Source organism: Streptomyces yaizuensis (assembly GCF_034961445.1).
In the GTDB taxonomy this organism is placed as follows: Bacteria; Actinomycetota; Actinomycetes; order Streptomycetales; family Streptomycetaceae; genus Streptomyces; species Streptomyces yaizuensis.
This window is the reverse complement of sequence record NZ_BSBI01000008.1, coordinates 114,287-344,301: the sequence shown is the minus strand read 5'-3', so window position 1 is coordinate 344,301 and position 230,015 is coordinate 114,287. Positions and strand designations below refer to the sequence as shown.

Sequence of the window (230,015 nt, the reverse complement as noted above, 5' to 3'; positions counted from 1 at the left end):
CCAACCGGCTGCTGACCCTCGTCGTGGTCCTCCTCGCCGGGGTCACCACCGTCTGTGTGCTCGCGGCCCCGCTGCTCATCCGGATGCTGTCCGACCCCATCGCCTCCGACCCGGTGCGCATGGAGGTCGCGGTCACCTTCGCCCAGTTCTGCATCCCCACGATGTTCTTCATGGGTGTGCACGTCGTGCTGGGGCAGATCCTCAACGCCCGTGGCCGCTTCGGCGCGATGATGTGGACCCCGGTCCTCAACAACATCGTCATCATCGTGACGTTCACCGCGTTCATCTGGGCGTTCGGCGGCTTCACCGACACCGGCGTCACCGAGGCCACGATCACCCCCGAGGGCGTGCGGCTGCTGGGCATCGGCACCCTGCTCGGGCTCGCCGTCCAGTCGCTGGCGATGATCCCCTACCTGCGGGACGCGGGCTTCAAGATCCGGCTGCGGTTCGACTGGAAGGGCCAGGGCCTCGGCAAGGCGATGGGGCTGGCCAAGTGGACCTTCCTCTTCGTCCTCGCCAACCAGCTCGGCATGGTCGTCGTCACCCAGCTCGCGACCTGGGCCGGCTCCGAGGCCGCCAAGGACGGCGTCGAGGGCGCCGGCATCACCGCGTACAACTACGCACTGCTCCTGTGGCAGATGCCGCAGGCCATCATCACCGTCTCCGTCATGACGGCCGTCCTGCCCAGGATCTCCCGGGCCGCGCACGACGGCGACGAGTCCGCGGTCCGCGACGACATCTCCTACGGGCTGCGGACCTCGGCCGTCGCCATCGTGCCCTGCGCCTTCGCCTTCCTCGCCCTGGGCCTGCCGATGGCGACCCTCCTCTACGCGGGATCGGGCGACGGCGCCAGGGGCATCGGATTCACTCTGATGGCCTTCGGCCTCGGACTGATTCCGTACTCCGTCCAGTACGTCGTCCTGCGTGGTTTCTACGCCTACGAGGACACCCGGACGCCGTTCTACAACACCGTGATCGTCGCCGTGGTCAACGCGGTCGCGTCCACCGTCTGCTTCCTGCTGCTCCCTGCCCGCTGGGCGGTCGTGGGCATGGCCGCCGCGTACGGCCTCGCCTACATGGTCGGGGTCGGGATCGCCTGGCGCAGGCTGAAGCGACGCCTCGGCGGCAATCTGGACGGCGCCCAGATCATGCGCACCTACGCCCGGCTCTGCATCGCCGCGGTGCCGGCCGCCGCCCTCGGCGGTGCGACCGCCTGGTACGTCCTCAAGATCCTCGGCAGCGGTGCCCTCGGTTCGCTCGCCGCGCTCGTGGCCGGCGGGATCGTGCTGCTGGCCGTCTTCTTCGTCGCCGCGAAGCGGATGCGGATCGCGGAGCTGAACTCCATGGTCGGCATGGTGCGCGGGCGTCTCGGCCGCTGATCGGCGGCGCGTCCGCGCAACCATCGTCCGATGTCATGTGTCGTGCATAGCAGCGGACTGTGGGCACAATTGGCTTGGCTGTTGGTGATGCGCAACGGATGGGGAGGCAGGAACGACGGTGGCGGAACGTAGCACGGCCGCCGTCGACGTGGCCGACAACAGCGGAAAGGAACCGCTGACCGCGCAGGCGGGCAAGGCCACGGCCGACGGGGCGGACGATCGATCCCAGGAAACGGCGGAGAAGGACGCGCCGAACACGGGCGGTGAGCGGTCCGGCGCCGAGCCCGCCATCGCCACGCCCGAGCTGCACAGCGGCCACAAGCTGGCCAGGCGGTACCGGCTTGAGGAGTGCATCACCCGTCTGGACGGTTTCAGCAGCTGGCGTGCGGTGGACGAGAAGCTGCGGCGGGCCGTCGGCGTGCACATCCTCCCCGCCGACCATCCACGGGCCCGCTCGGTCCTCGCGGCGGCCCGCTCCGCCGCCCTCCTCGCCGACCCGCGCTTCGTCCAGGTGCTCGACGCCGTGGAGGAGAACGACCTCGTCTACGTCGTCCATGAGTGGCTGCCGGACGCCGTCGAGCTGACCACCCTGCTCGCCATGGGCCCCCTGGACGCCCACGACGCCTACCAGCTCGTCGACCAGGTCTCCCAGGCCATGGCCGCCTCCCACCGGGAGGGCCTGGCCCACCTCAGGCTCACCCCCGGGGCCGTGCTGCGGACCTCCACCGGCCAGTACCGCATCCGGGGACTCGCGGTGAACGCGGCACTCCGCGGAATCACCACCGAGCGCCCCCAGCGCACCGACACCGAGGCGATCGGGGCGCTGCTGTACGCCGCCCTCACCCAGCGCTGGCCGTACGAGAACGACGCCCATGGCCTCTCCGGGCTGCCCAAGGGCGTCGGTCTGCTCCCGCCGGACCAGGTCAAGGCCGGGATCCACCGAGGGCTCTCGGAACTGGCGATGCGGGCCCTCGTCAACGACGGGGCGACCGCCTCCCGGCAGGAACCGCCCTGCACCACCCCCGACGAGCTGGTGAAGGCCGTGGCCGCGATGCCCCGCATCCGGCCCCCGGAGCCCACCTTCTCCTCACCGCACGAGTACCGGGGCCCCGGCTATCAGCAGGGCGCCTACGGCCGTACCCCGCTGCGCCCCGGGCCGGCGATCAGCCAGCCCGTCCCCATGCCGCCGGCGCCCCTGGAGAGCGGCGCGGGCCGGGCCCTGAAGTGGACCGTCTCGGCCCTCTTGATCGCCGCCCTCGGCATCGGCAGCTGGCAGATCGCCGACGAGCTGCTCGGCCGGGGGAACGGACGCGGCGGCGAGCAGCAGAGTTCCACCACCGAGGACGACAAGAAGAACAAGGCCCGGCCCGATGTCCGCACCGGCAAGCCCCTCACCATCCACTCGGCCGTGGACTTCGACCCCTTCGGCGGAGACCCCACCGAGACCCCGCAGGAGATAGGGAAGAGCCACGACGGCGACCTCGCGACCTACTGGTACTCCGACTGGTACGCCAGCTCGGACTTCGGCCGGCTGAAGAGCGGGCTCGGCATCATGCTGGACCTCGGCTCGGTCCAGCAGGTCGGCAAGGTCGACGTCTCCTTCCCGGTGGGCTCCACCTCGGTCGAACTGCGCACCGCGGCCGACAGTACCGGCGTACGGCCGACGACGTTCACCGCGTTCAGCAAGGTCGCCGAGGGGGCCGGGATGAATGTGGCGCTCACCCCCCGCGAGCCGGTGCGATCACGGTACGTTCTGGTCTGGCTGACCGACCTTCCACGTGACATCGACGGCAAGTTCCGCGGCAAGGTCTCGGAGATCAAGGTCACCGGCTGACGTCGGCAGGGAGGGGGCACACCGTTGGACGATGTGACGCTCCACGGCGTCAGCGACCAGGAGCTTCTGGCCCGGCATGTGGCGGGGGACAAGGACGCCTTCGGAGAGGTGGTCCGCAGACACCGCGACCGCCTCTGGGCGGTCGCCCTGCGCACGCTCGGGGACCGGGAGGAGGCCGCGGACGCGGTCCAGGACGCCCTGGTCTCGGCTTTCCGGGCCGCCCACACCTTCCGGGGGCAGTCCGCGGTCACCACCTGGCTGCACCGCATCACCGTGAACGCCTGTCTCGACCGGGCACGCAAAGCCGCTTCCCGGCGGACCGCTCCCGTCGAGGACGCGGAACGGCTGGATCAGCTCCTGGAGCCCCATGAGTCCGCGGAGGCCCCCACCGAGCGCCGTGCCCTGCACCATGAACTCCTCACCGCTCTGGCACAGCTTCCCCCCGATCAGCGGGCCGTCCTGGTACTGGTGGACATGCAGGGCTATCCGGTCGCCGAGGCCGCGCAGATCCTCGGCGTCCCGACCGGTACCGTCAAGAGCCGCTGTGCCCGGGGACGGGCACGGCTGCTGCCCCTCCTCACCCATCTGCGCGGTGACGTCGGGGGTAACAGCGAACCGGCCGGGGGAAGGAACCGGACGCCGGGGGATTCCGTCCCACCGGCGACGAGACACAGGGACGCAGGGCCACATGACCCTGCCGCGGCGAAGGGCGGAGGTGGGCGCGCATGACATCGACGGCCGATACGACTCAGCACCCTGATGTCTCCGAGATCTCCGACCTCACGGAAGGTCTGCTGTCCCCGGCACGGGCCGCTGAACTCCGTCAGCACCTGGACGACTGCGAGCTGTGTGCCGACGTCCGGGCCTCCCTGGAGGAGATCCGGGAGCTGCTGGGCACACTCCCCGGCGCCGCCAGGATGCCCGCCGACGTCGCCGGACGCATCGACGCCGCGCTGGCCGCCGAGGCGCTGCTCGCCTCGACCGCCCCGCAGGGGGACAGCGGGCATGTTTCACGTGAAACATCGACCGTTTCACGTGAAACATCGGCCGCCGAAGCCGGGGCGCCGCCGGTCGTTCCCGCACAGGAGCACCGCTCCGCCGCCGGCCCCGCCGACCGGCCTTCCGGACGTCCGGCCGTCCACTCCCGGGGGACGACCGGCCCCGGTCGCGCAGCCCGTACCCGGCGTGGGCGAAAGGCCCTCGGCGCTCTGCTGGCCGTGGCGGCCGCCGGGGTCGGTTTCCTCCTCATCCAGCCGCTCACCTCCTCGGACACCTCTCATCCCGGGGCCACCCGGGCGCACACCCCGGTGGCCGGCGCCGCGGCCCAGGACTTCTCCGGCCCCGAGCTGGCGGAGCGCGTCCGGTCCCTCGCCGCCGGACTGTCGGCAGCGGCACGGTCCGCGGTACCCACGGTGCCCGACAACGGCTTCGGCACCCAGGGGGGCGAACTCGAAAGCCCCAAGGGCGGTGCGCCGGAGGGCTCCCCGTCCGCCGTGGCCGAGCCCCGCCGGCTGCACCAGCCCGGCCCCGTTCCGCCCTGTGTCCAGCGGGCCACGGCACGCGGCGACTCCCCGCTGGGGGTCGAGGCCGGCTCCTATCGCGGAGAGAGCGCCTTTCTCCTGGTCTTCCCCCATCGCACGGACAGCGCACAGCTCCAGGCGTATGTGATCTCCACGGACTGCACCACCAAGGACCCCACGTCCACCGGGAAGGTGCTGTTCCACTCCTCGTACCCCCGCGACTGACGCTCTCCTGCGCTGCGCCGCCGTTCTTCCGGGAATGCCAGCCCCTTAGGATCCGTTGGGTGGGGTGAGAGTCATTGACCCGGCCCAGTCGACAGCAGCGCAGTCTTCAGAGACGAGGAACCCATCCGTGAGCGACGTCCGTAACGTGATCATCATCGGCTCCGGTCCGGCCGGCTACACGGCGGCGCTCTACACCGCGCGCGCCTCGTTGCAGCCGCTGGTGTTCGAGGGGGCCGTCACCGCCGGTGGCGCCCTGATGAACACCACCGATGTGGAGAACTTCCCCGGCTTCCGTGACGGCATCATGGGACCGGACCTGATGGACAACATGCGCGCCCAGGCCGAGCGCTTCGGCGCCGAACTGATCCCGGACGACGTGGTCTCGGTCGACCTCACCGGTGAGATCAAGACCGTCACGGACACTGCGGGCACGGTGCACCGGGCCAAGGCCGTCATCGTCACGACCGGTTCCCAGCACCGCAAGCTGGGGCTGCCCAACGAGGACGCGCTCTCCGGCCGGGGAGTCTCCTGGTGCGCCACCTGCGATGGCTTCTTCTTCAAGGACCAGGACATCGCGGTCATCGGCGGCGGTGACACCGCGATGGAGGAGGCGACCTTCCTCTCCCGGTTCGCCAAGTCCGTCACCATCGTCCACCGCCGGGACGCGCTGCGCGCCTCGAAGGCCATGCAGGACCGGGCCTTCGCCGACCCGAAGATCTCCTTCGCCTGGGACAGCGAGGTCGCCGAGATCCACGGTGACCAGAAGCTCACCGGTCTGACCCTGCGCAACACCAAGACCGGCGAGACGTCGGAGCTGGCCGTCACCGGTCTCTTCATCGCCGTCGGCCACGACCCGCGGACCGAGCTGTTCAAGGGGCAGCTCGACCTGGACGACGAGGGCTACCTCAAGGTCCAGGCGCCGTCCACCCGTACCAACCTGTCGGGCGTCTTTGCCGCAGGTGACGTGGTCGACCACACCTACCGGCAGGCCATTACCGCCGCCGGTACCGGCTGCTCCTCCGCTCTCGACGCCGAGCGCTTCCTCGCGGCCCTCGCCGACAGCGAGCAGGCGGCCCAGCCGGCTCCCGCGGTCTGATCCCCTCACCCCCCACCACCCCACAGAGTCAAGGAGGCCGCCATGGCCGGCACACTGAAGGCCGTCACCGAGTCCAGCTTCGAGAACGACGTCCTCAAGAACGACAAGCCCGTCCTGGTGGACTTCTGGGCCGAGTGGTGCGGCCCGTGCCGCCAGATCGCGCCGTCGCTGGAGGCCATCGCAGCCGAGCACGGCGAGAAGATCGAGATCGTCAAGCTGAACATCGACGAGAACCCCGGGATCGCCGCGAAGTACGGCGTCATGTCGATCCCGACGCTGAACGTCTACCAGAACGGCGAGGTCGTCCAGACGATCGTCGGCGCCAAGCCGAAGGCCGCGCTCCTGCGTGACCTGGACCCGTTCATCAACGGCTGATCGACAGCGGCGGCCGTTCGCGGCCATCGATGTTTCACGTGAAACATTGAGGGGCCCATCCCGTCCGGGGTGGGCCCCTCACCCGTATCGGCGGTCCATCTCACGGCCCGGCACGGCCGCCGCTTCACAGCGGTCTCAGTGCCGGTTCCTTCTGAACGGCCCCCAGCAGTCGGTCAAGAGCCATCTCGACATCCTCCTTCCAGGAGAACGTCGTCCTCAACTCCAGCCGCAGCCGTGGCGAGGTGGGATGCGGCCGTACGGTCTTGAACCCCACGGCCAGCAGATGATCCGCCGGCAGTATGCAGGCCGGCTCCTTCCAGCGGGCATCCCCGAACGCCTCGATCGCCCGGACCCCCCGGCGCAGCAGATCCTTGGCGACGGTCTGCACCATCACCCGGCCCAGCCCCTGCCCCTGATACGCGGGGTTGATCCACGCGGTCATCAACTGGACGGCGTCCGCTGAGACCGGGCTCGTCGGAAAGGCCAGGGAACGCGGGACATAGGCCGGAGGAGCGTAGAGCACAAAGCCCACCGGTACATCGTCGACACGGACCAGCCGTCCGCAGGAGCCCCACTCCAGCAGAACCGCCGAGATCCATGCCTCCTTCTCGGACTCCGACCGTCCCGCCGTGGTGGCCGCGCTGCCGCTGACCGGATCAAGCTCCCAGAAGACACAGGCCCGGCAGCGCCGGGGCAGCTCGGAGAGATTGTCCAGCGTGAGCGGTACGAGCCGACGCCCCATGAAGGCTGTTCCTCGCTTCCTTCCCGGGCCACGAGCCGTCCACGATCGTATCCATCCCCTCAGGGAGCGGACAGCGCCAACAAGCAAAGGGGCGGGCCGTGTTCTCCACGACCCGCCCCTTCGACCGAACTCGGATCAGTCCTCGTCGTCCGCGTCGGCGTCCGGGCGGACCCCCTGGTCCAGCACCCGGCCTTCGCCCGGGGCGAGGGTGCTCAGAATCCGCTCCAGATCGTCCATCGAGGCGAACTCCACGACGATCTTCCCCTTCTTCTGCCCCAGGTCGACCTTCACCCGGGTCTCGAAACGGTCCGAGAGCCGTGCGGCCAGATCGGAGAGCGCGGGGGAGAGACGGGTGCCGGCCCGAGGCCCCTTGGGCTTGGCCGTGCTCGTGGGGTGGGAGTTGAGCAGCGTCACGATCTCCTCGACCGCGCGCACCGACAGCCCCTCGGCCACGATGCGATGCGCCAGCCGGTCCTGGTCCTCGGAGTCCTCGACGGAGAGCAGAGCCCGCGCATGCCCGGCCGACAGCACCCCCGCGGCGACCCGGCGCTGCACCGAGGGGGACAGCCGCAGCAGGCGCAGGGTGTTGGAGACCTGCGGACGGGAGCGGCCGATCCGGTCGGCCAGCTGGTCATGGGTGCAGTTGAAGTCCTTGAGCAGCTGGTCATAGGCGGCCGCCTCTTCCAGCGGGTTCAGCTGCGCCCGGTGGAGGTTCTCCAGCAGCGCGTCGAGAAGCAGCTTCTCGTCCTCGGTGTGCCGGACGATGGCGGGGATGTGCTCCAGGCCGGCATCACGGCACGCCCGCCAGCGCCGCTCGCCCATGATCAGCTCATAGCGCTCGGGACCGAGCTGGCGTACCACCACGGGCTGGAGCAGACCGACCTCCTTGATGGAGGTGACCAGCTCGGCCAGGGCGTCCTCGTCGAACACCTCGCGGGGCTGCCGCGGATTGGGGGTGATCGTGTCCAGCGGAAGCTCGGCGAAGTGCGCCCCGGCAGGCTCCCGGTACTCCGGCTCCGTGGCCGGGGCGGGCACCACGACCACGGGTGCCGCTACCGGTGCCAGGGTCGTCACCTTGGCGGCGGCCACCCCACGGTTGTCCCCCGCCACCGGAAGCACCCCTGGCGAGCCGACGGCCCCGCCGGGCGCCACCTGCTTCTCCTGGGGAGCGGCAGGGATCAAGGCACCGAGCCCACGCCCCAATCCCCTACGTCGCTCACTCACTGGATCCCCTCCGAGATGTTCCGCTGGCTGTTCTGGGCGCCCACATGGGCATGCTGCGGGTCGTACTGAACTCCCACGCCCCGCAGGGCGATTTCACGTGCCGCCTCAAGATACGACAGGGCCCCGCTGGACCCCGGATCGTAGGTCAGCACCGTCTGTCCATAGCTCGGAGCCTCCGAGATACGGACCGACCGGGGGATGCTCGTCCGCAGCACCTCCTCACCGAAGTGGCTGCGGACCTCGTCGGCCACCTGGGAGGCGAGCCGGGTCCGGCCGTCGTACATGGTCAGAAGAATGGTGGAGACATGCAGCGCGGGGTTGAGATGGCCGCGCACCAGGTCCACGTTTCTCAGCAGCTGCCCCAGCCCTTCCAGTGCGTAGTACTCGCACTGGATGGGGATCAGCACCTCGGCACCGGCCACCATCGCATTGACGGTCAGCAGCCCGAGCGACGGCGGACAGTCGATCAGGATGTAGTCGAGGGGCTGCTCATAGGCCAGGATGGCCCGCTGAAGCCGGCTCTCCCGCGCCACCAGTGACACCAGCTCGATCTCCGCACCGGCGAGATCGATCGTGGCGGGGGCACAGAAGAGGCCTTCGACGTCGGGCACCGGCTGCACCACGTCGGAGAGCGGCTTGCTCTCCACCAGGACGTCATAGATGGAGGGGACTTCGGCATGGTGGTCGATGCCGAGGGCCGTGGAGGCATTGCCCTGGGGGTCCAGGTCGATCACCAGGACACGGGCACCGTGCAGGGCGAGCGAGGCGGCGAGATTGACCGTGGTCGTGGTCTTGCCCACGCCGCCCTTCTGGTTGGCCACCACCATGACTCGCGTCTGACCGGGGCGAGGCAGAGCCGAACCGGTACGTCCCAGCGCTTCCATGGCGAGCTGGGCGGCTCGGCCGATGGGGGTGTCGTCCATCGGGGGCGGTGTTTCACGTGAAACATCGTCTCCCGGCGACTCAGTACGGGGACCGGGGACCGGATCGGCCATCGGTCCCGCGATGTTGGCGTCGGACCGCAATGGTTCACTCTCCTCGACTTCAGGCTCGCGATGAACAGAGCCTGCCATGCTTTCGGGTTCATGAACCAGCGAGGCCTGTGCTTCTGTGGATGAATCCGGCTCTGTGGAGAACTCCGTAGCCCGCCCGAGGGGCTGCTTACGACTCCGGATCGGGGCGGCAGCGCGCCCGCGGCTGATGATTCCGTGCAGCAGTGAGCGACGTTTCACGTGAAACACGATGCACGGGTCGCGAGGCAAGCCCGGTCCGACACTCCGGTCAAATAGTGCAAAGCGCCCACTGCTGATACTTACGGATAGGCAGCCTTGATCAACGGCTCACCGTCGACGGCCCACCGTCAGCGACGGCGACGGGTGCGGCCGACCCGGGCGGCCCTGGCGCGTTTGGTCGCGAAGCGCACCCCGCCGGGGCTCTCCCCGACCTCGACCCGGACCACCGTGGAGAGCGGGTCGACCAGCCCTTCGCCGACCTGGAGCACCGAGGTCTCCACCACACCGAGCTTGCTCAGCGCCGCCCGCGCACCCTTCAGCTCCTCCTCGGCCGTGTCGCCCTTGAGCGCCAGCATCTCCCCGTAGGGACGGAGCAGCGGAACACCCCAGCCCGCGAGCCGGTCCAGCGGGGCCACCGCGCGGGCCGTCACCACATGGACCGGCTGGAGCGTCCCGAGCACTTCCTCGGCCCGGCCGCGCACCACGGTCACATGGTCGAGTCCCAGCAGCTCGACGACCTCCTGGAGGAAGTTCGTCCGGCGCAGCAGCGGCTCCAGCAGCGTGATCTTGAGGTCGGGTCGCACCAGCGCCAGGGGGATGCCCGGCAGGCCGGCGCCCGAGCCCACGTCACAGACCGTGACACCCTCCGGGACCACTTCGGAGAGCACGGCGCAGTTCAGCAGATGGCGCTCCCAGAGCCGGGGCACCTCCCGTGGGCCGATGAGACCGCGCTTCACCCCGGCGTCGGCGAGCAGCTCCGCGTAGCGCACAGCCTCCGGGAAGTACTCTCCGAAGACCTTCCGCGCAACGTCGGGCGCCGGGGGAAGCTCCTGTGCTGCCTCTGTCACGGGGACCGTCCTTCCATACCGCACTGTCGCAATGGTGAACTCAGGCTGACAAAGATCGGCCCCGCCTGCTCAACAGACGGGGCCGAGGAAACGCTGATGGATCAGGCGGGGAGGACGACGACGAAGCGCTGCGGCTCCTCGCCCTCGGACTCGCTGCGCAGACCCGCGGCGGCGACCGCGTCGTGGACGACCTTCCGCTCGAAGGGCGTCATGGGGTTCAGCTTCACCGGCTCGCCGCTGCTCTTCACCTCGTCGGCCGCCTGCGCGCCGAGCTGGGCCAGCTCGGTCCGCTTCCTGGCCCGGAAGCCCGCGATGTCCAGCATCAGACGGCTGCGGTCACCGGTCTCCCGGTGCACGGCGAGCCGGGTCAGCTCCTGGAGAGCCTCCAGGACCTCCCCGTCACGGCCGACCAGCTTCTGGAGATCACGGCTGGCGGTGTCACTGACGATCGATACAGCGGCCCGGTCGGCCTCGACGTCCATGTCGATGTCGCCGTCGAGATCGGCGATGTCGAGCAGACCTTCGAGGTAGTCGGCTGCGATCTCCCCCTCCTGCTCAAGGCGGGTGAGGGTGTCGCCTTCCTCGGCGGCGGCGGGGATGGTGCCTTCCGTCACGGATGGACTCCTTCTTACTTCTTGGACGACGGGTGCTTGGGTCGCTGCTGGCCCTTGCGCTGTCCTGCCTTGGGCTGCTGACGGCGGGCGGGCTTGCCGGGAGTCTTCGGCTGGGTGTCCTGCTCCTCGCTCTTCTCCAGCGAGAGCTTGTCGGAGTCGTCGCCGGCCTTGGTGCCGGTGTGGGCACGCTGGGACTTGCTCTGCCGCTTGGGCTGCTGGCGGCGGGCGGCGGACCCACCGGTGGCGGCCTCGTCGGCGGTCTCCTCGCTGCGGATCACCGAGCCGTCGGCCTGGGCGGCGTAGCCGGCCTTGGACAGAGCGCCGATGAACTTGCGCTCGTTGTCATTGCGGTTCGGACCCTTGGCGACGATGCCCTGGACCACCTTGCGCTTGCGCCGCGAGCGCACCTCGCCCTTGTGGGAGACGGCCTTCAGCAGACGGGTCAGGAACTCGTCCTGCGCCTTGCTGCCCGGGGTCGGGTTCTGGTTGATCACGTACATCTGCTGGCCCATGGTCCACACGTTGGTGGTCAGCCAGTAGACGAGAACGCCGACGGGGAAGTTGATGCCCATCACGGCGAAGATGATCGGGAAGATGTACATCAGCATCTTCTGCTGCTGCATGTACGGGGTCTTCACGGAGAGGTCGACGTTCTTCTGCATCAGCTGGCGCTGCGTGTAGAACTGCGACGCCGACATCATGATGATCATGATCGCGGTGACGATGCGGACCGAGCCCAGCGAGGCGTCCAGCGAGGCGACCTTCTCCGGGCTGTCCATGAACTTGGCGGCCAGCGGGGCGCCGAAGATATGGGCCTGACGAGCGCTTTCGAGCAGCGACTCGTTGATCACGCCGACGGTCTTGCCGGAGGCGATGTTGGAGAGGACGTAGTACAGGGCGAAGAAGAACGGCGACTGGGCCAGAATCGGCAGGCACGAGGAGAGCGGGTTGGTACCCGTCTCCTTGTACAGCTTCATCATCTCTTCGGACTGACGCTGCCGGTCGTTCTTGTAGCGCTCCTGGATCGCCTTCATCTTCGGCTGGAGCGCCTGCATGTTCCGCATCGACTTGATCTGCTTCACGAAGAGCGGGATCAGACAGATACGGATGAGAACCACGAGGGAAACGATCGACAGTCCCCAGGCCCAGCCCGTGTCGGGGCCGAACATGGCCCCGTAGAGCTTGTGGAACTGGACAATGATCCACGAAACCGGTGTGGTGATAAAGCTGAAGAGACTGGCAATCGTGTCCACTAATCAGGCTCCTTGAGCATTGGGCGAGGTCTCTGCGGCCGGACTCGGGAGCCGGTCGGCCGACTCCCGGTGAGGCGTGTCGGCGGCGGAGGTCCCGCCCTTGTCACCCCGGAGGGCATCACGCAGCAGTTGGTGCCAGCGCGGGCGCTTGCGGGGGGGCACATGGTCCACACCGCCGGGCGACCACGGATTGCACCGCAGGATCCGCCAGCCGGTGAGCGCCGTGCCCTTGATCGCGCCGTGCCGGTCGATGGCCGTGTATCCGTAGTGGGAACACGACGGGTAGTACCTGCAGACGGGCCCCAGCAGGGGACTGATCGTCCACTGGTACAGCTTGATCAGAGCCAGCAGCGGGTACTTCATCGCACGCCCCCTCCCAGCAGCCGCTGGAAGGCGGCATCCAGGTCTCGGGCCAGCTGTTCATGATCGGCGTCACCCGCACCGGGCAGCGCCCGTACGACCACCAGGCTACCGGGGGGCAGCTCGGCGAGCCGGTCACGTATGAGATGCCTCAGCCTGCGCTTGACCTGGTTGCGGACGACCGCTCCGCCCACTGCCTTGCTCACGACGAAACCCGCACACGTCGGGGGAGCGCTCTCCCCAGGCGCGTGCGGGTCCGGTGAACCGCTTCGTAGGTGGACGACCAGGAGCGGGCGGCCAGCCCGCCTGCCTCGTCGTACCGCGGCCGCGAAGTCCTCGCGCCGCCTCAGCCGATTCTCGGTAGGCAGCACGTCATGACCTGTTCGCGATCAGGCGGACAGGCGGGCGCGACCCTTTTCGCGGCGAGACGCGAGGATCGCGCGGCCGGCGCGGGTACGCATACGCAGACGGAAACCGTGGGTCTTGGCCCGACGACGGTTGTTCGGCTGGAAGGTGCGCTTGCTCACTCGGGGGCTCCAGAAATGACTCGTAGATGGCGGGACATCGCCTGGCTGTCACCGTGCGCCCACGAGAAGCTCGCGTTCACGCTGGGGTGCACCGCTTCATAATCACAGAGCGTGATCTTTGCCCATCGGAGGCAGGCGGCAGCAGCCATCGACAACTCGACCTGGTTACGGTACGCGCGGCTACGCCATCCGGTCAAACCAGGGCGACGGCGGGGGCCACTGTGCACAGGCTGTGGACAACAACTTGAACCGCGCGGGTCGGCCTGACTACCGTGGCTCGACCCAGGAACTTTTCCCTTCTGTCCTTCCTGTCTCACTCCCGCCCATCCCCGTCCCGAGAACCACACCTTCGTGGGACCTTCGAGAGAGCGTGCCCCGTGGCTGACGTACCTGCCGATCTTGCCGCAGTGTGGCCGCGCGTACTGGAGCACCTCCTCGCCGAGGGCCGGCAGGGGATCGAGCCCAAGGACAAGCAGTGGATCGAGCGCTGCCGTCCGCTCGCGCTGGTCGCGGGCACGGCGCTGCTCTCCGTACCCAACGAGTGGGGCAAGCGGGTCCTCGAAGGCCGGCTCGCGCCGCTGATCAGCGAGACGCTGAGCCGGGAGTGCGGCGGTCCGATCCGGATCGCGATCACCGTGGACGACTCCGCCGGTGACGCTCCGGATCAGCAGGAGGGCGCCCCGCAGCAGCCGTCCGGCTATCCGGGCCCCCAGCACGACGAGCCCCAGGGCTACCCCCGCGAGGACCCGTACGGCGGGTACGGCCACCGGGGGCCCGACGACGGGCTTCCGGAGATCCGGCCCGTCTACCCCGAGTACCAGCAGCGGCCGGAGCCCGGCGCGTGGCCGCGGACGCAGGAGGACCTGTCCTGGCAGCAGCCCCGGCTCGGCGGCTTCCCCGAGCGGGACTCCTACCAGGACCGGGACACGTTCCACAGCCGCGATCCGTACGCGACGGCACGGCCCGACCGCTCGACGCACGACTACCGCTCCCCGCAGCAGCCGGAGCGCCCGGGGTACGAGTCCCGGCCGGACCGCCGGGAGTTGCCCGACTCCGGCGGGCCGTCCCGGGGCGGGACCGGCGGCGGCTCCGGACCGCTCGGTTCCTCCTCCGCGCCGGCCGCGGGCGGCCCCGGTGAGCCGCACGCCCGGCTCAACCCGAAGTACCTCTTCGACACCTTTGTGATCGGCGCGTCCAACCGGTTCGCGCACGCGGCGGCCGTCGCGGTCGCGGAGGCCCCGGCGAAGGCGTACAACCCGCTGTTCATCTACGGCGAGTCCGGCCTCGGCAAGACCCATCTGCTCCATGCCATCGGGCACTACGCGCGCAGCCTCTACCCGGGGACGCGGGTGCGGTACGTCAGCTCGGAGGAGTTCACCAACGAGTTCATCAACTCGATCCGGGACGGCAAGGGCGACGCCTTCCGCAAGCGGTACCGCGATGTGGACATCCTGCTCGTCGACGACATCCAGTTCCTGGCGAGCAAGGAGTCGACGCAGGAGGAGTTCTTCCACACCTTCAACACCCTCCACAACGCCAACAAGCAGATCGTGCTCTCCTCGGACCGGCCGCCGAAGCAGCTGATGACGCTGGAGGACCGGCTCCGCAACCGCTTCGAGTGGGGGCTGACCACCGATGTGCAGCCGCCGGAGCTGGAGACCCGGATCGCGATCCTGCGCAAGAAGGCGGTCCAGGAGCAGCTGAACGCGCCTCCGGAGGTGCTGGAGTTCATCGCCTCCCGGATCTCGCGCAACATCCGTGAGCTGGAGGGCGCGCTGATCCGTGTGACGGCGTTCGCCTCGCTCAACCGGCAGCCGGTGGACCTCGGGCTGACCGAGATCGTGCTGAAGGATCTGATCCCGGGCGGCGAGGACACCGCCCCCGAGATCACCGCGGGCGCGATCATGGCGGCGACGGCCGACTACTTCGGTCTGACGGTGGAGGACCTGTGCGGATCCTCGCGCAGCCGGGTGCTGGTGACGGCGCGGCAGATCGCGATGTACCTCTGCCGCGAGCTGACCGATCTGTCGCTGCCGAAGATCGGCGCCCAGTTCGGCGGCCGTGACCATACGACGGTGATGCACGCGGACCGGAAGATCCGCGCGCTGATGGCGGAGCGGCGGTCGATCTACAACCAGGTCACCGAGCTGACCAACCGCATCAAGAACGGCTGACACCCGCCGCACTGCGGCGCGGTGGGGCGCCCCGGGAGCCTTCCCGGGGCGCTTTTTCGTGCCCGGGGAGGCGCCGGCGTGTGGGTCCGGAGGGGGCTCAGAGGGGATTCAGGAGCGGGTCCGGAGGGAGTCCGGAGCGGGTCCGAAGGCGGCTTCGGAGGGGCTTCGGAAGGGCTTCGGGACCGTTTCCGGGGGTCCCCGGGGACGCGTCCGGCGTGTCCCGCCGCCTGGGCGATGTTCGATTAGGGAGGTGTGTCACCGTGTTCTCCACAGGCCGGGCGGAAATCCACTGTCCACAGGCTGGGGACCAAAAAGTTGTCCAGACGCTGTCCACAGCTGGGCCCGGGGAAAGATCATCCCACCAGGTCAGGTGGCTGTGGAATTGTGGTAAATCGTCATCCACAGCCTGTGGACAGAGCATCCGTCCACAGCGGTCGCCGTGCGTTGTCCACCGCCTACCCACAGGCAGGAGGCGGTTTCCCACAGCTTCTCCACAGCGCTGTCCACTGTTCGGCAACGATCGAGCCCCTCTCACCGTGTCGAGTGAAAGAGGTCACACCGATGCGCCGGGTTGGCCTGTGGGGAACCGGGGTAAAGCTGGGGACAGAGCTGGGGAGAACTCCCCATGGCCTGTGGACCGCCTGTGCAGAACTTTTCGGTGTCCACAGACGGCCCCGGTTATCCACCGGCTCCACCCACAGGCCCGGTGGATAAAAAAGCGGCCTTGACCTGCGAAAACAGGGTTATCCACCGTATCCACAGGCCCTACTACTACTCCCACTTAGAGTTACCGGGAAATCCGCTTCGAAGTGGGTCCTGTGCACAACTCGGCGCCGCGGGCCGCGACACCCGCGGTCACGACTTGACCCCGACCCGCGCCGACTGTCAGTGCGGTGCGTCAGACTGGTCCCCGGCGACACAGCCGACGAGAAGGCCAGCAAGGCGAGCCAGCAACAGCAGGAGGCGGTTCCGGTGAAGATCCGGGTTGAGCGCGATGTACTCGCGGAGGCGGTGGCCTGGGTGGCCCGGAGCCTCCCGGCCCGTCCGCCGGCGCCCGTGCTCGCGGGCCTGCTGCTGAAGGCGGAGGAGGGCGCTCTGAGCTTCTCCAGCTTCGACTACGAGGTCTCCGCCCGTGTCTCCGTCGAGGCCGAGGTCGACGAGGACGGCACCGTCCTCGTCTCCGGCCGGCTGCTCGCCGACATCTGCCGCGCCCTCCCCAACCGCCCGGTGGAGATTTCCACAGACGGTGTACGGGCGACCGTGGTCTGCGGCTCCTCCCGCTTCACGCTCCACACCCTCCCGGTGGAGGAGTACCCCTCGCTGCCGCAGATGCCGACCGCCACCGGCACCGTCCCGGGTGAGGTCTTCGCCTCCGCCGCCGCCCAGGTCGCCATCGCCGCCGGCCGCGACGACACGCTGCCCGTCCTCACCGGCGTCCGGATCGAGATCGAGGGCGACACCGTCACCCTGGCCTCCACCGACCGCTACCGCTTCGCCGTCCGCGAGTTCCTGTGGAAGCCGGAGAACCCGGAGGCGTCCGCCGTCGCCCTGGTGCCCGCGAAGACCCTGCTCGACACCGCCAAGTCGCTGACCAGCGGTGACACCGTCACGCTCGCGCTCTCCGGCTCGGGCGCCGGAGAGGGCCTGATCGGTTTCGAGGGCGCGGGCCGCCGCACCACCACCCGGCTGCTCGAAGGCGACCTGCCGAAGTACCGCACGCTCTTCCCGACCGAGTTCAACTCGGTGGCGGTCATCGAGACCGCGCCCTTCGTCGAGGCCGTCAAGCGCGTGGCCCTCGTCGCCGAGCGGAACACCCCGGTCCGGCTCAGCTTCGAGCAGGGCGTGCTGATCCTGGAGGCGGGCTCCAGCGACGACGCACAGGCTGTGGAGCGCGTCGATGCCCAGCTGGAGGGCGACGACATCTCGATCGCCTTCAACCCCACCTTCCTGCTCGACGGCCTGAGCGCGATCGACTCCCCGGTCGCCCAGCTCTCGTTCACCACCTCCACCAAGCCCGCGCTGCTCAGCGGCAAGCCGGCCGTGGACGCCGAGGCGGACGAGGCGTACAAGTACCTGATCATGCCCGTACGACTCTCGGGCTGAGCCCCCGCCGGGCCGCCGGACGACGCCTTCACGACGGGCCTGCTCCCCGGGGGCAGGCCCGTCGGGCTGCACGACGCGTCCCGGCGTAGGCTCGGAACCGTTCACGCACCACGACGCTTAAGGACATGAGATGCAGCTCGGCCTCGTCGGCCTCGGCAAAATGGGCGGCAACATGCGCGAGCGCATCCGCCGCGCGGGCCACACCGTCATCGGCTACGACCGCAACCCGGACATCGCCGATGTCCACAGCCTCCAGGAGCTTGTGGACAGCCTGGAGGGCCCCCGGGTGGTGTGGGTGATGGTCCCGGCCGGCGCCGCGACCCAGTCCACCATCGACGAGCTGGCCGAGCTGCTCTCCCCCGGCGACGTCGTCGTGGACGGCGGCAACTCCCGCTGGACCGACGACGAGCGCCACGCCGTCGAGCTGGGCATCAAGGGCATCGGCTTCGTGGACTGCGGTGTCTCCGGCGGTGTCTGGGGCCTGGAGAACGGCTACGCGCTGATGTACGGCGGCTCCGCCGAGCATGTCGCCCAGGTGCAGCCGGTCTTCGACGCCCTGAAGCCGGCCGGCCCGTACGGCGCCGTCCACGCCGGCAAGGTCGGCGCCGGGCACTTCGCCAAGATGGTCCACAACGGCATCGAGTACGCCATGATGCAGGCCTACGCCGAGGGCTGGGAGCTGCTGGAGAAGGTCGACTCCGTCACCGATGTGCGCGAGGTCTTCCGCTCCTGGCAGGAGGGCACGGTCATCCGCTCCTGGCTGCTCGACCTGGCCGTCAACGCGCTGGACGAGGACGAGCACCTGGAGAAGCTGCGCGGCTACGCCGAGGACAGCGGCGAGGGCCGGTGGACGGTCGAGGCCGCCATCGACAACGCCGTGCCGCTGCCCGCGATCACCGCCTCGCTCTTCGCGCGGTTCGCCTCCCGTCAGGACGACTCCCCGCAGATGAAGATGATCGCCGCGCTGCGCAACCAGTTCGGCGGCCACGCGGTGGAGACGAAGTAGTACACCCTGCTGCCGGGGGAGGTCGGCGCTCACCATGCATGTCACGCATCTGTCGCTGGCCGACTTCCGTTCGTACGCCCGGGTCGAGGTCCCGCTCGATCCGGGCGTGACCTCGTTCGTCGGGGCGAACGGGCAGGGCAAGACCAATCTGGTGGAGGCGGTCGGCTATCTGGCCACGCTCGCCAGCCACCGGGTCGCCTCGGACGCGCCGCTGGTCCGCGCCGGGGCCGAGCGGGCGGTGATCCGGGCCGCCGTCACCCAGGGCGAGCGCTCCCAGCTGGTGGAGCTCGAGCTGAACCCGGGCCGGGCCAACCGTGCCCGTATCAATCGGTCGTCGCAGGTCAGACCACGTGATGTGTTGGGGATAGTCCGGACGGTGCTGTTCGCGCCGGAGGATCTGGCGCTGGTGAAGGGCGACCCGGGCGACCGCCGGCGGTTCCTGGACGAGCTGATCACCGCGCGCTCCCCCCGGATGGCGGGGGTCCGCTCCGACTACGAGCGCGTGCTCAAGCAGCGCAACACCCTGCTGAAGTCGGCGGCGCTGGCCCGCCGGCACGGCGGCACCCGGTCCGGGGCCGATCTCTCCACGCTGGACATCTGGGACCAGCATCTGGCCCGGACGGGCGCGGAGCTGCTGGCCCGCCGGCTCGACCTGGTGGCGACGCTGCTGCCGCTGGCCGACAAGGCGTACGAGTCGCTGGCGCCGGGCGGCGGTCCGCTCGCCCTGGAGTACCGCTCCTCCGCCGGTCCACAGGCCGCACCCGAGACGCCCGGCGCGCCCGGTGCGTGCAGTCCCGAGGAGCTGTACGAGGTGCTGCTGGCCGCGCTCGGCGAGGCCCGCAAGCAGGAGATCGAGCGCGGGGTGACCCTGGTCGGCCCGCACCGCGACGAGCTGGTCCTCAAGCTGGGCGAGCTGCCCGCGAAGGGGTACGCCAGCCATGGCGAGTCCTGGTCGTACGCGCTGGCGCTCCGGCTGGCCTCGTACGAGCTGCTGCGGAGCGAGGGCCATGAGCCGGTGCTCGTCCTGGACGACGTCTTCGCCGAGCTGGACGCCCGGCGGCGGGAGCGACTGGCGGAATTGGTCGCTCCGGGGGAGCAGGTGCTGGTGACCGCGGCGGTGGACGACGACGTCCCCGCCGTGCTGACCGGAGTGCGGTACTCCGTCTCCGGCGGAGAGGTGACACGGGTATGAGCGAGAACACACCGGGCCTTCCCCTGCCCGGACCGGCGGCGGTTCCCGCGGCCTCGGCCGCCCCGCTGGCGACGCCGGCCGCCCCGGTGGCATCCGGCGTGGACCTGGCCCGGGTCGCGCTGCGCGCGGCCAAGGAGCAGGCCCGCGCCCGGGGTGCGGCGGCGCAGGAGAAACGCCAGGCCAGAAGGGGTGGCGGACTCCGTTCCGGCGCCCGTGCCGACGGCCGCGACCCGCTGGCCCTCGGCGCGGCGATCAATCGGCTGATCACCGAGCGCGGCTGGGAGACACCGGCGGCGGTCGGCGGGGTGATGGGCCGCTGGCCGCAGATCGTGGGCGAGAACCTGGCCAATCACTGCGTACCGCTGCGCTACGACGAGGCACCGGACGAGCGGGTCCTGACCGTGCAGTGCGACTCCACGGCCTGGGCGACGGAGCTGCGGCTGCTGGCGCCCCGGCTGGTGGCCCGGCTCAACGAGGACCTGGGCCAGGGCACGGTCCGGCTGATCAAGGTGCTGGGTCCGGGGGCGCCGCGCAAGGGGTACGGGCCGCTGCGGGCGCCCGGCAGCACGGGCCCCGGTGACACCTACGGCTGAGTCCGCTTCCCGCCGTGTTCGCAGCCGGTGGAGCCTGCGCCCGATTTATTGGCGTTCACCGCCTTTTCACCTGGACGCCACCCCGTCGGAATGATCGATTCCGGCCCTGCGTCGCACGGTGGGGGCGGCTGCGGAGGCTCCCTCCGATGAGGGGTCCGTCACCGGTTTCGCCCATTGACAGGCCAAAGCGCTCAACGCCCGTGTGAGCCTCCTGGAGCCCCTGCCCGAATATGGGGAGTCGGACCGACCGGGTTGAGGGCGGCACATGCGGACTCAGCTACCGGCAAACCCCCATTCGTGTCAGTGGTACCGGTAGACTGGTGGACAATCCCGCCACCTTGCGGAAATGTCGAACGACGCAGCCGCTCCAGCATGCTCGGAGAACGGCCTGTGCTGTGCCAGAAAGGGCGCTTCGTGGCCGATTCCGGCAACCCCAACGAGAACCTCCCGTCCACCCCCGCCGGCTCGTCGGGCGAGGTAACCGCCTCGTACGACGCCAGCGCGATCACCGTCCTCGAAGGGCTGGACGCGGTCCGCAAGCGCCCCGGCATGTACATCGGCTCGACCGGTGAGCGTGGGCTTCATCACCTGGTCCAGGAAGTCGTCGACAACTCCGTCGACGAGGCCATGGCCGGCCACGCGGACACCATCCACGTGACGATCCTGGCCGACGGCGGCGTCCGCGTCGTCGACAACGGCCGCGGCATCCCCGTGGGCATCGTCCCCTCGGAGAACAAGCCCGCCGTCGAGGTCGTGCTCACCGTCCTGCACGCGGGCGGCAAGTTCGGCGGCGGTGGCTACGCGGTCTCCGGCGGTCTGCACGGCGTCGGCGTCTCCGTCGTCAACGCGCTCTCCTCCAAGGTCGCCGTCGAGGTCAAGACGGACGGCTACCGCTGGACCCAGGACTACAAGCTGGGCGTCCCCACCGCCCCGCTCGCGCGGAACGAGGAGACGGACGAGACCGGCACCACGGTCACCTTCTGGGCCGACGGCGACATCTTCGAGACCACCGAGTACTCCTTCGAGACGCTCTCGCGCCGCTTCCAGGAGATGGCCTTCCTCAACAAGGGCCTCACCCTGACGCTGACCGACGAGCGCGAGTCGGCCAAGGCCACGGTGGGCGCCGACAGCGCCGAGGAGGCCGAGCAGGAGCAGGTCCGCACGGTCAAGTACCACTACGAGGGCGGCATCGTCGACTTCGTGAAGTACCTGAACTCGCGCAAGGGCGAGCTGGTCCACCCCACCGTGATCGACGTCGAGTCCGAGGACCGCGAGCGGCTGCTCTCGGTCGAGATCGCGATGCAGTGGAACACCCAGTACACGGAGGGCGTCTACTCCTTCGCGAACACGATCCACACCCACGAGGGCGGTACCCACGAAGAGGGCTTCCGGGCCGCGCTCACCGGTCTGGTCAATCGTTACGCCCGTGACAAGAAGCTGCTCCGGGAGAAGGACGACAACCTCTCCGGCGAGGACATCCGCGAGGGCCTGACCGCGATCATCTCGGTCAAGCTGGGCGAGCCGCAGTTCGAGGGCCAGACCAAGACCAAGCTGGGCAACACCGAGGCGAAGACCTTTGTCCAGAAGGTGGTCCACGAGAACCTGACGGACTGGTTCGACCGCAACCCCAACGAGGCGGCGGACATCGTCCGCAAGGCGATCCAGGCGCAGACCGCCCGGGTGGCCGCCCGCAAGGCCCGCGACCTCACCCGCCGCAAGGGCCTGCTGGAGTCGGCGTCGCTGCCGGGCAAGCTCAGCGACTGCCAGTCCAACGACCCGACGAAGTGCGAGATCTTCATCGTCGAGGGCGACTCCGCCGGCGGCTCGGCGAAGTCCGGCCGCAACCCGATGTACCAGGCGATCCTGCCCATCCGCGGCAAGATCCTGAACGTCGAGAAGGCCCGGATCGACAAGATCCTCCAGAACACCGAGGTCCAGGCGCTGATCTCGGCGTTCGGCACCGGGATCCACGAGGACTTCGACATCGAGAAGCTCCGCTATCACAAGATCATCCTGATGGCGGACGCCGACGTCGACGGTCAGCACATCAACACCCTGCTGCTGACCTTCCTCTTCCGCTTCATGCGGCCGCTGGTCGAGGCCGGCCATGTCTTCCTCTCCCGCCCCCCGCTCTACAAGATCAAGTGGGGTCGGGACGACTTCGAGTACGCCTACTCCGACCGCGAGCGCGACGCCCTGGTCGAGCTGGGCAAGCAGCAGGGGAAGCGGATCCGCGAGGACTCGATCCAGCGCTTCAAGGGTCTGGGCGAGATGAACGCCGAGGAGCTGCGCGTCACCACGATGGACGTCGAGCACCGGGTGCTCGGCCAGGTCACGCTGGACGACGCCGCCCAGGCCGACGACCTGTTCTCGGTGCTGATGGGAGAGGACGTCGAGGCCCGGCGCTCCTTCATCCAGCGCAACGCCAAGGACGTCCGCTTCCTCGACATCTGAGTCGGCCCCTGCTGACCGTACGAAAGGACTGAAGACCGGCAATGGCCGACGAGATCTCCACCCCCGCCCCCACCGAGGAAGCCCAGCCGCAGCGGATCGAGCCCGTCGGGCTCGAAACCGAGATGCAGCGGTCGTACCTCGACTACGCGATGTCCGTCATCGTCTCGCGTGCGCTCCCCGACGTACGGGACGGCCTCAAGCCCGTCCACCGCCGGGTGCTCTACGCGATGTACGACGGCGGCTACCGGCCCGAGAAGGGCTTCTACAAGTGCGCCCGCGTCGTCGGCGACGTCATGGGCACGTACCACCCGCACGGCGACACCTCGATCTACGACGCGCTGGTCCGCCTGGCCCAGCCGTGGTCCATGCGGCTGCCGCTGGTCGACTCCAACGGAAACTTCGGCTCCCCGGGCAACGACCCCGCCGCCGCCATGCGCTACACCGAGTGCAAGATGGCGCCGCTCTCCATGGAGATGCTGCGGGACATCGACGAGGAGACCGTCGACTTCCAGGACAACTACGACGGCCGCAACCAGGAGCCGACCGTCCTCCCGGCCCGGATCCCGAACCTGCTGGTCAACGGGTCCGCCGGCATCGCGGTCGGCATGGCGACCAACATCCCGCCGCACAATCTGCGCGAGGTCGCGGCCGGTGCGCAGTGGGCGCTGGAGCACCCCACCGCCAGCCACGAGGAGCTGCTGGACGCGCTCATCGAGCGGATCAAGGGCCCGGACTTCCCGACCGGCGCCCTGGTCGTCGGCCGCAAGGGCATCGAGGAGGCGTACCGCACCGGTCGCGGCTCCATCACCATGCGCGCGGTCGTCGAGGTCGAGGAGATCCAGAACCGGCAGTGCCTGGTGGTCACGGAGCTTCCGTACCAGGTGAACCCGGACAACCTCGCGCAGAAGATCGCCGACCTGGTGAAGGACGGCAGGATCGGCGGCATCGCCGACGTCCGCGACGAGACCTCCTCCCGCACCGGGCAGCGGCTCGTCATCGTCCTCAAGCGGGACGCGGTCGCCAAGGTCGTGCTGAACAACCTCTACAAGCACACCGACCTCCAGACCAACTTCGGCGCGAACATGCTGGCGCTGGTCGACGGCGTGCCGCGCACCCTGTCGCTGGACGCGTTCATCCGCCACTGGGTGACGCACCAGATCGAGGTCGTCGTCCGCCGTACGCGCTTCCGTCTGCGCAAGGCGGAGGAGCGGGCCCACATCCTGCGCGGTCTGCTCAAGGCGCTGGACGCCATCGACGAGGTCATCGCGCTCATCCGGCGCAGCGACACCGTCGACATCGCGCGCACCGGCCTGATGGACCTGCTGACCATCGACGAGATCCAGGCCAACGCGATCCTGGAGATGCAGCTCCGCCGGCTGGCGGCGCTGGAGCGCCAGAAGATCGTCCAGGAGCACGACGAGCTCCAGGCGAAGATCAACGAGTACAACGCGATCCTGGCCTCCCCCGAGAAGCAGCGCCGGATCGTCAGCGACGAGCTGGCCGTGATCGTCGACAAGTTCGGCGACGACCGCCGCAGCCAGCTGGTGCCCTTCGACGGTGACATGTCCATCGAGGACCTGATCGCCGAGGAGGACATCGTCGTCACCATCAGCCGGGGCGGCTATGTGAAGCGCACCCGGACGGACGACTACCGCTCGCAGAAGCGCGGCGGCAAGGGCGTGCGGGGCACGAAGCTGAAGGAAGACGACATCGTCGACCACTTCTTCGTCTCCACCACCCATCACTGGCTGCTCTTCTTCACCAACAAGGGCCGGGTGTACCGGGCCAAGGCGTACGAGCTGCCGGACGCGGGCCGGGACGCGCGGGGTCAGCATGTGGCCAATCTGCTCGCGTTCCAGCCGGACGAGCGGATCGCGCAGATCCTCGCCGTACGGGACTACGACGTCGCGCCGTACCTGGTGCTCGCCACCAAGGCCGGCCTGGTCAAGAAGACCCCGCTGAAGGACTACGACTCGCCGCGCTCCGGTGGTGTGATCGCGATCAATCTGCGGGAGACCGACAGCGGCGCCGACGACGAGCTGATCGGCGCGGAGCTGGTCTCCGCCGCGGACGACCTGCTGCTCATCAGCAGGAAGGCCCAGTCCATCAGGTTCACCGCGACGGACGACGCACTGCGTCCGATGGGCCGCGCCACCTCGGGTGTGAAGGGGATGAGTTTCCGCGAAGGGGACGAACTCCTCTCGATGAATGTGGTGCGCCCGGGTACGTTCGTGTTCACCGCCACAGATGGTGGGTACGCGAAGCGAACCGCGGTGGACGAATATCGCGTCCAAGGACGTGGAGGCCTCGGTATCAAGGCCGCCAAGATCGTTGAGGACCGTGGATCGCTCGTGGGCGCGCTGGTGGTGGAGGAGACCGATGAGATTCTCGCCATCACCCTCGGCGGCGGTGTGATCCGTACGCGAGTCAATGAAGTCAGGGAGACGGGCCGTGACACCATGGGCGTCCAACTGATCAACCTGGGCAAGCGGGACGCCGTTGTCGGTATCGCGCGGAACGCCGAGGCTGGACGAGAGGCCGAAGAGGTCGATGGGACCGACGAGGCCGCAGTGACTGATGGAGCCGACGGCGGCACGGCCGCGTCGGCAGCCGAGGGCACCGAGCCCTCGGCCGGGGAGCACGAGGAGTAGAAGCGTGAGTGGAGCCACGGGCGCCGGTTCGGCCGCTGGTGCGGCTGGAGCCGCTGGAAAGAACGGTGCCCGTGGCTCCGCCGCGGAATCCCAGGGGGCGACGGTGACGGAGACCCGGGGGCCCAAGCCCCCGTTCGGAAAGACCGGTGGCGAGCCGCCGCGCAAGCCCGCCGGGCAGCAGCCCTACCGCCCGCCGCAGGCGTACCAGGCGCCGGCCCCGGCGCCCGCGCTCGCGTCGCAGGACGACGACGAGTCGGGCATGCGCTTCCCGCGCACCGGCGCCCGGACCACCCCGCGCACCCGCAAGGCGCGGCTGCGGGTGGCGAAGGCCGACCCGTGGTCGGTGATGAAGGTCAGCTTCCTGCTCTCCATCGCGCTGGGCATCTGCACGGTGGTCGCGGCGGCGGTGCTGTGGATGGTCATGGACGCGATGGGCGTCTTCTCCACGGTCGGCGGCACCATCAGCGAGGCGACCGGCTCGAACGAGAGCAACGGTTTTGACCTCCAGTCCTTCCTGTCGCTGCCGCGGGTGCTGATCTTCACCTCCGTGGTCGCGGTGATCGATGTGGTCCTCGCCACGGCGCTGGCGACGCTCGGGGCCTTCATCTACAACCTGTCCGCCGGATTCGTCGGCGGCGTGGAGCTGACCCTGGCGGAGGACGAGTAGGTCCCCCGCGGTTGGTCCCCCGCGGTCCGGGCCGTCCGGGCCGTCCGGTCTCCGGGGGTCATTCCCCGGCCCCCGGGGGACGGATTTGGGCACAGCCCGCCACGTGCGCTAATCTTCAGAGGTCAGCGCGCAGCGCGGCGGGGCTATAGCTCAGTTGGTTAGAGCGCATCCCTGATAAGGATGAGGCCACAGGTTCAAATCCTGTTAGCCCCACCAGCACAAAAACCCCCAGGCGATCACGCCCGGGGGTTTTTGACATCCATGGCTGACATCAGCCGATGAGTGGATCTTCCAGCAGCTCCGCGAGCATGTCCGTGGCCTCGCGCTCACGGCCGCCCACCACGTGGGTGTAGATGTCCAAGGTCATGCTGATCTGGCTGTGGCGCAGGATCACCTGCGCGACCTTCGGGTGCACCTTGAGGAAGGCCAGCAGGGTGCCGCAGGTGTGCCGGGCGATCCGGACGGTGATCCGGCGCACTCCTGACCGCCTGATCAGGGAGTCGAAGGTACGGGAGAAAGCCCGGGGGTCGATCAGGCCGCCATGGTTCGCCGAGAAGATCACGTCATGGTCGGGGGACTGCTCCCACGAGTCACCCGCGATCTTCCTTTCCAGCTCTTGCAGCTCCCGGCGGCCTTCCAGCGCGCGAGCGCAGAACTCAGGCAGGGGCAGGGCAGCCTGCGAGGAGTCGGTTTTCAGGGACTTCAGTACGAGGCCGACACCCGTGACCCGCTGCACTTGCTTGGTGGGAGTGAACTGCCGGCGGGCGAAGTCGATGTCCTGCCAGCGCAGCCCCATCACCTCGCCCCGGCGCAGTCCCAGCACCAGGACCAGGACGCAGGCCGCGTAGAAGCGGTGGGCCCGGACGGACCGGAGAAACGTGATGGCCTCCGGCGCGTCCCACGGCTTTCCCTTCTCCGTGTCCACCTTGGGCATGTCCACGAGCAGCGCCACGTTCCGCGTGATGATCTCCTCTTTGATCGCCCTGTTGAGCGCGTTCCGGAGTGTCCGCAGAACTTCGAAGCGGGTCGGAGCCGGGACCTTCCGCCGCTTGAGGGCCGCCATGAAGGCGCGGACCTGCGCGGCCGACAGCCGGGTGAGCGGCTTCGTCCCCAGCTGGGGAACGATGTAGAGCCGTACCTTCGACTCGTACTTCGCGTACGTGTTGTGCTCCAGGTTGGGCCGGACGATGTGGGTCAGCCAGTAGGCCAGCCATTCACCGAGCTGCCAGGACCGGGACGGGACGGGGACGCCGTTGCGCTCCTGGTGCTGGAGCTTGCCCAGCTTCTCGTTGGCCTCGTCCCACGTCGAGCCGTAGACGTACCGGCGGACACGGTGGCCATCGGTGTCGGTGACGTACGCGGCACCTTGGTACCGGCCGTCCTTGCGCTGGGTGATGGTGCCACCGCCGTTGGGGCGTCGCTTGGCCATCAGGCCGCCTCCCCCAGCTCGCCGAGGATGAAGTCGCGGATGGACTGCGCGGGGATCCGGCGGGCGCGGCCGAGGCGGATGGAGGCGAGTCGGCGGGTGCGGATCAGGTCGTATACGGCGGTACGGCCGAGCTTGAGCCGGGCCATGACCTCGGGGACGGTGAGCAGTTCGTCGGTCATGCCGGATCCCCCCAGCCGTCAGGGTCGGCCAGCTCGGTTCGGGCATGGCGTGCTGCCTCGCGGCCCGCCTGGAGGTCGCGGTGGATGGTGGCTGCGAGCCAGCTTTCGCCGGGGGTGTGGCCGTGTCCGGCGTAGGTCCAGTGGGCGAGTGTGAGTGTGGTCGGGTCGGTGTGGTCGGGGGCGGCCGGGTCCTGGAGGGCGCGGTAGTCGGCGCGGGCCTGGCGGAGGGCGCCGAGGGTGGTGGAGTAGCGGCGGCTCTTGGTGGAGAAGTGGCCGCGGAAGCCGAGCATGTGGGCCCAGGCGCGGAGGTTGCGGTCCGGGTAGGCGGGGTGGAGGTCGAGGCACGTGGAGATGAGGCGCCGGGTGTGCTCGGGGACGTCGAGGAGGGCGGCGGCTTCGTGGTTGCCGACGGGCCGGTCCAGGGTGCCGGTGGTCTCGGCCGCCTTGGTGGCGTACTTGGCGACGTAGGCCGCGACGGCCTGCTCCGTCAGGTCCTGTCCGTCGCCGAAGGCGTGGATGGGCCGGATGTCGAGCTGGGCGCCCCAGCGGACGAGCCGTTCCGGCCGGTCGTGCTTGGTGGCGGCGGGGACGGTGATCCGGGCGCGGTCGGCAGCGGTACGGATGGCGTTGGTGAGGAGGTCGTGGGTGGCCCAGGGCGGGGGCGGGGAGTCGGGTCCGTCCGGCCCGTCGAACCGTACGACGGCGTGGAAGTGGATGGCGCCGCGCTTCTGGTACTCGGCCACCTTGGCGTAGGAGATCCGTACCCGCTCACGTAGTTCACGCTGGGTGATGCCGGCGTGTTTCGCGGTCTCCCGGAACAGGTAGATGGTGAAGCGGCGCCACAGGTCTCCGGCGTGGTTGTTCCACAGCACGGCGCCTTCGTAGTCGTAGTGGGCGGGGTCCAGGGCGGTGCCGAGGGCGGGATCGTCTTCGGTGTGGTGGGTGCCGCAGCGGCAGGGCCGGTGGTCGGGCCGGTTGTGGACGGGGCCGAAGCCGGGGGCGGTGAGGGTGGTGAAGACGCGGGGGTGGTCCCGGACGGTGGTGGGGGTGCCCTTGGCGGTGTCGCCGGTGAGTCCGGCGCGGATCAGGTGGTAGGTGTCCCCGGCGTAGGTCCAGGCGCAGGCGGGGCAGCGGGAGGCCCGGCGGTTGCCGCAGGCGATGCGGAGCCGTCCGCCGGGCTCGTGGTCGGTCGAGTACCTGTGGAGGATGTCTCCGGTCGCACGGTCGCGTGTGGTCGTGGTGCCCGTCAGATGGATCGGGTCCGCGCAGCCACCGGTGCGGCGGATCTGGTCCTGCCAGCGGTCGAAGCCGGGGGACCCGGCCACCCGCAGCGCGTCGCTGAGGGTGGCCGGGGCCGGGGCCGCCAGGAGGGCGGTGGGGGTCACTCGATCACCTCGCGCCGGTACGGGTGCCGGTGCCGTGGCAGGTCGGGCAGACGACGGACTTGGTGCGGCGGGGGCCGTGGCGGGGGCCGGTGGTGATGGTGACGACGGGGAAGCCGTCGCAGTCCGGGCAGATACGCCCACGACGGGGCCTGAGTTGGGGCATCATGGGATCGCCTTTCGGGTCCGTTGGATCTGGAAGGGTGCTGCGCCCGGGGCGGCGGATACTTGGCGGTAGAGGCCGCCCCGGGGGTGGAATCAGAGACCGGCGCTGTTGCAGTCGCCGCATTCGTCGGAGCACGGCTCCAGGCACTGTCCGAGCAGGGCGGAGGAGATGGCGTTCGCCGCCTTGGTCCCCTTCTCCCCGGCCACGGCCGCACCCGCCCGGTACAAGGCGATGGTGGCCGCGTCCCGTACCGGCCGGGCGTCGTCGCTGTTGCCGCTGTTGGTGTTCTTGTTCCGTCCGAACATGTTGGGTCCCTTCGGGTCAGTGTTTCCGGGTGCGGGTGCGGGTGCGGGTGCGGGTGCGGGTGCGGGTGCGGTTGAGGGTGAGTCCGATGCCGCCGGTCGCGGAGAGCACGGCGACGGCGGCGAGCGAGGCCACGTGGAGCGTCACGGCGATCATCACGACGACGAGGACGATGCAGCCGGTGATCGTGAGCGTGAGCAGGATCGGGCCGGTGTAGGAGCGGGGCGCGGCCTGGACGATCACGACGCGTCGGGGGTCGGTGCCGGGCGGGAGCTGCCGCAGGAGGTCGGCGGGGATGTGCCCGGCGGTGGCCTGTTCGTGGGGTGTGCGCATGGTGGTCATCCCCGTGTCAGGCGGTGCACTGGTGGGTGCGGGCAGCGAGTTCGGCGGCGGCGCGGTTGCGGTAGTCGGCGGAGAAGCCGCACTTCGGGGCGGTGCAGGCGGCGGTGTGCCGGTCGCGTCCCCGGCCGTCGTAGTAGCTGCCGACCTGGACCGGGCCGATGCGGATCATGTCGCGGAAGCGGTTCGGGCGAGGCATGACGATCTCTCCTGTCAGGTGAGTTGCGCGGCGATGGCAGCGGCCATCGGGGCGGGGACGCCGAGCCGGGCGCGCAGGGTGTCGGTGTCGATCACGAAGCCGGTACGGGCACGGTGGTCGGCCGCGATCTTCCGGGCGTGATCTACCAGGGCCGTCGGCACGGGCAGTGCCGGAGCCGGAGCCGGTGCGGGCTCAGGATCGGGAACCGGGTCAGGGGCCGGGACGAGGGCGGGCACGGGCGCCGCTTCCGGGAGTTCCGGTAGTTCGCCGCCGGACTCCAGGGGCTCGGGCTCCGGGGCCGTGTCCGCTTCCGGTTCAGGGGCGGTTTCCTCTGCCGCCGGGGGCGGGGTGTGGGCGAGGAGGGTTCCGCCGAGGAAGGCGAGGGCGGGCCAGCCTGCGACCAGGATCCGCAGCCAGGAAGGCGGGGAGTCGAGGTCGAGGAGCCCGGCGGTGGCGACGTTCGCGCCCAGCGACGCGGCCAGCGCGATGAGGAACCAGCACCAGCCGGACGCCTTCGCGGTACCGGAGCGGATTCGGCGCCAGGCAGCGACCATCAGCAGGTCCACGGAGACCGGATAGGCCCACGCTTTCCACCCGGCCTGACCAGCAGCGGCGGCGAGGTCGTGCAGGTGGGCGAAGGACAGAGCGGCCGCGATGACCGCCTGGATCAGAACCGCGTCCACCCGGTGCTTGATCGTCTCGAACAAAGGGATCACCTCCTATCAAGGGAGGTCAGGCCCGGCCGGTACGTCGATCCGGCCGGGGCGGGACGACGGGATGTCAGGCGAGGAGGCCGGTGCCCCAGCAGGCGAGGCACGCCACGATCTGGAGGTGCTTGGTCTCCTGCTTCTTGCGGGAGCCGACGACCACGGTCTCCGTGGTCTCGCCCTTGCCGTCACAGGCGGGGCACTTCGGCGGAGCGGGCTTGCGGTTGGTCGTCTTCCGTGCGGCCATGGCGATCTCCCGGGATCGTGGTCAGGGCATGGATCGGGTAGGGACCTGGCGTGACGCGGTCACGCCGACCGTCGAGCGAGGAGAGGAAGTGGCTCAGTCGGCCACAGGCCGGGACTTGTCCAGCGGCAGGGCGTCACCGGGGCCGGGGGAAACGGCCGGCGGGCGGAACGCGGCCAGAGCGGGAAGGTCCGGAGTGAGGTACGCGTACCGGCGGCATGCCGCTGCGGTCTCGTCGGTGGTGACCTTGGGAGTGCGGATGCGGGACCAGCCGCCGGAGGCATCCCCCGCGACGGCGAGCCCGGGGCGGTCCGCCCGGATCTGCGTCGCGGCCACCATCGCCTCGGGGGAGATGTCACCCAGGCCCATTTCGGCGGTCTGCTTGTCGTTGACCCGGTGACACACGCGGCCGGTCAGCTGGGCCCGCAGCATCGTCGCCCCGCGTCCGAGTTCGGAGCCGAAGCGCTGCCCGCAGATCTCCAGGTAGATGCCGACCGCGCGGGCCATCTGCGCGAGACGGATCAACTGCTTCACCATCCGGTCCCGGCGGTCCTCATCCGCCTTCGCGGAGGTCAGGAACAGTTCGGCCACCTCGTCCACGAAGACCACGACCGGCACCGGCCGCGCGTCCTCCGGCAGCTCCCACAGGTCCGAGACCTGATGCAGGCTCAGCAGATCGAACCGGTCCTCCATCTCACCGACCAGCGCGTCCAGCAGCCCGGCAGCGGTCTCCGGATCGGTCGCGAAGGCGGAGAAGCGCGAGACGAACCGGATCTGCTCCACACCCCGCTTGCAGTCGATCCCCACCAGCGCCACATCCCGGGAAGCCAGTCCCCTGATCAGGTTCCGCTGGTACATCGACTTGCCGGACTGGTTCGCGCCCAGGGTCAGCGCGTGCGGGATCCGGAGGTAATTCCGGACGAACACGCCGCCGTCCTCCCGCAGCGCGACCGGGACCATCAGCGGCCCGCCGGTCCGGGGACGGTGGAGGATCCGGGGCATCCGCACCCGGCGCAGCACGTCGTATCCGGTCATCCGCAGTTCCACCAGGCCGGGCTTGGTGTCCACGACGACGATCGAGTAGACGCCGAAGGCGTGCCGCAGCCGGGCGGAGGCCGCCACCAGGTCGGCAGGCTCCAGGCCCGCCGCCAGCCGCAGCGTCACCCGAAGTCCCGTCGAGGTCATCCGCACCCGGCGGACCCGGGGCGGCACCGGGAGGACTTCCTTCCGAGTGGCCCGCAGAAGAGCCGCCCGCGCCCTGGTCGGCTGAACAGTCAGCCCGCACACGTCCATCGTGGACTCGTAGGTCAGCGCGAACCTCACCCGCGTCACCGGCAGTCCCACCAGAGACCACCACACCCGGGGAGCCCGCACCTTCGCGTAGCCGAGACCACCGGCGGCCGATAAGACCCCGGCCACCTCAGCCGCCGTCACCAGGTCCGACATGATCAGCCCTGGCCATTCGAGGCGGCAGCCGGAACCAGGGCCGTCACCGCGACCGCACGGAACGAGATCCCGTGACGCTTCTGGCCGTTGAACTCGTTCTCCCAGTCCCGGGCCCGCAGACCCGTCACCGCCACCAGCGTCCCCGGCACCAGACTCGCGTCGACCCCGGTCTTCGGAACCGCCACCTGGTACAGGTTCCCCTCACCGTCGTCCGCCACCAGCAGACCCACGGTGGACAGATCCGCCCCGGTCTCCCGGTCCTTGGCCACCTCACCCGTCTGCCGGTTAGCCACCTTCGGCACCGGCGGAGTCGCCACGAACACCGTGGCCGTCGACAGATCAATCTTGAACGAAGGCATAGATCTCTCCCTGTTCGGGGGGCGCACGTACCGAAGATCGCCCAACTGGCTTGAGCCACTTGCTGGCTTAAGCCAGTTGACCACAGGGGGTGTCGCGGGTCAAGTGACTGGCTTGAGCCAGTTGCTAGACTCGTCGCATGACTCCGTCCGCCCTGTCCCCTCAGCAGCCACCGAGCAGGCGTATCGCCGAAGAACTCCGCCGTCAGATCGAGAGCGGCGATCTGCACAGCGGTGCCAAGCTGCCATCCGAACGGGTGCTCGCCGAGCAGTACGGCGCCGCACGGAACACCGCCCGAGAGGCGATTCGCCTGCTCGCCGAACAAGGGCTGGTGACCGCCAAGCACGGCAAGGGCGTCTTCGTACGCGAACCTCAGCGGTTGTTCCGGTTCGGGAGTGATCGCTACTCGATCAAGAACCGTGAAACCGGACTGACCCCGTTCCGGCTGGAAGCCAAGCGGCAGGGCAAGGTTGCACGGATCGATGTCCCGTCGATCGCCCGGGAGAAACCGCCGGCCGATGTGGCCGAGCGCCTAAACGTTCCGGCGGACGAGGAGAGCGTCGTTCACCGGGAGAACCACTACTACGCGGACGACGAGCCCGTACAGATCGTTTCGACCTATCTGCGCTGGGACGAAGCACGAGACACCTTGCTCATGCAGGCCAAGACGGGCAAGGACGGGATCTACGGTCGTCTTGAGGACCTTGGGCATGTCATGACCAGGGTCCGGGACGAGATCAGCGCCCGGATGCCCACCCCGGCGGAGGCCAGGACACTGAACCTGCTTCCCGGCGTGCCGGTCCTGGAGGTCCTGCACACGAGCCTTGATCAGGAAGGTGTTCCATTCGAGGTCTCACGCTATGTGCACCGCGCCGACAGGACTGGACTGCTGTACGAACTGCCCGTCGAGAAGTGAGGAACAGCCAGGTGAAGCCTTCCGTCGTACGTCCCTTCAACGCAGATGATCTGAGCGGTGCCGCCAAAGCGCTGGTGGAGGTTCATGAGACCGACGGGTACCCGGTGGAGGGTATCGAGGACCCTGAGGCGTGGATCAGTTCCGATGACGTGTTGGCCGCGTGGGTGGCCGAGACTGACGAGGGAATCGCCGGGCACGTGTCCGTGATGCGTCCGCATGGCGAGGAGGCGGTGTCTCTGTGGATTGAACAGAGCGACGACGACGAAGCTCACGTGGCTGTTCTGGCGAGGTTGTTCGTGATCAAAGCAGCGCGGGAGCACGCCACGGGCAGGCGCCTGATGGAAGCAGCCATGGAGTACGCGCGGGGAAGGGACCTTCGTTTGGTGCTCGATGTCATGGCGAAGGATGCTGCTGCCATTCGTCTCTACGAGAGGCTCGGGTGGCGCAGGATCGGTGAGGCCACTCATAGCTATGGATCCGGCCAAAGTATTCAGGCCATCTGCTTTGTTGCTCCCGAGGCGTGAGCTGTTACGGGTTTCTCTACTTGTTCAAGGCTCGCTTCGCTCGCTGGCGGCCTGCTCGCCGGGGACGGTTCCGCCTCCGGCACGGGTCTCTGCTGTTCGGGGGTGGGTTCTCCCGCCGACGCCCCGCCGCGAATCCGGCCTCTGTCAGGGGAAGACACGGGGCGAACGCTCGACCGGATGCCGGAGGCATCACCATCCCCGGGCCCTGCCGTCTGACTGCTGCTGGTCGGCTCGAAGGCCGCGCGCGGCGCGGCGGGCCGGGTCGCCCGCCGCCCCCGCTCCCCTCCTGCCTTCGGCCCGGTCCGCGGGGCTCTGGTCACCCGGCCCCTGGCGCCACCGGCCACAAGAGACCAGGCGAGGTGTGGGCACAGGGAGGGTGCACAGGTGCGGGTCAACGACGCTTTGGCTGCACGCATGAGGCCGGATTCGCGGCGGTGCGTCGGCGGGATCCCCACCCCGTGGGCCGGGGCCCGGTGGCCGGGGCGGTCGGTTCCACGGCTTTAGGCAGCCACCATGGGGCGAGCCTCGAAGATCAGGGGCCCACTCGGACCTTGAGCGGGCAGGTCCACAGACTGCCCGAGTCGCGGAAGCTTACGGGCCCCAGATCTCTCGCCCCATGGCAGCTCCCGCCCAAAGCCGCTCCACCGACCTACAGGGGAACAGCGCGGGACAGACGTGGTCCGGCCTGTCAAGCAGGGGTCGGTTGGCTGACATCACCGGCTGACACCAACAGCCGCGAACAACGGCGGTCAACGGCGGATCCCGGCGGACGGTAAAGCCACGTCGGATGCCCTGTCAGCAGGGTGATCAGAACCCGGTCTCCGACCTGATAAGGATGAGGCCACAGGTTCAAATCCTGTTAGCCCCACCAGTTCCGAAGGCCCCCAGGCATCAGCCCGGGGGCCTTCGGCGTAACCGCCCGGCCCCTTCCGGAATGGGGTGGGGATACGCAGGTCACCGATCGGTATCGGTCGGTGTGTATAGTCGGGCGGCAGAGGTCCTCATACGTCATACGCCAAGGAAAGACGAGGTCGCGCGGTGAAGAAGCTTCTCCTGGTCGCACTGGCCGCCATCGGCGGGCTCCTCGTGTACCGCCAGATCCAGGCGGATCGCGCCGAGCAGGATCTGTGGACGGAGGCGACCGACTCCGTGCCCGCAGGTTCGGGTGTGTGAGACGCACAGCATTCGAAAAAGCCCCGGCGCCCACTGTGGCGGCCGGGGCTTTTCCGTGTCCGGGGCCGGGGCGGATGGTGCCGTCGGGCGTCCGGTTGTGAAGGACATCTTTGCGAAGTGGGAAGACGGTGTGACAAGGGCCGCTGGGGGCGGGGGGCCGGGGTTCAGGCCTCGGCGAGGGCCCAGAAGCCGATGGTGAAGCAGATCAGCGCCAGGATCAGCACGGGGACCACGACCTTCGCGGGCGGGCCCTGGGGCCGGCGCGGCGGGTGGGGGGTCCGGGGCAGCGGGACCGGGAACGGGGCGGTGTACTCCGCCGTGTACGGGACCGGGAGCGCGTGCTGCTGCGGATGCTCCGGCGGGTACGGGTAGCGGGTGCCCGGGGCCGGCGGCGAGGGCGGCGGTGTGGGCTCGTGGTCCGGCGGGAACGGCAGCGGCGGCGGGGCCGCCGGCCGGGCCGGGTGGGGCGGCGGCGTCGGCGGCTGGGCCGGTGGCGGGGGCACCGGGAAGGAACCCGGCACCGGGGTCGGGGACGGGGATGGGGCCGGGGTCGGCGGGGGTGCGTGCGGATCCGTGCCGCCCGGTGGCGGGGGCGGCGGTGTGTGCGGGCCCGGCGCGGGCGGTGCCGGAGGGGCCGGTACGTCCGTGTGCGGCGTACCGGTCGGGTCCGGGGGCGCCGGGGCGAAGACGCCGGGGGTGGTGGTCCGGGTGCCGGTGTCCGTACCCGTGGCCGCCGGACCCAGCAGGCCGGGCGCCGGCGGCTGTGCCGGGCCGTCCGCGCCGAATCCCGGTGGCAGGGGACCCAACTGGTCGAATATTTCGACCGGCTCGTCGTCCGGGCCGGTCTCCGGCAGCAGCTCCAGGGCCGCCGCGAGCGCCTTGCGTGCCCCCGTCGCCGTACGGAACCGGGAGCGGGGATCCGGCTGGATCAGGCCCGCCAGCACCTGCCAGAGCGGTTCCGGGATGCCCTGGGGCGCCCCGGGTGTGCCATGGGCGGTGAAGAAGTCCACCAGGGCCTTGGTGTCGGGTTTCTGACCCTCCAGCAGATAGAGCGCGACCAGGCCGACGGCGAAGAGATCCGCGGGGAAGTCGGGCTCGGCGCCCTCGACCTGCTCGGGGGCGAAGTAACCGGGCGTACCCACCACATAGTTGGTCTCGGTGAGCCGGGGCTCGCCCTTGCGCATGGAGATCCCGAAGTCGGACAGCCGTAGATGCGGGCGCCGGGTCCCGGTGGCCTCCATCAGGATGTTCGCCGGTTTGATGTCCCGGTGCACCACGCCCTCCGCGTGCACCGCGGCGAGGCCGGAGAGCAGCTGGTCGAGCAGGGCGCACACATAGCGGGGCGGCAGCGGACCGTAGTCGCCGATCACATGCGCCAGCGATCCGCCGCTCACCAGGTCCATCGTGAAGAGGACCTTGTCGTCGTCCGCCGCCCAGCTGGCCGGGGCGAGGACATGGGGATGGTCGATCCGCAGGGCCTGTTCGCGGACGAAGCGCAGCAGGGTGTGGGCATCGCTCTGCTGGAGCACCTTGGCCGCCACATAGCGGCGGCGCCGGTGGTCCCAGGCACGCCAGACCGCGCCGACTCCGCCGCGCCCGATCGGGTCGACCAGCTCGTACCGACCGGCGAAGACCTCACCCATGGTGCTGCGTCCGCTCCCCGTTCCCTCCGGGGCCCCGCTCCGGTCCGGGGCCGCCCTCGCTCGTCAGCTCTGGTGCGACTCGTAGTGCGCGACGGCGTCCGCGGTGCGCCCGGCCCCGTACACCCGCAGGAACTCTGCCAGTTCCGGATGGGTCGGGGCGAGGGAGTTGGCCGCGTCGATGATGTCCCCGGCGGCGGCGACGGACCGCAGCAGCGACTGGATCTCCCGGACGACCCGGCGCACCGTGGGGGCGCCCGAGCTGTTCGTGGTCTGGCTGTTCGCGGTCAGGACGGACCCTCCCTGCGACTTCTTGATCTCTTCCATGCGGTCGGTGGCCTCGACGGCGCTGACGCTGCCGTCGGCGACCTGGCTGGCCAGCTCCTGGAGGGCCTGGACGCGCTGGACGACGGCCGGGTTACCGATCTTGGCGCGCTGGCCGCTCATCAGCTGGGAGAGCATGGGGGCGGAGAGCCCCAGGACGGCGGCGAGACGGGCCTGGTTCAGCCCCAGGTCGTCTATGAGGCGACGGAAAAGCGCTCCCAGGGGCTCCCCGTACCAGCTGCGCTGCAGTTCCCGGGCTCTTGCGGTCGTCTCCTGCTGAGCGGCGTCCATGCGCGTCTCCCCATCGCTTCCCCAAGCGGGCTTCGCTGCTGCGAACCACGTCGAGCATCTTACGGAGAGTGGTCGCCCACCGGGAGACCTCAATGTTTTGGAGGATCACCGGGAACACCCGGTACTCTGGTCTGCGGCGGTGGCCGGGAGCGAGCACTCCCTGGCCGTGCTGCCTCTTCGGGGCCTTAGCTCAGTTGGTAGAGCGCTGTCTTTGCATGGCAGATGTCAGGGGTTCGACTCCCCTAGGCTCCACAACCCGAGATCCCCTCTGACCTGCGGAAACGCTGGTCAGAGGGGATCTTTGTGCGTATGACGTCAACACCGTGTCCACACGCGGGGCGCCACCACGGCGGGGGAAGGAAGCCCGTCCTCGAAAACATGTCTCCCCGGTTCACGCCGTACACCGTGGAGGACGGCGAGGGCTCAGTGGTGGCGGCCCTTTCCCGTATCGCCCGGCAGGGGCGCGGTTCGATCACTGTGATCTCCGGCTCGGTGCCGCTCGATCGGGTCCTGGCGGGGGGCCTCACTGATTCCGTACCGGGCGTGCAGGCGGCGCAGTGGGGCCGGTGCCCACCAGTTGGCCCCGCCCGCCAGACCCATGAAGGCGGGGACGAGGAGGGTACGGATCAGCAGGGCGTCGACCAGGACGGCCAGTGCCATGCCGATGCCCAGCTGTTTGAGGAAGACCACGCCGCCGGTGGCGTAGGCCGCGAAGGTGAGGGCGAGGATCGCGGCGGCCGATGTGACGAGCGGGGCGCTGCGCTGAATGCCTTCGGCGACCGCGCTCGTGTTGTCCCCGGTCCGGTCGTACGCCTCCTTGATCCTGGCCATGATGAAGACCTCGTAGTCCATGGACAGGCCGTACGCGACGCAGAACATCAGGATGGGGATGCTCGGCTCCATGCGGCCGGTGGCGGTGAAGCCGAGGAGGCCGGAGAGGTTGCCGTCCTGGAAGACCCAGACGAGGACGCCGAACATCACGCTCAGGCTGAGGACGTTGGCGACCGTGGCCTTCAGCGGGATGAGCAGGCTGCCCGTCATCAGGAAGAGGATGGCGAAGGTGACCAGCAGGATCAGGGCGACGACGTACGGCAGGCGGTCGAGAAGCTCCCCGCGGAAGTCCGTCATCGCGGCGGGGAATCCGCCCACCCGTACCTCGGTGTACGGGGCGTCCACCGCGCGTACCCGTTCGACGAACCGCGCCATGTCGCCGGCCAGCGCCTCCTGGTCGGGGACGACCGTCAGCCGGGTGTGCCCGCCGGCCTCGAAGCGGCCGGGGTCGGAGGTCGCGCCCACCCGGGCGCCGGCGCGGTAGGTGCCGCTCCCGGTGTCCACCTGGAAGACGCCGGGGAGCCGCGACAGGCGCTGCGCGTACTCCGGGCCGGTGTTCCCCGCGGCCTCGCCGGTGGTGACGACGTGCAGCGCGTCGGTCTCCTCGGCGGCGAAGCCGGACCGGATCTCCTCCTGCACGATGCGGCTGGAGGCGCTCGCGGGAAGCACGCGCTCGTCGGGCAGGCCGAACCGCGCGCCGAGGAAGGGCGCGCCCAGGGCGAGCAGGACGACCAGGACGGGCAGGCCGTACAGGAGCGGCCTGCGCATGATCCTCAGGGTGGTGCGGTACCAGCGGCCGCTCTCGACGGCGGGCCCGGTCCTGGCCGGCCGCAGGGTGCGCCGGCCGGTGGCGGCCAGTGCGGCGGGCAGCAGGACGACCGCGCCGAACGCCGCGGAGACGACCACCGCGATCCCGGCCCACGCGAAGGACCGCAGGAACGGGAAGGGGAAGAGGAACAGCGCCGCCAGCGCTGCGGCGACCGTGAAGCCGCTGAACAGGACGGTGCGACCGGCACGGGCGACGGTACGGGCGACCGCCGCGTGCCGGTCCGCGGCGGTACCGTCCGGGGTGGCGGCCATCTCCTCGCGGAAGCGGGAGATGACGAACAGGGCGTAGTCCAGGCCGAGTCCGAGGCCCAGGACGAGTGCCAGGTTGGCGGCGAAGGTGGAGACCTCGGTGAACGCGGTGACACCGCGGAGCACGGCGAGCGTGGCCAGCACCGAGAAGAAGCCGACGCCGAGCGTCAGGCCCGCCGCCGACCAGCGGCGGTAGACCCACAGGAGCAGCAGGAGCACGGCGGGGACGACGACGGCCTCCGCGCGGAGGAAGTCCCTGCGGGTCTCCTCGCCGACCTGCCGGAAGACCTCGTCCTGGCCGCCGGGGCGCACGGTGAGGAGCGCGGTGTCCCGGGTGAAATCAGGTGTGATGCCGGCCAGTTCGGCCCGGACCTCGGTGGCCGGTCCCCGGAGCCAGGCCACCACGAGTGCCTGCGAGCGGTCCTCGCTGACCAGGGGGCTGTTCTCGCCGCGTGACCAGAAGGAGCCGACCGTGTCGACGCCCTCGCGCACGGACAGGTCCTCGGCCAGCTTCCGGCCCTCGGCGGCCACCTCGGGGTCGTCGACCGTCCTGCCGTCCTTGGCGGTGACCAGGAGGACGTAGTTCGGGGAGCCGTCCTGGAACTCCTCGTGCAGGATCCGTTCCGCGGTGGCCGACTCGGAGCCCGGCGCTTCGAAGCGGGACAGCGACAGGGCGGCCTGGGCCCCCGCGCCGAACGCCGCGGCGAGCAGGAAGAGGACCGCGCCCGCGATCAGGACGGTGCGCCGCCGGGCCGCGGCGAAGGCGCCGAGCCGGTGGAGCGTGGACGGTGTGGCCGGCATGGGTGAGGGCTCCCTGGGTGTCGGGGGGTGGGGGGAAGGCACGGCTCCGTGGGGTCGACGATGGCCGCCCCCGCCGACCACTCGCTGGGAGATCCGCCGAAGCCCGGCCGGGCGTCGGCCGGGCTTCAGCGGGCAGCGGGCAGCGGGGACGGGTCAGGGGTGCGGCGGGTGTCAGCGGGCGTCGAGCCAGTCGGCGAGGGTCTCGTGGATCAGGGGGGCCTGGCGGGCCATGCCCATGTAGTGCCCGGCCTTCGGGATGTTGACCAGCCGGGTGTTCTCGGCGCCGGTGAAGAGCGCGCGGTGCTCCTCGCCGCCCTGCACCCGCGTGTCCTTCTCCCCGTACATGAGGAGGACGGGCACGGTGATGGTCCTCAGTTCGCGCAGGTCGACGAGGACCGAGCTGATCTGGGAGACCATGTCGCCGCAGGGGTGGCGGTTCTGGTGCGGCACGGCGAGGTCGAGGACGTCCGGGTCGGTGTCGTGGAAGTTGCCCGACCGGAACTCGGCGGGCCCCAGGTCGTAGTGGACGTATCCCTCGGTCCCGCCGCGGAGGCAGCTCTGGAGGGAGGAGAAGAAGCGGGCGTTGGTCTGCGGGGTCAGTCCGCGGTCCGCCCAGTCCATGAGGACCAGGCCGTCGATGTCGCGGAAGGAGTAGGCGGCGATCTGCGCTATCTGGCCGCCGTTGGACTGCCCGGCGAGGAAGACCTTCCCGAAGGAGGTCGCCGCCCGGCCGCCGCCCTTGGCGCTGTCGTTGGCGCCGCCCTTCGCGTCCCCGCTCCGGTAGGTGCCCTTGCGGAGCTGCTGGACGATCTGGTGGGTGATGTCGGCCTGCCCGCCGACGCAGGTGGCGAAGCCGTCCGGGGTGCCGCTGCTGTCGTAGCCGATGCGGTCGATGGTCAGCGAGGCGTGGCCGCGCGCGGCCAGTTCCTCCGCGTGGTGGTAGCCGTCGGCCTGGAGCCGCCAGTACCACTCGCCCGAGGCGATGCCGTGCTGGTAGAGGGTGACGGCCTTGTCGGTGCCCTTGCCCTCCAGGAGCCGGGTGGGGGCGGTGAGGTGCCCGCGGACGGTGTACGTGCGGCCGTCGACCGGGCAGGCGGCCTTGGTCCGGTTGATGTTGCGGACGGTGAAACTGACGGGGATGTCCGAGATGCCCTTGTCGAGTTTCCAGGCCTTCCGCAGCGGGTTCTGCCGCACGGCGCTCTGGCCGTCCGTGCGGTCCGGGGCGGTGCCCGGTGATTCGGCGACGGCGTTCGTCCAGTACACGGGGGTGAAGGCGAGCAGCGCCGCCGCCACTCCGAGCAGGACGGTCCGCAGTCGGCCGGTTCTGATGGATGTCACGCGGCACTCTCCTTGGGGACGACGTGGTCGAGCAGGCCCGCGCGGTGGTACCAGGCCGCGGTGTCGGCGAGGGTCTCGTTCAGCGGGCGGAAGGTGACGCCGAGTTCCCGCTGGGCCCGTGCGGAGGTGATACGGGTCCGGTCGCCGTCGAGCAGGGCGCGTACCCCCTCACGGGTGGCGAGGGGCGGGGTGCCGCGCAGTCTCGCCCTGGCCTCCAGGACGGTCGCGAACGCGATCGCCGCCCGGGAGGGGACCTCCCTGGGGGCCGGCACCCCGGTGGCGCGGGCGACCGCCGCGCAGGTCACCGCAAGGGAGTGCCATCGGCCCGCGACGATGTAGCGCCGCAGGTGCTCGCCCCGGTCGGCGGCCCTGACCAGGGCGTACGCCACGTCACGGGCGTCCACCACATGGTTTCCCGCCCGGGGTACGGCTCTGACGCCGCGCCGGGCGACGGCGAGGAAGAGCCGCCCGGCGGAGGTGGGGCCGGCGTCGGCGGGACCCCACATCCAGCCGGGGAGGACGATCGGGACCCTGATCCGGCCCGCGTACCGCGGGTCGCGTGCGAAGGCCCGGATGGCGGCCTCCGCACGGACCTTGCTGGCGCGGTAGGCGTTGCGCTCCCAGTCCTGGGGCGGACCGGCCGACTCGTCCGCGGGCTCCGCCGCCGTGCCCCGGCCGAGAGTGTTGACGGAGCTGGTCTGGACGACGGCGGGCACACCCGCGGCGACCGCCTCCCGCAGGAGCGTGGTGACGGCGTCGACGTTGGTGGCGAAGAGCCGGGACAGATCGGCGTCGGGGAGGTAGTACTCGCGGAAGTACGCGGCGGTGTGGATCACCGCGGCGGCTCCGGGCAGTGTCCCGCGGTAGGTCTCGGGCCGTTGGACGTCGGCCGTCACGACGGTCAGCCCGGGGTGGGCGGGGAACTGGTAGGCGGCCTTCATCGGGTCGCGTACCAGCGCCGTCACCTCCCTTCCCTCGCCGAGGAGCCGGCCGACGACGGCGGTCCCGAGGAGACCGGTCGCGCCGGTCACCACCACCCGGCCGCGCCGGGGGACGGGATCGGACGGGTTCATTTCGCTGTCTCCAGTACGGGTTCCGTGGGTGTCTCCGGGTCCGGGTCCGGGTCCGGGTCCCGTTCCGGGGTGGCGGCCGGCTCCTCGCGCAGGCCGAAGCGCCGCTGGAAGCGCACCAGGGGCGCCGGCGCCCACCAGGTGGCCCGGCCGCCGAGCCGCATGACCGCCGGGACGAGCAGGCCCCGGACGACGGTGGCGTCCACGAGGACGGCGAGGGCGGCGCCCAGGCCGAGCATCTTGGTGTTGGTGATCTGGGAGGTGCCGATGGCGACGAAGACCACCGCGATGATCAGCGCGGCGGCGGTGATGACACCGCTGGTGCGGCGGACGCCGGTGACGATGGCCTGCCGCGAGTCGCCGGTGCGGTCGTACTCCTCCTTCATGCGGGACAGCAGGAAGACGCCGTAGTCCATGGAGAGGCCGAAGGCGATGCAGAACATCAGCACCGGCAGGGTCGCCTCGATGGTCCCGGTGGCGGTGAAGCCGAGCGGTCCTGACAGGTTGCCGTCCTGGAAGACCCACACCACCAGACCGAACATGGCGGTGAGGCTGAGGGCGCCCGACGCCACCGACAGGAGCGGTATCAGCAGGCTCCCGGTGAGGAGGAAGACCAGCAGGAGGGAGGTGCCGGCGATGAGGAGCGCGGCGGCGGGCAGCCCGTCGGCTATGGCCTGCTTGCTGTCCACCAGGGCCGCGGCCCGGCCGCCGGCGAGCGGTTCGAGCTCCTCGAATCCCGCACCGGCGGCCCGTACGTCCTCGACGAGGCGCTGGCTCTCCGGCGACACGTCCTCCACGCCCTTCTTCGGGACCACGGACAGGTGGGCCCGTCCGTCGGCCGTGCGGGAGGCGTCGGCGGGAGTGGCCGCGTCCGCCTTGCGGCCGTCGCGGTAGGTGCCGAGGGGGGTGTCCACCTCGGCGGCGTTGGGGAGCAGGGAGATCTTCGCCGCGTACCGGTCGATCCCCTTTCCGTCCCGGACGACGATCTCCACTCCGCCGGTCGAGCTGGCGGCGAAGCCGTCCCGTATCGCGTCCTGGACCAGGCGGGACTCCGAGGCCGCGGGCAGCTGCCGGTCGTCGGCCGTGCCGAACTCGACCTGGAGGAAGGGGATTCCGGCGGCCACCAGGAGGGCGGTGACGGTGGCGGCGTACCGCGCCGGGCGGCGTACCACGCGCTCGACGAGGCCGACGCGGCTGCGGGTCCGCCGGGGTGTGCGGCGCAGACTGAGGGCGTCCACCCGGTGCCCCAGCAGGAGCAGTACCGCCGGCAGCACGATCAGGGACGCCGCCGCCGCGAGCAGGACGACGCTGAGGCCCGCATAGGCGAAGGAGCGCAGGAAGTACAGCGGGAAGACCAGCATCGCGGCCAGGGAGACCGCGACGGTCAGGGCGGAGAAGAGGACCGCGCGGCCGGCCGTGTGCAGTGTGGTGCGGACCGCGGTGTGCCGGTCGGCCCCCTGGTGCAGCTCCTCGCGGAAGCGCCGCACGATGAGCAGCGCGTAGTCGATGGCCAGGCCCAGACCGAGCGCGGTGGTGAGGTTCTGCGCGAAGACGGAGACGTCGGTGACCTCCGTCAGCAGACGCAGCACGGCATTGGTGCCGAGGATGGCGAGCACGCCGACACCGAGCGGCAGGAGCGCCGCGACGGCACCGCCGAAGACGAAGAACAGAATGATCAGTGTCAGCGGCAGGGCGATGAGTTCGGCCGTGAGCAGGTCGTCCTCGATGGTCGTCTGGATCTCCTGCTGGACGGCGATGCTGCCGCCCAGCGAGACGTCCAGGGCCTTTGCGCCGGAGGGGCTGCCCCGGTAGTCGGGTGCCAGCCGGTCGTAGGTCCGGGACGCCGTGTCCTCGTCGCCTTCGAGGTGCGCGAGGATCAGCGCCTCGGAGCGGTCGGCGGACCGCAGGCGCTCCGAGCCCGTCTGCCAGTAGGAGACGACGCCGGAGACCCGGGGTTCGAAGGCGAGGCGTTCGGCCAGCCGGGCGCCCTGCGCGGCCACGTCCTCGCTGTCGACGCCCGCGCCGTCCTCGCCCCGGACCAGCAGCACCAGATTGGGGGAGCTGGCCGGGAAGTGCCGTTCCAGGAGGGAGTCGGCGCGCCAGGAGGCGGAGGACGGGTCGTCGGTGCCGCCGCCGAGCAGCCGGTCGCCGACGCCCGCGCCGATGATGACGGAGTTCACGGCGAAGAGGAGGGTGAAGAGGAGGACAACCCATGGGCCGCGCCCGCGACCGCGACCGCGCTTGCCGCGCCGGGCTCCGGGGCGGGTCTCAGATGCTGTACGGGACACGGTCCTGCTCACCTCCGACCGGGACCCGGGCGAGCAGTTCGGCGATGCCGCGCTGATGGTCGAGGGGGACCCGGGCGCCGACGACCCCGTCGGGCCGGACGTACAGGGCCTGGGTGGTGGTGCCGTACCGGCCGGCCGCGACATCGTGTGCGGGCAGCGCGGTGGGCACGGTGAAGGTGTCGTCGCGGTCGGTCGGGCGGATCAGCAGGACGTCGACGTTGCTGCCCGCCGAGCCGGAGTGGCGGGACGCGGCGGTCTCGGCCGCCCGTACGGCGACGGTGTCGGTGGCGGAGACGCCGGACACGACGACGGTGTGCCGGCCGGCGGCGACATAGCCGTGGAGGCTGTGCGCCTCCCGCCCGTACACCATGGACAGCGCGGTGTCGGGGACGCGGCGGCCGGGCCGGACGCCGTCGGCGGGGGTTCCCGAGACGATCGGGCTGCCCGTCAGGTCCAGGTCGATCTGGGCGAGTTCGGGAACGAGGCGTTTCTCCAGCGCGCCGCTCGACGCGAGTCTGCGCAGCAGGGTGTCCCGCAGGAAGCGGGGGAGTGCCGAGCGCAGCAGCCACAGTTTCGTCTGCCGGTCGGCGTTGCCGACGGCCCGGACGGCGCTGGGACGCCGCTCGGCCTCATAGCTGTCGAGCAGGGCGGGATCCGCGCCGGCGCAGACCGCCGCGAGTTTCCAGCCCAGGTCGTAGCCGTCCTGCACGCCGGTGTTGAGGCCCTGGCCGCCCGCGGGGCTGTGGCAGTGCGCGGCGTCCCCCGCGAGGAAGACCGGACCGGACCTGAAGGCCGCGGCGACCTTGGTGTGCACCCGGAATCTGCTGGTCCAGGTGGTGCTCGTCAGGGTCCAGCCCCCGGGCCCGCGGGCGGCGAGGAGCCTGCGCAGCTCGGCGTCGTCCGGGGGGCCCTCGCCGCTGCCCGCCGGCAGGTCGAAGAAGACCCGGTGGCCGCCCTCGGGCAGCGCGACGACGACCAGCACGCCGTCGGGCGTGAGGTGGTACTGCGCCTCGGCGGGCGGCAGCGGGGTGGGGCCGGTGGCCTTCAGCGTCCCGTCGCCGAGGAGGAAGTCACGGGCGTACGTGCTGCCTTCGAAGGGGATGCCCAGCACCTCGCGCACCTTGCTGTGCGCGCCGTCGGCGGCGATCAGCCAGCGGGTGCGCGTGGTGGCACGCTCCCCGCCGGGGCCGTTCAGCACCACGGTGGCCCCGTCGTCCTCCACCGCGACCGACTCGGCCTCCGTCGACCATTCGACGGTGCCGCCCAGCTGGATCAGCCGCTCGTACAGCAGCTCCTCCGTCACGGGCTGGGGTACGCACAGGGGGCCGGGGAAGCGGGTGTCGCGCAGTCCGCCGAACCGCAGGCCGGCGATCCTCCTGCCGCGCGACCAGTACGAGGCGCCGCTGAGCGGCAGGGACCGCTCGCCGATCGCGACCGCCGTTTCGAGCCGGTCGAGCACCTCCAGGGCGCCGCTCCACAGGATCAGCGCCTTGGGCGCGCTGGTGGGGCCGTGCCGGCGGTCCACGACTCTGACCTCGACGCCGTGCCGCAGCAGGGTGCAGGCGGCGGTGAGACCGGTCGGTCCCGCGCCGACGATCAGCACCCGGGGGGTGGGTGAACGGGTCATGACATACCTCCGGAAGGTCCATGGGGGCGGCCGGGCAGGCCCATCAGACGGCCCACGTCCCGGACGGCCTGGTCCGTCGTGTCGAAGCGGATCGCGTGCATCCGCTGTCCCCGGGCGGCGGCGCAGTTCTCCTCCAGGTCGTCCAGGAGGAGGACGGTGGCCGGGTCGGCGCCCAGCCGGGCGACCAGCCGCCGGTAGATCTCGGGGTCCGGCTTGCGCACGCCCTCCCGGGAGGAGTCGACGACCGTGTCGAACAGCTCCTCGACGGGCAGGGTCGCGCGCCAGCGCGGCTCCCACTCGCGGACGTTGTTGGTGAGCAGCGCCACGCGGTGGCCGGCCGCCCGGACGGTCCGCAGGAAGGCGGTCAGCTCCTCGTTGGCGCGCCGGCCGCGGAACCAGATCTCGCCGAACGGGAGGCCCCCGAGCACGTCACCGGGGTCCGTCTCCAGCTCGGACAGCACCCGGCGGACGAGTTCGGCCTCGGCGATGGCGCCGGTCTCCAGCTCCGCCATGGGGCTCACCCCGTATCTCCGGGTGGCCCGGTCGAAGGCCCCCCGCAGGTCCTCGACCGGGATGCCGGTGCTGTCGGAGAAGATCGCGTAGGTCTCGGCGAGCGGGTTCGTCAGGACGCCCCCGTAGTCGCAGACCAGTGTCGTGATCGGCGGGCCGGCGGTGAGCGCGGCCGCTGCCGCCCGGGGTGCGGGGCTCACGCCCACTGGGCCACCTCCAGGTCGACCGCGCTCACCTGGCTGCCGTTCTGGCCGAGGCGCACCTCGACGGGGACGGTCAGGGTGCCCAGGACCTCCGCGTGCTGGACGCCGCCGACGTGGGCGGTCACCCGGGTGCTGAGGCCCAGCTCGGCGAAGTCGGTGAAGCGGGCGCGTACCGACGTCACGACCAGGTCCACCGGCGACAGCCCGTGCAGCCGTGCCACCGAGGCCACGGCGAGCTGGCGGGCGGCCTCCAGCTGGAGGTTCCCCGGGACGTGGTCCAGCTGGTGGTCGAAGAGGTGCGGGTGGGCGGTGTCGACGACCAGGAACGCGGAGGCGTCACCGTCCACGCCGACGGCCGGCTCGGTCAGCACCACGTTCCGGACGTCCCGGCGTCCCACGGTGGCGGGGGCGGCGGGAGCCGGCCGGTGGGGGCGCGCGGCGGACGCGGCCCGTGCCTTGCCGAGGCCCTGGGCCCGGAGCTTCCCGTACGCCCGTCTGCTGACGAAGGTCAGACCGCCCGACGCCCGGAGGGTGGGCGTGCCGTCGAGATCCGCGACCGCGTCGAAGTCGAAGCCCAGGATCCGGCCACCGCGGTTCGTCTCCGGCCGCACCGACACATGCAGCACGGTCTGCGCCGGCCGGGCGCCTATGCGCAGCGCCTCCAGCGACAGCACGTCGAAGTCGAGCGCGCTGAAGATGAACGCGTTGTCGATCGACACATCGAGATGGCGGTGCGCGACGCACACCCCGGACTGCCGCAGGACCTCGACGATCAGCAGGAAGTCGTAGGCGGCGGGATGCTCGCCGACGAGGTGGCCGCGCGGCAGCTGGGCGGCGACGTCGAAGGTGCGGGTGGTGTCGCCGGGCGCCGACGTGCCGGTCTCCACCGAGTCGGTGACGAACACCTCCGCCACGGCCGCCCGGTGGACCACCGAGCGGGGCAGGGTGGAGTCGAAGCTGAGCGGCAGGCGCGCCGGTACGACGACAGGGACCGCGACGGTGCCGGTGCCAGTACCGGTGACGGTGGCGGTGGCGGGATCCGGCTCCGGTTCCGGGTCCGGGGCGGGAGCGCGGGATGGTTCGGGTGCCGAAAATCGGCCGACGGGCAGTGTCATGCCGGGAGTCCCCCTGGGTCGTTCTGCTGATGTCTCGTTCGGATTCGTTTCCTGGGAGGACCTTCGCCGGAGGCGCTGACCGGGCGCTGGAAGGGACGCTGAACGACCCCGGAAGGCACCCGGAACCACCCCGGAAGGCACCCGGCCGCCCGGGCATGGCAAGCGAACGGCATTCCGGTGGTGGTTTGTTGACTGCGGTCCGGGACGGCGGTAAGCCAATGGGCAGGAGCTTCGCCGATTCCCGGGAGCTGTGATGAATGAGCGTGTGCCCCGTCCGGCCGGTCGTGGCCACCGCTCACCTGGGCACCGTGCCGCCGAAGGCCATGAGGCACCCCGGCGACCGGTCTGTCCCGTACTGGGTCCGCGCGGCCGGCGGAATCCCCCCACCCGCCCGTCGGAACAGCACATCACCGCTCATCACCAGGAGATTGGGCCGGTCGGAGGCATACGCCTGCGACCGGTCCGCGGCCTACGCTCTCTTCACTGTTATCGGGGGGGAAAATGATTGGCTCATTCGTACGTTTCGAAGTGATGGGCTCGTTAAGGGCTCTGGTCGACAACCGGTCCCTGCCGCTCGGACCGCCCCGGCAGCGCGCGGTGCTGGTCGCCCTGCTGCTCGGCGGCCCGCGGCCCGTTCCCGCCGACCGGATCATCACGATGGTCTGGGGTGACGACGCGCCGGCCCACGCCCTCAACCTCGTCCAGAAGTACGTCTCGGGACTGCGGCGCTGCCTGCCCGCCTCCCTGCCCCTCACCCACTCCGAGGCCGGCTACGTGCTCGGAACGCCCCGCGGGTTCGCCTGCGACCTCCTGGAGTTCGAGGAACTCCTCGCCGCCTCCCGCACCCTGAGCGATGCGGGCCGGCCCGCGGACGCCGCCGAGACCCTGGCCAGGGCGACCGCCCTGGTCCGCGGCCCGCTCGCCGAGGGCACCGAGAGCCGCGGCATCGAGCTGGAACGCGACCGGTTCCAGGAACGCCGGCTCCTGGCCCAGGAGGAGCTGTACGCCCTGGAGGTCTCGCTGGGGCAGGGGGAGCGCCACCTTCCCGAACTCGTCCGCCTCATCAGCGAGCACCCGCTCCGGGAACGCCCGCACGCCCTGCTGATGCGGGCCCTCGCCGACAGCGGCCGGCAGGTGGAGGCGCTCAACGCGTACGCGCGCATCCGCGACCGGCTCGTCGAGGAGTACGGCGTCGAGCCGGGCGCCGAACTCCGGGAGGCGCACCAGTACGTCCTGAACGCGGTCCTCCCGGTGGAACAGCCGCCGGAAGCACCCCCCACGCCCTACCAACTGCCCAATGTCGTCCGGGATTTCACGGGGCGCGTGCACGAGATCGCACGGATCACGGACCGGCTGCGCTCCGGAAGGATGCCCGTCGTCTGTGTCGAGGGCACCGCGGGCATCGGCAAGACCGCGCTGGCCGTGCACTGCGCCCACCAGGTCGCCGGCGACTTCCCCGACGGCCAGCTCTTCATCGACCTGAGGGGCTTCGACCGGCTCGGCGCGGCCGACCCGTCCGAGGTCCTCGGCTCGTTCCTGCGCGCGATGGGGGTGGCGGCCCAGCACGTCCCCACGGACGTCCTCGAACGCGGCACGCTCTTCCGCTCGGTCCTCGCCACCCGCCGCGTCCTCATCGTCCTGGACAACGCGGCCGACGCCCACCACGTACGGCACCTGCTGCCCAGCGCGCCGGGCTGCGCCGTCCTCGTCACCAGCCGCCGCGCCCTGGTCAGTCTCGCGGTGCACGAGGACGCCCAGCGCATCGTGCTGTCCGTGCTGAGTCCCGACGAGTCGGCTGAGCTGCTGAGGAGCGCGCTGGGCGGCCCGCGGCCCACGGGGCGCAAGCCGGATCCCGCGGTCGCCGAGATCTCCCGGCTCTGCGGCCATCTCCCGCTGGCCCTGCGGGTGGTGGCGGCCGGATCCGCGGTCACCCCGCACTTCGACCTCACCTCCGTGGCCAGGGAACTCGCCGCGGCCGGACCGCTGGCCGGCGCCTCCGTGGCGGACGACGAGCGGGCGTCCGTCGCCGCCTCGCTCGACCTGTCCTACCAGCGGCTCGACGACCGGGGCCGGCGGGCCCTGCGCCTGATCGGCCTGCTCCCGGGCCCCGATCTGACCTATGCGGCCGCGGCCGCCCTGACCGGCACGGACGAGGCCGCCGTCCGCCCCGCCCTCAACGCCCTCACCGCCGCGAACCTCCTGGTCCAGCACGCCCCCGGCCGCTTCCGCTTCCCGCACGACCTGCTCCGCGAGTACGCCTGGAACCGGGCCGGCGACGAGGAGCCGGCGACGTCCCGGCAGGACGCGCTGAACCGCCTCATGGGCTGGTACACGCAGGTCGCGACCGTCCTGGAGGGGCGGGTCGGCCGGATCCACGTGGTGGGACAGGAGTCCCGTGCCACCGAGCACGCCCCGATCTCCGCGGACGACGCGGAGGCCGAACTGCGCAACCTCACCGCCGCGGTGGAGCACACCGCCGAGCACGGCCCGTACGTCGCCGCCTGGACGCTCGCGGGCATGCTGCGGGAGACCTGCAAGCGCCGGTCGCGGGTGCCCGAGTGGCTCGCCGTCGCCCGGGCCGGGCTGCGGGCCGCGCAGCGGGGCGCGAATCCGCGCGCGGAGACCGAGATCTCCCTCAGCCTTGTCGACGCCTCCCTCACCGCCGGTCTCATCGACGTCGCCGAGCAGCTCGTCCAGCGCGCCCTCCAGCTCAGCGAGCTGCACGACTGGCCGGATCTGCTGGCCGCCTCCCGTGAGGAGCTGGGGCGTGCCCGCTGGACCACCGGCGCGCTGGACGAGGCGCGCCGGCATCTGACGGAGTCCATCCGGCTCTACTCGACGGGCACCGATCATCTGCGGACCGCCCTCGCGTACGGCGCGCTCGCCCGGGTCGAGCTGGACTCGGGGGCTCCCGACGCCGCCTACCGCCTCTACTACCGGTGCCTGCGGCTCAGCCGCTCGCAGTCCCACCGGGGGGTCGAGGCGATGACCCTGGTCGAACTGGGCCTGGTCCACGAGGCGCTCGGCCACCCGCACACCGCCGCGCTCTCCCTCGAAGCCGGCCTCGCCCTGAGCAGGGACAACCGGGGGCTCCAGCGCCCCGAGGCGCTCTCGTTGTCCTATCTGGGCGCCCTGAAGGCGAAGTCGGGCGACCGAGAGGCCGCGCGCTCCCTGTGCCTGGCCGGCATCAAGGTCGCGGAGGACCTCGGCGACCTCTGGTCCCTGGCGGAGTGCCGCAACGCGGCAGGGCGCGCGATGTCCGAACTCGGCACCCCCCACGTGGCCGCGGAGCACCACCGCGAGGCCCTGCGCATTGCCCGCGGCCTCCACTTCCACCGGGCGGAACAGCACGCGCTGGAGGGCCTTCGCGCGACCGTGTCAGAGCCCGCGCTGGTCGGGTGACGGCTCCGCCCGGCTGAGGAGCGCGTCCGCGCGAAGGACGGCCCCCTGGAATCACGATGTTCCCGTGGGCGGTGGCGGCGGCGGTGGCGGCGGTGACGGTGACGGCGGTGGTGGCGGTGGCGGTGGCGGTGCGAGGGCGTCGGACGGGCCGTGGGGGCGCATACGGAGGGTGCGGGCGCCGGTCGCGTGCAGTTCGGCCGCCCGGGTCAGCAGCTCGTCGATGTCGTCCGCGCCGGCGTGCAGCAGACGGCCGGCGAGGGCGTCCAGCTCGCCCCGGGCCACCCGGACCATCGCGGTCAGGAAGCGGGACGGGTCCGTCCAGTCCGCGCGGCCCGCGCAGACGGCCATGCCGAGCGTCATCTCCGTACGCACCATTCCGGGGCTGATGTCGAACATCCGGACGCCCGCCGCCGCCAGCTCGTCGGCGAGGAGGGCGGTGAGGGTCAGCAGGGACGCCTTGGAGCCGCTGTAGGCGGAGTAGCGGACATCGCCCCGGACCGCGAAGACGGAGTTGACGTTGACGATCCGGCCCGAGCGGCGGCGGAGCATGTCCGGTGCGACGGCGCGGCAGGCGTTGACGGTGCCCCGGACGTTCGTCTCGTAGACCTCCCACCAGTGGTCGGGGTCGGCCGCCCAGAGCGGGGCCTCGCCCCGGTCGACCAGTCCGGCGCCGTTCACCAGGAGGTCGACGGGGCCCAGCGCGGAGCGGACCTGTGCCGTGGCCGCGTGGAGGGCGGCGGCGGAGCGGACGTCGGCCGGGGCGACGACGGTGTCCGCCCCGTGCCGGGCGCACTCGGCGGCGGTCCGCTCCAGCCGGGACCGGTCCCGGCCGATCAGGCCGACCGCCATGCCCTCGGCGGCGAGTGCGGCGGCGAGGGGCCGGCCGATGCCGCCGCCCGCGCCGGTGATCAGCGCGACCTGCCCGGAGAGGGGGAGGGGGAAGGGGACGGGGGCAGGGAGAGGGGCAGGGACGGGTGCGGCGGCGGGGGCGGGGCCCGGGGTCATCGGGCGGCCTCGGCGGCCAGCGCGCCCAGGGGTCCGGCGCCGCTCAGGATGGCCTCGCGGTCCCGCCAGTGCGCCCAGAAGGCCCCGGTGTATCCCTGCCTGTTCAAACTGGTGAGAAAGGGATTGTCGGCATAGTTGTTGTCGTCCGCGCTGCTGCCGGAGATCGTCGGCAGCATCACCCGGAAATGCTCGGACTTCGGAATGTGGTTCCAGAGGAATTCCACGGACTCCCGCCAGATGCCGTTGGGGCTGTCCACGGTGGCCGGGTCCTCCGGCAGTTCGGGGGAGAAATAGCAGACCAGCCGGAATCCGCCCGATTCGTCGAACATGAACTGGCGCTCGTACTCGATCGGTCCCGAGCACTGCCGCAGCGGCTTCAGGACGATCGGCCGGGTGGCGTTGTTGGACTGGAGGCCGGGGAGCGAGCGGACCCCGTCGCACCGCTCCGCCAGGGATATGGCCAGATCCATATAGGGAAAGAGCCGCAGCCCCAGACTGAAACCGGTGACGGTCGCGTCCAGGTCCATCATCCGGTCCACGCATTCGCGCATGGTCTCCCGGGTCTCCCCGGGCATGCCGAACAGTGCCTCGACCATCGTCAGCATGCCGTACCGGTGGCACAGCTCGACCAGGCGGACGGTGTCGTCGAAGTCGTAGTACCGCGTGCCCTTGCCGGTGACCTTCCAGCCGTCGAGCATCTCCGGGCGGACATGGTCCGCGCCGACGTTCACCCCCGCGCAGCCCGCCGCCGCCAGCAGCTCCGCGTACTCCTCGTCGAAGGGGGCGGGCTGGCAGTAGATCCAGAGCTTGAGGTCCCGCAGCGGGCTGGAGCCGGCGCCGTCCCGGCGTTTGACGATCTCCCGGAGCAGCTTCTTGCTGTGGGCGATCGACAGATTGAACTCGCTGTCCGTGGTGTGCAGGTCATGGATGCCCTGCCCGGTCAGCGCCTCCATCTCGTCCACCACCGACCCCACGCTCCGGCGCGCGAACTGCGTGCCCTTGGCGTCCGGCTCCACGCACTGGGTGCACTTGAAGACGCAGCCGTTCTTGGTGAGGATGCTGCCGAGCCCGCCGACCCGGTAGTACCGCAGATTGTCGACCTTGTACGGCTCGCCGGAGCGGCGGGTGTACGGGCGCTCCGTGTCGGCCTGCCAGGCCCGGCTCTCGTAGTGGCCGGCCGCGCCGAAGGACACCGGCGGGAAGACGGGCGCGGGACGGCCGCTCAGGACCGGCGGCGGCACCCGGACCACCTTCCCGGGCCCCTCGTTGACCAGCAGCCCCGGAATGCCGTCCACGGGCAGCCCGTCCGTCAGGGCCAGCGCCAGATCACAGATGATCTTCTCCCCGGGGCCCTTCACCCCGAAGTCCACACCGAAGTAGTCGACCAGCGCGAACGGCATCGTGGAGAATCCGACGCCCCCGGTGATCAGGGGCGCTCCGGTCCAGCGGCGCACCTCGTCGATGACCGCCTTGTACTCGTTGACGAACGGGCGCTGCTCAAAGGCGTACACCGTGTCCGTATTGCGACAGGTGACGCCGACGAGCAAGGGGCTTCTGGCCCGGAAGTACTCCTGGAGTTCCTGTTTCCAGTCGTCCAGATGGAAGGTCAGGTCGATGATGTGCGTTTCGAATCCGGCGGCTTCGAGGGCGGTGGACAGGACATCGAGGGCATAGGGGGCGATGGGGGGATAGATCTGATTGGGATTGATCAGCGTGATGAGCCCTTTGGCTTCCATTGGTCTCCTTCGTGGCCTGGCCACCCGGAATTCCGGCCGGGTGGGACCGGGTGTGCCGTGGGGGTTTCCGGGGCGGGTCCCGGGCGCCGGCGGGAGCGCCGAGGGGGCCGGCGGGGGGTCGACGGGGGCGGCCGTCAGCCGGCGTGGCCTGTGGCCGGTGGACGCGGGGGCCGGGAGAGCTCCAGGACGTACTCCGTGACATGGCCGTCCACACCGTCACCGCCATCGCCACCGTCACCGCCGGCGGGGTGGACGGGGTCGGGCAGGGGTTCGGTGAAGGTGAGGGTGGTGCCGGGGGCGACGGGTGCCCCGGCGGGCCCGGTGGGCCAGCACAGCGGCTGCGACAGGTCCACGTAGAGGGGTTTGCGGATCGCGGCGCCCGAGGTGGAGCGCGCGGCCAGGACGGGGCTCATGTCCGCGAGGCCGCGGACGACGTCCCAGGGGTCCGGGAGCGTGGTCGTCCGCAGGAACGACCGCCGGGGGACGCCGGTCCGCTCGCACCAGCGGTGCCACGCCGTCACCGTCTCCGCGACACACGCGGTATCCGCGGCACCCGACCGGGGCGCGGTGGCGGGCAGCGCGGCACCGGGCACCTTCCAGGTGCGCCGGGTGAGGACGAGCCGGCCGAGGGTCAGCCGGGGGTAGTGCCGGATCCCGTCGCCGGGCCCGGCCGGGCGGCCGGTGTCCTTCGTGGCCGGGGCGTCCCCCGTGGCTGCGGTGTCTGCCGTGGGCAGGGCGTCCACGTGGTCCCACAGGTCCAGCGTCGCGCCCGCCGCCGGGCCGAACCGGCTCAGCCAGCGGTACAGCCCCGGCGCCACGGTGGCCAGGGTCGAGTTGTGCGGTACGGGGAACAGCGGCCGCCCCGGGAAGCGGTCGCTGAACAGCAGCGGCCGGCCGCCCACCGCGCGCACCACGCACTCGGACAGGTCGATCCGGGTCCCGGGGTCGCACTCCAGCGCCCGGCCCGGGTAGCCCAGCGCGGCGGGCAGCACCAGGGGGTGTTCGTTGACGGTGGCCCCCAGCAGCGCGGAGATGTCGACCATCAGACCGCCCTCCAGGGGCGGGTGCGCACGCGCCGCCCAGGCGCGCGGACCGGCCGCCCGCTCGTCGTCGAGGCCGCCGGCGACCCGGGCGGCGAACCGGCCGTAGCCGCCGCCGACCCCGTTGAGCACCAGCCGGTCCCCGGCCCGCTGCACCGGCCAGGAGGCGCACGCCGGATCCAGGACGGCGGCCGGCAGCCCCGCCGCCACCGAGTCCAGCAGCGCCGGATCGCAGGCGGCCTCGGCACCGGGCTGCCGGGCTGTCTCCCGCAGCCCCTCGAAGAGCCGCCGGCGCAACGCGAGCACCGTCGTCAGCTCGTCGTCGGCACACCGGGCGAGCAGGGCGTCCGTCTCGGCCCGGCCCGACTCCAGGAACCACTGGTAGGCCACGGTCACCGGCACGGCGTCCGCCCCGAAGCGCCGCCGGAACGCGAGCCCTCCGGCCAGCTGGAAGGGGAGTTCATGGCTGAGCAGCGGGACGACGCGCTGGACACGGCCCAGGTCGGCGAGGACATCGGGGGGCAGGCACAGGATGCCGTCGTCGGGGCCGGCGCCGACGACGTCCTCGCTCACCGTCGCACGGGCCGCCGCCCGCGCGTCGGCACCCAGGGCGCGGGCGAGCGCCCCGACGCCCTCCCGCGCGCTCCGCAGCGCGGAGACGCGCTCCGGGTCCGGGCCCACGAGGGCGTCCTCGGCGCCCCGCAGCACCCGGAGCGCGGCGTGCACCTCCGTATGCACCTCCGAGTGCAGCTCCGTATGCGCCGCCGTATGTATCTCGGTGGGTACGTGGGTGGGTACGTCGGTGGGTACTTCCGGGTGCGCCTCGGTGTGGACGGCGGTGACCCGGTGGTCCGTGGGCGTCGTTGGTTCGGGGGTGTCCCGGTGGTTCGCGGGCGTGGTGGCGTCCGGGGTGTCCCGGTGGTCCGCAGACGTCGTCGTCGCTGCGGTGGGCCGGTGGTCCGTGGGCGTCGTCGCTTCCGCAGTGTCCCGGTGGTCCGCAGACGCCGCCGCCTCCGCAGTGGCCCGGTGCTCCGCCGCCGCCGGCGTCGTCGCCTCCACCGCCGCGTGCAGCGTCCGCCGGCCGTGTGTCGGCAGCACCGGGCCGACTTCCAGCAGCCCGCGTTCGATCAGCGTCCGCAGGGCGGCGGGCAGTGTGCCGTCGGGGGCGACCGTGTCCAGCCGGACCGGGGTGCGCAGCGCGCCGAGTGTCCGGGTGAGTGCCGGGCCGCACCCCGCCGACCGGATGTGTTCGGCGCCGCCGCCCGTGGTCACCAGCCAGCTGACGCGCGGTCCCCCGTCGTGCTCCCGGACCGTCGCGGTCGGGTTGACGGTGAGCCACAGCCGTTCCGGCCGCAGCCCTTGATACCCCCCTGCGGCGATCCATCCCCGTACGAGATCGAGGGCTTCGCGGTCCACCCGGGTGTGCCGGCGTGGTGGGCTTTCCACGGCGTCCCCGCCGATCAGGTGGGTCGTCGCGAACCCCGCGAACGGGGTGGGTTTGGTCGCGGCCCGGTGCACCAGCCGGAACAGGGTCAGGGCCCGGCGCCGGGCCTTCCGCCCGGCGGCCGGGTCGAGCGCGCCGACCGGGCCCGCCGCGAGCAGCCCGGGTACGGAAAGCTCCACCGACCAGGCGATCTCCGGGTCCCGCAGGGCCGTGTCCACCGCCGATCCGGCGGCCGTGGCGAGCGCGTCCAGGGCCTGCGCGAGGCCGTGGCGGGCGGTGTCCCGGGCGGTCAGGGCCTGTGCGTACGCCGTGATCGGCTCCCCGGTGGTCCCGAGGAGGGCCCGAAGGCCCGGTATGTCCGGCAGCGGACGGGTGTTGAACGCGGCCCGGCGCACCCGCAGCAGTTCGCGGCGGTCCTGCGGGCCCAGGGCGGGCACCCGTGCGCCGATGCGGTCGGCGAGGGCGGAGCCCAGCGCGCGGGAGGCGTCGTCGGCCGCCGCCCACTGCCCCGCGAGCCGCCAGACGCGGTCGCTGCCCAGCTCCGCCACGAGCGACCCCGGCAGCCGGCACCGTCTGCGGACCGCGAACGGCCCCAGAGTGGTGCCGTGTCCGCCGGCCCCGGGCCGTACGTCCGCCGCCGTGTCCTGTTCCGCCCGCGCGCCCTGTTCCGCCCGTGCGGCCCGCCGCTCCTGCTCGCTCGCTACCGCCATGTGATCTCCAGCGGCAGGCTTTCCAGTCCCCGGTGGAGGAAGTGCGGCGTCCACACCGGCTCGGCCGCCGGCCGTACGGCGGACCAGTACCGGCCGACCGCGTCCAGCATCACCTGTCCCTCGGTACGTGCGAGGCGGGCCCCGAGGCAGACATGGCGGCCCTCGCCGAAGCTGACCCCCGAGCCGGCCTCCGAGCGGTCGGCGGGGCTGCCGCCGGTGAGCAGCTGGTGGTTGGCGGCGCCGAGCATCACCCGGAGCATGTCGCCGGGCCGGATGGTGTGGCCCGCCAGTTCGCATTCCTCCCGCGCCACCCGGACGGTGAACGTGAGCGGCGACTCGGCGAGCAGCAGCCGGTCGACCTCCGCGAGGGTGTCGACCGTCCCCGCCGTGAGGCCGTCGAGGAGGGCGGGGTCCGCCGCCAGCTTCAGCAGCAGTCCGCTGAGCATGTTGCGGGAGGTGTCGTGGCCCGCGATGTAGAGGCTGAAGACGTTGGCGACGACTTCGGTACGGGAGAGGGCGTCCGGGGTGTCCTCCGCGTCGGCGGCGAGCGCCAGCACGGAGTCGGGTACGAGGTGGTCCGGTGCGGCCAGCCACCGGTCGACGAGGGCGCCGAGTTCGTCGACGCGGGCCAGCGCCGTGCCGACGGCGTCCCCGGAGGGCGGGCCAGACGCCACCCCGCCGCCCCGGCTGATCGCCCGGCAGACGTCGCTGACGCGCTCCCGGTCCTGGTCGGGGATGCCGACGAGGTCCCCGATGACGCTCACCGGCAGCCGGGCGCTGATCGCGGCGACGCCGTCGAGGGTGGTCCGGTGCTCCGCGACGCCGGCGGGGGCGGTCCGGTGCTCAGCGGTCACGTCGAGGGTGGTCCGGTACGCCGCGACCATGCCGGGCGCGGTGTCCGGGCGTGCCTCGTCACGGCCCTCGTCACGACCCTCGTCACGTACCCCGTCACGGCCCCCGTCACGTGCCTCGTCCAGCAGCGCCGCCATCGCGGCCTCGATCCGGACGGTACGGGCGCGGACCGCCCGGGGGGTGAAGAGCCGGCCGAGGAACCGCCGCAGCCGGGTGTGCGTGTCCCCCTCGCAGGCCAGCAGCATGCTCTGGAAGAAGCCGCCGTGGCTGCCGTCCTCGGCCCATTCGGACTCCTTCTGCGGGCCGGGCATCCGGAACCGGGTGTCGCGCAGCACCAGGCGCGCCAGCCCGTATCCCGTCACCATCCAGGTCCGGTCGGGTTCGCTCCAGACCAGGGGCCCTTTGCGGTGCATCCGTTCGTACAGCGGAGCCGGGCACTTCAGCAGCGCCGCTGCGGCTGCCGCCCGGGCGGCGGATCCGGTCGTCATACCATCACGCTCTTTCTCAGCGGAGCACTTTGCCGCGTGCGTCGTAGGCGGCCTGGTCGGCCGGCCGGCGGACGACCCGGTGCGGGAGCACGGGAGTGGGGAGCCGTCGGCAGGCGTCGAGCACCTGCTCCTCGGTGACGTCGCCCACGACGACGACGGTCACCCGGTCGGTGGCCCGGGAGCGGTCGACGGTCACCGAGGCGTCGACGGCGCCCGGCAGCGCCCGGACGGCGGCCGTGATCTGCCGGGGGTACACGCTCACGCCGTCGACCTTGACGAGGTCGTCCGCGCGGCCGTCCAGGACGTAGTGGCCGTCCTCGGTCCGGTGGGCGAGGTCCCCGGTGGTCACCGAGCCGTCCGGACGGGCCGTCAACCGGCCGCCCGTGACCGCGAACCGGGTGTCCGGGCCCCTGGTCCAGAGCGTGCCGACGCCATCGGGACCGACGTCTTCCAGCCACACTGGCTTGCCGGGGATGGGTGCTCCGACGCGGCCGTCGTCGCGGACCTCGCGGTCGGCGGTGAGCAGCCCGGTCTCCGTGGAGCCGAGCATGGTGAGGAAGCGGGCGCCCGGGAATCCGGTGGCGATCCGGTCCGCGCGGGCGGGGGTGAGACCGCCGCCGGCGGGCACGAACCAGGTCTCCCGGCAGGCGTACCGGCCGCCCGCCGCCCGGGCCCCCAGTACGGCGACCGCCGGCGGCGCCAGGCACACCCCGGGCCGCCCGGCCAGCTCCGGCACCGCCGTCTCCCAGGAACCCGGCCGGAACAGCACCAGATCCCGCCCGAGCACCAGGGCCGGGGCGGCGACCATGTAGAACGCGGCCGCGAAGTCGATGGCCGAGCAGGTGGCGAAGACCTCCGCCGACGCGTACTCGGGCAGGCCCGCCGCGTACAGACCGACGGCGTCGGGCACCGTGTGCGGCCGGCCGAACAGCAGCTTCGGTACGCCGGTGGTGCCCGAGGACGCCGTCGCGTACGTGGGCCCCTCGACCTGCGGCGGCGGTACGGCCGACGGGCCGGCCGGGACGAGTCCGCCGTCGGGCGCGGCGGCGGCGCCGGCGGCACCCCAGCGGGCCGGGTCCCCCAGGAGCCAGCGCGGCGCGGACTCCAGCAGCCCGAGCGCCAGCAGCCCCACGACGGACCGCTCGCCGCCGTCCGGGGGGACGACCCAGCCGTACGGGGCGGCCGGCAGCGCCGCCGCGAGGGCGTTCGCCCGCTCCAGCAGCTCCGGCCAGGGGAAGCGGCCGCGTTCGGTGACCACGCCCGCCGGGGAGTCGCGCAGTACGGGTACGGAGTGGCTCAGCCACCCGCCGGGACCGCCCATGTCACCCACTCCCTGATGGTCTCGGGCCCCCGCAGCTCCCCGGGGACGAGCACGCCGTTCTCCTTCAGCACCACCTGCGTCACCTCGTGCTCCAGCGAGGTCAGCCGCCGGTCGACGTCGTCCTCCTCCAGGGCCTCGGTCAGCGCCCGGGTCAGGGCCGCCGCGTCGCGCCGGGGCGGGGAGCACACCACCGGGAGCCGGCGCGGCATGTCGAACCTGATGTGCCGCACGCGCTCCGTCTCCGTCTCCGGCTCGGCGACGGCGGCGTCCGGCGCGGCCTCGTGCAGCGCCCCGAACAGCTCCAGTGCCTGGTGGCGGGCGAGCCGGGCGCCGAGGCAGCGGTAGGCGCCCCAGCCGAAGGAGAACAGGGCCCGCCCGGCGACGGCGTCGCCGTCCAGCCGGTTGGCCTCGGCGATCCGTACGGAGACGATCTGGCCGGCGCGGAACTCCTGCCCGTCGAGGACGACCGGCTCCAGGACCACCCGTTCCAGCGTCTTGAGCGGGGGTTCGGCCCGCAGCGCGTCGTCGAGCACGGCCTCGCGGCGCTCCGGGTCGGCGAGCGCCCCGGGGGCGCGCAGCAGCCGTGCCGCCGTGTTCCCGAGCATCCCGGCGACCGTCTCCAGGGACGCCTGGACCAGCATCACCGCGTTGGCCTCGATGTCCGCGTCGGGCAGCGGGACCGTGCCCGCGTGCCAGGCGCCGAGGACCGAGGACGGGGGCGCGGACGCGCGGGCGGCGGCGACGATCCCGCGCACCCGCACCAGCGCGGCGTGGCCCGCGCGGACCGCCTCCGCCGGGTCGTCCAGCCGGGCGGCGTAGGCGACGAGCGCGAGCCGCTGGCTCAGCTTGTGCAGCCGCCGGTACTCGTCGTCCGTGAAACCGATGAGCCGCGCGCCCACCCGGATCGCGTACGGGAACGCCACCGCCGTCATGAACTCGCCACCGCCGGCCGCCGCGAACCGGCCGGCGACATCCCGGGCGTCCGCCCGCATGCCCGGGGTGACGGCCGCGATGGCGTCCGCGTCGAAGAACCCGCCGAACGCCTTGCGCAGCACCTGGTGGCGGTCCTGCCCGGTCTGGAGCATGACCTTTTCGGCGAACGCGGTGATGTCCTCGACCAGGGGGCGGACGTCGGCGGGGACCTTCGCGGCGAGATGGGCCATGACCGGGCCCGGCTCCAGGACGCCGAGGCGCTGGTCGGCGAGGAGCCGGAGCGCGAGCGACCGGTCGTCGACGGTCCAGCCCAGGCCCCCCGGCAGCGGATGCAGCCCGTCCGGGGGCGCGGGGGTGCCGGCCGTGGCCGCCGGGTCAGGGGAATGGGTGCGGCTCATGCCGGACCTCCTCGGGGGAGAACACGCGGTCGTCCAGGCCGTTCCTGGCCCGGAACGCCTGGAGTACGCCGGGATCCGGAAGCCGCCGGTGACGGTGGCCGAAAGTCATGGGCACGGTGCCGGGGACGACCGCCTTGACGCAGCTCAGGCCGAGCCGGTGCAGTTCGCTGGTGGTGTGGTCCACGACGATCACCTCCTGGCCGTCCCTGCGGGCGGCGGCGAGCATCGCGCCGAGGTCGGCCGCGATGTCACCGGCGGGCCGGTGCACAGCGGGCGCGGACGCGAGGTCCGGCGGCATCCCGTCGAGCAGGAAGGAGAACCACGGCCTGGCCCGGGGCAGCGCGCCGACGAGGGAGTGGTCCTCCATCCTGCGGACGAGATCGGGGTCGTCCAGGGCCCGTTCCAGCTCGGGCCTGTTCCGCCGGAACTCCTGGGTGATGACGGGCGCGACGGCCGACATCTCGTGGACGGCCCCGAGCAGCGCCGCATCGGTGGTGAGCCCCGAGCCGGCGGTGACCAGGGTCGCCGGATGCCCCGGCTCGTCGGACACCGACAGCAGGAGCACGACGGGGATGTCGAACGCGCCGACCGCGCGGAAGGCCCTCAGCTCGCGGCCGGTGCGGTGGCGCACGGTGTGCACGGCCCGCGCCGCCGGGCCGCTCAGCCCACTCAGCCCGTCCGGTCCGCCCGGCCTGCTGGCGAGGTCGAGTTCCGGCAGCGGGGTCCCGGAGTACCAGGTGCACAGGAAGGCGTCCCGCTCCGCCACCTCCAGCAGGGCCGCGATCAGGGCCTCCTCCGTACCGGAGCCCAGCGCGCAGCCGTTGGAGTTCTCGTACACGAACCGGGGTCCGGTCTCCGGGCGCCGGGCCGCGCCGTAGTAGGCGACATGGAACGGGAGCAGCACGGGCCGCCCGGTCAGCGCGGAGTGCGCCCGCGCCCAGCCCGTCGGGGTGTCCGGGGAGTAGGGGACGTAGTCGAAATCCGGCCGTGCGTAATCCTCGTCGCGGTGCAGGAAAAGGGCGCGCGGGTCGGCGGCGCTGTCGGCTCCCTCGTGGCCGGTCAGCTCCGCGTACGAGGCGAAACGGACCGGGTCCCGGCCGCCGCAGTGCCAACCGGCGTACCGCTCCAGGCCCTCCAGCACGGCGGCGGGCCGGGCGTTCGCGTAGTCCCCGGCGCGGCCGATCGCGATCTCGTCGAAACCCCACAGGGTGGGGACGCTGACCTGCGTCGACGGCAGGGCGGCCCCGTCGCCGACGGAGGCGGAGCCGCAGATGCCCGACCACGCGTCCAGATACTCCCGCTCCAGCTGGTCGGCGTAGCGGGTGGCGGGGTGGCGGCGGGCCGACTCCGGGCCGCTCGCGGGCAGCGGCCGGGTCAGATCGGGCAGCGGCGGCGGCAGGGGTCGGCGGGCGGCCGTGCACTGCGGTGACGTGCACAGGGTGTGCGGCAGGGCCGGGTGCCAGTCGCCGCCGAGCCGCCCCGGGCCGATCGCGAACGCAGCCTCCGTGGCGCGCGGCGGCTCACCGGCGGCGATCCGGTCCGCCTCCGCCCGCAGGACGGCCGCGACCAGGCGCACGGCACCGGGCGGCAGCCAGTCGACGGGCCGCGCGGACAGGGGGAGCAGCCCCGGGGCGGCCCCCACCGGCACGCCCCGGGGCCCGTCCGCCGCCCGGACGCGCAGCGCCAGGCAGTGCGGACAGCCGGGGAGGCCCGGCCGCAGCACGGGGCCGACGACCGCACGGCCCCGGAGGCCGTGCACGGGGAGCACCAGCGTGTCCGCCGGGGGGAGCGCCGAGAGGTCGGCGTCCCAGCCGAGGTCGACCACGACCACCGGGCGCCCGTCGCCGGGAGTGCCCGCAGGCGTATTCACGTCGGCGGGGGTGCGGATGTCGACGGCGTCACCGACAAGCCGCCGCAGTTCGGCCACCGGGTCGCCGGGGGCGCGGGAGGTCCTCCGGCTCGGTGCCGGCAGCGGTGGCGGGGTACCCGGCGTCAGCAGCGTGCCGCTCATGCGGTGGGCCCCGGGGCGAGGACGACCCCGACGAGGTCGGCGGCGACCAGCGGCGGCAACTCGATGGTACGGACGGTCAGACCGAGCGCGGCGGCGACGGCGGCCGTCCGCTCCTCCGGCGGGAACGTGCCCGTCAGGACGGGGACGACCCCGGTGCCGGGATCGGCCGCGTCGAGCTGGCCGAGCGCCAGGGCGGCGGCGAGGGCGCGTTCCTCCGCCTGGTCCGCGTCGAGACCGGTCCGCACGACGGTGCCGCCCGGCGCGCCGACCAGGGTCCGCCACACCCCGGCGGGGTGACGTTCCGTCCGTACGACGGGGTCCGCGTCGGCCAGCCGGGCCAGCCCGCGCGCCCGCTCGGAACGGACGGATCCGTCCCGGCGTCCGGTGTACGGGACACCGGGCCGGGTGCCCGCCGTGCCGGTCGCGCTGGTCGAGTCCGTGGTGCCCGCCGTGCCCGCCGCGCCGGTCGGGTCCGTGGCGCACGGCGCGTCTGCCGTGCCGGGGTCCGGTGCCGGTGCCGTGTCCGTTGCGGACGTGTCTGCTGTGGTGCGGTTGGTCGGTGCCGGGCGGGTGTCCGGTGTCGCGGGGTCGGTCGCGGAGGGGTGGGCCGCCGTGTGGGCCGGCGTTGCCGGATCCGGTGCGCCCGCAGCCTCTGCTGTCGGTGCCGGTGTCGGCGCTGGCACCGTGTCCGTCGCAGACGTGTCTGCTGTGACCTGGTTCGTTGGTGCCGGACGGGTGTCCGGTGTCGCCGGGTCGGTCGCGGAGGGGTGGGCCGCCGTGTGGGCTGTCGGCTTCGGCCCCGTGTCCGTCGCAGAACTGTTCCCTGCCGTCGCGTCGTCTGCCGGGCGGTTCGTCGGCGCCGGTGTCGTGTCCGTTGCGGACGTGTCTGCTGTGGCCCGGTTGGTCGGTGCCGGGTGTGTGGTGTCCGGTGTTGCGGGGTCGGCCACGGAGGGGGCGGCCCCCGTGTGGGCTGGCGTTGCCGGATTCGATGTGCCCGCAGCGTCTGTTGTCGGCGTCGGCGCTGGCACCGTGTCCGTCGCGGACGTGTCTGCTGTGGCCCGGTTCGTCGGTGCCGGGTGTGTGGTGTCCGGCGTCGCCGGGTCGGCCACGGAGGGGTCGGCCCCCGTGTGGGCCGGCGTTGCCGGATCCGGTGCGCCCGCAGCGTCTGCTGGCGTTGCCGGCCCCGTGTCCGTCGCGGACGTGTCTCCTGTCGCCCGGTTCGTCGGCGCCGGTTGCGTTGTCGGGTTGGCTGCCGTGAGGGCCGCCGTCGCCGTATCCGGTGTGCCCGAAGCCCCCGGCGCCGCGTCGGCCGCCGCACGGTCCGTCGGCGCCGGGCGCCTGGTGCCCGCCGTCGTCACAACGCCCGCCGTGCCCGCCGCCCTCGCCGCGAGGTCCGCCGTCTTCAGGCCCGTCACCAGGTCCGTTGCCGCATCCGCCGGGGCCAGCGCCGTGTCCGCCCATCGGAGCAGTGCGCGGGCCAGGGCCTCGCCCGGGTCCCGGCCGACGCCCGCGATCGTGCCGGGCGGGACCGGGACGGTTTCCTCGACGGCCGTCAGAGCCGCTTCGGCGCGGGCTTCCGCCATGGACTCCGCGACCACGACCGGCCCGTCGGCCGAGCCCGTCGGCCCGCTGCGGCCCGGCGGGTTGAGCCGTACGCGCAGCGCCGTCAGCGGGAACTGCGGCAGTTCCTCCGGAGCGCAGGAGAACAGCGGACCGAAGCACCGCGCGCCGAAGACCGACTCGGGGAACCCGCTTCCGCCGCGAGCCGGGGCAGGCGCGGACGCGGACGCGATGTGTGTGCTGTGCCCCGGGCATCCGGGGTCCGGGTCCACGGCGGTCCGCCACACGCTCAGGCGGGTCAGGTCCACCACCACGCCCTCGCCCAGGACCCCCGTGTCACCGACGGCCACGTACCGGAACAGCTCCTGCGCGAGCACCGACGCCGCCATCGACACCGGGACGTGCCCCAGGCCGTCGGACGGCGGCAGCGCGGCGGCCCGGTGGGCGAGGCGCCGCCAGGCGCACCGGACGCAGGCGCTGCCCGAACCCGGTGACTGCCCCTTCAGCAGCATCGCCTGACCCCGCACCAGACCGGCCCAGGCGCCCTGTCCGAGGGCGTCGGCGCGGTCCAGGAACTCCCCGGCCGCGCTCTCCTCGCCGGGGCCGAAGACCCCGATCAGGGTGCGCCCCCCGGCCCCGGCGGTCGCCCCGGTGGCCGGCCCGGCGAGCCGTACCGGCACACCGCCGCGCGCGAAGTCCTCCGCCAGTTCGCGCGTCTCGGCACCCGGTTCCGCGTCCAGCAGCGCGAGGTCGCCGAAGCCGCTCTCCATCAGCGTCGTCGTGAGCACGTCGGCCCGCCCGCCGGGCCCCGCGACCGCCAGCGGATGGCGCCGGGCGCGGGCCAGACCGGCCCCCGGGTCGGCGGCGAAGTGCCGCAGGAACTCCATCTGCTGGGGGAAGAACTCCTCCAGACGCGGATCGTCACCCACCTCACCGGCGTTCTCCCGGCGCAGCACCTTCCGCTGCTCCAGCGCCGTCAGCAGCCGGTCCACGAACACGGCCTGCTCCGGCTTGAGCGCGCCGAGGAGTTCGGCGGGCACGACGCCCCGGTCCAGCAGGGGCGCCAGTTTCTCCACCCAGGTCGCGACGGTCCCGCCGGACAGGGTGAAGGAGCCGTCCGTCGTCCTGATCCACACCCCGTTCGGCACCGGTACGTAGTAGGCGTCGCTGCGCAGCCGCAGCACAGTGCCGGTCATTCCCCACCCCCGTGGCCCGCCGTGGCGGCGAGCGGACGCAGACTGTTCTCCAGATAGAGGCCCCGGCGGAAGCCGCCGACGGGGACCATCAGCAGCGATGTGAGCCCCCGGGACGCCAGCCCCAGGGGTCCGTCGAGCGTCCCGCTGACGAAACCGAGCACCGGGTGCGCGGAGAGTCCCGCGCCGGCCGCGCACACGGCGAGCCGCTGCGCGAGCACGCCCGCCAGCAGGTGCTGGGTCCGGTAGCGGACCGGGCCGCCGGTGCCGAGGTGCGCGTCGGCGGCGCCGGTCATGACGGCGATCAGCGGCGCCTGCCCGACGTTCATGTAGTTCGCGAACATGCTCCGCTGGACCACGGGACCGAAGTCGCCCCCGGCGAGCCGGACGAGCCGGCGCCCGTCCCCGTACGTGAGATAGGCACCCGGCGGCACCCCCGGCACCGAGCGGACGACCAGCAGGCAGCGCGGGTGCGCCATGCCCTCCTCCGCGCCGGGCGCCACGCCCCCGTCCACGCCGTGCGCCATGCCCCCGTCCGCGCCGGTGACGTCGCAGTCGAGCGGCGCGAGCACCTCCGGCAGCCAGGAAGCCAGGACACCGGCGGGCAGCGGCGAGCCCCGGAGCTGCTCGCCCAGGGCGGAGCGGGACCAGGAGTCGGCGACCGACGGCGTCCTGGCGGGGACGGCGGGCAGCTCCGCGTCGACCCGTCCGTCCAGGTCGGCGACCGCCACCGGGGCCAGGCCGATGGGTTTGCCGGGCTCACCCGCCGCCACGCAGGCGGCGTGCATCCGCCGGGTGCCGGTGGCGGGTCCTGGCGGCGCGGACTCGCCCAGCCAGCGGGGCCGTACGGTGAGCCGCGCCTCGCGGTCGGCCAGGTCCCGACCCGGATCCTCTACGGGCAGGTCCAGCAGGGCCGGGGCGGCTTCGCCGGCGGGGTCGAGCCCCAGCCGTTCCAGCACCCCGCTCTCGTCCACGGCGAACGTGATCCGGCACGGCAGCCCCCAGGAGCGGGCGGCGAGCGCGAACTGCCCGATCACCGCGCCCGTGTCCATGGCGCCGAGCCGGTAGGAGAAGTCCCCGTACTTGAAGTAGTTCTTCCACAGCGGCTGGGTGACGACGATCCGCAGCTGCCCGGCGGGGGGCGCCAGCGCGGCCGGCGGCCGGCCGGGGGCCAGCAGCGCCAGGGCGTGGCGTACGGCGTCGTAGTGGTGGATCCCGGCGGGCAGCCCCTCCGCGCCGGTGGTGACCACGTAGCACTCGCCGGGGTACGTCACACCGCCCGACGGCATGGCGCGGCGGAGCTGGTAGTGGGGGTTGCGGTGGACCGGTGTCGGCTCCTCGGGGCTGCTCTTGGCGATGCCCTCGGGGTACCAGCGCACCCCGGTCAGTCCGTACGCGGCCTGGAGCAGGGTGCCGATCCGGACCAGGGCCGGGGCGGCGGCGAACGCGCGGCCCGCCGCCGCCCCGCCCCGCGCGATGGTCCGGGACAGGGGCGGCAGGTCGGTCCGGGGCGCGTCGGTGTACCACCGGAACGGGCTCGGGATGCTCTTCCAGTCGATGTGCCAGTGCCCGGGGTGGACCTCGTCGTAACTGCCGCGCAGCCTGCGGACGAAGGCGTCCACCCCGGCGGCGTCGAAGGGATCCGCGCCGGTGGCGTCGCAGGACTCCGTGCCGGTCGCACGCAAGGCCCGAGGGGGAGGGGGGACGGGTGGCGCGTCGGTGTCGGCTGCCGTCATCCCGCGACCTCTGCCTCGGGCCCGACCGACCGGATCATCTCCGCCGCGTCGAGGTCGTACTCCTCCTCGAAGGCGCGGGCGATCAGATAGAAGAGCGTGTACCGGTCGGCGAGGAGGAAGCCCAGCCGGTACAGGTGCCAGTGGGTGTACGCCTGGGCCAGCCGGGATGCCAGGAACCGGCGGTCCTCGCGGATCATGCCCTGGTAGAACCGGTTGTCGGCGATGGCCCGGTGGATGCCGGCGACGGGCGCCTCCGGCAGGTCCGCGAGCCATTCGATCTGCGGCCTGCGGTAGAGGCCGTCGGGCGACGGGGTGAGCTTCGCCGTCTCGGCCTTGCGCGGGGTGGCGTACAGATAGAACCGGCCGGAGTCGAAGCCCTCCTGGATGGCGGGGAGGTAGCTCCGCTGCCGCAGGGTCCACTCGCGGGCCAGCTCGGGCACGTCGCCGAGGTCGCCGTCCGGCTCCCCCATGGCGTCGACCAGCGAGCGCAGCCGGGGCCGCAGGAGGTTCCGGTTCTGCTCGTACCGCTCGGCGTGCTTGGCCCGGGTGCCCTCCGGGTCCCGGATCAGCAGCATGTACCCCTCGAACGTGGCCAGGTAGGAGAGGTAGCCGGCCCGGAAGCCGAACTTGGCGACGGGCGGCGGCAGCCGGGGCGCGAGCAGGACGCCGCTGCACACGAGGAAGTCGAAGGCGACGGCGAGCCGCAGGGCCCGGTCGCCGCGCGTGGCGCGCAGGGTCCGCAGCGCCAGCGGGGTGGTCTCCGCCCAGAAGGCCTCGGCCAGGGACTGTCCCGCCGTGCCGCCCAGCCAGTCGTGCTCGTGGTTGTACGGCTGGTACGCGAAGATGTCGTCGTGCCCGGCGGATGCGCCGGCCTTCTCCAGGATCCGGGACTTCAGCCGGCGTTCGACCGACGGGCTCGCGGTGTTGAACCGCAGCCGCAGGAAGGGCCGCCCGCCGTGGTTCTCCCGCAGGTAGAACCAGGACTTCGTCTCGCCGAGCGCCATGGACTCGTCGAGCGCGGGCGCGGCCACGTCGAGGAGGAGGTCCTCCTGCACCGACCAGGGGACGCTGACGGTGAGATCCTTCTGTTCACTGGTGGACATGACGCTCATCCCTGTCGTGTGCCGTGTCGTCGTGTACCGCAGGCATGGGGTGGGGGTGGTGGCCCGCCGACCGCTCCGCCGCCGCCCGGTGGGCGAGATAGGCGACGAAGCACTCGCCCTGCGGGCGGACGTTCATCCGGTTGTTGGTGGTGTGCAGGTACTGGCCGACCAGGCTCGCCAGCGCGACCACGGGGGGCGCGGCACGGTCGGTCCCGGCTGGCCAGACCCGTCCCGAAGCGACCATCGGCCGCAGCCGGTCCAGCGCGTCGCCGAGCGCCCGCTCCCAGCTCCCGCCGAGTCCCCTCCCGATGGCCTCGCCCGCGTCCAGGCCGTCGACCAGGGCCGTGTAGGTGTCCCGCTGGAGGCGGTACTGCCGGTCCCAGGAGGCGAGGATCCGCTGGTCGGTGACGTACGGGGCCCACTGCTCGTGGTAGGTGCGCAGGAAGAGGACGCGTTCGCCGGGGTCGAGGCCGAGAGCGCGGGAGGCGAGGAGCAGGAGCTGGAGGGAGATCCCGAGCCGTGCGCGGTCGGCGATGCCCAGCCGGAGGACCTGCCCGGCCAGGACGGAGCTGGTGTCGAAGACGCCCTCCGCGACGGCGACGCCCTCCGGGCCGCCGTACTTGTCCAGCTCGGGGTGGTAGTCGAGCCAGCGGAGGGTGTTGGGCGGCTCGGGGGTCCGCAGCACCTCGTCCGAGGTGTCGCCGTGCTCCAGCTCGCTGAGCCGGCGCAGGGCTTCGCGCAGTCGCTCCGGGTCGGTGTCGGCGGGGCCGGGGGAGCGTTCCAGATACGCGCCGACCCGGCGTTCCGTCTCCGCCCGTACGCCGTCGCGGTGACCGACCGGGACCTTCAGCCGGAGGCGGACGTGCGGTCCCCGTTCCCAGTGGCGCAGGAAGAAGTGGCTCCGCAGCCGGCCGTCCTGCCGCAGGTCGTCGACGAGGGGGAGGAGGGCTTCGGTCAGCAGCGGATCGGTGTCGCCGTGGTGGAAGACATGGCAGGAGAGCCAGACGTCCTCGGCGGTCGCGGTCACCGTGCCCCCTCGGTGGTCTCGATGATGAACTCCTCGGTGAATCCGCCGGGGTGGCCCACGGGCGCGGCGCCGGGCACGTCCGGCACGCACTCCTGGAACGTCAGCTCGCCCTGCCACCGGCGCAGCACCCGCTGCCAGGCGCGGACGGCGGTGAGGCTGGTGAAGTCCAGATAGGTCGGCTTGCGTTCGGCGGAGGTCGGGAACCGGGCGAGCGTCCTGGTCCAGGTGCGCCGCTCCTCCTCGGAGACCGGCACGAGCGGGTCGGGGAGGGTGAAGCCCCGGTAGAAGACGCGTTCGGGCAGTCCCAGCGCCTCCCGCCAGCGGCGTACCTCGGTGAAGAACGCGAGGTCGTCACGGCCCGACGCGTCGGGGAGCCGGTCGGCGGGGATCTTCCAGGTCGCGCGGGCCAGGACGAGGCCGTCGGAGCGTACGCGGGGATAGCGCCGGATCTTGTCCCGGGCGCCCCGGCGCTGGTCGACGCGGTCCCACCAGGCGAGGTTGGCGAGGCCGCCGGAGCCGAAGAAGTTGAGGAACTGGTAGCAGCGCGGGGCCAGCTCGTTCAGCAGGAAGTTGAGCATCACGAGCCGCAGCGCCGGTCCGTCCTTGCCCCGGCGGAGCACCAGCAGGCCGGTGTCCTCGTCGAACGCGGCCCAGCAGTCCTCCAGGGAGACACCGGTGTCGCCGCCCCACGCGCCACCGGCGGTGCAGGGGTAGCGCAGATGGCTGCCCAGCAGCGCGGAGTGGACGTTGGCGTTGATCCCGAGCACGGCGGACAGGTCGGTGAGGGGCGCGGACCCCCGGTCGCCTGCGGCGATGTCCGCGCGGACCAGCTCGCCGAAGCCCCGCTCGCCGGCGGCCTCGTAGGCGGGCAGGAAACGGGAGATGGCCCGGCCGAAGCCGATGGCGCCGCCGTTGACGACGAGGAGTCCGCCGTCGGACGTCGTCCCGTGGTGCTGGACGTTCCAGCTGGCCCGGTCCCAGCGGGGGATCCAGGGCGGCAGCGTGTCGGCGATCGCGGCGGCCCGCCGGGGGTCGATGACGGCTTCGGCGCCGTCGTCCCCGCCGGGCGGTCCCGCGAGGTCGAAGACCTCGTCCTGGAGGGCGCGGAGCCGGCTGGGCACCGGGGCGGTGAGGTCGGTCAGCCGCTGGGCGAGCACGGGTTGCAGCTTGGGCGACGACATCGCGGCGTAGAGGGGGAGGAGCCGGTGCGGGCCGGGGCCGAAGTGGGTCCTGACCACGTCGGCGACGATCGCCCGGACGTGTGCGCCGTCGTCGAAGACCGGCAGCAGCCGGTGCCAGTGGGCCAGGGCGGGCAGGTGCCGCCGCCACCGGCCCGGGTCCTCGGCCCGGGGGGTCGCGATCACCGCGTCCTCGTAGACGAGGGTCCGCGCGGCGTCGATCGGCGGGGTGGTGACACCGCACCGGCCGGCGAAGTCGGTGACCTGGCGTTCGATCCGGGCGATGAGCTGCTGGCGGTGGTCGAGTCCGGCGGTGGCGAACGCGGCCTCGGCGGCGGCCAGGGCGGTCACGCACTCCCGTACCCCGGCGTCGAGGTCGGGCGGGAGCAGCGCGGCGAGCCGGGCGACCGGATGCGGGTCCTGGTCGCCCACGCCCAGGTCACGGGCGAGGACGCCCTGCGCGATCAGGGAGTCGAGCAGGGTGTCGGCGGCCTCCTGGCCGACGCCTTCGAGGGCGGCGCAGCGGGCCCGCAGCCCGGGCTCGGGCAGGGCGGCGTCGGCGGGCAGGGCGAGGAGTTCCGTCACCACCGGATGCGGGGGTACGGGGACGAAGCGCTCCTTGGCGGCCGGTTCGTCGGTGCCGTCGCGGCCCCGGACGAGGAAGACGGTCCGCTGGGCCGACGCGGCCACGACCGGGGCCCGGCGGAGGACGGCCGTGGCGCGGAGCGCGGGAAGGGCGGCGAGGCACCGCTCGACCCAGCTCACCAGCTGGCGGGGGAGGCGGCAGACGGAGGACCGCGTACCGCCGGATGCCTGGGACGGGTCGGACGCCTCGGATGCCTGGGACGGCTCGGACGGCTCGGACGCGTGGCGCGCGCCGGGGGCCGCCGGGCCGGTGTCGAGCAGGACCGGCCGGGTGTGGACCAGCTGCCCGAAGGGCGAGGGCTTGAGGGCGCTGCGCGTCAGCAGATGGATGACCGTGGACTCGGTCATGAGATCCCGCTTGCCCCGCACATCCCCGTCGGTGACGGCGGCGGCGTACCGGTCCATGTTGTGCAGCAGGCCGTTCGCGCTCAGCTGTGCGCCCGCGCGCAGGGCCGGATCGAGCGCGGCGGCGGCCAGTACGGTCTGTTCCGCGCGGCGGGCCTCCTCGTACGCGGCCGTCAGCCGTGCGGCGAGGTCGTCGCGCCGGGTGGCGAGGGCGCTCAGCGCGCCGACTCCGCCGGATCGGTCGGATCGATCGGTTCCGTGGGCCGTGCCGGGTCCGTCCGTCCCGGCGGCGCCGGTACATCGGAGGGCGTCGGGTCCGGTCGCGGTGGTGTCCGCGCCGGTCCCGCCGGTACATCGGAGCCGTTCACCGACCTGCTCGCCGACCTGCCCGTCGACCTGTTCACCGGCCTGCCCGCCGAGCCGTTCCCGGAGCGGGCGGAGCTGTTCGAGGTCGGCCGCCGGGACGTCCAGCGCGCGGTGCAGCCTGCGCCGTACCGCGAGCACCGTACGGCGCTCCGCGCGGTCGTCCAGGAGCGGGACCAGCGCGGTCAGCTCCTCGGCGACGCGCGGCGCCCGGTCGTGCCACTCCCGCCGCACCTGCTCCAGCTCGTCGCAGAGCCGGGCGACCTCGCGGGAGGAGAGCCGGTCCACGACGCCGGCCGGCTGCGAACAGACGCGTACGACGCCGTAACCGGCGAACCTGATCCCCGGGCTAGACATGGGCCCCTTCCTCGGTGGCGTGGTTCTCGGCCCTGTCCTGGGCCTTGTCGCTGTCGCTGTCCCTGTCCCTGTCCCTGTCCCGGGTGTCGTCGTCCCGGGTGTCGTCCCGGACGGGATCCGCCGGCGCGGCCCTGGCGGCGGCGCGGCGCCGCTCGTGCCAGGTGGTGCGCCCGGCTTCGACCCGGTCGGCGAACTCCTCGACGCCGGCCGCGAAGACCCGGGGCGCGTCCATGGGGACGACATGGCCGGCGCCGGCGACGACCGCGACATCGGCCCCGGCGGTGGCCGCCGGGGTGATCGCCTGCCGCTCGTTCTGGAGCAGCGCGCCGTTGACGAGCTGGACGGGGACCGCGCTCCGCCGGAGGTCGTCCAGGTCGGGCAGGCGCAGACAGCCGTCGGACAGCTCGTCGAAGGTGGTGGTGAGCAGCCGCTCCCACTTCTCCCCGTGCAGCCGCTCGAAGTGCCGCCGGGCGGGCCCCTGGCGGGCCGCCATGCCGGTGAAGCCCGTCAGCCAGCGGTTCAGGGTGTCGCCGGAGACCAGGAACGAGTATCCGGACATAACGACCCCGCCGACTTCGGCCGGCGCTTTCTCCGCCGCGCGGAATACCACGGCCGCACCCAGGTAGGAAAGACCTACGACAACGGGTGGTTCGGACTGCTCAGTGATCGTTTTTCGTACGCGTTCTATGGCGGCGGCAGCGGGATGTGCAGGGATCCCGCGCTCCTCGATTCCATGGCCGGGGAGCCGTATTTCGGTGACGGATTGACTCCACCAGCGTCTGCACTCCGCGAAATGGGCATCCTCTGTGCCCATGAGTCCGTGCACCAGGATTACGGGTCGCACGCGATACCAGCTTTCTTTTTGCCGGAAGCGGAGCGCGGCAGGAAAACGTAGATCGAATGAGTGGCTTCTCGAACAGGTCTTCCGTCCGGGCGGTTCGGCCCGAAAGTTTCGCGCTCGTGATCGTTTTCCGATGGAATTGATCGTTCCCTGATGGAATTGATCGTTCCATTCGGGCTCCGACCTGGTACGCCGCCCGGAGCGGGACGGGCAGGGCCGGGCGGGGGTCGAGGACCCCCGCCCGGCGGCTGGCTCAGGAGGAGCAGCTACAGGTGCAGATGCAGGTGGTGCAGGAGGCGGACGAGATCATGGTGACGGTCAGGTCCTCACCGTCGAGGAGCGTCTCGTCCACGTAGTCGGTGATTTCCAGGGCGTCCACGTCGAGGCCCGTCAGACCGACGACGCCGACTTCCTGACCGACGGCAGCGACATTGCTCATACCGATTCACCTCTTTCGGAAAAATGCGGTCGCGGCCATCGCGCCGCATACACGGCCGGCTTCGGAGATTTGATGAGCCGGCGCTCCGGGGCTCATGGCGCCCGGCACCGCCAGACGATAGGCACCGCCGCTTCCTTGCATCAATAGGCAGGCTTCAGGCAATGCAATGTGATGTACGTCACATCGATCCCTCTTGTGGTCATCTGCATTAACGGAGCGTCGAGGGGTAGGTTCACGGCGGTGATCCGTTCCTTCATCCTGTTTGCACATCGCATTGACCTCGTCATGCCTCCAGGGCATTGACGGCGCGTGTGGGGGATCGTGAATGATGAAAGTAGCCAGTTGCTCCATTCCTGACGGCACCGCGCTCGCACATTTTCGCGATAGTGGGGTGTATACACATGCCGAAGCCGCGGAGGCATTAATTCCGGAAAGGCGTACGGTCGATGCCAGGGAGCTGGCCCGGCTGACGATGGACCGGCCCAGCCTCGGCCCCGAGCGGGCGTCCCGGCTGATCGCCCTCTGGATCCGCATCCAGGGCGTGGTCCTGCGGCCCTTCGGGGTCAAGCCCAACACCATGGGGAGCCGGAGCGAGCAGCCGCTGCCCGAGCCCGGCGGGCGTCTCGGCCCCTACGAGGTGTTCGAGGCGAGCGAGCGCGAAGTGCTCCTCGGCGACATGGACGACTTCCTCGAACACCGGATGTCCTTCGTCGTCGCCGACGGCCGCGCGTTCATCGGCGTCGTCCTGCGGACCAGGAACGAGAAGGGCGACGCGTACTGGGAGCAGTTCCGCCACAACCAGACGCAGATCCTGCACGAGTCGCTGGCCAGGGGACTCGCCCGCGCGACCGGCACCGACAGCGGAGTGGGGGCGTCATGAGGCGGCCACGAACCGGGGCCGGCGCCGACCGCGCGGCCCGCTGTCCCGAGCGGCCGGGAAGAGGGCGATGTCGAGCCTGACGGAGACCGCCCACTGGATCGCCTGCGCCAGGGCCGCCGAAACCCTCCGCCCCGACCGGCTCTTCGAGGACCCGCTCGCGGTGGAGTTCGTCCGGCGCACCGCCCCCGAGCTGTACGCCGGTCTGCGCGCCGAACCGGGCGCCCGCTTCGACGTCCTCGCGGTCCGGACCAAATTCTTTGACGACTGCCTGATGCGGGCCGTGACCGAGGGCCCCGCCCGGCAGGTCGTCGTCCTCGCCGCCGGCATGGACGGCCGGGCCTTCCGCCTTCCCTGGCCCCCCGGAGTCGTTCTCTACGAGGTGGACCTGCCCGAAGCGGTCGAGGAGAAGACCGGCTTCCTGGAGCACCACCCTCCGGCGGCCGCGCGGTGCCGCCGCATCGCGGTCCGGGGCGACCTCACCGCCGACTGGCCGTCGGCGCTCGCCGCCGCCGGGTTCTCCCCGGAGCTGCCCACGGTGTGGCTGGCCGAAGGTGTCCTCTACTACTTGCGCGAGGACCAGGTCGACACGGTGGTCGAGCAGGTCACCGCCTTATCCGCGCCCGGCAGCGCCCTCTGCCTGGAGCAGGTGAACACGGATCTGTACCGCGCTCCCTGGATGCGGGAGTGGCTGCGGAGGATGCGGGACGAGGGACGGCCCTGGCTCTCCGGTGTCGCCGAGCCCGAGACCTGGCTCGCCGGCCGGGGCTGGCGGGCCGAGGTGCGCGAACCCTGCGACCTGACGGAGGCACAGGGGCGGCTCGTGCCCAGGACGCCCCCGCGCGATTCGGCCAGGGCCGCCCGTACCTGGCTGATCTCCGCCCGCCTCGAAAGCCCGGCGGGCGGACCACCGGCCCCCGAGACACCCGAGACCCCCGAGGCTTCCGCGGCTCCGGCGGCTCCGGCGGCTCCGGCGGCCCCCGAGGCTCCGGCGGCTCCGGCGACTCCCCTCTGAACCGGGGGACCGCCCGCCTCGTGAACCGGGGACCCACCCTGGCCGACCGGGGATCCGCCCTGGTCGACGGTGGGTCCGCCCTGGTCGGCGGGGGATCCGTCCCCGCCGGCCGAGGGATCCGCCCCGAGCACCGGAGCATCCGTCCCGAGCGCCGGAGCATCCGCCCCGAGCCTTCCGCGTCCACCTCCCAGAGTTGGAGTCCCCTGTGCGACCTCTCATCGACCGGCCCGCGCGCGAGCGGTTCGTCGCGCTGGCCGAGGAGCTGGCGACCGCCTTCCGCGAGCGGGCCGACGGCTACGACAGCAAGGCCGAGTTCCCCCACCGGAACATCGACGACCTGCGTGACGCCGGATATCTGCGGCTGACGGTCCCCCGGGAGCTGGGCGGCCTCGGCGGCGACCTCCGCGACATGGTCCTCACCCAGGAACGGCTGGCCACCGGCTGCGCCTCCACCGCCCTCACCGTCAACATGCATCTGTCGATGGCCGGCCAGATGGCCAGGAACTGGCGGACAACGGGCGACGAACGCGCCCGGCGGACCCTCACCGAGATCGCCGACGGACGGGTGATCCTCATGGGGGCCACCGCCGAACCCGGCCACGCGCTCGTCCGCAGCACCGGCAGCGAGGCCCGCCGGGTGGACGGCGGCTATCTCGTCTCCGGGACCAAGACCTTCGGCACGGGCTCCGCCGTCATGACCCACATGACCTCGATGGCCGTCTACCGGGACCACCCGGAAGGCCCCCGGGTCCTGGTCTTCCGCGTCCCCGCCGACACCCCCGGCGTCCAGGTCCTCCACGGCACCTGGAACACCTCGGCCCTGCGCGCCACCCGCAGCGACAGCATCGAACTCCGCGACGTCATGGTCCCCGACGCCGCCGTCCTGACCGACTACCCGGTGGGCTCGCTGGACGGCTCGCTCCTCCAGACCGTGTGGGGCTGGGCCATGCCCACCTTCGCCGCGGTCTATCTGGGCGTCGCCGTGGGCGCGTTCGAGAGCTGCGTACAGGACGTCCTGAAACGGGGCTGGGACGACCGCCCCTATGTACGGTCGGCCGTCGCCGAGTGCGAAGCCCTGGTCGAGACCTCCCGGGCGCTCATCGAACGGACCGCCCGCGAGGTCATGGGCAACGGCCTGTGGAACGCCCTGACGATCCAGCAGGGCATGGCCCGCGCCGTCCTCACCAAGACCGTCGGCACCAACAATGCCGTGGAGATCGTGGACCGGGTGATCCGGATCATCGGCACACCGGCGCTGCGCCCCGGTTCGGTGTACGAGCGGGCGCACCGGGACGTCCGGGCGGGGACCATGCACCCGTACAGCGACTCCGACGCCTGCGACCTGGTCGCCGCGACCGCGTTCGGGACCGAGGTGGCACCGGCGACCCGTCCCCGGATGGACCGCCTCGCCGAACCGGAGCCGGTCTCCGACGACGCTCCCGCCTCCGACGACGCTCCCGCCTCCGGCCCCGCGCCCGCTCCGTCCTCCCTCTCCTCCCCCTCCTCCGGCGTACCGAACTCCTGATCAGACGTGTGAAAGGCGACCCCCTGTGGACCGAGCAGCCGCGCTGCGCCTCATGGACCATTTCCTGGCGGCCTACAACGAAGGAGACCCCCGCCACCTGGACCACTGCCTGCACCCCGAGTACCGCCACCCCAACCCGGCGGTCGAACGCGGTATCGAGGGCATGCGCGCGGCGATCCGCCGCTGGGCGGCCGCGGTGGAAGGGCTCAGTCTCACCCTCGACGACCTCGTCGTCGAAGGGGACAAGGTCGTCGCACGCATGACCTTCAGCGGCCGCCAGATCGGCGCAATCATGGACATTCCGCCGTCCGGCCGCCACTTCTCCGTCGGGCTCATCGACATCTTCCTGGTCGAGGACGGCCTCTTCGCCCAGCACTGGGACGAGATGGACCTGCTGGGGCTGCACCGCCAGCTCGGCGCGCTCCCGGACCGGGTGTAACCACCCGTACGACAGCCCGGGACGGAACCGCGGGACGGAACCACGCGGCGGCCAGGCACGGCGGAGACACGGCGGAGAACACCACCTTACGGAGAGACCATGTGCGGAATAACGGGCTGGGTCGCCTACGAACAGGACCCGGGCGCACGGCGGGACGCCGTCGCGGCGATGACGGAGACCATGTCCTGCCGGGGCCCCGACGCCGGCGGCGTCTGGTACGGCGACCATGTGGCCCTGGGCCACCGGCGGCTCGCCGTCATCGACGTGGCCGGCGGCGTCCAGCCCATGGCCGCCGAGGAGGACGGCAGGGTCTCGGCCGTCATCTCCTACAGCGGCGAGGTCTACGGATTCGCCGCGCTCCGGGAACGGCTGCGCTCCGCCGGGCACCGCTTCCGGACCCGCAGCGACACCGAAGTGGTCCTCCGCTCCTATCTGGAGTGGGGCGAGAACCTCGCCCAGCACCTCGACGGCATGTTCGCCTTCGCGCTCTGGGACGTCCGCCGCCAGGAACTGCTGCTCGTCCGCGACCGGCTGGGCATCAAACCGCTCTACTACTACCCCACCCCGGACGGCGTGCTCTTCGGCTCCGAGCCCAAGGCGGTCCTGGCCCACCCGATGGCGCGGGCCCGCCTCGGCGCCGATGGTCTGCGGGAGCTGATGACCTGGGTCAACACCCCGGGGCACGCCATCTTCGACGGCATGTTCCAGGTCCGTCCCGGCCATGTCGCCAAGGTCTCCCGGGGCAAGGTCACCGAGACCCCGTACTGGAGCCTCGAAGCCCGCCCCCACGAGGACGACCTCGACACCACGGTCTCCCGGGTGCGCGAACTGCTGCGGACGGCGGTCACCGACCAGACCGTCGCCGACGTCCCGCTCTGCTCCCTGCTCTCGGGCGGCCTGGACTCCAGCTCGGTGGCGGCGCTCGCCGCGCGGGCGCTGCGGACACGCGGCGAACCGCCGCTCAACTGCTACTCGGTCGGCTTCACCCCCGCCGGGCCGCCGATGCCGGGGCTGCCCGCGCCCGCCGCCGACGCCGACTACGCGGCGGAGCTGGCCGGCCGGGTCGGCGCCGTCCACGAGCCGATCGTGCTCGATGCGAAGCTGCTGTCCGACCCGGCCGCGCGCGCCGCCGTGCTCCGCGCCCGCGATCTGCCGCAGGGCCTCGCGGACATGGACACCTCCCTCTATCTCCTCTTCCGCACGATCCGGCAGCGCTCGACGGTCGCGCTCTCCGGCGAGGGGGCCGACGAGCTGTTCGGCGGGTACCCGTGGTTCCACCAGGAGGAGGCGACCCGCGCGGACACGTTCCCGTGGATGTACATGGGTCCGGCCGGGGTGCCGCAGGGGCCGTCGTTCCTCGACCCGGCCCTGCCCGAACGCCTGGCGCTGGACGCGTACCGCGCCGACCGCTACAGCGAGGCGCTGGCCTCCGTACCCGCCCTGCCGGGGGAGCCGGAGCCGGAGCGGCGCATGCGGAAGGTCAGCTATCTCTTCCTCACCCGGTTCCTGCCGATGCTGCTGGAGCGCAAGGACCGGATGAGCATGGCCGTCGGCCTGGAGGTACGCGTCCCGTTCTGCGACCACGCCCTGGTGGAGTACGTGTTCAACGTGCCGTGGGCGATGAAGACCTTCGACGGCCGGGAGAAGAGCCTGCTGCGCGCGGCGATGGCCGCCGAGCTGCCCGAATCCATCCTGACCAGGAAGAAGGAGCCCTATCCGACGATCGCCGACCCCGACTACGACCGGATGCTGAAGGGCCGGCTGGGCGAGCTGATGGACGACTCCGGCGCGCCGGTACGGGCGCTGATGGACGAGAAGTCGGCGGCGGAGGCGTACGCGGCGGTACAGCGGGCGGCACCCGAGGAGCTGCGCTTTCTGCGGGTCGGGTTCGAGTCGCTGATCAGGATCGACGACTGGATGCGGGGCTACGGCGTGGAACTGGTCGAGTGACCCCCGGCCCGGCCCTGCGACCTCTGCTTTTTCCCCGTGAACCCCTGATGGAGAGTGAGAACGATGTCTGAAGAGACCGGCCGACGGTTCGCCGGTGTCCGTCACCCGATCCATACGCACATCTGGCCCCACCCGTCCCCCCGGTACGTCGCCGTCTTCGTGCACGGCTACGCCGACCACGCGGGCCGGTACGGGGACATGGCCGGTGTCCTGAACCGGCACGGCGCCGCCGTGTACGCGCCGGACCACCTGGGCAGCGGCCTCTCCGGCGGCCGGCGCGCCCTCGTGGAGGAGTACGAGGACCTCGTCGACGACCTCGGCACGGTGGTGGACCTGGCGCGCTCCGAACACCCCGGTCTGCCGGTGGTCATGATCGGGCACTCGATCGGCGGCATGGTGGCGACGCGGTACGCGCAGCGCGTGCCCGACGCCCTGGCGGCACTCGTCCTCGTCGCCCCCGTCCTCGGTTCCTGGCACACCGCGACGGCGCTGCTGGCGTTCGAGGAGATCCCCGAGATGCCGATCGACGTCGGCGCGGTGATGTCCCGGGACCCCGCCGAGGCGGCCCGTTACAACGAGGACCCGCTGATCTGGCACGGCGCCTTCGTCCGCCGGACCCTGGAATCGGTCGTCACCTGTCTGGACCGGATCAGCGGCGCGGGGAGTCTGGCCTTTCTGCCGACGCTCTGGCTGCACGGCGGCGGCGATCCGCTGGCCCAACTGGAGGAGACCAGGAGCGGAATCGAGAAGATCCGTGGATTCCATCTCGCGGAGCAGATCTATCCGGGCGCTCTGCACGGGATCCTCCACGACCTGGACCGGGAGCGCGCGCTGACGGACACCACGGAATTCATCGACAACGCGCTCTCCGCGCCGACCGGATAAGGATTTCCGCCGGCCTGGCGCACTGTCACCCGGCCTGGCGGTCGGCGCCGGACCGGAATCCCCGGGGCCGGCCGTGAACACGGAGGAAGGATGGTCATGACCGGAGTCGTCGGCTCTGTCCAGCCCGGCGGCGGGCATCGGCTCTCCCTCAATGAGATGCCGCATGTCCCCGTCCCTGACCTGGGCGAAGTCCTGTTGGACTCGCTCCGCGGGGTGAACCGCTACCCCGATCCCTTCTCCCGGGAACTGACCGAGGCCATCGCCGGTGTCCATTCCGTACCGGAAGCCGATGTCGTCGTGGGTCCGGGGTCGGCGGCGATTCTCCAGCATGTCGTGCAGTGGGCGGCGCCGCAGCACGGCGAGGTGGTGTACGCCTGGCCGTCGTTCGACGCCTATCGCATGGTCGTCGCGTCCGCCGGGGCGAAACCGGTGGAGATTCCGCTGAAGGACCACCGGCACGACCTGGCGCGCATGCTGGAGAGCGTCACCGCCGATACGCGGGCCGTGCTGCTCTGCAATCCGCACAATCCGACCGGGACCGCTCTGGGCGGGACGGAGATGCTCGCATTCCTCCGGGGGATACCGGAACACGTCTGTGTCGTCCTGGACGAGGCCTACATCGAATTCGCCCGGGGCCGGGACACCCCGGACGGCTGCCGGATATACCGGGACCTGCCCCATGTGGTGGTGCTGCGCTCCTTCTCGAAGGCGTACGGACTGGCCGGGCTGCGGATCGGCTACGCGCTCGCCGCGCCCCGGACGGCACGGGCGCTGCGCGAGAGGCTGCTGCCGTTCTCGGTGAGCACGGTCGCGGAGACGGCGGCGCGGACCGTACTCGACCGCAGGTCCGAGGTGATGCGGTACGTGGACCGGGTCATCGCGGAACGGGACCGCATCACGGAGGAACTCGGCGGGCAGGGCTGGGACGTCGTGCCGTCGGCGGCGAACTTCTGCTGGCTGCCGATGCGGACCGGGGCCGCGGAGTTCGCTGCGGCGGCGGCCCGCGGCGGTCTGCTCGTCCGCGCGGTGCAGGGCGAGGGCGTCAGGGTGACGGTCGGTGCCGAGCGCGCCAACGACGCGCTGCTGAGGTTCACCGACCACTTCGCGCGGACGGGAGGAGACATCGACCCGTAGACCAGTGGGCCGTAGACCTGTGGGTCCGTGGGTCCGTGGGTCCGTGGGTCCGTGGGGGGTGGTCGGGCACCCTAGTTACGACATGGGCATGTCAGTACGCTCGCCGGGAGCGTCCCTCACCCCCGGACCGAGGAGTGCCCGATGCGTATCCGCCCGCGCCGATCAGCCACCTGGCCGGTGTCCGCCCTGCTCGCCGCCGCCGTGGTGACCGCGACTCTCGCCGTGGTGCCCGGTGCGGCGGACCCGGGGAGGGGACAGGAGGCCGCGGCCCAGGACCGGGAACCGCCCCAGCGGCCGGGCAAGCCCCGCCCCGACGCCCGGAATGTGGTGATCGCCGTGCACGGCGGCGCCGGAGCCGCACTCGACCGGGAGACGACGACACCCGAGCGCGAGAAGGCGTACCGCGACGGACTCGGGGAAGCGCTCCGGGCCGGGCACCGGGTGCTGGCCCGGGGCGGCGACAGCCTCTCCGCCGTCGAGGAGGCCGTCCGCAAGCTGGAGGACAACCCCCTGTTCAACGCGGGCAAGGGCGCCGTCTTCACCGCCGACGCCGGGCACGAGCTGGACGCCTCGATCATGCGCGGCTCCGACCTCGCGGCGGGTGCCGTCGCCGGGGTGCGCGGCCTGCGCAACCCCATCGAGGGCGCCCGGCTGGTGATGGAGAAGTCGAAGCACGTCCTGCTCTCCGGCGAGGGCGCCGACGACTTCGGCGCCCGGCACGGGCTGCGCACCGTCACCCAGGACTACTACTGGACGCAGGCCCGGTGGGACGCGCTGCTGCGGGCCAAGGAGGCCGAGGCGGGCGGGGCCACCGGTACGCGGGGGGCGGACGGGAAGGCCCGGCGCGCCCCGGCCGACCCCGACGGCGCGCACTCCCAAGGCACGGTCGGAGCGGTCGCGCTCGACAGCGGGGGCGACCTGGCGGCGGCGACCTCCACCGGCGGGCTGACCAACAAGCTGCCCGGCCGGATCGGCGACTCCCCGCTGATCGGCGCCGGGACCTACGCCGACAACCGGACCGTCGCCGCGAGCGCCACCGGCGCCGGCGAGGTCTTCATCCGGGGCGCGGCCACCTCCACCCTCTCCCATCTGATCGAGTTCAAGGGCCTGGGCGTGGCCGCCGCCGCCCACGAGGTGGTCGTGCGGCGGCTGCCCCGGCTCGGCGGCCAGGGCGGGGTGATCGCCCTCGACCCGCGCGGCACTTTCGACGCCCCGCACAGCAGCCCGGGGATGCTGCACGGCTATGTCACCGAGGACGGCACCGTGATCACCAAGATCTTCCCGGACGAGTCCCCCGCGAACTCCTGACCCGCCCGGCCTGCCCGTCCGCCCCACCCGCCCGATCTGCCCGCCTCCCCGGGCGGGCGGTGCGCTCCAGCGGCGTACCCGTGCACCGCCGTACGCTGCTGATGAGCCGTCCCGCCAGTCCCAAGCCGTCGGTGCCGGCCGGCAGTCCCGCGCCGGTGCCGGCCGCCGGTGCCGACCGTCGGCGCCGGCCACCCGGGCGGCCGCCGTCCGGGCCGCCCGTCCGTGCAGGAGGAGGAGCCCTGTCCCGCCCACCCCACTCCGCAGGCGTCCGCCGTATCGCGCTGGACGCGGGCGGGCCCACCCTCTCCGCCCTGCTCGCCGAGGCGGACGGACCGCCCCGCGCCACGATCCTCGCCCTGCACGGCGGCGGAATGACCGCCGCCTACTTCGACGGGCAGGCCCACCCCGGCCTCTCCCTGCTCACCCTGGGCGCCGCGCTCGGCTACACCGTCCTCGCCGTGGACCGGCCCGGATACGGCTCCTCCGCGGCCGCACTGCCCGACGGGGCGACCCTCGCCGAACAGGCCGCCACCCTGCGCAGGGCTCTGGACGACCACGCCGGCCGGAGCCCGCTCGGGGCCGGGGTGTTCGTCGTCGCCCACTCGTACGGCGGCAAACTGGCTCTGACCGCCGCCGCGCGCGGACTCCACGACGACCTCGTCGGCATCGACATCTCGGGCTGCGGCCACCGCTACGCGGCTCCGCCGCCCAACGGCGGCCCGCCCGCGTTCGGCGGGCATGGGGGACCCCGGCTGAACTGGGGCCCGCTGACGCTCTATCCGCCGCAGACCTTCGCCCTCGCCGGCTCCGTGGTCGCCCCGATGCCGCTGCGCGAGGCGGCCGAGGCGGCCCGCTGGGAGCGGACCTTCCCCACCGTGGCCGCCGGGGTCCGCGTCCCCGTCCGGCTCACCTTCGCCGAACACGAGGGCTGGTGGCGGCACGACCCGGAGGCCCTGGAAGAACTGTCCGGACTGCTGTCCGCGGACCGGCTGCTGATCGACCGCCAGCCCGCCGCCGGCCACAACATCAGCCTGGGCTGGGCCGCCCGCGCCTACCATCTGCGGGCCCTCGGCTTCCTGGAGGAGTGCCTTCAGGCCCGGGTGTCCGGGCCCGCCGCCCGGACACCGTGACGCCGCGATCATGTGACCCGGATCACGGGAACCCCTTCGCGTGCACCGGACAACCAGTCATGTGGACTATTCGACACACGCCCGCATACGCGACGGGGACCCGTCCGTCTTCCGGGAGCTGTTCGCCGCCCATGCCCCGCTCGTCTACCGGCACGCCGTACGGACCACCGGTGACCGCTCCCTCGCCGAGGACGTCGTCTCGCTGACGTTCCTGGAGGCATGGCGGCTGCGCCACCGGCTGCGGGACGAGGGGGACGGGCCCCGCCCCTGGCTGATGGGCATCGCGGTCAACGTGCTGCGCAACACCACCCGCGCCGCCCGCCGGCACCGGGCGGCCCTCGCCCGGATCCCGTTACGGGACACCGTGCCCGACTTCGCCGACGAGATCGTCGGGCGGCTCACCGACACCGCGCGGCTCGCCGCCGCACAGCGGGCCCTGGGGCGGCTGCGCCGCGCCGACCGCGAGGTCTTCACCCTCTGCGTCTGGTCCGGCCTGGAGTACACGGAGGCGGCGGCGGCGCTCGGGATCCCCGTGGGCACCGTCCGCTCCCGCCTCTCCCGCGCCCGCACACGCCTGCGCGCTCTGGCACAGGAGGAACTGGAACGGCCCGTTCCCCCGACCCCCGCGCCCCCGACCCCCGTACCCCCGTCCCGGGTCGGGGCCGCCGGACCCGGTGGGGAAAGTACGGAACCCGCACGGCGCAACGGACAAGTACCGGGTGGCCGCACCCGAGTGGCCAGGTCGAACGAGGAGAGAACCCGATGAACCGCACCCCCTGGCGACGGCACGAGGAGCCGCTCGACCCGGCGGAGCTGGCACGGCTGCTGCCCGCGCCCGGTGACCCGGATCTGCCGGACGACCGCCGACGAATCCTGGAGGAGCATCTGATGCGAGAGATCGACCCGGCCGCCACGACCGCCCCCGTGTCCCCTGTCCGCCGGCTCCGGCGCCGTCTGCTCATCGCCGTGCCCGTCACTGCCTGCGCCCTGGCCGGGGTCCTGCTCACCGGCGTACTGAACGGCTCGGACGGCGGCGGGCGGCAGGAGGAGATCAGCATGGCCCCCGGCACCGCCGAACAGGTGGCCGCCACCATGGACCGGATCTCGGACGTCGCCGCCCGGAAGAAGATCCCGGTGCCCCGCGACGACCAGTACGTCTACATCAAGAGCACGGTGGCCTACGCCGAGGGCAGTTCCGACGAGAACGGCGATCCGAAGGCCCGGGTGGCCCGTCCGCACACCCGCGAGGACTGGTTCTCGCCCGACGGGAAGCAGGCCTGGTACATCGAGCAGGGGGTGAACGCGCCGAAGGGGGAGACCCTGAGCGACGCGAAGTTCAGGCCCGGCCTGAACTCGCCGTCCTACAACTACCTCAAGACGCTGCCGACCGACCCCAAGGCCCTGCTCAAGAAGATCTACGACGAGCGTCAGGGCGGGAACAGCGACGACGAGCAGGCCTTCGTGACCATCGGCGACCTGCTGCGCAAGCAGCTCGTGTCGCCGGAGCTGTCGGCCGCGCTCTACCGGGCCGCCGCCATGATCCCCGGGGTCGGGCTGGTGGAGAAGGCCCGGGACGCGGAGGGACGCGAGGGCCTGGCCGTCGCCATGACCTCGGACAACGGTCTCGAACGCACTGAGTGGATCTTCGACCGGAAGACCTACGAGCCGCTGGGCGAGCGGACCGTCCTGCTGGAGGACAGGTTCGGGCTCAAGGCGGGCACGGTCACCGGCCAGAGTTCGCGGGGGAAGGCGGTCGTCGTGGACGAGCTGCGCGAGCGCCCCGGGGACGACGACCGGAAGTGACCCGCGCGCCGTGGGCCGGGGCGCCGGGGCCCACCCTGTCGACCCCGGCCCCGGCCCCGGCCTCCGGCTCCCGGTCCACGGCTCCCGGCCCACGGTCCGGCGGCCGTCACAGCGGGGCGGTTTCCGCACCCGGAGTGGTCCGTACGGGTGGTGTTCATCGGAAGAACCGCTTAGCGGCTGCGTCGGTCCTTCGCAACTCGGGGCGCATCCACATCATGAGGAATGTATGTAGATCGCCCAACCCGAAAGCGAGGGGTCATGGCTTCCGTCACGGTCAGAAATCTGTGGACCGCGCTGGTCACCGCTCTTGTCGCGCTGCTCACCCGGATGGGGCTGAGCAACGTCCTCACCACCCGCGAGGCCGCCGCCCCGGCGGCTCCCGGTCTGCCGCCCGTCCCCACGGCCGCCGGTCCGGCCCCGGCCGCCGACGCCGCGCTCCCGGATCCGGATCCGGGAGCCGAACCGGTCGTCGCCGGCCCGGCCACCGCGCACCGGACCGCACGGCGCACCCATCCCCGTACGACGGTACGGGCGTCGGCGGCACGCCGGACCGTACCGGCCAGCCGCAGACCCGCCGGACGGCCGGCGGCGGACCGCCCCGAGGGCAGGCCCACCGCACGTACCGCACGCGCCACCCGCACCACACGGACGGCACCGGTCCGCGACTCCGTACCCGTTGCCGTTCCCGTGCCCACCCGGGCCAGGACGTCGGCGAAGACCTCGGTCAGGAGCGCGGCGCGATCCGCCGCCCGGCCGAAGGTGCCCGCGCAGAGCCGCTGGAGCCCCGGTGCCCGCGCCCGTTCGCTGCCGCCCACCATCAAGCAGCGGATCCGGGCCGAGGCCCACAACACGTCGCCGTCGGTCCGCAAGCTGCCCTCGCTCGACCCGTTGTCGCTGGACTCCGGCTCGGTGACGGTCGTCAGCCGGTCGATCCGCCCCGGCAGCGCGGAGCGCACGGCGGACCGCGCATGGCTGACGACGGCGGCATGAGGGGCCCGGGCAGGTCCCGCGGCAGCGGAACCGTCCACTGCGCTCGGGGTGACGGTCAGGGTGACGGAGGAGCTTCCCGGCCACCGGCCGGAAACAGCCTTCGCCCTGCGGTCACGGACCGTCCGCGGACCACCGGCCATCCGCAGACCACGGAAGGCCGGACACGCTCCGCCAACCAGTGCCACCAGCGCCACCAGAGCCACCGGCGCATCCAGTGGCCTCAGTGGCCTCGGCGCTGTCAGCGGCTCCCGTTCCGCCCCTCCGCCGTTCCTTCCTCACGTGCCGACGGCCCGCCACCGGCCTGTGCCGCCTCCGGGCTGCCGTCGACGGACGTCAGCCGGCCCTCGTCACCCGTGTCGGTCGCCGCCGGCGGCTCCACCAGCCAGTCGGGGTTGGCCTGCCGGTCCCACCACGTCCAGAGCGCGAAGCCGGCGGCTGCCACGGCGCCGACGATCAGCAGCACCTTCCCGGCGTGGGCGGCCTTCGAGTGCCGCTCGTGCTTCCGTACCAGCTTCCGCACTTCCTTCGCCGTCACCTGACCGCGCAGCGCGGCCAGCGCGGCGGAGGAACGGGCCAGCGCCTCGTCCCGGGCGGGACCGGCGGCGGCCACCGCGTGCTCCACGCGGGGTTTGGTGTAGTCGGTCGCCTGACGCGCGGCCCTGCGGGCCCGTACGGCGGCCCGGTGAGCGGCGTCGTCCACGGCGGGCGGCACATGCGGCGCCACACGGGCGTCGTACTGATGACGGGCCTGGAGACGGGCCCGGTGAGTGGCCTCGGAGACCTTCGGGGCGATCCTTGCGTGCGCCTCGTGCGCATAGTGCGCGGCCTGGTCACGGGCCGTACCCGCGTAGGGCGCCACCACTTCCGCGGCGTGCAGCACGCTCTCCCTGGCCGAATCGGTCGCGGCGCGCACGCTGTCCATGCGGGTCACGGGGAACCTCCTCCTCGGGGGCGGTGCGGGGGCTTGCAGTGGTCCCCCGGTTCAGTACATTTCACCTTTCCGTCTGCTGGCACATCATGCCCGCTGACCGTCTGCCCGGCATGCGGTGTGGGCAACCGGGTCATCCGCCCCGGGAGCCGCCAGGAGCCATTTCCACGTGCGTGGCCCTTCCGTGCGAGGATCGTGGGCGACCGGAGCAGTACCCCGCAGATACGGAAGGCAGGACCGTGGCCGAGCAGCTTTACGCCACCCTGAAGACCAACCACGGCGACATCGAGATCCGGCTGCTGCCGAACCACGCGCCGAAGACGGTCAAGAACTTCGTCGAGCTGGCCACCGGCGCTCGCGAGTGGGTCGACCCCAACACGGGTCAGAAGACCACCGCCCGCCTCTACGACGGCACGGTCTTCCACCGGGTCATCGAGGGCTTCATGCTCCAGGGCGGCGACCCGCTGGGCAACGGCACCGGGGGCCCGGGCTACAAGTTCGCCGACGAGTTCCACCCGGAGCTGGCCTTCACCAAGCCGTACCTGCTGGCCATGGCCAACGCCGGCCCGGGCACCAACGGCTCGCAGTTCTTCATCACCGTCAGCCCCACCACCTGGCTGACCGGCAAGCACACCATCTTCGGCGAGGTCAGCACCGAGGCCGGCAAGAAGGTCGTGGACGCCATCGCGAAGGCCGACACCAACCCGCGCAACGACCGCCCGGTCAACGACGTCGTGATCGAGTCCGTCGTCGTGGAGACCCGCGAGGGCTGATCCCCCCTTCTCCCGCGCGGGCCGGTTCGCGCCCGTCGCGGTGGGCGGAGGGAACAAACGCGCCCCGTCCATCCGTCTGGATGGACGGGGCGGTTGTGTTGCACGGAGGATCCGGAAGGGTGAGGTAGCTCATGGAACAGGCGCCGGGCGGCCCGCGCGAGCCGCAGGGACCGCAGGAGCCGCGGGACACCCCGCGGCTGCCCCACTGCTACCGGCACCCGGGCAGTGAGACGGGCATCAGCTGCACCCGCTGCGAACGCCCGATCTGTACGGAGTGCATGATCAGCGCGTCCGTCGGCTTCCAGTGCCCGGAGTGCGTCCGCACCGGCTCGGGGACCGGCCACGACCCGGCGGCGCAGCGCCCGCGCACGATCGCCGGCGGCGCCGTCCACGACGACTCCTTCCTGGTCACCAAGGTCCTGGTCGGCCTCAATGTCGCCGTCTTCGCCCTGGTGCTGGCGCTGGGGGAGCGGTTCGTCTCCCGGCTGGAGCTGATCGGGTACGCGTTCAGCCCCCAGCTCGGCGAGGTGGTGGGGGTCGCCCACGACCAGTGGTACCGCCTGCTGACGGCGGCCTTCCTGCACCAGGAGCTGTCGCACATCCTCTTCAACCTGCTCGGGCTCTGGTTCCTGGGCCGGATGGTGGAGCCCGCGCTCGGCCGGTCCCGCTACCTCGCCCTCTATCTGCTCTCCGGGCTCGGCGGCAGCGTGCTCGCCTATGTGGTCGCCGCGCCGAATCAGCCCTCGCTCGGGGCATCAGGGGCGATTTTCGGCCTGATGGGCGCGTTCGTGGTGCTGGCCCGGCGGATCCAGCTGGACATGCGGCCGGTGGTGCTGATCCTCGGGGTGAGCCTGGTGCTCACGTTCGCCCGCCCGGACATCTCCTGGGAGGGGCACATCGGCGGCTTGCTGACGGGCGGGGCGATCGCCGCCGCCATGGTCTACGCGCCCCGGAAGCACCGCACGCTGGTCCAGGGCGCCGTCTGCGGGGCGGTCCTGCTGGGCCTGGTGGCGGCGGTGCTGATCAGAACGGCCGCGCTGACCTGATCCGTACCCCTGCCGTACCCCTGATCCGTACGTCCTGCCAGCCGCTTCCGGGACCCGGCGGACCGGGCCCCGGAGGGGGCGAAGGACGGTCCCCGGGAGGTCTTTCCCCATGGTTGTCCACAGTGTTTGACCGTGAGCGACGGAGCGCGCGCACGCTGTGGGGAACAGGTGTGCCCCTTGTCGCCGATCCGGGTTTTCCCAGAGGGGACAAGGGGCGGGCACACTCACCCGGATGACGGCTGCGATCACACCGGCGTCAACCTGGCGAAAGGTTATCCACAGATCGTCTGACCTTTTCCCCACTGTGGACAACTGTTGTGGATAACTACTTCCACTGGGTGGAGACACCGAAGCCGGCGGCGATGAAGCCGAAGCCCACGACGATGTTCCAGTCGCCGATCGACTTGATCGGCAGATCGCCCTCGGTCACATAGAAGAGGACGATCCAGGCCAGTCCGACAAGGAACAGGCCGAGCATGACCGGGGCGACCCAGTTGCGGTTCGTCAGCTTGATGGTGGCCGCCTGCCGGTTCGCCGGGGGCGGCGTGAAGTCGGCCTTCTTGCGGATACGTGACTTCGGCACGAGGGACTCTCCTGTCGATGCGCTGCGTGACCGCGCAGGGAACTGTGGCTGGCGTCCGGGGCTGGAGCGACAGGGACCACTGCCTCCCCCGGGCGTCCGTTAGCGTAGTGCTTCCGCGGCGCCTGAGGAGATAAGGGTACGTTGAGCAATTCCGCCAACTCCAGGCCAGGGCGGGTCCACCTTCTCAGAAGACGGACCGGCCGACTGCTCACCGCTGCTGTCTTCGCCCTCGCCGGACTGATCTTCGTCACCAGTTTCAACACCGCCCGGGGCACCGATCTGCGCACGGACGACTCCCTGCTGAAGCTCTCCGACCTGGTCCAGGAGCGCAGCGCCCGCAACGGCGACCTGGAGGAGTCCACGGCGGCCCTGCGCGGCCGGGTCGACTCCCTCGCCGACCGCGACGACGGCTCCACCGAGGCGGAGGACGCCCGCCTGGGCGCGCTGGAGAAGGCCGCCGGGACCAAGGAGGTGCGCGGCCAGGGCCTGACCGTCACCCTCGACGACGCCCCGCCGAACGCGCGCGCCGCCCCCGGCTACCCCGAGCCGCAGGCCAACGACCTCGTGATCCACCAGCAGGACCTCCAGGCCGTCGTCAACGCCCTGTGGCAGGGCGGGGCCCGCGGCATCCAGGTCATGGACCAGCGGCTGATCTCCACCAGCGCCGTGCGCTGCGTCGGCAACACCCTGATCCTCCAGGGCCGCGTCTACTCCCCGCCGTACAAGATCACCGCCGTGGGGGACCGGGACCGGCTGGAGAGGGCCCTGGACGCCTCCGCGGCGCTCCAGAACTACCAGCTCTACGTGAAGGCGTACGGGCTCGGCTGGAAACTCGACGAGCGCGAGACGGTGACTCTTCCCGGCTACTCGGGCACAGTGGATCTCCACCACGCGAAGCCCCTGGGCGAGGACCCGGCCTGACCCGATCGGCCCGCCGGCGCCACCGGACCAGGGGACGGGCAGACGGGGGGTGCGGCGATGTCACGCCCGGTGCGACGGGCCGTCCGGTTCCTCAGCGAGCTGTGCATCACGGCCGGCCTCGTGATCCTGCTCTTCGTCGTGTACGTCGTCCACTGGACGGGTATCAAGGCGGCCGACGCGGCCGACGCCGAACTGGACCGGCTGCGCGACCGCTGGGCCCTGGGCCGGATCGAGGCCCCGGCCGTGCCCCCCGGCACCCCGGCCCCCGTACCGGCCCCCTCCGGTGCCCCGGGCACCACCGGCCCGGCGAGCCCGCCGGCCACCCCCGGGCCCAGGCTCACCCGCACACCGGCGGCCCGGACCGCCCCGGCCGCTCCCACCCCGCCCCGGACCCCCCGCTACCGCCCCGGCGAACCCTTCGCCGTCATGTACGTCCCCCGCTTCGGCCGCGACTGGGACTGGCCGGTCCTGGCGGGCACCGGGGTCGACACCCTCAAAAGGGGACTCGGCCACTACAGCGGCACCGCCGCCCCCGGCCGCACCGGCAACTTCGCCGTCGCCGGCCACCGCCGCACCTACGGCGACCCCTTCAAGGACGTCCCCCGGCTGCGCCCCGGCGACGCCGTGGTCCTCACCGACGGCACGACCTGGTACACGTACCGCGTCGCCCGCGGCCCGTACCGCACGGTCCCCACCGACATCGGGGTGATCGACCCCGTGCCCGCGAAGTCTCCTTTCAGCCGCCCCGGCCGATATCTCACCCTCACCACCTGCGAACCGGAGTGGGGCAGCAGCCACCGCCTCATCGTCTGGGCCAGGCTGGCCGAAACCCGTCCTGTTACCGCCGGTGAACCAGCAGCTCTCCGGGACTGACCCACCAGCCCCCCGCGGCCCTTAGTCTGGAGCGGTACCGAACGGAAAGGGGCACGGCCTTGTACGGCTGGATCTGGCGGCATCTGCCGGGCAACGCGTGGGTACGGGCGCTGATCTCGCTCGCCCTGCTGCTGGCGGTGGTGTACGGACTGTTCCAGTACGTCTTCCCCTGGGCCGAGCCGCTGCTCCCGTTCAACGATGTCACGGTCGACGGGGCGGGCGATGGTGGCGCCGGCGCCGCAGGCGAAGAGGAAACCCCCTGATGAGCGCACGCATCCTGGTCGTCGACAACTACGACAGCTTTGTCTTCAACCTCGTCCAGTACCTCTACCAGCTCGGTGCCGAGTGCGAGGTGGTCCGCAACGACGAGGTCGCCCTCGCCCATGCCCAGGACGGCTTCGCCGGCGTCCTGCTCTCCCCCGGCCCCGGCGCCCCCGAGCAGGCGGGCATCTGCATCGACATGGTCCGGCACTGCGCCGCCACGGGGGTGCCCGTCTTCGGGGTCTGCCTCGGCATGCAGTCGATGGCGGTGGCCTACGGCGGGGTCGTGAACCGCGCCCCCGAGCTGCTGCACGGCAAGACCTCCCCGGTCACCCATGAGGGCAAGGGCGTCTTCGCCGGTCTGCCCTCGCCCTTCACCGCCACCCGTTACCACTCGCTGGCGGCCGAGCCGTCCGCGCTCCCGGCGGAGCTGGAGGTCACGGCCAGGACCGAGGACGGCATCATCATGGGCCTGCGCCACCGGGAACTGGCCGTCGAGGGCGTGCAGTTCCACCCCGAGTCCGTCCTCACCGAGCACGGCCATCTGATGCTCGCCAACTGGCTGGAACAGTGCGGCGACACGGAGGCGGTCCGGCGCTCGGCGGGGCTCGCCCCGGTGGTGGGCAAGGCCCTGGCGTGACCGACCGGCGTCCTGAGGAGGGGTACGACCCCCTGACGGCGTACGGGTACGGGTACGGGTACGAGCACGGGCAGGGCCACGCACACGGCCATGGCTACGGCTACGGGCACGAGCAGGGGCAGGGGCAGGAGGGGTACGCGGGACAGCCGCAGCAACCCCCACCGCAGCAGCCACAGCAGCCGCAGCCCTCGGGGGCCTGGTATCCGCAGCAGCCGGTCCAGGGATACGCCCAGCAGCCCTGGTACGGCGAACAGCCCTGGTACGGACAGCAGGAGGCCCCGGCCGCCGGGCAGCAGCCGTACGTACCCCAGGGGTACCAGCCCCAGGGATACGCACCTCAGGGATACGTACCGCAGGGGTATGCGCCGCAGGCGTACCCGTCACCGGGGTACGTATCGCAGGCGTACCCGTCACCGGGATACGCGGAACCGGAGCACGCGCCCCCCGCCTACGACCCGCCCCCCGAGCCGGAAGCGGAGCGGGAACCGGTGCCGGGGCGCGGGCCCGGCCGGGCCGAGCGCCGCAGGGCCGCGCGCGCGGCCCGGGACAGCCCCGCCGTCGTCGTCAGCAGGGCCCTCGGCGAGGTCTTCATCACCCTCGGCGTGGTGATGCTGCTCTTTGTCACCTACCAGCTCTGGTGGACCAACGTCCTCGCCGGTCAGCAGGCCGACCAGGAGAAGGACAGGATCCAGCGGTCCTGGGCGGCGGGCCGCGCCCCCGGGGCCTTCAAGCCCGGCGAGGGCTTCGCGATCATGTACATCCCCAAGTTGGACGTCGTCGTCCCGGTCGCCGCCGGCATCGACAAGAAGAAGGTCCTCGACCGGGGCATGGTCGGCCACTACAGCGAGGGCCGCCTCAGGACCCCGCTCCCCTCGGCCAGGAGCGGCAACTTCGCGGTCGCGGGCCACCGCAACACCCACGGCGAGCCCTTCCGCTACCTCAACCGCCTCGACCCCGGCGATCCCATCGTGGTCGAGACCCGGGACGCGTACTACACCTACGCCATGGCGAGCATCCTGCCGCAGACCCCGCCCTCCAATGTCCAGGTGCTCCGCGCGGTCCCGCCGGGCTCGGGTTTCAGCCGTCCTGGCCGGTACATCACCCTCACCACCTGCACCCCGGAGTTCACCAGCACCTACCGGATGATCGTCTGGGGCAAGCTGGTCGAGGAACGCCCGCGGGACAAGGGGAAACCGGACGCGCTCGTAGGCTAGGGGCGGTCGGACAGGCCCAGGAGAGGCCCCGGAGAGGCCCAGGACGGGCCCCCGGGCCCAGACGGGAACGATGCAGTGTCACGTACGCGCAGCCGGATCGCCGGTGTCATCAGCCTCTTCGGTGAGCTGCTGATCACCGCGGGGGTCGTCCTCGGCCTCTTCGTCGTCTACTCCCTGTGGTGGACCAACGTCCTCGCCGACCGGGAGTCCGCGCGGCAGGCCGACCGGATCCGCGACGGCTGGGCGAAGAAGGCACCGGGCCCGGATCCGGCAGGGCCGGCGGGGCCCGGCGCGCTCGACACCAAGGACGGCATCGGCTTCCTCCATGTGCCCGCGATGGACAAGGACGAGGTGCTGGTGAAGAAGGGGACCACCCCCGACCAGCTCAACGACGGTGTCGCGGGCTACTACACGGAGCCGGTGAAGTCCGCCCTGCCCTGGGAGAAGAAGGGCAACTTCACCCTGGCCGCGCACCGCGACGGACACGGCGCCAAGTTCCACAACATCCACAAGCTCGACCAGGGCGACCCGATCGTCTTCGAGACCCGGGACACCTGGTACGTCTACCGCGTCCACAAGATCCTGCCGCAGACGTCGAAGTACAACGTGGACGTGCTCACGCCGGTCCCCGCGCAGTCCGGGAAGAAGGCGCCGGGCCGGTACATCACCCTGACGACCTGCACGCCGATCTACACCTCGGACTACCGGTACATCGTCTGGGGCGAGCTGGTCCGCGAGGTGAAGGTCGACAAGGACCGCACCCAGCCGGCCGAACTGCGCTGACCGCGCGCCCCACCCGACGCCTCACCCCACCCCCGCCCGGCCGGCCCTGGCCGGCCCTGGACGGCCGTGTACGGACGCGGGACGGCCCCGGCACCCACCAAGGGGTGCCGGGGCCGTCCCGTACCGTCGTACAGCCTCTAGCGGCCGCCCAGCGCTCCGCCGAACCAGCCGCCGTCGCCGCCGTCGGACTCCTCGCCGTCGCCCTGGTCCCCGGGATTCCCGCTGTTCCCGTTGTTGTCGCCGCCCTGGTTGCCCTGGTTGCCGCCCCCGAGGTCCATGGTGACGACGCTGACCTTCTTGTCCTCGCCCGGCTGCTGGCCGGCCTGCGGGAGCTGCGTCACGACCTGGGCGCCGTCCGAGTTCGGCCCGGTGACCGTGCCCAGCTCCAGACCCGCCTGCGACAGCAGCTGCCGCGCCTCGGCCAGCGTCTTCCCCTGGATCAGCGGCACCGGGGCGACCTGCTCGGGGCCCTTGGAGACCTTGAGCGTCACCGTGGTGCCCTCGCCGGCCCGGGTGCTCCCCTTCGGGTCCTGGCTGATGACCTGGTCCTTGGGCTGGTCCGAGTCCACGTACTCGACATTGACCTGGAAACCGACGATCTGGAGCTGGCTCTGGGCGTCCGCGAGCTGCTTCTGCTCGACCGGCGGCACGGTCCGCATGACCTGCTGCGCCACGGTGAGCGTCACCGTCGAATTCTTCTCGGCCATGCTGGAGCCGCCCGGGCTCTGTTCGAGGACCGTGCCCGGGTCGCCCTCGGAGGACTCCGTCGAGGTGATCTTCACCTTGAAGCCCTTGCGGGTCAGCTGCTCCCGCGCGCTCTCCACGGACTTCTCCGTGACATCGGGCACCTCCACCTGGGGAGCGCCCTCGGAGAGCACATAGGTCACCGTGTCGCCCTTGGCCATGGAGCCGTCGGCCGGGCTCTGGCTACAGATCCTGCCCTTCGGCTGGTCGCACCGCTCCGCGCCGGACTGCGAGACCTTGACGTCGGCGTTGAGGGCCAGCTCCTCCGCCTGCGCGGGGGTCTTGCCCACGAGGATCGGCACATCCACGTCACCGGGCTTCGCGTCGTTGTCGAAGAGGGACCGGCCGATGAGGATCGCGCCGATCAGCACCAGGACGCCCGCCACCACGAGGAGCACCGTCGACGTACTGGACTTGCGCTGCCGGCCGCGCCGCCCGCGCCCGTCGTCGTAGCCGTTGAAGCCCCCGTCGTCCGGGTTGACCGGCGGGAGCATCGAGGTCTGGGCGGCCGCCGGGTCGGTGGGCCGCATGGCCGTCGTGGGCTGCTCCTCCGGCGCGTACCCCCCGTATCCGCCGTAGCCGACCGCGCCCATCGCGGCCGTGGCGGCGACCGGCTGCCCGTCGAGGCACGCCTCGATGTCGGCGCGCATCTCGTCCGCCGACTGGTAGCGGTAGTCGGGGTCCTTGACCAGCGCCTTCAGGACGATGGCGTCCATCTCGGGCGTGATCTCGGGATCGAAGTTGGACGGCGGCTGCGGCTCCTCGCGGACATGCTGGTACGCCACCGCGACCGGCGAGTCGCCGATGAACGGCGGGCGCACGGTCAGCAGCTCGTACAGCAGACAGCCGGTGGAGTAGAGGTCGGAGCGGGCGTCGACCTGCTCGCCCTTGGCCTGCTCCGGGGAGAGGTACTGCGCGGTGCCGATGACGGCGGACGTCTGTGTCATCGTCATCCCGGCGTCGCCCATGGCGCGCGCGATGCCGAAGTCCATCACCTTGACCTGGCCGGTCCGGGTGAGCATCACGTTCGCCGGCTTGATGTCCCGGTGGACGATGTTGTTCCGGTGCGAGTACTCCAGGGCCTGAAGGATGCCGATCGTCATCTCCAGCGTGCGCTCGGGCAGCAGCTTGCGGCCGGAGTGCAGCAGTTCCCTGAGCGTGGAGCCGTCGACGTACTCCATCACGATGTACGGGATGGAGACCCCGTCGACGTAGTCCTCGCCGGTGTCGTAGACCGCGACGATCGCAGGATGGTTGAGCGAGGCGGCCGACTGGGCCTCACGGCGGAACCGGGCCTGGAAGGACGGATCGCGGGCGAGGTCCGCCCGGAGCGTCTTCACGGCGACGGTGCGGCCGAGCCTGGTGTCGTGGGCGAGGTAGACCTCCGCCATGCCACCGCGGCCGAGCACCGAGCCCAGTTCGTACCGCCCGCCGAGGCGACGCGGCTCTTCCATAACTGTTCCAGCCCTCTCCGTCAGTCCGCCGCCGTGCCGGGTCATGGCCCGGCGGTGTGCTGTTCGCGACTACGCTACCGGGATCCCGCGGCCCGACCGGTCCGTGACCGTCACCTGATACCTGACCGGTATCGCCGGGCGGGGCCGGAGCGTACGGAGCGGACCGCGGGGGTGACCCGGGTCACTTCTTGAGAACCGCCTCCATCACGTCCTGGGCGATCGGGGCGGCCAGACCGCCACCGGAGATCTCGTCCCGGGCGGTGCCGCCGGAGTCCTCGACGATCACCGCGACGGCGACCGGGGAGCCCTCGTCGGTCTTGGCGTACGAGATGAACCAGGCGTAGGGGCGCTTGCTGTTGTTCGCGCCGTGCTGGGCGGTACCGGTCTTGCCGCCGACCTTGACGCCCGGGATCTGGGCGTTCTTGCCGCTGCCGTTGACGACGACGTTCTCCATCAGCTCCTGGACCCGCTGCGCGGTGTCCTGGGAGAGCGGCCGGCTCAGCTCCTCCGGCTCGTTCTGCTGGAGCACGTCGACATCGGGCGACTCCAGCCGGTCGATCATGTACGGCTTCATCAGCTTGCCGTCGTTGGCGATGCCCGCCGCGACCATCGCCATCTGGAGCGGGGTGGTGGCCGTGTTGAACTGGCCGATCGCCGACAGCGAGTTCTCGGAGCGCTCCATCTGCTTGTCGTAGACGGAGGCGGAGGTGCGGACGGGGGTGAAGTGCTCCTTGTTGAAGCCGAACTTCTCCGCCGTCTCCAGCATCTTGTCCCGGCCCACCTCGTCCGCCAGCTTGGCGAAGACCGAGTTGCAGGAGATCTCCAGCGCCTTCTTCAGGCTGACGTTCTCGCACCCCTGGGCCAGGTTGTCCATCTTGGTCCGGGTGTTCGGGAGGATGTACGGCTCGGGGGTGTCCGTCGGCTCGTCGACGTCCGTCACCTTGCCGTGCTCCAGCGCGGCGGCGGCGGTGAGCACCTTGAACGTGGAGCCGGGGGGGTAGATCTCGCGGAGCGCCCGGTTGAGCATGGGCTTGTCCTTGTCCTTCTCCAGCGCCTTCCACTGGTCCTCGTCCTTGCCGCTGTAGCCGGCGAAGGACGAGGGGTCGTAGGAGGGGGTGGAGGCGAGGGCGAGGATCTTGCCGGTCCGCGGGTCGAGCGCGGCGACCGCGCCCTTGTTCTTGCCCAGACCCTTGAAGGCGGCCTTCTGCGCGGCGCCGTTCAGGGTGGTGACGACATTGCCGCCCTTCTTCTTGTCGCCGGTGAACATCGCCATCGTGCGGTCGAAGAAGAGCTGGTCGGAGTTGCCCGAGAGGATGCCGTCCTCAAGGTTCTCGATCTGGTTGGCGCCGTAGGCCTGCGAGGCGTAGCCGGTCACCGGGGCCCACATGGGGCCGTCGATATAGGTCCGCTTGTAGACAAAGTCGGTGTCGTCGGTCTTTATGGACCCGGTGATGGGCTTGCTGTCGACGATGATGTTGCCGCGCTCGCTGGCGTACCGGTCGATGTTGATCCGGCGGTTGCGGTCGTTCTCGTTGAGTTCGTCCGCCTGGAAGTACTGGAGCCAGTTGGCGCGCACCAGCAGGGCGAGAATCAGCACACCACAGAAGATCGCGATCCGGCGCAGGGGCTTGTTCACGGTCGGACCACCTGGGTCATCTCGACGTCCGGGGACGGGGCGGGCGCGGGGGCGGGGCGGCGCGCGGTGTCGCTGATACGGATCAGGATCGCGATCAGCGCCCAGTTGGCGATCACGGAGGAACCACCGGCCGCGAGGAACGGCATGGTCATACCGGTCAGCGGGATCAGGCCCATCACACCGCCGGCCACCACGAAGACCTGGATGGCGAAGGCGCCGGAGAGACCGACCGCCAGCAGCTTGCCGAAGGGGTCGCGGGCGGCGAGCGCGGTGCGCACACCGCGCTCCACGATCAGGCCATAGATCATGAAGAAGGCCATGACCCCGGCGAGTCCCAGCTCCTCGCCCACGGTGGAGAGGATGAAGTCGGAGTTGGCGGCGAAGCCGATCAGGTCGGAGTTGCCCTGGCCCCAGCCGGTGCCCAGGGTGCCGCCCGCGCCGAAGGACATCAGGGCCTGGCCGACCTGGTCGCTCTGGCCCCACACCGCGTCGGAGAAGGGGTTGAGCCAGGCGTCCACACGCTGCTGGACATGGGTGGCGAAGGTGGCGACGCCGACCGCTCCGGCCGCCGACATCAGCAGGCCGAAGACGATCCAGCTGGTCCGCTCGGTGGCCACGTACAGCATGATCACGAACATGCCGAAGAACAGCAGCGAGGTGCCGAGGTCGGTCTCGAAGACCAGGATCAGGATCGACATCCCCCAGACCACGAGGATGGGGCCGAGGTCCCGGCCGCGCGGCAGATAGAGGCCGAGGAAGCGGCGGCTGGCGAGCGCCAGGGCGTCCCGTTTCACCATGAGATAGCCGGAGAAGAAGACCGCGATGATGATCTTGGCGAACTCGCCGGGCTGGACGTTGATGGGGCCGAGGCTGATCCAGATCTTCGCGCCGTTGCGGGCGGGGAAGAACATCGGCAGCATCAGCAGGACCAGGGCCACCGCCATCGAGATGTAGGTGTACCGCTGGAGGATCCGGTGGTCCTTGAGGAGCAGCAGTACGCCGACGAAGAGCGCCACGCCGATCGCCGAGTACAGCATCTGCTTGGGCGCGTCGGGGGTGAACGTGCCCCAGGCGCCCTCCGCGCGCTGGATCAGCCGCGGCGACTGGTCCAGCCGCCAGATCAGCACCAGCCCCAGCCCGTTGAGCAGCACCGCGAGCGGCAGCAGCAGCGGGTCGGCGTACTTGGCGAACTTCCGCACCACCAGATGGGCGATGGCGGCCAGCAGGGCGAGGCCCAGACCGTAACCGAGGACTCCGGTGGGCAGCTCGCCGTCGATGGCGAGGCCCACGTTGATGTACGCGAAGACCGGGATGGCCACCGCGAAGGCGAGCAGCATCAGCTCGGTGTTGCGGCGGCTCGGTGCTTCGATGGCGCCGATCGTGGTGGTGTTGGTGACAACGCTCATGGCGGAGAGGGCCCCCTACGGCTGATTACTGCTTACCGCAGTTCGAGGCCAGCTTCTGCTCCTGCTCCGAGAAGACAGGTCCCGGCGGAGGAGTGGGAGAGGCAGCGGTCGGTTTCTTCGATTCGGGCTTCCGCTCGGCTCCCGGCGAGGCACTGGCGCCGGGGGTCGGGGACGGGCTGGTCTTCTCGGCCGGCGGCGCGGCGGCGACCTTGTCGGCCGCCTCCCGGCGCTGCTCCTCCTTCATGCAGGCGTTCGCCTGCGCGGAGAGCTCGCCGATCTTCGCCCTGGCCTTGTCGAGGCTCTTCTCGGCGATGGTCGCCTCGACCTGCTTGCGCTGGTAGGGCGGGAGGTACTTGAGTTCGATCTCGGGGTGGTCCCGCTTCACCTCGGAGAGCGAGATCCACGCCAGGTCCTGGCTGATGCCCTGGTAGAGCGCCACATGGCCGCTCTTGGTGCCGACGTAGTACTGCGTCTGCGTCCAGCGGTAGCCCGCGTAGAGGCTGCCGCCGACGACGCCGAGCGCCAGCACGGCGTAGAACGAGCGCTTCAGCCAGGTGCGGCCGCGGCCGGGCTTGACGAAGTCGTCGTCGGTGTACGCGTCGAAGCTGCCGTCGGGGGTGTCGTAGCCGTCCCCGCCGCCCGCGCGCGGGTCGTGGTAGCCGCCCTGCTGCTGGGGGCGGCCGAGACCGGAGGCGCGGCCCGCCGGGGTCTGCATGGCGCCGCCGTCGTTCAGCTGGAGCTGGTTCTCGGCGACCGCGCCGACGACCACCGGGATGTCGCTGAGCTGCCCGGCCATCGCGTCGCCCGCGTCGGTGTCCAGGACATCGGCCACGATGCAGGTGATGTTGTCGGGGCCGCCGCCGCGCAGGGCGAGCTGGATCAGGTTCTGGATGGTCTCCTGCGGGCCCTGGTAGCTCGCGAGGGTCTCCTCCAGGGTCTGGTGCGAGACCACCCCGGAGAGGCCGTCGGAGCAGATCAGATAGCGGTCGCCGATCCGGACCTCACGGATGGAGAGATCGGGCTCGACATGGTCGCCGCTGCCCAGCGCGCGCATCAGCAGCGAGCGCTGCGGATGCGTGGTGGCCTCCTCCTCGGTGATCCGGCCCTCGTCCACCAGCCGCTGCACCCAGGTGTGGTCCTGGGTGATCTGGGTGAGGACGCCGTCCCGCAGGAGGTAGGCCCGGGAGTCGCCGACATGGACCAGGCCGAGGCGCTGCCCCGTCCACAGCAGGGCGGTGAGCGTGGTGCCCATGCCCTCCAGCTGCGGGTCCTCCTCGACCATCAGGCGCAACTGATCGTTGGCGCGCTGCACGGCCGTGCCGAGCGAGGTGAGGATGTCGGAGCCGGGGACGTCGTCGTCGAGCTGGACGAGCGTGGAGATGACCTCCGAGGAGGCGACCTCCCCGGCCGCCTGGCCGCCCATCCCGTCGGCGATGGCGAGCAGCCGGGGACCGGCGTAGCCGGAGTCCTCGTTGCCCTCCCGGATCATGCCCTTGTGCGATCCGGCGGCGAAGCGCAGAGACAGGCTCATGCGCACCTCGCCGGTCGGCTCGGGGTACAGCCGGTCTCGCGCCACACTGCCCGCCCTCCGGTCGGGAGCCGGTCCCGGTCCGCTGTGGGGACCGCTGTGGCTCGCTCGCTCCGCTCGCGCACTGTCATATGTCCTACTACTTCCGCAGCTCGATGACGGTCTTGCCGATGCGGATCGGCGTGCCCGGCGGAATCGGTGTCGGCGTGGTGAGCCGGGCCCGGTCGAGGTAGGTGCCGTTGGTGGACCCGAGGTCCTCGACGATCCACTGGCCGTCACGGTCCGGGTAGATCCTGGCATGCCGGCTGGACGCGTAGTCGTCGTCCAGCACGATCGTGGAGTCGTGCGCCCGGCCCAGGGTGATGGTCTGGCCCTGGAGCGCCACGGTGGTGCCGGTGAGGCTCCCCTCGGAGACCACCAGCTTGGTCGGGGCGCCACGGCGCTGCCGGCCGGCCGGCTGCTGGCGCTGCTGCCGCTGCTGCGGAGGAGCGGCCTGGCGTGGCTGCTGGGCGGGACGGTTCTCACCCCCGCCGCGCCGCGCGCCGCGCTGGGTGACACGCGTCCCGAATAGGTCGCTGCGGATGACCTGGACGGCCACGATGACGAACAGCCACAGAACGGCCAGGAAACCCAGCCGCATGACCGTCAGGGTCAGCTCTGACATTGCCCCCGCTTCACCCTTCGGCTTGCCGGTAAACGATGGTGGTGCTGCCCACGACGATCCGCGAGCCGTCGCGGAGCGTAGCGCGGGTGGTGTGCTGCCCGTCCACCACGATGCCGTTGGTGGACCCGAGATCCTGGATCGTCGAGGGCGTTCCGGTCCGGATCTCGCAGTGCCGGCGGGAGACGCCGGGGTCGTCGATCCGCACGTCGGCTTCGGTGCTGCGGCCCAGCACCAGCGTCGGGCGGGAGATCTGGTGGCGGGTGCCGTTGATCTCGATCCAGCGCCGTACCTGGCCGCCCGGCGCGGGGCCGGGACCAGGGCCGCCCGGAGCGCGGTCCGGGACGGCGGAGAGGCCGGGGCGGGCGCCCGGGGGCGGCCCCGCGGGCATCGGGGGCGGCGCGGCGGCCGCCGGCCGCCCGAAGCCGCCGCCGTGCGCGTCGGCGCCCTGGTCCCGGCCGGCCGCGGCCTGGTCGGGCGATTGCGACGTGCTCGACGCGAGGGTGCGGCTGCGCACCCGGTACAGACCCGTGTCGAGGTCGTCGGCCTTCTCCAGATGGACCTTGATGGGGCCCATGAAGGTGTAGCGCTGCTGCTTGGCGTAGTCGCGGACGAGACCGGCCAGCTCGTCGCCGAGCTGGCCCGAGTAGGGACTCAGCCGCTCAAAGTCGGGCGCGCTCAGCTCGACGATGAAGTCATTGGGGACGACGGTCCGGTCACGATTCCAGATCGTCGCGTTGTTGTCGCACTCGCGCTGGAGGGCACCGGCGATCTCCACCGGCTGTACCTCGGACTTGAAGACCTTGGCGAAGGTGCCGTTGACCAGGCCTTCGAGACGCTGCTCGAAACGCTTCAGGACTCCCATCGGGCACCTCCTCCGTTGCTGCCGTCCTGATACTGCTTACTGATCGTATCCACGCGTCGGGAAATCGGCTGGTTCCCCTTGTCTGCCCCGTTGATGAGTGTCACCTCTCACACGGATCGTAGAGGCGGCCTGATGACAGTGTCCCGCACCCGGGGGAAGCCGGGGAGGAGCGGGGGCGGCGGGGAGGGGGCTCGGGGGCGGCCCCGGCGTGGTGCTCTCCGGTCCTGCCCGGTTCTGTGCTGTTCTGTGGCGTTCTTCCTGGTGTTTGCCTTCCGGACCTGTTCTCCCCGTTTCCTCTCCCTGTCTCGTCCCTCCGTTCCCTCCCGGCTCCTTCCCTCTGTTGTCTTGTCGTCCCGTCCCGCCGTCTCCAGCGAGCGGGGGGCGTTCCTCCGGCGGCGGTGGGGGGCGGCGGGCAAACGGATGTGATTCCACCCTGCGCAGCGTGCTAATCTTCTGCATGTCGCCAGGGGGACACGCCGGAAAAGGCGGGTCAACCAAGCAACAACACCCAATGCGCGGGTGGCGGAATAGGCAGACGCGCTGGATTCAGGTTCCAGTGCCCGAAAGGGCGTGGGGGTTCAACTCCCCCCTCGCGCACCAAGCGGACATCTCGAATGTCTCGCGAATACGTCGAACGGCCGACATCGTGATCACGATGTCGGCCGTTCTGCTGTGCCCGTGCACAGGGACGTCCGGCGGCTGCCGGGTCCGCGCGTGTCGCCCCCGCCGTCTCCCCGTCCCCGTCCCCGTCCTCGGTCGTTCCCGGCCGTCCGCCGCTGGATGCGCCGGAGTCGCGCGTGACGTGTGCCACAGACCGGCCGGCGGGGGTGCGACCTTCGTCTCGGGAGCGGGGGACGAAAGTCGGCGGTTCCGCGCCGGACCGCTCCCTACGCTGCTGATGTGAACCTCTCGTCGTCGAAGATCCTGGCCGGACTGCGCGCGGGCTGGACCTGGCTGGCCGTGGCCGAGCCGTGGTCGCTCCGCGGCGAGCAGCAGCGACCGGCCCCCGGCCGCCGGATGGGCGCCGAGCTGACGCTGGCGCTGGTGATGGCGCTGCTGGCGGTTCTCATCGAGTGGGCGTTCGACGCCGGGCCCGCCCGGACCGCCGGCTCCGGGGTCGGCGCCGGGCTCGTCACGCTGCTGCGGCGGCGGCTCCCCGTACCCGCCCTGATCGTGGCCTGTCTGCTGGGCACCGTGCTCCCGGGGATGGCCCTCGTACAGATGCTGGCGGGCTGGTCCGCCGGCCGCCGGGTCGTGGGTACGCGCCGGGCCGTCGTCGCCTTCTCCCTCGCGTACCTCGCGGGGATGGCCGCCCTCGCCGTCCACCCCGGGGCCGGGGTCCCGCTCACTCCGTCGAACGCGGTGATCCTCACCCTCGTCTATCTGGCGATGGTGGTCATGCCCGGCCTGGTCAGCCGCTACTGGACGCAGCGCAAGACACTGCTCCACGCGCTCCAGGAGCGCAATGCCCAGCTGCTCTGGGAGCGCCGGATGATCGCGGGCCAGGCGCGGCTCATGGAGCGCCAGCGCATCGCCCAGGACATGCACGACAGCCTCGGCCACCAGCTGGCGCTGATCGCCGTGCACACCGGGGCGCTGGAGGTCGACCCGGAGCTGACCGGCCGGCAGCGGGAGGCGGTCGGCGTGCTGCGGACGGCCTCCGTGAGCGCGATGCACGAGCTGCGCGAGGTCGTCGGCATCCTCCGGGACGGGGTGGAGGCGGCCCGGCCCGGACCCGCGGACGAGACGGGCCGCGCCGCCCGGGGGACGGCCGGTGTCGCGGAGCTGGTGGAGACCGCCCGCGCCGCCGGGAACACGGTGGAGCTGCGGACCGAGGGGGAGCCCCGGCCGCTGGCCGCCGCCGCCGACCACGCCGCGTACCGGATCGTGCAGGAGGCGCTGACCAACGCGTACAAGCACGCGCCCGGGGCCCCGATAGGCGTGGCGCTGCGGTACGAGCCGGATTCGCTGGTCGTGGAGATCCTCAGCGGCCCGCCGCGGACGCCCGCCGGGGATGTGGTCAGCGGCGGACAGGGGCTGACCGGGCTGCGGGAGCGGGCCCGGCTGGTCGGCGGGATGGTGCACGCCGGCGCCGTCGACGGCGGCGGGTTCCGGGTGGCGGGGGTGCTGCCGTACGGCGCCGGTGAGAGCACACCGCTGGCCGCGGCGGTGGACGACGTCCGGTGGCAGCCGCCCGCCGGGCTCCCGGGGGACGGTGGTCCGGCCATGGACTGGAACGCCGCGGGGCGGGACATCATGATGGGCGAGCTGGACGCGAGCATGCGCAGGGGGCGCAACAGCGGTCTCGGACTCGGCTGCGGTGTCGCGATCGGGGCGCTGTTCCTGGTGGTGATGGCGGTCGGGGCGGTCCTGTGGCTCGTGGTCGACGAATTCGACGCGGGCATGATCGACACGGAGGAGTACGACCGGATCAAGGTCGGCACCGCCGAGCGGGAGGTGCGCGACCGGCTGCCCGAGGGGGGCACGTTCACGACGGAGGGGCTGGACCGGAAGGGGCCGCCGAAGCCCGACGGCTCGGAGTGCCTGGTGCTGATGTCGTCGGAGATGACGGACACGCTGACGACGGAGCCGGTGTTCCGGTTCTGCTTCCGGGACGGGAAGCTGATCGAGAAGAAGGCGTACCACACGGAGCGGTAGCCGGCGGCTCACGGTGCGTGCGGGGCCGTGGGGTCGGCGCCGGGCTGGGTGGGGGAGACTGGCCCGATCGCCGGCTGCGGCTGCGGCTGCGGCTGCGGTTTCGGCTTCGTATGAGTGGCGAGTGGTGAGTGCGTGCCGCCGGCCGGCGGGCACGGGTTGAAGTGAGGGTGACTATGACGGGGGCGCCGATCCGGGTTGTCATCGCCGATGACGAGCCGCTGATCAGAGCCGGTATTCGGATGATCCTCACCTCGGACCGGGAGATCGAGGTCGTCGCCGAGGCGTCCAACGGGCGCGAGGCGATCGACCTGGTCCGCGCCCATGGGGCGGATGTGGTGCTGCTGGACATCCAGATGCCGGTGATGGACGGGCTCACGGCGATGGGGGAGCTGCGCAGGGCGGTGCCATCGGCCCGGGTCGTCATCCTCACCACCTTCGGCGAGCGCGACAACGTGCTGCGGGCGCTGGAGGCGGGCGGCGCCGGGTTCCTGCTGAAGGACACCGCGCCGGCCGAGCTGATCGCGGCGGTGCGGGCGGCCGCCGCCGGGGACGCGTATCTCTCGCCCGCGGCGACCCGGCACGTGGTCGACCAGCTCGCCACGGGGCACGCGGCCTCCCGCAACGAGCGGGCGCGCGCCCGGGTGGCCCAGCTGAGCGCGCGGGAGCGGGACGTCCTCGCGCTGCTGGGCGAGGGGCTGTCGAACGCGGACGCGGGGAAGCGGCTGCACATGAGCGAGGCCACGGTGAAGACGTATGTGAGCCGGATCCTGGCGAAGCTGGAGTGCGAGAACCGGGTGCAGGCGGCGCTGCTGGCGCGGGACGCGGGGCTGGAACCAGCCTGACGGCTGCCCGTCCGATGCCTGTCCCTGCCCGTCCCCTTCTATCCCCCTCCATCCCCCTCCAGCCCTGCTTGTCCCTTCCTTCTCCTGTCCTTCTCCTGTCCTGTTTCTTCTTCCGCTCCCAGGCCGAATCCGTGGTCGCGCGGTCCCTGGGGAGGGTTTTCCACAGGGGGAGACGACGGTGGCGCGGCGGGGGTACGGTCTGCTCGAACGAACGGTCGAGGCGACCGGGTACGACGAGGGGGGAGGCCGTCGATGACGAGCGAGGCCGAGACGGTGGCGCTGTCCACGCGGGGTGCGCGGGGAGCCGGAGCCGGAGTTCCGGCGGTGCGCATTCCGGCGGTGCCGGGGTTCGCCCGGCGGGCGGGCGGCGGGAGTGCGCTGTCGCCGAAGCAGCTGGGGAAGGCCCTGCGGGAGCGGGTGCCGAGGTTGTCGCACGACGCGCTGGTGCCGGTGGCGGGGCGGCCGGGAGCCGTCGAGGCCGTCGAGGAGTCCAGCCGGGGCCGGGTCCCCGGGCTGACGCCGATACGGGTGGGCCGGATGGCCGCCTCCCCCTTCGCCTTTCTGCGCGGCTCCGCCGGGCTGATGGCCCATGACCTGGCCGGCACGCCGGTCACCGGGGTGACCGCCCAGATCTGCGGCGACGCGCACGCCGCCAACTTCGGTCTGTACGGGGACGCCAGGGGCCGCCTGGTGATCGACCTCAACGACTTCGACGAGACCGTCGTCGGCCCCTGGGAGTGGGACGTCAAGCGGCTCGCGGCCTCGCTGGTGCTCGCGGGCCGGCAGGCGGGCGCGGAGGAATCCGTGTGCGCCGGCGCGGCTTTCGACGCCATGGGGGCGTACCGCAGGACCATGCGGCTGCTGGCGAAGATGCCCGCGCTGGACGCGTGGAACGCCATCGCGGACGAGGAGCTGGTCTCCTACGCGGACGCCCGCGATCTCCAGGGCACGCTGGAGCGGGTCGCGGAGAAGGCGCGCAACAACACGAGCGCGAGATTCGCCGCCCGGTCGACCGAGCCGTACCCCGGCGGCCCTGGTTCGGAGGCTGGGGGGCGCCGGTTCGTGGACGCGCCGCCGGTGCTGCGCCGGGTGCCCGACGCGGAGGCCGCGGCCGTCGCCTCCGCGCTGGCGGAGTACCTGGGCACGGTGTCGCAGGACCGGCTGCCGCTGCTCGCGCGGTACGAGATCCACGACGTGGCCTTCCGGGTGGTCGGCACGGGCAGCGTCGGCACCCGGTCGTACGTGGTGCTCCTGCTCGACCACCGGGGCGAGCCGCTGGTGCTCCAGGTGAAGGAGGCGCGGGCCTCCGCACTGCTGCCGCACCTCCCGGCGGCCGGCTTCCCCGTTCCGCCGGCCGGGCACGAAGGGCGCCGGGTGGTGCTCGGGCAGAAGCGGATGCAGGTGGTCAGCGACAGCCTGCTCGGCTGGACGACGGTGGGGGGCCGCCCCTTCCAGGTGCGGCAGTTCCGCAACCGCAAGGGCAGCGTGGACCCGGCGGCGCTCAGCCCGGACCAGCTGGACGACTACGGCCGGATGACCGGGGCACTGCTCGCGCGGGCGCACGCGCACAGCGCCGATCCGCGGCTGCTCGCGGGGTACTGCGGCAGGAGCGAGGAGCTGGACGAGGCCCTGGCCCGGTTCGCCGTGCGGTACGCGGACCGTACGGAGGCGGACCACGCCGAGCTGCTGCGGGCGGTGGCGGCGGGGCGGATAGCGGCCGAGCCGGGGGTGTGACGACGGGGCGCGCCGCGCCCGTAGGCTGGTCGGGTGACCCAGGATGCGCCCAGTGGGCCGACGCCCCGGAACGACGAAGACCAGCAGGCGCGGCCGCACACCACGGACCGCCCGGACCAGCCCGGCGACCGGCCCGACGACCAGTCCGGCGACCGGCTCGCGGCCGATGCCGGCGAGGAGCCGGCGAAGGCTGTCGGTGACCGGCCCGAGGACCGGTTGCACCGGGCGGTCGGCGCGGCCGAGCAGGCGTTGATCGAGTTCGAGATCGCGCTGGAGACCTTCCGGGTGGAAGTGGAGAACTTCTCCCGGCTGCACCACCAGAAGCTGGGCCCGATGTACGCGCGGCTGGACGAGCTGGACGCGCGGATCGCGGAGGCGAAGGCCGCCCGCAGCGGGGATCCCGAGGATCTGCGCAAGGCGCGCGAGGCCCGCTCGCTGGTGATGCCGATGCCGGGGGTCGACGAGCTGTTCCACGGCTGGATGGACTCCGACGGGCTCTACCCCGAGGCCGCCGCGATGCTGGAGGGCCGGTCCGTACGGGCGCCCCAGCGGGTCCGGCCCGGCGACGAGGCCCGCAAGCTCTACCGGGAGCTGGCCCGCCGGGCCCATCCCGATCTGGCGCGGGAGGAGGGGGAGCGGATCCGGCGCGAGGAGTTCATCACCCGGGTCAACGGCGCCTACGCCCTCGGCGACACCGACGCCCTGCGGGTGCTCGCGGACGAATGGGACGCCGGGCCCGTGCCCGAGCCGGAGCCCTGGAGCGAGAGCGAGGAGCTGTACGCGCGGCTGGAGTGGCTGGCCCACCGCAAGGAGCTGCTGGCCGCCGCCGCCCGCGAGCTGGAGGAGAGCGCGATCGGGGCGATGCTCAAGCTGGCGCCCGACGACCCGGACCGGCTGCTGGAGGAGATCGCCGAGCAGCTGCTCGCCCAGGTCGCCGAACGGGAGGACGAACTGTCCCGGCTCCTGGAGTAGGTTTTCCGGGGCTGCCCGGACGGACCGGGCGTGCCCGGCCGCGCGTCCCGATCAGAAAGGCAGCCGCCATGAATTTCGCCCCGCTCCCCTCGGTGGAGATCGCGGCGGTCCCCGCCGACGGTCTGATCCTCGACGTCCGGGAGAACGACGAATGGGAGGCGGGGCACGCCGAGGGCGCCCTGCACGTCCCCATGAGCGACTTCGTGGCCCGCTACGGCGAGGTGACCGAGGCGGTCGCCGACGGCCGCCGGGCCTATGTGATGTGCCGGGTCGGCGGCCGGTCCGCGCAGGTGACGCAGTACCTGGTGCAGCAGGGCATCGACGCGGTGAACATCGACGGCGGCATGCTCGCCTGGGACGCCGCCGGGCGCCCGATGGTCACCGACAACGGCGGCCCCGCCACCGTCATCTGACGCCCCTGGCCCCTGGGGCGACGGGCCGTGAAGCCCTGCGGCGATCAGTCGAGCGGGTGCGCGGCCAGCAGATCGCCCAGGGCCTCCTCATGGGCGGCGGCCGGGCCGAGGGACAGCTCCAGATGCTTCGCCCACGCGTGATACCGGTGCAACGGATAGTCGGTGTCGGCGCCGAAACCGCCGTGGAGATGCTGGGCGGTCTGCACCACCCGGCGCACCCCGTCCGACGCCCAGATCTTCGCCACGGCCACATCGGCGGCCACCGGAAGCGGGCCGCCGACCCCGGCGCTCCCCGGCGCGGGGGTCAGGCGCCAGGCCGCCTGCCACAGGGTCGCCGCCATGGCGCGCAGATCGATGTAGCGGTCGGCCGTCTGCATCGCGACCGCCTGGAACGTCGCCACCGGGAAGCCGAACTGCTCCCGCTTGCCGGTGTACTCGCCGGTCATGGCGAGGACCCGCTCACCCAGGCCGAGCGCCAGCGCACACGTCCCCGTGATCAGCAGCTGGTGCAGCCACTCCCAGGCCCCCTCGGTGTCGATCACCTCACCGCGCCGGGCCCGGACCGCGTCGAGCCGCACCTCCGCCAGCCGTTCCCCGCTGGTGGACACCTGCTCGGCGAGGTGGACGCCCTCCCGGCCCGGCGGCACCAGCGCCACGACCGCCCGCCCTTCGCCGTCCCGGGCGGGCACGGCGATCAGATCGGCCGAGTGTGCCCACGGAACAGCGGTCTGCACACCGTCGAACACCCACCCGTCGCCGTCCCGGCGGGCCGTGCAGCCCGTCTCCGCCGCCTCATGACCGGTCCGGCCCTGCGCCCCGACGGTCAGCACCAGCTCGCCCCGGGCGACCCGGGGCAGCAGCCGGGCTGCGGTTCCCTCGTCGGCGTACCGCTCCACGGCCAGGGCGACGGCGCCCGTCTCCAGCAGCGGGACCCGCGCCAGCACCCGTGCCGACTCACGCAGCACCAGACAGAGCGCGATCGGATCGAGCCCGGAACCCCCGTGCTCCGGCGCCACCACCAGCCCCAGCAGATCACTCCGGGCCAGCCGGGCCCAGAGCGGCCGGTCGAACTCCCCGGCGACCGCGCCCCGGACGAGCGCGGGGCTGGGCACGCGGTCCGGTGCGATGTCCGCGAAGACGGCGGTGGCGGTGTCGATGGCGCCCTGCTGCTCCTCGCTGAAGCGGAAGTCCACGGTGGGTCCTTTCCGTGGGGTGGTCGGGGTGCGGACCCCGGGCCGTGATCTGACGATCCGTCAGGATAGGCCTCGGGCGGCCGATTGACCACACCCGAGCACCCGTCCCCACGCGAGGGGGGCCGCGCGCTGTCCGGGCCGCGTTGGTACGGGGTGCCGCCCCTGTACGAGGGTGACCTCGCGCTGCGTGGCCCGCGTCGGTGCGGGTGCGGTGCGCTCGTCCGGGGCCCGACCCTGCCCGCCCGTGTCGGTACGGGGTCCCGCACCCTTCTCCCCCCGCCGGGGGTACCGGCCACCCTCCGGCTGGTCCGTGGGCGGGGGTGCAGGGTCGCCCCCGCAGGGGATCGGCGGAGACCCACCCGCACGGGACCTGGTGAGTACGCTCGCCGACCCCGAGGAGGTGAGCCCGGAGGCCCCGCCAACCCGCACCACTACCCGGGCCGGGTCGACCCGCACAAATCCCGCCTCGCCGTCGACCCGAGCAAAAACCAGCCCCGCCGGCGATTGAGGCGCAGGGGTTCGGGGACTGGTCCCCGACACGGGCCCGCACACTGCGGGACGTTCGCCTGTGCGGCGGGGCAGGGTCCTGGTCCGTCCTCAAGCGCCGGACGGGCTGGTTTTGCTCGGGTCGTCGTCGGGGGCCAGCCCCCGAAACCCCCGCGCCTCAAACGCCGGCGAGGCTGGATTTTGCTCGGGTCAACGCCGGCGAGGCTGGTTTTGTTCGGGTGGTTCCGGGACCGGGTGTGGTGCGGGTTGGTGGTGGCCTCCGGGCTCACCTCCTCGGGGTCGGCGGACCGAAGGCCTACGGTCAACGCACGCCGGACTTCCCGCCGATCCCCTGCGGGGGCGACCCTGCACCCCCCACCCACGCAGCATGCCCGGATGACCGGTACCCCGAGCCGGGGGGGAGAAGGGTGCGGGCCCCCGTACCGACACGGGCGGGCCACCGCAGGCCCCGGACGAGCGCCACGCACACGTACCGGCGCGGGTCGGACAGCGCGAGGCCGGTCTCGTGCAGGTGTGGGCGCCGGGAGACCCGGTGGGGAAGCCTTAGGGTGGCAACCCTGTGGACAACCGGGACGGGGCGAACGGATCGGGGCGGGATGGGCTCGTACGAGGACAGGCGCGCCGACGGGGCCCCGATTCCCTGGCCCGAGGCCCGCCAGGGCCCCCCAGGCCACCCGCCGGCCCACGGCGGACACCCCCCCTCCACCGGCATCTTCGCGCTCTCGCCCCCGTACCGGATCACCGCCGCCCTCGCGCTCACCCTCGTCGCCGCCCTCGCCGCCGTCCACCTCACCATGGTCTTCCTCCATGTCGCGCCGCCGAACACCGCCACCAAGCAGTACGGCAAGGCGATCGACGCGTGGATCTATCCGGAGTTCGAGCAGAACTGGAAGCTGTTCGCCCCGAACCCTCTTCAGCAGAACGTCGCCGTCGAGGTCCGGGCCGAGTTCCGGGCCCGGGACGGGGCCAGGGCGGCCACCGGCTGGATCGGGCTGACCGCCGGGGACGCCCGGGAGATCCGGGGCAATCCGCTGCCCAGCCATGTCCATCAGAACGAGCTGCGCCGGGCCTGGGACTTCTATGTGTCCTCGCACGACGACAAGAACCGGGCCACCGGGCCGCGCGGCACGCTCGCCGAGCGGTATCTCCGCCGGATCGCGCTGCTCCGCCTGGACCGGCACGAGCCGGCGGGCACGGCGGGCACGGTGGAGCGGATCCAGTTCCGGTCGGTGACCACCGTGGTCGAGGCGCCGCCGTGGAGCGGTGAGAAGACCGACACGCGGCCGGTGCACCGGGTGCTGCCGTGGTGGAACGTGACCGAGGACGACCTGCCGCCCGGCACGGGGGCGACGGGATGAGGACTTCGTTCGCCGACCGGGCGGCCCTGGCGCTCCAGAAGGTCACCGCGAGTGCCCTCGGCCCGTACCAGGCCGCCGTCGTCCGGATCGGTTTCGCCGGTGTCTGGACCCTGTTCCTCCTGCGCGAGCTGCCCCACCGGCATGAGCTGTACGGGCCCGACGGCCCGTGGAGCTGGGAGCTGGGCGACCGGCTCATCGCCGGCAACGACGCCTTCACCGCGTTGATGTGGACGGACCGCGGCCTCTGGTTCGAGGCGGTGTACGTCCTCGCGCTGCTCTCCGGCGCGCTGCTGGCGGTGGGCTGGCGGACCCGGACCATGGCGGCGCTGTTCATGGCCGGTGTGCTCTCGCTCCAGAACCGTTCCATCTTCATGGGCGACGGCGGCGACAACGTCATCCATCTGGTCGCGATCTACCTGGTGGCGACCAGATGCGGCCAGGTCTGGTCGCTGGATGCCCGGCGTGCGGCGCGGGAGCGGGCCCGGGGAGCCCTGGGGGAGTACGGGAGGACGCCCCCGGACCGGGTCGGGCCGGTGCTCTGGGCGGTCCTGGGCGTGGTGCTGGTCGCCGGGACGTTACTGAACCGCTCCGGCGTCGCGGTGCTGGTGCTGCTCTGGACCGTGTGGGCCGGGCTCGCGCTGTGGTGGCTGCTGCTGCGGTACGCGCCGTACGGTCAGCCCCGGCTGCTGCTGGACACGCTCGCCAACGTCCTCCACAACGCGGCCCTGTTCGTGATCATGGCCGAGGTCTGTCTGATCTACGCGACGGCCGGCTGGTACAAGATCCAGGGCTCCCGCTGGCAGGACGGCACCGCGCTCTACTACCCGCTCAAGTTGGACTACTTCACCCCATGGCCGTTCCTCTCCGACCTGCTGGCGTCGAACGCGCTGATGGTGCTGGTGATCTCGTACGCGACCGTCGCCGTCCAGGTGGCGTTCCCGTTCACGCTCTTCAACCGGCGGATCAAGAACGTCCTGCTGGTGGTGATGATCGCGGAGCACGCGGCGATCGCCGTGGTGCTCGGGCTGCCCTTCTTCTCGCTCGCCATGATCGCCGCCGACGCGGTCTTCCTGCCCACGGCCTTCCTGCTCTGGCTCGGTGCCCGGCCGGCCCGTCTGCGGAGCCGCTGGAACCGCCGGTACCGCCCCGGACCCGGTCCCGGGGTCCGGCCGCCCCGGCCCCGGGACCCCGACCTTGACGAAGCCCCTGGGCAGACGTGCGGTGAGAGCGGCGGCGAGCCAGGAAGCGGAAGCCGGGCCACCACCGCCCCTTAGCCTGATCCGATGAGCGAGAACGGCGCCGCCGCAGCGGCACAGCAGTGGCGGGAGACCGCACCGGACGCGGTGCTGCTCGACGGCTTCCACGCCTTGAAGCACGCACTCCGCTTCCAGGCGGAGGTGCGGTGCGCGATCACCAGTGACCGGGCGGCCGTGCTCGCGCTCGCCGACGGCCTGGCCCCCGATGTCCGGGAGCGGATCGCCGCCCTCGTGGTCGAGGTGGCGCCCGAGGTCCTGCGGGAGCTGGTGCCCCGGGTGCACCCCACCAAGGTCGCCGCGCTCGCCGTGCGGCCCTCGCGGCAGGAGCGGCTCGACCGGCTGACCGCGCTGCCCCGCCGCTCGCCCATCGTCGTCCTCGACAATCCGCGCAACCTGGGCAACGTCGGCGCGGTGGTCCGGCTCGCGGCCGGTTTCGGTGCCACCGGGGTGGTCACCACCGGCGATCTCGACCCCTGGCACGGCAATGCCGTACGGGCGGGGGCGGGCCTCCACTACGCCACGGCGGTGGAGCGGCTGCCGTCGGACGGGCTCCCCCCGGGGCCGCTGTACGTGCTCGACCCGGAGGGGGACGACATCCGCTCCGTGCCCCTGCCCGACGAGGCCCTGCTGGTGTTCGGCTCCGAGCGGCACGGGGTCTCCGCGGAGCTGCGGGCCCGGGCCACCCGGCTGCTGTCGCTGCCGATGCGGCCCCAGGTCTCCAGCTACAACCTGGCCACCAGCGTGGCCATGGCCCTCTTCCACTGGGGCGGCCCGGGGGCGCCCCCGGACGGGCCGGGGGCGTCCGCCGTCTGAGAGCTCACGCCTGGCGGCGGACCTCCACCACGCGGAACCGGTTGGCGACGAAGGCGGCGTCGCACAGGGCCGCGTTCGCCGCGGGGTTGCCGCCGGAGCCGTGGAAGTCCGAGAACGCGGCCGTCTGGTTCACATAGACCCCGCCGGTCAGGTTCAGCGAGAGCTGCGCCGACTCCTCCAGGCAGACGTCCTCGACGGCCCGCTCCGTCTCCGGCGACGTGGTGTACGCGCCGACCGTCATCACCCCCTGGTCCCGGATGGTGCGCCGCAGCAGCTCCACGGCGGCGGCGGTCGAGTCCACGGCGACGGCGAACGACACCGGGCCGAAGCACTCGGAGAGATACACCGACTCCGCCTCCGGCTTGGCGCCGTCCAGCTTGACGATGACCGGGGTGCGGACCACGGCGTCGGGGAAGTCCGGGTTGGTGATCTTCCGGGTGGGCAGTGCCACCTCGCCGAGGCCGGCCGCGCCGTCGAGGCGGCTCTTCACCTCGGGATTGACCAGGGCGCCCAGCAGTGCGTTGGCCCGGGCGTCGTCGCCGAGCAGCCCGCCCACCGAGGCCGCGAGATCGCCCACGACGTCGTCGTACGACTTGTGGCCCGCGTCCGTGGCGATGCCGTCCCGGGGGATCAGCAGATTCTGCGGGGTGGTGCACATCTGGCCGCTGTAGAGGGAGAGCGAGAAGGCCAGGTTGGAGAGCATGCCCTGGTAGTCGTCGGTGGAGTCCACGACGACCGTGTTGACGCCGGCCTTCTCCGTGTAGACCTGCGCCTGACGGGCGTTGGTCTCCAGCCAGTCGCCGAAGGCCGTGGAGCCCGTGTAGTCGATGATCCTGATCTCGGGGCGGACCGCGAGCGTCTTGGCGATGCCCTCGCCGGGCCGCTCGACGGCCAGGGCGACCAGATCGGGGGCGAAGCCGGCCTCGGCCAGCACCTCGCGGGCGACGCGCACGGTGAGCGCCAGCGGCAGCACCGCGCGCGGGTGCGGCTTGACCAGGACCGCGTTGCCGGTGGCCAGCGAGGCGAAGAGGCCGGGATATCCGTTCCACGTGGGGAAGGTGTTGCAGCCGATCATCAGGGCGATCCCGCGCCCGGCGGTGGTGAAGCTCTTGCGCAGCTCCAGCGGCGGGCGCTTGCCCTGGGGCTTGGACCAGTCGGCGGTGGAGGGGACGCGGGTCTGCTCCGCGAACGCGTACGCCACGGCCTCCAGACCCCGGTCCTGGGCGTGCGGCCCGCCCGCCTGGAACGCCATCATGAACGCCTGCCCGCTGGTGTGCATCACCGCGTGCGCGAACTCGTGGGTGCGGGCGCTGATCCGGGACAGGATCTCCAGACAGACCAGCGCCCGCCGCTCGGGGCCCGCCTCGCGCCAGGCGGCCAGGCCGGCCCGCATCGCCGGCAGCAGCACATCCGGATCCGCGTGGGGATACTCGATGCCCAGCTCCGGTCCGTAGGGCGAGACCTCCTGGCCCGTCCAGCCGTCGGTGCCGGGCTGGTCCAGGTCGAAGCGGGTGCCGCGCAGGGCCTCGAAGGCGGCGAGCCCCTCGGCGGGGGCGCTCTCGCCGTACGCCTTGGGGTGCTCGGGGTGCGGGGACCAGTACGCCCTGCTGCGGATCGCCTCAAGGGCCTGATCGAGCGTCGGCCGGTGGCGCTCGATCAGCCGTGTCTCGGTCAGTTGCATGACGGACCAACTCCTCGTCGAACTGGGCGGGGACGGACGCACAGAGTTAGAGTAACCGAACGATCGGTCGGGACAAGGGGGTCTGTCAAGCCTGTGGATAACCCATCCGGGAGGATCACTCCCAGGGGTGCCGTCGCCGGCACGTCGATGCGGCTCGGGGACGGCGCGGCCGGCGGGGGCGGCGAGGACGATGGGGACGGCGAGGACGATGGGGACGGCACGGCCGACGACGGGGTCGGGGGAGCGGACGCAGCGGAAGAGGGAGTGGATTCATGACCACGGCGAAGCGGGACACCTACACACCGGAGACCCTGCTGACCGTCGCCGTGCGCGTCTTCAACGAGCGCGGCTACGACGGCACCTCCATGGAGCACCTGTCCCAGGCGGCGGGGATCTCCAAGTCCTCGATCTACCACCATGTCTCCGGCAAGGAGGAACTGCTGCGGCGGGCCGTCACCCGGGCCATCGACGCGCTGTTCGCGGTGCTCCAGGAGCCCGGTGCGGTGGAAGGCCGCGCCATCGAGCGGACGGAGTACGTCACCCGGCGGACCGTCGAGGTGCTGATGGCGGAGCTGCCCTATGTGACGCTGCTGCTGCGGGTGCGCGGCAACACCGCCACCGAGCGGTGGGCGATGGAGCGCCGCCGGGAGTTCGACCAGCGGGCCGCCGATCTGCTGAAGGCCGCCGCGGCGGACGGGGAGCTGCGCGCCGACGTGGACATCCGGCTGGCGACCCGGCTGCTCTTCGGCATGGTGAACTCGCTGGTGGAGTGGTACCGGCCGCACGCCGGCGACGGCCAGGAGGAGGCCCTGGTCGCGGAGACGGTGGTCCGCCTCGCCTTCGACGGGCTGCGGACGGATCCCGGGCCCGCGCACCGCTGACCCCTCCGGCACCGCTCAGCGGGGCTGCTCCGGTTCGCCGTCCTCCGGCGCCGGGGCCGCGGTGGCCGGGGGCGCGGAGACGGCCGGCAGATCGGTCTCCTCGAAGACCAGCAGGGTGCGGGTGGACAGCACGTCGGGCATGGACTGGAGCCTGGTCAGCACCAGCTCCCGCAGGGTGCGGTTGTCCGGTGTGTGCACGAGCAGCAGCACATCGAAATCGCCGCTGACCAGCGCTATGTGCGCGGCTCCCGGCAGGGCCCGCAGCTGCTCCCGGACCGTGCGCCAGGAGTTCTGCACGATCTTGAGAGTGATATAGGCGGAGGTGCCCTGACCTGCGCGTTCGTGGTTGATCCGGGCGCCGAAGCCCCGGATGACCCCGTCGTCGACGAGCCGGTTGATCCGGGAGTAGGCGTTGGCCCGCGAGACATGGACCCGGTCGGCCACGGCCCGGATGGAGGCGCGGCCCTCGGATTCCAGGATGCCCAGGATGTCCCGGTCGATCGCGTCCAGGGGGCGCGGCGGCGGAACCGGTTCGGCCCGGCCCTCGATCTCGGCCATTTGTTCAGGACACATATCCCCCCGCCTCCCCGGCATGGACGACCTGTGTCCATCACAGGCTGTGGAGAACCGTTTGTCCACAGGCTGAGGGCGGCTGTAGCCAAAATGCGTCCACGACCGAACAATCGGTAGGTGAGGCACGCCACATTCCGGCCGCCCCACCGCCAGCTCCCACGAGGAGGTGCTCGCTTTGAGAGCCGTCGCCCACCGGCCCACCCCGGCCCCGGAGTGGAAGCCCCGCACCGACCCCGCGCCCCTGCTCCCGGACCCGGAGCCGTTCCGGATACTCGGTACGGAGGCGGCGGGCCGGGTCGATCCCGGTCTGCTGCTGAAGCTCCACGCCCACCTCGTGCGGGGGCGCAGATTCAACACCCAGGCCACCGCGCTCACCAAGCAGGGCCGGCTCGCCGTCTACCCGTCGAGCACCGGACAGGAGGCGTGCCAGGTCGCCGCCGCGCTCGCCCTGGAGGAGCGGGACTGGCTCTTCCCGAGCTACCGCGACACGCTCGCCGCCGTCACCCGCGGCCTGGACCCGGTCCAGGTGCTGGGGCTGCTGCGGGGCGACTGGCACACCGGCTACGACCCCCGGGAGCACCGCGTCGCCCCCCTGTCCACGCCGCTCGCCACCCAGCTGCCGCACGCCGTCGGCCTGGCGCACGCGGCCCGGCTGCGCGGGGACGAGGTGGTGGCGCTCGCCCTGGTCGGCGACGGCGGCACCAGCGAGGGCGATTTCCACGAGGCGCTGAACTTCGCCGCCGTCTGGCGTGCCCCCGTCGTCTTCCTCGTCCAGAACAACGGCTTCGCGATCTCCGTGCCGCTGGCCAAGCAGACCGCCGCCCCCTCCCTCGCCCACAAGGCGGTGGGGTACGGCATGCCCGGCCGCCTGGTCGACGGGAACGACGCCCCGGCCGTGCTCCAGGTGCTCTCCGAGGCCGTGGCCCGGGCCCGGCACGGCGGCGGGCCGACGCTGGTGGAGGCCGTCACCTACCGGATGGAGGCCCACACCAACGCCGACGACGCCACCCGCTACCGGGAGGAGCCCGAGGTCGAGGTCTGGCGGGCGCACGACCCGATCGCCCTGGTCGAGCGGGAGCTGACCGGCCGGGGCCTGCTGGACGGGGCGGCCCGCGCGGCCGCTTCGGACGCCGCCGAGGCGATGGCGGCCGATCTGCGCGAGCGGATGAACGCCGATCCGGTGCTCGATCCGATGGACCTGTTCGCCCATGTCTACGCGGAGCGGACCGGCCAGCTGCGCGAGCAGGCCGAGCTTCTGCGGGCCGAGCTGGCGGCCGAGTCGGCGGCCGGGGAAGGGGAGACCCGATGACTTCGGTGACGACCACGACGGCCCCTGCGGCCGCCGTGAAACCGGCCACCATGGCCCAGGCGCTCCAGCGCGCGATGCGGGACGCGATGGCCGAGGACCCGACCGTGCACGTCCTCGGCGAGGACGTCGGCACCCTCGGCGGGGTCTTCCGGGTCACGGACGGGCTCGCGCGGGAGTTCGGCGACGACCGGTGCACCGACACCCCGCTCGCCGAGGCGGGCATCCTCGGCACGGCCGTCGGCATGGCGATGTACGGGCTGCGGCCGGTCGTGGAGATGCAGTTCGACGCCTTCGCCTATCCGGCGTTCGAGCAGCTGATCAGCCATGTCTCCCGGATGCGCAACCGCACCAGGGGCGCCCTGCCGCTGCCCATCACCGTGCGGGTGCCCTACGGCGGCGGCATCGGCGGCGTCGAGCACCACAGCGACTCCTCCGAGGCGTACTACCTGGCGACCCCGGGCCTGCACGTCGTCACCCCCGCGACCGTCGAGGACGCGTACGGCCTGCTCAGGGCCGCGATCGCCAGCGACGATCCGGTGGTGTTCCTGGAGCCCAAGCGGCTGTACTGGTCCAAGGCCGCCTGGTCGCCCGACACCCCGGCGGCGGTCGGGCCGATCGGGCGGGCCGCCGTCCGCCGCCCCGGGCGCAGCGCGTCGCTGATCACCTACGGTCCCTCGGTCCCCGTCTGTCTGGAGGCGGCCGAGGCGGCCGTGGCCGAGGGCTGGGACCTGGAGGTCGTGGACCTGCGCTCGCTGGTCCCCTTCGACGACGAGACGGTCTGCGCGTCGGTGCGGCGCACCGGCCGCGCGGTCGTCGTGCACGAGTCCAGTGGCTTCGGCGGACCCGGCGGCGAGATAGCGGCCCGGGTCACCGAGCGGTGCTTCCACCACCTGGAGGCACCGGTGCTGCGGGTGGCCGGTTTCGATATCCCCTATCCGCCGCCCATGCTGGAGCGGCACCATCTGCCAGGAGTGGACCGGGTGCTGGACGCGGTGGCGCGATTGCAGTGGGAGGCGGAGAGCTGAATGGCACAGGTGCTGGAGTTCAGACTGCCGGACCTCGGGGAGGGACTGACCGAGGCGGAGATCGTGCGCTGGCTGGTGGCGGTGGGCGATGTCGTGGAGGTGGATCAGCCGGTGGTCGAGGTGGAGACCGCCAAGGCGATGGTGGAGGTCCCGTGCCCGTACGGGGGCGTGGTGACCGCGCGCTTCGGCGAAGAGGGCACGGAGCTGCCGGTCGGGGCGCCGCTGCTGACCGTCGCCGTGGGCGCGGCGGCCACCGGGACGACGACGGGGAACGGGAGTTCCGGGGGGATGCCGTCCGCCCCTGCTGCCGGGACACCGGGGACGGCCGCCGAGTCGTCGGGCAATGTGCTCGTCGGCTACGGCACGGGAGCGCCCGCGGCCCGCAGGCGCCGGGTCCGTCCCACGGCGTCCGCCCCGGCGGCCCGGGTCGCCCCGGCCGATGAGCCCGCCGGGGCCGCCGAGGCTCGTGTCGCCGCCGATATCGCCGACGACACGGAGCAGAGCGGGCCCGTGCCCGTCATCTCGCCGCTGGTGCGCAGGCTGGCCCGTGAGTACGGGCTCGACCTGCGGCAGCTCTCCGGTTCGGGCCCCGACGGGCTGATCCTCCGGGCGGACGTCGAGTACGCGATGCGCGCCGCCGGAGCCGCCGCCCCGGCCGCGCCCGCGGCTCCTGCGCCCGCCGCCGTGCCCGGGCCCGCGCCGCGTCCGCCCGCCGTGCCGACGCCCACGGCCGCCCCGGTGCCGGCCGCGCCCGCCGCCGAGCGGATCCCGCTGCGCGGGGTGCGCGGGACCATGGCCGACAAGCTGTCCCGCAGCCGGTCCGAGATCCCCGACGCCACCTGCTGGGTGGACGCCGACGCCACGGAACTGCTCGCGGCCCGGGCCGCGATGAACGCCGCCGGCGGGCCGAAGATCTCGCTCATCGCCCTGCTCGCCCGGATCTGCGTGGCGGCGCTCGCCCGCCACCCCGAGCTGAACGCCACGGTGGACACCGCCGCCAGGGAGATCGTCCGCCTTCGCGACGTCCACATCGGATTCGCCGCGCAGACCGGACGCGGCCTGGTCGTCCCCGTCGTCAAGGACGCGCACCGCCGCTCGGCCGAGTCCCTGACCGGGGAGTTCGCCCGGCTCACCGAGGCCGCCCGCGAAGGCCGGCTCTCGCCCGCCGAGCTGACCGGCGGCACGTTCACGCTGAACAACTACGGCGTCTTCGGTGTCGACGGCTCCACGCCGATCATCAACCACCCCGAAGCGGCCATGCTCGGCGTCGGCCGGATCGTGCCCAAGCCCTGGGTGCACCAGGGCGAGCTGGCCGTCCGCCAGGTCGTCCAGCTCTCGCTCACCTTCGACCACCGGGTCTGCGACGGCGGCACGGCGGGAGGCTTCCTGCGGTATGTGGCGGACTGCGTGGAACAGCCCGCGATTCTGCTTCGCAGTCTGTAGGGAGTCTGTGCGGCCTGCCCGCCGGCTCGTGCCGCTTCCCCCGGGCTTCGCGGCCCGGGGCCCCAGGCCGCGTTGTCGTCGGCCGCCGCCGGTCCCCTGGGCGGGGCGGCCGGGGGGCGCTCCTGTCCTCCGCGCGATACGTCCCCTCGGCCCTGGCGGGCCTGGGGAGACCCCACCCCCCGTCCGCTGGGGGCGGGGTCTCCCTCCACCCCCCTCGACGGCTGGAGGGCCTGCGGAGAACCCGCCGCCTCGGGCGCCGGTGGGCCTGGGGAGACCTTGGTGCCGGACACCGCTCCCCGGTCCGGTCCGGACGAGAGTCCCTGGCCGTCGGTCGCCGGGGGTGCGGTCTCCGACGGCGTTTCGTCGGCGGTGAATGGTGCGGGCGCTCCCGTCCGCCGCGTCGCGGTCCGTCGTCTTGGCCTTGGCGGGCCTGGGGAGACCCCCACTCTCTCGGCCCGGTGGGCCCGGGGAGATCCTGGTGCCCGGCCCGCGCTCCCGACCCGGCCCGGTCTGGACGAAAGCCCCTGGCTGTCGACCGCCCGGGTGGGGTCTCCGACGGCGTTTCGTCGGCGGTGAATGGTGCGGGCGCTCCCGTCCGCCGCGTCGCGGTCCATCGTCCTGGCCCTGGCGGGCCCGGGGAGCCTCGGTGCCAGGTCCCCTCCCCGACCCGGCCCAGCCCAGGCGAAAGTCCCTGGCCACCGGCCGCCCCGGGACGGTACTCCCGGGTGGACGCGCCGCGCATACTGCCGACATGACCCAGACCCCGCCGCCGGCCGGCGCCCCCGCCCACCCGGACCTCGCCCACGACGCCGTCGTCCTCGCCGGAGGGGCCGCCCGCCGGCTGGGCGGGGCCGACAAGCCGGGGCTGAGCGTGGGTGGGCGGGCCCTGCTCGACCGGGTCCTCTCCGCCTGCCGGTCCGCCGCCACCACGGTCGTCGTCGGCGACCGCAGGGCGACCGCCCGGCCCGTCGTCTGGACCCGCGAGCAGCCTCCCGGGGGCGGCCCGCTCGCCGCGCTCGACGCGGGGCTGCGCCGGCTGGACGCGGACTCGGCGCGTGTGGTCGTGGTCTCCGCCGACCTGCCGTTCCTGACCCCCACGACGCTGGAGCGACTGCTCGACGCCCTGGACACGAGCGGACGCGAGGCCGCGCTCCTCGTCGACACCGAAGGCCGCGAACAGCCGCTGGTGGCGGTCTACCGCACCGAACCGGTCCGGCGTGAGCTGGCGCTGCTCGCGGCCGAGTACGGGACCCTCGCCGGTCTGCCCCTGCGGCTGCTGCCCGAACAGCTGGAGCTGGTCCGGGTGCCCGCCGGGACACCGTCGGCGGCCTTCGACTGCGACACCTGGGAGGACATCGCCGCCGCCCGGGCCCGGATCAGGGAGCATGGGGCCGTGCTGGAGGAATGGATCACCTCGGTCAGGGACGAACTCGGCATCGATCTGGACGTCGACACCGATCTGCTGCTGGACCTCGCCCGGGACGCCGCCCACGGAGTGGCCCGGCCCGCCGCGCCGCTGACGACCTTTCTGGTCGGGTACGCGGCTGCGGGCGGCGGCCCGGAAGCCGTCGCCGAGGCCGCCCGCAAGGCGGCCGCCCTCGCCCGCCGCTGGTCGGAGGAGACCGGCCCGGCTGCACCGGGAGGTGCGGGATGACCCCCCGCGACCACCGGGGCCGCTTCACCCGCCGCGTACCGGAAGCCCCGCCCACGGCCCCGGCGGACCCGCCGCTCCCACCCGCCGGTCCCACCGGCCAGGGCACAACTTCCCCGGAGCCAGCGCCCGACGCCGCGCCCGCGGCCCTGCTCCGACGCGACCCCGACGGCTCCCGCAGCTCCGCGCGTGCCGTCGGCCGGTCCGGCGCCACCGGCTCGGACCGGGCCCCGGAGGCTCTGCGGACCGGTGTCCCCGACGGCCTCCCGGCCGCCGCCGGGGAGCGCGCCGAAACCACTTCCGGCCCGTCGCGTACGGCGTCCTGCGCCCAGGACCCGGCCGCAAGCTGGGCCGGTGTCATCGACTCCGAACCACCTTCAGCCCTCTTTCCCGATGCCGCCGTACGACCGGTGTCCCCCGCGCCAGGATCCGCCGGGCGGAGTGCCGGTGGTTCGCGTGCGGCGGCCCCGGGGCGTGGGAGCGCCGGGCAGGGCCCTGGCGGCGGTGCGGTCCGTGTCACCGGACTCCTGGGTGAGAGGCCCCGGGTGGCGGCCGCCACGGCCGGGGCGGCGGGGGCGGACGGCGACGGTGTCGAGGATGCCCTGGCGTTTCTCGACGCGGCCCCCGTGTCCCGGCCCGGGGGGAGTCCGCCCGGGGCCGCCCCGAGCCCTCTCCACCCGGACGGGGGCCCCGTGAACGACATGGACGACGTGGACGGCATGGACGACGCGCTCGCGTTGCTGCTCGACGAGGGACACCTGGTCGCCGAATCCGTCACCTCCCCCGTCCTTCCCCCGGTCGGCGGGGACAGCGTGGACGGGGTGGAGGACGCGCTCGCCCTGTTGAAGCCCGAGCGGGCCGGGGCCGCGGGCGGAGTCGGCGTGGAAGGCGTCGCCGATGCGGCGGTCCTGGTGAGCGCCGGTGCCACGGGCGCGGGCGCCCCGTCCGCCGGGGGCCGTGGACAGGACTCGGACGCCGCCGAGGGGGTCGAGGACGCGCTCGCCCTCCTGGCGCCGGAGCAGGGCGCGGAAACCCCCCGTACCGAAGGCGGCGGTGACGGTGGCGGACCCGTCGGGCCGGTGGACTGGGCCGGTGCCCGGGAGATCGCGGCCGCCGCCGGGCAGGACGCACGGCCGCGCACCGAGCGGGTGCCGCTGGCCGCCGCGCTCGGCCGGGTGCTGGCCGAGCCCCTGGTGGCACTCTGCGATCTGCCGTCCTTCGACACCTCCGCCATGGACGGCTGGGCCGTCGCCGGACCCGGCCCCTGGACCGTCCGGGACGGATCGGTCCTCGCCGGGCGCGGCGCCGTGGCCCCGCTGGAGGACGGTACGGCCGTACGGATCGCGACCGGGGCGCGGATCCCGCCGGAGGCCACCGCCGTGCTCCGCAGCGAGCACGCCCGGACCGGTGAGCGGCCGGGCCTGCTCGCCGCCGACCGTGGCCTCCCCCACGGCCAGGACGTCCGCCCCCGGGGACAGGAGTGCCGCACCGGGGACCGGCTGCTGCCCGCCGCCCGGGTGGTGAACCCGGCGGTGCTGGGGCTCGCCGCCGCCGCCGGTTACGACGAGCTGGGCGTCGTCCCCCGGCCGGGCGTGGAGGTGCTGGTCCTCGGGGACGAGCTGCTGGCCACCGGCCTGCCGTACGACGGCCTGATCCGCGATGCGCTGGGGCCGATGCTCGTGCCCTGGCTGGAGGCGCTGGGCGCCGAGGTGGCCGCCGTCCGGTGGATCGGTGACGACGCCGGGGCGCTGCGCCGGGCCGTCGCCGCGTCGACCGCCGACCTCCTGGTCACCACGGGTGGCACCGCCTCGGGCCCGGTCGACCACGTCCACCCCGTGCTGCGGGCGGAGGGCGCCGAACCCCTGGTCGACTCCGTCGGGGTACGGCCCGGTCACCCCATGCTGCTGGCCCGCCTGGGCGCCCCCCTCGGCAGCCCCGCCGGGACCGGGACCCCCGTACGCCATCTCGTCGGGCTGCCGGGAAACCCCCTCGCCGCCGTCGCCGGGCTGCTCACCCTCGCCGAGCCGCTGCTGAGGGGCCTGCTGGGGCTCGCTCCTCCCGTACCGCACCGGGCGCCGGTGGACGAGGAGGTCCCGGGCCACCCGCGTGACACCCGGCTCGTGCCCTGCGTGCACCGCGAGGGACGGCTGCTGCCGCTGCGCTACCACGGCCCGGCCATGCTGCGGGGGATCGCCGCCGCCGAAGGGCTGGCGGTCGTGCCCCCGGGAGGCGCCCGGCCGGGGGACGAGGTGGAAGTGCTGCGGTTCCCCTGGACCACGCCAGGCTGACCATGGCGCGTGGAGGCCGCCGTCGGCCCGGGCGTGTTTCACGTGAAACACGCCCGGGCCGACGCGAACGGCTCCGTCAGGGGGTCTTCTCCTCCCGGCTGATGGTGATCAGCCGGTCCCCGAACTGGAGCTGCGCGGACTGCGGATCGGTGTAGTCCAGCATCTTCTTCCGCCGCACCACCGCCACCACCAGATCCGCGCACTCCCGGGGCGAACGGCCCACCTCGCCCTTGGCGACGGGCCGTTCGATCAGATTCAGCCCGCTGCCCCGGGTCATCAGATCCTCCAGGGTGTCGGCCACATGCGGGCTCGCCATCGAGACCCCGAGCAGCCGTCCGGCGGAGCTGGAGCTGGTGACGACCGTGTCCGCCCCGCTCTGCTTGATCAGCGGTACGTTCTCGTCCTCCCGGACGGCCACCACGATGGCGGCCCGCTTGTTCAGCTGCCGTGCGGTGAGCGTGACCAGGGTCGCGGTGTCGTCGCGCTGGGGCGCGATTATCACCCGGGCCGCCCGCTGGATCTCGGCCTTGAGCAGGGTCCGGGAACGGGTGGCGTCCCCGAGGACCGCGACCAGGCCGTCCGCTCCGGCCGCGTCGACCGCCTTCTGCTGCGGATCGACCACGACGATCTTCTCCAGGGGCACCCCCTGCCCCCGCAGGGTCTCGATCGCGTGGCGGCCCTTGGTGCCGTAGCCGACGACGATCACATGGTCGGCCATCCGGTTGCGCCAGCGATGGACCCGGACCTGCTGGCGGGTGCGCTCGGTGAGCACTTCGAGGGTGGTGCCGACCAGGATGATCAGGAAGAGCACGCGCAGCGGGGTGATGACGAAGATGTTGGTCAGCCGGGCCGCGTCGCTGACCGGGGCGATGTCGCCGTAGCCGGTGGTGGAGAGGGTGACGGTGGTGTAGTACGCCGCGTCGAGGAGGTCCACCTTGCCGTCGGCGTTGTCGTTGTAGCCCGCGCGGTCCAGCCACACCAGCAGGGTGGTGACCGCGAGCACCAGCATCGCCATGGCCAGCCGCCGCAGCACCTGCTGGAGCGGCGGCACGGCGGCCTGGGCGGGCATGGTGATGGCGCGTCCCGCCTCGGCCTCGTCCTCGGCCTCCCGGCGCGAGTTGTACCAGATGGAGCGCAGGATCGAGAACCTGCCTGCCTTCGGCGGCGGTTGCTTCTCGTTCCTCATCGGAATGTCTCCTCTGCCCCTGGGCCGCCCGGTCGATCTGAAGGAACCATCGTCGCCGATCCGGAGCCGGAACGCGGTCTCGTCCGCCGTGTTGGCGGTAGCGTCGTTCCCCCGTGGTGGCGGTGTACGCGCCCCGGGTCGATGACAGAGGACCACTGGAGGCTTTGTGCGCGGGCACACCGTGATCGTCGGATTTGGTACGAAGGGCCGGTCCGCGATCCAGACACTGACCGCGACGGGTCTGAGCAAGGACCGGATCGTGATCGTGGACCCCAGCGGCAAGGTGGTGGAGTCGGCGGTCGCGGAGGGCTACAACGGCGTCGTCGGGGACGCCACCCGCAGCGATGTCCTGCTCAAGGCCGAGGTGCAGCGCGCCGGGCAGATCATCATCGCGACCCAGCGCGACGACACGGCCGTCCTCGTCGCCCTGACGGCACGCCAGCTCAACAAGGAAGCGAAGATCGTCGCCTCCGTGCGGGAGGAGGAGAACGCCCCCCTGCTGCGGCAGTCCGGCGCGGACGCCGTCATCACCAGCGCCAGCGCGGCGGGGCGGCTGATGGGCCTCTCCGTGCTCAGCCCCAGCGCGGGCGCCGTGATGGAGGATCTGATCCAGCAGGGCAGCGGACTCGATCTGGTGGAACGTCCGGTGATAAAGGCCGAGGTGGGGAAGAACGTCCGGGAGACGGACGACCTGGTGGTGAGCGTGCTGCGCGGCCACCGGATGATCGGGTACGACGATCCCACGGCGAGCCCGCTCCAGCTGACCGACCGCGTGATCACGATCGTCCGGGCGGAGGACGCGGCCCCCGGCGACCGCCGCTGAGCAGGAGCGGATCCGAACGCCGGACCCCCGGGCCCGACCCGGACGTCACACCCTCGGGCCTGACCCGGACCGACGCCGCCCGGGGAGTAGCCTCGCGGCCATGCATGCGATCACGATTCCCGAACCCGGTGGTCCCGGGGCACTGGTCTGGGCCGAGGTCCCCGACCCGGTGCCCGGCGAGGGAGAAGTCCTCGTCGAGGTGGCGGCGAGCGCGGTCAACCGCGCGGATCTGCTCCAGCGGCAGGGCTTCTACGATCCGCCGCCCGGCGCCTCGCCCTACCCGGGTCTGGAGTGCTCCGGCCGGATCGCCGCCCTCGGCCCCGGGGTGTCCGGCTGGGCCGTCGGCGACGAGGTGTGCGCGCTGCTCTCCGGCGGCGGCTACGCGCAGCGGGTCACGGTGCCGACCGGGCAACTGCTCCCCGTACCGGCGGGCGTCGACCTGGTCACGGCGGCCGCGCTGCCCGAGGTGACCGCGACGGTCTGGTCCAACGTCTTCATGATCGCGCACTTGCGGCCGGGCGAGACGGTCCTGATCCACGGCGGCGCCAGCGGGATCGGCACCATGGCCGTCCAGCTCGCGAAGGCCGTCGGCGCCCGGGTCGCGGTCACCGCCGGAGGGCCTCAGAAGCTGGCGCGCTGTGCCGAGCTGGGCGCGGACATCCTGATCGACTACCGCGAACAGGACTTCGTGGCGGAGCTGCGGGCGGCGACGGACGGCGCCGGGGCGGATGTCGTCCTCGACATCATGGGCGCCGCGTATCTGGACCGGAACGTCCGTGCCCTCGCGGTCAACGGGCGGCTCGCCGTGATCGGACTCCAGGGCGGGGTCAAGGGCGAGCTGAACCTCGGGGCGCTGCTCGCCAAGCGTGCCGCGATCACCGCGACCTCGCTGCGCGGCCGTCCGCTGGGGGAGAAGGCCGCGATCGTGGCGGCGGTGCGGGAACACGTCTGGCCGCTGATCGAGAACGGCCGGGTACGGCCGGTGGTGGACCGGAGCCTGCCGCTCAAGGAGGCGGCGGAGGCCCACCGGCTGCTGGAGTCCGGGGCGCACATCGGCAAGGTGCTGCTGGTGAACGACCCGCCCGCCTGAACGACCCGCCCGCCTGAACCAGCCGGCGAGCCTGGACAGGCCCGTCCGCCCGGACGACCCGCCGTACCGGACCCGCCGGACCCGCCGAGCCCGCCGGACCCGTCGTACCCGACCCGCCGGGCCCGGTACGACGGGCCGAAGCCCGAGGACTGAAGAAGGACTGAGGAGAGGGCTACAGATACGGGCCCGAGCGGATCGCCCCCTGGTGCGGGTTGTCGTCGTCGTGGTGCGAGCCCGGCGGCAGCGCGCGGCGCATCTGCTCCAACTGCGCCCGTGCGGCCATCTGCTGGGCGAACAGCGTCGTCTGGATGCCGTGGAACAGGCCCTCCAGCCAGCCCACCAGCTGGGCCTGGGCGATCCGCAGCTCCGCCTCGGAGGGCACCGCCTCATCGGTGAACGGCAGCGAGAGCCGCTCCAGCTCGTCCACCAGCTCCGGGGCGAGCCCGTCCTCCAGCTCCTTGACCGAGCCGGCGTGGATCTCCTTGAGCCGGACCCGGCTCGCCTCGTCCAGAGGAGCCGCCCTGACCTCCTCCAGCAACTGCTTGATCATGCTGCCGATGCGCATCACCTTCGCGGGCTGCTCGACCATCTCCGTCACCGGGATCTCACGCGGCTCGTGGTCGCCCGCGCCGCCGCCGAGTGCCGTCCCGTCCTGTCCCACGACAAGGATGGGGGGCTCCTGCGACCGTTCATTCGTCGGCATCTCCATGCGCCCATTGTCTCGCACACACGCGTCAACAGGGGTGTGCCCCCGTACCGGGAGGATCACTCCGATACGGGGGCACAAAACCGCAGGCGACCCGGGTCAGGCCGCCGCACGGCGGGACAGGGCGCCCCGCGAGCGGGTCACCACCGCCGCCAGCAGCGCGGCTCCGACCGGTACGGCGATCAGCAGCACCGCCAGCGTCGGCCAGGGGACCTCGATCGGGAAGTACGGCTTGTCGGCGAGCGTGGAGTACCCGAGGTCGACGGCCTTCTCCCACTCGGTCATGGCCCGGTGGCGCTCGGAGAGGACCAGGCCCAGGGCGGGCAGCGCGCCCGCCACCGAGCCCAGCACCACACCCATCGCGGCCACCACCCCGCACTGGAAGGCGCTCAGCGTCCTGCGCACCCCCGCCGGGGCGCCGACCGCCGCCAGCGTCCGCAGATCGGCCTCGGCGTCCGCCTGGGAGAGCCCCGTGGCGATACCGGCGGCACCGATCGTGACCAGCCCGGCGAAGAGCGCCAGGGCCAGCATCATCACCTTGGTCTCGCTCTGGAAACCCTTCTCGACGAACAGGCGCTCATCGGCCCCGATCGTGGACAGCGACTTGTCGAGCCGCTGCTCCTCCTCGGTCCGGGGCAGCCGGTCCAGGGCGTAGTACGCGCCGTAGCCGGTGGTGTCGATCTTCTCGGCCTTCGCGGTGGCGGCCGGCATGATCACGCGGATGCCGTACGCCTCGGCCTTGTCGCCCATCCGGTGCGCCGGGAGGGTGACGATCCTGCCGGGCGGGTCCCGGTACTCCTCCCGGGCCTTGTCGGCGGCTTCGATATCCGTGATCAGCCGGATGCCGATGCTGCCCTTGGTGTCGAGGTGGGCGCGGTCAAAGACCAGCGGCTTCCCCGCGTTCAGGGCCTTCTCGGCGGCCGGGTCCTCGATCCGCAGCACCTTGAGCAGCTTCGCGTCGCCGATCACCACATCGGCGTCGACATAGGCACTCGGCCCCTCCTCGCAGCGCCAGTCCTCCTGCCGCATCTTGTTGCGCTCGGCGGGGGAGAACTTCGCGGCGGGCTCCTCGTCCGGCCGCGCCGGGTCGACCTTGTCGAGCGGGCACTCGTTGGCCGGCGGCGTGATCAGCTCGTACCGTCCGCAGCCCGCGTCGGGCGCACCGGAGCCGTGGATCGAACAGTTGGGGTTGCCCACCGCGATCCGGTCCATGTCGGCCCGCACGGTGACGGGGAACTCCTTCTGCACGGCATCGCGCACCGCGGCCGCGTGCCGCGACGACCCCTCCGCCAGCAGGGTCACGGCGACCGACCCATGGGGCAGCGAGGCCGTGTACTCGGCCCGGTCGGCGGCCTCGGAGCTGGCGGCGTACGTGGCGACGGCGACCGTTCCGGCGACGGCGGCCAGGACCGCAGCCACCGCCGGTGCCGTACGGCCCCGGTTGCGGACCGCGTCCCGCAGCGCCAGGCGCGGGGCCAGCGGCAGGAAGCGCCCGATCCGGCCGAACATCCCCACCAGTGCCGGGGTCATGGCGACCACACCCAGCTCGGCGATGACGCTTCCGGCCGCGATCAGCAGGAACTCCTCGAAGATCATGAAGCCGAAGAGCGCGATGGCCGCACCCGCGACGACGGCGACCAGCCCGACCAGCGGCAGGACACGGTTGCTGCGGCGGATGCCCTGACGGCCGGTGAGGGAGTCCAGGACGGGCTGGCGGGAGGCGTTGACGGCCGGCAGCAGCGCCGCCGCGAGGCCGGTGCCGACGGCGAGCAGCGCGATGGCCAGCAGCTCCGTCGGCCGCATCTGGAAGGACCCGAACCGCTCCCCGACGTACTCCTCCAGCCAGGGCCGTGCCACCAGGGTGAGCGCGATGCCCAGCACGGTGCCGACCACGGCGGCCGCCAGACCGATCACCAGTCCGCCGGAGAGCACGATCGCCCGGATATGGCGGCGGTCACCGCCGTTGGCCCCCACCAGACCGAGCTGGCGCCGCGAGCGCCGCGCGCCGACGGCGAAGGCCGGGCCCGCGAGCAGACAGATCTCCAGCAGCGCGAGGAGCATCACGGTGGCGGCGATGGTCAGGGCGACCTCGTCGGTGTACTGCTCGGCCGAGGGCTTGCCGTCCTTCGCGTAGAGCGGGATCTCGGAGTCCGGCGGCGGGGAGAGGATCACGGAACGGGACGTGGCGAGCACGCCCTTCTTGTTGACCGCCTGGACGTGGTTCCACGTGAAACCGCCGTCGATCTTGACGAGGTAGGAGGTGCTGGGCTCGGTGCCGACGGGCAGCCCGGCTGCTCTCATGGCCCGGTCCAGGGGCGCGATCAGCGCGCCGGGAAGGGCGTTGACCTCGTTGGTCTTCAGCGCGCTCGGCAGCTCGTAGGAGCCGACGATCGTGTACTCGCGGTCCAGATGGCGGGCCTTGAGCGTGGAGCCCACCTTCAGCCCGCTGTTCTCCAGGAAGAACGTGGTCGCCGCGACCTCGTCGGCGGTCTTCGGGAACCGCCCGTCGACCAGCGGCATCATGCCGGCGACCATGGGGTCCGCCGCCTTCAGCTCGCGGATGCTCGCGGACAGCAGACCGTGCTTGGTGCTCAGTTTGCCCCCGCCCAGCGTGCTGCTGAGCGCGGTGGCTCCGGCGGGCAGGGCCTTGCGCACATCGGTCGAACCGCTGGGGTACTCGTCGTCGTCCCCGATCTCGCGGGCCACCGAGTTGCGCTCGTTCTGCGGGTCCTGGAACAGGGCCTCCCCTCCGACCCCGGCATCGGTGAGCAGGGCGTCGGCATCGCCGAGCACCCGTTCCAGCTTGTCCTGGGGCGTGAGCTGGGAGCTGCGGTAGGTGATGTTCGCCGCGCTGACCCCGATGACGGGCAGGGCGATCATCGCCAGGACGAGCAGGCTGCGCCCCTTGGCCCGCCAGGCGTCACGGCGGGCTATCCGGACCGCGGCCACCCAGGGGTGGTACCAGTTCCTCACAGTCCGGCCGCCCGCCCGGAGAGCAGCGATTCGGCGTCGCTGCGGACCGTCTGGTCGACCATGGAGCCGTCCCGGACGAAGACCACCCGGTCCGCCCAGGCGGCGAAGCGCGGTTCGTGGGTGACGAGGATGCCGGCGGCGCCCGCGTCGCAGCGGGCGCGGAGCAGGGAGAGGACCGACTCGCCGGTCTCGGAGTCGAGCGCGCCGGTGGGTTCGTCGGCGAGGACGAGCCGCCGGTCGCCCACGAGGGCGCGGGCGATGGCCACCCGCTGCTGCTGGCCGCCGGACATCTCGTCCGGGAAGCGGTCGGCGAGATGGGCGAGCCCGATCTCCTCCAGGGCGGCCAGCGATTCGACCCGCGCCTTGCGGGCGGAGACGCCGTCCAGCTCACGGGGGAGGGAGACGTTCTCGGCGGCGGTGAGCGCGGGGATCAGGTTGTAGTCCTGGAAGACATAGCCGATGCTGCGGCGGCGCAGGGCCGCGAGCGTCTTGCGGTTCACGGCGGCGATGTCGGTGTCCTCGACCATGACCCGGCCGGACGTCGGCAGATCCAGTCCGCCCGCGATGGTGAGCAGGGTCGACTTGCCGGAGCCGGAGGGGCCCATGACGGCGACGAGTTCGCCCGGGAAGACATCGAGGTTGATGCCGCGCAGCGCGTGCACCTCGGTGGCGCCGCTGCCGTGGACCCGGGTCACCTGCTGGAGCTGGAGCACGGGCCGCTGAGACTGAAGGTTCTGATGCGATCCGTGTGACTGGTGTGATGTCGATGCGGACATGGCGCCCCCCTGTGGGCTGGTGTAGAGCGGACGGCTCCGGACGGGCGGAGCCGGTACGGGTACGGGTACGGGTACGGATGTGGATGCGGCGGCGGCGCGGAGGCTGCGGGTGCGAAGGCCGCTGTGCGGTCGCGGTCGCGTCGCCTGTGCTGTGATGGGCAAGTCGTGGGTGCTGTGGGTGCTGTGGGTGCCGTGCGGGTCGCGTACGGGGCGACGGCCGGCGTGGGCCCGGGCCCGGGGTCCGTCCCTGGTCAGGGGCCGGGTCCCGGCGTGGGTAGCCGGTGCGGGGCCTGGGTCGGGGCCCGCGCGGCGGCTGCCGTCACGCGTTCCGGCGGGCCCTGCGCCGGGCCGCCGCCACCCCGGCGAGCAGCGACGTACGCCCGTCCCCGGAGCGTTCGTCGCCGTCCGGTGCGGGGGACGACGACGGTCCGGGAGCCGCCGGAGGCGCCGGTTCCTGCCGGGCCCGCTCCCGGGCGTCGGCGGCGATCCTGATGAGCCGGGCCTCGCAGTGGTCGAGCCAGCGGGCCTCGGCCTCGGTCCGGAAGATCAGCTGTTCCAGTACGAGCAGCCAGGCCACGTCGTCCCGCTCCGGGGTCCCGCCGCCCTCGATCGCGGCGAGTGCCTGCGCCTTGAGCCGGGTGTAGTCCTGCATCGCCCGCACGGTGTGCCGGCGCTGGGACTGGATCACGTCACGGATGTCGACGCCCGGAGCGCCCACCGCCATCGCCAGCTTGATGGCCAGCTCGTCCCGGGGCGGGCTCTCGCGGTCCACGGGCCGTTCGAACCAGCTCCGCAGCTCGGCCCGGCCCGGGTCGGTGATGACATACAGGGCGTGGCCCGCGTCGTCCTCGCCGCTCTGGGCGACCAGGCCGTCGCGTTCCAGACGGTTGAGGGTGGTGTAGACCTGGCCGACGTTGAGTGGCCAGGTGGCTCCCGTGCGTGACTCGAACTCCGTGCGGAGCTGGGAGCCGTACCGGGGGCCGTGCTCAAGGAGGGCGAGCAGCCCGTGGCGGATGGACATACTCAGTATGTATACCCGGTATGCCGAACGCGTCCAACCGCCTGGAGGGGGATGTCACAGGATCCGTCTCAAGGAGGAGAGGGGGAGGGGAGCCGGAGGAGGGAGGGGGCGGGACGGTGCCGGCGGCCGTCCCGCCGACCTCCCGGTGGCTGCCTCAGCGACGTCTCATGCGGATGCCGAGGAAGCCGATCCCCAGCCCCATGAGGGCCATGCCGATGCCCAGCGAGAGCGGTGAGATCCGGTGCGGCACGGGCTCGGGCGGGCCCTCGTACCCCTGTTGGCGTGCGGCGCCGGGGTCCAGCGGGGTGAAGGTCGGCTGTGGGTCGCCGCCCGCGTCCCGCGCGCCCCACGGGTCGTCCGCGTCCGCCGGAACGTCGTCACCGGCGCGGTTCCCGGGCGCCGTGCCGTCGTCCCCCGGCGGGCTGGATCCCGGGGTCCGCGAGGCCCCGGGGGTGGGCGGGCCCGACGCCGAACCGGGACGGGACTGTGACATGGACACCGTCGCCGAGGGGGTGGCGGCCGTCGGGTCGGCCGGCTCGGTGGGCCCCCCGGAGCTGCGGGACGCCCCCGACTCCCGGGCCGGCCAAGGGCTCCCGGTCGCCGGTGGCCGGCCGGGGCGGGTACGGCCCTCGCCCGCCGGATGCCCGGCCAGCGAGGCGGACGGCGTGGGCCGGGCCGGTGCCGGAGCCCCCGGTTCGTCGTGCGCGGCCGCCGTCCCGGGAGCGCCGAGCAGCAGGACCGAGCCGACCGCGAGCGCGCACCGCGTGCGCAGCCCTGGAGTCACCGGGTGACCCCCTCCCGTACCGAACGACCGAACGTACCGAAACGCGCTGACGCGCCCCGCCCGCGCTCCCGCGTATCCGGCGGGCGCGCGGTGGCGGTGGCGCACCGGGCACAACGAGCGCGGGCGGCCGACGATCACGCTGAGCGCCGGGCGCGGCCGTACCGACCGGCCGCTGTGCCGGTGGGACTCAGCGTCACATGAGGTGATGAATCCGGCATCTCGGGAGAAAAGTTGCCGAGGTGTGGGGAGCAGAGCAAGGGAAGAGGCAGCGGGAAAAAGGAGGGAAGGGAAAAAGAGGGAGGGGAGGGGGCTCAGCCCGCCCTGCCGGTGGAGACGTGGAGTTCGAACTCCTGCTGCTCCGGCGTCACGGCCGTCCCCCGGCTCGGGAACTGCCGGATCACGGCATCCCTCGACCACTGCGGGTTGTCGACCTCGATCACCCGCCAGCTCCACCCGGCCGAGCGCAGACACTCCTTGACGGACAGCACGTCCTTGTAGAGCAGATCGGGCGCCGCCACCTTCGCCGGATCGGCGGTGTCCTCCGGGGCGTCGGTGCACTTCTCGGTGTCGATCTTCCGGTTGCGGTCCGGGGGCAGCCCCTCCACCGCCGGATCCGCACCGGCCTGCCCGCCCGTCCTGGTGCCCGGCCCCGGCGCGGTGGGTGCGGAATCGTTGCGGAGGTTGTCCGGTTCCGTCGGTTCGTCGTCGCTCCCCATCACGTCCCGCACGATGCCGATCACCATCAGCACCCCCAGCACCACGCCGACGGTGAGCGCGACCCTCTTCCCCGTCCGCTTCTTCGGAGCGTTGTCGAAGGGGGACGGCGGGGGCGGGGAGATGGTGTACGCGGGAGCCATCCCGGCCGTCCCCGGCTGCGGCTGCTGCTGATACGGCGGTACGGGCCCTCCGGAGCCCTGCGGATAGCCGTACTGCCCCTGCCCCTGCCCGTAACCGTGACCCTGCCCCTGCCCGTAACCGGAGGGCATGGGCGCCATCGGGGTGTGCGCGGGCGGTGCGGGCGGCCCGTACGGCCCCGGCGTCCCCGGGTACGCGGGCGCCGGATACCCCTGCCCCACCGGCGGGAAGACCGCCGATGCCACGCCCGCCCCGCTCGCCGGCGGACCACCGGAGACGATCACCGGGGCCGCCGGCCGCCCCGCCGCCAGGACCCGTTCGCACGCCTCCCGCATCGCCGCCGCCGTCGGGAAGCGCTCGTTGGGGTTCTTCCGCAGCGCCCGCGCCACCAGCGCGTCCATCGCCGGCGTCACCGAGCGGTTGATCCCCGAGGGCGCGACCGGCTCCTCCTGCACATGCGCGTACACGATCGCCAGCGGGCCGTCCGCGTCGAACGGCAGCCGCCCGGTCAACAGCTGGAAGAGCATGATCCCGACCGAGTACAGATCGGAACGGGTGTCCACGCCCCGCCCCAGCGCCTGCTCCGGCGACAGGTACTGCGGGGTGCCGACCACCATCCCGGTCTGCGTCATCGAGGAGACACCCGACTGGAGGGCCCGCGCGATGCCGAAGTCCATCACCTTGACCACGCCGCGCGGCGTCACCATCACATTGCCGGGCTTGATGTCCCGGTGCACGAGACCCACCTCGTGACTGGTCCCCAGCGCGGCGAGCACGTCCGCCGTCACCCTGAGCGCCTTCTCGGCGGGCATCGCCCCGTACTGCCGGACGTCCGCCGCCAGGACGGAGCCCAGCGGTTGGCCCTCCACGTACTCCATCACCATGTACGGAGTCGGGAGCCCGGACCCGTCCGCCGCCGGATCCTCGCCGGTGTCGAAGACCGAGACGATATTGGGATGCGACAGTTTGGCAACGGCCTGCGCCTCGCGCCGGAACCGCTCGCGGAAGGACTGCTCGCGCCCCAGCTCGGTGTGGAGCGTCTTGATCGCGACCTGGCGGTCGAGTGCGGTGTCGTAGGCCAGATGGACGGCGGCCATCCCGCCCTCGCCGAGCAGGGCCCGCAGCTGGTACCGGCCACCCGCGAGGGAACGGCCCGTGTGGCGGCCCGTCGCACCGTCCTGGCTCATGACTGCCGATCCCCCCTGGGCCCGTCCCTCTGACGGGGCAAGTCTGCCCGAGGGGCACCCCACGTCAAGCCGCGCGCCCCCGGCGGTGACCGTACGCGGCGGTCGGGTCCGGGAGAGTCACAGATGTGGCACGAAATACGCGTGGTCGTGCTCACAGCAGTTTCCCCGGCGGTCCATCTCCTGCGGTGGTGTCACGGCGAGGCTGTAGCGTGAGGCCACACGGCACAGGAACACACAGACACGACGGCGAGGACTGATGGCACCCGAACCCGAAGCTGGCGGCGGCGTGCCGGATCCGGCGGAAGCCTGGGGCGCGGGCGGACTGGTCGGTGAGGGCCGCTACCGCCTCACTCACCGGCTCGGGCGCGGCGGCATGGCCGAGGTCTTCGCGGCGGAGGACGTACGGCTCGGACGCACCGTCGCGGTGAAGCTGCTCCGCGCGGATCTCGCCGAGGACCCCGTCTCCAAGGCCCGCTTCACCCGTGAGGCGCAGTCGGTCGCCGGGCTGAACCACCACGCGATCGTGGCGGTGTACGACTCCGGCGAGGACGTGGTGAACGGCCAGCCCGTGCCGTACATCGTCATGGAGCTGGTCGAGGGCCGGACCATCCGCGACCTGCTGATCAACGCCGACGCCCCGCCGCCGGAGCAGGCGCTGATCATCGTCTCCGGGGTGCTGGAGGCGCTGGCCTACTCGCACCAGCACGGCATCGTGCACCGCGACATCAAGCCGGCGAACGTCATCATCACCCACGCCGGCGCCGTCAAGGTCATGGACTTCGGCATCGCCCGCGCCCTGCACGGCGCGTCCACGACGATGACCCAGACCGGCATGGTCATGGGCACGCCCCAGTACCTCTCGCCGGAACAGGCCCTGGGCAAGGCCGTCGACCACCGCTCCGACCTCTACGCCACCGGCTGTCTGCTGTACGAACTGCTGGCGCTGCGGCCCCCGTTCACCGGCGAGACCCCGCTCTCGGTGGTCTACCAGCACGTCCAGGACATGCCGGTGCCGCCGTCGCAGGTCTCCGACGTCGTACCGCCGGAGCTGGACGGCCTGGTCATGCGGTCGCTGGCGAAGGACCCGGACGACCGCTTCCAGAGCGCGGAGGAGATGCGCGGTCTGGTGCAGTACGCCCTCCAGATGCTTCAGCAGCAGGGCAGCCACACCAACAGCTGGAACACCGGCTACGTGCCGACGCAGGAGACCCTGCCGACGACGGCGCTGGGCGGCCCCGGGCCGATGGGCGCGACCGCCGTGCACCCGGTCCACGGGGAGACGGCGCAGGGCCCGATCCTGCCGCCGATGAACCCGGACGACGGCGGGTACGAGGGCGGTCACGGCGGCGGCCGGCGGCGCGGGCGGCGGGGGAAGATGCTGCTCGCCGCGCTGGCGCTGGTCGCGGTGGTGGCCGGAACCGCGTACGCGATCAAGGCGGGGGACACGGACACGGGCGACCGGAAGCCCCCGGTGAAGACCTCCCAGTCCCCGTCGCAGGACACGCCGAAGGAGCCCGAGCCCTCGCAGACCGAGTCGGCGAGCGCCGACCTCCCGAAGCCTCCGCAGCAGGGGAGCCAGACACCCTGGCGGCCCAAGAAGAGCTACACGCCGCAGCAGCCCCTGCCGTCGTTCACGGAGTCGACCGACCCGTCGCCGACGAACCAGCCGACCGAGTCGGAGGGCCCGGCCGAGCCGCAGGAGCCGACGACCTCGGCCGGCCCGCCGGACGGCGAGGACCCGGGCGGGAGCGTGGGCGAGCCCTCGGGCGACCCGGGCGGCACCCCGGGCGGTCCGGGCGAGGCCACCGGCGCCACGGAGGGCGAAGCCGGCACGCCGTGATTCTCCGGGCAGGCTGAACGGGCCCCGGACCACTCGGTCCGGGGCCCGCCCATGTCTCCGCCGGGAGATCAGGCGGTGAACGCGTCCCGGACCGCCCGGTACTCCCGGGTCCACCACACCGCCAGGGCCGACACCGCGGCGAACTGCGGGTCGGCCCTGCGGTCGCGCAGCTGGTAGCGCCAGCGCAGTATCCAGAAGTCGTTGAGCCGTTCCCACCAGACCCGGTGGACGGCCGCCGCCATCTCCGCGGCGTCCGCCCCCACCGCCCGGCGGTAGGCGCGCGCGTAGGCGCGGACCTTGGGCAGCTCCAGCACCCCCGCCGGGCGCAGGAAGAAGATCGCCGCGGCCCGGACCGCCTCCTCGGCGCGGGGCTGCACCCCTAAGCGGTCCCAGTCCACGATCGCGGCGGGTTCCGTGCCCCGGTAGAGGAGGTTCAGCGGGTGGAAGTCGCCGTGCACCCAGCCGCCCGCGCGGGCCGGGGGCGGCCGGTGGTCCGCGTACCGCTCCAGCAGCGACCGCCGTTCCAGCAGCCGGTGTTCGGCGAGGGCGTCGAAGACGTCGTAGGGGCGTGAGGCGCGGGAGAGCGCCAGGAGTTCGTCGATGAGGGTGAGGGTTTCCGCGGGGTCGGCGCTGTCGTAGGGGCGGGACTGCTGGGGGGAGTACTGCTGGGTGTAGCGCCGTTGCGGCGCCTGCTGCGGGGTACGGGAGCGGGCGCGGGGGACCGCGGGCGGTTCGGCCCGCTGCATCACCCGCTCCAGACCGGTGTGGACGAGCCCGAGCAGGGCCCCGAGGCGGCGGGACTGGCAGGCGGACAGATGGGAGCCGTCGCGGTGACGGCCGTCGATCCAGGGATGGAGGGCGTAGCAACGGTCGCCGATCACCGCGACCGTCTCCCCGTGCGCGTCCGCGACAGGGGGAGCGACGGGGACCCCGAGCGCCTGGAGGCGCTGGGTGGCGTGGTGTTGGCGGGTGATCGTCTCCCGATCCCCGTCGAGATGGTGTTTCAGGAAGTACGCACCACGGGTGGTGGCGAGGCGGTAGCCGCGGTTGAGGAGCCCTTCGGTGACCCGCTCACAGGAGAGCGGTTCCCCCGGGTCCTCGTAGCGGCGCAGCAGGGCACCGACCGGCGGCGCGATGACAGATGAGCGCGGCACTTACCAAATGATAGATCACTCAGAGTGTCTGTTGTGCTGCTCTTCGCGATAATCGAGGGTGTGGACGGTGACGAACTGAGGTTCTATATGCAGATGGACCGGTTCAAACCGCTCACCGTCCGCGCGGAGGGGCTCGTCGCCGAACCGCCGCAGATCCTCCTCCGTCGGGACGACGATCTGCGCCAGGCCCGTGAACTGCACGGACCACATGGTCCGCCCGCCGGAGTTGAAGTTGTCCGCGCCGTACGCGACGACGCTGCCGTTGCACGCGCGGTGATAGCCGAAGCCCCGGTGGATACGGAGCAGTACGGTCTGGTCGTCCCGCACGATGTGCCGGGCCGGGGCCACGAAGGGCATCGCGCGCATGCTGGTGGCGAGCCGGCCGTACGAGACGCCGGTGAGCAGCCGTACGCCGCGCAGTTCCTCGGGCTCGTCGGCGACGGCGATGGCGTCGGCGACGAGCGGTGCGACGGCGTCGGTGACGGCGATGGCGGCGCGCGGTGCGAAGGTGGCGACGGCGCGCGGTGCGAAGGTGGTGGCGGCGCGCGGTTCCTCGATGGGCATGGCCACCACTCTCGGGCCGGGGACGCTCCCGGGGAAGGGGCGGCGGCCCCTGGTCCGCTGGGACATTGGTCCCGTAACCGGGTAACCGGGTAACCGGCACGCGCCGCAGCCCGGACCCGGTGGTCGTACCGGGGCCCGCCCGGTGGTCGGCGCCCGTGGTCGGCGGTCAGTGGTGCTGCCGTTCCGCCTGCATCCGCGCGACGAACGCGGCCGCCTGCGACCGCCGCTCCATTCCCAGCTTCGACAGCAGGCTGGAGACGTAATTCTTGATCGTTTTCTCGGCGAGGTGCAGCCTCTCGCCGATGACGCGGTTGGTCAGCCCCTCGCCGATCAGATCGAGGATCCGGCGCTCCTGGTCCGTCAGCGCCGCCAGCTTGTCGTCACCCTTGGGGCTGTTCCCGTCCCGCAGCCGCGCCAGCACCCGGGCCGTCGCCACCGGGTCGAGGAGCGACTTTCCGGCCGCCACGTCCCGTACCGCCGACAGCAGCTCGTTCCCCCGGATCGCCTTCAGGACATAACCCGAGGCCCCGGCCATGATCGCGTCGAAAAGCGCCTCGTCGTCGGCGAACGAGGTCAGCATCAGGCATTTGATGTTCTCGTCCCGGGAGCGGATCTCCCGGCAGACCTCCACACCGCTGCCGTCGGGCAGCCGGACGTCGAGCACGGCGACATCCGGCCGGGTCGCCGGAATCCTGACCATGGCGTCCTCGGCCGTCCCCGCCTCTCCGACGACTTCGATATCGTCCTCGACGGAAAGCAGCTCATGAACCCCCCGCCGGACGACTTCGTGGTCATCCAGCAGGAATACAGTGATTTTTCCTTCTTCGCGCACGAATGCAGTCTCACACACCGGCTCTTCCCGTGCCCGGGGTGGCCGAGATAGGTTGCCCGTGTCCTCGACGGTCCGCAAGGCCGTGACCAGCACTGTCACCAGCGATGTTCCCCTTTTTCTGGATTTACTTGGAAATCCAAGCAAAGTCGCAGGTCAATAGGGGTTTCGCGGGAATGGCGCCTTCTGGGTAACGTGCTTTTGACAGGGCTTCGTCGGGGGCGCCTGTCACGTCCGTTCGACGCCGGTGCGCCCACCCCTCGTGCACCGGGTGAGAGCGGGCGAGCCTCTCCCTGTTCTCGGACAGGGGCTACCCCAGGCTCCCGGCGACCCCGGGGGGCCGGACCGACGGAGGAGCACGCACGTGACCGTGGAGAGCAGTGCTGCCGCGCGCAAACCGCGCCGCAGCGGCAAACGGGTGAGCGCCGCGAAGAAGACGCAGAGTGCCGAGCCGCAGCTCGTGCAGCTGCTGGCGCCGGACGGTACGCGCGTCCACCACCCCGACCACACCATCGAGCTGAGCGCCGACGAGCTGCGCGGGCTCTACCGGGACATGTTCCTCACCCGTCGCTTCGACGCCGAGGCCACCGCCCTCCAGCGCCAGGGCGAACTGGGCCTGTGGGCCTCGCTGCTGGGCCAGGAGGCCGCCCAGATCGGCTCCGGCCGGGCGCTCCGCGACGACGACTACGTCTTCCCGACCTACCGCGAGCACGGCGTCGCCTGGTGCCGCGGCGTCGACCCCACCAATCTCCTGGGGATGTTCCGCGGGGTGAACCACGGCGGCTGGGACCCCCGCGCCAACAACTTCCACCTCTACACCATCGTCATCGGCTCCCAGGCGCTGCACGCCACCGGCTACGCCATGGGCGTCGCCAAGGACGGCGCGGACTCGGCGGTCGTCGCCTACTTCGGCGACGGCGCCTCCAGCCAGGGCGATGTGGCCGAGGCGTTCACCTTCGCCGCCGTCTACAACGCCCCGGTGGTCTTCTTCTGCCAGAACAACCAGTGGGCGATCTCGGAGCCGACCGAGAAGCAGAGCCGGGTGCCGATCTACCAGCGCGCCCAGGGCTTCGGCTTCCCCGGCGTCCGCGTCGACGGCAACGACGTCCTGGCCTGTCTCGCCGTGACCCGCTGGGCGCTGGAGCGCGCCCGCAACGGCGAAGGCCCCACCCTGGTCGAGGCGTTCACGTACCGGATGGGCGCCCACACCACCTCCGACGACCCCACCCGCTACCGCCTCGACGGCGAGCGGGCCGCGTGGGAGGCCAAGGACCCGATCCTGCGGCTGCGCGCCCATCTCCAGCTGGAGGGCCACGCCGACGACGCCTTCTTCGCCGCGCTGGAGGAGGAGAGCGACGTCCTGGCCAAGCGGGTCCGCGAAGCCGTGCGCGCCATGCCCGACCCGGACCACATGGCGATGTTCGACCACGTCTACGCCGACGGGCACGCCCTCGTCGACGAGGAGCGCGCGCAGTTCGCCGCGTACCAGGCGTCCTTCGCCGACACCGAGGGCAATGCGGACGGCGACCGCGCCGAGGGAGGCAACTGACCATGGCCGTACAGAGGCTGCCGCTCGCCAAGGCGCTCAACGAGTCCCTGCGCAAGGCCCTGGAGACCGACCCCAAGGTCCTGGTCATGGGCGAGGACGTGGGCAAGCTGGGCGGCGTTTTCCGGATCACCGACGGGCTCCAGAAGGACTTCGGCGAGGACCGGGTGATCGACACCCCGCTCGCGGAGTCCGGGATCGTGGGCACCGCGATCGGGCTCGCGCTGCGCGGCTACCGGCCGGTGGTGGAGATCCAGTTCGACGGGTTCGTCTTCCCGGCGTACGACCAGATCGTCACCCAGCTCGCCAAGCAGCACGCGCGGGCGCTGGGGAAGATCAAGCTGCCGGTGGTCATCCGGATCCCCTACGGCGGCGGGATCGGCGCGGTCGAGCACCACTCCGAGTCCCCCGAATCGCTCTTCGCGCACGTCGCCGGCTTGAAGGTGGTGTCGCCCGCCAACCCGTCGGACGCGTACTGGATGCTCCAGCAGGCGATCCAGAGCGACGACCCGGTGATCTTCTTCGAGCCGAAGCGGCGCTACTGGGACAAGGGCGAGGTCGACACCGAGGCCATCCCGGGCCCGCTGCACACCGCTCGTGTGGTGCGCCAGGGGACGGATGTGACGCTCGCGGCGTACGGTCCGATGGTGAAGGTCTGCACGGAGGCGGCCGCCGCGGCGGCCGAGGAGGGCCGCTCCCTCGAAGTGCTGGATCTGCGCTCCGTCTCGCCTCTCGACTTCGACACCATCCAGTCCTCCGTGGAGCGGACCGGGCGGCTGATCGTGGTCCACGAGGCCCCCGTCTTCTTCGGCTCCGGAGCCGAGATCGCCGCTCGCATCACGGAGCGGTGCTTCTACCATCTGGAGGCCCCGGTGCTGAGGGTCGGCGGCTATCACACGCCGTATCCGCCGGCCCGGCTGGAGGACGAGTATCTGCCGGGTCTCGACCGGGTGCTCGACGCCGTCGACCGCTCGCTCGCGTACTGAGGAGGGCCGCTGTGATCCGCGAGTTCAAGATGCCCGATGTGGGCGAGGGGCTGACCGAGGCCGAGATCCTCAAGTGGTACGTGCAGCCGGGCGACGCCGTCACCGACGGCCAGGTCGTCTGTGAGGTGGAGACCGCCAAGGCGGCGGTGGAGCTGCCGATCCCGTACGACGGGACCGTGCACGAGCTGCGCTTCTCCGAGGGGACGACGGTCGACGTCGGCCAGGTGATCATCTCGGTGGACACGGGTGCCGGAGCCGGTGCCGACACTGCTGCCGTGGTGCGGGCCGAAGAGGAGGACGAGGCTCCCAAGGGGCGCCAGCCGGTCCTCGTCGGCTACGGTGTGGCCGAGAGCTCCACCAAGCGCCGCCCTCGCAAGCAGCCGGCTCCCGCAGCCGCCGCCGCGCCCGCCGCCGTGGCACCCGCGCCCGCGCCCGTGCCCGTCGCCGCGCCCGCGCCCGTGCCCGTCGCCGCGCCCGCGCCCGTGCCCGTCGCCGCACCCGCGCCCGCGCCGGTCGCCCCCGTACCGGAACAGGCTGCTCCGAGCCCTGTTCTCGTGCTCAACGGCCAGGGCACCGGCTCCCGGCCGCTGGCCAAGCCCCCCGTGCGCAAGCTGGCCAAGGACCTGGGCGTGGACCTGACCACCGTGGTCCCGAGCGGCCCGGACGGCATCATCACCCGTGAGGACATCCACGCGGCCGCGGCCCCCGAGCCCGCGCCGGTGATCCCGGTCGCGTCCCCGCCGGCCGCCGCGCCGGAACCGTCCGTCGCCGGTGCGCGGGAGACCCGTATCCCGGTCAAGGGCGTACGGAAGGCCACTGCCCAGGCCATGGTCGGCTCCGCCTTCACCGCCCCGCACGTCACCGAGTTCGTCACCGTGGACGTGACGCGCACGATGAAGCTGGTGGAGGAGTTGAAGGGCGACCCGGACCTCGCCGGGCTCCGGATCAACCCGCTGCTTCTGATCGCACGTGCCCTGCTGGTCGCCATCAAGCGGAACCCGCAGATCAACGCCTCCTGGGACGAGGCCGCCCAGGAGATCGTGCTCAAGCACTACGTCAACCTGGGCATCGCCGCCGCCACCCCGCGCGGCCTGATCGTCCCGAACATCAAGGACGCCCACGCCCGTACCCTCCCGGAGCTGGCCGGGGATCTCGCCGGTCTGGTCGCCACCGCCCGCGAGGGCCGCACCACCCCGGCGGACATGCAGGGCGGCACCATCACCATCACCAACGTCGGTGTCTTCGGCATCGACACCGGTACGCCGATCCTCAACCCGGGCGAGGCGGCGATCCTCGCCGTCGGCGCGATCAGGCTCCAGCCGTGGGTGCACAAGGGGAAGGTGAGGCCGCGCCAGGTGACCACCCTCGCGCTCTCCTTCGACCACCGCCTGGTCGACGGGGAACTCGGCTCCCGGGTGCTCGCCGACACGGCCGCCGTCCTGGAGCGGCCCAAGCGGCTGATCACCTGGCTCTGACCGCCGCCGTACCGGAAACGCCCGGGGCCCGTGACACGGATGGTGTCACGGGCCCCGGGCGTGCGCGGGTCGCGGGGCGGATCAGTCCGCCTGGACGCCCGCCGGCAGCGAGCGCAGCTTCATCGTCTTGGCGGTGGTGGAGCCGAAGCCGTAGTCCAGCAGCTTCGCGGCGTCCTGGTACCGGGTGCTGACGTCCTTGCCCTTGAGGATCACACCGATGTACGTCTTGGAGCCCCGGGTGGCCGCGAAGACCAGGCAGGGTCCGGCGGCGGTGCCCGTACCGGTCTTCACACCGACCGTGCCCTTGTAGGAGCCGAGCAGCAGGTTGGTGTTCTTCCACGTGTAGTAGCGCGGACGGCCGTTGGGAGCGGTGGCCGTGGCCTTGTACTCCTTGGCCTTCACGATGTCGCGGAAGGTCTTGTTGCCGAAGGCGTACTTCGCCAGCTTGGTCAGCTCGCTGGGCGTGGTGTAGTTCTTGCCGCCCGGCGAGATGCCGTCGAAGGAGTCGAACTTGGTGTTCTTCAGCTTCAGATCGACGGCCTTCTTGTTCATCATCCCGATGAACGACTTGGCGCGCGTGGCGGGGGTCGAGCCCTTGCCGAGGGCGTCGGCGAGGGCGTACGCGGCCTCGCAGCCGGACTCCAGCATCATGGCGTGCAGCAGCTGGCGGATGGTGAACTTGTCACCGGCGATGATCTTGGCGTGGGAGCCGCCCTCCCGCTTCTGGTAGTCCACGTGCGTCTTGGTGACCGCGACCTTGCGGTTGAGGTCGACGCCCTTGGTGGTCAGTACGGTGATGGCGGTGACGAGCTTGGTGGTACTGGCCATCTGGCGGCGGGTGGTGTCGCCCTTGCTGAAGAGGGCCTTGCCCGTCTTCAGATCCATCAGATAGCCGCCCGCGCCGCTGATGACCGGCTTGGGCCTGGCCGCGGCCTGCGCCGGTGCGGCGAGGGGCGACACGGTGAGCAGCAGTCCGCCCGTGAGGACAACCGTGGCGGCTCTGCGCACGCTCGTGTTGTTCAGTATCAAAGGAAACACTCCGAGGAACGTCCGTCGTCGATGTCTGGGCTGGGCGCTCGTGGCAACACGAGAGCCCCCGTATTTTGACGGTCCGTCGGATGGAAAGGATGTGGAATCACGGTAATACGTGGTGTACATCTCAATCGGAGACCATCCTTCCGATTTCCCCTGAGCCGGCCCGAACAGGCCGGGGGCCTCCCCGGTCCGAGGAGGCCCGAGCGGGCCTGGAAGGCCCCTGGATCGGTTGCCCCAGGCCATTGGCCTGGACATGTCTTGTATCTAAGCTGTGTGCATGGATGTCGCAGCCCCCGCCGCCGAACGCGTCTACACCCATGTCAAGCAGGCCGTCCTGGAACGCCGTTACGAGGGCGGGACCCTGCTGACCGAGGGCGAGCTGGCCGACGCGGTGGGCGTCTCCCGGACCCCCGTGCGCGAGGCGCTGCTCAAACTGGAGGTCGAGGGGCTGATCAAGCTCTATCCGAAGAAAGGGGCGCTGGTCATCGCCGTCTCCGCGCAGGAGATCGCCGATGTGGTGGAGACCCGGCTGCTGGTCGAGGAGCACGCGGCCCGCAAGGCCGTCCCGGCACCGCCCCGGCTGATCGCCCGGCTCGCGGAACTGCTGGAGCAGCAGCGCCGCCAGGGCGCCGACGGCGATCTCGCGGGCGCGGCCGTCACCGACCGCCTCTTCCACGCGGAGATCGTCCGCCACGGCGGCAACGAGATCCTCTCCCGCCTCTACGACCAGCTCAGAGACCGCCAGCTGAGAATGGGGGTGGCCGTCATGCACGCCCATCCCGACCGGATCGCGAAGAACGTCGCCGAGCACGGCGAGATCCTCCAGGCGCTGCGGGACGGGGACGCGGAGCGTGCGGCGGCCCTGGTCCGCCGGCACGTCGGCTGGTTCTCCACGCTGGCCCGGGGCGAGGTCCGGTGAGCGCCCCGGGCGCGATACCCGGCCCGGGCGTCCTGCCCGGCGACCCTCCGGGCGGCCGCCGGGCCCTGGTGGTCTGGGGGGTCGGCGCGGGCGTCTACTTCGTCGCCATCATCTTCCGCACCTCGCTCGGGGTGGCCGGCCTGGACGCGGCCGACCGCTTCGGCGTCAACGCCTCCGCGCTCTCCACCTTCTCCATCCTCCAACTGCTGGTGTACGCGGGCATGCAGATCCCCGTGGGGCTGCTGGTGGACCGGCTCGGCACCAGGAAGGTGCTCACCATCGGGGCCGCGCTCTTCACCCTCGGGCAGCTCGGCTTCGCGCTCTCCCCCTCGTACGGCATGGCACTGGCCTCCCGCGCCCTGCTCGGCTGCGGCGACGCGATGACGTTCATCAGCGTGCTGCGGCTGGGCAGCCGCTGGTTCCCGGCCCGGCGCGGACCGCTGATCGCGCAGGTCGCGGCCGTCTTCGGGATGCTGGGCAACCTCGTCTCCACCGTCGTGGTCGCCCGGCTGCTCCAGGACGTGGGGTGGACGGCGACCTTCGCGGGCAGTTCGGTGGCCGGCGCGGTGGCCCTGGTGCTCGTCGTGTTCTTCCTGAAGGACCAGCCCGGGGACGGAGTGGCCGCCGCGCCGCCGCCGCACCGGGGCCGGGCCTTCCTGCGCCGGCAGATCGCCCTCTCCTGGCGCGAGCCGGGCACCCGGCTGGGGATGTGGACGCACTTCACCACCCAGTTCCCCGCGATGGTCTTCATGCTGCTGTGGGGGATGCCGTTCCTGATCGAGGCCCAGGGGCTCGCGCGGGACACGGCCGGTTCGCTGCTGACGCTGGTGGTCCTGGTGAGCATGGTGGTGGGGCTGGTGTACGGGCAGATCATCGCCCGCCATCACGCGGCCCGGGTCCCGCTCGTCCTGGGCACGGTCGGTGTCACCGCGCTGGTGTGGGCCGCGACCCTGGCGTATCCGGCGGACCACGCCCCGATGTGGCTGCTGATCACCCTCTGCACGGTCCTCGGCGCGGGCGGGCCCGCGTCGATGATCGGCTTCGACTTCGCCCGCCCGGCGAACCCGCCGGAACGCCAGGGCACGGCCTCGGGCATCGTCAACGTCGGCGGGTTCACGGCGTCGATGACCACGCTGCTGGCGGTCGGGATGCTGCTGGACGCGACCGGGGGCGACTACCGGATCGCGTTCTCGTCGGTCTTCGTCCTGGAGGCGCTGGGGATCGTGCAGATCCTGCGGCTCAAGGGCCGGGCGGCGCGGCTGGAGCGGGAGCGGCTGGTGGCGAGCCGGGTGGAGGCGGTGCACGTACCGGCGTGAGTGGCAGTGGTTGTGTTTGTGTTGGAGCCTTCCCGAGCCGCGAAAACCGGACAGAGATCCGCCCGCATCCCCGTCTTTTCGGCCATGCCGCCAGGAACCGCTCAACTCGCGCGCCCCGCACCGCGCCTCTCCTCGTGTACGGCGGCACGAGGCAAGGAGAGAGACGCGTGGGCAGTCAGAGATGGAAGAGCATCGCCGTGGCCACCGGTGTGGCCGGGGCCCTGGTCGGCACGATGAGCGCGCCGGCGTCCGCGACCGGGGAGGGCAGGGCGGCCCCGGCCCCGGCGGCGGACCTGCGCGCGGACGTCAACCGCGACGGCCGGGTGGACACCACCGGTACCAGTGACAACGCCGGCGAGGACACCTGGACCAAGCGCCGGGGCGCGGTCGTCCTCCCGAACATCGACGACGACCAGAAGGACTGCCCGACCCGCGACAGCTCCGGCCGCCCGCTGACCGACGCCGAGCTGGCCCGCTGCAACGACGCGGCCGACACCGTCGTCAACGGCCCCCATGACGCGGCCGACCTGGCCCGGCTGCGGACCGTACCGATGCCCGGCGTGGCGGCCGGCACCACCGCGACCATCGAGATCGACCGGACCCCGGTCCCCGGGCTGGAGCGGGGCCGCCTCTTCATCGACGCGGGGGGCGGCTGGCGCCACCTCACCCCGTCCACGGTCCTCGACGCGACCGCCCTGCGCTGGGGCGTCGAACTCGGCATCGAGGCCACCGACGTCGTCCGCAGCCCTGCCTGGGACGGCACGCTCACCGTCCGGTTCACCGTGACCGCCCCCGACGGCCGGGTCTCCTACGACACCGTGAAGGTGCGGGTCGCGCCCGTCCTCACCCACCACCACCGCCAGCGGGCCCAGCAGGTCGTGGTCTCCAAGCTCGTCGAGGACTACGCCGACGCGCCCTGGCTCAAGCCCGCGCAGAACAAGTTCGTCCGCGAGCTGGCCCCGGTGGCGAAGAAGGCCGGCATCACCAAGCCCCTGAAGGTCCTGGAGACCAACGACATCTGGGCGCAGGACTTCGTGGAGCCCGGCTACACCAGCATGACCGGCCCCAACGGCAAGCCTCACACCCTGCGGGTGATGATCCGCTCCGCACAGCCGAACCGGGAGGCGGGCCGGGAGCTGTTCACCCAGATGCGTGGCCGGGACATCGGCGTGGTCCAGTTCGACGGGCCCGCCGACCTGGTGCCGGAGTGGACGCTGAACTCCATGGGCAATCTGGAGACCATCCCGCCCTACGCCCACCAGGGCAAGGAGTACCCGGCGGGCCGGATCATCATGGGCCAGTGGGGCGAGTACGGGCTGAAGCCCGCGAAGCCGATGACCGACTTCCTCTCCGCGCAGGGCATGCAGTCACCGCTGCTGCTCGACACCAACTGGCTGGCGGTCGGTCACGTCGACGAGTTCGTCCAGTTCCTCCCGGCGAAGACGGCCCGCGGCTGGCGGATCGCGGTCTCCGACCCGAAGGCGGGGCTCGACGTCCTGCGCAAGGCGAAGGCCGAGGGCCACGGCGGCAAGCGGCTCTTCTCCGTACCCGGGGTCAAGGGCAGGCCGGCGCCGAAGGTGACGATCGACCAGGCGCTCGCCGACCGCAAGTTCCTCGCCGACAACCAGTACGCGCGGGCCCGGATCGAGGCCAATCTGCGGCTCCTGCGCAAGGAGACCGGGGTCACCGAGGCGGAGACCGTCCGGGTGCCGGGCCTCTTCTCCGGGTACGAGCTGCCGGATCTCGGCGCCCGTACGGCCAAGGAGTCGGGGAAGGCGTCCGGGAAGGCCTCCGGCAAGGACGGGGTGCCGGGCATCAAGCTCGGCCGGATCGGGGCCGACGTCCTCACCGGCATCACCGGGGACAGCGCGCGGAAGTCCGCCGGAGCGGTCGCCCCGAACGTCAACCACACCGTCGCCTACATCCCGGGCGCGGTCAACGGCGTGGTCCTCAGCGACAAGGACTATCTGTCGGCCAAGCAGTGGGGCCCGGTCATCAACGGCGTGGACGTCTTCGGCAAGGCGGTGAGCGCGGCGTACCAGCGGGCCGGGTTCAAGACCGTCTACCTGGACGACTACAACAGCTACCACTTCGGCGGCGGTGAGGTGCACTGCGGTACGAACACGCTGCGGGACACGTCGGCGCCGTGGTGGCGCCAGCCGTGAGCGAGTACTGAGCAACGCGCGGAGCCCCCGTGGACACCCACGGGGGCTCTGTCATGTGCTGCGGCCCGGACCGCTCAGGGCGTGACGGCGAAGGCCCCCAGGATCGCGGCCCCCAGCTCCTGGTCCCCGTCCACCTTGATCCGGTCGGCCACCGCCGCGGGCCGCACCCGCCCGCAGGCCAGCCGGTAGTACGTCTCCCAGTCCAGCGCGAGCGAGACCACGGGCCCCAGCGAGGGCGATCCGTCGACCGAACCGCGCCCCCGGTCGTCCACCCGGACCGTCCGCAGGAACTCCAGGGGCCCGTGCACATCGATGACCACCGCCGAGTTGGGCGGTGCCCCCGCGTCCTTGGCCACGATCTTCGGAAGCGCCTCAAGCAGCAGATCCCGGGTGATCTGGGCACCGGGCGAGTCCAGATTCCCCGGCCGGTTCAGCGCGATCCGCAGATCCTGCTCGTGCACCCAGATATCGAACGCCCGCATCCGCATCGCCAGTTCCAGCGTCTGCTCGGCCCCGAGCGGCGCCCGGACCATGGTGTCGGGCGAACGGGTCTCGTTGCGCAGCTGCCGGGCCCGCCGGATCATCGTGTACTCCAGCTCGGAGGTCATCTCCGGCCCGGTGTGGTGCCGCCGCACATCCACCTGTACTTCCACGTACCGCGCGAAGTCGCTGCGCATGTGCCGCAGATCGCGGGGGAGGGTGTGGATCGGCCGGGGGTCGCCCAGCATCTCCGTCTCCATCCCGATCACATGCGAGACGACGTCCCGCACCGACCAGGCGGGGCACGGCGTCGGCCGGTTCCACTCGCCCTCCACGAGGTGCTGCACCAACTCGGCTATCGCCTCGATGGAGTGGGTCCAGGCGTCGGCGTAGTTCTGAAGGCTGGGATGGACGGTCACGGGACCCCTCGGCGGTTCTGCGGGACGCGGGCTGGGCTGGGCTGCGGCTCGGCGGTGGCACTGGACTGCGTGGGAGGCTCGGCTGTTCAAGGTACGCCGCCGGACCTCGGCCCGGCAGTGCTTTCCCTGCACGATCGTAGGCCTGTAATCCCGGCTCGCGCCCCTGCCCACCGGCGCCGGCGCCGGGCTCGTCCCCGTCAGTCCGTCAGCTACCCCATTGCCGACGAGGAAACCCCAGTTCAGGGCTTTCTCTGGGCGGGGATCAGCTCTCGTTCATCGCTGGTGGGCGAGGAGTGCGGGCCCGGATGAAACGTTCCTGGTAGGGGTGGCGCCGACCGGCTGTCCGGCCAGGGTCACTCTCTGCTCAGATGCCGCCGGGGTTGCAGGCGGAGCAGGGCACGCTGAACGGCTTCTTCTCACTGGTGATCATGACGAACACCCGCAGGCCACCGCACTGACGGCACGCGACGGGCGGGCGTCGTGCGATGGTCCTTTCCACTTCCCCCTGCCAGTGCGCCAGGAGTTCGGCGTACTCGGGATTCGCCCACTCCCTGAGTCCGGGCTCTTCCTTCATGGTGACCCCTTTCTGCGGAGCTTCCACAGTACGGAGCAGAGCAGTTGGGTTGCTAGTCAGGCGTCTGCCCGCTACCGCCGCAGGCGCCGCACGGGATGTCTTTCATCTTCCCGTCGCAGTCCGTGTAGATGATTCTTCCGGCGCTGTGACAGTCCGAGTGCAGATGATCTGCGGATCGGGGGCGGTCAGTGGAGTGCTTCGGGGCTGGTGCTGATGCTGTTGGTGGTGGTCACTACGCGACCGGGTTGCCGTGGACGAGAAGGGGCTGAGTCTCGCTGCGGTGGTGGGCGAGGAGGGCGGCGCCGATCCGTCGGCGGGGCGGGCAGGTGGGGTCGATGTCGGCGTGGGCCATCAGGTTCTCCTGGGTGTGGTGGTGGGTGGGGGAAGGGGGGTGCGGCCGGCGGGGCAGCCTGCCGCACCCCGGCCTCGGCCCGGAGGCGTGGTCGGGCCGAGGAACCGTCCATCCGGCGCACTCGTTCACCAGGCGGACGGAGTCGTCAGTCCTGCGAACCGGGTATCGGCACGGCCCGGAGAGCAGTGGCGATCAGCTCCGCCACCTCGGCGGGCAGGCACCCGATCTCCACCTGCGCGGCACCGAACCGGGACACCTTCGCCCCGATGCCCCGCCACACGTCCTCACCGACTCCGGCAGCGGCCAGGGCCCCGCGAAGCGCGGTGGCGGCGGCCGTGGCGTCGTCCTGGCACTGGCGGTAGGTGGTCATGTCCATCAGACCCTCGCCCGAGTGCCGTCGGCGGGGGACGGAGTGGGCGGCTGAGCGACGGTCGGCGCGTTGTGTGCCATGGTCATTCTGGCTCCGTCCGGTCCGTGGTGCGTTCGGGACCCGACGGTAGAGCGGCGCACCGCACGGAGAGGGCACAGAATGTGCCCCTTCGGTTACGCGGCGAGCAGGCCCAGTTTCACGGCCAGTTCGGCTGCCCGGCGGCGGCGGGCAGCGGCCTTTGACTCGACTTCCTCCAGGATGATCGTCTTTGCGTACCCGTTGTACTGGATCGTCTCGGGCGCTGCCTCGTGCGCCCGCGCCAGCGTGGCCAGGGCGACATCCGGCTGTCCGTCCATCTGGTACCCGCGCGCTTCCTCGATCTTGTGTCGTGCGTGCCGTGGCCGGGACGGAATGGGTGTGGCATCCGACGCGGCCGCCTGCCGCACCGACTCGCCCCCCTGGCGCAGCTCGACCGCGATGGTGACCGCGTGGGCCCCCATGACGGCGCGGCCGAAGCTGGTGACGGGGTGGAAGTACGGCTCGGGCAGCCGTTCGGCCATCTCCCGGGCCCGGTCCCAGTGCCGCCACGCGGTGCCGGTGTCCGCGCGGCGGGCCGCCGTGTATCCGGCCTCGAAGGTGAGTGCGCCGGTGATGGCGAGGACACCGTCGTCCGCGTCGGGCAGGAGTGGTGTCAGGTGGGCGAGTGCGGCGGTGGTGACGGCGTCGGCGGCGTCGAAGTGCCCGGGCCCGGCGTCCCGGTGGGCCTGCGCGCTCAGCCAGGCGGCGACGCCGATCGTGTGGGGGTCCTCGGACTCCTGCGCGGCGACCATGCCCCGCTCGGCGACCCGCCACAGGAGGGCGGCATCCGGCTGGTAGGCGATGAAGAACTGGCTGAGGCTGTACACCTCGGAGAGGGCCGCTTGCGCGGCTCGCCGGTCGGCGCCGGAGTCGGCTTGCCGGACTGCGAGTTGAGCATCGCGGATCAGGTCGGGGAGGAGGGCGCCGACCACCTCGCGGTGATGTGGTGACGAGTGCCGTGCGGCCCACGCCCGTGCGAGGCGGGCGCGGAGGTGGGATGCCGGCGGAGCCTCCCGGCCGGTCGCGAGGGTCAGTGTGTCGACGGCGGCCCGGACGGCGCCGAGCCGGGCGTGGCCGGGGCCGGTGAAGAGGGAGACATGCAGGGACTGATCCCCTGTGAGGTCGGAGAGATCCCGGACACGGAGGACGTCGGCCAGTCGCAGCATCACGTCGAGCCGGGGTGTCTTCAGGCGACCGGCCTCCAGTGCCTTCACCCACGAGCCGCTGCGGCCCATGAGGCCGCCCAGCGTGTCACGGGTGACCCCTCGGCGGGTGCGCAGAATCTGGAGCCGCTGCCCGAAGGCCAGCGGGTCGGCGTACGGGTCCGGAGTAGCTTCAGGAGACACGGCCTTGCCCCTCTCTGATCAGCTCGTCACCGTCAGGGTATGAGCCAAGGCCCTTTCGGGTGCGGCGGATTGCGCACCGGTTTCCTTTGCGGTGGGCGATGCCCCTGGTCTGTGAGCCCTGCGAGATCCGGGCGCCCGTCCGCCCGGTCGGCACCGGAAGGGGAGCGATGAGCAAGCGGACCCGCAGGGTCGACCACTGGAAGGACCCGGCCGCGCCGAAGCCGACTAGCCGCAAGACGTCCGCGTCGGTGTTCGTCCGCGACGACGTGGGGCGCCTGCTGCTGCTCCGGCGGGTGGACAACGGACTGTGGACGATCCCGACCGGCGGCGTGAAGAAGGGCGAGACGGTGGGCCAGGCCGGTGTCCGGGAGTGCCGCGAGGAGACCGGCCTGGACGTGGAGGTGACGGGGCTGGTCGGCGTGTTCTCCACCCCGGACCACGTGATCGTCTACCTGCACGGTGACCGGGTGGACGAGGTGCGGCAGCCGATCAATGTCTGTCTCCGGGCCCGGGTCGTCGGCGGTGCGATCGAGCCGGATCCCAAGGAGGCGGCGGAAGTCCGCTGGGTGGATCCGTCCCGGCTTGACGAGTATCCGATCCACCCCGCTCTGAGGGAGCGGATGGATCACGGGCTGCGGACTCTGGAACCGTTCATCAGCTGACGAGCGCGCGGGCGTCGCACGCTCTTGACCTGTACTGCCAACGGTGTGGGGTTGCCCGCCCCCGGCCGGGCCGGGGGACTTCCGGCGCGGGGGCGGACTTCTCCCCGCGCCCGTGCGGTGGGCGGGGGATGGGGGTGCGGCCGGCGGGGCAGTCGGCCGCACCCGGCCTCGGCCCGGAGGCGTGGTCGGGCCGAGGAACCGCCCGCCGACGTGCTCGTTCGTCGGCGGACAGGGCTTGTTCAGTCGGACGGGCCGGGTGGCGTCGCGACTCGGAGGGCGGCCGCGATCAGCTCCGCCACCTCAGCGGGCAGACAGCCCACCTCCACCTGCGCGGTACCGAACCGGGAGACCTTCGGACCGATCCCACGCCACACGTCCTCGCCGACCCCGACGGCAGACAGGGCCTCGCGGAGCGCGATGGCGGCGGCCGTGGCGTCGTCCTGGCACTGGCGGTAGACGGCCATGTCCATCAGACCGCCGCCGGAGCAGCGGCGAGGGCCGGGATCATCTGCTCGGCCTCGGTCTCTCGGAAGTCCTGGTGCCCCGTGGCGAGGGCGTGGGCAAGGGCCCACCGGGCGAAGGCATCAGTCGGCGGCATCAGCGGCGAGGCGGCCTCGCAGCGGGTACACCGGAGCACACGAGCCGTCGGCACCCTGTCCACGGGCGATAGAGCCGGTTGGCCGCCGCCCGGTGCGGTGGCTGCGGTGTCGCACCGGTGCGTGAGCTGGCTGACGTGTTCTGCGGGACTGGTCGTCATGCGTCCCCCCGTCGGGTGGGTGAGCCGGTCCAGGGAACGTAGAGAGCCCATGTGCATGAACGCCATCAATGTTCACAAGTGTTCACGACGTCACTCCAGGGCAGTACAGCGCCGTGGAACCTCTTGACCAGAAGGAGGAGCGGGGGTCAGAGTTCCGAACATCCACGCACAGCAGGTGAGTTGGAGGTAGTCATGCCCCTAGTCTTTTGTGGGATCGACCCGAACAGCGGGGACGGAGAAAGCCCGACTGTCTGGCGCCGTACCGAGAACGGAGACCTGCTCGTCCAGTCGTACAAAGCGACCGTGGAGGAGGTCCAGGAGTGCCAGGCGGCTGGCTCGGCGCCCGGTCACTCGACTGATGTGCCTCCGCACGAGACGATCATCCGGATCCCCGCCAGGATGATCCCGATCCTTCAGGAGGCATGTAATGAAGCAGGTACCCCAGTGGGATGACCTCCTGGGATCCGCGCGGAAGTCAGCCGTCCACCTGGAGACGCGCGACTCCTACGCGGTCGACTACGAGACAGGGACATTCGCCGACTGGCGCGCCGGCCACCGTCTCGACCCGGCCGACCGCGAGTCGTGGTGGCGACCCTGGCTGACCCTGATTTCTGAGACCGTCGCCCGTGGCGTCGCCGTTCGGCGAGCCCGAATCGTGTCCGAGCCCGTGAGCGAGTACACCCGGTTTCTGTACGACGGCACCTTCACCAACATTGCGGCGGGCGAGCAGATCCGTTGGCTTCCGCGTCGCCAGGCGTCCGACATCGCACTCCCTGGAAACGACTTCTGGCTGATTGATGGCCAGCTGATCCGCTGGAACCACTTCACCGGCGACGGCGCCTCCGGCGGTGGCGAGATCAGCGAGGACCCGGCGGCAGCCACACTGTGCGCGGAGGCGTTCGAAGTCGTCTGGGAACGCGCTACCCCGCACAACCAGTACGAGATCCGCTAGAGCGAAGGCCGACTGCACATGCCTTCCTCGCCTTCCTCGGCCGCGCAGGCCGCGCGCCAGAGCATCGCCCAACGGCTGCGCGATCTTCGCGCCGAGGCGGGTCTGACCGGGGTTCAACTGGCCGCACTTTGTGGCTGGACCCACCCGAAGACCTCGCGGATCGAGAACGCCAGGACTCCCCCGTCGCCCGACGACATTCGCCGCTGGTGCACAGCCTGCGGTGTGCCGGGCTTGGCCCCCGACATCGTGGCTCAATCGCGAAATGCGGAGGCCATGTACGTCGAGTGGAAGCGGAAGACAGCTGCCGGACTCAAGCAGCTCCAGGAGAGCTACATTCCGCTCTTCAAGGCCACCCAGATCTTCCGGGTCTACTCCGGGACCCTGGTGCCCGGGATGCTCCAGACCGAGGGGTACGCGCGAGCGCTCATGACCCGTATCACGTCGTTCCGGGAGATCCCGAACGATGTTGAGGCGGCGGTGGCGGCTCGTCTTGAGCGTTCCCGCATCCTTCACGAGCCTCGCAAACGGGTGCTGCTGTTGGTAGAGGAGTCTGTCCTTCGTCATCAGATGGGTGATGCGGACGCCATGGCCGCGCAGCTCGGCTACTTGCTCACCGCCGGAGCGATTCCGACCGTTTCCCTCGGCGTGATACCCGACGCTCGTCACGACCGGGGCATCTGGCCGATGGAGACCTTCCATCTCTACGACGACACCCTCGCGTCCATGGAACTGCTGTCAGCCCGAGTGACGGTTACCCAACCGAGCGAGATCGCGCTCTACCTGAAGGCGTTCGAGGAGCTGCGGAAGATGGCGGTATACGGAGCCGATGCCCGTGCGCTCATCGTCCGCGCGATCGAAGCCCTCACCAAGTAGCCGACCGAACCCGCCCGACGCACGCTGGGTGTACGGCCGCGCCCATCGTCGTCCACCGGCCGTCGCCCACCGGCGGGCGGCCTAGCTTTCCGCAGCCTCGTCCTCCACGAGTTCCATTCCCAGGATGGCCGGGTGGGCACCTGGCTCCAGACGACCGGCGACAGCCGCGTACACGATTCCCAAAGGCGGCCCCATCCTGGACACCTTCCCGTTGATGACAGTCACCTCCGAGAGGCCGTCCGGGAAATCGAAGAGGTCTTCGCGTGCTGGTGGTAAGTCGCTTGGTTCGTAGTCATCGGGGCCCACGCCCGGCGGGATGATCGTGTACCTGATTCGGTACGTCGTCGCCATGGCCGTGAGCGTAGCCCCGAGGAGCCCCCGGCGGGGAGTTCGGCCACCGGTCCCAGCGCCGAAGAAGGGGAAGGCTCGCGCGCCCGGAGGTACACCATGCGGAAACGGTCAGGCCCGGCGAGGCCCCCCTCCCGGGAGCGTGCGCGGGCGTCGCACGCCCTTGACCGGGCGTTCACGACCGGATGGCAAGCTGGACGCATGAACGATGCCGCCCCGGCGCCCACCCCCGCGCCCCGCCGACGTGCCCGTGTCCGTGCCCCCGAGCTGATCGGCAGGGGCGGCTGGCTCAACACCGGGGGCAAGGAGCTGACCCTCGCCGACCTGCGGGGTCGCGTGGTGATCCTGGATTTCTGGACCTTTTGCTGCATCAACTGCCTGCATGTCCTGGATGAGCTGCGGGAGCTGGAGGAGAAGCACCGCGACACCGTGGTGATCATCGGGGTGCACTCGCCGAAGTTCGCGCACGAGGCCGACCACCGGGCCGTCGCCGACGCCGTCGAGCGGTACCAGGTGCACCATCCGGTGCTGGACGACCCCGACCTCGCGACCTGGAAGCAGTACGCCGTACGGGCCTGGCCCACGCTCGTGGTGATCGACCCCGAGGGGTACGTCGTCGCCCAGCACGCCGGCGAGGGGCACGCGCACGCGATCGCGCGGCTCGTCGCGGAGCTGGAGCGGGAGCACGGGGAGAAGGGGACGCTGCGGCGCGGGGACGGGCCGTATGTCGCGCCCGAGCCCGCCGCGACCGTGTTGCGGTTCCCCGGGAAGGCCGTGCTGCTGCCGTCCGGGAACTTCCTCGTCTCCGACACCACCCGCGACCGCCTGGTGGAGCTGGAGCCGGACGGCGAGAGCGTGGTCCGGAGCATCGGGGGCGACGGTGTGTTCAACGAGCCGCAGGGGCTCGTGGCGCTGCCCGACGGGCGGATCGCCGTCGCGGACACCGTGCACCACGCGATCAAGGCGTACGACCCGGAGACCGGGGAGATCAGCACGCTCGCCGGGACCGGGCGGCAGTGGTGGCAGGGCTCGCCCACCGCCGGGCCCGCGCGCGAGGTGGATCTGTCCTCGCCGTGGGACGTGGCCTGGTGGCAGGGGAAGCTGTGGATCGCCATGGCCGGCACGCACCAGCTGTGGACCTACGACCCCGCCACCGACACCGTGGCGGTGGCCGCAGGGACCACCAACGAAGGGCTGGTCGACGGGCCCGCCGCCGAGGCCTGGTTCTCGCAGCCGTCCGGGCTCGCGGCGGCCGGGGACCGGCTGTGGATCGCCGACTCGGAGAGTTCCGCGCTGCGCTGGATCGACCCGGACGGCACCGTGCGCACGGCCGTCGGCACGGGCCTCTTCGACTTCGGGCACCGCGACGGCGCCGCCGGGCAGGCGCTGTTCCAGCACCCCCTGGGCGTCACCGCGCTGCCGGACGGATCCGTCGCCGTGAGCGACACGTACAACCACGCGCTGCGCCGCTACGACCCCGCGACCGGCGAGGTCACCACGCTCGCCACCGATCTGCGGGAGCCCTCCGACGCCGTGCTCGTCGACGGGGACATCGTGGTGGTGGAGTCCGCCCGGCACCGGCTGACCCGGCTGCGGCTGCCCGAGGAGGCGGTACGGGTCGAGGCCGTGGCCCACCGCACCCGGCGGGCCGCCACCGAGATCGCGCCGGGGACGCTCCGGCTGGACATCGTCTTCGAGGCTCCGGCCGGTCAGAAGCTGGACGTCCGGTACGGGCCCGCCACCCGGCTGCTGGTCTCCGCGACCCCGCCGGAGCTGCTGACCGGCGGCGCGGGCAAGGGCACGGAGCTGAGCCGGGAGCTGGAGATCGACCCGGCCGTCGGCGCGGGCGTGCTGCACGTCTCCGCGATGGCGGCCTCCTGCGACGACGACCCCGCGAACGAGTACCCGGCGTGCCATGTGCACCAGCAGGACTGGGGGGTGCCCGTCACGGTGGCCGACGGGGGCGCGGTACGGCTGCCTCTGGTACTGGCGGGGCTCGACCACGAGGGCTGACTCAGCTGATGAGGCCCTGTTCCCTCGACGGGCGGCCCGCCGCCCCGTCGAGGCAGCCCTCCACCCACAGCTGCGGGTTGTACGTGGCGTTGGTGCCGCCGTACCCCTCCGCCTCCAGCAGCACGCACTCGCCGTTCAGCAGCTTGCGCACCAGCTCCCCGGTGTGGTCGGCCTGCCGGATCCGGTTGCTGTAGAGGTACCCCGACTCGTAGGCGATGTCGTCGGCCCGTGGCGGCCGGTCGTTGTACCGCTGGACCACCAGGGTGCCGCCCCCCAGCAGCAGCGTGCCCACCACGGCGGCGACGGTGAGCAGGGTGCGGCGGGAGGGGCCGCTGTGGCGGACAGGAGAGTCGTCGGCGGGCTGTCCGGGGCGGGCGAGGATGACCATGCCCGCACTCTGCCGGGCGGGACCTTTCGCGGATGTTTCGCCGGGCGGGGGCACCTCGCGGGCCCCCGCCGCCCGTACGGATCAGCCGTGCAGGAACGCGGTCAGCACATTCGCCAGGTGGTACGGGTCGTCCGCGCCGCACAGCTCGCGCGCGCTGTGCATCGACAGGCACGCCACCCCGATGTCCACGGTGTGGATCCCGTGCCGGGCCGCCGTGATGGGCCCGATCGTCGTACCGCACGGCATCGCGTTGTTGGAGACGAACGACTGCCACGGCACCCCGGCCCGCTCGCAGGCCGCCGCGAACACCGCCCGGCCGCTGCCGTCGGTGGCGTACCGCTGGTTGACGTTCACCTTCAGGATCGGTCCGCCGTTGGGGCGCGGGTGGTGCGTCGGGTCGTGCCGCTCGGCGTAGTTGGGGTGGACGGCGTGGCCGACGTCCGAGGAGAGGCAGATCGTGGCGGCGAAGGCGCGGGCCCGGTCCTCGTACGTACCGCCGCGCGCGAACACCGAGCGCTCCAGCACCGATCCGAGGAGCGGGCCGTCGGCGCCGGTGTCGGCCTGGGAGCCGTTCTCCTCGTGGTCGAAGGCGGCGAGCACGGGGATGTGGTCCAGGCCGGGCGCGGCGGCGACGGCGGTGAGCGCGGCGGTGGCGGCGTGCACGGAGAGCAGGTTGTCCAGGCGGGGTGCCGCGAGCAGTTCGCGATCGCGCCCGAGGTAGGCCGGCGGCTCGATGGAGTGGGTCATCAGGTCCCAGCCGGTGATGTCGGCCGCGTCGAGGCCGCTCTCGTCCGCGAGGAAGCGGATGAGGTCGCCCTCGTGGACCTCGCCGAGTCCCCAGATCGGCTGCATATGGCGCTGCTTGTCCAGCTTGAGGCCGTCGGAGGAGACGGTGCGGTCGAGATGGATCGCCAGCTGCGGTACGCGCAGGAGGGCCCGGTCGACGTTGACGAGCCGGGAGGTGCCGTCGCGCAGGCTGAGCCGCCCGGCGATGCCGAGGTCGCGGTCGAGCCAGCTGTTGAGGAGGGGTCCGCCGTAGATCTCGACGGCGATCTGCCGCCAGCCGTGCGCGCCGGCGTCGGGGTGCGGCTTGACCCTCAGGTTCGGGGAGTCGGTGTGGGCGCCGACGATCCGGAACGGGGTGTGGGGGTCGGCGCCTTCGGGGACGTACCAGGCGATGAGCGCGCCGCCCCGGATGACGAACCTGCCGCCGGTGGCCGCGTCCCACGCGTCCGTCTCCCGGACCTGCCGGAAGCCGGCCTTCTCCAGTCGCCGGGCGGCCACCGCCACGGCGTGGTACGGGGTGGGCGAGGCGGCCAGGTAGGCCATCAGGTCGTCGGTGTGCCCGCGGTCGAACCGGACGGGTGCGCTGGTGCTCATGGAGCCACCTTAACGAGGGGGGTACGCGGGGGGCGCGTGTTCCGGTCCCGCGCTGGTTCGCTGTGCGCGCAAGCCCCCCGGGGGTCTTCGCCGGATTCCGCGGGGCTGTCGGGCAGAGGGCATCGGGGCGTGCTCGCGGGCGTACGGGCGGCCCGTCCCCCGTGGCGGTGGCGGGGGACGGGCCGGTCGTGGGGACGGGGCGGTGTACGGGCCGGCCACGTGGACAGGCCACGCGGACAGGCCACGCGGACAGGCTGGGTGGACAGGGCACGCGGACAGGCTGGGTGCACGGTCCGCGTGTACGGGCCGGAGCGGCTAGAACGCGGCCTCGTCCAGGTCCATCAGCGCCAGGTCGGTGCCCTCGGCGAGGGTGCGCTCGACGGAGACGCCGGGCAGGACGTTCGCCGCGAAGAACTTCGCCGCGGCGATCTTGCCCTGGTAGAAGGCGACGTCCCGGCCGCTCGCGGTGGGCAGCTTCTCCGCGGCGACGGCGGCGCCGCGCAGCAGGAGATAGCCGGTGACGACATCGCCGGAGGCCATCAGCAGGCGGGTGGTGTTCAGCCCGACCTTGTAGATGTTGCGGACATCCTCGCCGGTGGCGATGAGGTCGGTGGTCATGGTGCCGACGATCGCCTCCAGGTCGACGGCCGCCTTGGCGAGAGCGTCCCGGGCGCCGGCCAGCTCGTCGCCGCCGGTGCCCACGGCGAGGAACTTCCTGATCTCCTCCGAGAGGGAGTTCAGCGCCTGGCCCTGGTCGCGGACGATCTTCCGGAAGAAGTAGTCCTGGCCCTGGATGGCGGTGGTGCCCTCGTAGAGGGTGTCGATCTTGGCGTCCCGGATGTACTGCTCCAGCGGGTACTCCTGGAGGTAGCCGGAGCCGCCGAAGATCTGGAGCGACTGCGCCAGCTGCTCGTAGGAGCGCTCGGAGCCGTAGCCCTTGACGATCGGCAGGAGCAGGTCGTTGAGGGCGATCAGCTCGTCGGCGGGCTCGCCGGCGGCCTCCTTGAGGGCGATCTCGTCCTGGACGGACGCCGTGTGCAGGACGAGGGCGCGCATGCCCTCCGCGTACGCCTTCTGCGTCATCAGGGAGCGGCGTACATCCGGGTGGTGGGTGATCGTCACCTTGGGCGCGGACTTGTCCATGAAGTTGACGAGGTCCGAGCCCTGGACGCGCTCCTTGGCGTATCCCAGGGCGTTGAGGTAGCCGGTGGAGAGGGTGGCGATGGCCTTCGTGCCGACCATCATCCGGGCGAACTCGATGATCTTGAACATCTGGCGGATGCCGTCGTGCTTGTCGCCGATCAGCCAGCCCTTGGCGGGGTGGCGGTCGCCGAAGGTCATCTCGCAGGTGTTGGACGCCTTGAGGCCCATCTTGTGCTCGACGTTGGTGGCGTAGACGCCGTTGCGCTCGCCCAGCTCGCCGGTCTCGAAGTCGAAGAGGTACTTCGGGACGAGGAAGAGGGACAGGCCCTTGGTGCCGGGGCCGTGGCCCTCGGGGCGGGCGAGGACGTAGTGAAGGATGTTCTCGGAGAGGTCGTGCTCACCCGAGGTGATGAAGCGCTTCACCCCGTCGATGTGCCAGGAGCCGTCGTCCTGCTGGACGGCCTTGGCGCGGCCGGCGCCCACGTCCGAGCCGGCGTCCGGCTCGGTGAGGACCATGGTGGAGCCCCACTCGCGCTCGACGGCGAACTCGGCGATCTTCTTCTGGGCCTCGGTGCCCTCCTCGTAGAGGAGCCCGGCGAAGGCGGGTCCCGAGGAGTACATCCACAGCGCGGGGTTGGAGCCCAGCAGCAGCTCGGCGTAGGCCCAGACCAGGGAGCGGGGCGCGGTGGTGCCGCCGATCTCCTCGGGCAGGCCGAGCCGCCAGTACTCCGACTCCATGAAGGTGCGGTAGCTCTTCTTGAACGACTCCGGCAGCGGCGCGGTGCTGGTCTCCGGGTCGAAGACCGGAGGCGTGCGGTCGGCGTCGGCGAAGGACTCCGCCAGCTCGTTCTCCGCGAGGCGGGCGACCTCCGACAGGACGGACCTGGCGGTGTCGGTGTCCATCTCGGCGAACGGGCCGGAGCCGTACAGCTTGTCGCGGCCGAGGACCTCGAACAGGTTGAACTCGATGTCACGAAGATTCGACTTGTAGTGCCCCATGGCGACTGGCTCCGTAGCTCGGGAGTCGTGTGCTTAACCCATCTACCAGCTGGTAGCTACGATGATGCTACCCATCGGTAATAAGTTGCAACCCCCAATCGCGTAACAGTGACTGGTTACTCTTGCGCTCATGTACGGCTACGACCAGAACCAGGGCGCTCACCAGCAGTACGCACCCCAGCAGCCCTACGGGGGTCAGCCGCAGGGCCAGCCCCTGTATCCGGAGCCGTCCCCGCCGTCGCTCGCCGACGCGGTGCGCGCCTTCACCACCGGCACCCTCTCCGCCGAGGACTTCCAGCAGATCTTCGCCACCTCCAAGGTGTACTGCCCGCGCGGCGACAACCCCGGCTTCCTGGCGCTGCACAACACCCAGCAGCCGGTGATCCCGATGTTCACCTCGCTGAAGGAGCTGCGGCGGTACGCGGGCAAGGAGTCCAAGTACTTCGTGATCACCGGTGCCGAGGTGATCGACCTGCTGCCGACCGGCTACGGCTTCGTCCTCGACATGGAGGGCGACCACCGGATGGTCTTCGACGCCAAGGCCGTGGAGCAGATGGTCGACTTCGCGATGCGCCGCATGTACGGCTGAGCCGGCCCGCACGGTGCACGTGATCCGCACGGTGCGGTCGATCCGCACGGTGTGCGGCTGAGCCGTCCGACCTAGGAACAGGACGCCCGGAGGGAATACCTTCCGGGCGTCTTCGCGTTGCGACTGGCAGAAAGTTAAGGATTCAACTAAAGTGGTCGCACAAGGAGGTCCCACCATGCCCGCTGTGACTGTCGAGAATCCGCTCACGCTGCCCCGTGTCGCCGCCCCCGCCGAGGCGGTGGCGAGGCCCGTGCTCGCCGTGACCACCGCGCCCGGCGGCTTCGAAGGGGAGGGCTTCCCGGTCCGCCGCGCCTTCGCCGGGATCAACTACCGCTACCTCGACCCGTTCATCATGATGGACCAGATGGGCGAGGTGGAGTACGCCCCGGGCGAGCCCAAGGGCACGCCCTGGCACCCCCACCGGGGCTTCGAGACCGTCACCTATCTGCTCGACGGCACCTTCGTCCACCAGGACAGCAACGGCGGTGGCGGCACGATCCGCAACGGCGACACCCAGTGGATGACCGCCGGCTCCGGGCTGCTCCACATCGAGGCGCCGCCGGAGGAGCTGGTCATGTCGGGCGGGCTCTTCCACGGGCTCCAGCTGTGGGTCAACCTGCCCGCCGCCGACAAGATGATGGACCCGCGCTACCAGGACATCCGCGGCGGCCAGGTCCAGCTGCTCACCTCCCCCGACGGCGGCGCGCTGCTGCGGGTCATCGCGGGCGAGCTGGACGGCCACGAGGGCCCCGGCATCACCCACACCCCGATCACCATGGTCCACGCCACCCTGCGGCCGGGCGCCCAGATCACCCTGCCGTGGCGCGAGGACTTCAACGGGCTCGCGTACGTCCTCGCCGGGCGCGGCTCGGTGGGCGCCGACCGGCGGCCCGTGCACAAGGGGCAGACGGCCGTCTTCGGCGAGGGCGGCTCGCTGACCGTCCGCGCCGACGACACCCAGGACGCGAACACCCCCGACCTGGAGGTCGTGCTCCTCGGCGGGCGTCCCATCCGGGAGCCCATGGCGCACTACGGGCCGTTCGTGATGAACACGCAGGCCGAGCTGAAGCAGGCGTTCGACGACTTCCAGGCGGGCCGTCTCGGCACCGTCCCGGCGGTCCACGGCATGTGACCTGACCGGCCACGGCGGATGAGAGGCGCCCCCTCCCCGGGGGCGTCTCTCCCGCGTTTGCCTGGCCTGTACGTCCTCGCCTGTACGTCGTCACTCGTACGGGCGCGCTGTGCGGGACGCCCCCGCCCGGCCGTGGTCGGGTGGGGAACGTGCACACCCTGCTGCCCGAGCCCGTACGGCGTCTCGCCGCGTGGTGCGCCGTCATCCTGCTGGTCGCGGGCGTCGGCGCGGTGGGGCTCTGGCTGGTGGGGACCTTCCGGATCGCGGTGACCCCGGTCCTGCTGGCGCTCCTCGGCACCGCGCTCCTCGGCCCGCTGTACCGGCGGCTCGTCGCCATGAAGGTGCACCGCTCGCTCGCGGCCGGGCTGACCTGCGTCGCCGTGCTCTGCGTGGTCGGCGGTGCGACCTATGTCATCGTCCGGGCGCTGATCGACAACGGTCCGCAGATCCTCACCTCGCTGCGGGACGCCTTCCAGACCTTCACCCGGCACCTCGGCGCGGGGACCGCCCTGGGCGACATGGTCGCCAACGCGAAGGACCTGATCGCGAAATTCGGCGGAACGGCCGCCTCCGGCGTGCTCAGCGGGCTGAGCCTGGTGGGCGAGGGGATCGCCACGGCCATCCTGGCGCTGCTGCTGATCTTCTTCTTCCTGCGGGACTCGGACCGGGCCGCGTCCCTGGCCCACACCGTCGCCCCGGGGCGGGGCGGACAGATGGTCGAGGAGATGGGCCGCCGGGCCTTCACCGCCGTCGAGGGCTTCATGCGCGGGACCACCTTCATCGCGCTCATCGACGCGGTCCTGATCACCGTGGGCCTGCTGATCCTGCGGGTCCCGGGCGCGTTCGGGCTGGGCGCGCTGGTGTTCGTGGGCGCCTACATCCCCTACCTCGGCGCCTTCATCTCCGGCGCGGTGGCGGTGCTCGTCGCCCTCGCCGACCGGGGGTGGGTGATCGCGCTCTGGGCGCTGGGCGTGGTGCTCGCCGTCCAGCTGCTGGAGGGGCATGTGCTCCAGCCGATGATCCAGAGCCGTACGGTCCAGATGCACCCGGCGGTGGTGATGCTGGCGATCACGGCGGGGGCGGGGGTGGCCGGGATCCTGGGGATGCTGCTCGCGGTGCCGGTGGTCGCGGCGGCGTTCGGGGTGATCGGGGTGCTCAGGGAGCGGTACGCGGACCCGAGCACGGGACCGCCGACCGCTGCCGGGGACGGGACGCCGCCCTGAGGCACCCCCGTCCCCTACGCCGTGCCGTTCTCGCCCTCGCCCTTCGCCGCCGACTCGTACAGCTCAAACCAGATCGACTTGCCCTCGCCCCGGGGATCGACCCCCCACGCGTCCGCCAGCATCTCCATCAGCACCAGCCCCCGCCCCGACGACGCCAGCTCGCCGGGGCGCCGCTTGTGCGGCAGGTCGTCGCTGCCGTCCGCGACCTCGACCCGCAGCCGCCGGGTCCCGTCCCGGCTGCCGACCTCGGCCACCAGCAGGGCGTTGCCGTCGGTGTGCACCAGGACGTTGGTGACCATCTCGGAGACCATCAGGACCGCCGAGTCGACCTGCTCCTCGTCGGCCCAGTCGTGCAGCAGCCCGCGCACCTGGTTCCGGGCGACGGCGATCTTCTCCGGCTCCGCCTGGGCGATGGTCATGGCCGTCCGCCGGCGGGCCCCGCGCGCCGGGCCCTCCAGGCCCTCCGCGCCCTCCGGCACCCGGGAGAGCAGCACCAGCGCCACGTCGTCCTCGCGGCGGTCCGCCAGCGGCCCGGTGGTGTAGTGCGAGGCCGGGCCGTGCACCGCCTGCACGAGTCCGTCCGCCAGCTCCTCCAGGGACTGCCCCGACGGGTTCTCCAGCACCGCGCGCAGCCGGTCCCAGCCGGTGTCCAGATCGTGCCCGCCGGTCTCCAGCAGACCGTCGGTGCAGATCATCATCGTTTCTCCGGGTTCCAGGGCGAGCCGGGTGGTCGGATAGTCCGAGTCCGGGTCGATGCCCAGCGGCAGCCCGCCCTCGGTCGGCCGCACCAGGACCGTGCCGTCGGACATCCGCACCGCCGGCTCCGGGTGCCCGGCGCGCGCGATCTCCACTCCGCCGGAGGCCGGGTCGACCTCCAGATAGAGACAGGTCGCGAAGCGGGGCCCGGCGCAGTCCGCGTTCTGCGCGGTGTCGGTGATGCCGTGCAGGAAGCGGGAGGCGCGCGAGAGGACCGCGTCTGGCCGGTGGCCCTCGGAGGCGTACGCCCGCAGCGCGATCCGCAGCTGTCCCATCAGCCCGGCCGCGCGCACGTCGTGCCCCTGGACATCGCCGATGACCAGCGCGATCCGCCCGTTCGGCAGCGGGATCATGTCGTACCAGTCGCCGCCGACCTGGAGTCCGCCGCCGGTCGGGACATAGCGGGCCGCCACCTCCATCCCCGGGATCGCGGGCCCGAGCACCGGCATCATCGACCGCTGGAGCCCCAGCGACAGCTCCCGCTCGGTCTCCGCGACCCCCGCCCGGGTGAGGGCCTGCGCCAGCATCCGGGCCACCGTCGTCAGCACGGACCGCTCGTCCGGGGTGAAGGCCACCGGGTGCCGGAAGGCCGCCATCCAGGCCCCCATCGTGCGGCCGGCGACGATCAGCGGCAGATACGCCCAGGACTGCCGGCCGAGCCGCTGCGCCAGCGGCCAGCTGGTGGGGTAGCGGCGGTTGTACTCCTCGGGGCTGGGCAGATAGACGGCCCGCCCGGAGCGGACCACCTCCGCCGCCGGGTGGTCGGTGTCCGCGCGCATGTCGCTGAAGGGGTCGTCGCCCGCGCTCTGGTGCCCGTGGTGGCCGATGATCGTCAGCCGGTCGCCCTTCGCGCCGAAGACCGCGAGCCCGTCCGGGGAGAAGCCCGGCATCGACAGCGAGGCCGCCACCCGCAGCACCTCGGCCGTGGAGCGCGCCTCCGCCAGCGCCCGCCCGGCGTCCAGCAGGAACGCCTCCCGGGAGCGCCGCCAGTCGCCGGTGATCGGGGTGCGCGCGGCGGTGCCCTCGGTCTGCTCGGCGACCTCCTGGAGGGTCCCGTGGAGCAGGTACGAGCCGTCCTTCAGGACGGGCTTGGAGCGGCTGCGGACGGTCCGCAGCACCCGGCCCTCGTCGTCGACGACCCGCAGCCGGCCCTCGGCGAGGGTGCCCTCGGCGATGGCCAGCGAGACCACGCCGTTGATCTCGTTCCAGTCGACGGGGTGGAACCGGGCCCGGATCACGGACTCCGGGAAGGTGGGGGAGCCGGCGGGCAGTTCGAGCAGGCGAGCCGCCTCGGCGTCGAGGGTGACCGCGCCGGCCGCGTTGTCCCACCGCCACAGGCCGGTTGCGATCGCGGCCAGGACATCCTCGGTGCGCATTGCCTCACTTTATTCCGATCCGTGGCGGGGCTCCCTCCCGGTACCACCCACGGGGGACGGGCTGTGACGGGAAGAGAGGGAGAGTGTGGCATGAATATGACAATGAGCCGGATCGGGGGCGGGCGGTAATCTGGATGGGCCCGCCACTCCCAAAATCACCAAGACTGGATGAACGACGATGCATCGGTACAGGTCACACACCTGCGGCGAGCTCCGCGCCGCTGACGTCTCCACCGACGTCCGGCTGAGCGGCTGGCTGCACAATCGCCGAGACCTGGGCGGCATCCTCTTCATCGATCTCCGCGACCACTACGGCATCACCCAGCTGGTCGCCCGTCCGGGCACCGCCGCCAACGAGGCCCTGAGCCACCTGACCAAGGAGACCGTCGTCCGTATCGACGGCAAGGTCACCAGCCGTGGCGCGGAGAACGTCAACCCCGAGCTGCCCACCGGCGAGATCGAGGTCGAGGTCGCCGCCGTGGAGATCCTGGGCGCGGCCCAGCAGATCCCCTTCACCATCAACGCCGACGACGGCGTCAACGAGGAGCGGCGCCTGGAGTACCGCTTCCTCGACCTCCGCCGCGAGCGCATGCACCGCAACATCATGCTGCGCACCGCCGTCATCTCCGCCATCCGGCACAAGATGACCGCCCTCGGCTTCAACGAGATGGCGACCCCGATCCTCACCGCGACCTCTCCCGAGGGCGCGCGCGACTTCGTGGTCCCCTCCCGGCTCAACCCGGGCAAGTTCTACGCCCTGCCGCAGGCCCCGCAGCAGTTCAAGCAGCTGCTGATGATCGCCGGCTTCGACCGGTACTTCCAGATCGCGCCCTGCTTCCGCGACGAGGACGCCCGCGCCGACCGCTCGCCCGGCGAGTTCTACCAGCTCGACGTCGAGATGAGCTTTGTCGAGCAGGAGGACGTCTTCCGGCCCATCGAGCGGCTGATGACCGAGCTGTTCGAGGAGTTCGGCGGCGGCCGCCACGTCACCTCGCCGTTCCCGCGGATCCCGTTCCGCGAGGCGATGCTGAAGTACGGCAGCGACAAGCCCGACCTGCGGGCCGAGCTGGAGCTGGTGGACATCACCGATGTCTTCGAGGGCTCCGAGTTCAAGGCGTTCGCCGGCAAGCACGTCCGCGCGCTGCCCGTGCCGGACGTCTCCGCCCAGCCGCGCAAGTTCTTCGACGGCCTCGGCGACTTCGCCGTCTCCCTCGGCGCGAAGGGCCTGGCCTGGGTCCGGGTCGCCGAGGACGGCTCGCTCTCCGGCCCGATCGCCAAGTTCCTCACCGAGGAGAACGTCAAGGTCCTCACCGAGCGCCTCGGCCTCGCCGCCGGACACGCCGTCTTCTTCGGCGCGGGTGAGGTCGACGAGGTCTCCAAGATCATGGGCGGCGTCCGGGTCGAGGCCGCCAAGCGCGCCGGCCACTTCGTGGACGGCGAGTTCCGCTTCTGCTGGATCGTGGACTTCCCGATGTACGAGAAGGACGAGGAGACCGGGCGGATCGACTTCTCCCACAACCCCTTCTCCATGCCGCAGGGCGGGATGCGGGACCTGGAGGAGAAGGACCCGCTGGACATCCTCGCCTGGCAGTACGACATCGTCTGCAACGGCATCGAGCTGTCCTCCGGCGCCATCCGGAACCACGAGCCCGAGCTGATGCTCAAGGCCTTCGAGATCGCCGGTTACGAGCGCGAGACCGTCGAGCAGGAGTTCGCGGGCATGCTCCGCGCCTTCCGGCTGGGCGCCCCGCCGCACGGCGGCATCGCCCCCGGCGTCGACCGCATCGTGATGCTGCTCGCCGACGAGCCCAACATCCGCGAGACGATCGCCTTCCCGCTCAACGGCAACGCCCAGGATCTGATGATGGGCGCGCCGACCGTGCTGGAGGAGGCCCGCCTGCGCGAGCTGAACATCTCCCTGCGCAAGCCGCCGGCCGCGAAGCAGCCCGCCGCGGAGTGACCTCCGCCGCACCCGTCGACGCCCCCGGGCCCGTACCGCCACTCCGGTACGGGCCCGGGGGCGTTTGCGGCGGCCTTCCACGGGCCGGGCCGGAAACTCCTTGCCGCGCGGGCAACCCGTTCCCCACCCCACCGCGTTCTCCAGACGTGACCGACAGAGGGACAGAGGTGGGGGCGATGGGATGGGCTCCATAGGCGGTGGCGGCGACAGCGGCGGCGCCGGCGACTTCGAGACCTTCGTCGCCGTGCGCGGCCCCCGGCTGCTGCGGGTGGCCTGGCTGCTGACCGGCGACGCCCACCTGGCGGAGGATCTGCTCCAGACGGTGCTGGCGAAGGTGTGGCCCAAGTGGCACCGCATCCGCGGCGAGAGCCCGGAGGCGTACGTCCGCAAGGCCCTGGTGCACACCCACGCCAGCTGGTGGCGCAGACGCTGGCGGGGCGAGGTGCCCCACGGCGAGCTGCCCGACCGGATCGGCGCCGCCGACGCCTACGCCGGCGTCGACCTCGAACAGAGCCTCGCCGTCGCCGTCCGCGCCCTGCCCGTGCGGCAGCGCGCCGTCGTCGTGCTGCGCTACTTCGAGGACCTGAGCGTCGAGGAGACCGCCGCCACCCTCGGCTGCGCCCCCGGCACGGTCAAGAGCCAGGCCGCCAAGGCCCTGCGCACCCTGCGGGAACGACTTCCGGGAATCCAGTCGGAGGAGGGGACGAATGACTGCTTCTACGCACGATCCGCATGACCACCACGAGTACGGCGAGGGTGAGCTGCGCACCCTGCTGGAGCTGGGGACACCCCGGCTGACCGCCCCCGACGGACGCATCGGGCAGATCAGGGGCCGCGTCGCCCGCCGCAGGCGCTACCGGGCCGGGGCGGCCGTCCTCACGGCGACCGTGCTGGCGGTCGGCGGGACCCTGGTGCCGGACGCGCTGCGCGAGGAGGGGCGGTCAGCGACCCGGCCGGCCGCCCCGCCCCCGCTGACCTCGCCGACGGAGAGCGATGTGCGCTTCGCGGACCTGTACGGGCTCACGGTGACGGTGCCCACCGCCTGGCACACCCTGGAGATCGGCCGGGACCACCAGCCGCTGTCCCCGCCCGGCGGCTTCATCGGCACCCAGGCGCTGAGCGCCAGGCCGTCGTCGTGCGTTCCGGTGGACGAGGGGGCCTGCCCGCCGCTCCAGCGGATCGGCCCGCGCGACGTACTGATCAGGGTGGAGGGGGACCGGGCCGCCGACGCCTCCACCTGGGACACCCGGGCGTTCGCGCGCAGTCAGTACATCGCCGGGTTCTGCGAACAGATCGGCGGCGGCGCCTCGTACGCCGCGGACTTCGCCGTCGAACGGAAGCCCGACGACCTGGCGGCGAACATCGAGGTCTGCATGGGCCCGGAGGCGTCCACGGCGACGCTGGGCGCCGTCCGCGCGGTGGTCGACAGCGCCCGTTTCGGTACCGAGAACGCGACGCCCGCGCCGCGGGTGCCGCCTCCGGCAGGGAAGAAGACGACGGCCGGTACGGGGGCCACTGCGGCTGCCGAGGTCGGCGCCGCCGGCGGGACCCCCGCACGATGAGAGGAAACCGGGCCGTGTCCCCGCGTACGCACCACCGCCAGGCCCGCAACCAGGCCCGCGACCAGTCCCGCGACCAGTCCCGCGACCAGGCTCGCAACCAGGCCCGCCACCGGATCCGGCCGCTCGTGGCCGCCGCGCTCGCCGCCGTGGTGCTGCTCACCGGCTGCACCGTCGGCGGGGACGAGGGAGGCGACGAGGGCGGTGACGACGGGCGGGGCGGCTCCACGGCGGCTTCGTCCGGGGCGCGCGAGCCGGGCGCCGACAAGGACACGGGCTCAGGCCCGGACGCGGAGAATCGTTCCGGCGCGGGTGCCTCCCGCCGGGAGGCCCGCCGGGGCATACCCGGACTCGGCCCCCGCACCCTGGCCCGGATCGGCGACGCCCGCCAGGTGTTCGTGGTCGGCGCCGAAGGACCCGACGCCAACCGTGCCACCGCCGCCCTCTACGAACGCCACCCCACCCAGGGCTGGCAGCGCACCGCCGGGCCCTGGCCCACCCGTAACGGCCGCAAGGGCTGGACCGACGACCACCGCATGAACGACCTGCGCACCCCCACCGGCGTCTACGGCCTCACCGACGCGGGCGGCCTGCGGCCCGACCCCGGCACCCGGCTCCCGTACGACCGGGGACCGGCGTTCGACATCCGGGGGGAGAACGCCGAGGGGGAGCCGCTGCGGGGCGCCTTCGACCACGTCGTCGCGATCAACTACAACCGAGTCCCCGGCCGGACCCCGCTCGACTGGGAGACCCCGCTCGGCATCGACCGGGGCCGGGGCATCTGGATCCACGTCGACCACGGCAGCGGCACCCAGGGCTGTGTGAGCCTGGCCCGGCCCCGGGTCGCCGAACTCCTGCGGCGTCTCGACCCGGCGGCCCGGCCGGTGGTCGCGATGGGCCCGGAGGAATTCCTCGCCCGTTGACGCGACGGGAAAGGGGCCGTGCGGCCCGGGGACGTGTTCCCCGGGCCGCACGGCCCCTTTCCGTTCCGTCACGCCTGACGGGAACCGACTACTGCTCCTTCTTCGGCTCCTCCAGGCGGGGGAAGAGCACCGCGCCCTTGGTCACCGTCGACCCGGCGGGCAGCAGACCCCACGTACCGGCGTCCTGCACCCGCTGCTCCGCCAGCTCGCCCAGCGACGCCCCGGCGCCCAGGGACTCCCACAGCGCCTGCGAGGTCTCGGGCATCACCGGGTTCAGCAGCACCGCGACGGCCCGCAGCGACTCGGCGGCGGTGTACAGGATCGTCGCCAGCCGGGCCTGGCCCTCCGGCGAGGTGTCCTTGGCGACCTTCCAGGGCTCCTGCTCGGTCAGATAGCCGTTGACCTGCTTGACGAAGTCGAAGATCGCCAGGATGCCGCCCTGGAAGTCGACCTCGTCGCCGATCTTCCGGTCCGCCTCCGCGACGGCGACGGCCATCGCCGCACGGACCGCCTGCTCGGCCTCGCCGTCGGCACTCGCCTCCGGCAGCGCGCCGCCGAAGTACTTGCCGACCATGGCGGCGACCCGCGAGGCCAGATTGCCGTAGTCGTTGGCCAGCTCGCTGGTGTAGCGGGCGGTGAAGTCCTCCCAGGAGAACGAGCCGTCCTGGCCGAACGCGATGGCCCGCAGGAAGTACCAGCGGTAGGCGTCCACGCCGAAGTGCGAGGTCAGGTCCTGCGGCTTGATGCCGGTCAGATTGGACTTCGACATCTTCTCGCCGCCGACCATCAGCCAGCCGTTCGCGGCGATGCGCCCCGGCACCGGCAGCCCGTTCGCCATCAGCATCGCGGGCCAGATGATCGCGTGGAAGCGCAGGATGTCCTTGCCGACGAGGTGCACATCGGCCGGGAAGGTCGAGGCGAACTTCTCCGGGTTCTCGTTGTAGCCGACGGCGGTGGCGTAGTTGAGCAGCGCGTCGATCCACACATAGATGACGTGCTTCTCGTCCCACGGCACCTTCACGCCCCAGTCGAAGGTCGACCGGGAGATGGACAGGTCCTGGAGCCCCTGCTTGACGAAGTTCACGACCTCGTTGCGGGCGGACTCGGGCTGGATGAAGCCCGGGTTGGCCTCGTACAGCTCCAGCAGCTTCGGGCCGTACTCGCTGAGCTTGAAGAAGTAGTTCTCCTCCTTCAGCAGCTCCACCGGCTTCTTGTGGATCGGGCAGAGCTTCTGCCCCGCGTACTCGCCCTCGCCGTCGATCAGATCGCCGGGGAGCTTGTACTCCTCACAGCCGACGCAGTACGGGCCCTCGTAGCCGCCCTGGTAGATCTCGCCCTTGTCGTAGAGATCCTGGACGAACTCCTGCACCCGGTCCGTGTGCCGCTTCTCGGTGGTCCGGATGAAATCGTCGTTCGCGATGTTCAGGTGCTCCCAGAGCGGCTTCCACGCCTCCCCGACGAGCTTGTCGCACCACTCCTGGGGGGTGACCCCGTGTGCCTCGGCAGTGCGCATGATCTTCTGACCGTGCTCGTCCGTGCCGGTGAGGTACCACACCTTCTCGCCGCGCTGACGGTGCCAGCGGGTGAGCACGTCGCCTGCGACGGTCGTGTAGGCGTGGCCCAGGTGAGGAGCGTCGTTGACGTAGTAAATGGGGGTCGTGACGTAGTACGCCGCCGCCCCCTGCTTCTCGGATCCAGTGGCCGCCATGGTCGAAATCCTACTGGCCCCGGGAAGCGCGAATCACCCGCGATGGGCGGGTGCGGGCCCGGAGAGATCCACGGAACACCCGGTAGTGGATTCTGTCCTTCCGGCCGGAGGACGCGGTGCGGACGGTTCAGGGGTACGGGGAAGGACGGACGGATGCGGGTACTGGTCGCCGAGGACGAACGGGCGCTCGCCGGCCTGATCGCCACCGGGCTGCGCCGGGCGGGTTTCGCCGTCGACACCACCCACCGGGGGGACGACGCGCTGGAGCGGCTGGACCTGTACGACTACGACGTCCTCGTCCTCGACCGGGACCTCCCCGGCGTCCACGGCGACGAGGTGGCCCGCGCCCTCGTCGCCGCCGGTGCGCGGACCCGGATCCTGATGCTGACGGCGGCGACGGCCACGGCGGAGCGGGTGCGGGGCCTCGACCTCGGCGCCGACGACTACCTCGGCAAGCCCTTCGACTTCCCCGAGCTGGTCTCCCGGGTCCGCGCCCTGCGCCGGCGCAGCGCCCGGCCGGTGCCGCCGCTGCTGGAGCGCCGGGGCGTACGGCTGGACACGGCGCGGCGCACCGCCGCGCGGGACGGCCGGGAGCTGGGCCTGTCGCCGAAGGAGTTCTCCGTGCTCCAGCTGCTGCTGGAGGCCGACGGCGCGACCGTGTCGGCGGAGGAACTGCTGGAACGGGCGTGGGACGCGCACGCCGACCCCTTCACCGGGGCGGTACGGGTCTGCATGAGCAAGCTGCGCGCGAAGCTGGGGGAGCCGGCGCTGATCGACACCGTCCAGGGTGTGGGGTACCGGCTGTGAGCCCCCGCTCGTCGCGGCCGCCGCACATGGGTCCTGGCCGGCTGGGGCCCGGATCCACGATCCGGCTGCGGATCGCGCTGGTGTACGGGGCGGTCTTCCTCGTCCTCGGCGGGGTGCTGCTGGCGCTGGTGTATCTGCTGTCCAGCGCGGGCACGGCCCAGGACGCGGCCGAGATCGCCCGTGCCGCGTCCGTACCGGAGGATTCGGGTTCGGTGGTGGTGGGTTCGGCCCCGGTGGTGGTGGGTTCGGCCCCGGTGGTGTTCGGCGACCCGACCTGGATCACCGCGACCGTCAGCGACGCCGCCGCCGCGCAACTGCTCTTCTGGTCCTTCACCGGGCTGCTGGTCATGGCGTTGTGCGCGGTGGTCGTGGGGTGGTGGACCGCCGGCCGGGTGCTGCGGCCCGTCCACACGATGACCGCGCGGGCCCGCCGGCTCTCCGAACGGAATCTCGGCGAACGGATCGCGGTGAGCGGCCCCGACGACGAGCTGAAGGAGCTGGGGGACACCCTGGACGCGCTCCTCGCCCGGCTGGAGGGCGCCATGGACAGCCAGCGGCGGTTCATCGCGAACGCCTCCCACGAGCTGCGCACCCCGCTCGCCACCCAGCGGGCCGCGATCCAGGTGGGGCTCGACCCCGGGTGCCCGGAGGACGTCGCGGCGACCCGGGACATCCTGCTGGAGGCGAACCGCCGCAGCGAGCGCCTGATCGACGGGCTGCTGACGCTGGCACGCGGCGAACGCGGACTCGGCACCGGCGAGGACGACCGGGAGGACGTCGACCTGGGCCGGGTCGCGGCGGAGGAGGCCGCGCGGTATGGGGTGACGGCCAGGGGCGCGGACAGGGCCCCCGGCGGCGGCACGGTCCGGGGCAACCGGGAGCTGCTGGGCCGTCTCGTGGGGAATCTGGTGGCCAACGCCGTGGCCTACAACGTGCCCGGCGGGACGGTCGACGTCCAGGTCACGGGCGGGGTCCTCACCGTGGTGAACACCGGTCCGGTGATCTCCGAGGAGGAGATCCCGGCGCTGTTCGAACCGTTCCGGCGGGGGGAGGGGCGGGACCGCACGGGGTCCGGCTCCGGCCTCGGCCTGTCGATCGTCCGCTCGATCGCCGAGGCCCACGACGGCCGGGTGACGGCCGGGCCCGGCCCGCAGGGGGGCCTGGCCGTCACCGTGGCGCTGCCGTCCAGGCCCTTTTAAAGAGCCTGGGGCCGCCAACCGCTGAGGACCCCGTCGTACAGCTCGGCGTCCGTGAGCCCACGGGGCGCGGGGCCGGCGTGGAAGAAGCCGGCGTTGGGCGCGGAGAGCTTGCGGAGGTAGTCGAACGCCTTGGCGTCGTGCTCGCCGAAGGCCACGAACCGCCAGTGGATCCGGGGCTCGGCCTCGGCCGCCGCGGCGAGGGCGGCGGTGGCGGCGGTCTTCGACTCGGGCGCACCGTCCGTCTGGAAGATCACCAGCGCGGGGGTGCCGGGCGCGGCCTTGGTGTGGCGGGCCACGACCTCCTCGACGGCGAGGTGGTAGTTGGTCCGGCCCATCCGCCCGAGCGAGGCGTGCAGCTCGTCGACGCGGCCCTCGTGGGCGTCGGCGGTCAGCTCACCGGTGCCGTCGATCTCGGTGGAGAAGAACACGACGTCGACGCGGGGCTCCGCACCGAGGTGCGCGGCGAGGGCGAGCGCCCGCTCGCCGAGGTCCTGGGCGCTGCCGTCCTTGTAGTACGGCCGCATCGACCCGGACCGGTCGAGCACGAGGTACACCCGCGCCTCGGCCCCGCCCGGGACCTCGTTCCGCTTCAGCGCGTCCCCGGCGGCGGCGTGCCGCGCCACGAGCGCGTCGGGAACACCGGCTGCGGCGACGGGTTCGACGTCGACATCCTGGACGGTCTCGGTCCCGGAGCCGGTTTCGGGTGCGTCCGGCGTGGGCTCGCTGCCCGACGGGACTTCGGCCTGCGGCTGCGGTGCGGTGCCGGTGCTGGTCTGTGCCTCGGCCGTCACGGTCGCCTGAGCGGCCCCGGCCTCGGTCCCGCTCTCCGGTTCCGCGTCGGGCTCGGACGTGGGGCCCGCTTCGGCCTGCGGCTGCGGCTGGGGCGCGGGGGTGGTGTCCGTGTCTGATTCGTCCCGGGCGTCGGGCTCGGCGTGGGTCTCTGCCTCGGGCGTCACGGCCGCCTGGGCGGTCCCGGTCCCGGTCTCCGGTTCTGCCTCGGGCTCGGTGCTGGTCTCGGTCTCGGGGGTGACGGTGGCCTGGGCGGTCTCAGCCTCGGTCTCGGGTTCTGCATCAGGCTCGGGCTGGGCGCCGGGTTCGGTGCTGGACTCCGCCTCAGGATCGACGGTCGCCTGAGCGGTCCCGGTCCCGGTCCCGGTCTCCGGTTCCGCCTCCGCGTCCGGCTCGGACGTGAGGCTGGCTTCGACCTGCGGCTGAGCCTGGGGCGCGAGGGTGGTGTCCGTGGCCTGCTCGTCCCGGGTGCCGGGCTCGGCGTGGGTCTCTGCCTCGGCCGTTACCGCTGCTTGGGCGGTCTCGGTGTCGGAGGCGGGAGCGCCGGTGGGTTCGGTGCCGGTGCCGATCTCCGCCTCGGGCGCGACAGCGGCCTGGACGGTGTCCGTGTCGGGCTCGGGTGCCCGGTCGGGTTCGGTGCCGGTGCCGATTTCCGTTTCGGGCATGACCGCTGCCTGAACGGTCTCGGCCTCCGGCTCCGTGCTGGCCTCTGGAGCAGCCTCCGCTTCGAGACGGGTCTCGGCTTCGGGGGCGACGGCCTCCGGACCGGTTGCCGACGGCGCTGCGGTGTCGGTGTCCGCCTCTGCTTCCGCTTCTGCGTCGGGCGCGGCGGCGGCCGCCGGAGCCCCGGTGTCGCTCTCCGTCTCCGTGAGGGCCTGCGGCGCCGGTTCGGACACGGCTGCTGGGGTCGCTTCGGCGCCCACACCGGACGCCTCGTCCGACGGTGCCTCGGGGGAAGCGGTCTTCTCCTCGTTGACCGGCGGCACTTCGGTGTCGGCCACCGTCTCCGCGACAGTGGCCTCCGCGACCGGCGCGGGCGCAGGCGCGGGCTCGGCCTCGGGCTCGGCCTCGGGCTCGGGCGTCGCCGTCTCCGCGACGACCTTCGTATCAGGCTCGGTATCGGGCTCGGGCGCCGTCGCCGGGTTGTCGGGGCCGCCCCCGGCGGTCTCCTCGGACGCGCCCTTCTGCGCCGGGACCGTGGCCTGCGGCTCGTCGGTGGTCTCCGGGGACGGCTCGGTACGGGCCTGGGCCGGCACCGACGCGGTACGCGGGCGGGCCTCGGGCCGGTCGAACGCGGCCGACACCAGGTCCGCCGCCCGGTCCTCGGGCGAGGCCGGTGACGAAGCCGGCGACGAGGGCGCCGACGGTGCGGCGGCCGACGCGCTCGGGGCCGCCGGGGTCGTCACGGGTGCCGTCACCGTGGACTTCGCCGGGGCATCCGCCGATGACTCCGCCGGCTCCGGTGCCGCCTCGGCCGGGGCCGCCGGTTCCGTGCGGGCGGCGGGTTCGGCGCGCTCGGACGACTGGGGCGGTACGGAGGGGGCCGCCCCCGCCTCTGTGGACTCCGAACGATCGCGGCCGAATACCTTGCGCAGCAAGCTCCGAATGCCCATGTGCTAGGCCTTTCGCATGAGTTGTGTGCTGTGTGGAGTTTTCTCCGCACTTGCACCAGGTTCTCCGTGGTGTGTCCTGGCCAGGGCGGACACGTAAGGTTAGCCGCCACCCGTCGCAATCCCCCGCAGGGGCGGCCCGCCCGGCTCCGGCCGTGCCCGACGGACGTTCCGCGTCGCACACACCGTCACGCGCACCGCCGGACAATGCTCCGCCCGACACCCCCTGTGGGGCTCTCCCCCGGGCCGCGTCCGACACCCCGTGGGCCGGGAACCCCCACCTCATCCGGGGATTCATTCGCCGTTCATCCCGCGTCCGCCACTTCGCCCGGGTTCACCCCTAACGTCTCGCTCGGAGAGATTCCGACAGACTGTCGGCGCGGAGCGCGCCGGAGGAGGACCACGTGCGCAGACTGCTGCCGCTGCTGAGCACCACCCCGCACGCGGGCGGGCGTTCCGCGCTCACCTGCCGCTACCGCTGCGGTGACGCCTGCTTCCAGGAGGTGCCCAACACCAGTGACAACGAGTACGCGGGCGACATCATCGCCCGTGCCCTCTCGCGCCGTTCGATGGTGCGCGCCGCCGCTGTCGTGACGGTCGCGGCCGCGGCGGGCACCACGGGTGTCCTGGGCGGCCCCGGGGCGGGCGAGGCGGTCGCGGCGCCCGTCACCCACGGTGGTCGGGGCCACGGTCGCCACCCGGGCCCGGACGGAGCCCGTGGCCTGCGCTTCTCGCCGGTCGCGCCGAACACGGACGACAAGGTCACCGTCCCCGCCGGCTATACCCAGGACGTGGTGATCCGCTGGGGCGACCCGATTCTGCGGGGAGCACCCGCGTTCCATCCGGACCGGCAGTCGGCCAGGGCGCAGGCGGGCCAGTTCGGCTACAACAACGACTTCCTCTCCCTGCTCCCGCTGCGGGGCGAGCGCGGCCGCCAGGTCCTCGTCGCCAATCACGAGTACACCGACGAGGTGCTGATGTTCCGGGGGTACGACCCGGAGAACCCGACGCGGGAGCAGGTGGAGATCGCGTGGGCGGCGCACGGCCTGTCCGTTGTGGTCGTCCAGGAGGAGCACCGGTCGGGCCGGCTCACCCCGGTGCCCCGGCACCGTCTCAACCGGCGGCTCACGGCGACCAGCCTCTTCAAGGTGACGGGTCCGGCGGCGGGCAGCCCGCTGCTGCGGACGTCGGCCGATCCGACGGGAACGCGGGTGCTGGGCACCCTCAACAACTGCGCCGGCGGGGAGACCCCGTGGGGGACGACGCTCCACGGCGAGGAGAACTTCAACCAGTACTTCGCGAACGGCTCCAGCGCCACCGACCGGCGCTACGGCATCGGTGCGGGGGCGTCGGAGCGCAAGTGGGAGCGGTTCGACAAGCGCTTCGACGTGGCGCGGGAGCCGAACGAGTCGCACCGCTTCGGCTGGGTGGTCGAGCTGGACCCGTACGACCCGGACTGGACCCCCCGCAAGCGGACGGCGCTGGGCCGGTTCAAGCACGAGGCGGCGCAGCCGCGCCTCACCGACGACGGCCGTCCGGTGGTCTACATGGGCGACGACGAACGCTTTGACTACTTCTACAAGTTCGTGTCGTCCCGCCGGATGAAGCGCGGTGACTCGCGGGCCGCCCGGGAGCACAACCGCACCCTGCTGGACGAGGGCACGCTGTACGTGGCGAAGCTGTCGGGCGACAGCCCGCAGGAGGTCGACGGCTCGGGCCGGCTCCCGGCCGACGGCGAGTTCGACGGCTCGGGGGTGTGGATCCCGCTGGCGACCGGCGATGTGTCGCATGTGCCGGGGATGACGGCGGACGAGGTGTACGTGTTCACGCGCGCCGCCGCCGACAAGGTCGGGGCGACCAAGATGGACCGCCCCGAGGACGTGGAGCCCTCGCCGCGCACCGGCCGGGTCTATGTCGCGCTGACCAACAACACCGACCGGGGCAAGCCGGGCAAGCCCGGCGCGGACGAGGCCAACCCGCGCAATGCGAACAAGCACGGCCAGATCCTGGAACTGGCGGAGAACTGGGACGACCCCACGTCCGACGGGTTCGCCTGGCGGCTCTTCCTGGTCGCGGGCGACCCGAAGGACCCCTCGACGTACTTCGCCGGCTTCCCGAAGGAGAAGGTCAGCCCCATCTCCTGCCCGGACAATGTCGCCTTCGACCCGCACGGCAATCTGTGGATCTCCACGGACGGCAACAAGCTGGGCTCGCACGACGGCCTCTTCGGGGTGGCGACCCACGGGGAGCGGCGCGGTGAGCTGAAGCAGTTCCTGACCGTGCCGACGGGGGCGGAGACCTGCGGTCCGGTCATCCAGGAGCGCCGGGTGCTGGTCGCGGTCCAGCACCCGGGCGAGGTGGACGGGGCCTCGGTGGAGAAGCCCGCGAGCACCTGGCCGGACGGCCCCGGCCGGCTGGTCCGCCCCGCCGTGGTCGCGGTCTGGCGCCGGGACGGCCGGGACATCGGCGTCTGACACTCCCCCTTCGCTCCCCCTGACCCCCCGGCGCGGCCCACCCGGAAATTCCCCGCCACCGGGCCGCGCCGGGGCCTTACAGTCGGGAGCATGAGCAACGAAGGGACAGCGGAGCCGGTACGGGTCGACTCCTGGATCTGGTCGGTGCGGCTGACGAAGAGCCGGTCCCAGGCGTCGGCGGCCTGCAAGGCCGGGCATGTCCGGGTCAACGGCACCCGCGTCAAGGCGTCGCAGACCGTCAAGCCCGGTGACCAGGTCCGTGTCTTTCACGCGGGCCGGGAGCGGATCGTCGCCGTCACCAAGGTCATCAGCAAGCGGGTGGGGGCTCCGGCCGCCGCCGAGTGCTACGTCGACAACAGCCCGCCGCCCCCGCCGAGGGAGTTCGCCGCGCCGGTCGCCGTCCGGGACCGGGGCGCCGGCCGCCCGACCAAGCGGGACCGCCGCGAGCTGGAGCGGCTCCAGCAGCACCCGCGCTGAGCCGCCCCTCACCCCGGTCACCGCCCGTCGTGCAGGTCCAGCCGGACCAGCAGCGCGCGGTGGTCGGTGTCGGCCAGCTCCAGGAAGCGGGCGGAGCGGACCGAGAAGTCCGGGCTGACCAGCACATGGTCGATCTGCGCGCCGAGCGGCCGGCCGACCATCGACGGCCAGGACGGGGTCCGGGACGCCCCGGCGAGGGTGGCGCTGCTGCGCAGATCGCCCGCGTCCAGGATGCGGCGGAACCCGGCGTGGTCGGGGGTCGCGTTGAAGTCGCCGGCGACGATCGCCGGGGTGTCCTTCATCCCGGCGACCCGGTCCCGTATGCGGTCCAGCTCGCGGCGCCAGTCCCCCACCATGCCGGGGATCGGCGGCAGCGGATGCACCAGCTGCACCCGCACCTCACGGCCCGCGATCTCGGCGACCGCCGCCGGCATGGCGAGACTGCCCTCGATACCGGGCGCCTTCCGCAGCGGATACCTGCTGAGGATCGCCGAGCCGTCCGCGCCGTACCCCTCCACCACCTCGCGGTGCGGATACTCCGCGCGGGAGAGCCGCCCACCGAGAGCCCGCGCGCAGGGCACATCGCACTCCTGGACGAAGACCAGATCGGGCCGCTCCCGCTCGACCGTCGCGACGAGGGCGTCCGTGCCCTGCCCGTACTCCACATTGGACGTGAGCACGTCGATACGGGCCAGGGTCCGCCCTGAGGGCTCGTCCGCGAGACCGGTGTCGTACGGCCGGACGAACCACGCCGTGACCGCCAGCACCACCACCGACCACACCAGCCCCACCCGCCACCGGGCGAGCAACGCCAGCACCAGCGCGACCCCGGCGGGCACGAGCAGCCAGGGCAGGAAGGCCAGCAGCTGCGGCACGGGCGTGACCCCGTCCGTGTCGGCCGCCCGGCAGGCCACGACCACGGTGGGCACGACGAGCAGCAGCCCCGCGAACCAGGACGCCACCCGCGCCCGCCGCGACCGCCACCGCAGCGCGGCCCGCACCTGCTCCTCGGTCCGGGACGCCCCCGGCCCCGGCCCGGGCGCGGCCTCCGGCCCGGTGTCCTCGATGGTGGGGGAGCGGTCCACGGCAGCCTCCGGCTGAAACGACGTCACGACACCGTACGCACCCGCCGCGTACGACCTCTTCGCACACCAGTCTCGCCGATTCCGCCCGCGCCCCCGCGCCCCTGTGGATAACTCGGGTGGCGCCCCGCCCCACACCTGTACGAGCCCGGCCTCGCGCTACCCGCCCGCGTCGATACGAGGACGTCGCGCTCGTCGGGAGTTCCACCCTGTCGGCCCGCGTCGATGCGGGTGGGGTGCGCTCGTCCGGGGTCCCGGCTGTCCGGCCCGTGTCGGTACGGGGTCCCGCGCCTTTCTTTCCCCCGCCTGGGGTACCGGCCACCTCCGCTGACTCCGTGGGCGGGGGTGCAGGGTCGCCCCCGCAGGGGATCGGCGGAGGCTCGCCCGCACCGGACCTGGTGAGTACGCTCGCCGACCCCGAGGAGGTGAGCCCGGAGGCCCCGCCAACCCGCACCACCACCCGGGCCCGGAACAGGCCGCACAAATCCCGCCTCGCCGTCGACCCGAGCAAAAACCAGCCTCGCCGGCGATTGAGGCGCGGGGGCCTCGGGGGCTGGCCCCCGACGACGACCCGAGCAATTCAGCCCCGGGGGGACCCCCACGAGGCTCGACTTGCGCGGGTCGACCCGGCCCGAGTCAGTGGTGCGGGACGCGGGGGGCTCGCGGGAGCTGCGCCGTACCGCCCCCGGTCTGATCAGGGTCTTCGCCGCGCACGACGCCCGGGAGTACACCGCGCTCAGCGAAGAAACGGCACGTCCCGTGGGGTGGTCAGGACGGTGCGCCGGGGAACGCCCGTACGGGCGGAGGGTGCAGGGGCCTGCGCGCCGTACCCCGGCCTCAGCCGCCGTCCCCCGACCCCGCCGGGAACCCGCCCGTCGCCACCGGCCCCCAACGCCTCGGTGTGACCCGGATCAGGGACTTCCCCTGCCGGACCATGGCCTCCCGGTACTCGGCCCAGTCCGGGTGCTCCCCGGCGATCACCCGGAAGTACTCCACGAGCGGTTCGACCGACTCCGGTGCGTCGATGACCTCCGCGTCGCCGTCGATCTGCACCCAGGGCCCGTCCCACTCGTCGGAGAGCACGATCACGCTCACCCGGGGCTCCCGGCGGGCGTTGCGGGTCTTCGCCCGTGCCGGGTACGTGGAGATCACGATCCGGCCCGAGTCATCGACGCCGCAGGTCAGCGGGGAGCCCTGCGGGCTGCCGTCCGCCCGGGTGGTCAGCAGGATCGCCCGGTGGCGCGGGCGGACGAACTCCAGCAACGCGTCGAGGTCCACCGTGGTGTTGGTGGCGATGTGGGGTGACATGGGCCGCAGCCTAACGCCGGGCCTCGCCCCCGGCAGCGGAGCGCACGGCTCCGGCGCAGGTTATCTGGCCAGAAAGACCGGGCGTTCAGGAACCCCTGGCCGCTGTCTCCCGTGCGGCACCGGACGGGAGGCCGGCTTCCCGGTCCCCGCTGTCGTCGCCGGTGTCGTTCTTCAGCGCGACCTCCTTGATGAAGAGGGTCACCACCAGCGCGACCAGCGCGAACGGCGCGGAGTAGAGGAAGACGTCCGCGACCCCGTGCCCGTACGCCGCCTCCGTCACCGTCCGCAGCGGCTCCGGCAGCGCGGCCATGTCCGGGATCCCTCCGCCGCCGGCGCCGGACTGCACCAGGGCCGTCCCCTCGGGACCCAGCTCGGCGAGCCCGTCCTCGACATGGCCGCCGACCCTCGTCGCGAGGACCGCCCCCAGCGCGGAGACGCCGATCGCGCCGCCCAGCGAACGGAAGAAGACCACCATCGAGGAGGCGGCACCCAGGTCCCGCGCGGAGACCTGGTTCTGGGTGCACAGCACCAGGTTCTGCATCATCATGCCGAGCCCGAGCCCCATCACCGCCATGGAGGCGGCGAGCTGCCAGTACTCCGTGTCGTACCGGATCCCGCCCAGCAGCGACAGACCGGCCGTCAGCAGCACCCCGCCGCCGACCAGCCAGACCTTCCAGCGGCCCGTACGGGTGATGATCCATCCGGAGACGGTCGAGGAGAGGAAGAGCCCCGCGATCATCGGGATGGTCATCAGCCCCGACATCGTCGGCGAGAGGCCCCGGGCCAGCTGGAAGTACTGGCTGAAGAAGACCGTGCCCGCGAACATCGCCACGCCGACGAAGAGCGAGGCCAGCGACGACAGCGCGATGGTCCGGTTCCGGAACAGCCGCAGCGGGATGATCGGCTCGCTCGCCCTGGTCTCGGTGACCAGGAACGCGGCGCCGAGGAGCACCGAGCCGGCGACCATGGCGGCCGTGTGCCAGGAGATCCAGTCGTAGCGGTCACCCGCGAAGGTGACCCAGATCAGCAGCAGCGAGACCGCCGCGCTGAGCAGCACCGCGCCCGTCCAGTCGACCTTCACCCGGCGCTTGATCACCGGCAGGTCGAGCGTCCGCTGCAACACGACCAGCGCGATCGCCGCGAACGGCACCCCGATGTAGAAGCACCAGCGCCAGCCCAGCCAGTCGGTGTCCGTGACGAGGCCGCCGAGGACCGGCCCGCCGACCGTCGCGACCGCGAAGGTCGCCCCGAGGTAGCCGCTGTAGCGGCCGCGCTCGCGGGGCGCGATCATCGCGGCCATGATCACCTGGGAGAGGGCGGTGAGTCCGCCGACGCCGATGCCCTGGACCACCCGGCAGGCGATCAGCATGCCGGTGGACTGCGCGAGCCCCGCCACCACCGAACCGGCTATGTAGATCAGCAGGGATATCTGCACCAGCAGCTTCTTGCTGAAGAGATCGGCGAGCTTCCCCCAGAGCGGGGTGGTCGCCGTCATCGCCAGCAGCGCGGCCGTGACCACCCAGGTGTACGCGCTCTGCCCGCCGCCGAGATCGTTGATCATCTGCGGCAGGGCGTTGGAGACGATCGTGGACGAGAGCATGGCGACGAACATGCCGAGCAGCAGCCCGGAGAGCGCCTTCATGATCTGGCGGTGCGTCATCGGGGGCGCGGGGGACGTGGCGTCGTCGGCGGAAGCGGCGGGTCCGGTGGAAAGGGGGGAAGCGGCGGCACCGCCGGAACCGCTCACGGCTCCGTCGGCGGATGGGGTCGAGGCCATCGGGGTGGGTCTCCTTCAGCTCTCGGGTTCAGCTCTCGGGTCCGTCGAGGGGGAGCGTGCGGCAGTCCCCGAAGGAGTCGCGCAGCCGGGCGAGCATCGTGATCAGCTCGCCGACCTCGTCATCGGTCCAGTCATGGAGATTGCGGGCGAAGAGTTCGGTGGTCCGCCCGTGCAGTTCGGTGAGCATCCCCCGGCCCGCCGGGGTCAGCCGCAGGATGCGGGACCGCCGGTCGTGGGGGTCGGGGGCCCGCTCCACCCAGCCCCGTTCGACGACATGGGTGACATGCCGGCTGGAGACCGAGGTGTCGACGGCCAGCAGCTCGGCGAGCCGGCTCAGCCGCAGCTCGCCGTGGCGGCCGAGGAGGGCCAGCACGGCGGACGGCCCGGAGGGGCACTCGACCGGCAGCGAACGGGCGAGACCGCGCCGCAGGGCGCCGATCGAACTGAGCTGACGGGCCAGCTCCGCGTACAGGCTCGGTGCGGCCACGTGGGTCCCCCCGGAGAACGACAGCGAAAAATCATTGCTTAGGGCAACGATAGATTGCACGATAGAGGTAGATGGTTGCTGTAAGCAAATTAATGGCGAGGGGTGGCGGCGACGGGGGCGGGGCGCGGTGCCACCGGCGCCCGGGCCGACCCGAGTTGGGCCGCCTTCCGGGGTTCGCTAGGGTCGTGCCCCATGGCACACAACCCCCATGCCCCCCAGGGCGGGCACCCGCAGGGCCACGACCCCGCCGGCAGCACCCAGATGTTCCGCGCGTTCGTCGACGAGGGAGCGCCCCAGGGCGGCGGTGGCCGCAGGTCGGCCCCCGCACCGGCCGGCCCCCGGGTCGGACTGATCGCCGGCGTCATCGCGGGGATCGTCGTCCTCGGCGCGGTGGCCTGGCTGGCGTTCGCGTAACCCACGGCCACACCCGCCGGCTGCCCGTACGGGTCCGTACGCATCCATCCACACGCGGACGGCGCCCCGCCGAGGCGGAGCGCCGTCACCGCGACCCGGTCAGACCGCGCGGCAACCGGGGGAGACCCGGTCGGCCCGGCCCGCTCAGTCGGAGATCAGCAGCCCGTCCCGCAGCTGCGCGAGCGTACGGGTCAGCAGCCGGGAGACGTGCATCTGCGAGATGCCGACCTCCTCGCCGATCTGCGACTGCGTCATGTTGGCGAAGAAGCGCAGCATGATGATCTGCCGCTCCCTGGGCGGCAGTTTGGCCAGCAGCGGCTTCAGCGACTCGCGGTACTCCACGCCCTCCAGGGCCGTGTCCTCGTACCCCAGCCGGTCCGCGAGCGAGCCCTCGCCGCCGTCGTCCTCCGGGGAGGGGGAGTCCAGCGAGGACGCCGTGTACGCGTTGCCGACGGCGAGCCCGTCGACGACGTCCTCCTCCGACACGCCCAGCACGGCGGCGAGTTCGGGCACGGTCGGCGAGCGGTCCAGGCGCTGCGCCAGCTCGTCACTGGCCTTGGTGAGCGCGAGCCGCAGCTCCTGGAGCCGGCGCGGCACCCGCACCGACCAGGAGGTGTCCCGGAAGAAGCGCTTGATCTCGCCGACGACGGTCGGCATGGCGAAGGTCGGGAACTCCACGCCGCGTTCGCAGTCGAAGCGGTCGATCGCCTTGATCAGGCCGATCGTGCCGACCTGGACGATGTCCTCCATGGGCTCGTTGCGGCTGCGGAAACGGGCCGCCGCGTAGCGCACCAGGGGCAGGTTCAGCTCGATCAGGGTGTCCCGCACATAGGTGCGTTCCGGGCTGGCGACGGGGCCGTCCGGGCCCGGGGCCGCCTCGGCGTCCAGTGCGCGCAGCCGCAGGAACAGGGAGCGGGAGAGGGTCCGGGTGTCGAGGGCGGCCTCCGGGCCGCCGGACGTGATCGGCACCGTGCCAGTCGGTACGGGCGAGAGCGTGAGCACCTTCGAGCTGCCCTGTTCTTCGGACATGCCACCCCCTTTGAGGTCGCGTACGGTCGCGGGTGGCCGCGACCAACGGAGGAACGCAGCCTGCACCTGAAATACCGGCCACAAGGCTGCGGCAAACGCGTCTTCCGCAGAATGTCACATGTCGGCAACACGTCGAAGAGATAAGTCGACACTGTCCTGGAGAAACGCCGCAGCGTGCGGGGGGTGCGGGACGTTCCGTCCCCAGCTGTCCGCCCCTTCTCGGTCTACCCGTTCCGGCTACGCTTCGATCCTGTTTGCGGATCGCAATCGGGCGAAGCTGCGGGCCAACAGTCTTGACACATGCATCTGGGAGACCCCCAGTTCCTGGCTGATCTGTGACTGCGTCAGATTGCTGTAGTAGCGGAGCATGAGAATCCGTTGCTCCCGCTCGGGCAGTTGCACGAGCAGATGACGGACGAGGTCACGGTGCTCGACGCCGGCCAGCGCGGGGTCCTCGTAACCGAGCCGGTCGAGCAGGCCGGGCAGCCCGTCGCCCTCCTGCGCGGCCTCCAGCGAGGTGGCGTGATAGGAACGCCCGGCCTCGATGCACGCGAGCACCTCGTCCTCGCCGATGCGCAGCCGCTCGGCGATCTCGGCGGTGGTCGGGATCCGGCCATGCGCCGTGGTCAGATCCTCGGTCGCGCCGTTGACCTGGACCCACAGTTCATGGAGTCGGCGGGGTACGTGGACGGTACGGACGTTGTCGCGAAAGTAGCGTTTGATCTCGCCGACGACGGTGGGCATGGCGAAGGTCGGGAACTGGACGCCCCGGTCCGGATCGAAGCGGTCGATCGCGTTGATCAGACCGATCGTGCCGACCTGGACCACGTCCTCCATGGGCTCGTTGCGGCTGCGGAACCGGGCCGCCGCGTACCGCACCAGCGGCAGATTCGCCTCGATCAGGGCGCCCCGCACCCGGGTGTGCTCGGGGGTCCCCGGTTCGAGCTGCTTCAGCTCGGCGAAGAGCACCTGGGTGAGGGCACGGGTGTCGGCCCCCCGGCCCCCGGGCCGTGCGCCGCTGTCCCCGTCTCCGTCCCCGTTCCCGCTCTCGTCCCCGTCCCCCGGCGGCTCGCCGTCCGCCTCCTCGCCTGCGCCCGCCGCACTCTCCGCGCCCGCCGCGGCCCCGGCTGCGCCCTCCGGGGGGTCCGTGGCGGCCTCGTCCGGGGTGTCGTCCGTATCGTCCTTGCCGTTCCGCCGGGCGGGGGTGACGGTGGCGGTGGCGGGCTGCTCGTCCGGGCGCTCGTTCTGGGGCAGCGCTTCAGGCGCGGTACTGGCCGGCACGGTCACGCCACCCCTTTGCGGTCATCAGCGGAACTCATCCATCAAAAGCGGTCATAGCATCACAAGACATGTCCACTGTGTGCAAGCACCCGATAACACCGTGTTGTAGGCAAGTTGAGGTCCCGACGCAAAAGGACCCCCCGCCCTGAGGGCGAGGGGTCCCGGGGTGCTCCATCCGGCCGAACTTCGTACGCATGTACGGAGCAGGGACGTGTGTGCGTACGTACTGACGTGCGACGAGAGGGTGCGGCGACGAGAGGGTGCGGCGGCGAGGGGACGAGGCGAGGGTGTGCGGCTCAGACCTCGTAGTCGGCGATCACCCAGGTGGCGAACTCGCGCCAGCGCTCGGCGGCGGCCTGGTGGGCGGGGTGCTGGAGATAGCGCGTCAGCGCCTCCCGGTCGGCGACGGCCGAGTTGATCGCGAAGTCATAGGCGATGGGCCGGTCGCTGATGTTCCAGGCGCACTCCCAGAACTCCAGTTCGGGTACGAGTCCGTCCAGTTCCTCGAAGGCCCGCACGCCGGCGGCCACACGGGGCTCGTCCCGGGCGACGCCGTCATTCAGCTTGAAGAGGACCAGATGACGGATCAAGGGACACTCCTCGGTCGTGGCCCGGCCGGTCGCCGGGGCCCGGGGCGGGCTCGTCCGGGCCTATTCGACCAGCTCGGACAGGAAGTCGCCGACGCTCTTCGCGGCGCTGGATATGCCCTCGAAGCCTATCTGGACCAGGTCCGCCGCCTTGTCCGGGGCGGTGATCACGATATAGAGGAGGAAGGCCCCCACGACATAGACCGCCACCTTCTTCGCCTGCGCCATGGATGTGCGTCCTCCCCGCTGTCCCTGCTGTCCCCGCTGTCCCGCTGGTCTCGCCGGCCCCTGCCGCTCCCCGATCCCGGCGGGACCCCGGAGAGTCGCGGAAGTCTAACCGAGCCTTTAAGGACCAAGGGCCCGGGGAAGGGGGCCGTTCGCCGCCCGTACCGAGGCCTCCGGGGGAGCACGATGGGAGGCGAAGTCCGCGGGGATCTGGCAGGAGCCCGGCGGACCGGGGACCGGACCCACGCTGCGGGGCCCAGCTTCCGTATGTACCCCCGACTGCGGAAATGGGCTTGTGGAGAGGTCTCCCACGCCGGGGGGAGCGGCCACCGCGCCGCTTCCCCCGCCCTGACCCGAAGGAGCCCCGTCCCCCTCACCGGACGGGGCTCCTTCGTCTGCGGACCCGCTCAGCCCCGGGCGGCCGCCCGGCCCCCGCAGGCCATGCGGTACGCCGCCGTCGCGTGCGCACGCGACGCAGGCGGGACGACCCCGCATTCGAGCAGCACGGTGGAGCGCTTGTGCCAGGTCGCGACCGTGCCGCGCACCGGCGCCGCGCCGTCGCACTCGTAGGTGAAGCCGGCCTCGACGGCCGTCACTCCCACACCGGAGGCGAACTCCTTGCCGCTGCCGGTGAACTCGACCGTGAACTTCGACCCCCCGGAGTCCTGCTCGTCCCCGGGCAGACCCACCTTCGCCCCGGGCCGGGCCAGGGCGTTCCCGCCGGTTCGCAGCCGCTCCTCCAATGAGGTCAGCAACCTCTCGGTGTCCACGGGCGCGTCCACCGTCACGGCCGAGCGCACATCCTCGACGGGGGTGAACGCGTACGCGACGAACGTGCCCTTCCGCTCCGGGGTGTCCTCGACGGGCTCCGAGAAGGCCACCAGCCGTGGCTTCTGCCGCACCTCGCTCCAGCGGACGACCCCATCGGCACAGACCGCCGGGGACGCCGAGACCACCGCGGCGGCCTCCTTCCGGGGCGCGCTCTCCTTCCGGGGCGCCGCTTCCCCGTCCCCGCCCTGACACCCCACCAGCACCAGCACCAGGCCCGCGACCCCCGCCGCCACCGCGCCGGTCATCGCTCTTCCGGTGATACGTGACCTCATCCGCTTCCCCCGTCGTCCTGTCGGTTTGTCGGCCCGCTCCGATGACGACGACCCCGCCGTCGGCCCTCGGCCGCGGGGCCCACGGAGGTGGCCTCTGTCCCCGGGAGCTGGGCGAATCGGCGGACGACAACCGGCCGACACGCTTGTTTTACCAGGTCAGAGTGGGCTTTTAGAAAGGGGAGCGGAGGTGTCACCCTCCGTAGAGGGCAGGCAGATCGACCAGGAGGACATCGTCGCGCTGGGCGGCGAGCTCGGCCAGATCGGGAGAGAAGCCGTGCAGGGAGTACAGGGCCAGAGTGGTGCCGTCGATGTCGTACCCCTGCTCGGCAAGGAGGGTGCGGATGTGTTCCAGGCGCTGTAGGTCGCCGGTCCCCCGGCGGGCGGCGGTCGCCTTGGCCTCGCCGAGGAGCGCGATCCTCGCCCGGGGTGCCTGTGGACGCTCACCGGCGGCCAGGGCGATGACATCGACCTCGTGTTTGGTCCGGGCGGCCTGGTCGGCGACCTCGGTCGTGCCCACCGGGCCGGTCAGTCCACCGGGCAGGAGGGTGTGGGCGTAACGGCGGGTGAAGTCGCGGGCCAGGTCCTCGAAATGCGGCCCGAGGATCTTGGAGTTGAAGGTCGGAGCGGCCTGCTGCCACACCTGCTCGGCGAAGCCCTGCTCCACGGCGGCTGCCTGCGGCAGGGTGATCAGCTGGTTGAAGCGGATGACCGGGTCGGCAAGGGTGATGATCGGATGCCGGGCGCGGAGGATGTCCTGTTCCCGCTGGATGTAGCCGGTGGACTCCAGTACGCCGAGCGGGTGCGCGACGGCAGTGCGCGGGCGTTCCAGAGCCGCACCGATCTTGCTGGGGGTGGTGGCCCCGTTCGCGATCGCGGTGAGGATGTCGTAGTACAGCGTGTGCTGGGTGATCCTCGGATCCTCACGCAGCAGGTACTCGGTCTCGGTGCGCGAGTGCACCGCCCGGCCCGGGTCGAGGAGCGTTCGGGTGAGCCACCCGTCGAACCCGTCGTCAGGGTGCGGACGGGCGGCCACCGGCCGGTAGCCGGGCGCCCCGCCGAGGACCGCGTGCACTTTCAGCGCGGTCAGCGGGTCTTCGATCTGCCAGAAGGCCCGGCTGTCCCGGTAGCCGAAGGGGCCGAGGCGCAAGTCGACGACAGCCCGGCCGCGCAGTGGTTTCGTCCCCGAGAGCAGTTCGTGCATGACGCTCATCGCGGAGCCGCACAGGACCAGGCGCGGCCCGGGTCCGGCCCCGGGCCGGGTCCCGCGCTGACGCTCGTCGTAGAGCTGCTGAAGCAGCCCAGGAATCTCAGGTGAGTGCTGGAGCAGATACGGCAGCTCGTCGATCACCAGCAGTGGGTGCGGCGAGCGGGCCGTCACATCAAGGGCGTTGGACAGCACATCGCGCCAGTCCGTCAGCCGCAGGCTCCCCGACCGCAGGCCGGCGTGGGCGGCGATCGCGTCACTGAACCGGTGGATCGCGGGCAGTCGCCCCTCCTCCCGGACCGCCGTCACGTACAGACCGCCGACCCGCTCGGACAGGGCCTGCAACAGGTACGACTTCCCGTACCGCCGCCGCCCGGACACGATGCCGAGCCGCATCGCGGGATCCGGATCAGCAAGGAACTCGGTGAGCAGAGCCCACTCCCGGTCCCGGTCCACGACATCATCCGGCTTGGCCAGCAGGTTGCTCTTCACCGGACCTCCAGTACATCGACTAGACGGATTCTGTATAAGTCTACTTCGACAGATTCCGTCACACTGGAGTTCATCAATGCTGCCCAAGGTCGGCGGGCTGTGAGCCTGGCGCTGTAGGCGCCTTCCGGTGACCGACCGCAGAAGGTGATCCATCCGGGTGCGGTACCGGCCTCGTCCGTGAACAAAGGGAGCAGAGGAGGCGGGACGGCCGTCGGGTCACGTCGGTGGAGGGGAAAACGGGGGCCATGCGCAAAACACCCCCCTGATCGCGTCTCCGCAGATCAGAGGGGTGTTAGAAGCGGTAGCGGAGGGATTTGAACCCTCGGTGACTTGCGCCACACTCGCTTTCGAGGCGAGCTCCTTCGGCCGCTCGGACACGCTACCGGGAGAGAGCTTAGCCCAAGGTGGCCCCTGCGCCGAAATCCATATCCGGGAGATGCCCGGAAGAGGGCCGGGAGGCGGCGGCGGAGCCGTCCTGGCAGGGCTCAGCGGGTGCGGAAGAAGGCCGTCAGAGCCTTCGCGCACTCCTCTTCCAGGACGCCGGCGATCACCTCGGGCCGGTGGTTCAGCCGGCGGTCGCGGACCACGTCCCAGAGCGAGCCCACCGCGCCCGCCTTCTCGTCGCGCGCGCCGAAGACGACCCGGCCCACCCGGGACTGGGTGATCGTCCCCGCGCACATCGTGCACGGCTCCAGGGTGACCACCAGCGTGCAGTCGGTCAGCCGCCAGCCGCCGGTCCGGGCGGCGGCGCGGCGGATCGCCAGGACCTCCGCGTGGGCGGTGGGGTCGCCGGTCAGCTCCCGTTCGTTGTGGCCGGTCGCGAGCGTCGTGCCGTCGGGGGCCAGCACGACGGCGCCGACCGGCACATCGCCGGACAGCGCCGCCCGCTCGGCCTCGGCCAGGGCGAGGCGCATCGGCGCCGCCCACGGCTCCCGTACCGGATCTGTCACTGCCGTACCGCTTCCGTCGCCGCTGTCTTCCCGAACGGACGTGCCGGGCCCGGCACGATCCGGACGGACGACCCTAACGGACGGTCTCCAGTACGTCCGACGCGCCCAGGGCGTCCGCGATCTCTCCCAGGGCGTCGGTGTCCAGTGCCAGCAGCTCCCTCTCCGTCATGCCCAGGTCGGCCAGGATATGACGGTCGCCCACCGGGCCCGCGGGCGCCGCCCCCGGGTCGGCGGCCGGGTCATGGTCCCGGTCCTGGTCGCTGTCGTCGTCGTTCCCGGCCGGCTCCCCGTCCTCCGTGCCGTCGAGGTCCAGTGCGTCCAGATCCTCGGCCGGGTCGTCCTCGTCCCCGCCGAGCAGTTCATGGGTGAGCATCTCCCCGTACGAGGAACGCGCCGCCGCGGCCCCGTTGGAGACATAGATACGAGGATCCTCCTCGCCCTCGATCCGGACGATGCCGAACCAGGCGTCCTCCTGCTCGATGAAGACGAGCACCGTGTCCTCGTCCGGCGAGGCCTCCCGGGCCAGATCGGCCAGATCCGACAGGGTCTCCACATCGTCTAGCTCTGTGTCGCTCGCTTCCCACCCGTCTTGAGTGCGCGCGAGCAGTGCGGCGAAGTACACCGTGACTCTCCCACTGATCAGAGGTGTGACGACTGACGGAGCCCAGGTGCGTGCCCCGCCCACTCGGAATCGTGGCAGAAACCGGCGCTTTGCGAGAGGTCTTCCGTCGTTGCGTCGTCCATCAGTTCTCAACTGGGCCTTTCACGCCTCAACGTAAACGCCGCCCGGGCCCGCGCCGCTCCGGCTCACCAGCGGAAGGTGCGCATACGCATCTGCTGGCGCATTCTCGCCGCGCGCGCCCGGCGGGGCTGCACCCTCTCCCGGAGGGCCTTCGCCTCGTTCAGCTCTCGGAGGAACTGCGCCCGGCGCCTTCTGCGCTCGGCGTCGTCGTCGCTCTCGTTCCCACCCTCGGCCGCCGGGCCTTCCAGGGCGCGTTCCACGGCGTGTTGCTCCTCATCGCGTTTCTGCTCGGGATGCTCGGGTTCCGGCACCGGCCTCACCACCCCATGGCTGACGTTTGCCTCCACCTTCCCTCCGGAGGCCCCGTTGAAGCGAGCCGGGCTAGTGTTGACGTCATGCGGATCCATGTCGTCGACCACCCGCTGGTGGCGCACAAACTCACCACGCTGCGCGACCGGCGCACCGACTCCCCGACCTTCCGGCGGCTCGCCGACGAACTGGTCACCCTCCTCGCGTACGAGGCGACCCGGGACGTGCGCACCGAGCAGGTGGACATCGACACCCCGGTGGTGCGGACCACCGGCGTCAAGCTGTCGCACCCGCGCCCGCTGGTGGTGCCGATCCTCCGGGCCGGCCTGGGCATGCTCGACGGGATGGTGCGGCTGCTGCCCACCGCCGAGGTCGGCTTCCTGGGGATGATCCGCAACGAGGAGACCCTGGAGGCGTCCACGTACGCCACCCGGATGCCGGAGGACCTGTCCGGCCGCCAGGTCTATGTGCTGGACCCGATGCTGGCGACCGGCGGCACGCTGGTCGCGGCGATCCGGGAGCTGATCCGGCGCGGCGCGGACGATGTGACGGCCGTCGTGCTGCTGGCGGCGCCGGAGGGCGTCGAGGTGATGGAGCGGGAACTCGCGGGTGCGCCCGTGACCGTGGTCACCGCCGCCGTGGACGAGCGGCTGAACGAGCACGGGTACATCGTGCCCGGCCTCGGTGACGCCGGTGACCGGATGTACGGCACGGCCGAGTAGACAGACGTTCGATCAGCGGAATGAGCGGTCCGGGCCCGGGCCTGTGCGGTGTCCGGGGCCGGACCGCTCTTTCGTGCCCGAGGGGCCCATCCGACGGATCAGGCTGGAGCCCGACAGGATCCGTCGGACAGACCCTGGCGGCGGTGAGTGTTCAGCACTTGCCCTTCGCGGCGGGCGCCGGCTTCGCCAGCGCGGCCAGGGCCGCGTCGGCCTTCGGCTTCGGCGTCAGCGCCGAGTACGCCGTACCGATGATCAGATCCACGTCGGCGGTCTTCCGCGCGTCCGCCTTGACCGGCGCGTTCGCGAGCTGGGTGCCCAGGATCCGCAGCGGTCCGGTCGCCGCCGCCCGGGAGCCCACCAGCACCCCCGCCTGCTTGACCTTCTTGTCGTACGCGGGGGAGGCGTTGCCCACCTTGCCGATCGTGAAGCCGCGCTTCTTCAGCTCGTCGGCGGCGGACTTGGCCAGTCCGCCGCGCGGGGTCGCGTTGTAGACGTTCACCGTGATCTGCCGGGGCTGGAGCCGTGCGGCCCCGGCGGCACCGGCGGCGGAGGCGGCGGGCACCGGTTTGCAGTCGCCCTTGCGGCCGGCGGCCCGCTCGGAGCGGCGGTCGTCGCCGGTGTAGACGTCCACGAGCTGTGCGGTCCCCCAGCCGGCCAGCCCGAGCACGACCGCCCCGACGGTCATCGCCGTGACGATCCTGCGCCGATGGCGGGGGCGTCGCATCCTCGGGTACCGATCGCCCGTGACACGGTACTTTCCGCCCATGCCGGGAGGAGTCAGCATGCTCATGGGCGCAGCGTAGTGCCGCCCGGTGCCCGTTCCTACAAGATGATCGGCGGACTGCGTCCGTACGGTGCCGTAAAGGGCCCGAAAGGGTCAGTCGGCCGGGCCGGCCGGGGCGGGCGCCGGCCGTTTCCTCAGCTCAGCTCCAGCACCCGGGCGTGCAGAACCTGCCGCTGCTGGAGCGCCGCGCGCACCGCGCGGTGCAGGCCGTCCTCCAGATAGAGGTCGCCCTGCCACTTCACGACATGCGCGAAGAGGTCGCCGTAGAAGGTGGAGTCCTCGGCGAGCAGCGTCTCCAGGTCGAGCTGGCCCTTGGTGGTGACGAGCTGATCGAGGCGGACCGGGCGCGGCGCGACATCCGCCCACTGGCGGGTGCTTTCCCGGCCATGGTCGGGGTAAGGCCGTCCGTTTCCGATGCGCTTGAAGATCACACGGAAAGCCTACCGGGCAGAGACGTCCGGGCGCAGCCATGACGACCGAGTGCGATCCTGGGCAAAACTCCTCAGACCCGGAGAATCAGGGGTTCCTCATGGCCGAGAGCATGCCGCCGCAGGCCCGTGATATCGCCTCGGGATACGCCTTCACGGGCCCCGCGCTGGACCTCGGGGCGCTGTTGTGGGAAGGGGAGCCGCTGCCCGCCGCGCCGGTCCGGATTCCGCTGGCGCAGCTCAACCGGCACGGTCTGGTCGCGGGCGCCACCGGCACCGGCAAGACCAAGACGCTCCAGCTGATCGCCGAGCAGCTGTCCGCGCAGGGGGTGCCGGTCTTCCTCGCCGACATGAAGGGCGATCTGTCCGGGGTCGCCGCCCCGGGGGAGCCGGGCGGGCGGGTCGCGGAGCGGGCGGCGGCGGTGGGGCAGGAGTGGGTGGCGGAGGGCTTCCCCTGCGAGTTCTACGCGCTCGGGGGCGTCGGCCCCGGGGTCCCGGTCCGGGCGACGGTGACGGATTTCGGCCCCGTCCTGCTGGCCAAGGTGCTCGATCTCAACCCGACCCAGGAGCAGTCGCTGGGGCTGATCTTCCACTACGCCGACAGCAAGGGCCTGGAGCTGATCGACCTCAAGGATCTGCGGGCGGTGGTCGCTTTCCTCGTCTCGGACGAGGGGCGGGCGGAGCTGAAGGGCGTGGGCGGTCTCTCGGCGGCGACGGCCGGGGTGATCCTGCGCTCGCTGACGGCGTTCGAGCAGCAGGGGGCGGCGCCCTTCTTCGGGGAGCCGGAGTTCGACACGGCGGAGCTGCTGGCGGTCGCCGCCGACGGGCGGGGGACCGTCTCCGTGCTGGAGCTGTCGGCGGTGCGGGAGCGGCCCCGGCTCTTCTCGACCTTCCTGATGTGGCTGCTGGCGGATCTCTTCCACGATCTGCCCGAGGTGGGCGACGTGGAGAAGCCGAAGCTGGTCTTCTTCCTGGACGAGGCGCATCTGCTGTTCACGGGCGCGAGCAAGGCGTTCCTGGAGTCGATCACCCAGACGGTGCGGCTGATTCGCTCGAAAGGGGTCGGGGTCTTCTTCGTGACCCAGACGCCCCGGGACGTGCCCGCCGAGGTGCTCGGCCAGCTGGGCAACCGGGTGCAGCACGCGCTGCGGGCCTTCACGCCCGAGGACGCGAAGGCGCTGACGGCGACGGTGCGGACCTTTCCCCGGTCGGCGTACGACCTGGAGGAGGTGCTGACCGGGCTCGGTACGGGGGAGGCGGTGGTGACGGTGCTGAGCGAGAGCGGGGCGCCGACGCCGGTCGCGGCGGTCCGGCTGCGGGCGCCCGTCTCGCTGATGGGGCCGCTCGACGCGGGGGCGCTGGCGGCGGCGGTGGCGGCGTCGGCCCGGTATCCGCGGTACGCGACGGCCGTGGACCGGGAGTCGGCGTACGAGAAGCTGACCGCCCCGGCCCCGGCACCGCCGGTCCAGGAGGCCCCGCCCCCGCCGGAGCGGGACCGGTCCCTGATGGAGCAGGTGGCCGGCAGCGGCGTCTTCCGCTCCCTCGCCCGCTCCGTCGGCACCCAGCTGGGCCGGGAGATCACCCGTTCGCTCTTCGGCACGGCCCGCCGCCGGCGCTGACGCCCGCCGGGACGGTGTCCGGACGCGGCCGGGCCCCGCTCCCCGGGAAGGCGGGAGCGGGGCCCGGTCACACCGTCCGGGGGATCAGCGGGTGGCCTCCGCGTGACCCGTCTTCGGCGTGCCCTGGACGGTCGGCGCGGACTTCGCCACCGGCGTGCGCAGGGTGCTGATGTCGTGGGCGTAGGTGCCCGCCGCGTTCGCGATGACGCCGATGTTCACCTTGAACGCCTTGAGGCTGATGTTCTTGATGTCGTCGCCCTTCTGGTGGTAGTTCGGGTCGTACGGCGCTCCCGCCGTGCCGCCGAACTTCGCCGCCTGGGCGGGCGTCTTGATCACCTCGGCGCCGGTGAAGGTGCCACCGGAGGGGATGCCCACCGCGATGAACGGACCGTAGTCGGAGCGGCCCGTGAAGTCGGTGCCCTCGTGCGGGGTGCGCTTCCCGTCGAGGTACTTCGTGATGTCGCGCTCCAGCTGGGCCGAGCCCTCGGGGCCGGGGCCCGCGCCCACGCCGTCCGAGTTGTCCCCGTCGTAGACGAAGATGCCGTAGTTGGGCGAGGCGATCATGTCGAAGTTCAGATAGAGCTTGATCTCCTTCTTGCCCAGCGAGCTGAGCCCGGCGACATACGCCCTGGAGCCGAGCAGTCCGCTCTCCTCGGCGCCCCACCAGGCGAGCCGGACCTTGTTGGTGGGCCGCTTCTCGGCCTTGGCCAGCTCCTGGGCGACCTCCAGCAGACCGGCGGAGCCGCTGCCGTTGTCGTTGATGCCGGGGCCCTCCTGGGCGCCGTCGAGGTGGGCGCCGAGCATCACGGTGTTGGCCGCGTTGCCGTGCTTCGTCTCGGCGATCACATTGTGGGTGGTGCGGATCTGCTGGAGCTGGCGGACCTCGAAGGAGACCTTCACCGGTCCGGCGGCCGCCGCAGCGGCCAGCGACTCGCCCTCCGCCTGGGTGATCCCGCCGACGGGGATCCGGGGCGAGGTGTTCTCGCTGAGGGTGCCGCCCATCGCGCCGGGCGCGTTGTTCCACACGATCACGCCGACCGCGCCGGCCGCCGCCGCGTTCTCCTGCTTCTGGAGGAAGGTGCAGGAGCCGCGCTTGATCAGGGCTATCTTCCCGGTGAAGGTCCCGGAGGCGAAGTCGCCGGGCTCGCAGCCGGGGGTGTCGTCCACGGGCACCGCCGCGAGGTCGGCGCTGATCCCGCCCACCGGGGTCGACGGGGTGTAGTCGAGCGCGTTGATCTCGATGTCCCGGGCCGTCGGGGAGAGGACGGAGAGCTTCTCGGCCTGCGTCTCGATGTAGCGGAAGGTGAACGGCTCGTACCGGACGTCGTATCCGTACTTCTTCAGCTGGTTGTAGACATACCCGGCGGAGGCGTCGTACCCGATGGTGCCGGCGGCGCGGTTGCCGCCCGCGCTGTCGGCTATCCGCTGGAAGCGCTTCAGATGCTTGTGGGCGTCGTCGACGGACGCGCTCTTCACCAGTTTTTGGGCGAGCTTCCTCGCCTGCTGTCCCGGGTCCTGGGCCGCTGCCCCGGAGGCGGACGAGGGGGCGGAGGCGAGCAGCAGCGGGGTCACGAGTGCGGCGGCGGCCATCGTGGCCACCGCTCTGCGGCGGGATGCCTTCACAGAGTTCCTTCCCGGCGTGGACAAGACAAGTTGAAGGGAAGTTAGCGACATCGGCACGGCCAGGGGAACGCCTGTGCGCCAACTCCCGGGTTTGTTTATGTCATTGACATTCCAGGAGCAGGAACGTCCGCTTCAATGACCGGATTTCGGTCGTTCTACTCGCTCTTTTTAGCCTTTTCCGCGCGTTTCATCTCTTGCTTGTACGCGCGTACTTTTGCGAGTGATTCCGGTCCGGTGATGTCCGCCGCCGAGCGGTACGAACCCTTTTCGCCGTAGGCGCCCGCCGCCTCGCGCCAGCCGGAGGGGTGGACTCCGTACTGCTTGCCGAGGAGCGCGAGGAAGATCTTCGCCTTCTGCTCGCCGAAGCCCGGCAGCGCCTTGAGGCGGGCCAGCAGGGTCGCGCCGTCCGGGGCGTCGTTCCAGACGGCGGCCGCGTCCCCGCCGTACTCGTCCACGAGATACCGGCAGAGCACCTGGATCCGCTTGGCCATGTTCCCGGGGTAGCGGTGGACGGCCGGCTTCTCCTTCAGCAGACCGGCGAACGCCTCCGGGTCGTACGCGGCGATCCGGGCCGCGTCGAGGTCGTCCTCGCCCATCCGCCGGGCGATCGTGTACGGGCCCGAGAAGGCCCATTCCATCGGGACCTGCTGATCGAGCAGCATCCCCACCAGCGCGGCGAGCGGGCTGCGGCCGAGCAGCGCGTCGGCGTCGGGCTGCTGGGCGAGACGGATCTCGGGGCTCATGGTCCGATGGTCGCCCGGCCGCGCCCCGGCCGCACGGCGGGGCCCCCGGCCGCCGGGTGGCGGACGGGGGCCGGAAGGTCAGCCGTCGCTGCTGGAGTCCCTGCTCAGGATCACCGAGTGCTCCAGGACGTCCTCCAGCGGATCATCGATCTGACCGATGTGGATCAGCGTGATGCCGTTGTGGGAGTTCTCGTGGATCTCGTCCGCCGCCGCCGGGGCGGCGGGGAGCAGGGCGCCGAGGGCCAGCGCGCCCAGAGCGGTAAGGGCTATTTTCGCCTTCATATCCTCTTCTTCGTCCATCTGTACGGTGAGTACGGTCGTTGTCGCGGACTCCGGCAGCCGGTCTATCCGGTCGGCCGACCCGGAGGTCACGCCTGATCCCGCTCGGCCGGATGCATTCACCCGTTCGAGTGGTTTCCGCCCGGCGCCGGTCAGTAAAGGTCACCGGTCACCGGTGGTCGGTCGGTGGACGCAGGTGCATCAGGGAACGCGGGTGAAGCGGACGATCGTCGTCTCGCAGGAGTTGTCCGCGAACAGCTTCAGCGCCTCCAGCTCCGCCTTGTCCGGGGTCAGCCCCCAGCGCAGCTTGGTGCCCACCCAGTCGCCGACGTAGCGGCAGATCGCCGAGGTCTCCGGCGGCAGCCAGTGGGTGATGTCCTGGTCGCCCTTCTCCCGCGCGACCCGCTTGGTCACGGCGGCCAGCGTGGCCGGGGAGTCCTGGTCGTTGGCGTAGGCCTCCCGGCGCTCCGCCGTCCACTGGGAGGCGCCCGAGCCCCACGCCTCGGCCAGCGGCACCACGTGGTCCACGGTCATGCTGGAGACCCGGTTGCTCGACTGGTTGTCGTAGTACGAGACCCAGCGCCCGCCCGTGACCGCGCACCCGGCGGAGTGCGCGGCCTCGTCGACGGCCTCCGCGAGCAGGACCTCCCGGTCGGTGGCGCAGCCGTCGGCGGGGTCCCGGCCCTCGTTCCAGTGCCGGAAGGCCGCGGGCGTGTACCCCGTCCGGTCCTCCTCGGTCTCCACCAGCAGCGAGATGGCGTCCTCCAGCTGGTGGATCTCGGCCGGCTCGGCGGGCGGCGCGGGCGCGGCCGGAGCGGGGGCCGCCACGGGCGCGGGGGCGGGCGCCGCGGGCGGTGCCGGGGCGGCCTGGGCGGGCGCGGACAGGGAGAGCGAGAGAGGGACGAGCGCGAGGGAGAGGGCGGCCAGAGTCCGCCCCGCATGACTGGTCATGACCGGTTCATAGCGTCCACGGCTCCCGGCGCTGTACTGCTTTGGTGCCTTCTTCACTCCTCCGGGTGGCTATTCCGGGGTGCGCGCGGGCGCCGTGTTGACGACGGTGTCGCTTTGGGCGCCGGCCGGGGGCGCCGCCCCGGCGGCCGGCGCGCTCCGGAGTACCCCGGAAACGCGCCGGCGGCGACAGGTCCTAGGGCAGCCCGGTGTGCAGAGCGTTCATCAGGGTGCCATTCGGAGTGTCTCCCGACATTTCCCAGATCATCGCGCCAAGCAGGCCCTTAGACCGGATCCAGGCGGTCTTGCGCTCGATCGACCAGGGGTCGTCGAAGCTCCACCACTGCCCGTTCTCGCCGGTGTAGCCGAAGGTGGACACCGACTGGGCGTCATGGTGGACGGTCATGTTCGGCGTGCTGGTGATCAGATTGTGGTAGCCGCGGATGCCCGCTTCGGTCGGGAACTGTCCCGGGGCCGCGCCGTTCGCGGACTGCCACTCCCCGGCCGCCGTGCCGCCACTGGCCACGTTCTTCCAGCCACGCCCGTAGAACGGGAAGCCGACGGTCAGCTTCCGTGCCGGGACCCCGGCGTCCAGATAGGTCTGGACGGCCCGTTCGACACTGAAGTCGAAGGGGTACGGGTCCTGCGCGTCCCGGTGGAGATTGGCCTGGTGGCCGGTGCGCGCGGGCTCCCAGGAGTCGTCGCTCCCGGAGCCGTGGAAGTCGTACCCCTGGACGTTGGCGAAGTCCAGATAGTCGAAGATCCGCGAAAGGTCCCAGCCAGCCTGGATCTTGGCCGGATCCGCCGGGGTGAAGGCGGTCAGCAGCCGCCGCTCGCCGGGCAGTTCGTCCAGCTGGCGTCGGAACTCCGCGAGCAGTGCGGTGAGGTTGTTCTTGTCGGCGGCGTTCCAGCGGTTGCCCGGGTGGCCCTCCGCGCCCGGCCACTCCCAGTCGATGTCGATGCCGTCGAAGACGCCCGCGCCCGTGCCGGGGCCGCCGGCGCCGTTGTACACGGGCAGATTGCCCTTGATCCAGACGTCGACGCAGGAGCGGACGAACTTCTCCCGCGAGGCCGGGGTGGCGGCCGCGTCCGAGAAGAACTTGGAGAAGGTCCAGCCGCCGAGCGAGACCACCACCCGCAGATGCGGATGCTTGGCCTTGAGCTTCTTGATCTGGTTGAAGTTGCCCCGGAGCTTGCCCCAGCCGTCGTCGGCCACCCCGTCGACGGACTGGGCCGCCGATATCGGCCGCGCGTAGTCGGCGTCCGCGTCGCCCGCGCCGGTGCCCTCGTCCGGGTCCTGGGGGTTGCCGGACACCCCCTTGGTGACCCCGGCCTGACAGGTCAGATTGACCGGGTCGATGTTCTCGAACGCGTAGTTGATCACGTCGAGCTTCGCGGCGGAGCCCGAGGTGTCCAGGTTCTTCACGAAGTACTGGCGGCCGTAGAGCCCCCACTGGATGAAGTAGCCGACCTTGTGGTGGTTCCCCGGCCCGGCGACGTCGTCGGTGACGGCGACGGCCGGGGTGGAGTGCGCGGAGACGTTGTCGGCGGTGTCCCGGGCGCGGACCGTGAAGCTGTACGAGGTCACGGGCGACAGCCGGTCGACCGTGACGGACGTGCCGGTCACCGTGGCCACGAGCACGCCCGAGCGGAACACCTCGTACACCGCGACCGCGACGTTGTCCGCCGACGCCGTCCACGCCAGGGAGAGCGACGAGGCGGTCCGCGCGGTGACGCGCAGCCCCTGGGGGACGGACGGCGGCACCGGGTCGGTGGCCGGGTCGACGGTCGTCAGGGCCAGCGGCGGGCCCGGCGGCCCGGTGTTGCCCCGGACATCGCGGGCGCGCACGGTGAACGTGTGCCGGGACGCGGGCGCGAGACCGGTGACGATCGCGGACGTGGTGCTCGCGGTCGCGACCGGGGCGCCGCCGTCCAGCACCTCGTACGAGGCCACGGGGTGGTCGCCGGGGACCGCCGCCGACCAGGCCAGCGCCACCGTACGGGCGGTGACGGCGGTCGCCTGCGGGGCACCCGGCGGGCCCGGTGGCACATCGGGGGTGCCGTCGCACTTGTCGCCGTTGACGGTGCACCGCGTGGGCGGGGTGATCGGCCCGTTCGCGACGAACCAGTAGCTCCAGGGCTCGGTGGTGCCGCCCGCCGGGACGGTCGCGTTGTAGTAGGCGTTCTTCACCGTCACCCGGGAGCCGGTGACGGTGGCCTCGCCGTGGTAGTGGCCGGTGAGCGTGACCCCGGCCGGCAGGTCGAACTCCAGCGTCCAGCCGGTGACGGGCGCGGTCCCGGTGTTGCGGACGGTGTACGTGCCCTTCCACCAGGAGCCGTTGTTCTGGGTGGTGAACGCGGCGGTGAGCGTGCCCGCCGCCTGGGCGGGGGAGGCGAGGCCCGCGAGCGCCGCGAGCGGCAGCAGGGCCAGGGCGAGCAGGGTGGCGAGTGTCCGCCGGGACCGTGTGCCGCCGGGGCTCCGTGGCCGATCGGGTCGGTGGGGTCCGCGGTGTGGGCGTCGGGTGAACATGGCGCTCCCTGAGGGGGTAGGGGGTGGGCGACCGTGCTCGTCCGTGCGGTGGTGCGTGCGCTGTTCCTGTGGATGAGGGCGGGTACGGTTCTGGGCCCGGGCTCACGGGACCGCCGTCGCCGCCACGCATATGACAGCCAAATTACGGCGTGCCGCCGGAGCGCACCGGTCGCCGGGAGCGCGGGGTTCCCGTCACTGTCGGCATTCCGCCAGGGCCCCGGCGGGTTCGGTGGCAGGCAAAGGTCTGTACCTCCGGCCCGGTTCCGCTCTACCGTTCTAGCGTCGGTGGCCGGAACCGGCGGGGCGGGAGAGGCGGAATGACGGACAGTCAACCGGCCGGACACGCCCACCGGGACGGACGGCCCGGACACCGGGACACGGCGGGACCGATCCGGCGGGACCGGGCCCCCGGCCGGCCGGCGACCGGAAAGGGAACCGGAACGGGAGCCGGAGCCGGAACCGGAATCGGAGCGGGGGCGGACCGGGCCGGGCAGCGGCTCGGCGCGCTCGGGGTCCCGCCCGACGAGGAGTTCCTCTACCGGGCCCTGCTCGCCCACCCCCGCGCCACCGCCGCCGAACTCGCCGGGGCCACCGGCTGGGACACCGCCCGGGTCCGCCGCCGCACCGGCGCGCTGGAGCGGCGCGGGCTGCTCACCCGCGCCCCCGGCCGCCCCGCCCGCTACGCGCCCGCGCCCCCCGAGGTCGCGATCGAGCTGCTGGCCCTCCAGCGGCGGGCGGAGATCGAACGCGCCCGGGTCGCGGCGGTCCTCCTCGGCCAGGAGTTCCGCGCGGTGCGCCAGCAGGGGCAGGCGTGCGAGACCCTCAGCGGCCGGGAGGCCGTCGACCGCTGCTTCTCCCGGGTCCAGCGGACCACCCGGGACGAACTCCTCGTCCTGGACCGGGCGCCGTGCCCGGCCCAGCGGGAGCTGCTGACCGGCGGGGTGCGCTGCCGCGCGATCTACGCCCACGGCTCGCTGGAGACCCCCGAGCAGCTCGGCCGCTGCCGGGAGCTGGCCCGGCTCGGCGCGGAGAGCCGGGTGCTGGCCGAGGTGCCGCTGACCCTGGTGGTCTCCGACCGGCGGACGGCCCTGGTGCCCACGGGGCGGCCCGGGACGGGCGAGGGGGACGTGCTGGTCCTGAACGTGCCCGCGCTGCTGGAAGGGCTGGTGATCCTGTACGAGCTGCTGTGGCAGCGGTCGGTGCCGCTCTGGCCCGGGGGCGCGGGCGCCGACGGGGGTGCGGCCGGCGGCTGTGCCCCCGGTCCTTCCGTGCTCTCCGGGGACGAGGAGCATCTGCTCGCGCTCTCCGCCTCGGGCCTCACCGACCGGGCCATCGCCCGCCGGCTGGGGGTCGCCCAGCGGACGGTGGAGCGCCGGATGCGCCGGATCATGGATGCCCTCGGCGCCCGTACCCGGCTCCAGGCAGGTCTCCAGGCGGCCCGCCGGGGCGTCCTCGCCGACCCCCGCCGGCCGCGCTGACCCGCCGGCACCAGGGATGTGGGGTCAGCCCGCGGCGGGGGTGCGCAGCAGCGCCAGGCCGTCGAGGAGGACGTCCAGACCGAGGTCGAACTCCGATCCGCGGCTCTGCTCCGACCCGGTCTCCTTCAGCGCGTCGAACTGCCGGCGCACCCGGGGGTAGGGCAGCACGGCGGCCTCGGCGGCGGGCATCATCCGGGCCATCCACTGCTCCTCGTCCTGGTCGCTGCGGGCGAGGCCGGCCAGCCAGGCGGCCTCGCTCAGGGTCCCGCCCATGACGAAGGCGATGAGCGTGTTCATCGCCGTGCCGGCGTGCTCCGGGGTGAAGCCGGAGGTCTCGAAGAGCGTGAGCATGTCCTCGGACATGCGCAGCACGTTCGGCCCCAGCGAGGCCAGGGCGATGTCGCCGAGCACGGACGCCATCCACGGGTGCCGCAGGACCGCGGCCCGGACGGCGTGGGCGCTGGAGCGGGCGGCCTCCCGCCAGCCGTCGGGGCCCTCGGGCAGCGGGATGCGGATCTCCCCGTACACCTCGTCCAGGACCAGTTCGATCAGCTCGTCCTTGTTGGTGACGTGCGAGTACATGGAGGTCGCGCCCGCGTTCAGCCGGGTGCCCAGCTTGCGCATGCTCAGCGCCTCCAGGCCCTCGGCGTCGAGGATGGCGAGCGCCTCGGCCACGATCTGCTCCCGGCTCAGCGCGGGCTGCTCCCGCCGCCGGCGCTCCGGCCTGGCCCATACGGACGGGTACGGCTGGCCCTTGGCTGCCATGGGGCCGCCCTCCTCTTCTCTCCGTGACGCGTTGCGTCTCCGTGACGTGGTGCGACGTGGTGCGACGTGCTGCGACGTGGTTGCGAGGCGGGCCGTGGAGGTGCTCCGTGCCGCCGTGACGACCACCCTAACCCAGGCGAACGAACGATGTACGGCCTTGCGAACACTGTGCGGCGACCGTACAGTGTTCGAAGAGCCGCACACCGTTCCGAACGGTGTACGGGTCACCCTGTCCCCCGTGCTCCGAAAGGTCCGGTCATGGAACGCAACCCGCGGCGCTGGCTCATCCTGGTGGTGCTCTGCCTCAGCACCCTGGTCCTGGTGATCGACAACATGGTCCTCACCGTGGCGATCCCCTCCATCACGGCGGACCTGGGCGCCACCGCGCAGGACATTCAGTGGATCATCGACTCGTACATCCTGGTCTTCGCCGGGCTGCTGCTGACGGCGGGAAGCCTCTCCGACAAGTTCGGCCGCCGGAAGACGATGATCGTCGGACTGGTGCTCTTCGGCGCCGCCTCGGTGCTCGCGACCTACGCCACCAGCCCGGACCAGCTCATCCTCGGCCGCACCCTGATGGGCATCGGCGGCGCGCTGATCATGCCCAGCACCCTGTCGATCCTCATCACCGTCTTCGACGAGGACGAGCGGCCCAAGGCGATCGCCGCGTGGAGCGCGGTCGCGATGGTCGGCCTGGTCGGCGGCCCCGTCCTCGGCGGCGCGCTCATCGCCCACTTCTCCTGGGGCGTCGTCTTCCTGATCAATGTGCCGATCGCGATCCTCGCCATCGTCGCCGCGCTGGTGCTGATGCCGGAGTCCAAGGGCCCCTGGCGCAAGGCCGACCCGGTCGGCATGGTCCTCTCCATGGCCGGCATGACCGCCCTCGTCTGGACCATCATCGAGCTGCCCAAGGCCGGCCTGGACCACACCGGCACCCAGCTCTCCCTGGCCGTCGCCGTCGCCTCCCTGGCCGGCTTCGCGATCTGGGAGACGCGCTGCGACGCGCCGATGGTCCCCCTCTCCCTCTTCCGGAACAAGACCTTCACCGGCGCCAGCTTCTCCCTGGTCCTGCTGACCTTCGCCAACGGCGGTCTGCTGCTGATCCTGACCCAGTACCTCCAGTTCGTCATGGGCTACACCCCCACCGAGACCGGTTTCGCCTTCGCCCCCATGGCCGTCGCGGTCATCGTCTTCAACAGCATCGGCGCCGCCCTGCTCCCCCGGACGGGCAACCGCTTCATGGCCGTCGCCGGACTCCTCGTCATCGCCGCCGGGTTCGCCGCCCTGGCGACCCTCTCCGAGGGCGACGGCTGGGGCCTGCTCGCCACCGCGATGCTGCTGATGGGCGCCGGCGGCGGCCTGGCGATGCCCGCCGTGATCTCGGCCCTGATGGGCGCGGTCCCCACCGAGCACGCCGGAGTGGGCTCCGCCCTCAACGACACCATCCAGCAGGCCGGTGCCGCCCTCGGCGTGGCGATCCTCGGCGCGGTCCTCTCCGGCACCTACACCGACCGGATGGACTCCGCCCCCGAGGGCGCGCGTTCCTCCATAGCCGACGCCCTGGCCCTGGGCGACGGATCCGTCGCCGAGGCCGCCCGGTCCGCCTTCACCTCGGCCATGTCCACCAGCTTCTGGGCCGGTGCCGCCGGTGTGGTCGTCGCCGCGGTCCTCGCCTCGGTCCTGATGAGCGGCCGCGAGCAGGAGCGGGCGGCCGCCGCCGAAGCGGCCGCCGAGGCCGCGTCCCCGGCGGAGGGGACCGCCCGGGAAGCCGCTCCCGTCGGCTGAGCCGGGGGCGCGGGACGGACAGGGGCCCGTACGGTGCGAAAGCGCCGTACGGGCCTCGCCGCGTCGGGGGTGCGGCCCGTACCGCTCCGATTCGCGGTCATGGTCGCGCTCCGATTCGCGGTCGCGGTCGCGGTCCGGCTGTCTTCCGGGCGGATTCCGGCGAGCGCGCCGATTCGCCTCCGTACGGGCCCCGCCGGTCCGATGATGGACGGGCACGGCGGTACGGCGACAGGGGAGCGGAACGCATGAGCCGGGGGAACGAGCGGAGCCGACACGACGGCACGGGGTGGCAGGAGCTGCTGGAGCGGGCCGCGCCCGTCCTGACCGAGGCCTTCGAGTGGATCAGGAACGCCAGGACGGCCCGCGCCGACGGGGACCCGCCCCCGGCGCCCGCCCCTCCGGCGGACCGGGACCGGCTGATCGGCGAACTGGAGGAACTGGAATCGGCGTTCACCGACGCCGGCGCCCCCGGCGACGACCCCCGGCTCGCCCTGGTCCGCGCCCGCCTCGGCGGCCTGTACGCCCTGCGCTACCTCGACGAGCCCCACGCCCCCGCGGACCGGGAACGGGGACTGCGGGCCATGCGCGCCGCCCGCGCCCCCGGCGTCCTCGACGAGACCGAGGAGCAGCTCTCCGCCCGCCGCCTCATCGGTCTGCTGATGCTCCCCGCCATGCTCGGCGGGCACGACGGCACCCTGGACCGGCTGCGGCAGGCCTTCGAACTGGTGCAGTACCTGGCGTCGGGGGACTCCGCACTCCGCGCGGACATGGCGGAACTGCGCACGCTGCTGAACCGGTTCCGCGGCGAGGTCCCCGAGGACGTCGCCGTCCGGATGCGCTTCTTCGACCAGCTGCTCGACATCACCTCGGGCGGGGGCGCCGTCGCGATGGAGCGGCTGACCGGTCTGGTCCGGGAGGCCGAGCGGACCGACCCGTACGACCCCGGCGTCTCCATGATGAGCGCCGGACTCTCCCTCATGGGGGGCGAGACGCCGCCGGACACCGTGTTCGACCCCGCCCAGCTGGCGGGCATGATGGAGCACTTCCCGATGGCGGCGGCCACGATGGAGATGTTCGCCCCCGGGGTCATCAGCCCCGGCGACATGGACGGGCTGCTCCGGCAGCTCACCGAGCAGCCCCGGGACGACGCCGACACCCTCATCGCCGCCATGGGACGGATGTCCCTCGGTATCCGCTCCGCCGACCCCGACGCCCTCGCCGGAGCGGCCGAACTCCTGGCCAAGGGGGGCCGGGCCGACGACGGCCGGCTGGCCCGCGTCTCCGAGCTGTTCTCACCCGGACTGCTCAGCGCGGCCACCGCCACCGGCGGCAGCCTCGCCGACCGCGACCGGCTCCGGGACGTCCTCGACTCCCTGCTGAGCCCCGGCGCGGGCCACGAGAACGCGCCCGACTCCCGGAACATCGCCGATCTGCTCCTGATCAACCGGGTCCTGCACCACCAGCTCCAGGTGACCGAGGCCCACGAGGCCCGCGACATCGACCGCCTCGAAGACCTGCTGGACGAACTGCTCGACCTCCACCAGGACGGCGGGGACAGCGATGTCCTCTGCATGACCTCCTATCTGCTCGGCCAGGTCCACATGTCCCTCGCCATCCTCGGCGGCGGGACGAGTTCCATCCGTACGGCCTGCTCCTACCTGGAGGAGGCGGCGGACCGGGCGGGATCCGTGCCACCGCCGCTGCGGCCCCTCCTCGAACTCGGGCGCCTCGCCGGCCTCGGACTCTCCTCGATGATCGACCCCGATCCCGTACGGCTCACCGAGGAGATCGCACGGGCCCGGCGCGTCCTGGCCGTCCCCGAGATGGTGGCCGGCCAGCACGCGCGGACCCGCCACCTCATCGCGATCTGCCTCCACACCGTCCACGGGACCACCGGCGAACCCGCCCTGCTGGACGAGCGGATCACGGAGCTGGAGACGGCCCGCCGGGAGCTGGCCGCGATCAGCGTGGCGGAGACGGCCCAGCAGGTGGCCTGGTCGCTGGCCGAGGCGTACCGGCAGCGCGGCGACACGGACCGGGGCGACGCGGCGGCCGCCGTCACCGCCGCCCAGGAATCGCTGCGGATCCTCGCCGAGGACGTCCTGCTGCAACTCGGCGCCGAACACGGCCTGGAAGCCGCGCGGGCCGCCGCGAGCCGGGGCCTGCTCGCCGCCTCCTGGGCGGCGGCCGGGGCGGACATCGGCCCGGCCGTGGAGTCCCTGGAGGCCGGGCGGGCGCTGGTGCTGCGGTCGGCGGCGGCCTCCGCCGGGGTCGCGGAACAACTCGTCGCCCTGGGCGAACCGGAACTGGCCGCCCAGTGGACGAACGCCGGGCCCCTGCTGCGGCGGTCCACCGTCTCCGCGCCCGGCCCGGGGGAGGACGGGCAGAGCCCGCTGGCGGCGGCCGAACACCTCCTCCAGCTGGGCTGGGACGGCGACAACGCCATCCCCAGCACCCTGCGCCGCCGGGCCCTCGACACCCTGCGCCGCGCCGACGGGGACGGGGAGCCCCTGCGCGAACTGCTCGACGGCCCGGGCGTGGCGGAACTGGGCGAAGGACTGCGGGCCGCGGGCGCGGACGCCCTGGTCTACCTGGTCCCCGGGCAGGGCACCGCCGAAGGACTGGCCGTCCTGGTGCGTCCCGACGCCGACCCGGTGGCCCGCTGGCTGCCGGGCCTCGGCACGCTCGGACGGCTCCCCCTCGAACGCTATCTGGACGCGGGCGCCCGCCGCTCCGCCGCCCGGAACGAGGACAACGCCGCCTGGCACCGGGCCCACGCCCACTGGGAGGAGGCCCTGGACGGCCTCGCGGACTGGGCGGGGGCGGAGGTGATCGGCCCGGTGCTGGCGGCACTGGAGGAGCCGGTGGGGGAGAGGGGGGCCGGGGGGTCCGGCGGCGGGGAGCGTGGTGTGGGGGCGGACGCGTCTGCCACCGGGGCGGACGGGTCCGGTGCCGGGGCGGACGGGTCCGGTGCCGGCGCCGACAGCACGGTGCCCGGCGGCGGGGAGCGTCCCCGCCGGCTCGTCCTCGTCCCCTGCGGCAACCTCGGCGCCGTGCCCTGGCACGCCGCCCGGCTTCCCGCCGACGCCGCCGACGCCACCGACGCCACCGCAGGACGCCCCTACCGGTATCTGTGCGAGCGGGCAGTGGTCTCGTACGCCGCCTCCGGCAGCGAGTTCCTGCGTTCCGTCCGGCGCGAGCGGATGCCCGTGGCCGAGCGGGCCGTGCTCGTCGCCGACCCCGGCGGCGAGCTGCTGTGGGCGCAGGACGAAGTGGCCTCCCTGTACCGGGCCTTCTACCCCGGCGCGGTGCTCCTCGGCTGCCTCGACGAACTGGACGCCGCCGGCACCGGCACCCCCGAGGACGTCCTCGACCAGCTGCCCGGTGCCGGGCCCGGCGCGGAGCCGCCCGCCACGCTGCTCCACCTCGCCGTCCACGGGACCGCCGCCGTACGCCCCACCGATTCGGTGCTGCACTGCGACTCCGGCGACGCCACCGGCTCCGACACCGACACCGAATCCGACAGTGCCGCGCCCCACGGCACACCCGGCCCGGGACGGCTCACCGTCACCCGCATCCTCGACACACCCCCCGGCCCGCCGCCGGCGAGCGGCCCCCTGATCGTGCTCAGCGCCTGCGAGACGGACCTGAGCAGCCGCGACCACGACGAGGCCCTGACCCCCACCACCGCCCTGCTCGCGCGCGGCGCCGCCGACGTCATCGGCTCCCGCTGGGAGGTCCCCGACAGCCCCGCGTCCGCCGCGCTGATGGTCGTGCTCCACCACCATCTCGTCACCGGACGGCTCGCCCCGCCGGACGCGCTGCGCGCCGCCCAGCTGTGGATGATCGACCCCGGCCGGCGCCCCGTGCCCGGTCTCGACGGCACCCTCCTCGCCGCCGTCCAGCGCAACCCGGCCGGGCCCGAGGCCCTCACCTCCTGGGCCGCCTTCATCCACCAGGGCAACCCGGCACCCACCCGAGGACGGACCTCATGAAAACCGACGACCTGCTGCGACTGCTGCGCCGCCACCAGGGCGTGATCAATGCCTCTTTCACTCCCGACGAGTTCGCCCGCTACCAGGACGCCGTACGCGCCCTGCGGACGGCGGGCAGCGACGTCCGCGCGGTCCGCATCGCGTTGCGGCGGGTACGGGTGAGCCTGGACCCGCTGCCGCCGGGCAGCGAGCTGTACCGGCGGCTCACCCAGTTCCGCACCGCGGGGACGACCAGTGTCCTGCCCGACGCGGACGAACTCGCTGCGCTGCTGCGGCTGCTGGACTCGGTCGAGTGGCCCTCCCTCGCCGACGCGAGCGCGGAACTCTTCCGGGAGCTGCGGCGCGAACTGCTCGCCGTGCCCGCGCGCGGATCCGACCGGCTCGACCCGGTGAGCGCCGCCGACCCGGTCGCCGCCGGGCTGATCCGGCTGACCGGCACCGACGGACGGGAGCAGTACCCGGACTTCCAGTTCGCCCCCGACACCGGGGATCCACTGCCGGTGGTACAGCACGTCAACCGGATGATCCTCGCCGACCAGGACCCCTGGGGCGCGGCCGGCTGGTGGCTCGGCAGGAGCGTCCAACTGGCCGGTGTCCCCGCCGAACTCCTCGGCCGCGTACCCGACGACACCCTGACCGCCGCCGCCCGCGCGCTGACCGACGGCGGGGAGGTGGCGTGGTGAGGCAGGTTCCGCCCGACGTGCCGATGCGGCCGGTCACGACCGTACTCCCGGCCGGTGCCGAGCTGTGGCGGTGCCACGCCACCAGCCGCCCGGTCACCGACTTCAACCCGGTGCCCTCCCACCGCCACGTCGGCGGCGGCCGCTTCGACGGCGCGGACGACGACCGGTACCGCTTCCTCTACGCGGCCTTCGAGCCGCTGACGGCGCTCGCCGAGACCCTGCTGCGGGACATCCCGTACGGGGAGACGGGGGTGCGCCCGGTGCCCTGGGTGACGGCCTCGTCCCGGTCGCTGTCCAAGGCGCGGGTCACCGAGGACCTGCGGCTGGTACGGCTGGTGTCGCAGGCCGACCTGGCCGCCGTCTTCCAGGACACCTGGCTGCTGGAAGGGGGCGACGACCGCTACGGCCTGACCCGCTACTGGGCGCAGGAGATCCGGCGGCACGCCCCGGACGCCCAGGGGATGGTCTGGCAGTCCCGCCGGAACCGGCCCCACCACGCGCTGGTGCTCTTCGGCGACCGCTGCGGGGACGAGCCGCTGAAGGCCGTACCGGAGGATTCGTACGCCCTCGGGACCTTCGAGGGGGCCGAGAGGGCCAACCAGCTGCTCGCCCCGCTGCGGGCGTTCCTGCTGCCACCCGGCATGCGGACCTGACCGGGCGGGCGGTCGCCCGGGCGGTTGCGCGGTGACGAGGGTGGGTGCACGGGCGGGGTGCCGGGCCGTACGGGGGTCGGTCCGGCACCCCGCCCGCGTATCCGCCCGCGCCGGTCAGGGCACCGGAGGCGCGGTGATCCGTACCGTGAAACGGGCGATCCGCTGCCCGAAGCGGAGTTCGTCGCCGTCCCGCAGCCGGGTCCGGCCGCCGGGGGCGACCGGTTCGCCGTTGACGAAGGTGCGGTTGGTGCTGGGACGGTCCGGCTCGGAGACCCACACGGTGCCGTCCGGGTCCATGGAGATCTCCGCCTGCCGCCGGGAGATCCGCCGCAGCTCGTCGAAGGCGGCGGCGGTCCGGGGCGCCCAGTCGGGGTCCCGGCCCAGCCGGAGCGGGGCGCCGGGGCCGTGCGCCAGCTCCAGCGCGAGCGCGGCGCAGCTCAGCACGACCTGGGCACGGGAGCTGCCGCAGGACGGGCAGCGGGGTTCGGTGGCGCCCACGGACTCGTGGCAGTGGTGGCACTCCAGGAACTCCTCGTACCCTGGCTCCTCCTCCCCTTCCTCTGTGTCGCTGTGCCCTCCGTCGGCGATCTCTTCCCAGCCCTCGTCGGCCGCCATCAGCGTGTCTCTCCCCGCTCCACCGGGGCGACCCGCAGCTCCAGCGCGGGAGTCCCGTCCTCCGCGACGCTTACCCCGGTCACCGTCACCGCCGTCCCGGACAGGACATCCTGGCCGAAAAGCTCCCGTGCCAGCGGATTGATGAGCAGCGTCTCCAGCAGCATCCCGATGCCCCGGCCGCCGTTGTCGGAGTCCGCCGTGCAGTGCTCGCAGAGCGTCCGCCGGGCGTCGTCGGCCAGCGTCAGCAGCACCCCCTGCTCCTCCCGCAGCACCCGCTGGATATTGGCGATCTGCGAATCAAAGATCTCCGTCGCCACCGCGTCCGAGATGTAGTCGAAGACGACCACGTTGCCGCCGAGCCGGTTCATCAGCTCCGGCCGGCCGATCTCCTCCACGAAGTGGTGCTTCACATTGCTCAGGATGATCTCCTCCAGCTCGTGGTACGGCATCCCGGGCCGCGCCACCCGCCCGCCCCGATCCGGCCCGTCCGGCCTGCCCCGTACCCCCAGATTCGAGGTGAAGATCAGGACACACTCGCTGAAATAGGTGGTCACACCCTGGCCGTCGGTGAGCCGGCCGTCCTCCAGGACCTGGAGGAACTTGTCGAGTACGCCCTTGTCGGCCTTGTCGATCTCGTCGAACAGCACCACGCGGAACGGGTCGGTGCGCACGGCTGTCGTCAGCTCGCCGCCCGCCTCGTACCCCACATACCCGGGTGGCGCACCCACCAGCCGGTCCACCGAGTGGGCCGCCGAGAACTCGCTCATGTCGAAGCGGAGACAGGCGTCCTCGGAGCCGAACAGCACCGTGGCCACCGACTTCGCCAGCTCCGTCTTGCCGGTCCCGGTCGGCCCGGCGAAGAAGAGCACACCGCGCGGCCGGCTCCCCGGGTGGGACGCCTGCGCGCCGGAGAGCCCGAGGGCCGCCCGCTTGAGGATGTCGAGCGTCTTGGCGACCGCCTTCTCCTGGCCCTTCACCCGGCCCCGGATGTACGTCTCGCTCCTCCTGATCTGGTCCCGGACATAGCTGCGCTGCCAGGGGTTGTCCTCGACGCCGAGCTGGTAGACGCGGACGGCGTCCCGCATCGAGGAGAAGGGCAGCCCCCGGTCGAGCGCCATCCGGGCGCTCTCCCGCATGGCCCGCAGGGTGAGCCCCGCGGTGGACCGGGCGAAGGTGTCCACGTCGTGCGGATCTGCCTCCGGACGCGGGCTCTTCTCCAGCCGTACGGAGGCGGCGGGCTGCGCGGGCGCTTCCTGTACGTGGCCCTCCGCCGCGTGGTCCTCCGCCAGCAGCCGGGCCATCCGCTGCCGGGCCCCGAAGTCGGGCATCGGGATGCCGATCGTGCGGATCCGCTCGCTGCCCGCGACCAGCCACGTCGGCAGGTCGCGTTCGCCGTCGGCGAGCCAGATGACCGGATTGAACAGTGCGCGGCCGCCGCCGTCCGGCGCGGGCAGCGGACGGACCTCCTCGGCGAGTTTCAGACAGCCGAGGAAAAAATCGCGCTCCTGGTCGCTGAGGCGGCTCACGTCGGTGGGGATCCGGGCCGCGTAGTCGATCAACAGCACCACCCGGTACGGGTCCTGCCGCCGTGGCTGCGGCCCCGGCGCCCGCCCGGCCTGCGGCTGCTGCTGGGGTCGGTGCTGCTGCCAGCCGGTGGCGATCGACCGCAGCACCCGCTCGACCCCGGGCGCCGGGCCCGTGGCCTCGCCGCCGCCCCGGCCGCCCTGATGGGCCGCGCCGCCGCCCACCGGGCCGCGCGCGGGCAGCAGTTCACGGACCTCCTCGGCCGACCGTCCGGACACCACGGTGAAGCCGTCCAGCACGTTGTAGCGGATCAGCGCCTCGTAGCCCTCGGGCCGCAGGGCGTTCCACAGCACCTCGGTGAGCGGGTGCGTACGGTCCCGGGGGTGGCGGGCGCCGCCCTCGTCGGGGGCGCTGTTGTGGCGGACGAGGTGGATGTCGCGGATGTTGCCGTGCAGGACGTACTGGGAGTGGACGCCGAGGGTGCCGGTCAGCTCTTCGACGAAAGGGGGGAGGCGGCGGTCGCGTGTCATGGGCGGGGCCTCTGCGTAGTGGTGACGACTGTCCCGTGCGGTACGCGGGCGGCCTCGCGGTGGCCGCCCGCGTCGGTACGTGTGCGGTGCGCTCGTCCGGGGGCGCGGTGGCCGGGCCGCGTCGGTACGGGTGCCTCGGCCTCCCGTCCGGGGTCTCGGGCCTGCCGGGCCGTGTCGGTACGGGGTCCCGCACCCTTCTCCCCGTCCGGGGTTCCGCCCTGCCTGGCCCGCGTCGATGGGGTGGCCCGCACCCTTTTTCCCCCGGCTTGGGGTACCGGTCTGCTGTGCTGGCTTCGTGGGTGGGGGGTGCAGGGTCGCCCCCGCAGGGGATCGGCGGTAAGTCCGGCGTGCGTTGACGGTAGGCCTTCGGTCCGCCGACCCCGAGGAGGTGAGCCCGGAGGCCACCACCAACCCGCACCACACCCGGCCCCGGGACCACCCGAACAAATCCAGCCTCTTGGGGGTCCCCCCGGACGAAGTCTGGGGGAGATTGAGGCGCGGGGGCTCGGGGGCTGGCCCTCGACGAGAGCCCGCACACACCGTGTGCCCGGGAACCTGTCCGCCCCTGCGGCGAGCTGGACAAAAATCAGCCCCGCCGGCGATTGAGGCGCAGGGGTTCGGGGACTGGTCCCCGACGATGGCCCGCACACTGCGGGACGTTCGCCTGTGCGGCGGGGCAGGGTCCTGGTCCGTCCTCAATCGCCGGACCGGCTGGATGTGCTCGGGTCGTCGTCGGCGAGGCTGAGTTTTCCGGGTTGCCGCAGGGGCGGACAGGTTTCCGGGCACATGGCATGTGCGGCCCCGTGTCGGGGGCCAGCCCCCGAACCTCCGCGCCTCAATCGCCGGCGAGGCTGAGTTTTGCTCGGGTGATCGTCGGCGAGGCGGGTTGTGTGCGGGGCGACGGTGGCGAGGCGGGTTTTGTGCGGGTCGGCCCGGGACCGGGTAGTGGTGCGGGTTGGCGGGGCCTCCGGGCTCACCTCCTCGGGGTCGGCGAGCGTACTCACCAGGTTGAGTGCGGGTCGGGCTCCGCCGATCCCCTGCGGGGGCGACCCTGCACCCCCGCCCACGGACCACGCGAAGGTGGCCGGTACCCCCGCCGGGGGGAAGAAGGGTGCGGGACCCCGTACCGACGCGGGCCAGCAGGGCGGGAGCCCGGACGAGCGCACCCCGCCCGTATCGACGCGGGCCCCGCAGCGCGAGGCCACCCTCGTACAGGTGCGGGTGGCCGGTACCCCGAGCCGGGGAAGGGCGTGGGCCACCCCGTCGACGCGGGCCCGGCGGCCCGGACCCCGGACGAGCGCGAGGAACTCGTACCGACACGGGCCGGACAGGGCCGGGCCCCGGACGAGCGCACCCCGCCCGCATCGGCGCGGGCCCCGCAGCGCCAGGCCGGCGCGTCATGGGCGGTCACCCCGCCGCCGCACCCGCGGCGCCTCGCCCCGCCGCGGCTCCGTCGCAGCCGCCGCGGAGACCGGAGCCGCCTCCTCCGGCTGCGGGGCGAAAGCGAGCCGCATCGTCACCTTCGCGTCCCCGAGGAGCCGTTCCAGCGTGCGCAGATGCCGGGGCGCCTCGGCGCAGCGCACCCGGTCCAGCTCCCGGTCCGCCGGGGTCTCGGTGCCGGCGGGCCGGGGGCGGTGCAGGGTGACCACCCGGGCCCGGTTCTCGTCCTCCAGGATCAGCCGCAGCCAGTGCTCGTCGCCCCAGCCGGGCGGGGTCCAGTCGATGACCTGGGACGGCCGCGGGCCGCCGGGGGGTGCGGAGCGGGCCGCCGGCCGGTCGCGGAGCCGGGCGCCGTCCGGGGTCTGCCGCAGGGCGGTGCGCACCATTTCGGCCGCGTACAGCCGCTGGTAGGTGGTGGTGCGTTCGGCGACGCGGGCCGTGATCCGGGTGCGTTCGGCGTCGTCCAGGGGCGCTCCCCCGTACAGCGCCCGTTCCAGCAGGGCGATCTCGTCCGTGGCGGCGGGGATCGCGGGCGTGCCTTCGTGGGCGGGCCCGGACGGGGTGCCCCGGAGGAAGCCCAGCTGCTGCGCGGCCCATTCGTCGGCGAGCTGCCGCCGCTCGGCGGCGCGTGTGGCGCGGCCGGTGAAGTGTTCGGCTTCCCGCAGATGGCGTCGGGCGGCGGCGGCGCGCCCCGCGGTGGCTTCCTCGGCGGCGGTGACGATCTTCTCCTCGATCAGCCGGTGGTCCGCCACGGATGCCTGGAGCGGCAGTGCGGCCAGCAGTTCCTTCCCGAGGGCGAGCACGGTCGCGGGGGTGAGCGCCGACGGGTCCGGCAGCGGCGGGAGCCGGTCGGGCGTTTGGTGGTCGGCGAGTGCGCGGGCCCGCCGGTCCCGCAGTTCCCGGTGCCAGTCGGCGACGGCGCTCGCGTGCGGATCGGCCGTGGCCGTGACCGCCGGGGGCCGCGCGGCGGCTTCGAGGACCTGGAGGGCGTGCGCGGTCTCCGCCTGCCGCAGGCGTTTTTCGGTGTCGGCGAGTTGTCGCCAGATCTGTTCCAGGGTCATGCCGACGGGCGCGAGCGGCGGCGGAAGGTCCGGATCCGGGGGGCCGAGGGTGCCCGCCGCCCGCCGGACGCGGGCGTGGAGGGCCTCGATCCGCGCGTTGGTCGCGGCGGCGGCGTACGCGGCCTGCCGCCAGCACTCGGCGGCCTGGCAGGCGTCCAGCCGTTCCGTGCGCAGGGTCCGCTGCGACTCGGCGGCCCGGATCGCGGCGGCGGCGAGCGCCTGGGCGCCGGCCATCGCGGCCCGCCCGGCGAGCAGTGCCCCGCTGAGGGAGCCGAGTCCGATCAGGGCCGGCACCAGCAGGTCCTGCGCCTGGTCGAGGACGGCGTCGAGGGCCTGCCCGCCCGCCTCGGAGACGGAGATGTCGGGGAGGGCGCTGCCCAGGTCGGGGACGGACAGCTCCGGGGTGTACGCCCCGGCGGCGGTGTCGGGGTACGCGGGCCGGACGGCGCCGACGGCCGGATCCTGGAAGCCCGACATGATCGATCCGAAGGACACGGAGGGCATGACCGTGTCCACGCCCAGCAGTCCCGCTCCATAACTCATGCCCGGCCCCCGTTCCGTGCGTGCCGCCCGTTCCCGACGCTGTCGGTGCCGTCGCCGTCGCCGGTGGCACGGATTCCCGCGCGCAGATCGGCGGTGTACTGATGCCAGGCGTACAGCCGCCGCACGCTCCACGCCAGGACGGCGGCCACCGTGAGAAGCGGCCACAGCCAGGGCGCGTACGCGATCGTCAGCCACAGCAGGAGGACGGGGACGAGCACCAGCAGCCCCCGCAGGGGGAACCGCGCCCCCGGCTGCCGTACGAACCGGGCGAACGGCAGCGACCGGTCGATGACCAGTCCGGCGACCGAGCGGTCCGGGTGGTAGCCGGGCGGACCGATCCGGTACGCGGTCCACACCTCCACGGCCAGGGTCGCGGCGGCGGCCGGGACCGCCAGCAGCCAGGCCGTCAGCACCGCCTGCTCGTCCGGCCGGCCGAGCAGATCGCTCAGGCCGACGAGGAAGAGCCAGGGGAGCGTGAGCATCGCGGCCCCGGCGACGGCCCAGCCGAGCGTCGGCAGCATGTCCTCGCGGCGCAGCCAGCGCGCCGCCATGGCCTCCTCGTGCCGTGCCTGCCGGGTCGCGAGACCGATGAGCCGGTCCTGTTCGGCCCGGTCCCTGGCCGCCGCCGACTCCAGCTCCGCGAGCCCGGCGAGGGTGTCGGCGAGATGGAGCCGGACCAGGTCGGGGACCGGGATCCGGCCGGTGACGTCCCGGCCGCGGACCAGCCGGGCGTACCAGGGGACCGGCCGGTACAGCCCGGACAGGGTGCGTTCGGCGCGTTCCACCAGCCGGTCCCAGTGGACCTGCGGCGACTCGACCAGCTCCAGCAGCGCGACGCGGCGCGTGTCGGTCATCGCGCAGATCCGCCGGGCGCCGGTGTCCGCCCGGCCCAGCGAGGGGTATTCGTCGAACAGCGCCGTCGCCTCCCGCTCCCAGTTCGAGAGCGCGGCGAGCCAGTCCTGGCCGAGCTGTTTCAGCCCGTCGCCGCCGGGGCGGTCGTCCAGCAGCGGCAGGAGGGTGTGTTCCCTGAGGTCGGTGACGACGGAGAGCGCGGACTCGTCCCCGAGCCGGGCGGCCCGCAGCAGCTCCCGCAGCCCGTGGCGGTCCAGCGGAACGCCCCGGTAGGAGGCGTCCAGGCGGGGCCCGAGCCAGGTGATCAGCCGGACCAGGGTGGCCGGTCCGGGCTCGCGCTCCAGCAGGGCCAGCAGCGCGCGCAGTTCGCCGTCGTCCCGGCCGGGGACGCCCTCGAACTGCCGCAGCCACCCGGTGAACTCCTCCCGCGCCCGCCGTCTGCGCAGGGCCCTGGCGGCGGCTCCCCAGTTCTCGCTGAAGGACAGGGCCAGCAGCCGGGGCCGGGTGTGCTCCTGGCCGAGGAAGGCGTACGGCCGGATGTCCAGGAGGTCCGCCGGGTCGGTGGATTCGGCGGGCGGCGCGGTCGTGACCGGCCCCTCGGGCGCCACGGGGGGTGCCTCGCCCGCCAGCCACCGGGCCACCTCGGCGGAGCCCCAGCGGTGGTCGGGGTCGCGGGTGAGCAGCCCTTGGCAGAGCGTGCGCAGCCGCCATTCGGCCACGTGGCTCAGATCGGGCGGACGGGAGGCGATCTCCTCCTGGATGTACTCGGCGCTGCTGTACCGGATGGGGTGGCGGCCGCCCGCCGTCTCGGCCGCGATCATGCCGAGGGCCCACCAGTCGGCGGCGGGGTGGATGAGCTGCCGGTACGCGAGGGCCTGCGGGGACAGGTACTTCTGGGTGCCGACCCAGGGCCGGCCGCGGGCGGTGCGGCCCTCGGGCGCGTAGGCGGAGAACCCGAAGTCGACCAGGGTCAGTTCGGGGTCGGTGCCGTCGATCCGGCCCAGGACGACATTGGCGGGGCTGAGGTCGCGGTGGACGATGCCGAGGGTGTGCAGGGCGGTCAGGGCCTCGTGCAACTGCCGGACCAGGGCAGTGACGAACGCGGTCGGGCGCGGCCCCGCGTTGTCCCGCAGATAGGTCGCGAGGTCGGTCTCGCCGTAGGAGGGGGAGAGGTCGTAGGGGTGGCCGTCGGCGCCGGCGGGGTCGGTCTCGGTGAGCCGCGCGAGCCGGGGGTGGGGGTGGCGCAGCCGCTGCCACACCTCGGGTTCGGGGGCGTGGCCGTGTGCGTACCACTTGAGGACGTGGACGCCGCCGTCCGCGTCCTCGACACGGAAGACGGCGGCCCGGTGGGGTTCCTGGGGCCTGCGCACCACGGACAGCAGCCGGAAGCGGTCCCGCAGGGAGCGCGGCAGCCGCCCGGTGTCGCCGCGCGGTCGCGGTCCTCGTACGGACCGGCCTCCTGCGGACCGGCCCTCCGCGGACCGGCCCTCCGCGGACCGGCCCTCCGCGGACCGGCCTTCCGTGCGGCCCGCGCCGCCGCTGGATGCCTCGACGTCGGTGGGCGGCGCTCCGGTGGTCTCGACGTCGGTGAGGGGTGCGCCGGTGGTCTCGACATCGGTGAGCGGCGCTCCGGTGGTCTCGACGTCGGTGAGCGGCGCTCCCGTCGTCTCCACGTCGGTCGGTGGCGTTCCGGCCGGTTCCATGTCGGCCGGTTCCATGTCGGTCGGCGGTACGGGGGTCGATGTCCGGATCTGCACGACGGGCTCGTCGGGCTCGTCCTCGGACGGCTCGTCCCCGGTGAACGGCGGTGGCTGGGTCACAACGGTCACCTCGTACGCGGAAGCACTGACGCGGGCACGGCGGCGGCTGCGGGGGCGGCGCGGCCGATGGGAAGGGCGGAGCCGGATCCGCCCGGTCGGGGCCGGGAATTCCACGGCCGCTCGGATGTTCGGCCGCGGGGCGGTGAAGTCCGGTGCCGCCGCCCGCCGGGACGGTGCGGAACACCGCCCGGACGGCCGGTTCGGCATGGAGACGGCCGCGCCCGCTGCCGGTGAAATGGCGATGGTAGCGAAGCGGTCCGGCCCGTGGGCCGTTTTCGCGGATTTCCCGAATTCCCGTACAGGAAGCACGCGATGATGCCCCGTTCGATTTCCCCGACTCGTGGAATACGGGATTCCAGGGATTCCGGGCGGGTGTGGTCGCCGTGGTGACCAAAGCTGTGACCAAAGCCGTGACCAAATCCGCGCTCCCCGTCCCGGCCGGGGCATCGACCGGAGGGGGTTCCGTCGCTAGCCTGACCGGTATGAGTCAGGAGCAATTGCCGGCCGCTCTGCCCGCCTACGACCGACTCCTGGAGGAACTGCGGATCATCCGCAGGCCCGGTCTCGCGGGGCTGCGCGGCGCCGACCATCCGGCGCTCCGCGCCGCCGCGCTGGCGGGCGGATTCTGCGGCGGCCCGGACGACATCCCCGCAGGTATCGAGGCGCTCCTCAAGGAGGCCGTGCGCCGGCTCGGCGAGGGCGATCTGCTCGGCCGCGCGGCGGCCCACACCTTCGGGCTGCTGCCCGACCGCAGGGGAGCGCCCGCCCCCGACCGCCGCAAGTCGGCGGCCGCCGTCTACGGGGTGACCTCCGAGCGGTTCCGCAAGCACCAGGAGCCGCAGGTGCTCCAGCAGCTCGCGGAGGCGGTGCTGACGGTGCTGCGGGAGCCCGCCGCGCCGCCCGTCCCGGACCTCGCGGGCGGCGGGCCGCAGCATCCGCCGCGCCGCTTCGACGCGGTCGCCGTCGGCGGGGACGGCACGGTCACGCTCCATGTGTCCCCCATCGAACTCCTGCGGGACATCGACATCCTGGTCTCCTCGGAGAACGTCTATCTGGAGATGTCCAAGACCTTCCGCCCCACGGTCTCCGGCGCGCTGCGGCTGGCCGCCGCCGTGCGCGACCCCTCCGGGGAGATCGTGGACGACGTGCTCGTCCGGGAGCTGGGCGCCTGGCTGCGGACCCACGGCCGCCCGGGGCTGCCGGTGCGGCCGGGCACGGTGGTGCCCACCTCGTCGGGGGAGCTTGCGGCCCGGGGCGTGCGGCGGATCTACCACGCGGCCGTCGCCACCCCGTACGAGGAGGGGTACCGGGTCACCCCGTCGAGCATCGCCCGCGCGGTCAGCGCCTGTTTCGCGCTGGCCCGCCAGGAGAGCGAGCAGCAGGGGACGCCGCTGACCTCGATCGGCTTCCCGCTGCTCGGCGCGGGGCGGGGCGGGCTCGATCCGGTGCTCAGCGCGACGTGGCTGCGCTGGGCGGTCCGCGACGAGCTGGCGAAGGACCCGGTGCGGCAGGTGCACCTGGTGGTACGGAGCAGGGCGGCGGCGGACGCGATCCGGGGCCTGTGACGGCGCGGGCCCCGCACGGCCGGTCCGGGTCTGTGCCCGACCGGGTCCCGCAGGGCCGGTCCGGGTCCGCGACGGCGCGGGTCCCACGCCGGCGGTACGGGCCCGTGGCCGACCGGCCTCCGCGCCGCCGGCAAGGGCCCGTGGCCGCCGCGCGGCTCCGGCTCCCGTGCCGCCGGTCCGGGCGGGCGACCGTCCGGGCCTGGCGCCCCTGGCCCGCTCAGGACCCGTACCCGGGCTCGTACCGGCCTCGGGGCTCGTGTCGGCCTCCGGCCTCGGGCCGGCCTCCGGGCCCGCGTTCGGCCTTGTACTGGCCTCCGGCCTTGTGCCGGCCTTCCGGTTCGTACCCGTCTCCGGGCTCGTACGGGCCCTTGGGCTCATGCCGGCCTTCGGGCTCCTGCCCGCGCCCGTCCCCGTCCCCGTGCCGGCCTCCGGCCTCGTGCCCGCGCCCGGACTCGTACCTACCCACCGGCCCGCGCCCGTCCCCGTCCCCGTGCCGGCCTCCGGCCTCGTGCCCGCGCCCGGACTCGTACCCACCCACCGGCCCGCCCCCGTCCCCGTCATCGGCCCCCGGCCCGCGCCGGCCCTCCGGGCGCCACCCCGCCGCCAGGACCCGGATGCCCACCCCCCGCAGCCGGCGCTCCAGCGCGGCCAGTTCACCGCGCCGTGGCACCCCGTAGAGCCGTACATCGTCCTCCCCCTCGGCCGTCTCGACCTGGAGCCGGGAACCCGTCGGGTCGGTCCGCCCCAGGTGTTCCGCGTAACGCGCCCGGCCCAGCGCCGTCAGCGGCCGCAGCCGCTGGTTCGCCGAGCCGCGCCAGACCAGCGCCGTGGGCTCGCCCGCCCGGTACCGCCCGGTGATCAGGGCGTCGGCGGACCGTACCGCCGCCGTGCGGGCCGGCTCCCCGGCGATCTCGCCGTCCTCGTACCCCGTGTACAGGAGCAGGTCCGCCACCGGCCCGCCACCCGCCGCGTCCCGCAGCCGGGCCGCGCCCGCGAGCAGCGCCGCGAGCCCGTCCGGCTGGTCCAGCGGCTCCCCGCCGCTGACGGTGAGCCCGTCCGCCCCGGCCTCCAGCGCGGACCGCCACAGCTCCAGCAGCGAATCGACCGTCCGCGGCGAGCCGCCGCGCGGATCCCACGTGTGCCGGGACATGCAGCCGGGGCAGGCGAGGGCGCAGCCCTGGAGCCAGACGCCGAGCCGCGACCCCGGCCCCAGGGTCCGGACCGGGAAGTGCGTCCCGCTGACGCGCAGTTCCGGCCTGCCGCCCGCCGTGCCGTCGTCGCCCATTCCCCTCCGCCCCTTCCCCGCGACCGTGTTGATGTGTCGCCATTCCCGTCTTTTCAGTATGACCTTGTGGCGCCCTCCGGCCGGGGCGTTTCCCGGGCGGCTTCCGGGCGGCTTCGGGAACAGCTCGGTAAAGAAGCACTTTCCGGGTACGGGCGGGGTGGGCCTTGGGTACTGTCACCCTCGCACGGTGCTTTCTCCGCCGTACTGCGCGGCGTCCTCCGTGCTCATAGCTGTACCCATAGCTGTGCTCGTAGCTGTACTCATAGCCGTGCTCAAAGCTGTGCTCAAAGCTCTGTTCACGGCTGTGCCCAAAGGGGCCGCGGTGCCGGGTGGCACGCATATTCGGCATGCGCGGAAATGGTGAAACCTCGTCCGGGCAGGGGATTTCCCGTCCGGAGGAATGCGGGGGAAGTTATTCATGATCAGTACCGACAGTGTCAACGGGGTGGCCCGCCGGGGCAGGCTGGGGCGCACCGCGGCCTTCCTGGCCGGCCGGCGGGGCCGGCGGGACGGCGCCCGGGGGATCCCCCGCCTGCCGCACCGGGACGGCGTACCGCTCGCCGCCGGCCTGGCCGAAACCGATCAGCTGCTGGTGACTCCGTACGTCACCACGATCCAGATGGGCGCCCGTCGCAGCACCGAACAGATGCGGGCCGCCCTGATCCGGCGGGAGCAGAAGCGGATCGCCCAACTCCGTGCGGAGTCGGTGCGGGTGGTCACCCAGTACGACATCCGCCGGGAGCCGCTGCCCGCCGCGCTGGCCCGCTACGGCCGCTGGGTGGGCGAGTGGCGCACCCGTACCGACCTCTGCCGGGCCCGTGCGCAGGCGGTCGTGGACCGCGCGAACCAGCAACTCGCCTGCTACTGGCACGGGGTGCTGCTGGAGCACGAGCCGCTGTCCCTGCTGGAGCGGCGGCCCGTGCCCGAGTGGCTGCCCGGCCGGGTGGAGCTGGGCGTGGACTGGCGGCTGCCGGACGTCTGGCTGCTCGACGACGACGACAGCGGGGCCTCCGCGACCTCCCGGGCGCTGTGCCTCCTCGACAGCCAGGGCCTGGAGCCCCGGCGGCCCCCTGCCGCCGTCGGCACGGGATCCGGCACGGAATCCGGCGACGCGGGACGGAGGACCCGGACATGACCGTTCTTTCCGGCCGACACCACCACGGGGGCGGGCCCGCGACCGGAGCGCCGCGGCGCCCCCGGACCGCCGTGCGCGCACTCGCGCTCGCGCTCGCCCTGACCGGCTCCCTCGCCGCGACCGGCTGCGGAGTCCTGGAGGGCGACGAGCCCGAGCGGTACACCCGCGCCTGCGGTGTCGTCCTCGACGGCTCCGGCTCCGGCGCCACCACGAAGACCGGCTTCGACGCCCGCGCCAAGCTCAAGGGCAGCCTGGAACGCTTCCTCACCGGGACCGGCTGCGGCACCCTCGCCTTCGCCCCGATCACCCAGGTCTCCCAGTCCTCCAAGTGCCAGGCGAACCAGCTGGAGCTGGACCCTGACCTGCCCGGCAGCGAGGACCGCGAGTACTTCCGGGGCGAGCTGCGCGCGGACGCCCTGAAGGAGGCCGGGAAGCTGCTCACCTGCGCCCAGCGCCAGAGCCCCGGCTCCGACGTGGTCGGCGGGCTCGCGCGGATCGCGATGCACCGGCCGGACAGCGGCAAGGGCTCCTTCGCCGTCCTGGTGGTGAGCGACTTCGAACAGAACGACCCCGAGTTCAGCATCGGGAAGAAGGACCTGAGCACCGAGGGCGGACGCGCGAAGGCGATCGGCGAACTGCTGGCGGCGCACGGCTCCCCGCCCCTCGCCGGCATGGACATCTACCCGGTCGGCTACGGCATGAAGCACCGGACGAAGACCTCCTTCTACGAGCAGTTCGACGCCTTCTGGACCGAGTTGCTGGAGGGGAGGCTGAAGGCCGATGTCCACACCACCTACCGATAGGAGCGGCGCCGGGAACGGATCCGTACCCCTGCCGGAGCGGCTGCGCGCCCGGCGCGGCGACCGGTTCCGCAGGCCGCGCGGGGGCCGCCGCGAGCAGGTCCCGCAGGCGGGTGGCGCGCTGCCCCGGCCCGCCCCCGTCGAGCGCACGGCCATCCGGGAGAGCGGCGAGCACCGGCTCGTCCGGCGGGCCCGGCGGGCGGGCCGGGAGGCGGCCTCCCGGGGCGTCTACGACCCCTGGGTCCTCGGCAGCGCCGACCGGATCCCGTACTTCGCCGAACTCGCCCACCAGCGCGACCGGGTGCGCGACCGGCTCACCGCGGCGTCGGCGGAGGCCGAGGAGGACGCCGCGCTCGCGGAGAGCAGGCTGCACGCGGACGTCACCGCCGCGGGCGAGCGGCTGCTGCGCGCCCACGAGCGCCGCGAACAGCTCACGGCCCAGCTGGTGAACACCACCGCCCAGCTGGACCGGCTCGCCCGCAGGGCCGACCGGTGGCAGGCGTTCCGGGACAGCGTCGCCGGCCGGTACGAGCGGCGCCGCCGCCGGGCCGCCCTGCTCGGCGGCGGTGGCGACGGCACCGGCTCCGGAGTCCAGGGCCGGGGGGACCCGGGGGGCGGCGGCACCGACTGGGAGCGGGTGGCCGACAGCGACCCGGCGGCCGGGTCCCCGGGCACGGGGGCGGCCGCGGGATCCGGCGCCACCCAGGCCGTGTGGGAGGGGGCGCGGACCCGCCCCGGCATCTCCCGGACCGGCCGGATCGCGGTGCTGTTGCTGCTGGCCCTGGTCGAACTCCCCGTCTACTACGTCGTCTTCCAGCGGCTGCACGGCGGCGGCCGGCTGGAACAGGTCCTCTCCGTCAGCCTGACCTTCGCGGTCTCGACGGTGATGATCCTGGCACCCCACTACGCGGCCCGGATCCTGCGCGGCCGCTCGGCCACCGGCGCCATCCGGCTGGCGGCGCTGCCCGCGCTGGTCCTGGTGGCCGCCTGGGGGTACGGCGCGTGGATGCTCGGCCTGATGCGGGCCCGGCTGATCTTCGCCGACCCGCCGACCCGGATGATCAACGGCAGGACGTACACCCCGCGCAGCGCGATCCACTCCCTGGAGCTGGACGAGACGACGGTCGCGGTGATGTTCATCGCGCTGCTGCTGCTCTCCGGCGGGATCGCGTTCCTGATCGGTCTGGGCGACGAGCATCCGTATCTGGGTTCGTACCGGGATCTCGTGGC

Annotated in this window: 191 protein-coding genes, 4 tRNA genes and 1 pseudogene (2 of these 196 running past the window's edge); 91 read left to right on the top strand and 105 right to left on the bottom strand. The window is 72.3% G+C overall.

Going from position 1 to position 230,015, the window contains the following annotated elements:
- The 6 genes from murJ to trxA all read left to right on the top strand — a co-directional run.
- Positions 1-1,379, top strand: the 3' portion of a protein-coding gene (murJ, locus tag SYYSPA8_RS21015) for a murein biosynthesis integral membrane protein MurJ (protein WP_323448783.1). It extends 934 nt beyond the left edge of the window; only the last 1,379 of its 2,313 coding nucleotides appear in the window; the start codon falls outside the window, past its left edge; the stop codon is at positions 1,377-1,379.
- Positions 1,380-1,497: 118 nt separating this feature from the next.
- On the top strand, positions 1,498-3,213 hold the full coding sequence (locus SYYSPA8_RS21010; RefSeq protein WP_323448782.1) for a protein kinase family protein: 1,716 nt from the start codon (positions 1,498-1,500) through the stop codon (positions 3,211-3,213).
- A 24-nt stretch (positions 3,214-3,237) separates the two neighbouring features.
- Complete coding sequence (gene sigM, locus SYYSPA8_RS21005; protein WP_323448781.1) at positions 3,238-3,942, top strand: RNA polymerase sigma factor SigM; 705 nt, start codon at positions 3,238-3,240, stop codon at positions 3,940-3,942.
- Complete coding sequence (locus SYYSPA8_RS21000; protein WP_323448780.1) at positions 3,939-4,958, top strand: anti-sigma factor family protein; 1,020 nt, start codon at positions 3,939-3,941, stop codon at positions 4,956-4,958. The genes sigM and SYYSPA8_RS21000 overlap by 4 nt, the downstream gene beginning before the upstream one ends.
- A gap of 127 nt (positions 4,959-5,085) precedes the next feature.
- Positions 5,086-6,054, top strand: a complete 969-nt coding sequence (trxB, locus tag SYYSPA8_RS20995; protein ID WP_323448779.1) for a thioredoxin-disulfide reductase — start codon at positions 5,086-5,088, stop codon at positions 6,052-6,054.
- A 42-nt stretch (positions 6,055-6,096) separates the two neighbouring features.
- The gene (gene trxA / locus SYYSPA8_RS20990; RefSeq protein ID WP_323448778.1) at positions 6,097-6,429 is read left to right on the top strand and encodes a thioredoxin; all 333 of its coding nucleotides are present in this window, start codon (positions 6,097-6,099) and stop codon (positions 6,427-6,429) included.
- A gap of 124 nt (positions 6,430-6,553) precedes the next feature.
- On the opposite strand, the gene SYYSPA8_RS20985 is transcribed toward trxA, so the two are convergent.
- The 9 genes from SYYSPA8_RS20985 to rpmH all read right to left on the bottom strand — a co-directional run bounded on the left by SYYSPA8_RS20985 (position 6,554) and on the right by rpmH (position 13,229).
- The gene (locus tag SYYSPA8_RS20985) at positions 6,554-7,171 is read right to left on the bottom strand and encodes a GNAT family N-acetyltransferase (RefSeq protein WP_323448777.1); all 618 of its coding nucleotides are present in this window, start codon (positions 7,169-7,171) and stop codon (positions 6,554-6,556) included.
- A gap of 135 nt (positions 7,172-7,306) precedes the next feature.
- Positions 7,307-8,395: a ParB/RepB/Spo0J family partition protein gene (locus tag SYYSPA8_RS20980; protein WP_323448776.1), complete on the bottom strand. Its 1,089-nt coding sequence runs from the start codon at positions 8,393-8,395 to the stop codon at positions 7,307-7,309.
- Positions 8,392-9,468 carry a ParA family protein gene (locus SYYSPA8_RS20975; RefSeq protein ID WP_323448775.1) on the bottom strand — a complete coding sequence of 359 codons (1,077 nt, stop codon included), beginning with the start codon at positions 9,466-9,468 and terminating at the stop codon, positions 8,392-8,394. The genes SYYSPA8_RS20980 and SYYSPA8_RS20975 overlap by 4 nt, the downstream gene beginning before the upstream one ends.
- Before the next feature lie 287 nt (positions 9,469-9,755).
- The gene (gene rsmG, locus SYYSPA8_RS20970) at positions 9,756-10,475 is read right to left on the bottom strand and encodes a 16S rRNA (guanine(527)-N(7))-methyltransferase RsmG (protein WP_323448774.1); all 720 of its coding nucleotides are present in this window, start codon (positions 10,473-10,475) and stop codon (positions 9,756-9,758) included.
- Positions 10,476-10,576: 101 nt separating this feature from the next.
- Positions 10,577-11,089, bottom strand: a complete 513-nt coding sequence (locus tag SYYSPA8_RS20965; protein ID WP_323448773.1) for a Jag family protein — start codon at positions 11,087-11,089, stop codon at positions 10,577-10,579.
- A 14-nt stretch (positions 11,090-11,103) separates the two neighbouring features.
- Positions 11,104-12,342 carry a membrane protein insertase YidC gene (yidC, locus tag SYYSPA8_RS20960; protein WP_323448772.1) on the bottom strand — a complete coding sequence of 413 codons (1,239 nt, stop codon included), beginning with the start codon at positions 12,340-12,342 and terminating at the stop codon, positions 11,104-11,106.
- Between the two features lie 3 nt (positions 12,343-12,345).
- A complete protein-coding gene (gene yidD, locus SYYSPA8_RS20955) occupies positions 12,346-12,705 on the bottom strand; it encodes a membrane protein insertion efficiency factor YidD (protein WP_323448771.1) in 360 nt (119 codons plus the stop codon).
- Positions 12,702-13,073, bottom strand: a complete 372-nt coding sequence (gene rnpA / locus SYYSPA8_RS20950; protein WP_323448770.1) for a ribonuclease P protein component — start codon at positions 13,071-13,073, stop codon at positions 12,702-12,704. Before rnpA ends, yidD begins: the two co-directional genes overlap by 4 nt.
- Before the next feature lie 18 nt (positions 13,074-13,091).
- Positions 13,092-13,229 (bottom strand): 50S ribosomal protein L34, encoded by a 138-nt coding sequence (rpmH, locus tag SYYSPA8_RS20945; RefSeq protein ID WP_323448769.1) that lies wholly within the window; start codon positions 13,227-13,229, stop codon positions 13,092-13,094.
- Between the two features lie 377 nt (positions 13,230-13,606).
- On the opposite strand from rpmH, the gene dnaA reads away from it, so the two are divergent.
- The 9 genes from dnaA to SYYSPA8_RS20900 all read left to right on the top strand — a co-directional run bounded on the left by dnaA (position 13,607) and on the right by SYYSPA8_RS20900 (position 26,285).
- A complete protein-coding gene (dnaA, locus tag SYYSPA8_RS20940; protein ID WP_323448768.1) occupies positions 13,607-15,403 on the top strand; it encodes a chromosomal replication initiator protein DnaA in 1,797 nt (598 codons plus the stop codon).
- Positions 15,404-16,375: 972 nt separating this feature from the next.
- Positions 16,376-17,506: a DNA polymerase III subunit beta gene (dnaN, locus tag SYYSPA8_RS20935; protein WP_323448767.1), complete on the top strand. Its 1,131-nt coding sequence runs from the start codon at positions 16,376-16,378 to the stop codon at positions 17,504-17,506.
- Positions 17,507-17,636: 130 nt separating this feature from the next.
- Positions 17,637-18,512, top strand: coding sequence for a phosphogluconate dehydrogenase (NAD(+)-dependent, decarboxylating) (gnd, locus tag SYYSPA8_RS20930; protein ID WP_323448766.1), 876 nt, complete (start codon positions 17,637-17,639; stop codon positions 18,510-18,512).
- A gap of 34 nt (positions 18,513-18,546) precedes the next feature.
- A complete protein-coding gene (gene recF / locus SYYSPA8_RS20925) occupies positions 18,547-19,704 on the top strand; it encodes a DNA replication/repair protein RecF (RefSeq protein WP_323448765.1) in 1,158 nt (385 codons plus the stop codon).
- Positions 19,701-20,297: a DUF721 domain-containing protein gene (locus tag SYYSPA8_RS20920; protein ID WP_323448764.1), complete on the top strand. Its 597-nt coding sequence runs from the start codon at positions 19,701-19,703 to the stop codon at positions 20,295-20,297. Before recF ends, SYYSPA8_RS20920 begins: the two co-directional genes overlap by 4 nt.
- Before the next feature lie 390 nt (positions 20,298-20,687).
- Positions 20,688-22,751 (top strand): DNA topoisomerase (ATP-hydrolyzing) subunit B, encoded by a 2,064-nt coding sequence (gene gyrB / locus SYYSPA8_RS20915; protein ID WP_323448763.1) that lies wholly within the window; start codon positions 20,688-20,690, stop codon positions 22,749-22,751.
- A gap of 41 nt (positions 22,752-22,792) precedes the next feature.
- Positions 22,793-25,402, top strand: coding sequence for a DNA gyrase subunit A (gyrA, locus tag SYYSPA8_RS20910; RefSeq protein ID WP_323448762.1), 2,610 nt, complete (start codon positions 22,793-22,795; stop codon positions 25,400-25,402).
- A gap of 4 nt (positions 25,403-25,406) precedes the next feature.
- Positions 25,407-26,069, top strand: a complete 663-nt coding sequence (locus tag SYYSPA8_RS20905) for a DUF3566 domain-containing protein (RefSeq protein WP_323448761.1) — start codon at positions 25,407-25,409, stop codon at positions 26,067-26,069.
- A gap of 139 nt (positions 26,070-26,208) precedes the next feature.
- A tRNA-Ile gene (locus SYYSPA8_RS20900) sits at positions 26,209-26,285 on the top strand.
- A 55-nt stretch (positions 26,286-26,340) separates the two neighbouring features.
- Here SYYSPA8_RS20900 and SYYSPA8_RS20895 read toward each other — a convergent pair.
- From SYYSPA8_RS20895 to SYYSPA8_RS20845, 11 genes are all read right to left on the bottom strand, one after another.
- The gene (locus tag SYYSPA8_RS20895) at positions 26,341-27,498 is read right to left on the bottom strand and encodes a tyrosine-type recombinase/integrase (protein ID WP_323448760.1); all 1,158 of its coding nucleotides are present in this window, start codon (positions 27,496-27,498) and stop codon (positions 26,341-26,343) included.
- The gene (locus tag SYYSPA8_RS20890; protein ID WP_323448759.1) at positions 27,498-27,677 is read right to left on the bottom strand and encodes a helix-turn-helix domain-containing protein; all 180 of its coding nucleotides are present in this window, start codon (positions 27,675-27,677) and stop codon (positions 27,498-27,500) included. Before SYYSPA8_RS20890 ends, SYYSPA8_RS20895 begins: the two co-directional genes overlap by 1 nt.
- The gene (gene repSA, locus SYYSPA8_RS20885) at positions 27,674-29,062 is read right to left on the bottom strand and encodes a replication initiator protein RepSA (RefSeq protein WP_323448758.1); all 1,389 of its coding nucleotides are present in this window, start codon (positions 29,060-29,062) and stop codon (positions 27,674-27,676) included. The genes SYYSPA8_RS20890 and repSA overlap by 4 nt, the downstream gene beginning before the upstream one ends.
- A gap of 4 nt (positions 29,063-29,066) precedes the next feature.
- Positions 29,067-29,228 (bottom strand): hypothetical protein, encoded by a 162-nt coding sequence (locus SYYSPA8_RS20880; RefSeq protein WP_323448835.1) that lies wholly within the window; start codon positions 29,226-29,228, stop codon positions 29,067-29,069.
- A gap of 89 nt (positions 29,229-29,317) precedes the next feature.
- Positions 29,318-29,530, bottom strand: coding sequence for a hypothetical protein (locus SYYSPA8_RS20875; protein ID WP_323448757.1), 213 nt, complete (start codon positions 29,528-29,530; stop codon positions 29,318-29,320).
- Between the two features lie 16 nt (positions 29,531-29,546).
- Positions 29,547-29,861: a hypothetical protein gene (locus SYYSPA8_RS20870; RefSeq protein ID WP_323448756.1), complete on the bottom strand. Its 315-nt coding sequence runs from the start codon at positions 29,859-29,861 to the stop codon at positions 29,547-29,549.
- A 16-nt stretch (positions 29,862-29,877) separates the two neighbouring features.
- Positions 29,878-30,066, bottom strand: coding sequence for a mobile element transfer protein (locus SYYSPA8_RS20865; protein ID WP_323448755.1), 189 nt, complete (start codon positions 30,064-30,066; stop codon positions 29,878-29,880).
- 14 nt (positions 30,067-30,080) lie between these two features.
- Entirely contained in the window at positions 30,081-30,773 is a 693-nt protein-coding gene (locus tag SYYSPA8_RS20860) for a DUF2637 domain-containing protein (RefSeq protein WP_323448754.1), read from the bottom strand.
- 73 nt (positions 30,774-30,846) lie between these two features.
- Entirely contained in the window at positions 30,847-31,020 is a 174-nt protein-coding gene (locus SYYSPA8_RS20855; protein WP_323448753.1) for a hypothetical protein, read from the bottom strand.
- A gap of 93 nt (positions 31,021-31,113) precedes the next feature.
- Positions 31,114-32,463, bottom strand: a complete 1,350-nt coding sequence (locus tag SYYSPA8_RS20850; protein ID WP_323448752.1) for an FtsK/SpoIIIE domain-containing protein — start codon at positions 32,461-32,463, stop codon at positions 31,114-31,116.
- Between the two features lie 2 nt (positions 32,464-32,465).
- Positions 32,466-32,822, bottom strand: a complete 357-nt coding sequence (locus SYYSPA8_RS20845) for an SCO3933 family regulatory protein (RefSeq protein ID WP_323448751.1) — start codon at positions 32,820-32,822, stop codon at positions 32,466-32,468.
- 137 nt (positions 32,823-32,959) lie between these two features.
- On the opposite strand from SYYSPA8_RS20845, the gene SYYSPA8_RS20840 reads away from it, so the two are divergent.
- The 3 genes from SYYSPA8_RS20840 to SYYSPA8_RS20830 all read left to right on the top strand — a co-directional run bounded on the left by SYYSPA8_RS20840 (position 32,960) and on the right by SYYSPA8_RS20830 (position 35,433).
- Positions 32,960-33,736 (top strand): GntR family transcriptional regulator, encoded by a 777-nt coding sequence (locus SYYSPA8_RS20840; RefSeq protein WP_323448750.1) that lies wholly within the window; start codon positions 32,960-32,962, stop codon positions 33,734-33,736.
- A gap of 11 nt (positions 33,737-33,747) precedes the next feature.
- Entirely contained in the window at positions 33,748-34,260 is a 513-nt protein-coding gene (locus SYYSPA8_RS20835; protein ID WP_323448749.1) for a GNAT family N-acetyltransferase, read from the top strand.
- A gap of 1,038 nt (positions 34,261-35,298) precedes the next feature.
- The gene (locus SYYSPA8_RS20830) at positions 35,299-35,433 is read left to right on the top strand and encodes a DLW-39 family protein (protein ID WP_003958712.1); all 135 of its coding nucleotides are present in this window, start codon (positions 35,299-35,301) and stop codon (positions 35,431-35,433) included.
- Between the two features lie 164 nt (positions 35,434-35,597).
- Here the strand turns inward: SYYSPA8_RS20830 and SYYSPA8_RS20825 are convergent, their stop codons facing one another.
- On the bottom strand, positions 35,598-37,076 hold the full coding sequence (locus SYYSPA8_RS20825; protein WP_323448748.1) for a serine/threonine-protein kinase: 1,479 nt from the start codon (positions 37,074-37,076) through the stop codon (positions 35,598-35,600).
- A 63-nt stretch (positions 37,077-37,139) separates the two neighbouring features.
- On the bottom strand, positions 37,140-37,688 hold the full coding sequence (locus tag SYYSPA8_RS20820; protein WP_323448747.1) for a helix-turn-helix domain-containing protein: 549 nt from the start codon (positions 37,686-37,688) through the stop codon (positions 37,140-37,142).
- 179 nt (positions 37,689-37,867) lie between these two features.
- Here SYYSPA8_RS20820 and SYYSPA8_RS20815 point away from each other — a divergent pair.
- Positions 37,868-37,940, top strand: a tRNA-Ala gene (locus SYYSPA8_RS20815).
- A 171-nt stretch (positions 37,941-38,111) separates the two neighbouring features.
- Here SYYSPA8_RS20815 and SYYSPA8_RS20810 read toward each other — a convergent pair.
- The 7 genes from SYYSPA8_RS20810 to SYYSPA8_RS20780 all read right to left on the bottom strand — a co-directional run bounded on the left by SYYSPA8_RS20810 (position 38,112) and on the right by SYYSPA8_RS20780 (position 48,548).
- Positions 38,112-40,397, bottom strand: a complete 2,286-nt coding sequence (locus SYYSPA8_RS20810) for an MMPL family transporter (RefSeq protein WP_323448746.1) — start codon at positions 40,395-40,397, stop codon at positions 38,112-38,114.
- Positions 40,398-40,568: 171 nt separating this feature from the next.
- Complete coding sequence (locus tag SYYSPA8_RS20805; RefSeq protein WP_323448745.1) at positions 40,569-41,735, bottom strand: alpha/beta hydrolase; 1,167 nt, start codon at positions 41,733-41,735, stop codon at positions 40,569-40,571.
- On the bottom strand, positions 41,732-42,808 hold the full coding sequence (locus SYYSPA8_RS20800; protein ID WP_323448744.1) for an NAD-dependent epimerase/dehydratase family protein: 1,077 nt from the start codon (positions 42,806-42,808) through the stop codon (positions 41,732-41,734). The genes SYYSPA8_RS20805 and SYYSPA8_RS20800 overlap by 4 nt, the downstream gene beginning before the upstream one ends.
- Positions 42,805-44,985 carry an MMPL family transporter gene (locus SYYSPA8_RS20795; RefSeq protein WP_323448743.1) on the bottom strand — a complete coding sequence of 727 codons (2,181 nt, stop codon included), beginning with the start codon at positions 44,983-44,985 and terminating at the stop codon, positions 42,805-42,807. The genes SYYSPA8_RS20800 and SYYSPA8_RS20795 overlap by 4 nt, the downstream gene beginning before the upstream one ends.
- An 88-nt stretch (positions 44,986-45,073) precedes the next feature.
- A complete protein-coding gene (locus SYYSPA8_RS20790; protein ID WP_323448742.1) occupies positions 45,074-46,720 on the bottom strand; it encodes an FAD-dependent monooxygenase in 1,647 nt (548 codons plus the stop codon).
- The gene (locus tag SYYSPA8_RS20785; protein WP_323448741.1) at positions 46,717-47,430 is read right to left on the bottom strand and encodes an HAD family hydrolase; all 714 of its coding nucleotides are present in this window, start codon (positions 47,428-47,430) and stop codon (positions 46,717-46,719) included. The genes SYYSPA8_RS20790 and SYYSPA8_RS20785 overlap by 4 nt, the downstream gene beginning before the upstream one ends.
- Positions 47,427-48,548, bottom strand: a complete 1,122-nt coding sequence (locus SYYSPA8_RS20780; RefSeq protein ID WP_323448740.1) for a ScbA/BarX family gamma-butyrolactone biosynthesis protein — start codon at positions 48,546-48,548, stop codon at positions 47,427-47,429. Before SYYSPA8_RS20780 ends, SYYSPA8_RS20785 begins: the two co-directional genes overlap by 4 nt.
- Before the next feature lie 531 nt (positions 48,549-49,079).
- On the opposite strand from SYYSPA8_RS20780, the gene SYYSPA8_RS20775 reads away from it, so the two are divergent.
- Entirely contained in the window at positions 49,080-51,950 is a 2,871-nt protein-coding gene (locus SYYSPA8_RS20775; RefSeq protein ID WP_323448739.1) for an AfsR/SARP family transcriptional regulator, read from the top strand.
- A 51-nt stretch (positions 51,951-52,001) separates the two neighbouring features.
- On the opposite strand, the gene SYYSPA8_RS20770 is transcribed toward SYYSPA8_RS20775, so the two are convergent.
- The 14 genes from SYYSPA8_RS20770 to SYYSPA8_RS20705 all read right to left on the bottom strand — a co-directional run bounded on the left by SYYSPA8_RS20770 (position 52,002) and on the right by SYYSPA8_RS20705 (position 74,675).
- Positions 52,002-52,955: an SDR family NAD(P)-dependent oxidoreductase gene (locus SYYSPA8_RS20770; protein WP_323448738.1), complete on the bottom strand. Its 954-nt coding sequence runs from the start codon at positions 52,953-52,955 to the stop codon at positions 52,002-52,004.
- On the bottom strand, positions 52,952-54,691 hold the full coding sequence (gene tsrT / locus SYYSPA8_RS20765; protein ID WP_323448737.1) for a tryptophan 2-C-methyltransferase: 1,740 nt from the start codon (positions 54,689-54,691) through the stop codon (positions 52,952-52,954). Before tsrT ends, SYYSPA8_RS20770 begins: the two co-directional genes overlap by 4 nt.
- A gap of 134 nt (positions 54,692-54,825) precedes the next feature.
- A complete protein-coding gene (locus SYYSPA8_RS20760; protein WP_323448736.1) occupies positions 54,826-57,885 on the bottom strand; it encodes a hypothetical protein in 3,060 nt (1,019 codons plus the stop codon).
- On the bottom strand, positions 57,876-59,225 hold the full coding sequence (locus SYYSPA8_RS20755; protein WP_323448735.1) for a cytochrome P450: 1,350 nt from the start codon (positions 59,223-59,225) through the stop codon (positions 57,876-57,878). Before SYYSPA8_RS20755 ends, SYYSPA8_RS20760 begins: the two co-directional genes overlap by 10 nt.
- 16 nt (positions 59,226-59,241) lie before the next feature.
- Positions 59,242-60,546, bottom strand: coding sequence for a class I adenylate-forming enzyme family protein (locus SYYSPA8_RS20750; protein ID WP_323448734.1), 1,305 nt, complete (start codon positions 60,544-60,546; stop codon positions 59,242-59,244).
- A complete protein-coding gene (locus SYYSPA8_RS20745) occupies positions 60,522-61,877 on the bottom strand; it encodes a cytochrome P450 (RefSeq protein ID WP_323448733.1) in 1,356 nt (451 codons plus the stop codon). The genes SYYSPA8_RS20750 and SYYSPA8_RS20745 overlap by 25 nt, the downstream gene beginning before the upstream one ends.
- Positions 61,855-63,888 carry a TOMM precursor leader peptide-binding protein gene (locus SYYSPA8_RS20740; RefSeq protein WP_323448732.1) on the bottom strand — a complete coding sequence of 678 codons (2,034 nt, stop codon included), beginning with the start codon at positions 63,886-63,888 and terminating at the stop codon, positions 61,855-61,857. The genes SYYSPA8_RS20745 and SYYSPA8_RS20740 overlap by 23 nt, the downstream gene beginning before the upstream one ends.
- The gene (locus SYYSPA8_RS20735; RefSeq protein ID WP_323448731.1) at positions 63,885-66,644 is read right to left on the bottom strand and encodes a hypothetical protein; all 2,760 of its coding nucleotides are present in this window, start codon (positions 66,642-66,644) and stop codon (positions 63,885-63,887) included. Before SYYSPA8_RS20735 ends, SYYSPA8_RS20740 begins: the two co-directional genes overlap by 4 nt.
- Positions 66,641-68,326: a SagB family peptide dehydrogenase gene (locus SYYSPA8_RS20730; RefSeq protein ID WP_323448730.1), complete on the bottom strand. Its 1,686-nt coding sequence runs from the start codon at positions 68,324-68,326 to the stop codon at positions 66,641-66,643. The genes SYYSPA8_RS20735 and SYYSPA8_RS20730 overlap by 4 nt, the downstream gene beginning before the upstream one ends.
- 47 nt (positions 68,327-68,373) lie before the next feature.
- Positions 68,374-69,480: a lantibiotic dehydratase C-terminal domain-containing protein gene (locus SYYSPA8_RS20725; protein ID WP_323448729.1), complete on the bottom strand. Its 1,107-nt coding sequence runs from the start codon at positions 69,478-69,480 to the stop codon at positions 68,374-68,376.
- Positions 69,467-70,507: a lantibiotic dehydratase C-terminal domain-containing protein gene (locus tag SYYSPA8_RS20720; protein WP_323448728.1), complete on the bottom strand. Its 1,041-nt coding sequence runs from the start codon at positions 70,505-70,507 to the stop codon at positions 69,467-69,469. Before SYYSPA8_RS20720 ends, SYYSPA8_RS20725 begins: the two co-directional genes overlap by 14 nt.
- Positions 70,504-73,395 (bottom strand): lantibiotic dehydratase, encoded by a 2,892-nt coding sequence (locus SYYSPA8_RS20715; protein WP_323448727.1) that lies wholly within the window; start codon positions 73,393-73,395, stop codon positions 70,504-70,506. The genes SYYSPA8_RS20720 and SYYSPA8_RS20715 overlap by 4 nt, the downstream gene beginning before the upstream one ends.
- On the bottom strand, positions 73,388-74,221 hold the full coding sequence (locus SYYSPA8_RS20710; RefSeq protein WP_323448829.1) for an alpha/beta fold hydrolase: 834 nt from the start codon (positions 74,219-74,221) through the stop codon (positions 73,388-73,390). Before SYYSPA8_RS20710 ends, SYYSPA8_RS20715 begins: the two co-directional genes overlap by 8 nt.
- Before the next feature lie 268 nt (positions 74,222-74,489).
- Positions 74,490-74,675, bottom strand: a complete 186-nt coding sequence (locus SYYSPA8_RS20705; RefSeq protein WP_323448726.1) for a thiocillin/thiostrepton family thiazolyl peptide — start codon at positions 74,673-74,675, stop codon at positions 74,490-74,492.
- Positions 74,676-75,066: 391 nt separating this feature from the next.
- On the opposite strand from SYYSPA8_RS20705, the gene SYYSPA8_RS20700 reads away from it, so the two are divergent.
- The 12 genes from SYYSPA8_RS20700 to SYYSPA8_RS20645 all read left to right on the top strand — a co-directional run bounded on the left by SYYSPA8_RS20700 (position 75,067) and on the right by SYYSPA8_RS20645 (position 87,731).
- Positions 75,067-75,555 (top strand): DUF2867 domain-containing protein, encoded by a 489-nt coding sequence (locus SYYSPA8_RS20700; protein ID WP_323448725.1) that lies wholly within the window; start codon positions 75,067-75,069, stop codon positions 75,553-75,555.
- Positions 75,556-75,622: 67 nt separating this feature from the next.
- Positions 75,623-76,567: an SAM-dependent methyltransferase gene (locus SYYSPA8_RS20695; protein WP_323448724.1), complete on the top strand. Its 945-nt coding sequence runs from the start codon at positions 75,623-75,625 to the stop codon at positions 76,565-76,567.
- A 205-nt stretch (positions 76,568-76,772) separates the two neighbouring features.
- Entirely contained in the window at positions 76,773-78,092 is a 1,320-nt protein-coding gene (locus SYYSPA8_RS20690) for an acyl-CoA dehydrogenase family protein (protein ID WP_323448723.1), read from the top strand.
- 25 nt (positions 78,093-78,117) lie between these two features.
- On the top strand, positions 78,118-78,531 hold the full coding sequence (locus SYYSPA8_RS20685; RefSeq protein WP_323448722.1) for an ester cyclase: 414 nt from the start codon (positions 78,118-78,120) through the stop codon (positions 78,529-78,531).
- Positions 78,532-78,630: 99 nt separating this feature from the next.
- Positions 78,631-80,481: an asparagine synthase (glutamine-hydrolyzing) gene (asnB, locus tag SYYSPA8_RS20680; RefSeq protein ID WP_323448721.1), complete on the top strand. Its 1,851-nt coding sequence runs from the start codon at positions 78,631-78,633 to the stop codon at positions 80,479-80,481.
- A gap of 63 nt (positions 80,482-80,544) precedes the next feature.
- On the top strand, positions 80,545-81,366 hold the full coding sequence (locus SYYSPA8_RS20675) for an alpha/beta fold hydrolase (RefSeq protein ID WP_323448720.1): 822 nt from the start codon (positions 80,545-80,547) through the stop codon (positions 81,364-81,366).
- Between the two features lie 96 nt (positions 81,367-81,462).
- Positions 81,463-82,500 carry an aminotransferase class I/II-fold pyridoxal phosphate-dependent enzyme gene (locus SYYSPA8_RS20670; RefSeq protein ID WP_323448719.1) on the top strand — a complete coding sequence of 346 codons (1,038 nt, stop codon included), beginning with the start codon at positions 81,463-81,465 and terminating at the stop codon, positions 82,498-82,500.
- Between the two features lie 141 nt (positions 82,501-82,641).
- Positions 82,642-83,808, top strand: a complete 1,167-nt coding sequence (locus SYYSPA8_RS20665; RefSeq protein ID WP_323448718.1) for an isoaspartyl peptidase/L-asparaginase family protein — start codon at positions 82,642-82,644, stop codon at positions 83,806-83,808.
- 101 nt (positions 83,809-83,909) lie between these two features.
- Positions 83,910-84,938, top strand: a complete 1,029-nt coding sequence (locus SYYSPA8_RS20660; protein WP_323448717.1) for an alpha/beta hydrolase — start codon at positions 83,910-83,912, stop codon at positions 84,936-84,938.
- Between the two features lie 61 nt (positions 84,939-84,999).
- A complete protein-coding gene (locus tag SYYSPA8_RS20655) occupies positions 85,000-85,704 on the top strand; it encodes an RNA polymerase sigma factor (protein WP_323448716.1) in 705 nt (234 codons plus the stop codon).
- Positions 85,701-86,741 carry a CU044_5270 family protein gene (locus SYYSPA8_RS20650; RefSeq protein WP_323448715.1) on the top strand — a complete coding sequence of 347 codons (1,041 nt, stop codon included), beginning with the start codon at positions 85,701-85,703 and terminating at the stop codon, positions 86,739-86,741. Before SYYSPA8_RS20655 ends, SYYSPA8_RS20650 begins: the two co-directional genes overlap by 4 nt.
- 258 nt (positions 86,742-86,999) lie before the next feature.
- Positions 87,000-87,731: a DUF6344 domain-containing protein gene (locus SYYSPA8_RS20645; RefSeq protein WP_323448714.1), complete on the top strand. Its 732-nt coding sequence runs from the start codon at positions 87,000-87,002 to the stop codon at positions 87,729-87,731.
- Positions 87,732-87,969: 238 nt separating this feature from the next.
- On the opposite strand, the gene SYYSPA8_RS20640 is transcribed toward SYYSPA8_RS20645, so the two are convergent.
- Positions 87,970-88,662, bottom strand: coding sequence for a DUF5324 family protein (locus SYYSPA8_RS20640; protein ID WP_323448713.1), 693 nt, complete (start codon positions 88,660-88,662; stop codon positions 87,970-87,972).
- A 236-nt stretch (positions 88,663-88,898) separates the two neighbouring features.
- Between SYYSPA8_RS20640 and SYYSPA8_RS20635 the strand changes: the two genes are divergently transcribed.
- Positions 88,899-89,432 (top strand): peptidylprolyl isomerase, encoded by a 534-nt coding sequence (locus SYYSPA8_RS20635; protein ID WP_323448712.1) that lies wholly within the window; start codon positions 88,899-88,901, stop codon positions 89,430-89,432.
- Positions 89,433-89,563: 131 nt separating this feature from the next.
- Positions 89,564-90,478, top strand: coding sequence for a rhomboid family intramembrane serine protease (locus SYYSPA8_RS20630; protein ID WP_323448711.1), 915 nt, complete (start codon positions 89,564-89,566; stop codon positions 90,476-90,478).
- A 325-nt stretch (positions 90,479-90,803) separates the two neighbouring features.
- Here the strand turns inward: SYYSPA8_RS20630 and crgA are convergent, their stop codons facing one another.
- Positions 90,804-91,061: a cell division protein CrgA gene (gene crgA, locus SYYSPA8_RS20625; protein ID WP_323448710.1), complete on the bottom strand. Its 258-nt coding sequence runs from the start codon at positions 91,059-91,061 to the stop codon at positions 90,804-90,806.
- A gap of 141 nt (positions 91,062-91,202) precedes the next feature.
- Here crgA and SYYSPA8_RS20620 point away from each other — a divergent pair, with 141 nt between their 5' ends.
- From SYYSPA8_RS20620 to SYYSPA8_RS20595, 6 genes are all read left to right on the top strand, one after another.
- Complete coding sequence (locus tag SYYSPA8_RS20620; RefSeq protein ID WP_323448709.1) at positions 91,203-91,982, top strand: DUF881 domain-containing protein; 780 nt, start codon at positions 91,203-91,205, stop codon at positions 91,980-91,982.
- Between the two features lie 57 nt (positions 91,983-92,039).
- Complete coding sequence (locus SYYSPA8_RS20615; RefSeq protein ID WP_323448708.1) at positions 92,040-92,855, top strand: class E sortase; 816 nt, start codon at positions 92,040-92,042, stop codon at positions 92,853-92,855.
- Between the two features lie 59 nt (positions 92,856-92,914).
- Positions 92,915-93,118, top strand: coding sequence for a hypothetical protein (locus tag SYYSPA8_RS20610; RefSeq protein ID WP_323448707.1), 204 nt, complete (start codon positions 92,915-92,917; stop codon positions 93,116-93,118).
- Entirely contained in the window at positions 93,118-93,756 is a 639-nt protein-coding gene (locus tag SYYSPA8_RS20605; RefSeq protein WP_323448706.1) for an aminodeoxychorismate/anthranilate synthase component II, read from the top strand. The genes SYYSPA8_RS20610 and SYYSPA8_RS20605 overlap by 1 nt, the downstream gene beginning before the upstream one ends.
- A complete protein-coding gene (locus tag SYYSPA8_RS20600; RefSeq protein ID WP_323448705.1) occupies positions 93,753-94,970 on the top strand; it encodes a class E sortase in 1,218 nt (405 codons plus the stop codon). Before SYYSPA8_RS20605 ends, SYYSPA8_RS20600 begins: the two co-directional genes overlap by 4 nt.
- A gap of 75 nt (positions 94,971-95,045) precedes the next feature.
- Entirely contained in the window at positions 95,046-95,753 is a 708-nt protein-coding gene (locus SYYSPA8_RS20595) for a class E sortase (RefSeq protein ID WP_323448704.1), read from the top strand.
- A gap of 137 nt (positions 95,754-95,890) precedes the next feature.
- Here SYYSPA8_RS20595 and pknB read toward each other — a convergent pair whose 3' ends face one another.
- From pknB to SYYSPA8_RS20565, 6 genes are all read right to left on the bottom strand, one after another.
- Positions 95,891-97,951: a Stk1 family PASTA domain-containing Ser/Thr kinase gene (pknB, locus tag SYYSPA8_RS20590; RefSeq protein WP_323448703.1), complete on the bottom strand. Its 2,061-nt coding sequence runs from the start codon at positions 97,949-97,951 to the stop codon at positions 95,891-95,893.
- 181 nt (positions 97,952-98,132) lie between these two features.
- A complete protein-coding gene (locus SYYSPA8_RS20585) occupies positions 98,133-99,587 on the bottom strand; it encodes a peptidoglycan D,D-transpeptidase FtsI family protein (protein WP_323448702.1) in 1,455 nt (484 codons plus the stop codon).
- Positions 99,584-100,993 (bottom strand): FtsW/RodA/SpoVE family cell cycle protein, encoded by a 1,410-nt coding sequence (locus SYYSPA8_RS20580; RefSeq protein ID WP_323448701.1) that lies wholly within the window; start codon positions 100,991-100,993, stop codon positions 99,584-99,586. The genes SYYSPA8_RS20585 and SYYSPA8_RS20580 overlap by 4 nt, the downstream gene beginning before the upstream one ends.
- Positions 100,994-101,018: 25 nt before the next feature.
- Complete coding sequence (locus SYYSPA8_RS20575; RefSeq protein ID WP_407706041.1) at positions 101,019-102,524, bottom strand: PP2C family protein-serine/threonine phosphatase; 1,506 nt, start codon at positions 102,522-102,524, stop codon at positions 101,019-101,021.
- A 136-nt stretch (positions 102,525-102,660) separates the two neighbouring features.
- The gene (locus tag SYYSPA8_RS20570; protein ID WP_323448699.1) at positions 102,661-103,185 is read right to left on the bottom strand and encodes an FHA domain-containing protein FhaB/FipA; all 525 of its coding nucleotides are present in this window, start codon (positions 103,183-103,185) and stop codon (positions 102,661-102,663) included.
- Between the two features lie 10 nt (positions 103,186-103,195).
- Complete coding sequence (locus SYYSPA8_RS20565) at positions 103,196-104,047, bottom strand: DUF3662 and FHA domain-containing protein (RefSeq protein ID WP_323448698.1); 852 nt, start codon at positions 104,045-104,047, stop codon at positions 103,196-103,198.
- Between the two features lie 513 nt (positions 104,048-104,560).
- Between SYYSPA8_RS20565 and SYYSPA8_RS20560 the strand changes: the two genes are divergently transcribed.
- From SYYSPA8_RS20560 to SYYSPA8_RS20535, 6 genes are all read left to right on the top strand, one after another.
- Positions 104,561-104,647: transfer RNA gene (locus SYYSPA8_RS20560), tRNA-Leu, on the top strand.
- 300 nt (positions 104,648-104,947) lie between these two features.
- Positions 104,948-106,705, top strand: coding sequence for a sensor histidine kinase (locus tag SYYSPA8_RS20555; RefSeq protein ID WP_323448697.1), 1,758 nt, complete (start codon positions 104,948-104,950; stop codon positions 106,703-106,705).
- A 173-nt stretch (positions 106,706-106,878) separates the two neighbouring features.
- Positions 106,879-107,547 carry a response regulator transcription factor gene (locus tag SYYSPA8_RS20550; RefSeq protein WP_323448696.1) on the top strand — a complete coding sequence of 223 codons (669 nt, stop codon included), beginning with the start codon at positions 106,879-106,881 and terminating at the stop codon, positions 107,545-107,547.
- A 252-nt stretch (positions 107,548-107,799) separates the two neighbouring features.
- A complete protein-coding gene (locus SYYSPA8_RS20545) occupies positions 107,800-109,281 on the top strand; it encodes a DUF2252 domain-containing protein (protein WP_323448695.1) in 1,482 nt (493 codons plus the stop codon).
- 33 nt (positions 109,282-109,314) lie between these two features.
- Positions 109,315-110,253 (top strand): hypothetical protein, encoded by a 939-nt coding sequence (locus SYYSPA8_RS20540; RefSeq protein ID WP_323448694.1) that lies wholly within the window; start codon positions 109,315-109,317, stop codon positions 110,251-110,253.
- A 68-nt stretch (positions 110,254-110,321) separates the two neighbouring features.
- Entirely contained in the window at positions 110,322-110,666 is a 345-nt protein-coding gene (locus SYYSPA8_RS20535; RefSeq protein ID WP_323448693.1) for a rhodanese-like domain-containing protein, read from the top strand.
- 44 nt (positions 110,667-110,710) lie between these two features.
- On the opposite strand, the gene SYYSPA8_RS20530 is transcribed toward SYYSPA8_RS20535, so the two are convergent.
- Complete coding sequence (locus tag SYYSPA8_RS20530; RefSeq protein WP_323448692.1) at positions 110,711-111,859, bottom strand: acyl-CoA dehydrogenase family protein; 1,149 nt, start codon at positions 111,857-111,859, stop codon at positions 110,711-110,713.
- Between the two features lie 1,103 nt (positions 111,860-112,962).
- Here SYYSPA8_RS20530 and SYYSPA8_RS20525 point away from each other — a divergent pair.
- Genes SYYSPA8_RS20525 through SYYSPA8_RS20515 form a run of 3 tightly spaced genes read left to right on the top strand, consistent with a single transcriptional unit; the run spans position 112,963 to position 115,793 of the window.
- Entirely contained in the window at positions 112,963-113,724 is a 762-nt protein-coding gene (locus tag SYYSPA8_RS20525) for a DUF5819 family protein (protein WP_323448691.1), read from the top strand.
- Complete coding sequence (locus tag SYYSPA8_RS20520) at positions 113,721-114,998, top strand: HTTM domain-containing protein (RefSeq protein ID WP_323448690.1); 1,278 nt, start codon at positions 113,721-113,723, stop codon at positions 114,996-114,998. The genes SYYSPA8_RS20525 and SYYSPA8_RS20520 overlap by 4 nt, the downstream gene beginning before the upstream one ends.
- 9 nt (positions 114,999-115,007) lie before the next feature.
- Positions 115,008-115,793, top strand: a complete 786-nt coding sequence (locus SYYSPA8_RS20515) for a TrmH family RNA methyltransferase (protein ID WP_323448689.1) — start codon at positions 115,008-115,010, stop codon at positions 115,791-115,793.
- A gap of 4 nt (positions 115,794-115,797) precedes the next feature.
- On the opposite strand, the gene paaN is transcribed toward SYYSPA8_RS20515, so the two are convergent.
- Positions 115,798-117,474: a phenylacetic acid degradation protein PaaN gene (gene paaN / locus SYYSPA8_RS20510; RefSeq protein WP_323448688.1), complete on the bottom strand. Its 1,677-nt coding sequence runs from the start codon at positions 117,472-117,474 to the stop codon at positions 115,798-115,800.
- Positions 117,475-117,746: 272 nt separating this feature from the next.
- Here paaN and SYYSPA8_RS20505 point away from each other — a divergent pair, with 272 nt between their 5' ends.
- Entirely contained in the window at positions 117,747-118,355 is a 609-nt protein-coding gene (locus SYYSPA8_RS20505; protein WP_323448687.1) for a TetR/AcrR family transcriptional regulator, read from the top strand.
- A 15-nt stretch (positions 118,356-118,370) separates the two neighbouring features.
- Here SYYSPA8_RS20505 and SYYSPA8_RS20500 read toward each other — a convergent pair whose 3' ends face one another.
- Positions 118,371-118,913, bottom strand: a complete 543-nt coding sequence (locus SYYSPA8_RS20500) for an Lrp/AsnC family transcriptional regulator (RefSeq protein ID WP_323448686.1) — start codon at positions 118,911-118,913, stop codon at positions 118,371-118,373.
- 181 nt (positions 118,914-119,094) lie between these two features.
- On the opposite strand from SYYSPA8_RS20500, the gene pdhA (SYYSPA8_RS20495) reads away from it, so the two are divergent.
- The 5 genes from pdhA (SYYSPA8_RS20495) (at position 119,095) to SYYSPA8_RS20475 (ending at position 126,644) form a co-directional block, all read left to right on the top strand.
- A complete protein-coding gene (gene pdhA, locus SYYSPA8_RS20495; protein WP_323448685.1) occupies positions 119,095-120,237 on the top strand; it encodes a pyruvate dehydrogenase (acetyl-transferring) E1 component subunit alpha in 1,143 nt (380 codons plus the stop codon).
- Positions 120,234-121,262, top strand: a complete 1,029-nt coding sequence (locus tag SYYSPA8_RS20490) for an alpha-ketoacid dehydrogenase subunit beta (RefSeq protein WP_323448684.1) — start codon at positions 120,234-120,236, stop codon at positions 121,260-121,262. The genes pdhA (SYYSPA8_RS20495) and SYYSPA8_RS20490 overlap by 4 nt, the downstream gene beginning before the upstream one ends.
- Positions 121,263-122,705 carry a dihydrolipoamide acetyltransferase family protein gene (locus SYYSPA8_RS20485; RefSeq protein WP_323448683.1) on the top strand — a complete coding sequence of 481 codons (1,443 nt, stop codon included), beginning with the start codon at positions 121,263-121,265 and terminating at the stop codon, positions 122,703-122,705.
- Between the two features lie 751 nt (positions 122,706-123,456).
- The gene (locus tag SYYSPA8_RS20480; RefSeq protein WP_323448682.1) at positions 123,457-124,359 is read left to right on the top strand and encodes an NTP transferase domain-containing protein; all 903 of its coding nucleotides are present in this window, start codon (positions 123,457-123,459) and stop codon (positions 124,357-124,359) included.
- Between the two features lie 689 nt (positions 124,360-125,048).
- The gene (locus SYYSPA8_RS20475; protein ID WP_407706040.1) at positions 125,049-126,644 is read left to right on the top strand and encodes a molybdopterin molybdotransferase MoeA; all 1,596 of its coding nucleotides are present in this window, start codon (positions 125,049-125,051) and stop codon (positions 126,642-126,644) included.
- 76 nt (positions 126,645-126,720) lie between these two features.
- Here the strand turns inward: SYYSPA8_RS20475 and SYYSPA8_RS20470 are convergent, their stop codons facing one another.
- The gene (locus tag SYYSPA8_RS20470; RefSeq protein ID WP_323448681.1) at positions 126,721-127,830 is read right to left on the bottom strand and encodes a potassium channel family protein; all 1,110 of its coding nucleotides are present in this window, start codon (positions 127,828-127,830) and stop codon (positions 126,721-126,723) included.
- 166 nt (positions 127,831-127,996) lie between these two features.
- On the opposite strand from SYYSPA8_RS20470, the pseudogene SYYSPA8_RS20465 reads away from it, so the two are divergent.
- A pseudogene (locus SYYSPA8_RS20465) lies at positions 127,997-128,653 on the top strand (potassium channel family protein); the annotation flags it as partial.
- Positions 128,654-128,753: 100 nt separating this feature from the next.
- Entirely contained in the window at positions 128,754-129,743 is a 990-nt protein-coding gene (locus SYYSPA8_RS20460) for an NAD(P)H-quinone oxidoreductase (RefSeq protein WP_323448680.1), read from the top strand.
- 172 nt (positions 129,744-129,915) lie between these two features.
- On the opposite strand, the gene SYYSPA8_RS20455 is transcribed toward SYYSPA8_RS20460, so the two are convergent.
- From SYYSPA8_RS20455 to SYYSPA8_RS20430, 6 genes are all read right to left on the bottom strand, one after another.
- Positions 129,916-130,452, bottom strand: coding sequence for a bacterial proteasome activator family protein (locus SYYSPA8_RS20455; RefSeq protein ID WP_323448679.1), 537 nt, complete (start codon positions 130,450-130,452; stop codon positions 129,916-129,918).
- A 96-nt stretch (positions 130,453-130,548) separates the two neighbouring features.
- The gene (locus SYYSPA8_RS20450; protein ID WP_323448678.1) at positions 130,549-133,422 is read right to left on the bottom strand and encodes an ABC transporter permease; all 2,874 of its coding nucleotides are present in this window, start codon (positions 133,420-133,422) and stop codon (positions 130,549-130,551) included.
- Positions 133,419-134,198, bottom strand: coding sequence for an ABC transporter ATP-binding protein (locus SYYSPA8_RS20445; RefSeq protein WP_323448677.1), 780 nt, complete (start codon positions 134,196-134,198; stop codon positions 133,419-133,421). Before SYYSPA8_RS20445 ends, SYYSPA8_RS20450 begins: the two co-directional genes overlap by 4 nt.
- Positions 134,199-134,517: 319 nt before the next feature.
- Positions 134,518-135,219 (bottom strand): PadR family transcriptional regulator, encoded by a 702-nt coding sequence (locus SYYSPA8_RS20440; protein ID WP_323448676.1) that lies wholly within the window; start codon positions 135,217-135,219, stop codon positions 134,518-134,520.
- Positions 135,220-135,373: 154 nt separating this feature from the next.
- The gene (locus tag SYYSPA8_RS20435; protein WP_323448675.1) at positions 135,374-136,003 is read right to left on the bottom strand and encodes a hypothetical protein; all 630 of its coding nucleotides are present in this window, start codon (positions 136,001-136,003) and stop codon (positions 135,374-135,376) included.
- Positions 136,004-136,314: 311 nt separating this feature from the next.
- On the bottom strand, positions 136,315-138,045 hold the full coding sequence (locus tag SYYSPA8_RS20430) for a protein kinase domain-containing protein (protein WP_323448674.1): 1,731 nt from the start codon (positions 138,043-138,045) through the stop codon (positions 136,315-136,317).
- Positions 138,046-138,301: 256 nt separating this feature from the next.
- Here SYYSPA8_RS20430 and SYYSPA8_RS20425 point away from each other — a divergent pair, with 256 nt between their 5' ends.
- Positions 138,302-139,885 carry a protein kinase domain-containing protein gene (locus tag SYYSPA8_RS20425; protein ID WP_323448673.1) on the top strand — a complete coding sequence of 528 codons (1,584 nt, stop codon included), beginning with the start codon at positions 138,302-138,304 and terminating at the stop codon, positions 139,883-139,885.
- Positions 139,886-139,953: 68 nt separating this feature from the next.
- On the opposite strand, the gene SYYSPA8_RS20420 is transcribed toward SYYSPA8_RS20425, so the two are convergent.
- The 3 genes from SYYSPA8_RS20420 to SYYSPA8_RS20410 all read right to left on the bottom strand — a co-directional run bounded on the left by SYYSPA8_RS20420 (position 139,954) and on the right by SYYSPA8_RS20410 (position 142,435).
- Positions 139,954-141,039: a phosphotransferase gene (locus SYYSPA8_RS20420; protein ID WP_323448672.1), complete on the bottom strand. Its 1,086-nt coding sequence runs from the start codon at positions 141,037-141,039 to the stop codon at positions 139,954-139,956.
- Positions 141,040-141,054: 15 nt separating this feature from the next.
- Complete coding sequence (locus SYYSPA8_RS20415) at positions 141,055-141,603, bottom strand: pyridoxamine 5'-phosphate oxidase family protein (protein WP_323448671.1); 549 nt, start codon at positions 141,601-141,603, stop codon at positions 141,055-141,057.
- A gap of 166 nt (positions 141,604-141,769) precedes the next feature.
- Positions 141,770-142,435 carry a response regulator transcription factor gene (locus SYYSPA8_RS20410; RefSeq protein ID WP_323448670.1) on the bottom strand — a complete coding sequence of 222 codons (666 nt, stop codon included), beginning with the start codon at positions 142,433-142,435 and terminating at the stop codon, positions 141,770-141,772.
- 361 nt (positions 142,436-142,796) lie between these two features.
- Between SYYSPA8_RS20410 and pdhA (SYYSPA8_RS20405) the strand changes: the two genes are divergently transcribed.
- From pdhA (SYYSPA8_RS20405) to SYYSPA8_RS20395, 3 genes are read left to right on the top strand one after another with little or no spacing between them, the layout of a single operon-like run.
- Positions 142,797-143,981 carry a pyruvate dehydrogenase (acetyl-transferring) E1 component subunit alpha gene (gene pdhA, locus SYYSPA8_RS20405; RefSeq protein WP_323448669.1) on the top strand — a complete coding sequence of 395 codons (1,185 nt, stop codon included), beginning with the start codon at positions 142,797-142,799 and terminating at the stop codon, positions 143,979-143,981.
- Positions 143,982-143,983: 2 nt separating this feature from the next.
- Entirely contained in the window at positions 143,984-144,964 is a 981-nt protein-coding gene (locus tag SYYSPA8_RS20400) for an alpha-ketoacid dehydrogenase subunit beta (RefSeq protein WP_323448668.1), read from the top strand.
- A 29-nt stretch (positions 144,965-144,993) separates the two neighbouring features.
- On the top strand, positions 144,994-146,439 hold the full coding sequence (locus SYYSPA8_RS20395) for a dihydrolipoamide acetyltransferase family protein (RefSeq protein ID WP_323448827.1): 1,446 nt from the start codon (positions 144,994-144,996) through the stop codon (positions 146,437-146,439).
- An 81-nt stretch (positions 146,440-146,520) separates the two neighbouring features.
- Here the strand turns inward: SYYSPA8_RS20395 and SYYSPA8_RS20390 are convergent, their stop codons facing one another.
- Complete coding sequence (locus tag SYYSPA8_RS20390; RefSeq protein WP_323448667.1) at positions 146,521-147,447, bottom strand: D-alanyl-D-alanine carboxypeptidase family protein; 927 nt, start codon at positions 147,445-147,447, stop codon at positions 146,521-146,523.
- A gap of 304 nt (positions 147,448-147,751) precedes the next feature.
- Here SYYSPA8_RS20390 and SYYSPA8_RS20385 point away from each other — a divergent pair, with 304 nt between their 5' ends.
- The 3 genes from SYYSPA8_RS20385 to SYYSPA8_RS20375 all read left to right on the top strand — a co-directional run bounded on the left by SYYSPA8_RS20385 (position 147,752) and on the right by SYYSPA8_RS20375 (position 151,874).
- A complete protein-coding gene (locus SYYSPA8_RS20385) occupies positions 147,752-148,393 on the top strand; it encodes a GntR family transcriptional regulator (protein ID WP_323448666.1) in 642 nt (213 codons plus the stop codon).
- Positions 148,390-149,709: an MFS transporter gene (locus SYYSPA8_RS20380; protein WP_407706039.1), complete on the top strand. Its 1,320-nt coding sequence runs from the start codon at positions 148,390-148,392 to the stop codon at positions 149,707-149,709. Before SYYSPA8_RS20385 ends, SYYSPA8_RS20380 begins: the two co-directional genes overlap by 4 nt.
- 167 nt (positions 149,710-149,876) lie before the next feature.
- Positions 149,877-151,874, top strand: a complete 1,998-nt coding sequence (locus SYYSPA8_RS20375; RefSeq protein WP_323448665.1) for a protein-arginine deiminase domain-containing protein — start codon at positions 149,877-149,879, stop codon at positions 151,872-151,874.
- A 74-nt stretch (positions 151,875-151,948) separates the two neighbouring features.
- Here SYYSPA8_RS20375 and SYYSPA8_RS20370 read toward each other — a convergent pair whose 3' ends face one another.
- From SYYSPA8_RS20370 to SYYSPA8_RS20355, 4 genes are all read right to left on the bottom strand, one after another.
- Positions 151,949-152,773 (bottom strand): maleylpyruvate isomerase family mycothiol-dependent enzyme, encoded by an 825-nt coding sequence (locus SYYSPA8_RS20370; RefSeq protein WP_323448664.1) that lies wholly within the window; start codon positions 152,771-152,773, stop codon positions 151,949-151,951.
- 364 nt (positions 152,774-153,137) lie between these two features.
- Positions 153,138-153,347, bottom strand: coding sequence for a hypothetical protein (locus SYYSPA8_RS20365; protein ID WP_323448663.1), 210 nt, complete (start codon positions 153,345-153,347; stop codon positions 153,138-153,140).
- 497 nt (positions 153,348-153,844) lie between these two features.
- Complete coding sequence (locus SYYSPA8_RS20360) at positions 153,845-154,069, bottom strand: hypothetical protein (protein ID WP_323448662.1); 225 nt, start codon at positions 154,067-154,069, stop codon at positions 153,845-153,847.
- A gap of 173 nt (positions 154,070-154,242) precedes the next feature.
- Positions 154,243-155,493, bottom strand: a complete 1,251-nt coding sequence (locus SYYSPA8_RS20355; RefSeq protein ID WP_323448661.1) for a helix-turn-helix domain-containing protein — start codon at positions 155,491-155,493, stop codon at positions 154,243-154,245.
- A 167-nt stretch (positions 155,494-155,660) separates the two neighbouring features.
- Between SYYSPA8_RS20355 and SYYSPA8_RS20350 the strand changes: the two genes are divergently transcribed.
- Complete coding sequence (locus SYYSPA8_RS20350; protein ID WP_323448660.1) at positions 155,661-156,155, top strand: NUDIX domain-containing protein; 495 nt, start codon at positions 155,661-155,663, stop codon at positions 156,153-156,155.
- Positions 156,156-156,394: 239 nt separating this feature from the next.
- Here the strand turns inward: SYYSPA8_RS20350 and SYYSPA8_RS20345 are convergent, their stop codons facing one another.
- The gene (locus SYYSPA8_RS20345; protein WP_323448659.1) at positions 156,395-156,619 is read right to left on the bottom strand and encodes a hypothetical protein; all 225 of its coding nucleotides are present in this window, start codon (positions 156,617-156,619) and stop codon (positions 156,395-156,397) included.
- Positions 156,620-156,624: 5 nt separating this feature from the next.
- Positions 156,625-156,912 (bottom strand): DUF7848 domain-containing protein, encoded by a 288-nt coding sequence (locus SYYSPA8_RS38505; RefSeq protein ID WP_456115168.1) that lies wholly within the window; start codon positions 156,910-156,912, stop codon positions 156,625-156,627.
- Positions 156,913-157,339: 427 nt separating this feature from the next.
- Between SYYSPA8_RS38505 and SYYSPA8_RS20335 the strand changes: the two genes are divergently transcribed.
- Positions 157,340-157,864, top strand: coding sequence for a DUF6879 family protein (locus SYYSPA8_RS20335; RefSeq protein ID WP_323448657.1), 525 nt, complete (start codon positions 157,340-157,342; stop codon positions 157,862-157,864).
- Positions 157,865-157,882: 18 nt separating this feature from the next.
- Positions 157,883-158,737: a helix-turn-helix domain-containing protein gene (locus SYYSPA8_RS20330; RefSeq protein ID WP_323448656.1), complete on the top strand. Its 855-nt coding sequence runs from the start codon at positions 157,883-157,885 to the stop codon at positions 158,735-158,737.
- Between the two features lie 81 nt (positions 158,738-158,818).
- Here the strand turns inward: SYYSPA8_RS20330 and SYYSPA8_RS20325 are convergent, their stop codons facing one another.
- The gene (locus tag SYYSPA8_RS20325; RefSeq protein WP_323448655.1) at positions 158,819-159,088 is read right to left on the bottom strand and encodes a hypothetical protein; all 270 of its coding nucleotides are present in this window, start codon (positions 159,086-159,088) and stop codon (positions 158,819-158,821) included.
- A 198-nt stretch (positions 159,089-159,286) separates the two neighbouring features.
- On the opposite strand from SYYSPA8_RS20325, the gene SYYSPA8_RS20320 reads away from it, so the two are divergent.
- A complete protein-coding gene (locus tag SYYSPA8_RS20320) occupies positions 159,287-161,098 on the top strand; it encodes an NHL domain-containing thioredoxin family protein (protein ID WP_323448654.1) in 1,812 nt (603 codons plus the stop codon).
- A 1-nt stretch (position 161,099) separates the two neighbouring features.
- Here the strand turns inward: SYYSPA8_RS20320 and SYYSPA8_RS20315 are convergent, their stop codons facing one another.
- From SYYSPA8_RS20315 to SYYSPA8_RS20305, 3 genes are all read right to left on the bottom strand, one after another.
- The gene (locus SYYSPA8_RS20315) at positions 161,100-161,486 is read right to left on the bottom strand and encodes a hypothetical protein (protein ID WP_323448653.1); all 387 of its coding nucleotides are present in this window, start codon (positions 161,484-161,486) and stop codon (positions 161,100-161,102) included.
- Between the two features lie 81 nt (positions 161,487-161,567).
- The gene (locus SYYSPA8_RS20310) at positions 161,568-162,866 is read right to left on the bottom strand and encodes a M18 family aminopeptidase (protein WP_323448652.1); all 1,299 of its coding nucleotides are present in this window, start codon (positions 162,864-162,866) and stop codon (positions 161,568-161,570) included.
- A 315-nt stretch (positions 162,867-163,181) separates the two neighbouring features.
- Positions 163,182-165,008 (bottom strand): acyl-CoA dehydrogenase, encoded by a 1,827-nt coding sequence (locus SYYSPA8_RS20305; protein WP_323448651.1) that lies wholly within the window; start codon positions 165,006-165,008, stop codon positions 163,182-163,184.
- A gap of 130 nt (positions 165,009-165,138) precedes the next feature.
- Between SYYSPA8_RS20305 and SYYSPA8_RS20300 the strand changes: the two genes are divergently transcribed.
- From SYYSPA8_RS20300 to SYYSPA8_RS20290, 3 genes are all read left to right on the top strand, one after another.
- Positions 165,139-165,597 (top strand): SseB family protein, encoded by a 459-nt coding sequence (locus SYYSPA8_RS20300; protein WP_323448650.1) that lies wholly within the window; start codon positions 165,139-165,141, stop codon positions 165,595-165,597.
- A gap of 175 nt (positions 165,598-165,772) precedes the next feature.
- Positions 165,773-166,729, top strand: a complete 957-nt coding sequence (locus tag SYYSPA8_RS20295; protein ID WP_323448649.1) for a pirin family protein — start codon at positions 165,773-165,775, stop codon at positions 166,727-166,729.
- A gap of 149 nt (positions 166,730-166,878) precedes the next feature.
- Positions 166,879-167,952: an AI-2E family transporter gene (locus SYYSPA8_RS20290; protein ID WP_323448648.1), complete on the top strand. Its 1,074-nt coding sequence runs from the start codon at positions 166,879-166,881 to the stop codon at positions 167,950-167,952.
- Between the two features lie 14 nt (positions 167,953-167,966).
- Here SYYSPA8_RS20290 and SYYSPA8_RS20285 read toward each other — a convergent pair whose 3' ends face one another.
- The gene (locus SYYSPA8_RS20285; protein ID WP_323448647.1) at positions 167,967-170,084 is read right to left on the bottom strand and encodes an ATP-binding SpoIIE family protein phosphatase; all 2,118 of its coding nucleotides are present in this window, start codon (positions 170,082-170,084) and stop codon (positions 167,967-167,969) included.
- A 178-nt stretch (positions 170,085-170,262) separates the two neighbouring features.
- Between SYYSPA8_RS20285 and aspS the strand changes: the two genes are divergently transcribed.
- The 4 genes from aspS (at position 170,263) to SYYSPA8_RS20265 (ending at position 174,526) form a co-directional block, all read left to right on the top strand.
- Positions 170,263-172,044 (top strand): aspartate--tRNA ligase, encoded by a 1,782-nt coding sequence (gene aspS, locus SYYSPA8_RS20280; RefSeq protein WP_323448646.1) that lies wholly within the window; start codon positions 170,263-170,265, stop codon positions 172,042-172,044.
- 181 nt (positions 172,045-172,225) lie between these two features.
- A complete protein-coding gene (locus tag SYYSPA8_RS20275) occupies positions 172,226-172,780 on the top strand; it encodes a SigE family RNA polymerase sigma factor (protein WP_323448645.1) in 555 nt (184 codons plus the stop codon).
- Positions 172,752-173,606, top strand: a complete 855-nt coding sequence (locus SYYSPA8_RS20270) for a hypothetical protein (protein WP_323448644.1) — start codon at positions 172,752-172,754, stop codon at positions 173,604-173,606. The genes SYYSPA8_RS20275 and SYYSPA8_RS20270 overlap by 29 nt, the downstream gene beginning before the upstream one ends.
- 113 nt (positions 173,607-173,719) lie before the next feature.
- The gene (locus tag SYYSPA8_RS20265; protein ID WP_407706045.1) at positions 173,720-174,526 is read left to right on the top strand and encodes a L,D-transpeptidase family protein; all 807 of its coding nucleotides are present in this window, start codon (positions 173,720-173,722) and stop codon (positions 174,524-174,526) included.
- Positions 174,527-174,614: 88 nt separating this feature from the next.
- Here SYYSPA8_RS20265 and metG read toward each other — a convergent pair whose 3' ends face one another.
- Positions 174,615-176,234 (bottom strand): methionine--tRNA ligase, encoded by a 1,620-nt coding sequence (gene metG, locus SYYSPA8_RS20260; RefSeq protein ID WP_323448642.1) that lies wholly within the window; start codon positions 176,232-176,234, stop codon positions 174,615-174,617.
- Positions 176,235-176,387: 153 nt separating this feature from the next.
- Between metG and SYYSPA8_RS20255 the strand changes: the two genes are divergently transcribed.
- Entirely contained in the window at positions 176,388-177,041 is a 654-nt protein-coding gene (locus tag SYYSPA8_RS20255; RefSeq protein WP_323448641.1) for a response regulator transcription factor, read from the top strand.
- Positions 177,042-177,067: 26 nt separating this feature from the next.
- Positions 177,068-178,240, top strand: a complete 1,173-nt coding sequence (locus SYYSPA8_RS20250; RefSeq protein WP_323448825.1) for a sensor histidine kinase — start codon at positions 177,068-177,070, stop codon at positions 178,238-178,240.
- Here the strand turns inward: SYYSPA8_RS20250 and SYYSPA8_RS20245 are convergent.
- Positions 178,237-180,642 carry a VWA domain-containing protein gene (locus SYYSPA8_RS20245; RefSeq protein WP_323448640.1) on the bottom strand — a complete coding sequence of 802 codons (2,406 nt, stop codon included), beginning with the start codon at positions 180,640-180,642 and terminating at the stop codon, positions 178,237-178,239. The two genes, SYYSPA8_RS20250 and SYYSPA8_RS20245, sit on opposite strands and share 4 nt — an antisense overlap.
- 401 nt (positions 180,643-181,043) lie before the next feature.
- Here SYYSPA8_RS20245 and SYYSPA8_RS20240 point away from each other — a divergent pair, with 401 nt between their 5' ends.
- Entirely contained in the window at positions 181,044-183,113 is a 2,070-nt protein-coding gene (locus tag SYYSPA8_RS20240) for a PhoX family protein (protein ID WP_323448639.1), read from the top strand.
- A gap of 90 nt (positions 183,114-183,203) precedes the next feature.
- Positions 183,204-183,590: an RNA-binding S4 domain-containing protein gene (locus tag SYYSPA8_RS20235; protein WP_323448638.1), complete on the top strand. Its 387-nt coding sequence runs from the start codon at positions 183,204-183,206 to the stop codon at positions 183,588-183,590.
- A gap of 17 nt (positions 183,591-183,607) precedes the next feature.
- On the opposite strand, the gene SYYSPA8_RS20230 is transcribed toward SYYSPA8_RS20235, so the two are convergent.
- From SYYSPA8_RS20230 to SYYSPA8_RS20215, 4 genes are all read right to left on the bottom strand, one after another.
- Positions 183,608-184,702 carry an endonuclease/exonuclease/phosphatase family protein gene (locus SYYSPA8_RS20230; protein ID WP_407706038.1) on the bottom strand — a complete coding sequence of 365 codons (1,095 nt, stop codon included), beginning with the start codon at positions 184,700-184,702 and terminating at the stop codon, positions 183,608-183,610.
- An 807-nt stretch (positions 184,703-185,509) separates the two neighbouring features.
- Entirely contained in the window at positions 185,510-185,980 is a 471-nt protein-coding gene (locus SYYSPA8_RS20225) for a PPOX class F420-dependent oxidoreductase (protein WP_323448637.1), read from the bottom strand.
- Between the two features lie 85 nt (positions 185,981-186,065).
- Positions 186,066-187,640: an MDR family MFS transporter gene (locus SYYSPA8_RS20220; RefSeq protein WP_323448823.1), complete on the bottom strand. Its 1,575-nt coding sequence runs from the start codon at positions 187,638-187,640 to the stop codon at positions 186,066-186,068.
- A 145-nt stretch (positions 187,641-187,785) separates the two neighbouring features.
- The gene (locus SYYSPA8_RS20215; protein WP_323448636.1) at positions 187,786-188,244 is read right to left on the bottom strand and encodes a MarR family winged helix-turn-helix transcriptional regulator; all 459 of its coding nucleotides are present in this window, start codon (positions 188,242-188,244) and stop codon (positions 187,786-187,788) included.
- Between the two features lie 192 nt (positions 188,245-188,436).
- On the opposite strand from SYYSPA8_RS20215, the gene SYYSPA8_RS20210 reads away from it, so the two are divergent.
- Positions 188,437-188,658, top strand: coding sequence for a hypothetical protein (locus SYYSPA8_RS20210; protein WP_323448635.1), 222 nt, complete (start codon positions 188,437-188,439; stop codon positions 188,656-188,658).
- A gap of 144 nt (positions 188,659-188,802) precedes the next feature.
- Here SYYSPA8_RS20210 and SYYSPA8_RS20205 read toward each other — a convergent pair whose 3' ends face one another.
- The 10 genes from SYYSPA8_RS20205 to SYYSPA8_RS20160 form a co-directional block, all read right to left on the bottom strand.
- Positions 188,803-189,687 (bottom strand): RNA polymerase sigma factor SigF, encoded by an 885-nt coding sequence (locus SYYSPA8_RS20205; RefSeq protein WP_323448634.1) that lies wholly within the window; start codon positions 189,685-189,687, stop codon positions 188,803-188,805.
- 237 nt (positions 189,688-189,924) lie between these two features.
- Entirely contained in the window at positions 189,925-190,968 is a 1,044-nt protein-coding gene (locus SYYSPA8_RS20200) for an RNA polymerase sigma factor SigF (protein WP_323448633.1), read from the bottom strand.
- A 296-nt stretch (positions 190,969-191,264) separates the two neighbouring features.
- Positions 191,265-191,558, bottom strand: a complete 294-nt coding sequence (locus tag SYYSPA8_RS20195) for a Dabb family protein (protein WP_323448632.1) — start codon at positions 191,556-191,558, stop codon at positions 191,265-191,267.
- A gap of 60 nt (positions 191,559-191,618) precedes the next feature.
- Positions 191,619-191,783, bottom strand: a complete 165-nt coding sequence (locus SYYSPA8_RS20190; RefSeq protein ID WP_323448631.1) for a hypothetical protein — start codon at positions 191,781-191,783, stop codon at positions 191,619-191,621.
- A 404-nt stretch (positions 191,784-192,187) separates the two neighbouring features.
- Positions 192,188-192,883: a hypothetical protein gene (locus tag SYYSPA8_RS20185; RefSeq protein ID WP_323448630.1), complete on the bottom strand. Its 696-nt coding sequence runs from the start codon at positions 192,881-192,883 to the stop codon at positions 192,188-192,190.
- 190 nt (positions 192,884-193,073) lie between these two features.
- Entirely contained in the window at positions 193,074-194,579 is a 1,506-nt protein-coding gene (locus SYYSPA8_RS20180; RefSeq protein WP_323448629.1) for an AAA family ATPase, read from the bottom strand.
- Positions 194,580-194,878: 299 nt separating this feature from the next.
- Positions 194,879-194,963 (bottom strand) — tRNA-Ser (locus SYYSPA8_RS20175).
- A 101-nt stretch (positions 194,964-195,064) separates the two neighbouring features.
- Positions 195,065-195,493, bottom strand: a complete 429-nt coding sequence (gene tadA / locus SYYSPA8_RS20170) for a tRNA adenosine(34) deaminase TadA (RefSeq protein ID WP_323448822.1) — start codon at positions 195,491-195,493, stop codon at positions 195,065-195,067.
- A gap of 109 nt (positions 195,494-195,602) precedes the next feature.
- Entirely contained in the window at positions 195,603-196,151 is a 549-nt protein-coding gene (locus tag SYYSPA8_RS20165) for a tRNA adenosine deaminase-associated protein (RefSeq protein ID WP_323448628.1), read from the bottom strand.
- 185 nt (positions 196,152-196,336) lie between these two features.
- Positions 196,337-196,594: a hypothetical protein gene (locus SYYSPA8_RS20160; protein ID WP_407706044.1), complete on the bottom strand. Its 258-nt coding sequence runs from the start codon at positions 196,592-196,594 to the stop codon at positions 196,337-196,339.
- Positions 196,595-196,666: 72 nt separating this feature from the next.
- Here SYYSPA8_RS20160 and upp point away from each other — a divergent pair, with 72 nt between their 5' ends.
- A complete protein-coding gene (gene upp, locus SYYSPA8_RS20155; protein ID WP_323448627.1) occupies positions 196,667-197,302 on the top strand; it encodes a uracil phosphoribosyltransferase in 636 nt (211 codons plus the stop codon).
- Between the two features lie 151 nt (positions 197,303-197,453).
- On the opposite strand, the gene SYYSPA8_RS20150 is transcribed toward upp, so the two are convergent.
- Positions 197,454-198,092, bottom strand: a complete 639-nt coding sequence (locus SYYSPA8_RS20150; RefSeq protein WP_323448626.1) for a LytR C-terminal domain-containing protein — start codon at positions 198,090-198,092, stop codon at positions 197,454-197,456.
- A 128-nt stretch (positions 198,093-198,220) separates the two neighbouring features.
- Positions 198,221-198,517, bottom strand: a complete 297-nt coding sequence (locus SYYSPA8_RS20145) for a type II toxin-antitoxin system VapB family antitoxin (protein ID WP_323448625.1) — start codon at positions 198,515-198,517, stop codon at positions 198,221-198,223.
- 98 nt (positions 198,518-198,615) lie between these two features.
- Between SYYSPA8_RS20145 and SYYSPA8_RS20140 the strand changes: the two genes are divergently transcribed.
- Positions 198,616-200,133: a helicase HerA-like domain-containing protein gene (locus tag SYYSPA8_RS20140; protein WP_323448624.1), complete on the top strand. Its 1,518-nt coding sequence runs from the start codon at positions 198,616-198,618 to the stop codon at positions 200,131-200,133.
- 84 nt (positions 200,134-200,217) lie between these two features.
- Here the strand turns inward: SYYSPA8_RS20140 and SYYSPA8_RS20135 are convergent, their stop codons facing one another.
- The 5 genes from SYYSPA8_RS20135 to SYYSPA8_RS20115 all read right to left on the bottom strand — a co-directional run bounded on the left by SYYSPA8_RS20135 (position 200,218) and on the right by SYYSPA8_RS20115 (position 206,256).
- On the bottom strand, positions 200,218-201,756 hold the full coding sequence (locus tag SYYSPA8_RS20135) for a M28 family metallopeptidase (protein ID WP_323448623.1): 1,539 nt from the start codon (positions 201,754-201,756) through the stop codon (positions 200,218-200,220).
- A gap of 155 nt (positions 201,757-201,911) precedes the next feature.
- Positions 201,912-202,499 carry an HhH-GPD-type base excision DNA repair protein gene (locus tag SYYSPA8_RS20130; RefSeq protein ID WP_323448622.1) on the bottom strand — a complete coding sequence of 196 codons (588 nt, stop codon included), beginning with the start codon at positions 202,497-202,499 and terminating at the stop codon, positions 201,912-201,914.
- A 78-nt stretch (positions 202,500-202,577) separates the two neighbouring features.
- Positions 202,578-202,781: a hypothetical protein gene (locus tag SYYSPA8_RS20125; RefSeq protein ID WP_323448820.1), complete on the bottom strand. Its 204-nt coding sequence runs from the start codon at positions 202,779-202,781 to the stop codon at positions 202,578-202,580.
- A 198-nt stretch (positions 202,782-202,979) separates the two neighbouring features.
- On the bottom strand, positions 202,980-203,729 hold the full coding sequence (locus tag SYYSPA8_RS20120; RefSeq protein WP_323448621.1) for an HNH endonuclease family protein: 750 nt from the start codon (positions 203,727-203,729) through the stop codon (positions 202,980-202,982).
- Positions 203,730-203,922: 193 nt separating this feature from the next.
- Positions 203,923-206,256, bottom strand: a complete 2,334-nt coding sequence (locus tag SYYSPA8_RS20115; protein WP_323448620.1) for a glycosyl hydrolase family 18 protein — start codon at positions 206,254-206,256, stop codon at positions 203,923-203,925.
- A 317-nt stretch (positions 206,257-206,573) separates the two neighbouring features.
- On the opposite strand from SYYSPA8_RS20115, the gene SYYSPA8_RS20110 reads away from it, so the two are divergent.
- On the top strand, positions 206,574-207,734 hold the full coding sequence (locus tag SYYSPA8_RS20110) for a helix-turn-helix domain-containing protein (protein WP_323448619.1): 1,161 nt from the start codon (positions 206,574-206,576) through the stop codon (positions 207,732-207,734).
- A gap of 24 nt (positions 207,735-207,758) precedes the next feature.
- On the opposite strand, the gene SYYSPA8_RS20105 is transcribed toward SYYSPA8_RS20110, so the two are convergent.
- Positions 207,759-208,499 carry a TetR/AcrR family transcriptional regulator C-terminal domain-containing protein gene (locus SYYSPA8_RS20105; protein ID WP_323448618.1) on the bottom strand — a complete coding sequence of 247 codons (741 nt, stop codon included), beginning with the start codon at positions 208,497-208,499 and terminating at the stop codon, positions 207,759-207,761.
- 258 nt (positions 208,500-208,757) lie between these two features.
- Between SYYSPA8_RS20105 and SYYSPA8_RS20100 the strand changes: the two genes are divergently transcribed.
- The 4 genes from SYYSPA8_RS20100 (at position 208,758) to SYYSPA8_RS20085 (ending at position 215,615) form a co-directional block, all read left to right on the top strand.
- Positions 208,758-210,284 carry an MFS transporter gene (locus SYYSPA8_RS20100; protein ID WP_323448617.1) on the top strand — a complete coding sequence of 509 codons (1,527 nt, stop codon included), beginning with the start codon at positions 208,758-208,760 and terminating at the stop codon, positions 210,282-210,284.
- 245 nt (positions 210,285-210,529) lie between these two features.
- Positions 210,530-214,279 carry a CHAT domain-containing protein gene (locus tag SYYSPA8_RS20095; RefSeq protein WP_323448616.1) on the top strand — a complete coding sequence of 1,250 codons (3,750 nt, stop codon included), beginning with the start codon at positions 210,530-210,532 and terminating at the stop codon, positions 214,277-214,279.
- Entirely contained in the window at positions 214,276-214,962 is a 687-nt protein-coding gene (locus SYYSPA8_RS20090) for a hypothetical protein (RefSeq protein ID WP_323448615.1), read from the top strand. The genes SYYSPA8_RS20095 and SYYSPA8_RS20090 overlap by 4 nt, the downstream gene beginning before the upstream one ends.
- Positions 214,959-215,615: an RES family NAD+ phosphorylase gene (locus SYYSPA8_RS20085; protein ID WP_323448614.1), complete on the top strand. Its 657-nt coding sequence runs from the start codon at positions 214,959-214,961 to the stop codon at positions 215,613-215,615. The genes SYYSPA8_RS20090 and SYYSPA8_RS20085 overlap by 4 nt, the downstream gene beginning before the upstream one ends.
- Before the next feature lie 114 nt (positions 215,616-215,729).
- On the opposite strand, the gene SYYSPA8_RS20080 is transcribed toward SYYSPA8_RS20085, so the two are convergent.
- From SYYSPA8_RS20080 to SYYSPA8_RS20065, 4 genes are all read right to left on the bottom strand, one after another.
- A complete protein-coding gene (locus tag SYYSPA8_RS20080) occupies positions 215,730-216,230 on the bottom strand; it encodes an FHA domain-containing protein (protein ID WP_323448613.1) in 501 nt (166 codons plus the stop codon).
- The gene (locus SYYSPA8_RS20075; RefSeq protein WP_323448612.1) at positions 216,230-218,284 is read right to left on the bottom strand and encodes an AAA family ATPase; all 2,055 of its coding nucleotides are present in this window, start codon (positions 218,282-218,284) and stop codon (positions 216,230-216,232) included. The genes SYYSPA8_RS20080 and SYYSPA8_RS20075 overlap by 1 nt, the downstream gene beginning before the upstream one ends.
- Positions 218,285-219,681: 1,397 nt before the next feature.
- Positions 219,682-221,328 carry a hypothetical protein gene (locus SYYSPA8_RS20070; protein WP_323448611.1) on the bottom strand — a complete coding sequence of 549 codons (1,647 nt, stop codon included), beginning with the start codon at positions 221,326-221,328 and terminating at the stop codon, positions 219,682-219,684.
- A complete protein-coding gene (locus SYYSPA8_RS20065) occupies positions 221,325-224,000 on the bottom strand; it encodes a protein kinase domain-containing protein (protein ID WP_323448610.1) in 2,676 nt (891 codons plus the stop codon). The genes SYYSPA8_RS20070 and SYYSPA8_RS20065 overlap by 4 nt, the downstream gene beginning before the upstream one ends.
- A 482-nt stretch (positions 224,001-224,482) precedes the next feature.
- Between SYYSPA8_RS20065 and SYYSPA8_RS20060 the strand changes: the two genes are divergently transcribed.
- Positions 224,483-225,565, top strand: coding sequence for a macro domain-containing protein (locus tag SYYSPA8_RS20060; protein ID WP_323448609.1), 1,083 nt, complete (start codon positions 224,483-224,485; stop codon positions 225,563-225,565).
- 217 nt (positions 225,566-225,782) lie between these two features.
- Here SYYSPA8_RS20060 and SYYSPA8_RS20055 read toward each other — a convergent pair whose 3' ends face one another.
- The gene (locus tag SYYSPA8_RS20055; protein ID WP_323448608.1) at positions 225,783-226,850 is read right to left on the bottom strand and encodes a 4Fe-4S single cluster domain-containing protein; all 1,068 of its coding nucleotides are present in this window, start codon (positions 226,848-226,850) and stop codon (positions 225,783-225,785) included.
- A 418-nt stretch (positions 226,851-227,268) separates the two neighbouring features.
- Between SYYSPA8_RS20055 and SYYSPA8_RS20050 the strand changes: the two genes are divergently transcribed.
- The 3 genes in view from SYYSPA8_RS20050 to SYYSPA8_RS20040 are tightly spaced (each overlapping or abutting the next) and all read left to right on the top strand, a layout consistent with a single transcriptional unit that may run on beyond the window.
- A complete protein-coding gene (locus SYYSPA8_RS20050; RefSeq protein ID WP_323448607.1) occupies positions 227,269-227,985 on the top strand; it encodes a hypothetical protein in 717 nt (238 codons plus the stop codon).
- Entirely contained in the window at positions 227,982-228,788 is an 807-nt protein-coding gene (locus SYYSPA8_RS20045; RefSeq protein WP_323448606.1) for a hypothetical protein, read from the top strand. The genes SYYSPA8_RS20050 and SYYSPA8_RS20045 overlap by 4 nt, the downstream gene beginning before the upstream one ends.
- Positions 228,766-230,015: the 5' portion of a hypothetical protein gene (locus SYYSPA8_RS20040; protein ID WP_323448605.1), read on the top strand. It continues 334 nt past the right edge of the window; 1,250 of the gene's 1,584 nt are visible here — the first part of the coding sequence; it begins with the start codon at positions 228,766-228,768; its stop codon lies off the right edge, out of view. Before SYYSPA8_RS20045 ends, SYYSPA8_RS20040 begins: the two co-directional genes overlap by 23 nt.

Bases quoted from the DNA above. Each gene is read 5' to 3' on its own strand.
- SYYSPA8_RS21000 (WP_323448780.1), top strand. From the start codon at position 3,939: ATGACATCGACGGCCGATACGACTCAGCACCCTGATGTCTCCGAGATC.
- trxA (WP_323448778.1), top strand. From the start codon at position 6,097: ATGGCCGGCACACTGAAGGCCGTCACCGAGTCCAGCTTCGAGAACGAC.
- SYYSPA8_RS20985 (WP_323448777.1), bottom strand. From the start codon at position 7,171: ATGGGGCGTCGGCTCGTACCGCTCACGCTGGACAATCTCTCCGAGCTG.
- SYYSPA8_RS20975 (WP_323448775.1), bottom strand. From the start codon at position 9,468: ATGGCAGGCTCTGTTCATCGCGAGCCTGAAGTCGAGGAGAGTGAACCA.
- yidD (WP_323448771.1), bottom strand. From the start codon at position 12,705: ATGAAGTACCCGCTGCTGGCTCTGATCAAGCTGTACCAGTGGACGATC.
- gnd (WP_323448766.1), top strand. From the start codon at position 17,637: ATGCAGCTCGGCCTCGTCGGCCTCGGCAAAATGGGCGGCAACATGCGC.
- recF (WP_323448765.1), top strand. From the start codon at position 18,547: ATGCATGTCACGCATCTGTCGCTGGCCGACTTCCGTTCGTACGCCCGG.
- SYYSPA8_RS20920 (WP_323448764.1), top strand. From the start codon at position 19,701: ATGAGCGAGAACACACCGGGCCTTCCCCTGCCCGGACCGGCGGCGGTT.
- gyrA (WP_323448762.1), top strand. From the start codon at position 22,793: ATGGCCGACGAGATCTCCACCCCCGCCCCCACCGAGGAAGCCCAGCCG.
- SYYSPA8_RS20895 (WP_323448760.1), bottom strand. From the start codon at position 27,498: ATGGCCAAGCGACGCCCCAACGGCGGTGGCACCATCACCCAGCGCAAG.
- SYYSPA8_RS20890 (WP_323448759.1), bottom strand. From the start codon at position 27,677: ATGACCGACGAACTGCTCACCGTCCCCGAGGTCATGGCCCGGCTCAAG.
- SYYSPA8_RS20880 (WP_323448835.1), bottom strand. From the start codon at position 29,228: ATGATGCCCCAACTCAGGCCCCGTCGTGGGCGTATCTGCCCGGACTGC.
- SYYSPA8_RS20875 (WP_323448757.1), bottom strand. From the start codon at position 29,530: ATGTTCGGACGGAACAAGAACACCAACAGCGGCAACAGCGACGACGCC.
- SYYSPA8_RS20870 (WP_323448756.1), bottom strand. From the start codon at position 29,861: ATGCGCACACCCCACGAACAGGCCACCGCCGGGCACATCCCCGCCGAC.
- SYYSPA8_RS20865 (WP_323448755.1), bottom strand. From the start codon at position 30,066: ATGCCTCGCCCGAACCGCTTCCGCGACATGATCCGCATCGGCCCGGTC.
- SYYSPA8_RS20855 (WP_323448753.1), bottom strand. From the start codon at position 31,020: ATGGCCGCACGGAAGACGACCAACCGCAAGCCCGCTCCGCCGAAGTGC.
- SYYSPA8_RS20850 (WP_323448752.1), bottom strand. From the start codon at position 32,463: ATGTCGGACCTGGTGACGGCGGCTGAGGTGGCCGGGGTCTTATCGGCC.
- SYYSPA8_RS20845 (WP_323448751.1), bottom strand. From the start codon at position 32,822: ATGCCTTCGTTCAAGATTGATCTGTCGACGGCCACGGTGTTCGTGGCG.
- SYYSPA8_RS20840 (WP_323448750.1), top strand. From the start codon at position 32,960: ATGACTCCGTCCGCCCTGTCCCCTCAGCAGCCACCGAGCAGGCGTATC.
- SYYSPA8_RS20825 (WP_323448748.1), bottom strand. From the start codon at position 37,076: ATGGGTGAGGTCTTCGCCGGTCGGTACGAGCTGGTCGACCCGATCGGG.
- SYYSPA8_RS20820 (WP_323448747.1), bottom strand. From the start codon at position 37,688: ATGGACGCCGCTCAGCAGGAGACGACCGCAAGAGCCCGGGAACTGCAG.
- SYYSPA8_RS20810 (WP_323448746.1), bottom strand. From the start codon at position 40,397: ATGCCGGCCACACCGTCCACGCTCCACCGGCTCGGCGCCTTCGCCGCG.
- SYYSPA8_RS20800 (WP_323448744.1), bottom strand. From the start codon at position 42,808: ATGAACCCGTCCGATCCCGTCCCCCGGCGCGGCCGGGTGGTGGTGACC.
- SYYSPA8_RS20790 (WP_323448742.1), bottom strand. From the start codon at position 46,720: ATGACCCGTTCACCCACCCCCCGGGTGCTGATCGTCGGCGCGGGACCG.
- SYYSPA8_RS20780 (WP_323448740.1), bottom strand. From the start codon at position 48,548: ATGACACTGCCCGTCGGCCGATTTTCGGCACCCGAACCATCCCGCGCT.
- SYYSPA8_RS20775 (WP_323448739.1), top strand. From the start codon at position 49,080: ATGGGCTCGTTAAGGGCTCTGGTCGACAACCGGTCCCTGCCGCTCGGA.
- SYYSPA8_RS20770 (WP_323448738.1), bottom strand. From the start codon at position 52,955: ATGACCCCGGGCCCCGCCCCCGCCGCCGCACCCGTCCCTGCCCCTCTC.
- tsrT (WP_323448737.1), bottom strand. From the start codon at position 54,691: ATGGAAGCCAAAGGGCTCATCACGCTGATCAATCCCAATCAGATCTAT.
- SYYSPA8_RS20760 (WP_323448736.1), bottom strand. From the start codon at position 57,885: ATGGCGGTAGCGAGCGAGCAGGAGCGGCGGGCCGCACGGGCGGAACAG.
- SYYSPA8_RS20755 (WP_323448735.1), bottom strand. From the start codon at position 59,225: ATGACGACCGGATCCGCCGCCCGGGCGGCAGCCGCAGCGGCGCTGCTG.
- SYYSPA8_RS20750 (WP_323448734.1), bottom strand. From the start codon at position 60,546: ATGGGCGGTCCCGGCGGGTGGCTGAGCCACTCCGTACCCGTACTGCGC.
- SYYSPA8_RS20745 (WP_323448733.1), bottom strand. From the start codon at position 61,877: ATGAGCCGCACCCATTCCCCTGACCCGGCGGCCACGGCCGGCACCCCC.
- SYYSPA8_RS20740 (WP_323448732.1), bottom strand. From the start codon at position 63,888: ATGAGCGGCACGCTGCTGACGCCGGGTACCCCGCCACCGCTGCCGGCA.
- SYYSPA8_RS20735 (WP_323448731.1), bottom strand. From the start codon at position 66,644: ATGACCGGCACTGTGCTGCGGCTGCGCAGCGACGCCTACTACGTACCG.
- SYYSPA8_RS20725 (WP_323448729.1), bottom strand. From the start codon at position 69,480: ATGTCCACCAGTGAACAGAAGGATCTCACCGTCAGCGTCCCCTGGTCG.
- SYYSPA8_RS20715 (WP_323448727.1), bottom strand. From the start codon at position 73,395: ATGTCTAGCCCGGGGATCAGGTTCGCCGGTTACGGCGTCGTACGCGTC.
- SYYSPA8_RS20705 (WP_323448726.1), bottom strand. From the start codon at position 74,675: ATGAGCAATGTCGCTGCCGTCGGTCAGGAAGTCGGCGTCGTCGGTCTG.
- SYYSPA8_RS20695 (WP_323448724.1), top strand. From the start codon at position 75,623: ATGTCGAGCCTGACGGAGACCGCCCACTGGATCGCCTGCGCCAGGGCC.
- asnB (WP_323448721.1), top strand. From the start codon at position 78,631: ATGTGCGGAATAACGGGCTGGGTCGCCTACGAACAGGACCCGGGCGCA.
- SYYSPA8_RS20675 (WP_323448720.1), top strand. From the start codon at position 80,545: ATGTCTGAAGAGACCGGCCGACGGTTCGCCGGTGTCCGTCACCCGATC.
- SYYSPA8_RS20670 (WP_323448719.1), top strand. From the start codon at position 81,463: ATGACCGGAGTCGTCGGCTCTGTCCAGCCCGGCGGCGGGCATCGGCTC.
- SYYSPA8_RS20665 (WP_323448718.1), top strand. From the start codon at position 82,642: ATGCGTATCCGCCCGCGCCGATCAGCCACCTGGCCGGTGTCCGCCCTG.
- SYYSPA8_RS20660 (WP_323448717.1), top strand. From the start codon at position 83,910: ATGAGCCGTCCCGCCAGTCCCAAGCCGTCGGTGCCGGCCGGCAGTCCC.
- SYYSPA8_RS20650 (WP_323448715.1), top strand. From the start codon at position 85,701: ATGAACCGCACCCCCTGGCGACGGCACGAGGAGCCGCTCGACCCGGCG.
- SYYSPA8_RS20645 (WP_323448714.1), top strand. From the start codon at position 87,000: ATGGCTTCCGTCACGGTCAGAAATCTGTGGACCGCGCTGGTCACCGCT.
- SYYSPA8_RS20630 (WP_323448711.1), top strand. From the start codon at position 89,564: ATGGAACAGGCGCCGGGCGGCCCGCGCGAGCCGCAGGGACCGCAGGAG.
- SYYSPA8_RS20615 (WP_323448708.1), top strand. From the start codon at position 92,040: ATGTCACGCCCGGTGCGACGGGCCGTCCGGTTCCTCAGCGAGCTGTGC.
- SYYSPA8_RS20605 (WP_323448706.1), top strand. From the start codon at position 93,118: ATGAGCGCACGCATCCTGGTCGTCGACAACTACGACAGCTTTGTCTTC.
- pknB (WP_323448703.1), bottom strand. From the start codon at position 97,951: ATGGAAGAGCCGCGTCGCCTCGGCGGGCGGTACGAACTGGGCTCGGTG.
- SYYSPA8_RS20580 (WP_323448701.1), bottom strand. From the start codon at position 100,993: ATGAGCGTTGTCACCAACACCACCACGATCGGCGCCATCGAAGCACCG.
- SYYSPA8_RS20575 (WP_407706041.1), bottom strand. From the start codon at position 102,524: ATGAGCCTGTCTCTGCGCTTCGCCGCCGGATCGCACAAGGGCATGATC.
- SYYSPA8_RS20570 (WP_323448699.1), bottom strand. From the start codon at position 103,185: ATGTCAGAGCTGACCCTGACGGTCATGCGGCTGGGTTTCCTGGCCGTT.
- SYYSPA8_RS20565 (WP_323448698.1), bottom strand. From the start codon at position 104,047: ATGGGAGTCCTGAAGCGTTTCGAGCAGCGTCTCGAAGGCCTGGTCAAC.
- SYYSPA8_RS20550 (WP_323448696.1), top strand. From the start codon at position 106,879: ATGACGGGGGCGCCGATCCGGGTTGTCATCGCCGATGACGAGCCGCTG.
- SYYSPA8_RS20545 (WP_323448695.1), top strand. From the start codon at position 107,800: ATGACGAGCGAGGCCGAGACGGTGGCGCTGTCCACGCGGGGTGCGCGG.
- SYYSPA8_RS20535 (WP_323448693.1), top strand. From the start codon at position 110,322: ATGAATTTCGCCCCGCTCCCCTCGGTGGAGATCGCGGCGGTCCCCGCC.
- SYYSPA8_RS20525 (WP_323448691.1), top strand. From the start codon at position 112,963: ATGGGCTCGTACGAGGACAGGCGCGCCGACGGGGCCCCGATTCCCTGG.
- SYYSPA8_RS20520 (WP_323448690.1), top strand. From the start codon at position 113,721: ATGAGGACTTCGTTCGCCGACCGGGCGGCCCTGGCGCTCCAGAAGGTC.
- SYYSPA8_RS20515 (WP_323448689.1), top strand. From the start codon at position 115,008: ATGAGCGAGAACGGCGCCGCCGCAGCGGCACAGCAGTGGCGGGAGACC.
- paaN (WP_323448688.1), bottom strand. From the start codon at position 117,474: ATGCAACTGACCGAGACACGGCTGATCGAGCGCCACCGGCCGACGCTC.
- SYYSPA8_RS20505 (WP_323448687.1), top strand. From the start codon at position 117,747: ATGACCACGGCGAAGCGGGACACCTACACACCGGAGACCCTGCTGACC.
- SYYSPA8_RS20500 (WP_323448686.1), bottom strand. From the start codon at position 118,913: ATGGCCGAGATCGAGGGCCGGGCCGAACCGGTTCCGCCGCCGCGCCCC.
- SYYSPA8_RS20490 (WP_323448684.1), top strand. From the start codon at position 120,234: ATGACTTCGGTGACGACCACGACGGCCCCTGCGGCCGCCGTGAAACCG.
- SYYSPA8_RS20485 (WP_323448683.1), top strand. From the start codon at position 121,263: ATGGCACAGGTGCTGGAGTTCAGACTGCCGGACCTCGGGGAGGGACTG.
- SYYSPA8_RS20480 (WP_323448682.1), top strand. From the start codon at position 123,457: ATGACCCAGACCCCGCCGCCGGCCGGCGCCCCCGCCCACCCGGACCTC.
- SYYSPA8_RS20470 (WP_323448681.1), bottom strand. From the start codon at position 127,830: ATGAGGAACGAGAAGCAACCGCCGCCGAAGGCAGGCAGGTTCTCGATC.
- SYYSPA8_RS20460 (WP_323448680.1), top strand. From the start codon at position 128,754: ATGCATGCGATCACGATTCCCGAACCCGGTGGTCCCGGGGCACTGGTC.
- SYYSPA8_RS20455 (WP_323448679.1), bottom strand. From the start codon at position 130,452: ATGGAGATGCCGACGAATGAACGGTCGCAGGAGCCCCCCATCCTTGTC.
- SYYSPA8_RS20445 (WP_323448677.1), bottom strand. From the start codon at position 134,198: ATGTCCGCATCGACATCACACCAGTCACACGGATCGCATCAGAACCTT.
- SYYSPA8_RS20440 (WP_323448676.1), bottom strand. From the start codon at position 135,219: ATGTCCATCCGCCACGGGCTGCTCGCCCTCCTTGAGCACGGCCCCCGG.
- SYYSPA8_RS20430 (WP_323448674.1), bottom strand. From the start codon at position 138,045: ATGAGCCAGGACGGTGCGACGGGCCGCCACACGGGCCGTTCCCTCGCG.
- SYYSPA8_RS20425 (WP_323448673.1), top strand. From the start codon at position 138,302: ATGGCACCCGAACCCGAAGCTGGCGGCGGCGTGCCGGATCCGGCGGAA.
- SYYSPA8_RS20415 (WP_323448671.1), bottom strand. From the start codon at position 141,603: ATGCCCATCGAGGAACCGCGCGCCGCCACCACCTTCGCACCGCGCGCC.
- SYYSPA8_RS20400 (WP_323448668.1), top strand. From the start codon at position 143,984: ATGGCCGTACAGAGGCTGCCGCTCGCCAAGGCGCTCAACGAGTCCCTG.
- SYYSPA8_RS20395 (WP_323448827.1), top strand. From the start codon at position 144,994: ATGCCCGATGTGGGCGAGGGGCTGACCGAGGCCGAGATCCTCAAGTGG.
- SYYSPA8_RS20385 (WP_323448666.1), top strand. From the start codon at position 147,752: ATGGATGTCGCAGCCCCCGCCGCCGAACGCGTCTACACCCATGTCAAG.
- SYYSPA8_RS20365 (WP_323448663.1), bottom strand. From the start codon at position 153,347: ATGAAGGAAGAGCCCGGACTCAGGGAGTGGGCGAATCCCGAGTACGCC.
- SYYSPA8_RS20360 (WP_323448662.1), bottom strand. From the start codon at position 154,069: ATGACCACCTACCGCCAGTGCCAGGACGACGCCACGGCCGCCGCCACC.
- SYYSPA8_RS20350 (WP_323448660.1), top strand. From the start codon at position 155,661: ATGAGCAAGCGGACCCGCAGGGTCGACCACTGGAAGGACCCGGCCGCG.
- SYYSPA8_RS20345 (WP_323448659.1), bottom strand. From the start codon at position 156,619: ATGGCCGTCTACCGCCAGTGCCAGGACGACGCCACGGCCGCCGCCATC.
- SYYSPA8_RS38505 (WP_456115168.1), bottom strand. From the start codon at position 156,912: ATGACGACCAGTCCCGCAGAACACGTCAGCCAGCTCACGCACCGGTGC.
- SYYSPA8_RS20335 (WP_323448657.1), top strand. From the start codon at position 157,340: ATGAAGCAGGTACCCCAGTGGGATGACCTCCTGGGATCCGCGCGGAAG.
- SYYSPA8_RS20330 (WP_323448656.1), top strand. From the start codon at position 157,883: ATGCCTTCCTCGCCTTCCTCGGCCGCGCAGGCCGCGCGCCAGAGCATC.
- SYYSPA8_RS20325 (WP_323448655.1), bottom strand. From the start codon at position 159,088: ATGGCGACGACGTACCGAATCAGGTACACGATCATCCCGCCGGGCGTG.
- SYYSPA8_RS20320 (WP_323448654.1), top strand. From the start codon at position 159,287: ATGAACGATGCCGCCCCGGCGCCCACCCCCGCGCCCCGCCGACGTGCC.
- SYYSPA8_RS20315 (WP_323448653.1), bottom strand. From the start codon at position 161,486: ATGGTCATCCTCGCCCGCCCCGGACAGCCCGCCGACGACTCTCCTGTC.
- SYYSPA8_RS20310 (WP_323448652.1), bottom strand. From the start codon at position 162,866: ATGAGCACCAGCGCACCCGTCCGGTTCGACCGCGGGCACACCGACGAC.
- SYYSPA8_RS20305 (WP_323448651.1), bottom strand. From the start codon at position 165,008: ATGGGGCACTACAAGTCGAATCTTCGTGACATCGAGTTCAACCTGTTC.
- SYYSPA8_RS20300 (WP_323448650.1), top strand. From the start codon at position 165,139: ATGTACGGCTACGACCAGAACCAGGGCGCTCACCAGCAGTACGCACCC.
- SYYSPA8_RS20295 (WP_323448649.1), top strand. From the start codon at position 165,773: ATGCCCGCTGTGACTGTCGAGAATCCGCTCACGCTGCCCCGTGTCGCC.
- SYYSPA8_RS20285 (WP_323448647.1), bottom strand. From the start codon at position 170,084: ATGCGCACCGAGGATGTCCTGGCCGCGATCGCAACCGGCCTGTGGCGG.
- aspS (WP_323448646.1), top strand. From the start codon at position 170,263: ATGCATCGGTACAGGTCACACACCTGCGGCGAGCTCCGCGCCGCTGAC.
- SYYSPA8_RS20275 (WP_323448645.1), top strand. From the start codon at position 172,226: ATGGGCTCCATAGGCGGTGGCGGCGACAGCGGCGGCGCCGGCGACTTC.
- SYYSPA8_RS20270 (WP_323448644.1), top strand. From the start codon at position 172,752: ATGACTGCTTCTACGCACGATCCGCATGACCACCACGAGTACGGCGAG.
- metG (WP_323448642.1), bottom strand. From the start codon at position 176,234: ATGGCGGCCACTGGATCCGAGAAGCAGGGGGCGGCGGCGTACTACGTC.
- SYYSPA8_RS20255 (WP_323448641.1), top strand. From the start codon at position 176,388: ATGCGGGTACTGGTCGCCGAGGACGAACGGGCGCTCGCCGGCCTGATC.
- SYYSPA8_RS20250 (WP_323448825.1), top strand. From the start codon at position 177,068: ATGGGTCCTGGCCGGCTGGGGCCCGGATCCACGATCCGGCTGCGGATC.
- SYYSPA8_RS20245 (WP_323448640.1), bottom strand. From the start codon at position 180,642: ATGGGCATTCGGAGCTTGCTGCGCAAGGTATTCGGCCGCGATCGTTCG.
- SYYSPA8_RS20235 (WP_323448638.1), top strand. From the start codon at position 183,204: ATGAGCAACGAAGGGACAGCGGAGCCGGTACGGGTCGACTCCTGGATC.
- SYYSPA8_RS20225 (WP_323448637.1), bottom strand. From the start codon at position 185,980: ATGTCACCCCACATCGCCACCAACACCACGGTGGACCTCGACGCGTTG.
- SYYSPA8_RS20220 (WP_323448823.1), bottom strand. From the start codon at position 187,640: ATGACGCACCGCCAGATCATGAAGGCGCTCTCCGGGCTGCTGCTCGGC.
- SYYSPA8_RS20210 (WP_323448635.1), top strand. From the start codon at position 188,437: ATGGCACACAACCCCCATGCCCCCCAGGGCGGGCACCCGCAGGGCCAC.
- SYYSPA8_RS20205 (WP_323448634.1), bottom strand. From the start codon at position 189,687: ATGTCCGAAGAACAGGGCAGCTCGAAGGTGCTCACGCTCTCGCCCGTA.
- SYYSPA8_RS20190 (WP_323448631.1), bottom strand. From the start codon at position 191,783: ATGGCGCAGGCGAAGAAGGTGGCGGTCTATGTCGTGGGGGCCTTCCTC.
- SYYSPA8_RS20185 (WP_323448630.1), bottom strand. From the start codon at position 192,883: ATGAGGTCACGTATCACCGGAAGAGCGATGACCGGCGCGGTGGCGGCG.
- tadA (WP_323448822.1), bottom strand. From the start codon at position 195,493: ATGCGCCTCGCCCTGGCCGAGGCCGAGCGGGCGGCGCTGTCCGGCGAT.
- upp (WP_323448627.1), top strand. From the start codon at position 196,667: ATGCGGATCCATGTCGTCGACCACCCGCTGGTGGCGCACAAACTCACC.
- SYYSPA8_RS20150 (WP_323448626.1), bottom strand. From the start codon at position 198,092: ATGAGCATGCTGACTCCTCCCGGCATGGGCGGAAAGTACCGTGTCACG.
- SYYSPA8_RS20140 (WP_323448624.1), top strand. From the start codon at position 198,616: ATGGCCGAGAGCATGCCGCCGCAGGCCCGTGATATCGCCTCGGGATAC.
- SYYSPA8_RS20130 (WP_323448622.1), bottom strand. From the start codon at position 202,499: ATGAGCCCCGAGATCCGTCTCGCCCAGCAGCCCGACGCCGACGCGCTG.
- SYYSPA8_RS20125 (WP_323448820.1), bottom strand. From the start codon at position 202,781: ATGAAGGCGAAAATAGCCCTTACCGCTCTGGGCGCGCTGGCCCTCGGC.
- SYYSPA8_RS20120 (WP_323448621.1), bottom strand. From the start codon at position 203,729: ATGACCAGTCATGCGGGGCGGACTCTGGCCGCCCTCTCCCTCGCGCTC.
- SYYSPA8_RS20115 (WP_323448620.1), bottom strand. From the start codon at position 206,256: ATGTTCACCCGACGCCCACACCGCGGACCCCACCGACCCGATCGGCCA.
- SYYSPA8_RS20110 (WP_323448619.1), top strand. From the start codon at position 206,574: ATGACGGACAGTCAACCGGCCGGACACGCCCACCGGGACGGACGGCCC.
- SYYSPA8_RS20105 (WP_323448618.1), bottom strand. From the start codon at position 208,499: ATGGCAGCCAAGGGCCAGCCGTACCCGTCCGTATGGGCCAGGCCGGAG.
- SYYSPA8_RS20100 (WP_323448617.1), top strand. From the start codon at position 208,758: ATGGAACGCAACCCGCGGCGCTGGCTCATCCTGGTGGTGCTCTGCCTC.
- SYYSPA8_RS20095 (WP_323448616.1), top strand. From the start codon at position 210,530: ATGAGCCGGGGGAACGAGCGGAGCCGACACGACGGCACGGGGTGGCAG.
- SYYSPA8_RS20090 (WP_323448615.1), top strand. From the start codon at position 214,276: ATGAAAACCGACGACCTGCTGCGACTGCTGCGCCGCCACCAGGGCGTG.
- SYYSPA8_RS20080 (WP_323448613.1), bottom strand. From the start codon at position 216,230: ATGGCGGCCGACGAGGGCTGGGAAGAGATCGCCGACGGAGGGCACAGC.
- SYYSPA8_RS20075 (WP_323448612.1), bottom strand. From the start codon at position 218,284: ATGACACGCGACCGCCGCCTCCCCCCTTTCGTCGAAGAGCTGACCGGC.
- SYYSPA8_RS20070 (WP_323448611.1), bottom strand. From the start codon at position 221,328: ATGAGTTATGGAGCGGGACTGCTGGGCGTGGACACGGTCATGCCCTCC.
- SYYSPA8_RS20060 (WP_323448609.1), top strand. From the start codon at position 224,483: ATGAGTCAGGAGCAATTGCCGGCCGCTCTGCCCGCCTACGACCGACTC.
- SYYSPA8_RS20055 (WP_323448608.1), bottom strand. From the start codon at position 226,850: ATGGGCGACGACGGCACGGCGGGCGGCAGGCCGGAACTGCGCGTCAGC.
- SYYSPA8_RS20050 (WP_323448607.1), top strand. From the start codon at position 227,269: ATGATCAGTACCGACAGTGTCAACGGGGTGGCCCGCCGGGGCAGGCTG.
- SYYSPA8_RS20045 (WP_323448606.1), top strand. From the start codon at position 227,982: ATGACCGTTCTTTCCGGCCGACACCACCACGGGGGCGGGCCCGCGACC.